The sequence below is a fragment of the Streptomyces sp. Edi2 genome, from assembly GCF_040253635.1.
GTDB lineage: Bacteria > Actinomycetota > Actinomycetes > Streptomycetales > Streptomycetaceae > Streptomyces.
In genome coordinates, this window is record NZ_JBEJGX010000003.1 from 2290358 (window position 1) to 2519754 (window position 229397).

The following is a 229397-nucleotide window of genomic DNA, read 5'->3' on the forward strand; positions in this document are numbered from 1 at the left end:
CCGAGCAGGCCGCGGACGGCGCCGACCGGCTCAACGACGGTATCGGGCAGGCCCGGCACGGCGCGGGCCAACTGGCCGACGGCCTGGGCACCGCGAAGGACGGCAGCGGCAAGCTGGTCACCGGTCTGGGCGACCTCGACGCGGGCGCGGGGCGGCTCTCCCGGGGCAGCTCCGACCTCGCCCGGGGAGCCGGGAGCGCCGCCCACGGCTCGCGCCAACTCGCCGACGGTTCCGGGCAGGTGGCGCAGGGCACCCAGCAGCTGGCCGACACGGTCAACGGGGTCGTCGGCAAGGTGGGGCCGTTCATCCGGGCGCACGGCAAGGAGATCGGCGAGGCGGCGCAGCTCGTCGCCGACGGTTCGCAGGCAGTCCGTGACCACCTCGGCAAACTCCCCGCCGCGGCGTCCTCCGGGGCGAAGCTCTCCCGGGGGATCTCCGACCATCTGGCCGCCTACTACCGGCTGCGCTGTGAGAGCGCGGTGCGGCTCGACACGTCCTGCACGGAGCTCAAGCAGCTCAAGGAGCAGGCGGCCACCGCGGCGGACAAGGCCGAGGAGGTCAGCGGATACGTCCACGACCAGAAGAACCTCGACCAACTGGGCCGGGACCTGGACACGCTGCACTCCCTGGCGGGCGAGCTGGCGCGGCACGGGCCGACCCTGGGCGCCGGCATGGACGCCGCCGTCAAGAAGATCAACGACCTCAACGACGGGGCGCACCAGGTGTCCGCGGGGGCGCGCAAGCTGGCCGCGGGCAACGCCCGGCTGGCCGCCGGCGCGGACAAGCTCGACAACGGCGCGCACCAGCTGCACGACGGTACCGGCCGTGCCGCGGCCGGTATGGGCGACCTCGACTCCGGTGTGGGCAGGCTCAAGGACGGCGCACACACACTGAACGGCGGCATGTTCAAGCTCTCCGACGGCTCGCAGAAGCTGGCCGGCGGGCTGCACGACGGGGCGAAGCAGATCCCCGACTACGGCAAGAAGGACCGCGACGCACGCACCCAGGTCATGTCCGACCCCGTACAGCTGGCCTCGGACGCCGCCCACAAGGCGCCGAACTACGGCACCGGGTTCGCCCCGTATTTCATCCCGCTGTCCCTGTGGGTCGGCGCGATGGTGGCGTACATGCTGATCCAGCCGCTGAACCGGCGGGCGCTGGCGATGGGCGCGCCCTCCTGGCGGATGGCGGTGTCCGGATGGCTGCCGGTGTTCGGTGTGGGGGCGTTGCAGACCGCCGCTCTGATGGCCGTACTGCACTTCGCGATCGGTCTGGAGATGGTGCGGGCGGCCGGCACGATCGGCTTCCTCGTGCTGGTCACGGCCTGTTTCTCGGCGATTGTGCAGTGGCTGAACGCCCAGTTCGGCCCGGCCGGCCGGATCCTGGTGCTGGCGCTGCTGATGCTCCAGCTGACCTCGGCGGGCGGCACCTACCCCGTGCAGACCAGTCCGGGCTTCTTCGGCGCCATCCACCCGTATCTGCCGATGAGTTACGTCGTGGAGGGGCTGCGCCGGCTGATCACCGGCGGTGACCTCGCGCCCGTGTGGCAGGGCAGCGTGGTGCTGGTGGCGTTCACCGCGGGGGCGCTCGTACTGACGTCCCTGACGGCGCGCGGCCGCCAGGTGGTGCGGATGAAGGACCTGCACCCGGAGTTGAGCCTGTGAGCGCCGGCCCGCCGGCCGCCACCCGCCCGCCGGCCGCTGCCGCCCGGACGGTGCCCGTCACCGCCCGGCCGGCGGCGCCCCCGGAGCCGCACGCCCGGTGGCCGCCTCGCCGCGCCGCGCACCGATCCCCGGGGACCGGCACAATCGCCCCCATGGACAGCTCCAATACACGCCGCGACGCCACCCGGCGCAAGCTCTTCGAGGCCGCGGTCACGCTCATCGCCGAACAGGGCTTCTCGTCCACCACGGTGGACGAGATCGCCGAGCGGGCGGGCGTCGCGAAGGGCACGGTCTACTACAACTTCGCCAGCAAGAACGTGCTCTTCGAAGAGCTGCTGCGGCACGGCATCGAAATGCTGGCGACCTCCCTGCAGGCGGCCGCCGAGGAGGTCACCGCCCGTGGCGGCAGCCGGATCGACGCTCTGGACGCGATGATCCGGGCCGGGCTGGACTTCATCTCCCGCTACCCCGCGCTCACCCAGCTCTACGTGGCCGAGCTGTGGCGCACCAACCGGGCCTGGCAGTCGACACTGATGGTGGTGCGCGAGCGGGCCATCACCGTGGTGGAGGACGTACTGCGCGAGGCGGTGGCGGGCGGGGAGCTGAGCGAGGAGATCGACATCCCGCTGACCGCGTCGGCGCTGTTCGGGATGGTGCTGGTGACCGCCCTGGACTGGCAGTCCTACCAGCCGGACCGGTCGATCGACGAGGTGCACGCGGCGCTGTCGCGACTGCTCCAGGGGCGGGTCAGCGGCCACTCTTCGTAGCCCGGGCGGGCCTCCCGGGGGAGGCAGCGCGTGCGCGCCGTAGTGGTCAGGTACGACGCGCGCCGCCTTCCCCCGGGAACCGCACAAAAGAGTGCGCTGCCCTGGCGCGGATCGTTCCCCCTCGATCCGACCAGGACAGCGCTTCCCCCGTACTCCCCCGTGCTTCCCCCGTGTTCCCCCGTCACGTCCGGGAGCCGCGCCGCTCCGCCGCCCCGTGTCGGCGGTGCGGCGCCGCTTCCCTTCCGTGGTCCCCACTCTTCCTTCCGGGCGGGTGCCGGCCCATCCGTGTACCTACTCATCTCGGCGTCTGAGTACGGATACTCAACCCTGAGCACCGGCCCCCAGCCGAAGCCTGTGTTCCTGAGCACCGGCCCCCGGCCGGGGCCTACGCTTTCCCGCGTGTCCGTACTTCCCTTGGTGTTCACCAGTGGCTGGGCGAGCGGGATCAACGCCTACGCCGTCGTCCTGCTCTTCGGCCTGCTCGGCGCGACCGGCGTCACCGATGAGGTGCCCGCGGCGCTGCAGCGCCCCGATGTGCTGATCGTGGCCGGGGTGCTGTTCCTGTGCGAGGCCGTCGCCGACAAGATCCCGTACGTCGACTCGGTCTGGGACTCGGTGCACACGGTGATCCGGCCGGTGGCCGGCGCCGTCGTGGCGGCGCTGCTGGCCGGCCACAACGGCTCGCTGCCCGAGCTGGCGGCGGGCGCGGTGGGCGGTTCCACGGCGCTGCTGAGCCATCTGGTCAAGGCGGGTACCCGGATCGCGGTCAACACCTCGCCGGAGCCGGCCAGCAACATCGTGCTGAGCCTCGCCGAGGATCTGGGCGTCGCCGGGATCATCGCCTTCGCGGTGGTCCATCCGGTGGCCGCGGCGGTCATCGCGGCGACGCTGCTGGCCGCGGGGATCGCGCTGGTGGTGTTCCTGTGGTCGCGGATCCGCCGGTTCCTGCGGCGCCGTCGCCAGCGGCGCGAGGAGAAGCGGCTCGCCACGGCAGGCGAGGCGCTGCCACCGGCGGTCTGACGGCGTGCCGCCCCGGCGGCGCTGCCGCTGTCGCTGCCAGGGCGGTTCTCCGGCCTGGCAGCGGCGTTGTCAGTGGGTCCGGATAAAGTCGCAGGCATGGCACGGATTGCGGTGATCGGCGCCGGGATGGGCGCGATGGCAGCCGCTGCCCGGCTGGCCGTCGCGGGCCACCGGGTGGCGGTGTTCGAGCGCGGCGCGACCCATGGCGGCGCGCTGCAACGGCGGGAGCGGGACGGCTTCGCCTTCGATACGGGCCCCGGCCTGCTGCATCTGCCGGCCGTCTACCGCGATCTGTTCCTCAAGACCGGCCGCGAGCCGCTGGAGAGCTGCGTCGAGCTGTCCCAGGTCGACCCCGCCGGCCGGCACGTCTTCGCCGACGGCACGGCCGTCTCGCTGCCGAACGCCTCGCGGGCCGGGGTGCTGGCGGCCCTCGACGAGGCGCTGGGCGCCGGCCTCGGTGAACGCTGGAGCGACCTGATGGGCCGCGCCCGCGAGGCCTGGGACGCCACCCGCCGGCCGCTCCTGGAGGAGCCGTTGTGGCAGGACTGGCGGGTGCTGGGGCGCGATCCGTATCCGGCGGTGCGCAAGCGCGGGCTGTTCGGCCGGGGCAAGGGCCCCACCACCGCCACCCTCGCCGAGGTGGCCCGCCGCGAGCTGGCCGACCCCCGGCTGACCGCGCTGCTGGAGAGCCATGCGCTGGCGTACGGCTTCGACCCGCGCAGCGCCCCGGCGAGCGCCGTCGTGCTGCCGTACATGGAGCAGACCTTCGGCAGTTGGTATCCACGCGGCGGTATGCGGGCGCTGGCCGATGCGCTGTACGAGCGGTGCCTGGCGCGCAAGGTGGAGTTCAGCTTCGGCACGGCGGTGACCGCGGTCGTGGAGAAGGACGGCCGGGCGGCCGGCATCGAGCTGGCCGACGGCCGGGTGGACGAGGCCGAGTTCGTGGTCGCGGGCATCGATCCGGTGCGGCTGGTGGAGCTCTGCGGGGGAAGAGAGCCGTGGGGTGCCGACGAGGTGCGGCCCGACCTGGGCCCGGGCGACCGGGCCACCGCCCGGCTCACCGTCTGTCTGGCACTGCGCGGCGCGCGCCCCTCGGATGCCGTGCACCGCACGGTGGTCCATGCCCCGGACCGCGAGGCCGAGTTGGCGGGCGTGTTCGGCGACGGCTCCGGGCCGCGGACCCCGTGCGCCCGGCCCACGGTGACGGTGCTGCGCCCTGACGACCCGGCGACCCGCCCTGACGAGGCCCATGAGGCGGTGACCCTGACCGCGACAGTGGCCCCGCCCGGCCCGGTCGACCGGCCGGGCGGGGAGGGCGCGGCGGCCTGCGCGGAGCGGATGACCGAGGTCGCCGAGGCCGCGGTTCCCGGGTTGCGGGAGCGGGTGCTGTGGCGGGAGGTGCTGCCGCCGGCGCCGGACGGACTGGTGCCGGGACCGTCGCTGGCCGGACAGGAAGGCCGCTTTCTGCGGCCCGGCAACCGCACCCGGATACCGGGGCTCTACACGGTCGGCGGATGGTCACATCCGGGCGGCGGACCGGCACATGCCGGGATGTCCGGCGCGATCGTCGCGGGCCTGATCGTGAACGGCGACGACTGGCACGGCTCCAGCTGAGCGGCGGGGCCGGGCTGTCCCGGCGGCCGCTGTCCCGGCGGGCGTCGTCCCGGCGGGCGCTGCCCGGGCTGCCGGGGCCGTCGTGGTGGGGTGCGGTGCGCGGCGCCACCGGCCACGCGTCCGTCCGCTCGGCAGCAGTGCTGCTCAGTAGCGGCGCTGCTCAGTAGCGGTACTGCTGCCCGTCGTACCCCGGCTGCTGGTAGGGCGGGTAGGGCTGCTGCTCGGGCGGGAGTTCGCTGTCGCGCTGCTGGGGGACCCAGACGCCACCGGGCGGGGTCTCGCCGTACCCCTGGCCGAGCGGCTGCCCCTGGGCGTCGTACTGCTGCGCCGCGTAGGGAGACGAGGCGTAGGGGTCCGCCTGCTGGTAGGGGTCGTAGGACGCGGCGTACTGCTGCCCGCCGAGGTACGGGTCGGTGTAGGGCGCCTGCTGGCCCTGGCCGTCGCCGTAGGCCGCATAGGGGTCGGCATAGGGATCCTGGCCGGCTCCGGTCTGGTCGTAACCGCCGCCGTACGCATAGCCATTGCCGTTGCTGTTGCCATTGCCGGCAGCAGCGTCGTAGACGTCGTAGCCGCCGTAGCCCTGGTAACCGGGCTGCTGACCACGGGCATCGGGGCTGTAGACGCCGTACTGGCCGGTCTCGTCGGGCATCGGCTGGGGGGCGTAGACGGCGGTGGTGTCGGCCCGCGCGAAGTCGTCCTGGACGGCGAACGCCTGGGTGGCGTAGGCGCCTTGATCCTGCTGCTGCCCCTGGTACGGGTCCTGACCGCGGTAGTCGTCGCCGGGGGTGTAGCCGTAGAAGCCCTGCCCGACCACGGTCTCCTGCGCGGCGAAAGCCTCCTGCCCCGCAATGAACGTGTCCTGCGCGGCGAAAGCCTCCTGCCCCGCAACGAAGGTGTCCTGCGCGGCGAAACCGTCCTGCCCCGCAGGGCTACCGGGCCCGCCGTAGGAGCCCTGCCCGGCAAAGGTGTCCTGCCCGGCGTAGGGGTCCACCCGCTGGAATCCGCCGGTGCTCTCGAAGGTGTCCGGGCCCCCGTCGCCGGCCCGGCCGGGGGCCTCGGTGGGCGCCACCGCCTCCAGGCCGGAGACCTCCAGGGTCGGTTCGGCGGGGGGCGGTCCGGACGGGCGGGCCCGGCGGCGCCGGCCGGTGTCGCCGGACGCCCCGGGCATACCGCGCAGGGCCCAGCCGGTGGTGAAGCCGCGACGGAACGAGAGGGTCACATTCGTCTGCCCGATGGCGAAGGCGACAAGTCCCAGCCCGATCACGAGTATTGACGGGATGATGACGCCGACGACCACACCGAGAAAACCCGCGAAGGCCAGCAGCCGCCAGCGCAGTCGCGCCTTGTTCTGGAGCAGGACCTCACCCAACAGCCACAGGGCTACCAGGCCGAACGCGATGTAGAGGACCGCCCAGCCCATATACGCCCCTCTTCCGCCGCTCGCCGGCCACCGTGATCAGGACTGCTGGTGCAGTCCCAGATTCTCGTAGATTTCCAGGGTCGCCGTGGAGTGGTTCAGGGTAATGAAGTGCAACCCGGGAACATCCTCGGCCATCAAGCGTGCGCACAGGTCCGTTGCGTACTCGATACCAATGGAGCGTACCGCCGCCGGGTCGTCCTTGACGGCGAGGATGCGCTCGGCCAGCTCGGGCGGGAAGGCCGCGTTGCTGAGCTGAGCGAACCGCTCGATCTGGCGCACGTTCGTGACCGGCATGATCTCCGGAATGATCGGCGTCGAGCAACCCGCCGCCGCAACGCGGTCCCGCAGCCGGAAGTAGTCATCGGGGTAGAAGAACATCTGGGTGATGGCGAAGTCCGCCCCGGCGCGGCACTTGTCGACGAAGTGCGCCACGTCCGTGTCCCAGTCCGACGAACGCGGATGCATCTCGGGGAAGGCCGCGACGCCGACGCAGAAGTCGCCGGACTCCTTGATGAGCCGGACCAGGTCGGCGGCGTAGCCGATGCCCTCGGGGTGCTTGACCCACTCGCCCATCGGGTCGCCGGGCGGGTCCCCGCGCAGCGCGAGCATGTTGCGGATTCCGGCGTCGGCGTACTGGCCGATGATGTGGCGCAGGTCGGCCGTGGAGTGGTTGACCGCGGTCAGATGGGCGACCGGGGTCAGGGTGGTGTCGGTGGCGATGCGCTCGGTGGCGCGCACCGTGCCGTCACGGGAGGTGCCGCCGGCGCCGTACGTCACGGAGACGAACGTCGGCGAGACGGCCTCGATGCGGCGAATGGCGTTCCACAGGGTCCGCTCGCCCTTCTCCGTCTTGGGGGCGGCGAACTCGAACGAATACGACTGCTTACCGGAAGAAAGCAGGTCGCGCACCGTGCGTGCGCGATCAGTCCTGGTGGAAGCTGTACCTAGGGCCATACCGGCAGGTTAACCACCGGCCGGGCCCACACCAACCGCGTCGGGCGTAATGCCTGGTTGGCCGGGTTGATGTCCACTGGGTGGACATTTTCCCGTCGCCCGGACGTCAGGAGACCGCCCGGCTCCCGGCACCGCACACAGTGACGCAGGTCACCCGGCCTCGCGGGCCGGACTCGGCGGGGCGGAGGTGTCCGAGGCGTCCTGGGCGTCCCAGGTCCGGATGCGCCGGGCCAGTGCGGCGGCCGCCGCTCCCGGATCGTCCGCCTCCGTGAGGGCGCGGACCACCACGATCCGGCGGGCGCCCGCCTGCAGCACCTCGTCGAGATTTCCGGCGTCGATCCCGCCGATCGCGAACCAGGGGCGCTCGGGGGCGCGGGCCGCGGCGTAACGCACCAGGTCGAGGCCGGGGGCGTGGCGGCCGGGCTTGGTGGGGGTGGGCCAGCACGGGCCCGTGCAGAAGTAGTCCACACCCGGTTCGGTGAGTGCGGCGTCCACCTCGGCCTCGGCGTGGGTGGAGCGGCCTATGAGGGCGTCCGGGCCCAGCAGGGCGCGGGCGGCCGGGACCGGCAGATCGCCCTGCCCGAGATGCAGGACATCGCTGCCCGCCGCGTGGGCGACGTCCGCGCGGTCGTTGACCGCGAGCAGCTTGCCGTGCCGCCGGCAGGCGTCCGCGAAGACCTCCAGATGCCGCAGCTCCTCGCCGGCCTCCATGCCCTTGTCCCGCAGCTGGACGATGTCCACACCGGAGGCGAGCACCGCGTCCAGGAACTGCGGGAGATCGCCCTGGCGCCGGCGGGCGTCCGTGCAGAGGTAGAGCCTGGCATCGGACAGAGCCGGGCGTGCGGTGGTCATCGGGCGGTTCCCCCAAGGTCGGGGGCGTACGGGCCGGGCCTTCCGGTCCGTACGCCCCACGGATGCGGTTACGGATGCTGATGCGGCTGCCGGAGTGCGGGCCGCGTCATGGCGTCAGACGGCGAGCGCCTGGGCCCGGCGCTTCACCTCCGTGCCGCGATTCTCGCGCAGCGCCTGGGCGGGCGTGCCGGGCAGGGTCTCATCCGGGGTGAACAGCCACTCCAGCATCTCCTGGTCGGTGAAACCGTCGTCCTTGAGGAGGGTGAGGGTGCCGACGAGGCCCTTGACCACCTTGTCGTCCTTGATGAAATCGGCGGGCACGTGCAGCGCCCGGTTCTCGCCGCGGCGCACCGCGATCAGCTGGCCCTCCTTGACCAGCTGCCGGACCCGCGTCACCTCGACGCCGAGCTGTTCGGCGATGTCGGGGAGGGTGAGCCAGGCGGGGACGAGTCCATCGATGTTTGCGTCAATCTCGGTCACAGGACAAGCCTGCCACCTCCCACTGACAGCCGGTAGCCGGGCATCGCCATCGGAGGCCCGCTGCACACCGGAGGGTGACGGCCGGCGCCCGGCCGGCCACCGGCGGTCACCGCGCGCCCGGTACCCCTCCGCTCCGCACCCCGCTCCCGGCTCCCCGCTACAGCGCCGCGGACTTCAACGGCACCGACGCATTCGCGGCCCGCTCCCGGTCCATGGCCACGCCCCGCTCGATCAGCTTGCGCCCCTGGGCGAGGTCCCGCGGCCGCCCCACGGCCAGCAGCGCAACGAGCCTTCCGTCCCGTAGCCAGATCACCGACCAGGCGGCCCCGGCCGGGTCACCGCGCCAGACCAGCTCGTCGGCGTCCCCGTGGTGGCCCACGTACTGCACGAACCGGCCGAACTGCTCCGACCAGAAGTACGGGACGGGGTCGTAGGCCACGCCCTCCGCCTCACCGCGGGCGATGTTCTCGGCGACCGTACGCGGACCCTGGAGGGCGTTGTCCCAGTGATGGATCAGCAGACGGGCCCCGTAGCGGGCCGACGGGAAGGAGGCGCAGTCGCCGACCGCGTAGACATCGGGCACCGAGGTGCGCAGCTGCTCGTCGGCCAGTACGGAGCCGTCCCGCGGCGAGAGCTCGACGCCCGATCCGGCCAGCCAGCCGGTCGCGGGGCGGGCGCCGATCCCGATGACCACCGCGTCGGCAGGCAGCACCGTGCCGTCGTCGAGGGTGACCGCGCCCGCCGTGACGGAGGCGACCCGGGCGCCGGTGCGCAGTTCCGCGCCCGCGTCCGCGTACCAGCCGGCCATATGGACGGCGACCTCGGCGGGCAGCGCACCGGCCAGCGGGCGGTCGGCGGCCTCGACGACGGTGACCGCGCAGCCCGCCTCGCGCGCCGCGGTCGCGAACTCGGCACCGATCCAGCCGGCTCCGACGACCACGATCTCGTGCTGGGCGGCGAGCACCGGCCGCAGCCGCTCGGCGTCATCCAGGGTGCGCAGCAGATGGACGCCGGGCAGTCCCTCGCTGCCGGGCAGCACGACCGGGGCGGCGCCGGTCGCCAGGACCGCGTAGTCGTAGGGGACCGGGCCCTCGGCCGTCTCGATCACATGGGCGTCCGGCACCAGGGCGGTGACCGGGCGGCTGAGGTGGAGGGTGATGCCGAGCGCGGCGAAGTCGACGTCGAAGGTGGAGCCCTCGGCCTTGCCCAGGAGGACCGCCTTGGACAGCGGCGGACGGTCGTAGGGCTGGTGGGGCTCGTCGCCGAGGAGCGTGATCGCGCCGGGCCAGCCCTGTTCCCGCAGGGCGACGGCGGTCTGCACACCCGCGATTCCGGCGCCGGCGATCACGACGTACGGCGTGCGGTCAGGGGCCTGGGAGGACTTGCTCTGCTCGCTCACCCGATCACTCTAGGACGGGGTGTGAGGCGGCTCGCAGCAGCGCGCAAGGAGATCTCTGACACAGCGTCACCGTCCGGGTCACCGTCCGAGCGGCCCGGGACGCAGGCCCCGGGAGGCCGGGGGCGCTGCCTTACGGTGCCTCCGCGCCCCGTATTAGGGTGACGGCTACACGCACTCGCGGGAGCCCGGACGCACCGGGCTGAGAGGGAGGCTGACCGGCCTCCGACCGTACGAACCTGATCCGGGTCATGCCGGCGAAGGGAGGGGCTGGACGCCCATGCACGCAACAACCGCCACACGATCACAACCCACCCCGCAGAGCCCTGATGTGCTGGTCATCGGCGGCGGCATCATCGGCCTGGTCACCGCCTGGCGGGCGGCCGTCCGCGGGCTGAGCACCGCGGTGGCCGACCCCGCGCCCGGCCGCGGCGCCGCCCGGGTCGCGGCCGGGATGCTGGCGGCGGTCACCGAGCTCCACTACGGCGAGCAGACCCTGCTGGGCCTCAACCTCGCCTCCGCCCGTCGCTACCCCCGGTTCGTCGAAGAGCTGGAGGAGGCCGCGGGCCAGGCCGTCGGCTACCGGCGGTGCGGCACCCTGGCCGTCGCGCTGGACGCCGACGACCGCGCCCATCTGCGCGAACTGCATGCCCTGCAGATCCGCTCGGGACTGGAGTCACAGTGGCTCACGGGGCGCGAGTGCCGGCGCCTGGAGCCGATGCTGGCCCCCGGGGTGCGCGGCGGTCTGCGGGTGGACGGCGACCATCAGGTCGATCCGCGCCGGCTGGCGAGCGCGCTGCTGACCGCCTGCGAGCGCTCAGGGGTGGTCTTCCACCGGAGCGCGGCCGTGCGGCTGACGGTCGACGGCGGCCGTGCCACCGGCGCGGAACTCGCCGACGGGACCCGGGTGCCGGCCGGTCAGGTCGTACTGGCCGCGGGCAGCCACAGCGGCCGGCTCGCCGGCCTGCCCGACGAGGTGCTGCCCCGGGTGCGGCCGGTCAAGGGCCAGGTACTGCGGCTGCGGCTGCCTCAGATGCCGGCCGGCAGTCCCGCCTTCCTCTCCCGCACCGTACGGGCGGTCGTCCGCGGCGGCCCGCTCTACCTGGTCCCGCGCGAGAACGGCGAACTGGTCGTCGGCGCCACCAGCGAGGAGCTGGGCTGGGACACCACCGTGACCGCGGGCGGGGTCTACGAGCTGCTGCGCGACGCCCACGAACTGGTCCCCGGCATCACCGAGCTCCCGCTCGTCGAGACCTGCGCCGGCCTGCGCCCCGGCTCCCCCGACAACGCCCCGATGCTCGGGCCGACCGCACTGCCCGGCCTCCACCTCGCCACCGGCCACTTCCGCAACGGGGTGCTGCTCACCCCCGTCACCGGTGACGCGATGGCCGAGGTACTGACCACCGGCCTCCTCCCCGAAGAGGCCCGCCCCTTCTCCCCCGCGCGCTTCTCCCCCACGCCTGAACGGCACGGGGGCACGGATGCGCCGGGACCCGAGCGCACCCGTGCCCCACAGGAGCAGCCCGTATGAACGCCGCCCCATCCGCCCCCACCGTCTCGGTGTCCGTCAACGGGGAGACCCGCGAGATCCCCGGCGATCTCACCCTCGACCGGCTCGTCGCGACGCTGTCCCAGGCACCCGCCGGGGTGGCCGCGGCGGTCAATGAGACCGTGGTGCCCCGTACCCGGTGGCCCGCCACTCCGCTCGCCGACGGCGACCGCGTCGAGGTGCTCACCGCGGTCCAGGGAGGCTGATCCGCAGACATGACCGACACCGCAGCGCGCCGGGAAACGGCCCCCGCCGCCTCCGCCGGCGACTTCACCGACGGCGGTGCCCCCCTCACCCTCGCCGGCACCACCTTCGCGTCCCGCCTGATCATGGGGACCGGCGGCGCACCCAGCCTCGACGTCCTGGAGCGGGCACTGCTCGCCTCCGGCACGGAGCTGACCACGGTCGCCATGCGGCGGCTGGATCCGACCGTGCAGGGCTCGGTGCTGTCCGTACTGGAGCGGCACAAGATCAAGGTGCTGCCGAACACCGCGGGCTGCTTCACCGCGGGCGAAGCCGTGCTCACCGCCCGGCTCGCCCGCGAAGCGCTCGGCACGGACTGGGTCAAGCTGGAGGTGGTCGCCGACGAGCGCACCCTGCTGCCCGACCCGATCGAGCTGCTGGACGCCGCCGAGACCCTGGTCGACGACGGTTTCACCGTGCTGCCCTACACCAACGACGATCCGGTCCTGGCCCGCAAGCTGGAGGACGTGGGCTGCGCCGCGATCATGCCGCTGGGCTCGCCGATCGGCTCCGGCCTGGGCATCCGCAACCCGCACAACTTCCAGCTGATCACCGAGCGGGCCGGCGTCCCCGTCATCCTCGACGCGGGCGCAGGCACGGCCTCGGACGTCTCCCTGGCCATGGAGCTGGGCTGCGCGGCGGTGATGCTGGCGTCCGCGGTGACCCGCGCCCAGGAACCGGAGCTGATGGCATCCGCCATGCGCCACGCGGTGACGGCGGGCCGCCTGGCGTATTGCGCGGGGCGCATCCCACGGCGCCACTTCGCGTTGGCGTCGTCTCCGACCGACGGGATGCTTGACCTTGAGCGGCCGGCGTTCTGAGTTTTCGGCCGGTCCGCTGCGCTTTGCCTCGCCCCTGTTTTTGGCTTTCCCGCCGTGGGGGTTGCTCTCCGTTGCGCCGGCGGCGGGCGGGGTCCGCTGCGCGGGGCTGTGGGTGCGGTGACTGACCTCCGGGGCCTGGTGTGTGGACTGCTTCGCTTTACGTCCACACACCAGGCCCCTCCGGCCCGTCCCCTCCCGTGGGGGGAGATGGTGAAGGTGGGTGGGGGCGGGCGTCGATCACAGACATTTCCCCGTGCCGCAGCCCATTCCCCGCGCCAGGTGGCTCCCCTGTGCCCAGGGCCATTCCCCCACGTCTGCGACGCGCACCTGACCACCCAGGTCCACCCCCACCAGCCTTTTCCCACCCACCCAACGGGAGGGGACGGGCCGGAGCGGGTGGGTGTCCGGACGTAAAGCGAAGCAGTCCGGACACCCGCCCGCGCAGGCCCGTCACCGCACCCCGACAGCCCCGCGCAGCGGACCCCGCCCCGCGCAGCGGCACCGCCCGCCGCCAGGCGCAACGAAGGGAAAGCCGAAAACGGGGCGAGGCAAAGCGCAGCGGACCCGCACCGCGCAGCGGGCGACAAACGGCGCGCAACCCCCACGGCGGGAAAGCCAAAAACGTGGGCCAAAGGCAAAGCGCAGCGAACCGGCCGGGAGGCCGAAATCGTGGGAGGCGGCCCATAGGCCATAGACTCTTCTGCCGTGGATACCACCCTTCAGGACCCGCTCGTGGGCCAGCTGCTCGACGGCCGTTATCGCGTCCAGGCGCGCATCGCCGCAGGCGGTATGGCCACGGTCTACCAGGCCATGGACACCCGGCTCGACCGCGTGCTCGCGCTGAAGGTGATGCACCCGGGGCTCGCCACGGACGGGGCGTTCGTCGAGCGCTTCATCCGTGAGGCGAAGTCGGTCGCGCGGCTGTCGCACCCGAATGTGGTGGGCGTCTTCGACCAGGGCACGGACGGTACGTACGTGTATCTGGCCATGGAGTACGTCGCCGGCTGCACGCTGCGCGACGTGCTGCGCGAGCGGGGCGCCCTGCAGCCGCGGGCCGCGCTGGACATCCTGGAGCCGATCCTGGCCGCTCTGGGGGCCGCGCACCGCGCCGGGCTGGTGCACCGGGACATGAAGCCGGAGAACGTCCTGATCGGCGACGACGGCCGGGTCAAGGTCGCCGACTTCGGTCTGGTGCGGGCGGTGGACACCAACACCACCGCCTCGACCGGGTCCGTCCTGGGCACCGTCTCCTACCTCGCTCCCGAGCAGCTGGAGCACGGCACCGCGGACGCCCGGGTCGATGTCTACGCCTGCGGTGTGGTGCTCTACGAGATGCTGACCGGCGGCAAGCCGCACACCGGCGGCACCGTGGCGCAGATCCTCTACCAGCATCTGCACGAGGACGTGCTGCCTCCGTCCGGGCTGGTGCCCGGTCTCGCACCGCAGCTGGACGAGCTGGTCGCGCTGGCCTGTGCCCGCGAACCGCAGCTGCGTCCGCAGGACGCGGTCGCGCTGCTGTCCCGGGCGCAGGAGGCCCGGGCGCAGCTGACCGACGCCCAGCTGGACATCGTGCCGCCGGAGGCCAGGGACCTGGCCGCGGGGGCTCCGGGCGACGGCTTCGAGCGTACGGACGTGATACCCCGCACCGATGGCATACAGCCGCCGCTGCCGGGGACCGGCGAGGCGGAGCTGAACCGCACCAGCCGGCTGGAGGTGCCGACGGCCTCGGAGCAGACCACCCGGCTGCGCCCGGTGCCCGCCGAGGAGGCGCCCCGCCGCGGGCTCCGGCGCCGGCGGCTCATCACCGTCATTGCGGCCGTTCTGCTGGCCCTCGGGATCGGTACGGGCGTCTGGTACATCAACTTCGGCCAGTTCACCACCGTCCCCGCGGTGCTGGACATGACGCAGGCCAAGGCCGAGAAGACCCTGCGGGACGACGGCCTGGGCGTGAAGGTGGTGCGCGGCTTCAGCTCGAACGTGGAGCGCGGCCACGTCATGGAGACGGCCCCGGCGAACGGCAAGCAGATCCGTGGCACCGGCACGGTCACCGTCACCATCTCCCGCGGACCGGAGATCGTCGACGTCCCCGACCTGTCCGGCACCCCGCTCGCCGACGCCAAGCGCAAGCTGCGCGACCGCGGGCTGGTCCCGGGCGCCGTCACCCGGGAGTTCAGCGACGAGGTGGCCAAGGGTTCGGTGATCCGTACGGACCCGGGCGCCGGGACCAAGCGGCGGCCCGATACCGGGGTGGGGCTGACGGTCAGCCGCGGCACCGCGGTCGATGTGCCCGGCGTCCTCGGGAGCGAGCGCGCGGACGCGGCGAACACGCTGCGCGAGGCCGGTTTCCGGGTGCGTTTCGCCGACGAGCCGGTCTACTCCACCCAGGACAAGGGCACCGTCGCCCGGCAGACCCCGGCCGAGGGCAGGAAGCTCGGCAAGGGCGAGACGGTCACCCTCACGCTCTCCAGGGGCCCGGAGATGATCGCCGTCCCGAACGTCACCGGCAAGAACGTCGATGACGCCAAGAAGCAGCTGACGGATCTGGGCTTCCAGGTCGAGGTGAAGAAGCCGTTGCTGTTCCCGCAGGACACGGTCGACAGCCAATCCGTCGACCCCGGCAAGAAGGCGCCGAAGGGCGGCACGATCACCATCGAGCTCAAGGGCGCCCTGTAGGACCCGCCGTCCGTGCCCCACGGCTGCCGTCCGGCGGGCGTGGGGCACCTGGCACCCTGGGAGGGTGAGTACCTCCCCCGAGGGCGCCGCGCAGCGCGCCCGTGCACGTAACCCGGTCGGCGGCCATGTGCCGGTGGCCGGCGGCCTGGCCAAGACCGGCCTTCCCTACGCCCGGGAGATGGGCGACGAGGTCGTCCAGGTCTTTGTGGCCAATCCGCGCGGCTGGGCGACGCTACCCGGCAGCCCCGGACAGGACGAGGCGTTCGGGGCGGCCTGCGACCGGGAGGGGATCCCGGTGTATGTCCATGCGCCGTATCTGATCAACTTCGGTTCGCACACCGAGGCGACCGTCGACAAGTCCGTGGCCTCGCTGCGCCACTCGCTGCGCCGCGGCCGGGAGATCGGCGCGCTGGGCGTGGTCGTACACACCGGTTCGGCGACCGGCGGACGGCCGCGCGATACGGCGTTGGCGCAGGTCAGAGAGCGGATGCGGCCGTTGCTCGATGAGCTGACGCACCCGGACGACCCGTGGCTGCTGCTGGAGCCGACGGCCGGGCAGGGGGCGTCGCTGTGCGCGCTGGCCGAAGATCTCGGTCCGTACTTCGATGCGCTGGACCGGCATCCCAGGCTGGGGATCTGCCTCGACACCTGTCATGCGTTCGCGGCCGGGCACGACATGGCGGCGCCGGGCGGCACGAAGGCGCTGCTGGACGAGCTGGTGGAGGTCGCGGGCGAGGGCCGGCTGAAGCTGATCCACGCCAATGACTCCAAGGATGTGGCCGGCGCCCACAAGGACAGGCACGAGAACATCGGCGCAGGTCACATCGGTGCGGAGCCGTTCGGCGAGCTGTTCCGGCACCCGGCGACGGAGGGGGTGCCGCTGGTGGTCGAGACCCCGGGCGGCAAGGAGGGGCATGCGGCGGACGTGGCCCGGCTCAAGGAGCTGCGCGGGTCCTGAGCGCCGTCCGGCACGCCGGGATCAGAGCTCGGGGCCGTCCCCGGGCTCTTCCTGGTACGAGTAGCGCTGCTCCCGCCAGGGGTCGCCCAGGTTGTGGTAGCCGCGTTCCTCCCAGAAGCCGCGGCGGTCGGCCCGCATGTACTCGATGCCGCGGACCCACTTGGGGCCCTTCCAGGCGTACAGATGCGGAACGATCAGGCGGACCGGGAAGCCGTGCTCCGCGGTCAGGAGTTCACCCGAGCGGTGCGTGGCGAAGAGGCATTTCTCCGCGGCGAAATCCTCGATCGGCACATTCGAACTGAAGCCGTACTCGGCCCACACCATGACATGGGTGACGTCGGGGGCCGGCGGTGCGAGTTCGAGGATCGTCCGGGTGCGCACTCCGCCCCATTCGGCTCCCAGCATGCTGAATTTCGTTACGCAGTGCATATCGGCAACGACGGTGGTGTACGGCAGCGCCGTGAATTCCTCGTGCGACCAGCAGTGTTTGGCGCCGTCGGCGGTGGCGCCGAAAGCCCGGAACTCCCAGCGTTCGGCGCGGAACTTCGGCACCGGGCCGTAATGCGTCACCGGCCAGCCCCGCTGCAACCGCTGTCCCGGAGGCAGCTGAGGATGCTCCTCTTCGCGGCTTTCCGGCTGACCCATGCCCTCCATGGTGTCAGACCGCAAGGGGTGCCGATGACCAGGCAGAGAGGGATTCGGGCAACTCGCACTAAGCGTGCACTTACTGGACGCCCTGCTCCGGGCGGTGCGAGGATGCGGCACCTGCCCAGTTCTCGCGTGGAAGGAGCCCGCAGCCATGCAGGGCGACCCCGAGGTCATCGAATTCCTCAATGAGCAGCTGACCGCCGAGCTCACCGCGATCAACCAGTACTTCCTGCACGCCAAGATGCAGGAGAACTTCGGCTGGACGAAGCTCGCGAAGTACACCCGCTCAGAGTCCTTCGACGAGATGAAGCATGCAGAGATCCTGACGGACCGGATTCTCTTCCTCGAAGCTCTGCCGAATTACCAGCGGCTGTTCCACGTACGGGTGGGCCAGACCGTCACGGAGATGTTCCAGGCCGACCGGCAGATCGAGGTCGAGGCCATCGACCGCCTCAAGCGCGGTATCGAGCTCATGCGCAACAAGGGCGACATCACCTCGGCGAATATCTTCGAGGACATCCTCGCGGACGAGGAGCACCACATCGACTATCTCGACACCCAGCTGGAGCTGGTGGAGAAGCTCGGAGAGGCGCTCTACATCGCCCAGGTCATCGAGCAGCCGAGCTGAGCGAGCGGCCGGATGCCCACCCTCCGCCCGGCCCCGAGCGGCCGCGGGAGACCCCCGTCGACCCTGAGGGCTACGCGGCCTCCGAAAGCGCCGCGGGCTCCACGGCGTCCGCCTCCGCGCCCAGCGGTTCGGGCGCGCCACTGTCGATGAGCTCCCGGCGGGGGCAGGAGCCCCGGCCGAGCAGGGACTGGATCCGGCGGACACAGCCTCCGCAGTCGGTGCCGGCCTTGCAGGCGGAGGCGATCTGCCGGGGCGTGCAGGCGCCCGTGTCCGCGTGCTCGCGGACCTGCTGCTCGGTGATCCCGAAGCAGGAGCAGACGTACACGCGGCTTCACCTTCCGTGGAGTCACCTCATCCATCCGGCTGATCTTGGGTGAGGTAACCCTTACCTTACCTGCCCCGGCGGGGGCTGCACAACGCAGTGGGGCGCGGATCACAGGATCCGCGCCCCACTTTCGTTGTGCCCCTGCCCGTCAGCGCAGGTCAGCGGCCGACCGGCTCACTGGTCGCGGTACATCTCCGCCACCAGGAAGGCCAGGTCGAGCGACTGGCTGCGGTTGAGCCGCGGGTCGCAGGCGGTCTCGTAGCGCTGGTGGAGGTCGTCGACGAAGATCTCGTCGCCGCCGCCCACGCACTCGGTGACGTCGTCACCGGTCAGCTCGACGTGGATACCGCCCGGGTGCGTGCCGAGGCTCTTGTGGACCTCGAAGAAGCCCTTGACCTCGTCCAGCACATCGTCGAAGCGCCGGGTCTTGTGACCGGAGGCCGCCTCGAAGGTGTTGCCGTGCATCGGGTCGCAGATCCAGGCGACCTGCGCGCCGGAGGCGGTGACCTTCTCGACCAGCTCGGGGAGCTTGTCGCGGACCTTGTCCGCTCCCATGCGGGTGATGAAGGTCAGCCGGCCCGGCTCCCGCTCCGGGTCGAGCCGCTCGATGAGCGTCAGCGCGTCCTCGGGGGTGGTCGTCGGGCCGAGCTTGACGCCGAGGGGGTTGCGGATGCGCGAGGCGAACTCGATGTGCGCACCGTCCAGCTGACGGGTGCGCTCGCCGATCCAGACCATGTGGCCGGAGACGTCGTAGAGGTTGCCGGTGCGCGAGTCGACGCGGGTCAGCGACGACTCGTAGTCCAGGACCAGCGCCTCGTGGGAGGCGTAGAACTCGACGGTGCGGAACTCCTCCGGGTCCACCCCGCAGGCGTTCATGAAGTTCATCGCGCGGTCGATCTCGCGGGCCAGCGCCTCGTAGCGCTGTCCGGAGGGCGAGGACTTCACGAAGTCCTGGTTCCAGGCGTGCACCTGCCGCAGGTCGGCGTAGCCGCCCGTGGTGAAGGCGCGCACGAGGTTCAGGGTCGCGGCGGAGGCGTGGTACATCCGCTTGAGCCGCTCGGGGTCCGGGATCCGGGCCGCCTCGGTGAACTCGAAGCCGTTGACGGAGTCGCCGCGGTAGGTCGGCAGCGTCACCCCGTCGCGGGTCTCGGTGGGCTTGGAGCGCGGCTTGCTGTACTGGCCGGCGATCCGGCCGACCTTGACCACCGGGACGGACCCGGCGTAGGTCAGGACGGCACCCATCTGGAGGAGTGTCTTCAGCTTGTTGCGGATGTGCTCGGCGGATACGCCGTCGAAGGCCTCCGCGCAGTCGCCGCCCTGAAGCAGGAACGCCTCACCACGGGCGACCGCTCCCAGGCGCTCGCGCAGCTGGTCGCACTCGCCCGCGAAGACGAGCGGCGGATAGGACTCGAGCTCCGCGATCACATCGCGCAGAGCCTTTTGGTCCGGCCAGTCAGGCTGCTGCGCCGCGGGCAGGTCTCGCCAGGTGTGGCCACCGGCGTGGGTTTCAGCGTTCACGGTCACACTGCCCACATTACGGGGTCCCGCGAGGGTGTCCGTCCCGGTATCCGGACTGTGAGACGCACTGCACCCGGATGGTCCGGTAGGGTTCCCCCCATGTGCACGCGACCGGCGCTCAACAGCAACTGGTGGTGGACCGCTCATCCGGCGGCCCACTGATTCGCGCGCACACCACACACTTCGCGAAGGCCGCCCGAGGGGCGGCCTTCAGCCTTTTGCGGCGGCCGTTCCTCCTCTCCTGGAAGGAACCCCGTCATGCACCGCGAGCCTCCCGCCGCCCGCCCGGACGCCGCCGCACTCGTCCGGCGGCTGCTCGACCCCGCCTGCCCGCCGTTCGCCCTGCTGCACCGCCGCACGCCCGGGCGGGAGGCGGCCTCCCCCACTCTCGGCTTCGCTCGAGCGGGAGGTGCCCCCATCGTCGAGGTGCTGATCGGTGAGGTCGAGGAGGTCGGGCGGCTGGCCGACATCCCGCTGGGCGAGGGGGTGCCCCACGCGCCGGTGACCGATGCGCTCGCGCTGATCCCGTTCCGGCAGATCCGCGAGCGCGGCTTCCGGGCCCATGACGACGGCACGCCGCTGGCCGTGCTGCGCCCCCGCGAGAGCGCCGAGCTGCCGCTCGACGAGGTGCTGGCGGCGCTGCCCGTGCAGGAGGTACGGGTGAGGGACGGGGCGTTCGACGTGGACGACGACGCCTACGCCGAGATCGTCGGGCGGGTGGTACGGGACGAGATCGGCACCGGCGAGGGCGCGAACTTCGTCATCCGCAGGACCTTCGAGGGCACGATCGAGGACTTCTCGGCGGCCGGGGCGCTGGCGCTGTTCCGGCGGCTGCTGGCCGGTGAGCGCGGCGCGTACTGGACGTATGTGGTGCACCGCCCCGGGGTGCGCACCCTGGTCGGCGCCAGCCCCGAGGTGCACGTCCGGATGACCGGCGGGCCCGGCGAGCACGGGCTCGGGTCCGGGGACGGCGGGCGGGCGGCCGGGACGGTCGTGATGAACCCGATCAGCGGCACCTACCGCTACCCGGAGGGCGGCCCCACCGCCGAGAGCCTGCTGGCGTTCCTCGACGACCGCAAGGAGGCCGAGGAGCTGTCCATGGTGGTGGACGAGGAACTGAAGATGATGTGCACCGTCGGCGACAAGGGCGGGGTGGTGATCGGGCCCCGGCTCAAGGAGATGGCACACCTCGCGCACACCGAGTACGAGCTGCGCGGCCGGTCCACCCTCGATGTGCGCGAGGTGCTCAAGGAGACGATGTTCGCGGCGACGGTCACCGGGTCGCCGGTGCAGAACGCCTGCCGGGTGATCGAACGGTACGAGCCGGCGGACGCCGACGGGCGGGGCCGGGGCTACTACGCGGGGGCGCTGGCGCTGATCGGCCGGGACGCGGGCGGCGCGCAGACGCTGGACTCGCCGATCCTGATCCGCACCGCCGACATCTCCGCGGACGGCCGGCTGCGGGTGCCGGTCGGCGCCACCCTCGTCCGCGCCTCCGACCCGCGCAGCGAGGTCGCCGAGACACACGCCAAGGCCGCGGGGGTGCTGAGCGCGCTGGGGGTACGGCCGGCGCCCGCCCGGGCGGCGGCCGGGGACCGGAGCAAGCGGCTGGCCGACGACCCCCGGGTGCAGGCCGCGCTGGATGCCCGCCGCACCGGCCTCGCGCCCTTCTGGCTGCGGATGCAGACCACCGCACCGGTCGCCGAGCTGAGCGGGCATGCGCTGGTCATCGACGCGGAGGACACTTTCACCGCGATGCTGGCGCACCTGCTGCGCACCTCGGGGCTGGACGTCACGGTGCGCCGCTTCGACGAGCCGGGGCTGCGCGAGGCCGCCCGCGCGCACCGGGGCCCGATCGTGCTGGGCCCGGGGCCGGGCGACCCGTCGGACGCCGCCGACCCCAAGATGCGCTTTCTGCGGTCGCTCACCGCCGAGCTGCTCGCCGGGCACCGCGACGGTCTTCTGGGGGTCTGCCTGGGGCATGAACTGCTCGCCGTCGAGCTGGGGTTGGAGCTGGTCCGCAAGGAGGTGCCCTGTCAGGGCGCGCAGGAGCGGATCGACTTCTTCGGCCGCCCGGAGACCGTCGGCTTCTACAACACCTTCACGGCCCGCTGCGACGACACCACGGCGGCCGAACTCGCCATGCACCGGGTGGAGTTGAGCCGGGACGCGGCCAGCGGTGAGGTGCATGCGCTGCGCGGCCCGGGCTTTGCCGGTGTGCAGTTCCACCCGGAGTCGGTGCTGACCTTGGACGGCGCCTCGGTCACCGCGCAGCTGCTGGCAGCTGTCCTCGTGTGACCAGCATGTTCTCGTTGGTGCGGTGGGCCAGGTGGTCCTCGACGTTGGCTACGGTGGCCGCGACGATCTGGCCGACCGCGTCCTCGGTGAAGTACGCCTGGTGCGAGGTGACCAGCACGTTCCCGAAGGTCATCAGGCGGGCCAGGGTGTCGTCGTCGATGATGTCCAGGGACTTGTCGAAGAAGAAGAATTTGGCCTCCTCCTCGTAGACGTCCAGGCCGACACCGGTGAGCCGGCCGGCCTTGAGCGTGTCGACCAGGGCCTCGGTGTCGATGAGCCCGCCGCGGCTGGAGTTGACCAGGATCGCGTCGTCCTTCATCGCGGCCAGCGCGGCGGCGTCGACGATCCGCCGGGTCCCGTCCACCAGCGGGAGGTGGAGCGTGATCAGATCCGCCTCGGCCAGCAGCCGCTCCCGGGGGACGTACTCCATGCCCAGCTCCACGCAGCGCGGGTTCTCGGCGAGGTCCCAGCCCAGCAGGTTCATCCCGAAGCCGTGGGCGATCCGGGTGAACGCCTCGCCGATCTTGCCGGTGCCGAGCACCCCCGCCGTCCGCCCGCGCAGATCGCGGCCCATCAGGCCGTCCAGCCGGAAGTCGAAGTTACGGGTGCGGTTGGTGGCCCGGACGATCCGCCGGTTGATGGCCAGCGCCAGGGTCCAGGCGAATTCGGCGACCGCGTAGGGGGAGTAGAAGGAGACCCGGCCGATGCTCATCCCGAGGTCGGCGGCGGCCTCCAGATCGATGTTGTTGAAGCCCGTGGAGCGCTGGGCGATCAGCTTCGTCCCGCCGGCCGCGAGGGCCTGCAGGACGTCCGCACCCAGATCGGCGTTGACGCTGGAGCTGACGATCTCGTAGCCGCGGGCGATGGGCGCGGTGTCGCGGTTGAGGAAGACATCCAGGCTGCGGACCTGGTGGCGGCCGGCGAAGGCCTTCTCCAGGTACGGCCGCTCATCGGCCTGCACCCCGAAGGCGACGATCTCCACGAGCTCTCCCGGTGCTCCCGCCGGTGGTGCGCCCCCGCCCAGGGGCGAGGGGCCGGATATACCGCTGGTACCGAATGCGGCACATGCCGCGAATACCGCGAATATACGGCCCCTCGCCTGCGGGTGCCGCCCGGAGACCGGGACGGGGCGGGAGACCGGGACGGCGGCGGGTTGCGGGTGCCCGGCCACGGGTCACGCCGGGTGACGGCGTACGGGCAACCGCGGCGGACGGCTCAGCCGAAGAACACACCGACCTCGGCGTAGCGCGCCGGATCGACGGTCTTCAGCCGCGCGGTCGCCTCCGCGATCGGCACCCGGACGATGTCCGTACCGCGCAGCGCGACCATCTTCCCGAAGTCGCCGTCGTGGACCGCGTCGATGGCGTGCAGCCCGAAGCGGGTGGCCAGCCAGCGGTCGAAGGCGCTGGGCGTGCCGCCGCGCTGGGTGTGCCCGAGGACCGTCGTCCGCGCCTCCTTGCCGGTACGCGCCTCGATCTCCTTGGCCAGCCACTCCCCCACCCCGGACAGCCGGACATGGCCGAAGGAGTCGGTGGAGTCGTCCTTGAGCACCATCTGGCCGTCCTTGGGCATGGCGCCCTCGGCGACGACCACGATCGGGGCGTAGCGGACCTTGAAGCGGGACTCGATCCAGCGGCAGACCTGCTCGATGTCGAAGCGCTGCTCCGGGATGAGGATGACGTTCGCCCCGCCGGCGAGCCCGGAGTGCAGGGCGATCCAGCCGGCGTGCCGGCCCATCACCTCGACGACCAGTACCCGCATATGGGATTCGGCGGTGGTGTGCAGCCGGTCGATGGCCTCGGTGGCGACGCCGACGGCGGTGTCGAAGCCGAAGGTGTAGTCCGTGGCGGACAGGTCGTTGTCAATGGTCTTGGGGACGCCGACGCAGGGGACGGCGTGTTCGCCGGAGAGCCGGGCGGCGACGCCGAGGGTGTCCTCGCCGCCGATCGCGATCAGCGCTTCGACCTCCTGCTTGGCGAGCGTTTCCTTGATCCGGCGGACGCCGTCCCGCTCCTTGAAGGGGTTGGTCCGCGAGGAGCCGAGGATGGTGCCGCCACGGGGCAGGATGCCGCGCACCGCCGGGATGTCCAGCGGGACCGTGTCGCCTTCCAGCGGCCCGCGCCAGCCGTCCCGGAAGCCGACGAACTCGTATCCGTACTCCTGGGTGCCCTTGCGGACGACACCCCTGATCACTGCGTTCAGACCCGGGCAGTCGCCGCCGCCGGTCAGTACTCCGACCCGCATCGCTGCTTCACCTACCTCCCGACAGTGGCCGCGCACGGCCGTGTGTGAGCCGACGCCGGTCACGCTAATGGTGCTCTGGGTCACTCCGGGATGGGACAAGCGGCGATGTCCGTGATTTACCGGGGAGTTGGCAGGGGGCGTTCACCCGTACGAGCGGATCCCTCCGGGTGGCGGCCGGGACGGACGGCGACCCTCCGGGTGGCGGCCGGGACGGACGGCGAGCGCGCCGGTCACTCCTCGCCGAGGCGCGCTGCACGCCGCGCCGCACGCCTCGCCGGGACCGCGCTTCACCCCTCGTCGAGGCCGCGCTCTATCGCATAGCGCACCAGCTCCACGCGATTGTGCAACTGGAGCTTGCCGAGGGTGTTCTGGACGTGGTTCTGCACCGTGCGGTGCGAGATGACCAGCCGCTCGGCGATCTGCTTGTACGAGAGTCCCTTGGCGACCAGGCGCAGCACCTCGGTCTCCCGGTCCGTCAACTGGGGCGCGCCCGGCTCGTCCGGCGTCGCCGGGGCCGGTTCGGTCGCCAGCCTGCGGTACTCGCCCAGTACCAGACCGGCCAGGCCCGGGGTGAACACCGCGTCACCGGCGGCCGTGCGCCGCACCGCGTCCAGCAGCTCGCCGGTGCTCGCCGACTTCAGCAGATAGCCGGTCGCCCCGGACTTGACCGCCTCCAGGACATCGGCGTGCTCCCCGCTCGCGGACAGCACCAGCACCCGCAGCGCCGGGTTGGCGCCGACCAGTTCCTGGCACACCCGCACACCGGGCAGCCCCGGCAGATTGAGGTCCAGGACCAGCACATCGGGCGCCGCGGCCTGCGCCCTGCGCACCGCCTGGAGGCCGTCACCGGCCGTCGCGACCACCTCGCACCCGGCCTCCGCCAGATCCCGTGCGACCGCGTCCCGCCACATCGGGTGGTCGTCGACCACCATGACCTTCAGCCCCTGCTCGCTCACGCTCCGCCCTTCCCCCGTTTTCCGCCCTCGGGCGCACCGCCCTTGGGGACCGTCAACTCCACTTCCGTGCCCTGGCCGGGGACCGAGATCCACTCCGCGCTGCCGCCCAGGTCCCGCAGCCGGCCGCGGATCGACAGCGCCACCCCCAGACGGCCCTCGCGCTCGGCGTCCGCGAGCCGGCCCTCGGGGATGCCGGGGCCGTCGTCGCGGACCGTCACGATCACCGCGTGCGGTTCGTCCTCCACCAGGATCCATGCCTGGGCCTTCGCCCCCGCATGCACCCGTACATTGTCCAACGCGGCACTGACAGCGGCCGCGAGCTCGGCCGCCGCGGCGGGCGGCAGCGCGACCGGGGCACCGGGTTCGGAGAAGGTGACACCGGCGCCGGCGAACGGCGCGAGCAGCGCCCGGACGTCACACGGTCCGTCAGCGGGCGTCGCCGGCACGGCCAGGGCGGACGCCGCGGCGGACTCCCCCGCCCCCTCGCCGGCCTGGTGCAACGCCGTCACCCGGAGCGCGGGCGGCGACACCAGCCCGCCGGCGACCAGGGTCCGCAGCGCGACCTCCTGCTCACCGGCCATCCGCCCGAGTTCGCTCGCCTCGCCACCGATCTCGGCACCGCGCCGCTGCACCATCGCCAGCACCTGCAGCACGCTGTCGTGGATGTCGCGGGCCAGCCGCTCCCGCTCCCGGGTGGCGGCCTCGATCTGCAGAGCTCGCGCGAGGGTGCGCTCGCTGGAGCGGGCCACCTCGACGACGTAGCCGAGGCCGACGCTGGCCACCCACACCAGCACCACGTTGTGGATGGCGTCGCGGGCCAGCTCCTGGCGCTCGACGAGATTGGCCACCGCCACGATGCTGGAGGCCACCGCCGCCCAGCGCCAGCCGCCCTTGATCGCGAAGCCCAGGACCGCACCCGCCGTCCAGATGGACGGCAGCGTCGGCCCGCCGTCCATGATCCGGGCGTGGGTGTCGACCACCAGCGTGAGCAGGATGCCGCCGACCGCGAAGCCGAGGTCGGCGACGAGGAAGTGCCGGGTGCAGCGCTCCGCCGAGGTGGTGCGCTGCCAGGTCAGCGCCGTCCAGAGGGTCAGCGCGCCCATGTAGGCGGCGGCGCCCAGCGGATGGGCGTACTGCCGGTAGGAGAGCGCGACCAGGCACAGGGTGTAGACGAGGGTGAGGATCCGGTAGCCGGTGAGCGCGCGCCACAGCGGGAGCTCGACGGACATCCGCAGCACCTTCGGAGGGCGTTTGCCGTGGCGCCTGGCGGCCATGGCGGCACCCGTCATGCCGGTGCCCGTATCCGTGCCCGTTCTGGTGTCCGTATCCGTCATTGCCGTCCCCCTCGCCGGGCGTGGTCACGCCCGGTCTCGGCCCTGCCCGTCTCTTCGGCGCCCGTCTATTCGGCGGCCGCCTTCTTGGCCCGCTCCGCCTCGGCCTTCTTCTGCGCTTCGGCCTGTGCCGCCTCGGCCTTCGCCGCGTCCGCGATCTGCCGCTTGGCCGCCGTCGCGTAGATGTCGACGTACTCCTGGCCGGACAGCTTCATGATCTCGTACATGACCTCGTCGGTGACCGACCGCAGGATGAAGCGGTCGCCCTCCATGCCCTGATAGCGGGTGAAGTCCAGCGGCTTGCCGATGCGGATGCCCGGCCGGATCATCTTCGGCACGATCTTGCCGGGTGGCTGCACCTTCTCGGTGTCGATCATCGCCACGGGGATGACCGGCGCCCCGGTGGCCAGCGCCACCCGCGCCAGACCGCCCGGCTTGCCGCGGTAGAGCCGGCCGTCCGGGGAGCGGGTGCCCTCCGGGTAGATGCCGAACAGCTCACCGCGCTCCAGCACCTCGATACCGCTCTTGATCGCCGCCTCGCCCGCGCCCCGGCCGCCCGAGCGGTCCACCGGAAGCTGGCCCACGCCCTTGAAGAACGCGGCGGTCAGCTTGCCCTTGACCCCCGGGGAGGTGAAGTACTCCGACTTCGCGATGAAGGTGACCTTGCGGTCGAGCACCGCGGGCAGGAAGAACGAGTCCGAGAAGGACAGGTGGTTGCTCGCGAGGATCGCCGGGCCCTCGGCGGGGATGTTCTCGATGCCTTCCACCCAGGGCCTGAAGGCAAGCTTCAGCGACCCGCCGATGGAAAACTTCATTGCGCCGTAGATCAACCGACTGCCTCCTGTGTGTGACGCAAAGACCTTAACCTGCCCCGGTGCCCCCCTCGCGCCGCGGCTGCCGCCGGACCTATCCGCCCGCCGTCACTTTGCGTACCCTGGGGTAACTCGCCAGGTCCCCTCATCGATCGGAGTCCCCCGGTGCCGCTCCTTCCCGGAGCCGAGCCGTTCCGCCGTGACGGCGGAGAGGTCGGCGTCCTTGTGTGCCACGGCTTCACCGGCTCCCCCCAGTCCGTACGCCCCTGGGCCGAATATCTGGCCGACCAGGGGCTCACGGTCAGTCTGCCGCTGCTGCCCGGTCACGGCACCCGCTGGCAGGATCTGCAGATCACGACCTGGCAGGACTGGTACGCCGAGGTCGACCGCGAGCTGCGGGCGCTGACCGAGCGCTGCTCCTCGGTCTTCGTCTGCGGCCTGTCGATGGGCGGCGCGCTGGCGCTGCGGCTGGCCGCCAAACACGGCGACGCCATCGGCGGGGTGGCGGTGGTCAACCCCGCCAACAAGGTCCACGACGCGGCCGGACCGCTGCTGCCGGTGCTGCGCCATCTCGTCCGGACGACGAAGGGGCTGACGAGCGACATCGCCAAGCCCGGCGCCGAGGAGGTCGGCTACGACCGGGTGCCGCTGCACGCGGCGCACTCGGTGCGCCGCTTCTTCCAGCAGGTCGACTCCGAACTCCCGGGCGTCACCCAGCCGTTGCTGGTGATGACCAGCCCGCAGGACCATGTCGTCCCGCCGGGGGACTCCGCGCGCATCCTGAGCCGGGTGTCCTCGACGGACGTCCGGCAGACGCTCCTGGAGCGCAGCTACCACGTCGCCACCCTCGACCACGACGCGGAGCAGATCTTCCGGGAGACGTTCGCCTTCATCACCCGGCTCGCCCCGCAGGCGCGGGCGGACGCGGCTTCGGAGGGGACGGCGGCCAGTGGCGGAGCGTAGCCCCCGCGACCCCCGGGACCCGCTGGACGAAGAGGCCGCCTGGGCCGAGATCGTGGCGGGCTACGGCGACCAGCCGTCGTTCCCCCCGGGCGACGCCGACGACGGCACGGATGAACCGGCGGGGAACGGCGGCTCGAAGAGCACCGGGGACGACTCCGGGGACGCCCCCGAGGAGGGCACCGCGGAAGACGCCCGGAAGGACGCCTCGGAGGACTCCGCACAGCGCTCCGCGGAGCACTCCGCAGAGGACGCCCCGGCGGGCTCCGAAGCAGAGGGCCCGGAGACGGGCAAGGCCGGGGACGGCAAGGGCGACGCCTCCCGTCCCGGCAGCTTCGTCGTCTTCGCGCCGGGCGTCGGTCCGCGCACCTGGACCCCCGCGGAGGCGTCCGACGACGACTTCGACGAGACCGACGAGGGCCACTTCACCCCGCCCGAGCCCCCGCCGCTGCCGGAGGCCGACGTGACCGCCAAGTTCGCCTGGATCGCGGTGCTCGGCGGTCCCCTGCTGCTGGTGATCCTGGTGCTGCTGCAGCAGCCGGTGACGTGGTGGAGTGCGCTCCTGGGCATCGGCGGCTTCCTCGGCGGATTCGCCACCCTGGTGGCCCGGATGAAGAACGACGACGAGGACGACAATGATCTGCCGGGCAGCGGCGCGGTGGTGTGAGTCAGCCCCCGGCCGGCACCCGCAGCGCGGCCAGCACCGGCAGATGGTCCGTCGCGGCGGTGAGGTCGCTCTCCCGCACACCCGGCAGGCCGTGCGGCACACCGCAGCCGAGGACTTCCACGCCCGGCGTGGTGAAGATCGCGTCGATCCGCTGATGCGGGTCGCGGGGCGTGGAGGTGAGCTCCCCGCCCCACGGCCGTGCCGCCCAGGCATCGGTGAGCGCCCCCGCCAGCCGCCGGAAGCTCCCGCCGTCCGGCCGCTCGTTGAGGTCGCCGCCGGCCACGGCGTACGGCACTCCGAGGGCCGCCAGCCGCTCCAGCAGCAGCCCGGCCTGCTCGTCACGCTCCCGGGCGGCAAGGCTGAGATGGCAGCTGAGCACGCCGATCCGGGTGCCGCCGATCCGCACCACGGCGGTGGCGAAACCACGCTGGTGCAGTCCGGGGGTGCGGGGCAGCAGGACATCCTCCGTGCGCTCCACGTGGGCGCGCAGGGTGGACAGGATCATCGGTCCGGCGGCGGTGGCGCCGCCGGTGACGTACACCAGACCGGCCGCGCGGGCCAGCCGTTCGGCCGTCTTGCGCCAGCGGAAGAACCGCGGCGCCTCCTGGACCAGCACGAGATCGGGCGCACAGGCCCGGATGACCCTGGCCAGGGCCGCCCGGTCGTCGCGCATCGAGCGGATGTTGTAGCTGAGCACCCGGATCACGGCCGTACCGTCGGGCTCGGTACGGGAGTCGGGAAGCGGGAGCACGGCGGCGGGTCCTCTCACCGGGATCGTCACGCGGGCCAAGATAGAGCACCGCCCGCCGCACCCCTGGGGGACGCGACGGGCAGTGCCGTACGGATGAGCAGGCGTGCGGGCCCGCGGGGTCTCAGCCCTGGCGCGCGAGGTCGGCCGCGCCGACCAGACCGGCCTTGCCGCCGAGCTGGGCGGCGAGCACCTGGGCGTGCGGCCGCCACTGGTTGCCGACCAGCCAGCGGCGGAAGGACTTGCGGATCGGCCCCAGGACCAACTCGCCCTCGTCGGAGACGCCGCCGCCGACGATGAAGGCGGACGGGTCGAAGAGCGAGGCGAGGTCGGCGAGGCCGGCGCCGGCCCAGCGGGCCAGCTCGCGGAACGAGTCGATGGCCACCGGGTCGCCCTGGCGGGCGGCCTCGCTGACGTGCCGGCCCTGGATGCCCTCGGACGTGCCGTCGCCGAGCGACAGCAGGATCTGGGCGTTCTCGGGGGTGGCGAAGGCGCGCTGGCGGGCGTAGCGCAGCAGGGCGCGGCCGGAGGCGTACTGCTCCCAGCAGCCCTGGTTGCCGCAGCCGCACAGCAGTCCGTCGGGCACCATCCGGATGTGGCCGAACTCGGCGGCGACGCCGAACCGGCCGCGGCGCAGCTTGTTGCCGATGATGATGCCGCCGCCCAGGCCGGTACCGAGGGTGATGCAGATGACGTCGCTGTGGCCCTGGCCGGCGCCGAACCTGTACTCGCCCCAGGCCGCGGCGTTGGCGTCGTTCTCGACGACCACGGGGAGGCCGACGCGCTGCTCGACCTTGTCCTTGAGCGGTTCGTGGCGCCAGTCGATGTTCGGTGCGAACAGGACCGTGGCGCGCTTCTCGTCGACATAGCCGGCGGCGCCGATGCCGACGGCCTCGACGGGGTGACCGGCCCCGACGGTCCGCACCGCGTCCGCGATGGCCTCGGTCAGCGCGTCGGTGGCATGCGGAGTCGGAACCTTGCACGTCTCAAGGATCGAGCCCTCTTCGTCGACCACGCCGGCCGCGATCTTCGTGCCGCCGATGTCGACGCCGATGGTGAGTCCCATGTGTCCCTCAGTTTTTCGCTCGAACCCCGCCAGGACCCACCGTACCGGAGGCGGGGGCGCCGGCCGTGCCCGTCAGGCGGCGGGCCCGGGCGGCCGCCCCGTGGTGCGAGGCCGTGCCGGGGGGACTCAGTCGAGGTCGATCCGCTCGGTGCCGGAGGGGCCGTCGTCGTCGCGCGGGTCGTCGCCGCGGCGGGCGGCCGGGTCCTCGTCGAGGTCGTCGCGGGTCCAGCGGCGTTCGCTGCTCTCGACGGCGGAGCGGTAGGCGGCGAGGAGTTCGGAGCCGGCCGCGGCGAGGTGGTCGAAGAGGTCGGGGTTGCGCTCGATGACCGGCTCGACGGCCGCCTTGGCCTGCTTGAACAGCTGGCTGACGGCGCCCTGCGCGGCGATGCCGCCGAGCGCGCCGGGCAGCTGGATGCCGGAGAGCTTGTCGGTCACCGCGTCGGCGAGCTTGCGCAGCTCCTCGGCCGCGCTGCCCGGCTGCGGACCGTGGGCGGCGCGGTGCCGGGCCTTCTCGGTCGCGAGGTCCTCGGCGCAGGCCGTCTCCCAGGCGTCGGCGTCGGGCTCGGCCCTGCGGTCGGCGGGGCGCTCGGTGGCATCACTCATGGGGAACTCCGTGACTCCTGCGGCGAGGCGGTACGGCGAAGGGTGCGGGACGGCACCCCGGGGCATGGCCCACCCTCGACGGTACCCGAACGGTGGTAGCGCGTTCAGTCGCTCTTGGGCCACAGATCCGGATCCGGGGTGAAGCGGATCTCCAGGGAGCCGTCGCGCAGTCCGGCGCCGGAGACGGTGCAGCGGCGCAGCGCGGAGGGGAGCGTACGGATCCGCCGGAAGCGGCCGACGCTGACCACGATCTCGTCGCCGCGGCGCACCAGGCCGAGGCCGTTGCGTTCGGCGCCGGGCAGCGGCACCCGCCAGACGAGGATGCCGTCGGTGGCCAGCCGGTCCTCGACGGTCCAGGGGTCCGGGCGGGGCCCGTCGCCGGGTTCCTCCGCGCCGATGCCGGCGGCGGGTCCGTCGATCAGCCCGTCCAGCTCGTCGACGCCCTGCGGGTCGCGGCCCAGGTGCGCCACCTCGTGGACCGGGATGTCGGGGAACTCCTCGCGCAGCGCCTTGAGGGCCGTCTGCTGGCTGCCGGAGAGCGCGGCGAGGAACGGGTCCGCCGAGCCGGTGGGCAGCAGCCGGTTGACGACCACACCGTCGGTGCGCCGGCCGTGCAGCGCCAGGCCCGCGCGGATGGTGCGCAGGTTGGCGGCGGCGACCGGTCCGGCGTCGGTGACCAGGCGTACGGACGTGCCGGGGTCGTCGATCGTCCGCTGGACGGCGGCGAGTTCGCTCTCCCAGCGCCCGGCGGCGTCGTAGAGCTTCTGGGCCGGCATCGGAACACCGGCGAGCTGGGCGAGCACCGGACGCAGTGCGCGGGCCGTCTGGCGTTCGGGCGGCAGCAGGCGGCGCAGATAGCGGCGCACCTGGGCCGGCAGGGCGAGCAGCCGGATCGTTTCGGCGGCCGAGGGCATGTCGACGACGACCATGTCCCAGTCGCCCGAGGCGTGTTCGGCGCGCAGCGCGTGCAGCAGCGCGAAGTCCTCGGAGCCGGGGAGTTCGGTGAGTTCGTCCTCGTCGAGGGGGCTGGCGCCGAGCAGGTCCAGGGCCGCGCCGGCCCGCTCCTGGAAGGCGAGGAATTCCTGGCGGAAGCGGGCGCCGGGGTCGATCCGCAGGGCGTGCAGGCCCGGTGCTATCGGGGTGGGGGCACCGGCGCCGAGGGGGGTGCCCAGCACCGCCTCCGGGGCGCTGCTCCCGGTGGTGAGCAACAGCGCCCGCGCGCCCCGGCGGGCACCGGCCAGGGCGGTCGCGGCGGCGAGCGTGGTGCGGCCCGCGCCGCCGGGGCCCGTGACGAGGACGATGCGCACGCTCAGAGCTTCTTGGCCTCGTCGGCGGACCCGGTCGCGGCGGACCCGGCGGCGTGGTCGGACCCGGCGGCGTGCTCGGCCGGACCGCTCTCGACGCGCTTCTTCAGCCCGGCCAGCGCACGGTCGATGATGACCTTCTCCGCCTTGCGCTTGATCATCCCGAGCATGGGGATCTTGACGTCGACGGTGAGCTGGTAGGTCACCTCGGTGCGCGCGCCGTTGCCCAGCGCGGCCAGGCGGTAGGAACCGTCGAGGGCACGCAGCATCTGCGACTTGACCAGGGACCAGCTGACCTCGTTCGCACCGGTCCAGGTGTAGGCGAGGGTGTGGTCGTCCTTGATCGCTCCGGCGTCCAGCAGCAGGCGCACCTGCGCGGCGCGACCCTGGTCGTCCTTGTCCAGGACCTCCGCCTCCTTGACCTCGCCGGTCCATTCCGGATAGCGGTCAAAGTCGGCGATCACTCCCATCACTTCGGCGGGTGCCGCCTCGATCGTGATGCTCGAGCTGGTGTGTTCGGCCATCGCCGTGACTCCTCCATGCCGATTCATGCCGGTCCGCCGACCTTCCCCGAGCTCTCGGGTCCTCCCCCGCTCTCGGCTTCGCTCGAGCGGGAGCACCTCCATGAGCCGGGGAGACCCCATTGCGCGGTGTCTGTGCTGCTACCGGCTCTGAGGCTACCGCGCGGGAACCTGCGGGCGGACACCAGCAGGCCCGGCACGACGGGGCGGGGCGCCGCCAGGACGCCCACCACCGGGTTCACGCCCCGGGGCCGCCGGTCTCACCACTCCATGACGTAGGGCGTCCCGGTCGCATTGAAATGGCCGACATTGATGCATTCCGTGGCCCCGACGCGGACCCGGCGGGCCAGCGGCTGGTGCACGTGGCCGAAGAGGGCGTAGCGCGGCCGGGTGGTGCGGATGGCGTGCAGCAGGGCGGTGCTGCCGCGCTCGAAACGGCGGGCGACGGTGTCATAGCAGAGCTCGGGGACCTCGGGCGGGATGTGGCTGCACAGCACGTCCACCTCGCCGACCGCCTCGACCTTCGCGGCGAACTCCTCGTCGCTGATCTCGTACGGGGTGCGCATCGGCGTGCTCAGACCGCCGCCGACGAAGCCGAAGACCCGGCCGCCGATCTCCACCCGCTGGCCGTCCAGGACGGTGACGCCCTCTCCTGCGTACTCGGGCCACAGACGCGGGATGTCGACGTTGCCGTAGGTGGCGTACGTGGGGGTGGGGAAGGCCGCGAAGAGTTCGGCGTACTGCCTGCGGACCGCGCCCTCGATGACCGACTCCCGGCTCGCGCCCGTGGCGTCGAGCTCGCCCCACAGCCGGCGGCCCAGGGCGCGGGCCTCCTCGAAGCGGCGGGCGGTGCGCAGTTCGACCAGTGCGTCGGCGTTGTCGGTGCCGAAGAGGTCGGGGAAGATGCCGCGCGAATGGTCGGCGTAGTCGAGGAAGAGAACCAGGTCGCCGAGGCAGAGCAGGGCATCGGCACCGGTTCCGGCCGCCGCGAGGTCCCGGCTGTTGCCGTGTACGTCACTGACCACATGCACACGCATGGCGTCACCCTAGATCGCGCGGGCGGGCGCGCGGGAGGGGGGACGGCACCTCGGGTTACTTTCGGGTCACCGACCCGCTGGTCTAGTCTGCGCGGGAAAAGTACCCCCTGACATGTCCCCAGCGTGTGACGCATCGAACATCTGGCCATCCCCTCTATCCCCCAAGCAATACCCATGGGTAACGTCCGGGCAGTCCAATCCCCCTTGCATCACCATGGACCGCCGTCGGTGTACACACAGCGTCGTGGCGCCGGCGCTTTTGAGGAGCAGCAGTCTTGCGCGAGTTCAGCCTTCCGGCCCTGTACGAGGTCCCCGCGGACGGCAATCTGACGGATCTCATCCGCCGAAATGCCGCGCAGCACCCGGATGTTGCCGTCATGGGACGCAAGGTGAACGGCGGGTGGCAGGACGTCACCGCCGCCACCTTCCTCGCGGAGGTGCGCGCCGCCGCCAAAGGTCTGATCGCTTCGGGCGTCCGGCCCGGTGACCGGGTCGGCCTGATGTCGCGCACCCGCTACGAGTGGACGCTGCTGGACTTCGCCATCTGGAGCGCGGGCGCCGTCACCGTCCCCGTGTACGAGACCAGTTCGGCCGAACAGATCCAGTGGATCCTCGGCGACTCCGGCGCGGTGGCCTGCCTGGTGGAGTCCCCCACCCACGAGGCGACCGTCGAATCGGTCCGCGACCGGCTGCCGGAGCTGGAGAACATCTGGCAGATCGAGCGGGACGCCATCGCGCGGCTGCGGGCCGCGGGCGCCGGCGTCACGGACGAGGAGGTGGACGCGCGCAGCGCGCTCGCCGACGCTGACTCGCCGGCCACCATCGTCTACACCTCCGGCACCACCGGCCGCCCCAAGGGCTGTGTGCTCAGCCACCGCAGCTTCTTCGCCGAGTGCGGCAACATCGTCGAGCGGCTGCGGCCGCTGTTCCGCACCGGCGAGTCCTCGGTGCTCCTCTTCCTCCCCATCGCGCACGTCTTCGGCCGGCTGGTGCAGGTCGCCGCGGTGATGGCGCCCATCAAGCTGGGCCACGCCCCCGACATCAAGAACCTCACCGACGACCTCGCCTCCTTCCGGCCGAAGCTGGTCCTGGGCGTGCCGCGGGTCTTCGAGAAGGTCTACAACTCGGCGCGGGCCAAGGCGCAGGCCGACGGCAAGGGCAGCATCTTCGACAAGGCGGCGGACGTCGCGATCGCCTACAGCCGCGCGCTGGACACCCCGGGCGGCCCGTCGTTCGGCCTGAAGCTCAAGTACAAGGCCTTCGACCGGCTGGTCTACGGCAAGCTGCGCGCCGTCCTCGGCGGCCGCGCCACCCACGCCATCTCCGGCGGCGCCCCGCTCGGTGAGCGTCTCGGCCACTTCTACCGCGGGATCGGCTTCACCGTCCTGGAGGGCTACGGCCTGACGGAGTCCTGTGCGGCCACCGCCTTCAACCCCTGGGACCGGCAGAAGATCGGCACCGTGGGCCAGCCGCTGCCCGGTTCGGTCGTGCGGATCGCCGACGACGGCGAGGTGCTGCTGCACGGCGAGCACCTGTTCACCGAGTACTGGAACAACCCGTCGGCCACCAAGGAGGCGCTGTCCGACGGCTGGTTTCACACCGGCGACATCGGCACCCTCGACGAGGACGGCTACCTCGCCATCACCGGCCGCAAGAAGGAAATACTGGTCACCGCGGGCGGCAAGAACGTCGCCCCCGCCGTGATCGAGGACCGTATCCGGTCGCACGCGCTGATCGCCGAGTGCATGGTCGTCGGCGACGGCCGGCCGTTCATCGGCGCGCTGATCACCCTCGACGAGGAGTTCCTGCCGCGCTGGGCCGAGGAGCACGGCCACCCCGCCGATGTGACACCATCTCAGATCGCCGGGGACCCGGAGCTGCTGGCCGCCGTGCAGCGCGCCGTGGACGACGGCAACGCGGCCGTCTCCAAGGCCGAGTCGGTGCGCAAGTTCCGTATCCTGCCGACCCAGTTCACCGAGGAGTCGGGCCATGTCACGCCGTCGCTGAAGCTCAAGCGGAACGTGGTGGCGAAGGACTTCGCGGAGGACATCGAGGCGATCTACCGCGCCTAGCCAGGGGGTCCCCCGGGCGGGCCGGGAGTGGTCCCTTACCGCTGTGATCCGCCGTCGTGGCTGCCCGCCACGGCGGCGGATTGTCGTTGTCCGGGACGCCGTCCGCCCGCCCGCGCCGCACGGGGCGGCGGCCTGGGCGGCCTGGGCGGATGTCGTCGGGCGTCCCCTAGAGCAGTTCCTTCAGCCGTTCCGCCAGCAGGTCCCAGCGCCACTTCTCCTCCACCCAGGCGCGGCCGCGTGCGCCCATGGTGCGGCGCAGGTCCGGGTCCCGGAGCAGGGTGATGATGCGGTCCGCGGCGGGGGCCGGGGAGCCGCCGGGGACGACCCAGCCCGTCTCGCCGTCCAGGACCGCGTCGGGGGCGCCGCCCGAGTCGCCCGCCACCACGGGGAGTCCGGTGGCGGAGGCCTCCAGGTAGACGATGCCGAGGCCTTCGACGTCCAGCCCGCCGCGGCGGGTGCGGCAGGGCATCGCGAAGACGTCGCCGGCGCCGAAGTGGGCCGGCAGCTCCTCCCAGGGGACCGCGCCGGTGCAGCGCACCGCGTCCCCGACGCCCTTCTCCTGCGCCAGCGCGTGCAGCTCCTTCTCGTACGGGCCGCCGCCGACGATCAGCAGCACGGCATCGGGCACCGCGGAGACGATGGCCGGCATCGCCTCGATCAGGGTGTCCTGGCCCTTGCGCGGGACGAGCCGCGAGACGCAGACCACCACAGGGCGGCCGGTGAGCCCGAGCGCGGCCCGCACGGCGTCGCCCCCCGAGCCGGGGTGGAAGGTCTTCTCGTCCACGCCGGGCGGCAGTTGGACCATCCGCCGCGCGGCGTGCGGGGTGAGCGCACCGGCGATCCGCGAGCGGGTGTACTCGCCGAGGTAGGTGAGTGTGTCGGTGCCCTCGCCGATCCGGCGCAGCAGCTGCCGGGCGGCCGGCAGCTGCGCCCAGCCCGCCTCATGGCCGTGCGTGGTGGCCACGATGCGGCGGGCACCGGCCGAGCGGAGCGCCTGCGCCATCAGTCCGAGCGGCGCCGCCGCGCCGAACCACACCGAGGAGCAGCCGTGTTCGCGCAGCAGCCCGGTGGCCCGGCGGGTCACTCGCGGGGTGGGCAGCAGCATCGTCGTACGGTCGCGTACCACCGGGAACGGCTGCTCGGCGTCGAAGGCGGCGGTGGCCGCGAGACCTTCCGCGCTGCGCTTCCAGGTCGAGGCGTAGACGACGACCTGGGAGGGGTCCAGGCGCAGCGCCATGCTGTGCAGGAAGGCCTGGATGCCGCCGGGCCGGGGCGGGAAGTCGTTCGTGACGATCAGGGTCTTGTGCACGATGGTCTCTCGGCGGTGGTCTCGGCGGTCGGTCTCGGCGGTTCCGCCCGACAGTACCGGTCGGCGCCCGGCCGGGGGCGGCCCGCCCCGCCACGCCCGTTCTCGTCTACGGTCGTGACCGGCCGCTACCGGCATCATGCAGAGGGCACGGGCGGTCCGCGTGCACAGGGCACCGGGTCCGCGGTGCCGAGGGCGGCGCCGGAGGGCCACGGCCGAGGAGCGATGAGGTGACGATGAGCAGCATCAGCAGAGCGCGCGGGGTGTGGCTCCCGGTCGCGGCGTGGGCCGTGACCCGGGCCGTGATTCTGCTGTGCGTCCTGAGGGTGCTGGTGCTGCCCGGACCTGATGTCACCACCGATGTCTCGGTGATCTATCAGAACTGGTCCGAGGTCCTGAAGACCGGCACCTTCCCGCTGGCCGATGTGACCTGGCAGTACCCGCCGGCCGCCGCGCTCGCGATCCTCTCCCCGGGCCTGCTGCCGTTCCTCGACTACGCCCCCGCGTTCTACACCCTGATCCTGGTCACGGACGCGGCGGCGCTGGCGCTCTTCCTACGGGCCGGCCGGCGGCCCGGCCATCGCCCGGCGGGGGCCTGGGTGTGGATCGCCGGCGTGGCGCTGCTGGGCCCGACCGCCTACGCCCGCTACGACCTGATGGTGGCCGCCGTCGCCGCCGCCGCGCTGTTCGCGGCCGCCCGCCGGCCACGGGTGGCGGGCGCACTGGTCGCCTTCGGTGCGCTGCTGAAGGTCTGGCCCGTGCTGCTGCTGACGGGGGCGGCGGTGCGCGGACGCCGGGCCCGCGCGCTGTGGTGGAGCGCGGCCGGCACCGCGGCCGCGCTGACCCTGTTCTTCGTGGCCGCCGCACCGGGCGCGCTGGCCTTCCTCACCTTCCAGCGCGATCGCGGGACGGAGGTCGAATCGCTCGGCGCGCTGGTCTTCCACATCGCCCGGCAGTACGGGTGGGACGGGCAGGTGCTGCTGCACTACGGCTCGCTGGAATTCCTCGGCCCGGGCGTCCCGCTGGTCAGCACCCTGGCGCTCACCCTGAGCCTCGCCGCCGTGGGCTGGCTGTTCCTGTGGCGGCTGCGCGCCGGGGAGCCGGGCCCCACGACACCGATCGACGCCGCCTTCACCGCCACCCTGCTGTTCACGACCACCAGCCGCGTCATCAGCCCGCAGTACATGCTCTGGCTGGTGGGGCTCGCCGCGGTGTGCGTGACGGTCCGGGCCGGCCGGCAGACGCTGCCGGCCGTGCTGGTCCTGCTGGCCGCCGGGATCACCCAGCTGGAGTTCCCCGTCTGGTTCGGGCACATCGTGGCGAGCGATCTTCCGGCCGTGGTGCTGCTGGCCGTGCGCAACGGCCTGCTGGTCGCCGCGTCGCTGCTCGCCTGCCGCCGGCTGTGGGTCTCGACGCGGGGCGGCGGGCCCGGGCGTACGGGACTGCCCGGCGTGGTGCGCGCTCGCCGGCCGGCCGGCGAGGGCGAGACCGCTGCCGCTCCCCCGCGGCTCACCGGCTCCGCCGCGCAGACACCGGCGGACGGATCGCCCGCACCGGGACACTGAGCCCGGCGGGCCCCTCACCGCCGCAGCTGTGCCGTCACATAGGCCCGCCACTGCCGGGTGAACTCCGCGAGGCCGATGCCCAGTTGGGAGCGCAGGGCGCGGTCCGTCCGGTCGGCGTGGGCCGGCGGCCGGTGTCCTGGCCCGGCGGCCCGGGCGGCCGCGCGGGAGTCCGCGGCGAGGGCCGTGGCCGCCTCCATCGGCGCCCCCGCGTTCCCCGACGAGACACGCAGCGCGCTCTTGCCCGCCGCCCGGTAGAAGGCGATCAGCTTGGCCTCGCCCCACTTGCCGGCGATCATCCGGCAGGCCAGCCAGCTGCCCTCGTAGGCCTTGGCCAGCCGGTCGGCACCGGCCTTGAACCCGAAGTCCGCGTCGGTCGGCAGGTGGGCGGGGACCTTGCCCCGGGCGAGGGCGCGGGTGAGTTCGGGGGCGGTGGTGGCGGGCTTGCGGTGGCTGTCCCGGTAGGCGACCCAGTCGGCGAAGCCCTCCGAGAGCCACAGCGGGGTCGCCGCCGTGGTGGCCGTGCGGGTGGCGACATGGGTGGTCTCGTGGGTGAGGACCACCGTGCGGCCCAGGTCGTTGAGTTCTTCGTAGGCCTCGGGGTTGATGATCACGCGGTCCGCGGGCGCAGGCGCCGAGACGCCCGCCTCCCCCGTGGTGACCGCCGCGATCCCCGCATAGCCGGACGCATCGTCGCTGCCCATCAGCTGCGCCATCCGCTCGACCGAATCAGGCGCCTCCACCACGACCTTCTGCGACCACTTCCCCTTCCAGGCGGCCGACACCGCGGGCACCGCCCGGTCCACCCGGTGGGCCAGATCCTTCAGCCGCGCCAGGTGCGCGGCGTCGCCCAGGACCAGGCTGTGCCGGCCGCGGACCAGCCGCACCGGGCCCTGGTCCCACAGCTGGCGGGTGCCGCTCTTGCCCGCCGCCGCGCCGTCGGTGTCGGAGGAGACCAGCCAGCGGCCGTCCCGCCGGGTCAGGGTGAGGTACTGGGCGGCGTGCACCGGCGAGGTGTCGTAGCCCTTGAAGCGGTAGCGCAGCTGCACCTTCGCGGCCAGCTGCGTACCGGTTTCGCCGGCCGCCAGCGGGAAGGCGCCGGTCGCGTCGAGCTCGTAGTGCCAGTCGGCCAGCGGCACGCCTGCCAGATGGTCGAACATCGTGCGCTGGCGGTCCCGGTAGCCGGTGGCCCGCGGGTCGACGGTGGCCAGGAAGCCCGCCGCGTCCCGCCGCTGGACGGCCCGCGCACGGGTGTCGAGCATCCGCTGGACGTCCGGGTAGCGGGCCGGGGTGGAGTTCGTGGGCGCACAGCCGGTCAGCGGGGCGAGCAGCGCGAGGAGCAGGGCGGCGCAGCCCGCTGCCCCGGCCCGCGACAGCCGTCGTCCCGCCCACTGGTGTGACATGCGGACGATCGTAGATCCGGCCCGGCCGGGGCAAAAACGCTGCGCTCCGCCTCAGGGCCTGGTGAGGGAGGAGATCGGCATCATCCCGACGGGGTCGTAGCGCACCCGTGCGCCGGGATAGGGCGCGTGGACCACTTGGCCGTTGCCGACGTACATCCCGACGTGGCTGCCGTCGGAGCGGTAGATGACCAGGTCACCGGGCTGCGCCTGGCTGAGGGGCACCTGCCGGCCGGCGCCGCGCTGCGCCTGCGAGGTACGCGGGAGGGAGACGCCGGCCCGCCCGTAGGCCCATTGGGTGAGTCCGGAGCAGTCGAAGGACGAGGGGCCGTTGCCTCCCCATGCGTAGGGCCGGCCGACCGCGGCGCGCACCGCGGCGACGGCCGCGGCGGCCCGCCCGGAGGCCGGTGCGGCCCCCCGCAGGTCCGGGGCCGCCTCGTGGCGGCCGTCGCTCCGGGAGGCCCGGGCGTAGGCCTCCCTGGCGTCCCTGGGGAGCGCGTTCAGCAGCCGCCGCGCCGTGGCCAGCTTGTGCTGGACGTCCTTCTTGTGGCGCGCGACCTCCTTGCGTCCGGCCTCCAGCTCCGCCAGCTTCCGTACGGTCTCCCTGCGCTGCTGCTCCAGGGAGCGCTGTGCGGCCCGCAGCCCGCGCAGCTCACGGGCCTGTCCGGCGCCCAGCCGGTCGAGGGCGGAGGCCTTCTCCAGGTAGGTCTCGGGCCGTTCGGAGAGCATCAGCCTGACCGTGGGGTCCATCCCGCCGGCCCGGTACTGGGCGGCCGCCAGCGCGCCCAGCCGGCCGCGCATCCGGTTGACCCGCTCCTGGGCGCGGGCGGTGCGGTCCTGGAGGGCCGCCACCTGGCCGCGCAGCTTCTTGGTCCGGGCGTCCGCACCGTTGAACTTCTCGGTGGCCCGCTCCGCCTGTTCGTAGAGGTGGTCGACCCGCGAGGCCGCCGCATCGCGGTCGGCGGCGGTGCGGCCGACGGGGTCGGCCACGGCCTGCGGTGCCGACAGCGCGCCGGCCGCGGTCGCCAGGGCGGCCGACACCACGGTGACTCCGGCGAGGGCGGTCCGGCCTTGCTGCGAGGTACGGCGGTGGGACGCCACGAGAGCCGACTCCTTCCGATGGGGTACCCCCTGCGTGAGCGCAGCCGAGAGCTCGGGGGAAGCCCCTGCCGCCCCGGGAGGGCGGTCGGTGAAACCGGAAGCTGCGAGGGCAGACAGTACGGCGCCGGTGCGATCCGGCCAAAGCCACCATTTCACCCGCAAAAAGCCGCCCCGCCGGTGACTGTGCAGGTCACCGGCGGGGCGGCAAGTCAGTGGCCGAAGCCGCAATTCGCCCGTTCGGGCGGCAGGTTGAGCAGGTTGTGAGGCTTTTCAGACCCGCACGCCGAACGCGAACTCCATGTTGCTCATGGGCTCGTAGCGCACGGAGGCGCCGGGCTTCGGTGCGTGCAGCACCTGGCCGTTGCCCGCGTAGAGACCGATGTGGTGCAGGTCGCTGTAGAAGAGCACCAGATCGCCGGGCTTGAGGGCGCTCTGCGAGGCGATCCGGGTACCGGCGTTGGCCTGTGCCTGCGAGGTACGCGGCAGCGACTGGCCGGCCTGCTGGTAGGCCCAGGAGGTCAGACCCGAGCAGTCGAAGGAGGACGGGCCGGTGGCGCCCCAGACGTACGGCGAACCTATCTTGGACTGAGCGGCGGCCAGGGCGGCCGCACCGCGCTGCGAGGCCGGCACGTCATCACCGAGGTTGACCCGCGAGTTGCTGCGGTTGGCGCGGTTCTGCTCGGCCTGCATGGCCGCCCGCTCCTTGGCCGTCATCTTGTTGAGCAGCTGCTGCGCCTCGGCCAGCTTGCCCTTGATCTCGTCCTTCTTGTCACCGAGCGCCTTACGGGTCTCGGAGAGGTCCTTGATCTTGGCCGAGGCCTCCGCGCGCTCCTGGGCGAGCCGGCGCTGCTTGTCCGCGACGGTCTTGAGCTGGTCGGCCTGCTTGCCGCTCAACTGGTCGAGCGTGGCGGCCTTTTCGAGGTAGGTGTCCGGGTCGCCGGAGAGGAACAGCTGGACCGAGGGGTCGATGCTGCCGCTGCGGTACTGACCGGAGGCAACGGCACCGAGGCCCTTGCGCATCTGGTTCAGCTCACCCTGCCCGCGGGCGACCTTGTCCTGGAGGTCGTCGACCTCCTTCTGGAGCTTGTCCTGCTGCTCCTTGACCCCGTCGTACTTCTCGGTGGCCTGCTCGGCCTCGTTGTACAGCTTGTCGACCTCGGACTTGACGTCCTTCTTCGACTGGTGCGGGTCGGCCTGGGCGGCCTGGGACGAAAGGGCGACGGCCGCCGCGGCGGTGGCGGTGAGCACGGTCACGCGAGTACGGCTCGGCTGCTTGGGTCGACGGTGGGACGCCACGGGGGCGAGCTCCTTCTTCCTCCAGCCGCCTACCGGGAAGTGGGGGGGGTGAGACCCCGGCTCCGCGTGAACGCCGCGGACTCGGCGGTACCTTCACGGTTCATCCCGGTTGGATGATCAGATTCATGAAGGTTCGGGGCTGACCTTAGTAACCGAGCTGTGATCGCTTCAAATCCTCAGGGAAAAATTCTGCGCCACCAGCCCCATCTTTTACCAACATCGCACAGGCAGTGAGCGCCACTTGACGCTCAGAGACGGATTGCCGGCGCTTACGGTGTTTCGGCGGCCGGACGACGGGCAGTGCGTCAGGTCCGGGCAAGTCGTTTGAGGAGCAGTGCCGATGCCACCGGCCGCGCCCCGGCCTTCGCCACCCCGTCGGCCACTTCCCGGTCCGTGGAGACCACGACGACCGGACGGCCGGGCGGTTCGGCCCGAACCAGCTGACGAATCAACTCATCGGCCGTTACGCCCGGTTTGCTGAACAGGACCCGGACGCCGCGCGGCGGGGCGAGCAGCACCGGCGCCGCGAGCTCCGCACCGTCGAAGACACAGGTCATCTCCGCACCGGTCTGCGCCGCCAGCACCGCGAGGCCGCCCAGCAGCCGCAGCCGCTGCTTGTCGAGCGGCATGGTCGGATAGCCGGTTTTGGTGACGTTGTAGCCATCCACCACCAAATGCGCCTGCGGCAGCGCCAGAAGCTGGTCGAGCAGCGCCGGGTCCATCTCCGACAGCGCCCGCGTCGCGATGTCCTTCGGGGTCATCCGTCCCGGCGCGACCGCCTCGACGGTGTCCGCCGGATGGACGCTGGCGGGCGGCAGCGCGAGTTCGCGGCGCAGCCCCTGCGCCGCGTCCAGGACCGTGTCCAGCAGCAGCCGCAGCCGCATGTCCTCGACGCTGCGGCCCTCGCGGGCGGAGCGCCGGCTGGTCTCCAACGCCGTCTCCGCCTCGGTGATCCGGGCCTTGAGCCGGCGCACCTCGCTGTCCGCCGCGGTCTTCTCCGTGGCCGCCCGGTCCCGTACGTCCGCCATGGCGGCCTCGGCCTTGCGCACCGCGGCCTCACCGCGCTTGACGTCGCTCAGCGCGCTGCGCAGCTTGCGGCGCAGCGACTCGCTCTCCTTGCGGGCCGCGTCCAGGTCCACCCGGATCCGGTCGGCCTCCGTACGGGCCTCGCCGCGCGCCTGCGCCAGCTCCTCGCGCAGCCTGGCCAGCTCGCGTTCGGCCTCCTCGCCGGCCCGCTCGGCGCGCGCCCGCTGCGCCTCCTCACCGGCCGCCGCGACGAGCTTGACCCAGCCTTCGGGGCGCAGCACATAGGCGGCCGCCGCGACATCGAGCGGATCCGCGGCCGCGGGCGGGGTGCCGTGCTCCAGCGCCTCGGCGAGCTCCGACTGCGCCTCACGCAGCTTCCCCGCGATCCGCTGCCGGAAGACCGCGTCGCTCTCCAGCGCCGCAGCCATCGCATTTCCGGCGAATTTGGCCCGACGAGTCGGGGTGAACCGGGCGTACTGCCGCAGCGGGGGCGGGAGTTCGGCGAGCGTCAGCGCGCCGAACGACTCCGCGGTGAGCGCCACGACCCGGCGCCGTACGCCCTCGGGCAGCGGACGGTCGAGCACGTCGTCGGCCGCACCCTCGGGTGCGTCCGCACGCCGGTCCCCCGACTCCCCTTCTGGACGGTCCACCACGGCTGCATCGCTCCGATCTCAGGCGTTCGCGCCCGGACGGTCGACCAGCTCGATCTGGTCGACCGCGTTGCACCAGCGGCAGCGCACGGACTCGATGCTCTCACTGAGGACCTCGCGCTCCTCCACCGTCGGCGCCCCGGCCAGGTCCAGGTGGACGTACTCCACGACCTTGGAACGGCGCGTCACATCGAACCGCGTGAGGTTGCCGCACAGCGTGCAGCGCCACCGGGTCCCGTCCGTCGGCAGGGGAACAGCCATCGTGTCGTCCTCTTTCGTGCTCATCGGTGTCGTGCTGCTGCGCGGTTCACGCGGTGCGCCGTCGGATCGCGGAAGTACGCAAAGTACTGCCTGTAACCCTACGGCCTGATGGGGGGCCGGTGCGGGCCCGCCCAGGTGCCGGGACGCGGCGAGGCACTCTGTCCCGATTGCCCGCATTGGGTCATGATCACCTCATGACGGCGCCGGCCCCTTCACCCCGTTCACCCCGCTCGTCCGGTCTCCTCCCCCGCCCTCCGCACCCCACCCGGTCGCTCGCCGCGGTGTTCTCGCGGATGACGAATGTGCTGACCGGCCTGTGCTGCGCGGTCTTCGTGCTCGGCCCCGCCTCCGGCCTGAACCGGATATACGGCACCGGCGAGGCCCTGCTCAAGGCCCAGACCGCATATTTCGAGCGGTGGGGCGTGATCCCGCTGGAGCTGTGGAGCGGTTCGGTACGGGCGCTGGTCACCCCGCTCACCGCGTTATTCGTGCACGGCAGCTGGCTGCACCTGCTCGGCAACGTGCTGTTCCTGTACGTCTTCGGCGCCATGACCGAGGCACGTATGGGCAGGCTGCCGTTCACCGCCTTCTACCTCATCATCGGCTACCTGGCGCTGCTCGGCTACGCGGCCGCCCACGCCACCTCGGGCCAGACACTGGTGGGCGCCTCCGGCTCGATCTCCGGTGTCCTCGGCGCCTTCCTCTTCCTGTTCCCCACGGCCCGGGTCACCAGCCTCTTCCCGTTCCTCTTCTTCCTGCCGCTGCGCTTCCCCGCCTGGATCGTGCTGCTGTTCTGGTTCTTCCTGCAGTGGCAGGCCGCGCAGGACGACCCCCGCGGCCCCGGCGTCGCCTACCTCGCCCATGTCATCGGCTTCACGCTCGGCTTCCTGTACGCCTGGGCCCGCTACCGGAGGGATAGTGTGGGGGCCACCAGGGGAGATGACCGGGCGACCGAGGGAGAGAGCCAGCCGTGATCACGTCGATCGTGCTCATCAAGACCAACGTGGACCAGATCCCGGAGATCGCCGAGAAGATCGCCGCGCTGGAAGGGGTCAGCGAGGTCTACTCGGTCACGGGCGCCCACGACCTGATCGCCATGGTGCGGGTCGCCGCCCACGACGACCTCGCGGACGTCATCCCCGGCCGCATCAGCAAGGTTCCTGGCGTCGCCTCCACGGAGACGCATATTGCGTTCCGGACGTATTCGCAGCATGACCTTGAGGCTGCCTTTGCGATTGGGCTCGACGCGTAGCCCAAATTTTTTCCCACGTTTTCGGCTTTCCCGACGTAGTTGTTGTTCGCCGTTTTGCGCCCGCTTCGCGAGTGCGCCGGCCGTTTCGCCTGCGGCGGGCGGGGTCCGCTGCGCGGGGCTGTGGGTGCGGTGACGGACCTCCGGGGCAGGGGTGTGGGACTGCTTCGCTTTACGTCCCACACCCCTGCCCCTCCGGCCCGTCCCCTCCCGTGAGTGGAGGAAGTGAAGGTGGGTGGGGGCGGGCGTCGATCACAGACATTTCCCGGTGCCCGCGCCACAGTCCATTACTCGTGCCAGGGCCATTTCCCCGTGCCAGGGCCATTCCCCTGTGCCCACGGGCATTCCCCTACGTCCACAACGCGCACCGGACCAGCCACAGCCACCCCCCACCGGCCCTCTTCCCACCCACCCAACGGGAGGGGACGGGCCGGAGCGGGTGGGTGTCCGGACGTAAAGCGAAGCAGTCCGGACACCCACCCGCGCAGGCCCGTCACCGCACCCCGACAGCCCCGCGCAGCGGACCCGCCCGCCGCAGGCGCAACGGCGGGACAGCCGAACCCGGGGCGGCCGCAAAGCGCAACGGACCGGCCCGCCGCCAGGCGCAACGGCGGCAAACCCCCACGGCGGGACGGCCGAAAACGTGGGCCAGCGGCAAAGCGCAGCGGAACGGCGGGGAAGACAAAAACGTGGGATTCACACCGCGCTGCGCGCGGGAACGCAACGGCCGTCCTCCGTCTGATAGTTCCAGCGGGCGCCGTTGGTGACCAGTTCCTTGACGGCGCGGAGGAAGCGGTCGACATGCTCGTCGGGGGTGCCGGCGCCGAAACTCACGCGGATGGCGTTCAGGGAGCGCTCGCCGGGGGCCGCGTCGGGCGCCCCGCACTCTCCCGGGTCCTGCGGTTCGCTGCCCAGGAGGGTGCGGACGAGGGGGTGGGCGCAGAAGAGGCCGTCGCGGACGCCGATGCCGTACTCGGCGGAGAGCGCGGCCGCGAAGTGGGAGCTGTTCCAGCCCTCGACGATGAAGGAGAGGACGCCGACGCGTGCCGCGTCCTCGCCGAAGAGGGAGAGCACGTTGACCTCGGGCACCTCGGCCAGGCCGGCGCGGAGGCGGGCGATCAGCTCCTGTTCGCGGGTGGCCAGGTCCTCGAAGCCGGCTTCGGTCAGGGCCTGGCAGGCCGAGGCGATGGCGTAGGCGCCGATGACATTGGGCGAACCGGCCTCGTGCCGGGCGGCGGTGGTGTGCCACTCGACGTCCACCCCGCCGTCGGTGCGCCGGGCGACCTTGCGGCTGGCGCCGCCGCCGGCCAGGTACGGGGCGGCGTTCTGCAGCCAGTCCGCGCGGCCTGCCAGCACACCGGCGCCGAACGGCGCGTACAGCTTGTGGCCGGAGAAGGCGATCCAGTCGACGTCCAGCTCGGCGATGTCCACGGGGTGGTGCGGGACGAGCTGCGCCGCGTCCAGCACGATGCGCGCGCCGTGGGCATGCGCGGCGGCCGCCAGCTCGCGCACCGGCCACAGCTCACCGGTCACGTTGGACGCACCGGTTACACAGACCAGCGCCGGGCCGTAGGGATCGCGCTCGGCCAGTGCCTTCTCCAGGGTGTCCACCGCCTGCCGCGGGGTGCGCGGCGCGTTGAGGTAGGTCACCGCGACGTCCGGGCGCTGCTCCCAGGGCAGCAGCGAGGCGTGGTGCTCGGTCTCGAAGACGAAGACCCGGGTGTGCTCGGGGAGTACGGCCGCGAGGAGGTTCAGCGAGTCGGTGGTGGAGCGGGTGAAGACCACCTGGTGGTCGTCGCCGCAGCCCAGGAACTCCGCGATGGTCCGGCGGCTGTTCTCGAAGAGGTCGGTGGACAGCTGCGAGAGGTACCCGGCGCCGCGGTGCACGCTGCCGTAGTACGGGGCGTAGGCCGCCACGTCGTCCCAGACCCGCTGCAGTGCGGGGGCGCTGGCGGCGTAGTCCAGCGCGGCGTAGTCGACCTCGCCGCCGGTCACCAGCGGGACGCGGACGTCCCGGCCGAGGACGGGCAGCGGGGCACAGACGGAGCGGTCGGCGGCAACGGCGGAAACAGACATGGCGAACTCCCGTAAGAGGCAAGTGAATTCGCTGCGGGGCGGAGCGCGTCGGGTGTGCGCGGGGCGCACGGCAGGGCGCCGCAGCGGAAAGGAAAAAGGGATGCGGAAAAGGGGCCGTCGAGCCCTATCGCATTCGCTGATTCACGGAAGTTCTCCCTCGGGGACCAGGATCCCTGGCGAGGGATCCGCGCTTGCCGCAGACCTCGCTGCCTACGGCCTGGTCATCACCCGGGGCACCCCGCCACGGAAGGAGGGTTGCCGGACAGCGGGCCGGGGCCTGCATCGCTGTCACTCGTGACCTGCGCAGAATCATGCCATACGGGCAACATCACGCAAGCCCCGGTCCGGATGGCGGAACGGGGCTTGCGTCACACGCTGTGTTACCGGGCGCTCAGGTGTTGCTGGCGGTCACCCAGCGCTCCAGGGCCTGCCGGGCCGCGCCCGAGTCGATCGCGGCGGCGGCCTTGTCGATGCCGGCCCGGATCTGCTGGGCCAGCGGGGCGTCGGAGGGCTCCAGCGCGACCAGCGCCGCCGCGGAGTTCAGCAGCACCGCATCGCGCACCGGTCCGGTCTCCCCGTCCAGCAGCCGGCGGGCCACCTCCGCGTTGTACGACGCGTCGGCGCCGCGCAGCGCCTCCACGGGCACCAGGTCGATGCCCACGTCGCGCGGGTCGAAGGCCTCCTCGCGCACCGTGCCGTCCCGGACGATCCAGACCCGGGAGGTCGCGGTGGTGGTCAGCTCGTCCAGGCCGTCGTCGCCCCGGAAGACCAGCGCCGAGGAGCCGCGCTCGGCGAGCACCCCGGCCAGGATCGGCGCCATCCGGGCGTCGGCGACCCCGGTCGCCTGGGCGCGGACCTTCGCGGGGTTGGTCAGCGGGCCCAGCACGTTGAACGTGGTGCGGATGCCGAGCTGGCCCCGGGCGTTGGCGACGTGCCGCAGCGAGGGGTGGAACTTCACCGCGGAACAGAAGGTGATGCCCGCCTCCCAGGCGACCTCGGTGACCCGCTGCGGGGTGAGGTCGAGATTGACGCCGAGCTTCTCCAGCACGTCGGATGCGCCGCTGGCCGAGGACGCCGCGCGGTTGCCGTGCTTGACGACCTTGGCGCCGGTGCCGGCCACCACGATCGAGGACATCGTGGAGATGTTGACGGTATTGGCGCCGTCGCCGCCGGTGCCGACAATGTCCACGCTCGGTCCCGGCACCTCGATCAGCCGGGCGTGCGCGTACATGGTCCGGACGAGCCCGGAGATCTCGGCGACGGTCTCGCCCTTGGCCCGCAGCGCCACCGCGAAGCCGGCGATCTGGGCGTCGCCGGCCTCGCCCCGCATGATCCGGTCCATCGCCCATGCGGTTTCCTCCGCGGCGAGGTCCCGGCCGTCGAGCAGGCCGTTGAGGATGCCCGGCCAGGTGTGGGCCGCCACGCTGTCGCCGCCGAGGGGGGTCGCAACGTTCATGGTCCACACTCCTGATTTGTCTCCTGCTTGTGCGTTCACCCTATCGAGCCGCCGAGCAGGCCGAAGGGCCCCGTCCGATCAACGGACGGGGCCCTCTGGGTGGCGTGCTCCTACGGTGCGCCATGAGGCGCCGCGGTGATCAGTGGTGGCCGTGGCCGCTGGTGATCTCCTTGTACTCCTCGACCGTGGGCTTGGCGATGACGTTGTCCTCGCCGTAGTAGCTCTTGGAGAGCTTGGCCCGCAGCTTCTGCAAGCGCGACACCTTGCGTGCCACACCGTTCTCGTCGACCTCCGGGCCGAGCTCCAGGGGCGTGGGCTGCTCGTGCTGGGTGAGCACGTGCAGCTGCTCCTGGTCGAGCGGCTCGTGGACCTCGATGAACTCACCGTGCGGCAGGCGCTTGATGATGCCGGACTCGCGTCCGTGCAGCACCTTGTCCTTGTCGCGCCGCTGCAGACCCATGCAGATCCGCTTGGTGGCGATGAAGGACAGCACCGGAAGGACGAAGAATCCGATCCGGACGAACCAGGTGAGCGAGTTGAGCGACAGGTGGAAGTGCGTGGCCCACAGGTCGTTGCCGCCGCCGATCAGCATCACGAAGTACGCGACCAGCCAGGCGACACCGAAGCCGGTACGGGTCGGCACGTTGCGCGGGCGGTCCAGGATGTGGTGCTCGCGCTTGTCGCCCTTGACCCAGGACTCGACGAACGGGTAGACCGCGATCGCGACCAGGACCAGCGGGAAGATCACGATCGGGATCAGCACACCGAAGTTGACGGTGTGGCCCCAGAAGTTCCACTCCCAGCCCGGCATGACACGCACCAGACCCTCGGCGAAGCCCATGTACCAGTCGGGCTGGGCGCCGGTGGACACCTGGTCGGGTCGGTACGGGCCGATGGCCCACACCGGGTTGATGCTGGCGATCGCGGCGATCGCCGCGATCACACCGAAGACCAGGAAGAAGAAGCCTCCGGCCTTGGCCATGTAGACCGGCAGCAGCGGCATGCCCACGACGTTGTTGTTGGTCTTGCCGGCACCCGGGAACTGGGTGTGCTTGTGGTAGAAGACCAGGATCAGGTGCGCCACCAGCAGGCCGAGCATGATGCCCGGCAGCAGCAGGACGTGCACCGTGAAGAACCGCGGGATGATGTCGTGCCCCGGGAACTCCCCGCCGAAGATGAAGAACTGCAGGTACGAACCGACCAGCGGCATCGCCAGGATGACGCCCTCGATGAACCGCACTCCGGTGCCGGAGAGCAGGTCGTCGGGGAGCGAGTAGCCGGTGAAGCCGGTGAACATGCCCAGCACGAACAGCAGGAAGCCGAACAGCCAGTTGACCTCGCGCGGCTTGCGGAAGGCGCCGGTGAAGAACACCCGCATCATGTGGACCATCATCGCGGCCAGGAAGACCAGCGCGGCCCAGTGGTGGATCTGGCGGATGAGCAGGCCGCCGCGCACGTCGAAGCTGATGTCCAGCGTCGACTCGAAGGCCTGGGTCATCCGGATTCCCTGCATGGGCACATAGGAACCGTGATAGGTCACCTCGGCCATGCTCGGGTGGAAGAACAGCGTCAGGTAGACACCGGTCAGGATGATGATGATGAAGCTGTAGAGCGCGACCTCACCCAGCATGAAGGACCAGTGGTCCGGGAAGATCTTGCGCATGTTGGACTTGGCGAGGCTGTAGATGCCCAGCCGGCCGTCCGCCCAGTCCGCGATCCGCTCGCCCCGTGGCGCCGGGCCACGGCGTGTGCTGGTCGCGGTTGTCTCGTTACTCATCCGCGCTCCCAGAAACTCGGGCCGACGGGCTCCTCGAAGCCGCTTGCGGCCTCCAGGAAGCCGTCCTTCTCCGTGATGTGCAGCTGCGGCAGGGCGTGTCCGGCCGGACCGAAGATCACCCGACCACCGTCAGAGAGGTCGAACGTCGACTGGTGGCACGGGCAGAGCACGTGGTGCGTCTGCTGCTCGTACAGGCTGATCGGGCAACCCACGTGGGTGCAGATCTTCGAGTACGCCACGATGCCCTCGTGCGACCAGGAGAGTTCGTGCTTGTCCTTGATGTCCTGCGGCTGGATCCGCACGAGCATCAGGGCGTCCTTGGCGATCTTCTCGGCGAACTCCTCGTCGTTCTCCTCCAGGCCCTCGGGCTTGGCGAACGTCAGGGAGCCGACCGCGATGTCCTCGGGACGCAGCGGGAGGTTGGTGGACTGGTTGACGAGCCGGACGCCCCTCTTCCAGTTCGTGGTGCGCAGCTTGTTCCCGGGCAGCGGCCCGAGGTCACGCAGCAGGACGACACCGGAGAGCGGCACCAGGGCCAGCGCACCGAACATCGTGTTGCGGACCAGCTTGCGGCGGCCGATCTGCGACTCCTTGGCACCCGCCGCGAAGTCCGCCATGACCTTGGCCTTGACCTCGGGGGGGGCCTCGATCGGGTGCCGCTCGTCGGCGACCTCCTCGTCCGACATCAGCGTGCGGGCCCAGTGGACCGCACCGGCGCCGATGCAGAACAGCGCCGCGCCGAGCGTCAGACCGAGCGCGAAGTTCAGCGCGCTGATGTGACCGATCGGCCAGATGTAGACGATCTTGTCGATCGGGATCGCCACATACGAGGCGATGAAGGCGACCGTCGCGACCATCGACACCACGAAGAGCAGCGCCACGGTGCGCTCGGAGCGCCTGGCGGCCCGCTCGTCGATGTCCTGGGCGCGGTGCTCGTGGGGCGGCAGACCCGGGTCGGCGAAGGGGTTCTCCGCCGTGGCCACCGCACCTTCGTGAGCCGTCTCCCGCTCACTGGGAAGGGTTTCTTCTGGCACGTCTTCGTGTCGTCCAGTCTCGCTCATGACTTCTTGGCCTTCGTAGTCCGGGCTGCGACCCAGATGGCGACCGCGATCAGCGCGCCCAGGCCGAAGATGTAGCCGAAGAGACCCTCACTGACCGGACCGAGACCGCCGAGGTCGAGGCCGCCGGGGCTCTCGGAATCATCGCCGTTGACGGCGCCGAGGTACGCGATGATGTCCTTCTTGTTCTCCTTCGACAGCGAGCCGTCGCCGAAGGAGGGCATGTTCTGCGGGCCGGTCTCCATGGCCTCGTAGATGTGCTTCGGGTCCACGCCTTCGAGCGTCGGTGCGAACTTGCCGTTGGTGAGGGCGCCGCCCTTACCGGTGAAGTTGTGGCACTGCGCGCAGTTGGTGCGGAACAGCTCGCCACCCTTGCCGATGTCGGCGCCGCCGGCGCTGTACTGCTCCTTGGACGGCACGCTCGGGCCGGCACCCAGCGACGCGACATAGGCCGCGAGCTGGTCGATCTGGGCGTTGGTGTAGATGTTCTTCTTCTTCGGCACTTGGGCGCCGGGCTGCTGGGCCGGCATCCGCCCGGTGCCCACCTGGAAGTCCACGGCTGCGGCGCCGACGCCGACCAGGCTCGGACCGTCGGAGGTGCCCTGACCGCCGGTGCCGTGGCAGCTGGCGCAGCCCACGGCGAAGAGCTTCTTGCCCTCCTTGATGGCAAGAGACTGGGCGGTGTCATCGGCCTGAGCCTTGTCCGCCGGCGCGAACGCGGCGTACAGCCCCCCAGTGACCGCCAGCGCGAAGAGTAGGACGACGAGCGCCGCCAGCGGATGGCGCCGTCGTGCGGAGAGCTTTTTCACGGATTACCCCGGTGTCAGGATCTTCTGCGTCGATGCTTTGACTGTGTCTGTCTGATATGCGGGCCCGGAAACAGGCCCCGAACCGGTTACCGGATCAGGTAGATCGTGGCGAAGAGGCCGATCCAGACGACATCGACGAAGTGCCAGTAGTAGGACACGACGATGGCCGCGGTGGCCTGCGTGTGGGTGAACCTCTTGGCCGCGTACGTCCTGCCCAGGACCAGCAGGAAGGCGATCAGACCGCCCGTCACATGCAGTCCGTGGAAGCCGGTGGTCAGGTAGAACACCGAGCCGTACGGGCCGGACGAGAGCGACAGGCCCTCGTGCTTGACCAGCTCCGTGTACTCGAAGACCTGACCGCCGATGAAGATCGCACCCATGATGAAGGTGACCACGAACCAGGCCCGGAGCTTCTTGACATCGCCCCGCTCGGCCGCGAAAACGCCGAGCTGGCAGGTCAGAGAGCTGAGCACCAGGATCGTGGTGTTGGTCGCGGAGAACGGAAGATTCAGCGCACTGGCGGATTCCTTCCAATACTCGGATCCGGTCACCGAACGAAGGGTGAAGTACATCGCGAAGAGGGCCGCGAAGAACATCAGCTCGGAACTCAGCCAGATGATGGTTCCGACGCTGGTGAGGTTCGGCCGATTGACCGACGGGTGCGCGTGCCCGGTTTCTACTGTCGTTGCTGTCGCCACGACCGACATTATGTCGGTCGCTTATCCCGCCCTCACTCCGGGGGGTGCCGTTCGGTGTGTCAAGGACGTATGCCCTGCTCGTACGGCCCAATTTCAGAGGTCGCCCGAAGGGGGTACGCACCGGGTGGCCGCCGCCCGCCGGCCCGTCCCGAGCCGGTCCTGACGGCCCGTCGGGCAGATCATGGATCCGCTCAACCCCTCCTGCGGACACCCGCCGCGGGAGTAGCATCCGCCCCACCCGATGCTGTGCCGCTACGAAGCGTGGAGGAACGATGCAGGCGACTGCCACGGTGCTGGTCTACAGCGACAACGCAGGCACCCGCGAGCAGGTCAGGCTGGCGGCCGGCCGGCGCCCCGCCGCCGATGTCCCGCAGATCGAGATCCTGGAGTGCGCCACCGCGCCCGCCGTGCTCACGGCCCTGGAGCAGGGCGGTATCGACGTCTGCGTGCTGGACGGCGAGACCGCACCCGCGGGCGGGATGGGCGTCTGCCGGCAGATCAAGGACGAGATCTTCCGGTGCCCGCCGGTGCTGCTGCTGATCGGCCGCCCCCAGGACGCCTGGCTGGCGACCTGGAGCCGTGCGGATGCCGCGGTGACGCATCCGCTGGACCCGGTGGCCTTCGCGGACGCCCTGGCCGGCCTGCTGCGCCGCAGGAACCTCGTACAGGCCTGAGCGGCCGCCGGGCGGCGTCAGAACTTCGGGCGCAGCCGGGCGTCGTCGGCGGGGTCCTGGGCGCGCCCGGCGGCTCCTGTGGTCGTGTCGGCCTTGTTCTTGAGCGCGCTGCCCTCGCGCCATTCCTGCCAGGGCATGTTCCAGTCGCCGAAGCCGTTGTCGAACGGCGTCATGGTGTCGCCGCCGCTGTTGACGACCTTGACGATGTCGCCGATACGCACGGTGTTGAAGAACCACTGGGCGTTGCTGGTGGACATGCCCGTACAGCCATGGCTGACGTTCGCCGCGCCCTGTGATCCCACGGACCATGGTGCGGCGTGGACGTACTCCCCGCTCCAGGTCACCCGGGTGGCCCAGTGGACCGGCAGGTCGTAGGCGTCCCCGCTCCCGGCGGCGATGCCGACCGTGGAGCTGCGCATCCGTACGAAGCTCTCCTTGCCGAGGACGACCTTGACGCCGTTGCGGGTGGAGAATCCGGGCTTGCCGGTGGTCACGGGGATGGTATTGATCGACTCACCGTTGCGCAGCACCGTCATCTGGTGCGCCGCCGCGTCGGTGATGGCCTCCACGCGGTCGCCGGTGGTGATCTTCACCGGCTTGGACGGGCCTCCGTAGAGCCCCTTGGCGACCTTCAGGCCCGCCAGGTTGCTGTGCACCGAGATGGTGGCGTGCGCGGGCCAGTACTCCTTGGGGCGGAAGTGCAGCTTCTTGTCGTCCACCCAGTGCCAGGAGCCCTGGACCCGCGGCATGGAGTCGACCTTCAGGGCGCTCTCGACGACGGCCCTGGCCTTGGGGTCCTTGATCGGCTGGCTCATTTCCGCGGTGACCGGCTGGCCGACGCCGTACTCCCCCTCCTTCGGGCCGAAGGTGGCGGTCAACTGGCCGTCGGCGCCGCGAGTGTTGACCACGAGCGTCTTACGGCCGGGGGAACCGTCCTCCTCCTCGGTGCTCACCCGCACCGTGTAGCGGCTCCCGGCGGCCAGTGGCGCCGTGGTGCGCCAGTGCCTGCCGTCGGCGCTCAGCTCGCCGCGTACGAAGCGTCCTGTGGTGTCGGTGGCGGTCACGTCGGTGATCCGCGCGTCGTCCCCCTTGACGGACACCTCGATCGGCTTGTCGGGGTCCGCTTTCCTGGTGCCGACCGGGGTGTTGGCCGTGATCTGGTCGGCCGCGTCGTAGGGAGTGCCGGAGAGCGCTTCCGAATCCGAGCCCCCGCACGCGGTGGCGCTCACCGCAAGGGGCACGAGCAGGAGGCCGCAGCTCAGCACCGTCCGGGTTCGAGGTCTGTGACTCATGCCCCAAAAATATGAAGAATCACCTGTCCCAGCGCGCTGGAGGAGTGCAAACGGGTCTGCTCCCGGCCGCCAAACGAGGCGGGCCCGGACACCTGTTGAGGTGTCCGGGCCCGCCGCGGCGTCATGCGCCCTGGTTACTGCGTGCGGTTCTCGCCGCGGTAGTACTCGAAGACCCAGCCGAAGAGGCCGACGAGGATCACCGGGAGGGAGAAGTACAGCAGCCACCAGCCGAAGACCACGCCCAGGAAGGCGAGCGCGCCACCGACGGCCAGGGACAGCGGCTGCCAGCTGTGCGGGCTGAAGAAGCCCAGCTCACCGGCGTCGTCCGAGACCTCGGCGTTCTCGTTGTCCTGGGCACCCGCGTCGACCCGCCGGGCCGTGAAGGCCAGGTAGTAGCCGACCATGATGCACAGGCCGAAGGCGAGGAACAGTGCGGTGGTACCCGCGGGCTCCTTCGACCAGACGCCATAGACGATCGCCATGGCGAGGACGAAGACGGAGAGCCAGATGAACATCTTGCCCTGGATCTTCACTTGCCCGCCTCCTTGCCGCCGGCGAGGGCCTTGTCATCCTCGGAGGCGCGGCCGTTGTGCAGCGCGTCGAGGGCTGCGATCTCCGGGTGGTGCAGGTCGAACGCCGGGGATTCGGAGCGAATACGCGGCAGGGTGAGGAAGTTGTGCCGCGGCGGCGGGCAGGACGTCGCCCACTCCAGCGAGCGGCCGTAGCCCCACGGGTCGTCGACCTCGACCTTCTTGCCGTACTTCGCCGTCTTCCAGACGTTGTACATGAACGGAAGGATCGACAGGCCCAGCAGGAACGAGCTGATCGTCGAGATGGTGTTCAGCGTCGTGAAGCCGTCGGCCGCGAGGTAGTCCGCGTAACGCCGCGGCATGCCCTCGGCGCCCAGCCAGTGCTGGACGAGGAAGGTGCCGTGGAAGCCCACGAACAGCGTCCAGAAGGTGATCTTCCCGAGCCGCTCGTCCAGCATCTTGCCGGTGAACTTCGGCCACCAGAAGTGGAAGCCCGCGAACATCGCGAACACGACCGTGCCGAACACCACGTAGTGGAAGTGCGCCACCACGAAGTACGAGTCCGAGACGTGGAAGTCCATCGGCGGCGAGGCCAGGATGACACCGGTCAGACCACCGAACGTGAAGGTGATCAGGAAGCCGATCGTCCACAGCATCGGCGTCTCGAAGGACAGTGAGCCCTTCCACATCGTGCCGATCCAGTTGAAGAACTTCACACCGGTCGGCACAGCGATCAGGAACGTCATGAACGAGAAGAACGGCAACAGCACGCCGCCCGTCACATACATGTGGTGCGCCCACACCGTGACCGACAGACCGGCAATCGACACCGTCGCCGCAATCAGGCCCATGTAACCGAACATCGGCTTCCGGGAGAACACCGGAATGACCTCGGAAATGATGCCGAAGAACGGCAGCGCGATGATGTACACCTCGGGATGCCCGAAGAACCAGAACAAATGCTGCCAGAGCAATGCCCCGCCATTTGCGGCATCGAAGACATGCGCCCCGAATTTACGGTCCGCCTCCAGCGCGAACAGCGCCGCCGCCAGCACCGGGAAGGCCAGCAGGACCAGCACACCGGTCAGCAGCACATTCCAGGTGAAGATCGGCATCCGGAACATCGTCATGCCGGGTGCCCGCATGCAGATGATCGTCGTGATGAAGTTGACCGAACCGAGGATCGTACCGAAGCCCGAGAAGGCCAGACCCATGATCCACATGTCCGCGCCGACGCCCGGCGAACGCACCGCGTCAGAGAGCGGCGAGTACGCGAACCAGCCGAAGTCCGCCGCACCCTGCGGGGTGAGGAAGCCGGCCACCGCGATCAGCGAGCCGAAGAGGTACAGCCAGTAGGCGAACATGTTCAGCCGCGGGAACGCCACGTCGGGCGCGCCGATCTGCAGCGGCATGATCCAGTTCGCGAATCCGGCGAACAGCGGCGTCGCGAACATCAGCAGCATGATCGTGCCGTGCATCGTGAACGCCTGGTTGAACTGCTCGTTCGACATGATCTGCGTGCCGGGACGGGCGAGCTCGGCGCGCATCAGCAGCGCCATCAGTCCGCCGACGCAGAAGAACGCGAACGACGTGACCAGGTACATCGTGCCGATGGTCTTGTGGTCAGTGGTCGTCAGCCACTTCACCGCAGCGATGCCGGGTTGCTTCTTGCGTACGGGCGGTGCTGCCGGAGCCGTATCGGCGGCGGCACCCTGAGGTTCGTTGAGGATGCTCACTGGTTCTTGGTCTCCGCATTCCTGGCGTGATCCGTCTGCTTGATGCCCGACGGCAGGTATCCGGTCTGGCCCTTCTTCGCCAGGTCCTTCAGGTGCTCCCGGTACCGCTCGGGGGAGACGACCTTGACGTTGAAGAGCATCCGGGAGTGGTCGACACCGCACAGCTCGGCGCACTTGCCCATGAAGGTGCCCTCCCTGTTGGGAGTCACCTCGAAGACATTGGTGTGGCCCGGGATGACGTCCTGCTTCATCAGGAAGGGCACCACCCAGAACGAGTGGATGACGTCACGCGAGGTCAGCACGAACTGGACGGTCTCGCCCTTCGGCAGCCACAGGGTCGGGCCCGGGTTGCCGGTCTGCGGGTTGCGCTCGCCCGGGGTGCCCGAGTCGTAGACGCCGTCGGCACCGGCCGGAGCGCCCTTCTTCCACTTGTCCGGGATCCCGGACAGTGCGCTGGAGTTGATGGCCGAGGTCGACTTCTTGCCGTCCACGTTCTCCAGGTAGTTGAACGCCCAGCTCCACTGGAAGCCGACCACGTTGACGATGTGGTCGGGCTTCTTGGAAGTCTTGAGGATTGCGCTCTCATCGCGCGCGGTGAAGTAGAACAGCACCGCGATGATGATGAACGGGACGATCGTGTACAACGCCTCGATCGGCATGTTGTACCGCGTCTGCGCGGGGACCTCCACCTTGGACCTGCTGCGGCGGTGGAAGATCACGCTCCAGATGATCAGGCCCCAGACCAGCACGCCCGTTGCGAGGGCGGCGGCCCAGGAGCCCTGCCAAAGAGAGAGGATCCGCGGCGCCTCGTCGGTGACGGGCGTTGGCATGCCGAGGCGGGGAAAGTCCTTATATGTGCAACCAGTAGCGGTCGCCAGGACCAGGCCCGCAGCAAGCACCTGCGGCAGCTTCCGCCGCATCGGGCGCCGCGACGAGCGGTCGGAGCCGTTGGGACTCACGTAGCGCCTTCCCGAGAGTCTCGCCCGCGCGGTCGGCTGCGGCCTTACTCGCTGGTCGGTCGCCGCCCTGCGTCGGGCAGGGGTTTGGATGTTTATGCGGGCCAAACCTTACTGGACGCTATTTGGGGTCGCGCGGGGAGGGTGCCCAACGCGCCGCGACGCACCCCTAAGGGGTGGCCAGGGCTTGCGGGAGGCGCCCGCGGAACCCCCGGGTACCGGCCGAATACCCGCTTCCACCAGGCATCTGACGCCGTGCCCGGCCGCGCTCCCGCGCCGCCCCCTGGGCCGCTCCCACCCGCAGGCCGCGCCCGGGAGCCGGGCGCGCCCGCACGGCGGGACCGGTGCCGCCACCCGGCCGCGGGCCGGAGGACTAACGTCTCGTACGTGCCCTATTTCGACGCGGCGTCGGCCGCCCCTTTGCATCCGGTCGCCCGCGAGGCCCTGCTCGCCTCGCTCGACGAGGGCTGGGCCGATCCGGCCCGTCTCTACCGCGAGGGGCGGCGCGCCCGGCTGCTGCTGGACGCCGCGCGGGAGGCCGCGGCCGAGGCGGTGGGCTGCCGCCCCGACGAATTGGTTTTCACCCCTTCGGGGACGCAGGCGGTGCATACGGGAGTCTCCGGCGCGCTGGCGGCCCGTCGGCGGGCCGGCAGCCGGCTGCTGTACTCCGCCGTGGAGCACTCCTCCGTCCTGCACGCCGCCGAGGCCCACGAGGCGGCCGGCGGCAGCCGCGCGGAGCTGGCCGTGGACCGTACGGGCCGGGTGGCGGCCGGCGAGGTGGCCGCCGCGCTCGGCCCGGACACCGCGCTGGTCTGTCTCCAGTCCGCCAACCACGAGGTGGGAACCGAACAGCCGGTCGAGGAGGTGGCCGCGCTCTGCCGGGAGGCGGCCGTCCCCCTCCTGGTGGACGCCGCGCAGTCGCTGCCGTGGGGTCCCGTGCCCGGCGCCTGGTCGCTGCTGACGGCGAGCGCCCACAAATGGGGCGGCCCGCCGGGCGTGGGGCTGCTCGCCGTCCGCAAGGGGACCCGGTTCGCGCCCCAGGGGCCGCGGGACGAGCGGGAGTCCGGCCGCAGCCCGGGGTTCGGGAACATCCCCGCCGTCGTGGCCGCCGCGGCGTCCCTGCGTGCGCTGCGCGCGGGGCCGGAGACCGGGGACGAAGCGGCGCGGCTGCGGCGGCTGGTGGACCGGATCCGGACCCGGGTGCCGCAGCTGGTCCCGGACGTGGAGGTGGTCGGCGATCCGGTGCGCCGCCTCCCTCACCTGGTCACCTTCTCCTGTCTCTATGTCGATGGAGAGGCCCTGCTGCACGAGCTCGACCGGGCGGGCTTCTCGGTGTCGTCCGGGTCGTCGTGCACGGCCAGCACCCTGACGCCGAGCCATGTGCTGCGGGCGATGGGTGTGCTGTCCGAGGGGAATGTGCGGGTCTCGCTGCCGTACGGCACGGACGAGGCGGACGTCGAGCGCTTCTTGGAGGTGCTGCCGCGGGTGGTGCACGCGGTGCGGGAGCGGCTGGGCGTCCCGGCGGCGGGGGCCGGGGGACGGCCGGGGCCGGAGAGACCGCCGATGCCGGGGAGACCGCGGGGGCCGCCGAACCCGGGGAATCCACCGAGGTCACCGAGGCCGCCGGGCCGGCTGAAGCCGCCGGGCTGGTCGTCGACGCGCTGGGCAAGCGCTGCCCGGTCCCGGTCATCGAGCTGGCGAAGGTGATCGGCGAGGTGCCGGCCGGCGGGACGGTGACCGTGCTCTCCGACGACGAGGCCGCCCGGCAGGACATCCCCGCCTGGTGCGCCATGCGCGACCAGGAGTACCTGGGCGAGCGGGCGGCCGAGCGCGGCGCCGCGTATGTCGTGCGGCGCCGCGCCTGAAGTCCTGTCCGGACCCGTCAGACCAGGTGCTGCTGGACCTCGGCCGCGGCCTCGTGGCCGTAGGCCTTGGTGAAGCGGTCCATGAAGTGGCTGCGGTGCAGCTCGTACTCCTGGGTGCCGACGGTCTCGATGACCAGCGTCGCCAGCATGCAGCCGATCTGCGCGGCGCGCTCCAGGCCGACGCCCCAGGCCAGACCGGACAGGAAGCCGGCGCGGAAGGCGTCGCCGACACCGGTCGGGTCGGCCTTGGCATTCTCCTCCGGGACACCGACCTCGATGGCCGGCTCGCCGACCCGCTCGATGCGGACGCCGTTGGCGCCGAGGGTGGTGACGCGGGTGCCGACCTTGGCCAGGATCTCCTCGTCGGTCCAGCCGGTCTTGGACTCGATCAGGCCCTTCTCGTACTCGTTGGAGAAGAGGTAGGCCGCGTCCGCCAGGAGGGTGCGGATGGCGTCGCCGTCCATCCGGGCGATCTGCTGGGAGAAGTCGGCGCCGAAGGGGATACCGCGGCTGCGGCACTCCTCGGTGTGCCGGATCATCGCCTCGGGGTCGTCCGCGCCGATCACGACGAGATCCAGGCCGCCGACCCGCTCGGCCACGTGCTGCAGCTCGATCAGCCGGGCCTCGCTCATCGCGCCGGTGTAGAAGGAGCCGATCTGGTTGTGATCGGCGTCGGTGGTGCACACGAAGCGCGCGGTGTGCAGCACCTCGGAGATGCGGACGGAGCGGGTGTCGACGCCATGGCGGTCGAGCCAGGCGCGGTACTCCTCGAAGTCGTTGCCGGCGGCACCGACCAGGATCGGCGCGGTGCCGAGCTGGCCCATACCGAAGCAGATGTTGGCGGCGACGCCGCCGCGGCGGACATCGAGCTGGTCGACCAGGAACGAGAGGGAGACCGTATGCAGCTGGTCGGCGACCAACTGATCGGCGAAACGGCCGGGGAAGGTCATCAGGTGGTCGGTGGCGATGGAGCCGGTGACTGCAATACGCACGACGGGTCTGCTCCTGCGGAAGGCGTAGGGGCGGGCTGACGTGTAGCCACGCTACCCGCCGGGGTCGCGCGCCACCCGGTCATCCCGGACACTTGGAATGGCTGAAACTACCCAATAGTAGGTCTTTCTCCTCGGTATATGGCTGCGTACGGTGCCCCTATGACCAAACCTGTGAAAGCCGTCACACCGCGTGAGGGCGTCTCGCCCGCCGCGCAGGACCCCGAATCGCTCGACCAGCTGCGCGGCGACTGCGCACGGATGGCGGACCGGTGGACGTCCGGGCGGCGATCCACGCCCGCACCGGGGCGCGCCGCCGATCTGCACGGCGTCGAGGTCCCCTCCCGTTCGGCCGCGCTCGTCGACGGAATGTCCGAGTACGGCGACTGAAATGTCCCCGTACGGCGGCTGACCGGCCGCCCGGCCGGAACCGTATCGACCCCCGCTCCGTCCCATCGGCGTCACCTCACGGAGGATGGCACGTCAGATGTTCAGCGGAGCCGAAGGAGCGATGCGGTGAACACCGAGGACACCACCGACACCCCGAACCCCAAGGAGCGCAGGCGGCGCACCCCCGTGGTGGTCGCCTCGATGGCCGCGGCGGTACTTCTCGCCGGGGGCGGCGCGGCGTACTGGGTCTCGTCCGCGTCCAGCAACGAAGACGCGGGTGCAGCGGCCCAGGGCGACCCTCCACCGCTGGCGCTCGACGGCTACACCGGCGGCGGTTCGATCGCGGCCGGCGAGCCCAACCCGCAGGGCGCGAAGTACCGGGCGGTGGCGAAGCTGCCCGGCGGCCCGGCATCCGCGCCGGTGTACCGCCCCAAGGGCGAGATCAGCCGCGAGTCCGTGGAACGACTGGCGAAGGCCCTGGATGTGTCCGGAAAGGTCCGCTCGGAGGGCACCTCCTGGAAGGTCGGCGGGCCGACGCGGGACGCCCGCAGCCCCGTCCTGGAAGTGAAGAAGTCCGGCTCGGGCGCCTGGACGTACTCGCAGTACGGCACGCCGGGTGGTACGAACTGTGCCCTGCCCTCCTCCCCCAAGGGCGGCAAGGGCCAGGACCAGGCCGACGGCGCGGCGCCGTCGGGCCGGCCCGGCTGCCCCTCGTACCGCGGCGGCAGCGACGTCACGACCGAGGACGACAGCAAGGGCGCGGTGTCGCCGGAGAAGGCCGAGAAGGCCGTGCGGCCGGCGCTGAAGGCGCTCGGTCAGGAGAACGCCAGGCTGGACGCGGGCGGGCTGTCCGGCGCGGTGCGGATCGTCAGCGCGAATCCGGTGCTCGGCGGGCTGCCGACGTACGGCTGGCAGAGCGATCTGCAGGTCGGCTCGGACGGCCAGGTGGTCGGCGGCAGCGGCCAGTTGGCGAACCCGGCCAAGGGTGCGGACTATCCGGTGCTGGACGCCGCCAAGACGCTGGACCGGCTGAATACGGGCGAGGGCCGCACGCCGGCCGGCTGCCCCTCGACGCCCGGTGACAAGGGCGGCAAGGACGCCAAGGGGGGCAAGGGCGGCGGGATAGCGCCGTGCGAGCCGGCGCCGACGAAGGCGCAGCAGCCGTCGGAGGTGACCGGCGCCGTCTTCGGCCTCTCGGTGCAGTACGTGGACGGCGCGCAGGCGCTGGTGCCGTCGTGGCTGTACAAGGTGCGCCAGCCGGGCGCCGGCAGCGGTCCGGACGCCACCACGACGATCGCGCACCCGGCGGTGAACCCGAAGTACCTGGCCCACCGGGGCGGCGGGTCACCGAGCGCGGCGAAGCCGTCCGGCAAGCCCGGGGCGATGGCCCTGGAGTCGTACGCCGTGGGCGACGGCGGCAAGAAGCTGACGGTGCACTTCTGGGGCGGGGTGTGCAGCACCTACTCGGCGAGCGCCGAGGAGTCCGGCTCGGAGGTGAAGACCAAGGTCGTCGGCAAGGACAAGAAGCCGGGCCAGGTCTGCGTGAAGATCGCCAAGGAGTTCACCAAGACCGTGACGCTGCAGAAGCCGCTGGACGGCCGGAAGGTGGTCGATGTGTCGACCGGTGAGTCCGTGCCCAAGCGGTGACCGGACGCGGTGCGGGCCGCCCCGGCGGCACAGCGGCACCGGCCACCGCGGGCGGCCGCACGGAGACGGGAAAACGAAAGGCGGCACTCCCCCACTCGGGGGGGGCGCCGCCTTTCGGCGAGCTGCCGTGCTCCTCGGCCGGCGCCCGTACTCCTTGACCGGAGTCCGCGCGCGTCGGCCGGAGCCCGCGCTCCTTAGCTGAAGGAGTCGCCGCAGGCGCAGGAGCCGGTGGCGTTCGGGTTGTCGATCGTGAAGCCCTGCTTCTCGATGGTGTCGACGAAGTCGATGGAGGCACCGCCCAGGTAGGGGGCGCTCATCCGGTCGGTGACGACCTTGACGCCGTCGAAGTCCTTGACGACATCGCCGTCGAGCGAACGCTCGTCGAAGAAGAGCTGGTAGCGCAGACCGGAGCAGCCGCCGGGCTGAACGGCCACCCGCAGCGCGAGGTCCTCCCGGCCTTCCTGCTCCAGCAGGCTCTTGACCTTCGACGCGGCCGCGTCGGACAGGATGATGCCGTCGCTGACGGTGGTCTCGTCCTGAACGCTCATCTACATCTCTCCCGGGTTGTACGGACCGCTTGTCATCGGATGCAACCAGCTGCAACCGGCGACGTCCCGGATTAATTCCGGCTGGGCGCGAATTGCCGAGAAGCCGGTTTCCGGACACCGTCCGGGCGAGCCTCTCGCCTTGTTCTCTCCTCATGCTCGCACACCGGCCGCCGGGAACACGTGGCCGACCGCACACGGCGCAAGCCGAGGACCCACGGCACAGGCCAGGGGCACTGATGCGTCACATCGACACAATCGCCATCGTCAAAGTGACGTGAAGCGACTATGATAGATAGCGTCATATAGACGAAAAGGCTCCCGGTGGACCCACCGGCTCCCACGGATGCGGCTGCGCCGCGCTCATCGAAGAAAAGAGAGGGTGCGTGTTGTGACCACCGCCCAGCCCCTGGACGTCCAGCCGACCCCGCTGGCCCTGCTCCTCCTCGGCCGCGAGGCCGACCCGAAGAGCGAGCGCGGCGTGGAGTGCCCCGGCGATCTGCCGGCCCCGTCGGACCCCGACCTCGTCGAGCGCGCCCGAGCGGCCAAGGCGAAGCTCGGGGAGAAGGTCTTCGTCCTCGGGCACCACTACCAGCGCGACGAGGTCATCGAGTTCGCCGATGTGACCGGCGACTCCTTCAAGCTCGCGCGGGACGCCGCCGCCCGGCCGGACGCCGAGTACATCGTCTTCTGCGGTGTGCACTTCATGGCGGAGTCCGCGGACATCCTCACCGGCGACGACCAGCAGGTCATCCTGCCCGACCTCGCCGCCGGCTGCTCGATGGCCGACATGGCCACCGCCGAGCAGGTCGCCGAGTGCTGGGACGTGCTCACCGAGGCCGGTGTCGCCGAGCAGGTCGTTCCCGTCTCCTACATGAACTCCTCGGCCGACATCAAGGCCTTCACCGGCAAGCACGGTGGCACGATCTGTACGTCCTCCAACGCCAAGCGGGCGCTGGACTGGGCGTTCGAGCAGGGCGAGCCCGGTGCGACCAAGGTGCTGTTCCTGCCCGACCAGCACCTCGGCCGCAACACCGCCGTCCGCGACATGGGCCTGTCCCTGGACGACTGCGTGGTCTACAACCCGCACAAGCCGAACGGCGGCCTGACCGCCGAGGAGCTGCGGGCCGCGAAGATGATCCTGTGGCGCGGCCACTGCTCGGTGCACGGCCGCTTCTCGCTGGAGTCCGTGAACGACGTCCGCGCGCGCATCCCGGGCGTCAACGTCCTCGTCCACCCCGAGTGCAAGCACGAGGTCGTGGCGGCGGCGGATTACGTCGGCTCGACGGAGTACATCATCAAGGCGCTGGAGGCCGCCCCGCGCGGCTCGAAGTGGGCGATCGGCACCGAGCTGAACCTGGTCCGCCGGCTGGCCAACCGCTTCGCCGCGGAGGACAAGGAGATCGTCTTCCTCGACAAGACGGTCTGCTTCTGCTCGACGATGAACCGCATCGACCTCCCGCACCTGGTGTGGACACTGGAGTCGCTGGCCGCCGGGAAGGTCGTCAACCGCATCCGGGTCGACGAGGAGACGGAGAGCTTTGCGAAGCTGGCGCTGGAGCGGATGCTGGCGTTGCCGTAGCCCACGCTTTTGGCTTTCCCGTCGTGGGGGTTGCTCGCCGTTTTGCGCCCGCTGCGCGGTGCGCCCGCCGTTGCGCCTGCGGCGGGCCGGTCCGCTGCGCGGGGCTGTGGGTGCGGTGACGGGCCTCCGGGGCCTGGTGTGTGGACTGCTTCGCTTTACGTCCACACACCAGGCCCCTCCGGCCCGTCCCCTCCCGTGGGGGAGGAAGTGAACGTGAGTGGGGGCGGGCCATTGGCTCTGCTTGGTGGCGGGGTGGCTATTCCAGGGTCCAGCGGACCTTGTCGCCGCCCTTGATGGCGGTGTGACAGGGGCCCTTCTTGATCTTCTCCTCGTTCACGTACGCGTTCCACTTCTTCTTGCCCTCGGCGGCGTCGCCGTGGATCTCGGTGACGACGAAATCCTGGGCTTTGGTGTCCCAGCGCGCCTTCACGCCGCCGAGGCCGTACTGCTCATCGGCGTCGACCAGGGCGGTGAGGGGCGTGGGCGAGAGACCGTCGGCGGCGCAGTAGAAACCGCCCAGGAGCGTGCGCGGTCCCGTGATGACGAGTCCCACGCTCGCGGTGTAGGGGCCGCCGGTCACGCCGACGCGGACCCGGACGTCGCCCGACGAGGCGAGGGCGGACGGCGGTCCCGCGAGAGCCAGGGCGAGGCCCAGCCCGAGCGCGATGACGGGGGTGGCCCTGTGGGCCAGCGCGGACGGCACGGTTGCTCACCTTTCGTCGGTCCAGCTCCACCCGCCACGAAACCACCGGCCCCCGCGATCGGCGAGAGGTGCACGGCCAAATGTGTGCACCGCCGTATCCGTGCACCGCCACCTGGGTGCGCCGCCAAGTCCGTGCGACGCCAATTGCGTGCGCCGCTCCGCCCGCAGACGGAGCGTCACGTGCTCCGCTACCGCTCTACAGATAGATCTGCTGACGGCAGGCCCGGCAGCAGGTCCGGCCCTCGCACAATCTGGTCTCCCCGTGGTCGCAGGGCTCCGGCAGCCGGTCACCCCGGCTGACCGCGATCCGTAACACGTCCCGCAGCGCCTGGTGGAGTGCGGCGGCCGTCCGGCACAGCTCCCGGGCATCGGCGCCCCGTACGGCGGGCCGGGCCCCGGTCTCCTCCAGCAGGGCCTCGGCGGCTTCGATCAGCTCGTCCTCGGCATGGTCGGCCAGCAGGGAGAGGGGGCTGTCGGGGTTGTCCGTGCTCAGGTAGCACGGGGCGCCGTCCGGCCTGGTCCACGGCAGCAGCCGCGGAGGCGAACACCGCGGCGGCGAACTCTCGAACATATGGCTCGCTTCCTTCGAATCGACCCTTCTCATTACCGTGTGTATCGCCATCGCCACCCCGTGGGACATGGCCTCAACGCGGGTGTCTCGTCCGCCTGTTGAGCTGGGACGACCGAGAGCTGACGGATATGAAGTTCACGTCGAAGGAACTGACCCCGTACCTGTCCGCACGCCACTTCTTCGGCTCCGAACAGCGCCGCCACCGCGAGCGCGCAAAACTGTCGCTGGTGCAGTTGGCGAACATCGTCAACTTCGGCAAGAGCACGCTGGCGCGCGTCGAAGCGGCAGAGCTGATGCCACCGCCGGAACTCCCCGCCGCGCTCGACGCGGCATTCGGCACGGAGGAGTACTTCCACGGCCTGTACCAGCTGGCGAAGAGGGAGGCACATCCGGATCAGTACCGGCGGTTCATGGACTTCGAGGCACGCGCCGAGGTGATCGAGGTCTATGAACCGCAGGCCGTGCCTGGATTGCTGCAGACCAAGGAGTACGCTCGCGACTCTCTGGGCTGCCAGGAAGACTTGACCAAGGAACAGGTCGAAGAGCGCGTCAACGCCCGGATGTCCCGTCAGGAGCGTCTGCGATCGGCCGCCCGGCCATACCGATGGGTGATCATCGACGAGGCTGTGCTCCGGCGGCACGCGGGCGGCAGGGAGTGCATGCACAAACAACTGGCTCGGCTGCTCGAACAGGTGGATACTCCCGACAGTAAGGTGCAGGTCATGCCGTTCAGCGCGGGTCCGTACCCGCTGATGGGCGGCGCCCTGAATCTGCTGACGCTTCCCAACGGCTCCACCATGGCCTACGAAGAGGGCATCGAGACCGCGCACCTCCACGAGGGTTCGGAAGCTGTGAAGAAGTGGCGGCGTCGGTACGAGGTGCTGCGTGCGAATGCCCTCTCACTGACGGAGTCAGCGGACCTGATCCGAAAGGCAATGGAGGACTACAAGCCATGCGACACACATCCGAGTTGAGCGCGGCTCGCTGGCGCAAGAGCAGCTACAGCAACACCAATGGCGGAAGCTGCGTCGAGGTCGCCGACGACTTCCCCGGCCTCGTGCCCGTACGGGACAGCAAGAACCCCCACGGCCCCGCGCTCCTCATCCCCCACGCGGCCTGGAGCACCTTCGTGGAATCCCTCAAGGACCAGAGCTAACAGCGGCGTTCGCCCTTCCCGGCACATCGCGGGGAAGGGCTGCGCTACAGCAGCAGGGCACCTCTCACGAAGTCGGCGGATCTGATCCGAAAGGCAATGGAGGACCACAGGCCATGCGACACGCCCCGGTTGACCTGAGCACCGCCCGCTGGCGCAAGAGCAGTTACAGCAACTCCAACGGTGGCGAATGCATCGAGATCGCCGAGGACTTCGCCGGCCTCGTCCCCGTACGCGACAGCAAGAACCCCCACGGCCCCGCACTCCTCATCCCCCACGCGGCCTGGACCACATTCGTGGAATCCCTCAAGGACCAGGGCTAGTACACCGCTCGGGCCGTCCCGGTGCGTCGCCGGGTCGGGTCCGGTCACAGGGAAACGCGCTGCCCGGCGGCGGTGACGGTGATGCGGTAGCGGTCGCGGGGCGGGCTGCCCTGGGTCCGCCAGGCGTGGTAGGCGTGCTCGACCTCGTCCCACAGGCGGCGTGGGCCGTGCTGTTCCGTGTCGTATACCGCACGGCCGGGGACGTATTCGGCGGTGGCCCATGATGTGCGGGCGTCGTCGAAGAGCCAGTACGTGGCCTCGTCGCTGCCGTCGTCGGCGTGGCACAGCAGCGGCCAGGCGTCCCGCACCCGCAGTCCGACGGCGAAGCGGGCGTGCGGATCGTCCTCCAGTACCCGGGGGTCGAGCGTGGTCATGGAGTGCTCGCCCTCCTCGCCGTGGTACCAGTCCCTGATGCGGCCGTAGGAGCGGCGCTGCTGGCGGGCCCACATGAAGGCCGGGCGGCCGGAGAAGCCGCCGGTGGCCCGTCCGTCGCGGACCGTCAGGGTGGCGAACGAGTAGGAGTGGAACGACGAGCCCCACGGGGTGAGGATCGTGCCGCCCGGGGCGGTCTGTTCCACCCAGGCGTAGGGGATGTCGCGGACCGTGCAGGTCGCGATGATCCGGTCGAAGGGGGCCCGAGCGGGGACGCCCGCCAGGCCGTCGCCGCACTCCATGTGGGGGTGCAGGCCCGCCCGGGCGAGGTTGTCCCGGGCGATGTCGTGCAGGGCCTTGTCGGTCTCGATCGTGGTCGTACGGTCCCCGCCGAGCCGGTGGGCGAGCCAGGCGGCGTGGTAGCCGGTGCCGGTGCCGACCTCCAGTACGGAGTCGCCGTCCCGGACGATCGCGGCCATCGCCAGCATGAGGGAGGGCATGGACGTCGAGCAGGTGGGAAAGGCCACCTCGCCCGCCGCGCGCCGGCCGTCGTTGTGCTGGGTGATCAGGGGCAGGTCGGCGTAGACCATCCGACGCCACTCCGCCTCGTCCGCGGCGCGGGAGACCGTGCGGTCGGCCACCTCGAAGGTGTCAGGGACGAAGTGCGCGCGGTCGACGGCGGCGACCGTCGTTGCCCACTCCGGGGGCAACTCGCCCTTGTTGTGCAGGATTTCCACCAGCCGGCTCGGCGAGGACATGGCGCCGCCCCCTACTTCTTCGGCGGATCGGTCACCGGCTTGGTCCACCGGCCGTCGGATTCCTTCGGGCTCTGCTGCTTGTCGCCCTCCTCGCCGCCCTTGCCGTCCCCGTGCTTGCCCATCGTGCTCCCCCTTCGTCGGTGCGGGGCCGTTGCGGGCCCCGGGACGGGGATGCCCAGCACGATGCCCCTGCAAGCACCGGCCTGCGGGGGCATCGTTTCTGCGTCACCTTGTCGGTGGGGTCACCTTGTCGGTGGTGGCACCCCCGTCGGTGGCTTCACCTCGTCGTCGGTGTCGCGCCTCGTCGTCGGCGTCACACGCTCGCCGGCTCCGGTGTGCGGTCGGTCTCCTCGGGCTGCGGGCCGTCCTTGGCGGAGCGCTTCGCGGCCTTCTTCTTCGCCCGGCGCTCCTTGCGGAGCTCGATCATCGCGTAGAGCGTCGGGACGAGGAGGAGGGTGAGCAGGGTGGAGGTGATGAGACCGCCTATCACGACCACGGCGAGCGGCTGGGAGATGAAGCCGCCGTCACCGGTGATGGACAGTGCCATCGGGAGCAGCGCCATGATCGTGGCCAGGGCGGTCATCAGGATCGGGCGGAGGCGGTGGCGGCCGCCCTCGATGACCGCTTCGACGACGCCGTAACCCTGCGCCCGGTACTGGTTGATGAGGTCGATCAGCACGATGGCGTTGGTGACCACGATGCCGATCAGCATCAGCATGCCGATCATCGCCGGGACACCCAGCGGGGTGCCGGTGGCGACCAGCAGGCCGATCGCGCCGGTCGCCGCGAAGGGGATCGAGACGAGCAGGATCAGCGGCTGGACCAGCGAGCGGAAGGTGCCGACCAGGAGCATGAAGACGATGGCGATGGCCGCCAGCATCGCCAGGCCCAGCGAGGAGAACGCGTCGGTCTGGTCCTGGGAGACGCCGCCGATCTCGGCGGAGGCACCCTCGGGCAGCTTCAGGGCATTGATCTTGCTCTGCAGCGTGGCGCTGACCGCGCCGGTGTTGTCGCCGGTCGGCTTGGCGGTGATGGTCGCCGAACGGGCCCCGTCGATCCGGGTCATCTGGACCGGGCCGGGGACGGTCTGCACCGTGGCGAGCGTGCTGAGCTTGGCCGGGCCCGCCGGCGTCGGCACGGCCAGGTCCTTCAGCTCGGCCACGGTGGTGGCCGGGTGGGCCGACTTGATCACGATGTCGCGCTCGGTGTCGTCCAGGACGGCCTTGCCGCTGGTGGTGCCGCGTACCGCCTGGGCGACCGCACCGCCGAGGGTGGTCTGGTTGTAACCGGCCGCGGCCGCCTTGTCGTTGGGCTTCACGGAGATCCGCGGCACGCTCTGGGCGAGGTCGCTCTGGACGTCGGTGACGTCGTCGAGACCGGCCACGGTCTTGCGGACCTGCTCACTGGCCTTCTTCAGGACATCGCCGTCGGCGGCCTTGACGACCACGCTCAGGTCCTGGCTGCCGAAGCCGCCGCCCGCGGTGACGGTGGTGTCGCCGATGGACGGGCCGAGCTTGTCGAGACCGGTCCGCAGGTCGTCGGTGACCTTGCCGGAGTCCGCGGCGTCCTTCAGCTTGAGCTGGTAGGAGGCCTGGTTGGCGCCGGTGCCGCCGCCGAAGGCCGCCATGAAGCCGGAGGAGCCGACGGTGGCCTGGTAGTCGGCGATGTCGTCGTTGGCCGCGAGCAGCTTCTCGACCTTCTTGGCCTGCTTGTCGGCCGCGTCCAGGCTGGTGCCGGGCTTGAGCTCCTGCTTGAGGGTGAGGGTGTCCTGGTCGCCCTGGTCGAGGAAGTTGGTCTTCAGGAGCGGGCCCATGCCGAAGGTGGCGAGGAGGACCACGACGGCGATGACCAGGCTGGTGACCCGGCGGCGGGTCGCGAACCGCAGGACGGGGACGTAGAGGCGCTGCAGCGGGCTCTTGGCCTCCTTCTCCTCGGCCTGGCGGCGCAGGTCGTCCGGGGTGGTGCCCTCGGGGATCCGCGGGGCGCGCAGGAACCAGAACGAGAGGACCGGCACGACCGTCAGGGAGACGATCAGGGAGGACAGCAGGGCGACGGTGACGGTCAGGGAGAAGGAGCCGAAGAGGGCGCCCACCATGCCGCCGACCACGCCGATCGGCAGGAACACCGCGACCGTGGTGAGGGTGGAGGAGGTGATCGCTCCGGAGACCTCCTTGACGGCGGAGAGGATGGCCTCGCGGCGCTCCTCGCCGTAGCCCAGGTGCCGCTTGATGTTCTCCAGGACGACGATCGAGTCGTCGACGACGCGGCCGATCGCAATGGTCAGCGCGCCGAGGGTGAGCATGTTCAGGGAGAGGTCCCCGGTCCACAGCACGATCAGGGTGATGACGACCGAGAGCGGGATGGAGACCGCGGTGACCAGCGTCGAGCGCAGGCTGAGCAGGAAGACCAGGATGACGATGACCGCCATGGCGAGGCCGAGCAGGCCCTCGGTGGTCAGCGACTCTATCGACTTGGAGACCGCCGGGCCCTGGTCGGAGGCGACCGTGACCTCGGTGCCCTTGCCCAGGTCCTGACGGATCTTCGGCAGCTTGTCCTTGACCGCGTCGGAGATCGCGACCGCGCTGCCGTCCTGGTCCATCGTCACCCGGAGGGCGAGGCTGGGCTTGCCGTCGGTGCGGGTGATCGAGGTCGGGGTGGCGGCCTGCTCCTTGACGGTGGCGACATCGCCGAGCCGGACCGGACCGGACGGGCGGGCGGCGCTCGCGCCTGCCCCCGCGCCGGAGTCACCGGCTGCCGCGGACGGCGCGATCGACAGGTCCCGGATCTGCTTGACGGCGGTGAACCCCGCGCCGACCTGCACGGTCTTGCTCTTGCCTGCTTCGGCGAACGAACCGGCGGGCACCGAGGTACCGCCGGCCTCCAGCGCCTGGCCCAGCGCCTGGGAGGTCAGCCCGGCGGCGGCGAGCTTCTTGTCGTCGGGGGTGACCGCGACGATCCGGTCCTGGACGCCGTCCACGCTGACCTGGCTGACGCCGTCGATGTTCTTGAGGTCCGGCACCACGCTGCGGTTGAGCTGGTCGGCCAGCGTCTGCTGGTCCTTGGAGCCGGAGGAGACGGCCAGGACCACGGTGGGGATGTCATCGGTCGAGCCGGACACCACCTGCGGGTCGACGTCGTCGGGCAGCTTGGCGCGGGCGCGGTTCACGGCCTGCTGGACGTCGGCGACCAGGCGCTTGGAGTCATTGCCGTAGTCGAACTGCGCCATGATGACGCCCGAGCCCTCGCTCGACGTCGAGGTGACGGACTTGATGCCGTCGACCGCCTGGACACCGTCCTCCAGCGGCTCGATCACCTGCTTCTCGATGACCTCGGGGGAGGCGCCCTGGTAGGGGGCCATCACGGACACCATCGGGAGTTCGATGGACGGCAGGAGCTGCTGCTTGAGCTGCGGGATCGCGATGGCGCCGAAGGCGATCGCCACGATCGACATCAGCGCTATCAGGCCCCGTTGTACGAGGCTGAGTCGGGACAGCCAGGACATGGGTGGGGTCTCTCTTCTGTTCTGAAACGGTCGGCGGGGCCTTTCCGGGCCCACCTACACCTTCCGCCATGCCCTGGCCGGTTTTCCTCGCTCGCAGGTCGGTTTCCGGCCGGGGCCCGTACCGCGTTGGGAGTACGGGCCCCTCCCCCTTCACTGCACCCGTGGGCGTACGAGTCCGGACTCGTAGGCGATGACGACCAGCTGGGCCCGGTCGCGGGCGCCCAGTTTGGCCATCGCGCGGTTCACATGCGTCTTGACGGTGAGCGGGCTGACCGCCAGCTGCTCGGCGATCTCGTCGTTGGACTGCCCGCCGGCCACCAGGGTCAGCACCTCCCGCTCGCGGCCGGTCAGCGTCGCCAGCCGCTCGGCGCCCCGGCTGCCGGGCCCGCCGTCCCCCGTGCTGCCGCCCTGCGCGAGGAACTTGGCGATCAGGCCCTTGGTCGCGACGGGCGACAGCAGCGCCTCGCCGGCCGCCGCGATCCGGATCGCGCCCAGCATCTCGTCCGGCTCGGCGCCCTTGCCCAGGAAGCCGCTGGCGCCGGCCCGCAGCGACTGCACCACATAGTCGTCGACCTCGAAGGTCGTCAGGATGACCACCCGGACGCCGGTGAGCTCCGGGTCCTCGCTGATCATGCGGGTGGCCGCCAGGCCGTCCACGCCGGGCATCCGGATGTCCATCAGGACGACATCGGGGCGCTTCGCCCGGGTCAGCTCGTACGCCTGGGCGCCGTCGGAGGCCTCCGCGACCACCTCCATGTCCGGCTCGGAGTCGACCAGCACCCGGAACGCGCTGCGCAGCAGCGCCTGGTCGTCGGCGAGCAGCACCTTGATCGTCATGTTGACTCCCCCGTACGGACGGTGTGCAGCGGAAGGGTGACCCGCACCTGGAAGCCGCCGGCCGCGCGCGGGCCGGTGACGACCGTGCCGCGCAGCGCGAAGACCCGCTCGCGCATCCCGATCAGGCCGTGGCCGCCGCCGCTGTCCTCCGGTTCGCCGGGCCCGCCCGGCTCCACGGGCGGCCGGTCGCCGCCCTTCTGCCGCGGGATGCCGGCCCGGCCCGCGCCGTCGTCCAGGACGGTCACGGTCAGCGCGGTCTCGGAGTGCAGGATCCGCACCGTGGCGCGGGCCCCCTCGCCGGCGTGCTTGTGGACGTTGGTGAGCGCTTCCTGGACCACGCGGTAGGCGGTGAGGTCGACGGAGGCGGACAGCGGGCGGGGCGCGGGCGGGAGCTCCAGATCGACGGGGATCCCGGCGCGGACGAACCCGTCGACGAGCTGGTCGAGGACGCCGAGGCCGGGCGCGGGCTCGGTCGGCGCCTTGGGGTCGTCGGACTGCCGCAACAGGCCGACCGTGGCACGCAGTTCCTCCAGCGCCGAGCGGGACGCCTCGCGGACGTGCGCCAGCGCCTGTTTGGCCTGGTCGGGGCGGTTGTCCATGACGTGCGAGGCGACGCCGGCCTGGACGTTGACCAGGGCGATGTGGTGGGCGACGACATCGTGCAGCTCACGGGCGATCCGCAGGCGCTCCTCGGCGACCCGGCGCCGGGCCTCCTCCTCGCGGGTGCGCTCGGCGCGTTCGGCGCGCTCGCGGATCGCGTCGACGAAGGCCCGGCGGCTGCGGACCGCGTCGCCGGCCGCCGCGGCCATGCCCGTCCAGGCGAAGATCGCGATGTTCTCCTGCGCGTACCAGGGGCGGGGGCCGTAGAGCATCGCGGCGGCGGTCAGCACGACGACGGTCAGCGCGCCGCCCCGCCAGGTCGTGGGCCGGTCGGTGCGCGAGGCCAGGCTGTAGAGGGCGATCACGGCGGAGGCGGCCACGGGGGCGCGCGGGTCGCTGGAGCGCGCGAGCAGTTCGACGATGGTGCAGGCGCCGGTGACGGCCAGGACCGTACGGGGCAGCCGGCGGCGCAGGACCAGGGCGGCGCAGGCCAGCGCGGCGAAGGCCACGGTCGAGGCGGAGAGGTGGTGAGCGCCGAACCGCGGGCCGTGCGGGCCGTGCGGGTCGGCCACCGCGCCGCACAGGACGCACGCGAAGACCGCCACCGCCAGGACGGTGTCGAAGGCGAGCGGGTGGGCCCGCTGCCACGGGAAGCGGCCGACGCGGGGCGTGTCCGGGCGGGGATCGAGGTGGCTCACAAGAGCAAACGGTAGCGCCCCGGCCCATCGAAGGGCCGGGGCGCCGTGCGCTGGAGTGGAGTGTCCTGACCGGACGGAACCGGGTTCTGGCCAGGGCCGGGCCGGGGTTCAGCCCGGGATGAGGCCGTCGTCGCTGAGCATCTCCCGGACCTCTTCGAGGGAGGCGTCGGCGGAGGGCAAGATGAGTTCGGACGGTTCGAGGGCGTCGTCGGGAAGCGGTGTACCGAGGCGGCGCACCGCTTCCAGCAGGGCATCGAGAGTGCGCTGGAACCCTGCTTCGTCGTTGCTCTCCATCTCGGCGAGCAGTTCATCGTCCAGTTTGTTGAGCTCGGCGAAGTGGGCATCGTCCAGCTTCACCTGGCCCTCCCCCATGATCCGTACGATCACGACGGTCTCCCTCGGTCCGGTCCGACGATCTGTGGCGAGGCTATCCGCCGCCGGCCGTCACTGCTTGTCGAAACGCGGCCGGTCCTGCTGCGGGGCGGACTGTGCCCCGCCGTTCTGGCCGCCCTCGAGGGCCTGCTGGCCGGACGAGCCTCCCGCCAGCTCGGCCTTCATCCGCTGCAGCTCCAGTTCGACGTCGCTGCCGCCGGAGAGCCGGTCCAGCTCGGCGGTGATGTCGTCCTTGGCCATGCCGGTCGGGTCGTCCAGCGCGCCGGAGGCCATCAGCTCGTCGAGGGCACCGGCCCTGGCCTGCAGCTGCGCGGTCTTGTCCTCCGCACGCTGGATGGCCATGCCGACATCGCCCATCTCCTCGGAGATGCCGGAGAAGGCCTCGCCGATCCGGGTCTGGGCCTGGGCGGCCGTGTAGGTGGCCTTGATCGTCTCCTTCTTCGTACGGAAGGCGTCGACCTTGGCCTGCAGCCGCTGCGCCGCGAGCGTGAGCTTCTCCTCCTCGCCCTGCAGCGTCTGGTGCTGGGTCTCCAGGTCGGTGACCTGCTGCTGCAGCGCGCTGCGCCGGCTCAGCGCCTCGCGGGCCAGGTCCTCGCGGCCGAGCGCCAGCGCCTTGCGGCCCTGGTCCTCCAGCTTGGACGACTGGCCCTGGAGCTGGTTGAGCTGCAGCTCCAGGCGCTTGCGGGAGGTCGCCACGTCGGCGACGCCGCGGCGTACCTTCTGCAGCAGCTCCAGCTGCTTCTGGTACGAGTAGTCAAGGGTTTCGCGCGGGTCTTCGGCCCGGTCCAGGGCCTTGTTGGCCTTCGCGCGGAAGATCATTCCCATCCGCTTCATGACACCATCGCTCATGGGCCTCGCGCGCCCCCTTCTGACCGAGTCACCTCGGGCTTAGGCTCCAGCACATCTACAGACCCCACAGTACGGGCCCTGGTTCCATTACCGCACTGTTCGCGCCCCGATGCGCTCCTCCTCCAGGACGATCGGGGCGCGTTCTTCTCCCGCGCAAGGAGTAGGGAGAGTCCGGACAATCGGCACGATGTCCGCTCTGTCCCGGTAGCGCAGAGGTTCCCGCCTGGTCAGGCGCCGGCTTCCGGAAGCGCCGTTGCCGGATCGTGCCCCGTCGGACCGCCGCTCACCCGCGGCGAGCACGTACTCTTGGGTGTTGTGTTCCGAAGCCGTTCGAAGGATGAGCAGGCCGCGACCGCCAAGGTGACCGCGGACCAGCCCCAGCAGCCCCGCGATCCGCAGGCCCCCAAGGGCCGCCCGACGCCCAAACGCAGCGATTCCCAGTCGCAGCGCCGCTCCCGCGCGCATACGCCGACCAACCGCAAGGACGCGGCGAAGGCGCAGCGCGAGGCCCGCCGAACCGATATGGCCCGCCAGCGCGAGGCGATGGCCAGCGGCGACGAGCGGTATCTGCCGGTGCGCGACAAGGGGCCCGTGCGCCGCTTCGCGCGCGACTTCGTCGACTCCCGGTGGTGTGTCGCCGAGTTCTTCCTGCCGATGGCCGTGGTGATCCTGGTGCTCACCATGATCCGGGTGCCGTCGATCCAGAGCATCGCGCTGCTGCTGTGGCTCGTGATCATCGTGCTGATCGTGCTCGACTCGGTGCTGATCTGGTTCCGCCTGGGCAAGCGGCTGGAGGAGCGCTTCCCGAACGAGAACCTCAAGGGCGTGAAGGCGTACGCGGTGATGCGGACGCTGCAGATGCGGCGGCTGCGGCTGCCGAAGCCGCAGGTGAAGCGGGGGCAGCGGCCGTAGCCGTGTCGTACGTGGGGGTGCGGTAGCCGGTGATTCCTCCCCAGCTAACGCTGGGAGGTGCCCCCAGACCCTCGCCCTCGTGGTGGCGCGCCGTTGCGGCGGGATTGATTTTGATGCTTGGCCGGGCCCGTGCGGGCCCGGCCAAGCGTCGTTCGGGGCCGGCCGGGCCTCGTACCGGAGCGCGCGGCCCGGCAGTCGTACGGGAACGGCCCGGTCGCGTCGTCGGGGTTCAGTCCTCCGCGGCCGCGTGCAGGCTCATCGGGCCCGCGTAGATCTCGGTGCCGTCCTCGAAGAGCCTGACCTGGTCGACGCCGCCTTCGAGGAGGGCCTTCCACTCCTCGCCGATCCAGGACTCCGCGTCGCCCTGGGTGGTGAACTCCTCCGGTTGGACGGCCGGCGCCGTCTCCGAACCGTCGGCCTTCTCGAACCGCCACGTCCACGCCATGTGCGCCTCCTGGATCCCACCGAGTACGAATCTGTGCCACCGCGGGCGCGTCCTGACGCACCCCCGGTGCCGTGCTTCCGTGCTGATCGGCAGCCTAACGGCCGTGTCGAGCCCGCCCCCGCCGCGCCCGCCCGGCAAGGACGCGGGAAACTCGGCGGTGTGGATGTGACTCTCCTTGGCACCGGGGCCCCGCAGGGGCTGCCGCGCCCCGGCTGCCCGTGTGCCGCCTGTGCGACCGCCGTCGGCGACGAGGCGCGGGCGGCGACCGCGCTGCTCGTCGACGGCGCGCTGATGATCGACCTGACGCCGGGCCCGGCCTTTGCGGCCGCCCGTGCCGGGCAGTCCCTGTCGGGTGTACGGCAGGTGCTGCTCTCCCATCCGCACGACGGCCCGGTGCTGGAGGTGCCGGCCGGGCTGCCGCAGCCGGGCCGGGTCGCGGACGGGCGGGAGCTGGCGCTGCTCGACGGGCACCGGGTGCGCGCCGTCGCGGTGGACATCCCCGGCACCGGCTATGAGATCTCCGGCGTGGACGGCGAGCGGCTGCTGTATCTGCCGCCGGGCGCGGCGCCGGCCGGGCTGGGCAACGGGAACGGCCGGGCGGCGGGCGGCGGTGAGGAGGGCGCCGGCGGCGCCGGTCCCTACGACCTGGTGCTGCTCGACGTGGTGAAGCGGCCCGACGCGCTGGCCAGGCTGCGGGCGAGCGGCGCGGTCGACGCGGCGACGGACGTGGTCGCGGTGCACCTCGACCACGGTGTGCCGCCGGGGCCCGAACTGCACCGCAGGCTGGCGGTGGTGGGGGCCCGCGCGGTGGCGGACGGCAGCACGCTGGTGGTGGGCGAGTTTCACGCGGTGCCGGATCTGCCGCGGCGGACCCTGGTGCTGGGCGGGGCGCGCAGCGGCAAGTCGGTGGAGGCGGAGCGGCGGCTCGCGGCCTTCCCCGACGTGGTGTACGTGGCCACCGGGGGGACCCGGGACGGCGACCAGGACTGGGCGCAGCGGGTCTCGCTGCACCGCGAGCGGCGCCCCAGCAGCTGGCGCACCGTCGAGACCTGCGATCTGCTGCCGCTGCTGGGGGCCGGGCCGGGCGCGGAGGACGCGGGTCCTGGCCGGGACGGTGCAGGGGCGGGGCAGGAAGCCGGCGTGCCCGGTGCGGGCCCCGGCGGCGGGAGCCGGGGCGGGACGTCGCCGCTGCTGATCGACTGTCTGGCGCTGTGGCTGACGCATGTCATGGACGACGTCGGGGCGTGGGACGACGCGACCTGGGAGGCCGGCGGCCGGGAGGCGCTGCGGAAGCGGACCGATGCGCTGGTGACGGCGGTGCGCGAGACGCGCAGGCCGGTGGTGGCGGTGAGCAACGAGGTCGGGTCCGGGGTCGTCCCGGCGACCCCGGCGGGCCGTCGGTTCCGTGACGAACTGGGGCGGCTGAACGCGGCGTTCGCCGCGGAGTGCGAGCAGGTGCTGCTGGTCGTCGCGGGGCAGGCGCTTGCGCTGCGTGGATGACACGGGCCCGGCGCGGCCCGTGTCCGCTTGCCCGTGGGCGCGGCGCCGGGTGCTCTTGACCCGTGACCGAATCCGAGCGGACCGAATCCGAAGCGCCGGCCGGGTGGCATGCGGGGCCCGTCCGGGAGCCCCGGGGGCGCGGACGGCTTTTCGACGCGGCCGTGCGCGCCTATCTGGAGCGGCATCCGGAGGCGACGGTGGTCGCGCTCGGCGAGGGGCTGGGCACCGGTTTCTGGCGGCTGGACAACGGACGGCTGACCTGGCTGACGGTGGTGCCCCCGAAGACCGCGGCGGCCCGCCGGATGCTGCTTCCGGACGGCGCCCGGCGGCGGACCGTCGCCCGTGCGGTGACCGATCACGCCTGGCTGGACGCGGTTGCGGAGCCGTGGCGCGGGGTCGTCGTCACGGCTCCCGGGGTACTGATGCGGCTGCCGCCGCCCGCGGTGCGCGCGCTGCTCGCGGCGTGTGCGGAGCGGTTTCCCGGCGGTGTGCTGGTCTTTGACGCGCTGCCGGGGCGGGCGACCACGCTGGCGCGGCGGGCCGCCGCGGCCGGCGTCCGGTGGCCGGCTCCGCGCTGGGGTCTGGACCGTGCCCAACTGCCGCGGGTGGCCTGCCTGCACCCGGGCATCGTCGCGGTGCGCGAGATCGGCCCGGTGCCGGCTGCGCCGGGAGACGCGGCGGCGGGCGGTCTGTGGTCCCGGCTGGTGTGGCGCGGGCGCCGCGTCCCGGTGGTGCGCGCGCTGACGCCACTGGTGTGCGAGGTCCGGTTCGCCTCGGCCACCTCGCCCCGGGCCGTTCCCCCCGGTGCGCTTCGTCAGCGGTGAGTTGACGGTAATCTGCGCCCAATGAGCGCCTTGAACCTCGACGACTTCGCCCACCTGATCGAGCGCCCCGACGGCGGTGCACGCCGTGACGCCGAGGAGCGGCGGGCCCGGCTGGCCGTGCCGCCGGGTGCGCTCGGCCGCCTCGACGAGCTGGGCGAGTGGCTGGCCGCCGCGCAGCAGCAGGTGCCGGTGCGGCCCGTCGAGCGGCCGCGGGTGCTGCTGTTCGCGGGCGATCACGGGGTGGCGGAGCTGGGGGTGTCGGCCCGGCCGGCCGGCGGCACCAGGGATCTCGTACGGGCCGTGCTGGACGGGGCGAGCCCGGTCGCGGTGCTGGCCCGGGGCGCCGGGGCGCAGCTGCGGGTGGTGGATCTGGCGGTGGACTGCGACCCGCAGGAGCTGCCCGAGGACGTCACCCGGCACCGGGTGCGGCGCGGTTCGGGACGGATCGACATCGAGGACGCACTGACGGCCGAGGAGGCCGAGGCGGCGTTCCGGGCCGGGATGGCCGTCGCGGACGAGGAGGCGGACGCGGGCACCGATCTGGTGGTGCTGGGCGATCTGAGCGTCGGCGGGACGACCCCGGCGAGCACGCTGATCGCGGCGCTGTGCGGCACGGACGCCTCGGTGGTCACCGGGCGGGGCGGCGCCCCCATCGACGATCTGGCCTGGATGCGCAAGTGCGCGGCGATCCGCGACGCGCTGCGGCGGGCCCGTCCGGTGCTCGGCGACCAGCTGGAGCTGCTGGCCACGGTCGGCGGCGCGGATCTGACCGCGATGACCGGCTTCCTGCTGCAGAGCGCGGTGCGCCGGACTCCGGTGATCCTGGACGGGGTGGTCTCGGCCGCCTGTGCGCTGGTGGCGCAGCGGGTGGCGTTCCGGGCGCCGGACTGGTGGGTGGCCGGGCAGGCGAGCGGGGAGCCGGCCCAGGCCAAGGCGCTGGACCGGATCGCACTCAACCCTCTGCTCGACCACGGCGTCACTGCGGGAGAGGGGACCGGGGCGCTGCTGGCCTTGCCATTGGTACGGGCAGCCGCGGCCCTGGCGGCAGAACTGCCCGTACGCGACTGACCCGGCACCGGCCCACCCCGGCCGGCCGCCGCAGGAAGCGAACGGACGAGCGCCCGGCCCGGGCGCTCACCAGGTCAGGCCCGTACCGGACCGCCGGCGGCCCCCCATAAGATCGCGCTTTACACGTTTTATGGGAGACATCGCTTGAGTCCGGACGAAGGCCGCCCCGGCGGCACGTGGTCACAGCGGGGTGCCGCATTCGGCATCTGGTATCTGCGCACGGTCACCTTCCTCAATCTGCTGAGCGCGGTATGGGTGTCGTTCGGCAATGACATCCGCCGGCACAACATTGCGGAGTTCTTCACTCCGTATCTGCTGACGGCGGGGTTCGCCTCCGGCGCCTTCTCGCTCTTCTTGTCGGTGACCCTGCGGCGGGGCAAGCGGGCGGCCTGGATTTTGAATCTGGTGCTTTCCGGGCTGCTGGCGCTGCTCTTCGCCGTCGGGATGGTGGCGGCCCCGGAATTCCGCGGTCATGTGCAGAACTGGGTGTCGCTGGGGGTGACCGTGCTGTTCGCCGCGGCGCTGGTGGTGGGGCGCCGCGAGTTCGCCGCGAAGGGCGACCGCGCGAACCCGAAGCTGGCGGCGACGGTCGCGGCCGGCGGTCTGCTGGTCGCCTCGCTGCTGGCGGCCCTGCTGGTGACCGTCACCAACACTGCCGGGGACGGCGCCTCGACGTTCGTCCAGCGCTGGCGCTACGGCCTGATGCGGCTGGTGTCGCTGGCCGCCGACGACCGTGCGTTCCCGGGGATCGCCACCCCGAACTGGGTCAATGTCACGATCAATGTGCTCAGCACGCTGCTGCTGGTCGCGGTCCTGTGGGCGGCGTTCCGGTCCGTACGCAGCACCGAGGCGATCACCGAGGACGACGAGGAGCGGCTGCGCGCGCTCCTCGCGCGGCGCGGCGACCGTGACTCGCTGGGCTACTTCGCGCTGCGCCGCGACAAGAGCGTGCTCTTCTCCCCCAGCGGCAAGGCGGCGGTCACCTACCGCGTCGTGGGCGGGGTGTCGCTGGCCTCCGGCGATCCGCTGGGGGACCCCGAGGCGTGGCCCGGGGCGATCGAGGTCTGGCTGGCCGAGGCCCGGGAGCACGGCTGGGCGCCCGCGGTGATGGGCGCGAGCGAGGAGGGCGGCACGATCTACGCCCGGCACGGTCTGGACGCGCTGGAGCTGGGCGACGAAGCGATCGTGGACACCGAGGAGTTCACCCTCGGCGGCCGCGCGATGCGGACCGTACGGCAGGCCTACCACCGCGTCGAGCGGGCCGGCTACACCGTCCGCATCCGGCGTCACGAGGACATCCCGGCAGCGGAGATGGCGCAGCTGCTGCGGCTGGCCGACGACTGGCGCGACGGGGAGACCGAGCGCGGTTTCTCGATGGCGCTGGGCCGGCTCGGGGACGTGGGCGACGGGCGCTGCGTGATGCTCGAATGCCGCGACGGCGGCGCGGGGGAGGAAGCCGGCGAACTGCGGGCGCTGTTGAGCTTTGTGCCCTGGGGCGAAAAGGGCCTTTCGCTGGATCTGATGCGGCGGGACCGGAACTCCGAGAACGGCCTGATGGAGTTCATGGTGCTGGAGTTGATCCAGCGGGCGGAAGAGGTGGAGGTCACTCAGCTCTCGCTGAACTTCGCGATGTTCCGTTCCGTCTTCGAACGTGGATCGCGACTCGGCGCGGGCCCGGTGCTGCGCCTGTGGCGCTCGCTGCTCAGCTTCTTCTCCCGGTGGTGGCAGATCGAATCCCTCTATCGCGCCAATGCGAAATACCGGCCCATCTGGGAGCCGCGGTACATGCTCTTCGAAAAGAGCACCGATCTGCTGCGGATCGGAATCGCCGCCGGCCGTGCGGAGGGCTTTCTGGAAGCACCCGGTCTGCCCAAGTGGCTGAACCGCAAGCACCTGGAGAATGCGGGATGAGTGCGGCCGGGGCGGGGCCGGGGGTACCCGTGCCGGGACCGGAGAAGATGCCCGCGCCGGGGCGGCGGGAGATGTCCGGCCTGCGCCGCGCCGCGGGTGCGGAGTGGGGCCCGCTCCTGCGGGCGGTGCGGTCCTCGCTGGCCGGCGCCAAGCTGCGGGCGATTCCGCTGACGCTCACCGCGGTGTTCCTGACCCTGGCCTTCCAGTTCGTGCAGCACCAGGCCTGGGGCTACCGGACGGTCCAGAACATCGGCTCCGTACAGGCCTGGGAACACCTGTGGGTGGCCTTGCTGCGCACCCCCCTGTCGCTGTTCGTCCCCGCGCTGGACCTTCCGGTGTGGGGGGCGCTGGCGCAGATCCTGGTGGTCTTCGGGGTCGCCGAGATCTGTGTGGGCCTGCGGCAGACGCTGCTGGTCGCCTATGTCGCCACGCTCGCCGGGACGATGTACGCGCGGATCGGCATCTGGATCGGCCCGGAGAGCCCGCTCGGGCTGCCCGACTCGGACAAGTACGTCATCGACACCGGGCCGTCGGCGGCCGTGGTGGGGCTGGCGGTGTTCGTGTGCTGGCGCTATCGCGCGTGGTTCACCTGTGCCGCGGTCGCCGTGGCGATGGTCGTCGAGGTGGTGTCCATCAAGAACAACCTGGCGGGCAAGGAGCATGTCGCGGCGGTGCTGGCGGTGCTCGTGGTGTGCGCGCTGTGGGAGCTGGGGCGGCGGCGCAGGGCGGGGGACGCACCGCGGGTCAGCGGCTCGGAGCACCCCCGATGACATGCTCGACCCTGCGGCGCACGGCCGACCAGCGGCGGTCGTGACGGTAGGCGCGGACCCGGGCACGGGCCCGCGCCTTCGGGCGGGTGCGGTAGAAGCGCCTGGCCCAGGGCGAGTGGGGACGGGCAAGCCGGACCGCGCCGAAGAGCGCGACGAACGGCACGAAGACCCCGATGACCGCGATCCGGCCCTTGCCCTTGGTGAGTGCGATGAGCGCGAAGAGGAAGTTGACGGCCACGGTCCGCACGACCGTGAAGCGGTCGGTGCTCTCCTCCGCCCCGAGTTCGTTGACGCCGAACGGCAGGAAGCCGCCGAGGATCAGGGCCACCAGGGCGACGGTGAGGATGACGATCTCGACGCTCTTGGTCCCCTCCTCGCTCCAATACACGTCGTCGAGGTGGAGGATCAGCGCGAACTCGTCGAGGACGAGGCCTACGCCAATGCCGAAGAGCACCGCGGCGACACCGGAACCGAAGCCGCGCCGGCCGCCCGCGAGGGCGATGAAGCCGCCGAGGACCATCAGGATCACGCCGGGCACCACGTGATGGACGTGCACCCCGCCGGGGGTGATGTTGCGGAACGGCCCCTTGCCCGCCCGGATGAGCCGGGTGACGGCCCGGGTCACGAGGAAGGTCAGCACGAAAGAGGCGAGGGCGAGCAGCAGCGGCAGCTTCCCCGGCTCGACGATATTGCGGTACCACCAGTGGCCCATCCCACACGCTCCCCATTTGTCGGGTAGGGACACTTCATCACCATGCGGCCCGGTTCGGCGGGTGACGGTCCGGACCGGCGGCCGGACGTGGCAGCCGCCCGGATAGCCTGCCGCGGTGACCGACACCCCCGCTCCCCCGGCCCCCCTCGACGCCCTGCGCTTCGCCTTCGGGACGCTGACCGTGCTGCCGGTGCGCGTCACCCGCTGGGACCGGGAGGCGGCGCGCGGCGGCATGCTCTGCGCGCCGCTGGCCGGACTGGTGGTCGGGCTGTGCGCGGCCGTGCCCGGGGCGGCGGTGCTGCTGCTCGGCGGCGGTCCGCTGCTCGCCGCGGTCGCCACCGCCGTGGTGCCCGCCGTGCTCACCCGCGGGCTGCATCTGGACGGGCTCGCCGACACCGCCGACGGGCTGGGCAGCGGCAAGCCCGCCGGGGAGGCGCTGCGCATCATGAAGCAGTCCGATATCGGCCCGTTCGGGGTCATCACGCTGTTGTTCGCCCTGCTGGCCCAGGTGGCCGCGCTGGCGGCGCTGTACGAGGACGGCTGGGCACGCGGCGCCGTCGCGGCGGCCGTTGCGGCGGTCACCGCGCGCGGCGCGCTGACCCTCGCCTCCCGTGCGGGGGTGCCGGCCGCCCGTCCTGAAGGGCTCGGCGCGGCGGTCGCGGGCACCGTCCCGGTGCGGGCGGCGCTGCTGTGCGCGGGTGCGGTGGCTGCCGGATGCGCGGCGGCCGGGGCCGCGTTCGGTGCGTACGGCGCGCTGCACGCCGGGCTCGCGGCGCTGCTCGGCCTCGGGCTGGGCGAGCTGCTGCTGCGGCACTGCCGGCGGCGGTTCGGCGGGGTGACCGGTGATGTGTTCGGGGCGCTCGCGGAGAGCGCGGGGCTCACGGCAGTGGTGGCGCTGGCTCTCGGGTAGCTCCCGGCCCCCACGCCCGGGCGCGCCTCCCTTTTCCCCCAACTCACCGACAAAGACGGGCAGTTCGACCCGCAGATCGGTAACTCCCCCGGCCCCGTTATGTGCCGGTGTGGTATCGGACGGGTCTTGTGGCGCCACCGAGCGTAGGCTCGGCGGCAGCAGCGCGCTGCGCGCAGACGGATTCCCCGGACGGAACAGGACCTTCATCACCGTGACTGCACTGACCCTCAGTACTTCTTCCGCCGCAACGGTGCGTGCGGATGCCGTCGTCGTCGGCGTGGCCAAGGGCGCCAAGGGCGTCGTTGTCGCCCCCGGCGCGGAGGCCGTGGACAAGGCCTTCGGCGGCAAGCTCGCCGCTGTGCTGGAGACCCTCGGCGCAAGTGGTGCCGAGGGCGAGGTGACCAAGCTGCCCGCCGGCGACGGCCTCAAGGCGCCGGTCGTGCTGGCGGCCGGCCTCGGCGAGGCGCCGGGCAAGGACGACGGCTATGAGACCGAGGCGCTGCGGCGCGCCGCGGGCAGCGCCGCCCGCGCCCTGACCGGCACCAAGAAGGCCGCCTTCGCACTGCCCGTCGAGGACGCCGAGGCGGCCGCCGCGGTGAGCGAGGGCGCGCTGCTCGGCGCGTACTCCTTCACCGCCTACCGCAGCAACGGCAACGGGCAGAACGCCAAGGGCGGCAAGAAGAACGACGCCAAGTCGGCGCCGCTCGCCGAGGCCGTGCTCCTGGGCGGCAAGCCGCGTGACAAGGAGTTCAAGGCCGCCGCCGAGCGCGCCCAGGCGCTGGCCGCGGAGATCAACCGCGCCCGCGACCTGATCAACATGCCCCCCAACGACCTCGACCCGAAGTCGTTCGCGGCCGAGGCGCAGGCCGCGGCCAAGGAGTTCGGCCTCAAGGTCGAGGTGCTGGACGAGAAGGCGCTCAAGAAGGGCGGCTACGGCGGCCTGCTGGGCGTCGGCCAGGGCGCGGAGACCCCGCCGCGGCTGGTGCGGATCGCGCACACGCACCCCAAGGCGAACAAGACCCTGGCCCTGGTCGGCAAGGGCATCACCTACGACTCGGGCGGCATCTCGCTCAAGCCGGCCGGCCACAACGAGACCATGAAGTGCGACATGAGCGGCGCCGCCGCGGTGTTCGCCGCCGTCGTGGCCGCCGCCAGGCTGGGCCTGGAGGTGAACGTCACCGGCTGGCTGGCGCTCGCCGAGAACATGCCGTCCGGCTCCGCCACCCGCCCCGGTGACGTGCTGACCATGTACAGCGGCAAGACCGTCGAGGTGCTGAACACCGACGCCGAGGGCCGTCTGGTGCTGGCCGACGCACTGACCCGCGCCTCGGAGGAGACCCCGGACGCGATCGTGGACGTCGCCACCCTGACCGGTGCGATGGTGCTGGCGCTGGGCAACCGCACCTTCGGGATCATGGCCAACGACGACGCGTTCCGTACCTCGATCCACGAGATCGCGGAGGAGGTCGGCGAGCAGTCCTGGCCCATGCCGATGCCGTCCGAGCTGCGCAAGGGCATGGACTCGCCGGTTGCCGACATCGCCAACATGGGTGAGCGGATGGGCAGCGGCCTGGTTGCCGGGCTCTTCCTCAAGGAGTTCATCGGCGAGGGCATCACCTGGGCCCACCTGGACATCGCGGGCCCGGCGTTCCACGAGGGCGCGCCGTGGGGCTACACCCCCAAGGGCGGTACGGGATCCGCGGTGCGCACCCTGGTGCGGCTGGCGGAGCGCACCGCCGCGGGCGATCTGGGCTGACGGTCGCCCCGGGGAGCTTCCCCCTTGTCCGTCATTTCCGTACGGCCCCGGGCATACCACCCGGGGCCGTAGGTGCGTCCGCGTCCGGTGTTCGCCCTCAACGAAATCCGTACGCCAGTACGTGCCAGTAACCCTTACGGGGCGGCTGATCGTCCGCCCTGAGACCGGCCCGCCGTCCCGGCTTCGTGGAACAAGTGCGAAGATGGGTTCTCGGCAGGACAGGGCCCCCCTTACCCAGGGCCGAAGTAACAGCGGCCGAACCACAGCCGCCGCCCGGTCATCGGAGACCGGCTCCGGCGTACCCATGCATGGAGGACGTGACGTGGCGAACGACGCCAGCACCGTTTTCGACCTAGTGATCCTCGGAGGCGGTAGCGGTGGTTACGCCGCTGCCCTGCGCGGGGCGCAGCTGGGCCTGGACGTCGCCCTGATCGAGAAGGGCAAGGTCGGCGGTACCTGCCTGCACAACGGCTGCATCCCCACCAAGGCTCTGCTGCACGCCGGTGAGATCGCCGACCAGGCTCGCGAGAGCGAGCAGTTCGGTGTCAAGGCCACCTTCGAGGGCATCGACATCGAGGCGGTCCACAAGTACAAGGACGAGGTCATCTCGGGCCTGTACAAGGGCCTGCAGGGCCTGATCGCCTCCCGCAAGGTGACGTACATCGAGGGCGAGGGCCGGCTGTCCTCCCCGACCTCCGTCGATGTGAACGGCCAGCGTGTCCAGGGCCGTCACGTCCTGCTGGCGACCGGCTCCGTGCCGAAGTCGCTGCCGGGCCTGGAGATCGACGGCAACCGCATCATCTCCTCGGACCACGCGCTCACGCTGGACCGCGTGCCGAAGTCCGCGATCGTGCTGGGCGGCGGCGTCATCGGCGTCGAGTTCGCCTCCGCGTGGAAGTCCTTCGGCACCGACGTGACCATCATCGAGGGCCTCAAGCACCTCGTCCCGGTCGAGGACGAGAACAGCTCCAAGCTGCTGGAGCGGGCCTTCCGCAAGCGGGGCATCAAGTTCAACCTCGGCACCTTCTTCGACAAGGCCGAGTACACCGCCGACGGCGTGCAGGTCACCCTCGCCGACGGCAAGACCTTCGAGGCCGAGGTGCTGCTGGTCGCGATCGGCCGCGGGCCGGTCTCGGCGGGCCTGGGCTACGAGGAGCAGGGCGTCGCGACGGACCGCGGCTACGTCCTCGTCGACGAGTACATGCAGACCAACGTGCCGACCATCTCGGCCGTCGGTGACCTCGTTCCCACCCTCCAGCTCGCGCACGTCGGCTTCGCCGAGGGCATGCTGGTGGCGGAGCGGCTGGCCGGTGAGAAGACCGTGCCGATCGACTACGACGGCGTGCCGCGCGTCACGTACTGCCACCCCGAGGTCGCTTCGGTGGGCATCACCGAAGCCAAGGCCAAGGAGCTGTACGGCGCCGACAAGGTCGTCGCTCTCAAGTACAACCTCGCGGGCAACGGCAAGAGCAAGATCCTGAAGACCACGGGCGAGATCAAGCTCGTCCAGGTCAAGGACGGTGCCGTGGTCGGCGTCCACATGGTCGGTGACCGTATGGGCGAGCAGGTCGGTGAGGCCCAGCTGGTCTACAACTGGGAGGCCCTGCCGGCCGAGGTTGCGCAGCTCGTACACGCGCACCCGACGCAGAACGAGGCCCTCGGCGAGGCCCACCTGGCCCTGGCCGGCAAGCCTCTCCACTCCCACGACTGACCCATTCCCGGGCGCGATCACATCCGCACCACTTTGTAAGGAGCAACTGAAACCATGGCGGTTTCCGTAACCCTGCCGGCGCTCGGCGAGAGCGTCACCGAGGGCACCGTCACTCGCTGGCTCAAGGCCGAGGGTGAGCGCGTCGAGGCCGACGAGCCGCTGCTCGAGGTGTCGACCGACAAGGTCGACACCGAGATCCCGGCCCCGGCCGCCGGCATCCTGTCCGCCATCAAGGTGGCCGAGGACGAGACCGTGGAGGTCGGCGCCGAGCTGGCCCTCATCGACGACGGCAGCGGTGCGCCCGCGGCCGAGGCGGCCCCGGCCGCCGCCGAGGCGCCCGCGGCCGAGCCGCAGCCCGAGCCGGCCGCGGCTCCGGCTCCGGCCGCCGAGGCCCCCGCCCCCGCCGCTGCCCCCGCGGGCGGCGCCGAGGGCACGGACGTCGTCCTCCCCGCGCTCGGCGAGAGCGTCACCGAGGGCACCGTCACCCGCTGGCTGAAGGAGGTCGGCGAGGAGGTCCAGGCCGACGAGCCGCTGCTGGAGGTCTCCACCGACAAGGTCGACACCGAGATCCCGGCCCCGGCTTCCGGCACCCTGCTGGAGATCGTCGTCGGTGAGGACGAGACCGCCGAGGTCGGCGCCAAGCTCGCCGTCATCGGTGCGGCCGGCGCCGCTCCGGCCGCCGCCCCGGCCCCCGCCGCTCCGGCCCCGGCCGCCGCTCCTGAGCCCACCCCGGCACCGGCCCCCGAGCCGGCTCCGGCGCCCGCTCCGGCCGCTGCCGCCCCGGCGCCCGCCCCGGCTCCGGCTCCGGCCGCTCCGGCTCCCAAGCCGGCCGCTGCCCCCGCCCCGGCCCCGGCCGCCGGTGAGGGCGACGGCGCCTACGTCACCCCGCTGGTGCGCAAGCTCGCCGCGGAGAACGGCGTCGACCTTTCCACGGTCAAGGGCACCGGTGTCGGTGGCCGGATCCGCAAGCAGGACGTCATCGCCGCCGCCGAGGCCGCCAAGGCCGCCGCGCCGGCTCCGGCCGCCGCCCCGGCCGCCGCCTCCAAGGCCCCGGTCATCGAGGCGTCCCCGCTGCGCGGCCAGACCGTCAAGATGCCGCGGATGCGCAAGGTCATCGGCGACAACATGATGAAGGCCCTGCACGGCCAGGCGCAGCTGACCTCCGTGGTCGAGGTGGACATCACCGCGATCATGCGGATGCGCAACAAGGCCAAGGACGGGTTCGCGCAGCGTGAGGGCGTCAAGCTCTCGCCGATGCCGTTCTTCGTCAAGGCCGCGGTCCAGGCGCTGAAGGCCCACCCGGTCGTCAACGCCCGGATCAACGAGGACGAGGGCACCATCACCTACTTCGACACCGAGAACGTCGGTATCGCGGTGGACGCGGACAAGGGCCTGATGACCCCGGTCATCAAGGACGCCGGTGACCTCAACATCGCCGGTATCGCCCGCAAGACGGCGGACCTGGCGGGCAAGGTCCGCGCGAACAAGATCACGCCGGACGAGCTGTCCGGTGCGACCTTCACCATCAGCAACACCGGTTCGCGCGGCGCCCTGTTCGACACCGTCATCGTGCCCCCGAACCAGGTCGGCATCCTGGGCATCGGTGCGACCGTCAAGCGTCCGGTGGTCATCAACCACCCGGACCTCGGCGAGACCATCGCGGTGCGCGACATGACCTACCTGGCGCTCTCCTACGACCACCGTCTGGTGGACGGCGCGGACGCCGCCCGCTACCTGACCACGGTCAAGCAGATCCTGGAGGCCGCCGAGTTCGAGACCGAGATCGGTCTCTGATTCCGGCAGTCACGCCATAGGTGTGCAACAGGGGTCGGCCCCGGTTCGTACGAGCCGGGGCCGACCCCTTTGTGCACCCTTGAGCATCTGTGCGCCGGGCCTTCCGCACGTCCCGGATAATGGCCCCCTCGTCACCACGCGCTCTGAAGGAGCACCTCATGACCCCGCCCGTCGTCCATTCGCTGCGCGAGCAGATCCGCGAGCACATCCTCGAGGGGATCGTCAGCGGCCGCTGGCAGCCGGGCGAGCGGATCGTGGAGCGGCGGATCGCGGTGGAGCTGGAGGTCAGCCAGACACCCGTACGGGAGGCGCTGCGGGAGCTGGAGTCGCTGCAGCTGATCGAGTCGGCGCCGAACAAGGGCGTACGGGTACGGAATCTGACCGCGGACGACCTCAAGGAGAGCTATCCGGTGCGGGCCGGGCTGGAGCAGGTGGCCGCCGAGCTGGCCGCCGGGCGGCTGGCCGAGGACACCGTGGCGCTGGAGCGCGAGGTGGCGGCGCTGCGCGAGGCGGAACTGGCCGGTGACGGGGAGGCGCAGGTGCGGCACACGGTGGCCTTCCACCGGGAGATCGTGGGGGCTGCCGGGAACGCCGTCCTGCTGCACACCTGGGAGTCGCTGGGCATCGAGGTCTGGACGACGCTGTCGATCCGCTGGTTCAGCCCGGAGCCGCGCTCGCACGCCCAGGACCACCAGGAGATCGTGGACGCGTTCCGGCGGCGCGACCCGAAGATCGGCGCCTTGCTCAAGTCACACGTGCTGAGCTGCGCACCCCGGGTCTGACGGGTCGCTCGGAAGGCGCGAACGGACCCCACCGGACGGGGCGGCGGCACCCCCTTCCCTCTGGCACGCGGTGCCCAAAAATGCGGCACCCCGTGCCGACCTGCGGTTATTCGTCCGGAGACCGTTGATCGATCATCGATCAGAGGCGTATCGTCTTGCGTCGGGGCGCGACAACCCTGCCTGCCGAACTCGTAGGGGGTGTCGTCAAGGCCGCCGTCCACCCTGAAGGACGCGGCCGGTCACGACGGCACCCCCGAGCTACCTCCCGTCCGGAAAGGGGCCACCCATGCCCGATCCCGTGCGCCTGCCGTACAGCCAGCTCGACCAGCTCCCGGACCGCGACCCCGAGGAGACCGCCGAGTGGCGCGAGTCGCTTGACGCCGTCACCGAGGCGGCGGGCCCCCAGCGCGCCGCGTACCTGATGCGCCGCGCCCTGGAGCACACCGCGCGCACCGAAGGCACCGCCCTGCCGTCCCTCCTGGAGACGGACTACGTCAACACCATCCCGACCTCCGCCGAGCCCGCCTTCCCCGGCGACGAGGCGATGGAGGCCAGGATCACGGCCTGGAACCGCTGGAACGCCGCCGCGATGGTCACCCGCGGCTCCGCCCTGGGCCTCGGCGGCCACATCGCCACCTTCGCCTCCGCCGCCTGGCTCTACGAGACCGGCTTCCAGCACTTCTTCCGCGGCAAGGAAGGGGACGGGAGCGGCGACCAGCTCTACATCCAGGGCCACGCCTCCCCCGGCGTCTACGCCCGCGCCTTCCTCGAAGGCCGCCTCACCGAGGACCACCTCGACCACTTCCGCCAGGAGACCGGCGGCGAGGGCCTGCCCTCCTACCCGCACCCGCGGCGGCTGCCCTGGCTGTGGGAGTTCCCCACCGTCTCCATGGGCCTGGGCCCGCTCTCCGCCATCTACCAGGCGCGCTTCAACCGCTACCTGGACCACCGCGGCATCAAGGACACCGCGAACTCCCACGTCTGGGCCTTCCTGGGCGACGGCGAGATGGACGAGCCCGAGTCGACCGCCGCACTGGCGCTGGCCGGCCGCGAGGGCCTGGACAACCTGACCTTCGTCATCAACTGCAACCTGCAGCGCCTCGACGGCCCCGTCCGCCCCAACTTCAAGATCGTGCAGGAGCTGGAGGCCCAGTTCCGCGCGGCCGGCTGGAACGTCGTCAAGTCCCTGTGGGGCCAGGCCTGGGACGAGATCTTCGCGCTCGACACCGACGGCGCCCTGATCCGCCGCCTCGGCGAGACCCCCGACGCACAGTTCCAGACGTACGCCACCCGCGACGCCGCCTACCTGCGCGAACACTTCTTCGGCGCCAACGAGTCCCTGCAGGCCCTGGCCCGCGAGCTGACCGACGCCAAGCTGCTGGAGCTGTTCCAGACCTCCCGGGCCGGCCACGAGCCGCGCAAGGTGTACGCCGCCTACAAGGCCGCCGTCGAGCACCAGGGCGCGCCGACCGTCATCCTGGCGCAGACCGTCAAGGGCTACACCCTCGGGGCGGGCTTCGAGTCCCGCAACGCCAACCACCAGATGAAGAAGCTCACCATGGCGGAGTTCCGCACCATGCGTGACGCCCTCGAACTCCCCATCCCGGACAGCGCGCTGGAGGGCGACCAGGTGCCGTACTGGCGCCCCGCCGACGACTCCCCCGAGATGGTCTACCTGCGCGAACGCCGCGCCGCCCTCGACGGCCCGGCCCCCGCCCGCAAGGTCGTCGCCAAGCCGCTTCCGATGCCCGCCGACAAGGCCTTCGACGCCCTGAAGAAGGGCTCCGGCAGCCAGGAGATCGCCACCACCATGGCGTTCGTCCGGCTGATCAAGGACTTGATGCGGGACAAGGAGACCGGCAAGCGCTGGGTCCCGATCGTCCCCGACGAGGCCCGCACCTTCGGTATGGAATCGCTCTTCCCGACCGCCGGCCTCTACTCCCCCAAGGGCGCGACCTACGACCCGGTCGACCGTGACCAGCTCCTTTGGTACAAGGAAGCCAAGGACGGCCAGATCCTCAACGAGGGCATCACCGAGGCCGGCTCGCTCGCCGACTTCACCGCCGCCGCGACCTCGTACGCGACGCACGGCGAGCCGATGATCCCCTTCTACATCTTCTACTCGATGTTCGGCTGGCAGCGCACCGCCGACCAGTTCTGGGCGCTGGCCGACCAGTTGGGCCGCGGCTTCGTCATCGGCGCCACCGCCGGCCGTACGACGATGACCGGCGAGGGCCTGCAGCACGCCGACGGCCACTCGCACCTGATCGCCTCCACCAACCCGGCGGCGCTCTCCTACGACCCGGCTTTCGCCTACGAGGTCGCGGTCATCGTCAAGGACGGCCTGCGCCGGATGTACGGCCCGGACGCCGAGGACGTCTTCTACTACCTCACGGTCTACAACGAGACCAAGGTCCAGCCGGCCATGCCGGAGGGCGTCGAGGAGGGCATCCTCAAGGGCCTGTACCGCTTCAACGAAGGCACCAAGCCCCAGGCCGACAGCCCGCAGCTCCAGCTGCTGGCCTCCGGCACCGCCATCCACTGGGCCCTGGAGGCACAGCAGCTGCTGGCCGACGACTGGGGCGTGGCGGCGGACGTGTGGTCGGCCCCGTCCTGGACGGAGCTGCGCCGCGACGCCCTGGAGTGCGATGCCGCCCGTCTGGAGGGCGAGGACCGCATCCCGTACGTCACCCGTGCGCTGGCCGGCGCCCCCGGCCCGGTCGTCGCGGTCAGCGACTGGATGCGTGCGGTCCCCGACCAGATCGCCCCCTGGGTCGAGCAGGACTGGACCTCCATCGGCACCGACGGCTTCGGCCTGTCCGACACCCGCGAGGCGGCCCGTCGCCACTTCGGCGTCGACCCGCAGTCGGTGGTCGTCCAGGCGCTCGCCGCCCTGGCCCGTCGCGGCCAGGTCAAGCCGGAGGCGGTCAAGGAGGCCAGGGAGCGCTACGGCCTGTGAGCCATGGGCCGCCGCCACATTGCGGCCCGTGCCTCGTTCGGCGGCCCCTGCCCGCACCGGGCGCCGCCCGCCCTCCGGGGCACCCCCAACTCCCGTGTGGAGGCCACCTTCCCGCGCCCGGGGCCTCCACACGGGAACCCACCACCGGCCCGGCCGACCAAGCCCTGACTACGGCCGGGCCGGGCTGTCTTTGTGGTTGTGCGATGTGGCCGTTGGCGGTGGCGTAGCCGCTTCGGCTCGGTTCGATCCGGCTCGATGCGGGTTGCCGGTGGCTGGGGCCGTTTCGCCCAGTCGTTGTGGGTGGTGGGTCGGAGGGGACGCCCGGTACCCCTCCCCCAGCCTTCGGCCGGGAGATGCCCCCACGGCGCGGGCGGCCCTGGTCCATGGATTGATTGCCCCGGCGTTCGCTCCGGTCCTGCGGGCGGGGCACCGGACATCCCCTCCGACCGCCGTACGTTGGCGACTTTCCCGCCGTACTGATCACCGTTACGGCCAACACCCGCTCGCCCCTTGGCAAGGCGCGGGCCAACAGCCAGGTCTCAGCCGCACCAGCCCTTGGCAGGGCGCTGGGCAACCACCAGGTCCGAGCCACACCAGCTCATGGCAAGGAACTGGCCGAGCGGGCTTGCAGGTTGTCGGCCGCCAGTCGTCGCCATCCGGCCGTCGTCGCCCAACCGTCGTCATCCGGCCGCCGTCGTCCGCCCGACCGCCCCGGGTGCTCCTTGGCCGCAGGCGGCATGCGTTTGTGTGTGGTGACGGACAGTGCCACCGGGCGGCAGACGGGAACGCACGAAGGCCGGAGGGGATGTACCGGGACCCGCCCGCAGGACCGGAGCGAACGCCGGGGCAATCAAATCCATGGACCAGGGCCGCCCGCGCCGTGGGGGCACCTCCCGGCCGAAGGCTGGGGGAGGGTTCCGGTGCGTCCCCTCCGGCCCCCGCGGCAATCACGAAACCCGCAAAGGCGCCAGCCCCACCCGTCAAGCGGCGTCACTGAGACAGACGCGACGGCGCCCCAAAGGGGCGCGGGGAACTGCGCGCCCAGCCACAACGCACCCGCGGACAAGCAAGTTGTCAGTGGCCCCCCGCATCATGGACCCATGCGTGCTGCCCGGCTGATCAGGATGGTGTTGCTGCCCCAGACGCGGCCGTCAATGACGGCCGCCGAGCTGGCGCGAGAGCTGGAGGTCTCCGAGCGTACGGTCGCCCGCGACGTCCTCTCGCTCTCCGAGGCCGGGGTGCCCGTCTACGCGGACCGCGGCCGGGCCGGCGGCTACCGCCTCATAGGCGGCTACCGCACGCGGCTCACCGGCCTCGGCCGCAGCGAGGCGGAAGCCCTCTTCCTGTCCGGAGTGCCCTCCGCCCTGCGCGAGATGGGCCTGGCCGACGCCGCGTCCGCCGCCCGGCTGAAGGTCTCCGCCGCCCTGCTGCCCGAGCTGCGGGACGCCGCGACCGGTGCCGCCCAGCGCTTTCACCTCGACGCCCCGGGCTGGTATCAGGAGCCCGAGACGCCCGCCCTGCTCCCCAGGATCGCCGACGCAGTCTGGGACGACCGCCGGATCACCGCCCGCTACCTCCGCAAGGACACAGAGGTGGAGCGGGAGTTGGAGCCGTACGGCCTGGTGCTGAAGGCGGGCGTCTGGTACCTGGCGGCGCGTACGCAGGGCGACTACCGCGACTACCGCGACTACCGCGTCTACCGTGTCGACCGGTTCACCGCCGTGGCGCCCGCCGGGAGCGGCAACGCCTCCGGGGCCGACGACGCCAATGACGCCAACGATGCCGGCGGGCGGTTCGCCCGTGATGTGTCCTTCGACCTCCCGGAGTTCTGGGCACAGCGGGCGGCCCAGTTCGCCCGGTCGATCCTGCACGAGGAGGTGGTGCTGCGGCTGTCCCCGCAGGGCGTCAGGCAGCTGCCGTACGTCACCGAACGCGCCGCGGCCCGCGAGGCGATCGAACGGGCGCAGACCGCGGACGGCCTCGATGAGCACGGCCGGCTGACGGTGACCCTCGCCGTGGAGTCCGCCGAGGTCGCCTACGCCCAGTTGCTGGCGCTCGGCCCGGAGGGCGACATCCTCGCGCCCCCCGAGCTACGTGAACGCTTCGCCTCGGCCGCCCGCCGAATGGCCGCGCTGTACGCGGAGAGGGACGGGGCAGGAGCCGGACCGGACGGCGGCGGACCGTGATCCACCGGACGCCCCGGCACGGGCACGGGCACAGGCACAGACACCGGCCCTGACCCCGACCCCGGCACCCCTACCGTCTCACCTCCCCCTCATCGATAGTCACCAGCACTCCCCTCCTTCCCGCCGAAGACGACCTCCTCGAAGTAACCGAAGCAGTCGGGCCGCGAGCCATCCGCGTCGGTGAAGTCGTACTCCTTCGCCAGCTGCCCGCTGGAGAGCGACTGACCGCTCCAGCGCTCTTTGGCCGGGTCGGCGGCGAGGGCCCGTACACCGCGGGCGATCAGGGCCGGCGATTCGGCGATGGCGAAGTGCGGCTCCTCGGCCACCGCGTCGCGCCAGTTCTCCTCCGTCACCCCGAAGTGGTCGAGCATCTCCTCGGAGCGGAGGAAGCCGGGGGTGAGCGAGACCGCCGTGCCGCCGTGTTCCTTCAGTTCGGCGGCGAGACCGAAGGCGATGCGGTGCGGCGCGTTCTTGGTGAGGTCGAAGCAGAGGTTGTCCCGGTAGGTGCGGTTGAAGGTGGCGGTGCCGTCGGTGACCTCGACCACCAGACCGCCGGGCCGCCTGATCAGCAGGGGCAGGGCGTAATGGCTGGTGATGACGTGGGTGTCGATGCCGAGGCGGAACATCCGCAGCCCGTTCTCCAGGTCGAGGTCCCACAGCTTGGTGTGGAACTCGATCAGCCGGTCGCCGCCCCAGACGCTGTTGACCAGTACGTCCAGTCGCCCCTGTTCCCGGTCGATGCGCTCGGTCAGCGCCTTGACCTGCGCCGGGTCCAGGTGGTCGGTCGGTACGGCGATACCGGTGCCGCCCGCCGCGCTCACCAGCTCCGCGGTCTGCTCGATCGTCTCCGTGGCCCGGCCGACCTCGCTGACGCGTTCCCGGGTCGTCCGTCCCGTCACGTACACCAGGGCACCGGCCCGCCCCAGCTCGACCGCCATCGCCCGCCCGGCCCCGCGGGTCGCCCCGGCCACCAGCGCCACCCGTCCCGCCAGTTCCCGCTGTTCCGTCATGTACGCCACTCCTCGCTGTCAGGTGCCTCGCATCCGTACACGGCGACCGTGGCAGTGAAACCCGACATCTCCTGTCCGGATTCATCGGCCGCCAGTCCGGATGGGCCGCCGTACAGCGGTCCGCCCACCGCCTACGGACGGAGCGCGCGCACCGTCGCCCCGCTCCGCAGCCGTCCCACGACCTCGTCCGGGGCGTTCTGCCCGGCGGGCGCGGCGAGCGTGTTCGTGTGGCCGGAGACCCGTACCCCGCCGGTGGCGTCGATACCGCCGACCCCTTGGGTGCCGGCCGCGAGCAGATACCACCTGCCGGACCGCGCCCGCCAGTGGACGTTCCCGACCACGGGGGCTCCGAAGCGGCTGCAGGCGGCGGTGTCCCTGGCCCGTCCGGCGATCCGGCCGGGCTCGGCCGGGCGCGTGGCGGGCGGCAGGAAGTGCAGTGTCACGCTGCCTGGCCCGCGCCACGTGTCGGCACGGCTGCATACCCAGGTCGCGCTGCCGCTGTCCTCCGGGAGTCGCTGGCCGGCGAACGCCCAGTTGCTGACGGACCGTACGCCGGTGCCCCGCAGCGAGCCGAGCGAGCAGGCCGTACGGGCCCAGCCCTGCAGGGCCGGGGTGCCGGTCGCCTCCCCCGGCTGGGCGGCCGGTGCGCCGCCGGGTGGCACGGAGGTGAGGTGGACGGGGACGAGGTCGTTGAGGTCGGTCAACAGGAAGGGAGGGTTCACGGCGGTGCCCGCGATCCGGGTCGAGGGCCGGAACTGGGCCGCCGGCCAGTGACCGCAGCCGGTGCCCCCCTCGGGCGGTACCGCGATGCGGTCGGTGACCCCGTCCGGGGTGACATGCAGTCCGTGCACCGGGGCGGCCGGGGCCAGCAGGTCACGGACGCCGACATCCGAGACCCAGGGCGCGAGCAGATACCGCATCCAGCCGTTGCCGCGGCCGATCACCAGCGCGGCACCGGTGGTCAGGTCCGCGTTGTCGACCCGGGCGAAGTGCAAGGTGGGCGTGGCGCCTTCGGGCTCGGCGTAGCGCACCAGCCGCTCGCCGTCGTAGAAGACCACGACCGGCACGGCGTCGATCAGGCCCGCGTACAGCAGCTGCGGCGGGTGGTCGGGCGGCCGGGTGGAGGTGCCCGCGGACGTCATGATCCGGGCATCGGCGGGTGGCGCCGCCCAGACCCGCAGCGCCCGCCCCAGCAGCTCCTGGTCGCGCGCCTGCCGGCCGCGCACGGGCCAGGCGGTGAAGTCCACCCGGGAGGTGTCCGTCCACTCTTCGTTGGGGGTGCGCAGCAGCCGGCCCGGGTCCAGCGCCTGCTCCGCCGTGGTCGGTGGGTGCCCCGTCCGGTCCCCGTCACCGCGCGACAGCCCGGCCGCCGCGGCACCGACCGCCAGTACGGCCACCAGCGCGATCGCCGCCCGTACCCGCTGGCGGCGGCGCAGCAGGTCCGTCGGCCGGGTCTGCACCGTGCACGGGTCGAACTCCGCCGAGTTCAGCAGCGCCGCGGCGCCCGTCCCGGTCTCCCGGTCCAGCTGCGCCGCCGCCCGCTGTGCCGCGTCGGGCTCCTCGACCCCGGCCAGTGCCAGCACGCTGCGTGCGGCGTCCTCGTCCAGCCCTTCCAGATGCCACAGCCCGAGGGCGGCCCGTACCGCCGCGGGAACCGCGGACAGCGCCTGGTCCAGGGCGAGTTCTTCGGCGCCGCCGACCCGCGGGAAGAGCCGCAGGCCCCACACCCGGGGCAGGGCCAGCGGTCCCCGGACCGGCCGTCCCTCGTGCGCCAGCGCCAGCCGCAGGGCCCGCAGCCGCACCACGTCGTAGCCCGGTTCGGCCGCCGGGCCGCGCTGCGCCGGCAGCCCGCCGTCCGGCCGCCGCAGCCGGGCCCGCGGCAGCGCCCGCTGGACCAGGCCGTGTGCGGTCAGGACCCGGCGGTGGCGGCCCATCGACGGGGGCAGGACGAGGTAGGTGAGGCGGACGAGCCGTGGATAGTGCTCGACGATGGCCGCCTCGGCCCGTTCGACATCGGCCCGGGTGCGTTCGTCCATGGGCATGGCCTGGAACAGCCCTTCGCGAAATGGTGGATATGCCGTCGTTCGGTCGTTGCACGCCGTCCAACGAGTGATTCTTGGGACGGTCACACGGCGGAGCCGGCCCGGGTGAGCGAACCCGATCCGAACACCCCGTCACCGGCGCGCCCGCCATGTCACCGATCCGGATAACGACCCCGTCGCATCCGGGGTACTCCGCATGCGACGGGCCCCGGCAGGGCAGATGCTGGAGCGGTGATGGACGAGACGGAGTTCTGGGAACTGATCGACGGTTCCCGCGAGGCCGCCGCGGGCGACCCGGAGGAGCAGGCCGACGTGCTGGTCGAGCGGCTCCTCGGGCTCGACCCGGATGCCGTCGTGGACTTCGCCCGCCACTTCGAGGCCCGCTACAACCGGGCGTACTCCTGGGATCTGTGGGCCGCGGCCTCGGTGCTGCTGGGCGGCGCCGGCGACGACGCCTTCGACTACTTCCGCTGCTGGCTGATCGGCCAGGGCCGGGAGGTCTTCGAGGGCGCGCTGCACGACCCCGACCAGCTCGCCGAGCTGCTGGACGACTTCGACGAGGCGGTGGACGGCGACGCCGAGGAGCTGGGCTATGCGGCCGACGAGGCGTACGAGCAGCTGACCGGCGGGGTGATGCCGGACCTGGGACTGCCCGCGCCGCCCCGTGAACCGGTCGGCACGTACCTGGACTTCGACGACGACCGGGGCATGGCGGAGCGCTTTCCCACCCTCTGGGACCGTTTCAGGCCGTAGCCGCGGGCGGTTCGCGCCGGGGCGCGGCGGGCCCGGACCCCCGGATGCCACCACCGGTCCATCACTACGGGCAGTATGGCCCCATGCGGATCGCGATCACCGGCTCGTCCGGACTCATCGGCACGGCGCTCGTACGGTCCCTGCGCGCGGGAGGCCATGACGTCGTGCGGCTCGTACGGCGTGCGCCCACGGCCGCCGACGAGGTGCGCTGGGACCCCGGGCGCCAGGAGGTCGACACCGCCGGGCTGGCCGGCTGCGGGGCCGTCGTCCACCTGGCCGGCGCCGGGGTCGGCGACCACCGCTGGACGGCCGCCTACAAGCAGGAGATCCGTGACAGCCGGGTCCTGGGCACCCGGGCCCTCGCCTCGGCCCTCGCCGCCATGGACACCCCGCCGGGAGTCTTGGTGTGCGGCAGCGCGATCGGCTACTACGGCGACACCGGCGACCGGCGCACGGACGAGAGCGCACCGGCCGGCCACGGGTTCCTGCCGGAGGTCTGTGTGGCCTGGGAGGACGCCGCGAAGCCGGCCGAGGAGGCGGGCATCCGTACCGTCTTCGCCCGCACCGGTCTGGTCGTGGCACGCTCCGGCGGCGCCTGGGGCCGGCTCTTCCCCCTCTTCCGGCTCGGTCTGGGCGGCCGGCTCGGCGACGGCAGCCAGTACTGGAGCTTCATCTCCCTGGAGGACCACGTCAGGGCGCTGGGCCACCTCATCGACACCGAGGGCCTGGCCGGTCCGGTCAACCTCACGGCCCCGGAGCCGGTCACCAACCGCGAGGTCACCGCCGTGATGGGCCGTGTCCTGGGCCGGCCCACGCTGCTCACCGTGCCAGCGCCGGTCCTGCGGGCCGCCCTGGGCGAGTTCGCCGGCGATGTGCTGGGCAGTCAGCGGGTCATTCCGCGGCGGCTGCTGGACTCCGGGTTCGGGTTCGCCCATCCGCGCATCATCGAGGCGGTCCGGGCCGCGTAGCGCTCCGGGCCGCGTAGCGCTCCGGGCCGCATGGCAGTCCGGACCGCGGAGTCGTCCGCACCGGGGGTCCTTCGCGTCGTACCGTCGTCCACACCGCGGAGTCGTCCGCACCGCGGAGTCGTCCGCACCGCGGAGTCGTCCGCGTCACACCGCCGTCCGGGCGGCATAGCCGCGGGGCCACACGGGAAGCTTTGGCCAAGGGGCGCGTCGATGCGCCCCTTGGACGCCCCCTCTCGAACGGACCGCCGCCTCCTGCCGACCTCGCACGCCTCACCTCGGTATCCCCCATGGCGGCACCGGGCACGACAGGGGTGCGCCGCCGTGGGACCGACCTCGGGAGGGGCATGTGCTGCGTACCGCATCGGCCGTGGACGTCGTCATCGTGGGGGCCGGTCCGGCCGGACTCGCCGCCGCCCGCCATCTGACCGGGGCGGGGGTGTCCGTCACGGTCCTGGAGGCCGCGCCGCGGATCGGCGGCCGGTCCGCCACCGACCACCTCGACGGCTTCCGGCTGGACCGCTGCGGGCGGCCGCTGGCCGTCTCCGCCGCCGATCTGTGCCGTACCCCGGGCCTCGACGATCTGACGCTCCGTCCGTTCGCGCCCGGTCTGAGCGTCCACAACGGCCAGCGCGCGCAGCGTGTCAGCGCGCCCCGGAGCACGAAGGGTGCGCTGTCCGCGGCCCGCGCCCTCTCGCGCGCCGACCGCCGTACGGAACGGCGTACGGAGCGCCGGACGGAGCGTCAGGCCGTACGCCTCACCGACCGGCGGACCGCGCCCTCCCCGGACCGCCGTACGGACCGCCGCGCCGCCGGCACCGCCGCCGCTCCCCCTGCCTTCGCCCCCCACGCCCCGCCCGCCGACCGTCCGATCCACGATGCCCTGGCGGTCCGCCCCGCCTTCCCGCACCGCGGCCATGACGCGTTCCTGCGGCCCCTGCTGGCCGCGCTGCTGTGCGATCCCAAGCTGCGCGGCTCCAGCCGGGGCGCGGCGGCGGCGCTGCGCGCCTACGCCCAGGGCCGGTTGTGGCTGCCGGCCGGCGGCGCCGCGGCCGTCCCCGAACTGCTCGCCGCCCCGCTGCCGCCCGGCACGGTCCGTACGTCCGTGCAGGTCACCGCCGTCTCCACCACCGGCGTCAGCACCGCGGAGCACGGCCATATCCCCTGCCGGGCGGTGCTGGTGGCCACCGGCGCGCGGGAGGCTGCCGAGCTGCTGCCGGGGCTGCGGGTGCCGGCCTTCCACCCGGTCGCCGTCCTGCACCACACCGCGGCGGCGGACGGGGGCCGCGGCGCACCGTCCCGCGACACGACCCTGATCCTCCCGACTGACGGTCCGGTCGCCTACAGCTACGCCGCCGGCGCCATCGACCCGTCCCGTACGCCGCCGGGCCGGTCCCTGATCACCACGACCGTGCTCGGCGCCGCCGCGATGCTGCCGCTGTCCGTACTGGACAAGACCGTCCGCCCCCAGCTCGACCGGATCTACGGTGCACACACCGACGACTGGCAGCTGCTGACCGCCCATCACGACCCCTATGCGGTCCCCGCGACGCCGGCGCCGCACGACCCGGAGCGCCCGGTGCGGGTGCTCGCCGGCCTGTACGTGTGCGGCGACCACCGTGACACCAGCACGCTCCAGGGCGCGCTGAACTCGGGCCGCCGGGCCGCCCGCGCGCTCCTCCAGGACTTCGGGCTGCCCGCCTTCACCACGGAACCGGACGCCCTGCCCACGGCGGCCTGAACCGGCGGCCCGGCCCGCGCTCACTCCGGCGGCCGGACGGCCGGGCCCGCCCTCACCTCCAACGGGCGGGTGGCCGGGCCCGTCCTCACCCCCAACGGCCGGGCGCCCCGGACCGCCCTCACCCCCAACGGCCGGGCGCCCCGGACCGCCCTCACCCCAGCGCCGCCACCCGTTCCCGATAGTCCCGTACCGCCGCCGCGTCCCGGTAGGGCTCCAGGCGGCGCTCGAACTCCCTGACGTACTCGTGCGCCCGTACGGACCGCATCTCGGAGGCCTGGAGCGCCGCCTCGGCGCCCAGCGTGCAGGCCTGCTCCAGTTCGCCCAGGCCCAGCCGCGCGGTCGCCAGCACCACCCGGCAGAAGAGCCTGCTGCGGGCGAAGCCGGCCGCGCGCAGCTGGAGCGAGCGCTCGGCGTGCTGGGAGGCGGCGCGGTACTGCTGGAGATCGCGGTGGCAGTGCGCCAGCTCGTCGGCGAGCTGCGCCTCGTCGAAGAAGCGCGCCCAGTACGGGGTGTCGTCACCGGGGCGGACGGTCTCCAGCGCCCGTTCGGCGCGGGCCAGCGCCGTGGTACAGGCCCGGACCTCACCCAGGACGCCGTGGCCGCGTGCCTCCGCGGCGTGCAGCAGCGCCTGCACGGCGGGCGGCGCGCTGCCGCCGATGCCCTGCTGGGCGACCCTCGCCAGCTGCACGGCTTCCCTGCCGTGGCCCAGGTAGACGGCCTGCCGGCTCATCGTCACCAGGACGTAGGACCCGTACGCCCGGTCCCCGGCGGCCTGGGCCAGGCGCAGGGCCTGGACGAAGTACCGCTGGGCCAGCCCGTGGGCCGCGATGTCGTACGAGGTCCAGCCGGCCAGCCGGGTCAGATCGGCGGCGGCCGCGAAGAGCCTGCGGCCGGTGGCCTCGCCGTAGCTGCCGCGGAGCATCGGCTCGGCCTCGTGCTCCAGATAGCGCACCAGGGCCTGGCGGGCGTGGCCGCCCCCGTAGGCGTGGTCCAGCGCCCGGAACAGCTCGCCGACCGAGCGCAGCGCCGCGATGTCGCCGGAGGTGACCTTGGAGCCCTGGGTGCGGTCGACACGGTCGGTGCGGCGCTGCCGGGGCACCGTGACCCGGCCCTGCGCGGGGACCCGGCCCGCCCCGTCGCCGTTGGGCTCGCCGCGGGCGACCCGTTCGTCGGCGCGTCCGATCAGCCAGTCGCGGCTGGGCACCACGAGCCCGGCCGGGGTGAAGGCGATCTTGCGGAGCTCGGCATGGCTGCCGGAGTCCTTGCGCCACAGGCCGCTGACGATGTCCACCGCCTCGCTGGGGCTCGCGGCGAATTCCAGTCCGGCGTACACCGGCGCACAGGCGTCCAGGCCGAGGTCCTGGGCGGACAGCCGGCGCCCCAGCCGGCGGGTGAACACCTCCGCGATCAGGGCGGGGGTGGTGCCTCTGGGCTGCTGGCCGCGCAGCCAGCGGGTCACCGACGTCTTGTCGTACCGCAGATCGAGGCCGTGCTCGATACCGAGCTGGTCCACCCGTCTGGCCAGCCCGGCATTGGAGAATCCCGCCTCGGCGATGAGCGCGGCGAGCTGGCGGTTGGGGGTGTGGTGCGGGGGTCGTTCCGTCATCAGCTTTACCGGTCTCCTGCCTTCCGGGCCGCTGCCGGGTTCGGCGGACCCTGTCCGGCATGCTCATTCGCCCTTGTGGAACGGCGTGAATGTAACGGCCTTCGGCGCCCCGTTCTCCGCCTCTTCCCCGCGTTCATCCGATCGTGTGAGCAGGGGCGGGCAGTGCGGACAGCGGCCGCCTGCGGGGACCGGGAGGGGCGGCCGTACAGTGGCATGGGCGCGAAGTGGCATCAACGTTGCAGCAAAGTGCAACAGAGGTTCGAAGAGGAGCTGCCGTGACTGCGATCTCTCGGGGGGAGACCCCCGTACCCGAGGGGCTGCGCTTTGTGCATCTGGGCTTCGGCGCCGACGCCGTCGAGTACACGTCGGCATGGCAGGAGCAGCGCCGGGTGCACGCCGCCCGGTTCGCCGACGAGCTGCCCGACACCTGCCTGCTGCTGGAGCACCAGGCCGTCTACACCGCGGGACGCCGTACGGCCGACGAGGAGCGCCCGCTGGACGGGACCCCGGTCGTCGACGTGGACCGCGGCGGGAAGATCACCTGGCACGGGCCCGGCCAGCTGGTGGGCTACCCCATCCAGAAGCTGCCGCGCCCGGTGGACGTGGTGGCCCATGTCCGCCGGCTCGAAGAGGCTCTGATCCGGGTCTGCGCCGACTTCGGCGTGGAGGGCACCCGGGTCGAGGGCCGCAGCGGGGTGTGGATCCTGGGCGACCCGGTCGAGGAGCGGGCGGCCCTGGGCGGGCTCAACCTCGACTTCGACCCGCGGCTGGCGGACGAGCTGTTCGACCCGCGGCTGAACGGCCCGGAGTACGCGCCGTCCAACGCCGGCCAGCGCCGCGAGGACCGCAAGCTCGCCGCGATCGGCATCCGCGTCGCCAAGGGCGTCACGATGCACGGCTTCGCGCTGAACGTGAATCCGGACAACACCTCGTTCGACAAGATCGTGCCGTGCGGCATCCGGGACGCCGGCGTCGCCTCGCTCGCGGGCGAGCTGGGCCGCGAGATCACCATCGCCGAGGTGCTGCCCGTCGCCGAGAAACATCTGCGGGACGTCCTGGAGGGCGCCGAACTGCTCCCCCGCGCGGTCTGACCGGACGGTCGCCCGGCCGTCCCGGGCCGGACGGCCGCCCGGCCCGGGTCCTCCCCGGGGCTGCCGGGAATGCCACCCCGCCATACGGGGTTGCCCCGCACGTAAAGACGTGCGAATCAACGGGCGTACCCTGGTGTACGCCGAAGAAACGAAGTCGTAGGGAGCCGGTCGTGTCCGCAGTCGCACCCGACGGACGCAAGATGTTGCGCCTGGAGGTCCGGAACAGCCAGACCCCCATCGAGCGCAAGCCCGAGTGGATCAAGACCCGGGCGAAGATGGGTCCCGAGTACAACCACCTCCAGGGCCTGGTCAAGAGCGAGGGCCTGCACACGGTCTGCCAGGAGGCGGGCTGTCCCAACATCTTCGAATGCTGGGAGGACCGCGAGGCGACCTTCCTCATCGGCGGTGACCAGTGCACCCGCCGCTGTGACTTCTGCCAGATCGACACCGGCAAGCCGCAGGAGCTGGACCGCGACGAGCCCCGCCGGGTCGCCGAGTCCGTGCAGACCATGGGCCTGAAGTACGCCACGATCACCGGCGTCGCGCGCGACGACCTCGACGACGGCGGCGCCTGGCTCTACGCCGAGACCGTCCGGCAGATCCACGCCGCGATGCCCGACACGGGCGTCGAGCTGCTGATCCCCGACTTCAACGCGGTGCCCGAGCAGCTGGCCGAGGTCTTCTCCTCCCGGCCGCAGGTCCTGGCGCACAACGTCGAGACGGTCCCGCGGATCTTCAAGCGCATCCGCCCCGGCTTCCGCTACGAGCGCTCGCTGGAGGTCATCTCCAAGTCCCGCGAGGCCGGCCTGGTCACCAAGTCCAACCTCATCCTGGGCATGGGCGAGGAGCGCGAGGAGATCAGCCAGGCGCTGCAGGACCTGTACGACGCGGGCTGCGAGCTGATCACGATCACCCAGTACCTGCGCCCGACCGTGCGACACCACCCGATCGAGCGCTGGGTCAAGCCCGCCGAGTTCGTGGAGCTCCAGGAGGAGGCCGAGGAGATCGGCTACGCCGGCGTGATGTCAGGTCCGCTGGTCCGCTCCTCCTACCGCGCCGGCCGCCTCTACCAGCAGGCCATGGAGCGGCGCGAGGCCGAATCGTCCAGTCAGGCGGTTTGATTTCCCCGGCGCGCCGTCTTGTGAAACGTGGCACATGCTTGAGGACGCGGCCCGCACTCCCCCTGACGGGGGGCGTGGGGGCCGCGTCAACGTTTCATCGGTGTTTGACCGGCAGGTCATCCGTTGGTAACACCTTTCCGTGACGATGGATGCACGCACCGCTCCCGCACCACTCCCGTATCACTCCTGCTTCTCCGAACGAATCAGAGGGAGTCACCCACCATGCAGGCCGCGCCGCTCCGCGCCAATCCCGCCCTCCCCATCCCTTCGGTCACCGGCGCCCTGCGTGCCGTCGAGGCCGTCCTGATGCGCGGCGGACAGCGCACCGCCCGCCGTAACGCCTGGACATCGGTCCTGGAGGACCGCCGCCGCGCCAAGGACCGTCACGAGGCCGAGTACGTACTGGAGGCCGCGGCGACCCGGCGCCCGCACGCCACGTAGACTGCGCTGTATGGCGAGGAAGGTAAATGCTGAGGGCGCTGCCGGCGCTGCCGGCGCTGAGAACACCGGGCGGCTGAAGCAGATCGCCCTGACCTACAAGATGACCCGTCGGGTCGACTCCAAGGTCGGTCTAGTCGTCGCTGGTGTAGGCATCGTCGTATTCGGCGTTCTCCTTGCCATCGGCTTCGCGATCGGCCACGAAATCTATGCGGGGATCCTGGGATTCGTCCTGGCCTTCCTCGCCATGGCGATCGTCTTCGGACGGCGCGCCGAGCGGGCTGCCTTCGGGCAGATGGAAGGCCAGCCCGGTGCGGCGGCCGCCGTGCTCGACAACGTCGGCCGCGGCTGGACGGTGACCCCCGCGGTGGCCATGAACCGCAGCCAGGACGTGGTCCACCGTGCCGTCGGCAAGGCCGGGATCGTGCTGGTCGGCGAGGGCAACCCGAACCGGCTGCGCGGCCTGCTGGCCGCCGAGAAGAAGCGGATGGCGCGCACCGTCGCCGACGCCCCGGTCCACGACATCATCGTGGGCGACGGCGAGGGCCAGGTGCCGCTGAAGAAGCTCCGCACGACGCTGCTGAAGCTGCCGCGCGTACTCCCCGGCGCCCAGGTCACCGCCGTCAACGACCGGCTCAAGGCGCTGGGCGACCTGATGAGCAACATGCCGGTCCCCAAGGGCCCGATGCCGAAGGGCATGCGGATGCCCAAGGGCGGCGGCAAGGCACGCTGACCTGACCATGACTGGCGGCCGCGCCCGCGTGCGGCTGACGGACCCGACACTCTGACCGCATGACGAAACGCCCCGGGGCCTGTGGCTCCGGGGCGTTTCGTCATGCGGGGGTGGATGCGGGGCGGGCGGGGGAACGGGCGCGGCGCGTGTGGGGCGGGCGTACGGACGCGGCGCATTCGGGACCGGCGTACGGACGCACCTCATGCGGGGGCGGGCGTACGGACGCGCGGCGGGCGGGGCCGGCATATGGACGTGCCGACCTGCGGGGCGGGCGTATGGACGGCGGGCGTATGGACGTGCCGGTTCAGGTGTCGCCCGGGAAACCCAGGTATCGCGCCCGGCGCCGGGACAGCGCGGCCAGCCCACAACGAGGGGGGCATACGGGGTGTACGGGGTATACGGGGGTTACGGCCTCAGATACGGACCTGAACGGCGCGTGAGAGGCGATCGTGCAGCCCCCGCCCGTCCCGGTCCCAGACCACGGCCGGGATGACCAGGACGAGCAGCACCGTGCGGAGCACGACCCGCGGCAGCGAAATCCGGCCACCGCCCTCGGCGACCACCCGCAGGCCCAGCAGCCGCTTGCCCGGTGTGAACCCGACTGTGCCCACCGTCAGCACGCTGAGCACGGCGAAGACCACCAGCGCCCAGTTGCTCGCCGACTGTGCCTTACCGTCGCTGAGCAGGCCGTACGCGATGAGCAGGCACAGCGCCCAGTCGAGGAAGAGCGCGGCGAAGCGGCGCCCGGGGCGCGCGATCGAGCCCGGCCCCGTCTCCGGCAGCCCGAGCTGCTGCCCGCGGTGCCCGAATTCGACACCCATGTCCTCGGCTGCCGCGCGGGGCCCGGAGATCCACGATCCGATTGCTTGCCTGTTGTCCACCGGACCACGGTACTGCGACCGCATACATTCACCGCGCCGAGGTCCGGTGCAAGGCGGCCCGGGTCCCCCTCCGGGCCGGGCCCCGGGGGCGTGCCGCCAGGGGCGGAACGCCTCGGCACGGCGCCGCAACGAACGGCCGCCACCCCGGGCCAAAATGCCCCTTTATGGGTCACACTGGTGAATAACGGCAGGCGTGCGCCGGTTAACCTCGGCGAAACAAATGGGTCATGCTTGGGAAATCCCGCCTGCCTATGGTCGGGCAACGCGCCACCGCACATGGTCGCGTTCCGAGTAGCAATCCCGCGTCCGCCGACCGGTGACCGGGCTAGGAGGAGTTGGATGTTCCAGAACGCCGACGAGGCCAAGAAGTTCATCGCCGACGAGGACGTGAAGTTCATTGACGTCCGGTTCTGCGACCTGCCCGGTGTGATGCAGCACTTCACGATCCCGGCGAAGGCGTTCGACCCGACCGAGGAACTGGCCTTCGACGGTTCCTCGATCCGCGGCTTCCAGGCGATCCACGAGTCGGACATGGCGCTGCGTGCGGACCTGTCGACGGCTCGTGTGGACCCGTTCCGCCGCGACAAGACCGTCAACATCAACTTCTTCATCCACGACCCGATCACCGGCGAGCAGTACAGCCGTGACCCGCGGAACATCGCCAAGAAGGCCGAGGCCTACCTCGCCTCCACCGGCATCGCGGACACCGCGTTCTTCGGCCCCGAGGCCGAGTTCTACGTGTTCGACAGCGTGCGCTTCGAGACCGGCGCGAACCAGTCCTTCTACCACATCGACTCCGAGGCGGGCGCCTGGAACACCGGGTCGGAGGAGAACAACCGCGGCTACAAGGTCCGCTACAAGGGCGGCTACTTCCCGGCCCCGCCGGTCGACCACTTCGCCGACCTGCGCGCCGAGATCTCCCTGGAGCTGGACGCGGCCGGCCTGCAGGTCGAGCGCCAGCACCACGAGGTCGGCACCGCCGGCCAGGCGGAGATCAACTACAAGTTCAACACGCTGCTCGCCGCGGCCGACGACCTGATGCTCTTCAAGTACATCGTGAAGAACGTCGCCTGGCGCAACGGCAAGACCGCGACCTTCATGCCCAAGCCGATCTTCGGTGACAACGGCTCCGGCATGCACGTCCACCAGTCGCTGTGGCAGGGCGGCAGCCCGCTCTTCTACGACGAGCAGGGCTACGCGGGCCTCTCGGACACCGCCCGCTACTACATCGGCGGCATCCTCAAGCACGCCCCGTCGCTGCTGGCCTTCACCAACCCGACGGTGAACTCCTACCACCGCCTGGTCCCCGGCTTCGAAGCCCCGGTCAACCTGGTCTACTCGCAGCGCAACCGCTCCGCGGCCATGCGTATCCCGATCACGGGCTCGAACCCCAAGGCCAAGCGCGTCGAGTTCCGCGCCCCGGACCCGTCCTCGAACCCGTACCTCGCCTTCTCCGCCCTCCTCCTCGCGGGCCTGGACGGCGTCAAGAACAAGATCGAGCCGGCCGAGCCGATCGACAAGGACCTCTACGAGCTCGCCCCCGAGGAGCACGCGGGCGTCCCCCAGGTCCCCACCTCCCTCCCGGCCGTCCTCGACGCCCTCGAGGCCGACAACGAGTACCTCCAGCAGGGCGGCGTCTTCACCTCCGACCTGATCGAGACCTGGATCGACTACAAGCGCACCAACGAAATCGCCCCGATCCAGCTCCGCCCGCACCCGCACGAGTTCGAGCTTTACTTCGACATCTAAAGGGCGGGGTCGGCCGACCTGGGCGGAAGCTCTGAAAACATGCCGTGACCTGCGAGAACTCTGCTCAGTAGTTCTCATCGTCACCGCTTGTTTGCGCCCCCTTGTGCACCGAGTGCGCACTGGACGGCCAGTCCTCTGACTTGATGTCAGGAACGACAGTGAGGGCCGCTACCCCCAGAGCCGGGGTAGCGGCCCTCGCTGGCTTGTCCAGCTCTGTGAGCGGCTGCTGCCTGCTTCGCTTCCTGAGCGCTGTCCGGCAATGGCCGCGGCTCCCCGAGCCCGGAGCTGTCTGAAGGGCCGGCGACACGCTCAGCCGGTGGCTCGCGGAGTGTGCAGGGATCGGGCGAAGTCGGCGAGCGTGTGGAAGTCGTCCTCGCGTAGACCGATCCGCGGGTTGACGTGGTGCAGAAGCCCGGCCCCGCGGTGGTGGGCGGTCACGTACGCCTGGTCCAGATCACTCTGTTCGTCGTCCACCCAGGCGAAAGGACGGCCGTTGGCGTAGTCCACCACGGGACCGGACTTCCAGTGGACCCCGTCGGGGCGCTCTTGGAACAAGGCGTCGCCGAAGTCGATGAAAGGGAGTTCGGGAAGGCCGAGCACCGGGGCGATCCACCGGTTAGCGTCTGCCATCCATATGGTGGCCCAGCACAGCTCGTAGCCGAGCCGGAGCAGGGACTGCCCGTGCTCCGGGTTGAGCCAGACCCGCAAGGGCCGCCGCCGGGTCGAGGGTCCTCCGTGTTCCTCTCGGGTTTCGCTGCTCTGGGGGACTCGGAGTGCGGTGTAGCCGACGGGACGCTTCTCCGGCTTGGCGGCATAGGGGTTGAGTGGCCCATCCACGTCGAGGAACAGCAACGGCCGGTTCACGTTTCCCCCTGGTCTCGCTCATGATCGGTTGCCCCTACGGAAGCGTAGCTTCAGCGATCGCAAGTTCGCTGGATAGCTGCCGCACAGAGCACTGACACTCGGGCGGCTTCTGCCCCCTCCGGACGAACGTCCTGCGGACCCACAAGTCCAGGGGCCGTGCTCGGGGGTTGGCCTTGGCCGAGGCGCAGCGGGATGAGCAGCTGGCGAAGCACGCGCCGATCAGGGAGGCCTTCACAAGCGTGAGCCACACTGTCGGCAGATGATACCTCTTGCGGGGACTCACCATCACCGCTGGAGCAGTGGTGATGGAATGAGTTGTGTCCACACCACCGACTCAATGGCCGTCGAACGCTCAGCAGTTATGGCACGCGATACGCACGGGCGTTGCTGCAGATCTCTCCGCTCCTGCGTCCGAGAGCGTCACAAGGCAGGACCGGGAAGTGACGGCGGAGGCTATCGCCTGCCTCCTGCTGCAGCCGCCCCCTCCAGAACCCGGTGTGGTGCCGCGGCTGCATCTGGTCGGCGCCACCATCACGGGAAACCTTCAACTGCCGTACGCAACAATTGAGATTCCTGTGGCTTTCGTCGACTGCCACTTCGAGAAAGCAGTCGAACTGAGTGACGCCTCACTCCGCGCTGTTGACTTTACTGGGTCGTCCCTCCCGGGACTGAATGCAGACAGACTCAAAGTGGAGGGCGATCTGGTACTTGTCGGGACAGTCAGCGGCGCTGTCTCCCTGTTCAGGGCCGACATCGCCGGCGACATGTGGCTTAACGGAGCCGAGCTAATCAGCGAAGGAACCGGATATGCCTTGCGCGCACCCCAGTTATGCATCGGCGGTGGACTCTATGCACGATCCATCAACGCCGTGGGCGGACTGAACCTGTGGGGCGCTCAGGCTTTCACACTTGACGTGACCAAGGGCTACCTGAGCTGCGCAACTCATGCGGCTCTTCGCTGCGACGGTATCCGCATCGCACAGGATCTCCACTGCACGAAACTGTCCGTTGACGGAGGCGGCATCTCTCTGTTCGGGGCAATGATCGGCGGCCAATGCTGGTTCAACAATGCCGCGGTACGCAATCACACGGGCTGGGCCGTTAATGCCCCCTCGGTAAAAGTTAGCGGAGGCTTCTACGGCAACGGCATGAAGACGGATGGTGGCGTCAACCTATTCGCCGCCACCGTCGGCGAATCAATCGAACTTTCCGGCTGCACCCTCATATCCCATGGCGATCACGCACTGCGGGCACCGGGTGCGCGCGTGGAAGCCAATCTCATGTTGAACGGCGGAGCGACCCTGATCGGCGGCATCACCCTGCCACGTGCGGAGATCAAGGGGACGCTGTGTTTGTCCAACTCCACATTCGGCGAGGCGTCATCCATTGATCTGCAGCACGCAATCGTAGGAGCCTTGGACACGGCATCGACCAATACACGTCCCTCCGCGTGCGACCTTCGCGCTGCAACCATCGGACGTATCGATGATTCCCCCACCTCATGGCCACCGCGGATTGAGCTGGACGGACTGACCTATCAAGACCTCCGCCCCTTGCTGACCGCCGGCCAACGTCTGGCATGGCTCGATCGCAGTGACAGTTACCACCCTCAGTCCTACGAGCGCCTGGCTGCCCACTACCGACAACTCGGCCACGACGACGACGCCCGAACCGTGCAGCTGGCCCGCCACCGTAAACGGCGCAGCTCCGCACGGCTGCCTGCCCGGCTTTGGGGGTACTTCGAAGACCTCACCGTCGGCTACGGCTACCGCCCAGGGCGCGCTCTGATATCGCTCTTTGCCCTCACCGCAATCGTCGCCGTCATCTTCACAGCAATACCACCACAGCCCGTCCGCACTGGCGGTCCGGCTTTCCAGCCAGTCGTATTTGCCCTCGACCTCATCCTGCCCATTCTCGATCTCGGCCAGGAGAAGGCGTTCCTCCCGTACGGTGGCAGCGCATGGGTCGCCTGGGCGAGCGCTTTAGCCGGTTGGCTCCTGGCTACAACTGTCATCGCCGGCCTGACGCGGCGACTTTCCCGCCCCGGCCACTGAAAACCACGAGGTGTGCACCTGATGTGCACCTGCGACTTCGGGGAGCAGGACCTCTAGGGTGAGGTGGTGCCGAATTTCGCAGTGGTAACAGCTGTTGCCGCAACCCCTGACCAGGTGTTCGCGGTATGTCTGGATGTGCAGGCGCATACCCGCTCGATGGCCTCGTCGTCGGAGCGGGCGGTGGACGGCAGCACCCGGGGCGAGCTGTCACTCGGTGACACGGTGACCTTTCAGGCTCGGCATTTCGGCTTGACCTGGCGGCTCGAGGCCCGTATCACCGCATACGACCGGCCCCGACGATTCGTGGACGAGCAGGAGTCCGGGCCCTTCAAGCGATGGCATCACGCCCACCACTTCGAGCCGGACGGTGCCGGTGGCACCGTGATGAGGGACGTCATCGACTTCGCCTCGCCCTTGGGGCCTGTCGGTCGCATCGTCGACAGAGTCCTCCTGAGCCGGTACATGCCCCACCTCATAAGAGTCCGCAACGCCTATCTGGCCGGCACTTTCGACTGAGCGTCGACCGAGAGGCGGCTGAACGGCCGGGCCGGAGACTTCCGGACCGGCGTGCCCACGGTGTTGTGCTCCTCTGCCGCCAGGAAGCCCTCACGACAGGTCTCGCCCCTCCCCAGTGCTCCGATTCCACCATTTCGGGGCACACTGACGTTATGCCTGAATTGCCGGAGGTTGAGTCCCTGTCGCGGTTTTTGGGTGAGCGGCTGGTCGGTCGTTCCGTTTCCCGGGTGTATGCGGTTGCCGTGCATGCGCTGAAGACTTATGACCCGCCGCTCACCGCGCTCGAAGGGCGGGCGTTCGACGAGGTGCGCCGGCACGGGAAGTTCCTCGATCTTCGGGCCGGGGAGCTGCATCTGGTCATGCACCTCGCCCGGGCGGGGTGGGTGCGGTGGAGTGACCGGCTGCCGGAGGCGCCGCCGCGGCCGGGGAAGGGGCCGTTGGCGTTGCGGGTGCGGCTCGGTGAGCCCGGTGACGGAGCGGGGTTCGAGGTGACCGAGGCCGGGAGTCAGAAGCACCTTGCGGTGTATGTGGTGCGGGATGTGCTGGAGGTGCCGGGGGTTGCGCGGCTCGGGCCCGATCCGCTCTCCGAGGGGTTCACCGTGGAGGCCTTCCGGGGGCTGCTGGCGGGGGAAAGCCGGCAGATCAAGGGGGTGCTGCGGGACCAGAGCGTGATCGCCGGGATCGGGAACGCCTACTCGGACGAGATCTTGCACGCGGCGCGGATGTCGCCGTTCAAGCTGGCCGCCAGGCTCTCCGAGGAGGAGGTGGCGCGGATCCACGAGGCGATCGGCACGACGCTCCGTGAGGCGGTCGAGCGGTCGCGTGGGCTGGCGCTCAAGGACCTCAAGGCGGAGAAGAAGAGCGGGCTGCGGGTGCACGGGCGGAAGGGCGAGGCCTGTCCGGTGTGCGGGGACACCATTCGCGAGGTGTCCTTCAGTGACTCGTCGATGCAGTACTGCCCGGGCTGTCAGACCGGGGGCAAGGTTCTTGCGGACCGGCGGATGTCCCGGTTGCTGAAGTAAGCGGGGCGGATGCCGCGGGGCGCGCTCCCCGCCGCCGCGGCGGCGGGGAGCGCGTTTCCGTTCCCGGGAGACGTGTTCGCGTCCCCGCGAACCTGTGTCAGTCCCCCGTCGGGCCGGTCGCCAGCAGCTCCCGCAGTTCCGCCACCGCCTCGCGGAGCCGGTCGGCGAAGGTCTGCATCTGGTCGGCCACGGTCAGCGGTGTGCTCAGGTAGAGGTGGAAGCGGTCGGGCAGGAGGACGTAGGCGACGCCGATGCAGCGACTGCTGGTGGAGCCGAAGCCGAAGTACTGGATGTTGGCGGACGGGGCCGAGCTGGTGCTCAGGTAGTCGTCGCGCATCGTCAGCCAGCCGGGCGTCCGGTAGAGGGCGGGCTGCTCGGTCACGCCGAGTTCCGTTCCGCGGCGGCGCTGGATCAGCTCCAGCTCCCACAGGTGCTGCTCGGGTGCGTCGCCCGCCTGGCACTCCTTGGCGCGGGCGACATGCTTCGCGGCGGCGGCCCGGAAGGCGGCCCGGCGGGTGTCCGCATCGGCCGCCGGGTCCTCCATCGCGGCGACGAATGCCTGGATCTCCGGGGTGACCACCCGCATCGCCTCGGTGCGGCCGCGCCGCCACTGGCGGGTGGCGATCGACTCGTAGGTGGCGCCCAGGTGCCCCTTGGCGCGCTGGTGGGCCAGTTGGTAGGCGAGCTGGACGAAGGCGTCCGGGGAGGAGCCCAGGGCCTTGGCGGTGGTGCTGCCGAAGTCGTCGAAGGAGACGGTGCGGGTCGCGGTGTTCGCCCCGTACGCCGCGAACGCCTCGGCGGCGGAGCGCACCCGGTCCCGAAGGGCTCCGTCCAGCTCGAAGACGACCGGTTCCAGGGAGGGAAGTCCCTGGGGGCGGGCTCCGGAGCGGCGGGAGTGTTCCTCGGCGGGGGCGCTGAGCAGGGCGTCGGTAAAGCTGAGGATGGTGGTGCCGTCCAGCTCGCAGTGCTCGACGTTGATGCCCGCCCGGCCGTCCGCGAAGACGATCAGGGAGACGGCCTTGTCGAACCAGCGGTTGCCGCGGTCGCCGTACAGCAGTTGGTCGCAGGCCTGCTGGGTGTCCTCGGAGGCGAAGTCCTCCAGGCAGACGCAGAACAGGGCGGTCTCGATGTCGTCCAGGGCATCCGCGTTGCGGGGGTGGCCGGCGCGCAGGGACTCCCGCGCCGCGGCCCACTCGGCGCGGGCCATGGTGGTGAGGTGGCCCACCGAGGTGCCCTCGGGGGCCGGTTCGGCGCCGGCCTTCTGTACGGCGCGCAACCCCGCTTCGAGGTCGTCGAGGCTGTGCGGGACACCGTCGGCGCCCAGCACGTCCATCCGGAACATGTTGCCGCGGAAGAACACCACGATGTGCCGGGCGCGGGACGGGCCCGGCCAGGCGTCGGTGTAGGGGCTGCGGACGGTGTCCTGCTGTGCACCGGGGATACGGGTGGCGGAGAACAGGTACTTGTTCTGGATCATCGACTGGGGTGCGCCGCGCTGCACCACGGGAGGAATGAGTTCCTGGTCGAGCTGCCGCTTGTAGCCGACGGCTCCGGCGATGAGCCCGGCGGCCCGCTCCACCTGCGACGGCCGGGGTGCGGCGTCCTGGAAGAGGAAGAAGAAGTTGGCGTTGAGGGCGATCCGGTCACGCCGGCCCAGGTAGCGGTACGGCCAGAAGGTGTCGAGCCAGCTGTGGACGCCCTCGGTGGCGTCGTACTCCTCCAGCGCCGCGTGCAGTGCCCGGCCGGGGCCGCCGGGGCGGAGGAAGGCGGCCACCTCCGCCTCGGTCGCCGCCAGCTCGTCGGCGGTCAGCAGCGGTGCGCACCAGGCGAGGAACCGCTCGGCGCTGGCCTCCAGCGTGGGCAGGGGCACCCGCGGCAGGCTGTCCTCGTGGGCGAAGGTCGTCATGACTGCGGGCCTTTCCTGACGGGTGTTCAATTCTGCTCTCTCGATTCCGGTTGTGGGGCCTGGGGGCCGGGGGTTTCTGCGGGCTTGGGGGCCTGTGGGTCTGAGGCCGGGGGCCTGGGGGGCTGGGGCCTGGGGTTTTGGAGCCTGGGCCTGTGGGCTTGGAGCCCGGAGGCCTGTGAGGTCACTCGTCCATGGTCGCGCCGTCACCGACCGTGTCCGGTCCCGCCGAGGCGCGCCCCGTGGCGGCGATATGTCCTCGCCGGCCGTTAATCCAGCAGCCGGTCGCCCCGTACGGCCCGGCCCTCGGCCTCCAGGTGTTCGGGCAGTACCCGGCCGAAGAGCTGCCTGGTCCGTGCCACGCTCCCGATGACACCGGGGCGCTCGCTGTAGGCGAAGATCGCGGAGTGGCGCGCGAGCTCGCCGCGCACCGGGCTCACCCGGTGGAGCGAATAGCGGCCCTTGAACAGCTGGAGGTCGCCGGGGTGCAGGGGGAGGCGCCGGGTCAGCCGCTCGCCCCGTCCGTCCAGGACGTCGCGGACGTCGTCGAAGTGCTCGTCCCGGGCGGACCTGATGTTCGGGCAGTACTCGAAGACGCCGCCGTCCTGCGCCTGGCGGGTGAGCAGGCTGACCGTGAACTCGTTGGTGTCGAAGTGCCAGGGGTGCTCCATGCCCGGTGCGACGACGTTGAGGACCAGCCCGGAGAGCGGGTCCGCCAGCTCGTGCAGCTGTGGCAGTCCGAAGCAGCGGGCGATGAAGCCCTGGAAGGCGGGGTGGGAGTAGAGCCGGCTGATGAGGGAGTCCGCGGGGATCCGGTCCCGTGCGACGAACGCGTTGCCCCGCTGGAAGGTCCGGCGGCCGGGGTGATCCTCGGGCAGCGCCCGGTCCACCGCGATGTTGTAGACGTTGACGGTCTCGACGTCGTAGTGCGCCTGGGGCGCGAAGGCCGCGCACTCGTCCTCCAGCGCCTCGCGGAGCGACGGGCGGATGAAGTCCGGCAGCACGGTGCAGCCGGTCGCCGAGAGTTCGCGCCGGGCACGGGACATCACGGCCCGCCCTTCGGCACTGTCGAGCTGCGACAGGGGATACCGGGCGGTGTCGACCACCTGGTCGAGCGTGATGGCTTGCGCAGTGCTCATGCGACCCTCTCCACGTACGGGCAGACCGTCCCGAACCGGAGGCCGACCACCGGGCCCGCGACCTCGCCCGGACGCCCCCACCAGGCGATCCGTGCGGTCCGCGCGCCGTCCGGCCCACAGCTTCGGCTCTTCGGCAACTCCATTGAGGAGTAGCACAGTTGAAGTTCCCACAGCGTCTCCGCGTTGTCTGTGACACGTCACACTGCGCCGATGCGGCCGGCGCGCGCGGTAAGGGTGCGGCGAGGCGCGCAGTGAGGAGTGCGGCGCGAAGGGGCGGCGGACGGGCGCGCCGGCGTCGCCTGCATCACGTTTTATGCAACTTGTTGCATAAGGCTGGGCGGCTGGTCTACAACTACTGTCACGACCACCGCGCCAGGAGGCCCCCATGAGCCAGTACCCGCACCTGATGAGCCCGCTCGACCTCGGGTTCACGACCCTCCCCAACCGGGTGCTGATGGGGTCGATGCACATCGGCCTGGAGGAGGCCGAGAACGGCTTCGAGCGGATGGCCGCCTTCTACGCCGCCCGCGCGCGCGGCGGCGTCGGCCTGATGGTGACCGGCGGTATCGCGCCGAACGAGGCGGGACGGCCCTACGACGGCGGGGCCAAGCTCACCACCGAGGAGGAGGCGGCGCAGCACCGGACCGTGACCGATGCGGTGCACGCCGCGGGCGGCCGGATCGCGATGCAGATCCTGCACTTCGGGCGGTACGCGTACCACGCCGATCTGGTCGCACCGAGCGCGATCCAGGCGCCCATCAGCCCCTTTGCGCCCCATGCGCTCACCGACGACCAGGTCGAGCAGACCATCGAGGACTATGTGCGGGCGGCGGAGCTGGCCAAGTCCGCGGGGTACGACGGCGTCGAGATCATGGGCTCCGAGGGCTATCTGATCAACGAGTTCATCGTGGGCGCGACCAATCAGCGCACGGACCGGTGGGGCGGCTCGTACGAGAACCGGGTGCGCTTCCCGCTGGAGATCGTCCGCCGGACCCGCGAACGCGTCGGCACGGACTTCATCCTGATCTACCGGCTCTCCATGCTGGACCTCGTTCCGGGCGGCTCGACGCTGGAGGAGGTGGTGGCGCTCGCCAAGGAGATCGAGGCGGCCGGCGCCACGATCATCAACACCGGTATCGGCTGGCACGAGGCCCGTATCCCCACCATCGTGACCTCGGTGCCGCGCGGCGCCTACACCTGGGTGACCAAGCGGCTGATGGGCTCGGTCACCATCCCGCTGGTGACCAGCAACCGCATCAACACCCCCGAGGTGGCAGAGGAGTTGCTGGCCGATGGGCGCGCCGACATGGTGTCGCTGGCCCGGCCCTTCCTCGCCGACCCGGACTTCGTCAGCAAGGCGAAGGACGGCCGGGCCGAGGAGATCAACACCTGCATCGGCTGCAACCAGGCCTGCCTCGACCACACCTTCAGCGGGAAGATCACGTCCTGCCTGGTCAACCCGCGGGCGTGCCACGAGACCGAGCTGGTCCTCGCCCCCACCCGGCGGCGCAAGCGGCTCGCGGTGGTCGGCGCCGGGCCCGCCGGGCTCGCCTGTGCCGTGTCCGCCGCCGAGCGCGGCCACGAGGTCACCCTGTTCGACGCCGCGGACGAGATCGGCGGGCAGCTGAACCTCGCCAAGCGGGTGCCGGGCAAGGAGGAGTTCGAGGAGACCCTGCGCTACTTCCGTACGCAGCTGGCACGGCAGGGGGTGGAGGTCCGGCTGAACACTCCCGTGACGGCCGGGGACCTCGGCGGGTACGACGAGGTCGTGGTGGCCACCGGGGTCACCCCGCGCACCCCGGAGATCGAGGGCGTCGACCACCCGAGCGTCGTCAGCTACCTCGATGTGCTGCGCGGCGGCGCGCAGGTCGGCGAGCGGGTGGCGGTTCTCGGTGCCGGGGGCATCGGCTTCGATGTCGCGGAGTTCCTGACCGACGCCGGCGACGCGGCGAGCCAGGACCCGGAGACGTACTTCCGCGCCTGGGGCGTCGACACCGAGTACGGCGAGCGCGGCGGGCTGCGGGCGCCCGAGCGTCCCAAGGCCCCGCGCCAGGTGCATCTGCTGCAGCGCAAGACGTCGAAGGTCGGCGCCGGCCTCGGCAAGACCACCGGCTGGATCCACCGTGCGGAGCTGCGGCACCGGGGCGTGACGACGGTCGCCGGGGCGGCGTACGACCGGATCGACGACGAGGGGCTGCATGTCACCGTCGACGGCGTGGCCGGCACCCTGCCCGTGGACACCGTCGTGCTGTGCACCGGGCAGGAGCCGCGCCGGGACCTGTACGAGGAGCTGCGGGCCGAGGGGCGCGCCGTGCACCTCATCGGTGGTGCGGATGTCGCCGCGGAGCTGGACGCGAAGCGCGCCATCGCGCAGGGGACGGAGCTGGCGGCGGCGCTGTGACCTGCCGCCGGGACCTGCCGCCGGCTGCCTAGGATGGCGGCATGTCACTCCCGCACGCCATCCTCACCGCCCTGCTGGAGAAGCCGTCGTCGGGGCTGGCGCTGACCCGCAGGTTCGACCGGTCGATCGGCTACTTCTGGTCGGCCACGCATCAGCAGATCTACCGGGAGCTGGGGAAGCTGGAGCAGGCCGGGTTCATCCGGGCGCTGCCGAGCGCGCAGCCCTCCCGCGGGCAGAAGAAGGAGTTCGAGGTGCTGCCCGCGGGACGGACCGAGCTGACCCGGTGGGCCGGCGGCGAGCAGGACCCCAAGCCCATCCGGGACGCGCTGCTGCTGCGGCTGCGGGCTTCGGCGGTGGTGGGGCGGGCCGGGCTCGACGAGGAGCTGCGGCGGCATCTGACACTGCACCGGCGGCAGTTGGCGGAGTACCAGGAGATCGAGGACCGCGATTTCGGGGCCGCGGCGGATCCGGAGGACCGGTTGCGGCGGGTGGTGCTGCGGGCCGGGATCGGCCTGGAGACCTTCTGGGTGGAGTGGCTGGAGGAGGCGTTGGCGGAGGTGACGGAGCTGGATGCCGCCACGGAGGGCCGGAGCGGGGGAACGGCGGACGGCGGCTCGGGCGGATGAGTCCGGGCGGGTGAGTCCGGGCGGGCATGGCAGGGCGGGCATGGCAGGGCGGGCATGGCAGGGCGGGCATGGCAGGGGGCGGCCGGCCCCGGGGGAAGTCCCGGGGCCGGCCGCCCTGCGGTGTGCCGGGGAGCTGTCAGCAGTGGTCGTAGAGGAGGGCGCGCACCAGGCGGCAGGTCGTCTCGGACGGGGTGTGTACCCCGATCTCGGCCGCGGTGCTGCGGATTGTGCGGTTGTGGGCCTGCTCGGGGCGGTAGACGCCGGTGTCGAGCAGGGCTATGGCGAGCCGCATGGCCTTCAGGCGGCGGTTGTGCGATTCGTACCGTTCGCGCGGCCATCCGGCGGGCAGCGGCTTCTTGGGCAGTGGGTGGGCCGGGAGAGGCTTCGTCATGAGTGTGGCAGCGGCCATCGGCGGACCTCCTGGAGCGTGGATGAACCCTCACTGACTGGTTCCCATTCTACTGCCGGGCACTGACAAAAGCCCCTGGCCAGGGGGGATTTGGGGCCCGGAGGGAGGCGTGCGGAGGGGGCTCGCGGGGGACCCCGCGGAGGGGCCTTGCCGGGACCCCGCGCACGGGTCGTGCCGGGCCCAGCGGAGAAGCCGTACGGAGGGCTGTTCATCAGGCCGTCGCGGCTGTGGCGGCCGTCGCGGCCGTGGCCCGCAGCAGTGCCTTGTCCGGCTTGCCCACGGGGGTGAGGGGGATGGTGTCGAGGACACGGACGGCGGCCGGGGCGTACAGGGTGCCCTTGTGCTCGGTGACGAACGCACGGAGGTCGTCGGCGTCCACCCGGTGGCCCGGGGCCGCGACGATCGCGGCATGCACCTCCTCGGCCTCGTCCGCCCCACGCACCCCGTAGACGGCGCAGTGGGCGACCGCGGGATGGGTGTGCAGCAGGTCTTCGACCTCCGCCGGGTGGACATGCCCGCCCACGACGATGATCAGGTCCTTGACCCGGTCGACGAGGTAGAGCCGGCCCTCGTCGTCCAGCACGCCGACATCGCCGGTGCGCAGCCAGCCGTCGTCCTGCAGGACCTGCGCGGTGACCTCCGGCTGCTTCCAGTAGCCGTTCATCACCGCGGCGGAGCGCACATGGACCTCGCCCCGCTCCCCCGCCGGCAGGTCCCGCCCGTCCGCGTCGCGCACGGCGAGGGTTACACCGGGCAGGGCGCGGCCGACGGTGATCCGTCCGCCGGGGCCGGTGCGGAGGTGGTCCTCCGGGCGGGCCTCGGTGATCGACATCGCCTCGGACTGGCCGTACAGCCCGAACAGGACCGGCCCGAAGGCCTCGGCGGCCTGTGCCAGCCGGGTGGGTGAGGCCGCACAGCCGCCGTAGGAGATACGGGTGAGGGAACTGAGGTCGGTGGTGGGGAGGGTGGGGTCGTCGAGGAGCCGGTAGAGGAGCGGGGGCAGCAGCCAGAGGTGGGTGATGCGGTGGCGGGCGACGGCGGCAAGTACGGCGGTGGGGTCGAAGGCGCGGTGCAGCACGACGGTGCCGCCGGCCACGAGCGTGGCATCGGCCAGGATGCCCGCGAGGTGGGCGAGCGGGGTGCAGGCCAGGAAGCGGGGCGGATCACCGGCGGCCTCCATGCGCTGGTGGATCACCATCCGGGCGTACGGGGCGTGTCTCATCCGGACGCCCTTGGGGATGCCGGTCGTGCCACCGGTGTGCCGGATGCACCAGTCGTCCTCGGGGCGCGCGGCGCTCGGCACCTCGGGCGTGGCGGGCAGTGCGGCACAGGCGGCGAGCAGGTCGGGGCCCAGGCCGGTACCAAGGTCTGCGCCCGGACCGGTGCCCAGGTCGGCGCCCGGACCGGTGCCCAGGTCGGCGCCCGGATCGGCGACGTCCTCCCCCAGGGTCATGACCTCGGGGAGCGGGCCCCGGAGGTGGTGGAGCAGCGTGCGCGCGGTGTCGTGGAGGTCCGGGTCGACCAGGAGCAGGGTGGTGTCCACACTGGCGGCGATCCGGGCCAGGGTCTCGGCGGCCATGCCGTCGTAGAGGAAGACCACCCGGGCACCGAGGAGGCCCGCGGCGTAGCGGGCGGCGAGCACTTCGGGGCGGTTGCCGCTGAGGAGACAGACGGTGTGGCCGCGGCCGAAGCCGCGGGCGGCGAGCACCGCCGCCATGCGGTGGACGGTGGCGTGCAGGGCGCCGGCGGTGATCTCTTCGCCGTCCTCCCCCACGGTCACCGCGGTGCGGGACGGGTCACGGGCGAGGGCGGCGAGGAGGGCATCGGCGTAACTGGTGAAGCCGGTGGCGGGCGTCATGGTGGTGGGTCCCTTGGTCCGGTGACAGGGAGCGTGACGAAGCGGTCACGTCCTTGACGCTACGGACGTTCGCTGATGCTCTCCACGACCAATTTCGCCATGTGGTCATAGCCCGTCAGGCATGACGTGTGGTCATGACCCAGCAGATATGACGGGCGGTCATGACCCGGCAGGCGTGAGGGGCGGGAGGGCTTCCTCCGCCGCCGCCAGGATTTCGGTGACCCGGAGGCCGAAGTGGAGGTCGCAGGCGTTGGGCAGACCGGTCTCGACGGCGGCCAGCAGGGCGTCGACCGCGTGGCGGTAGGCCACCTCGGGGCCGTCCTGGCGACGGGGCAGGGAGGTGACGCCCGCGGTGCCGCGGAGGGTGACCTCGACGCCGGACGCCGCGGCGGGCGCGGTCAGGCCGAGCGTCGCCGAACTGGCCGCGCCACTGCTGTGACGCATCGTCAGCAGCACGGCATCGGCGGGGCCGCGGGTCGCGGTGACCGCTTCCGCATCGCCGAGGACCGGCAGGAGCACCGACAGCGCATGCGGGCCGACGTCCCACAGGCCACCCTTCTCGCGGCGCCAGGGCGAGTCGGAGTACGGGCTGGAGCTGTCGTCGGCGAAGACCGAGCCGAGCCAGTCGGCATGGGCGGTGAACCAGCCGCCGGCCGCGGCCTGCGCGGCGATCCACTCCCCTTCCTGCGCCCCGAAGCGCGCCGTGAAGAACACCACCGAGGCGATACCCGCCCGGTCGGCGGCGGCGACAAGGGCGCGGGCCTCGGGCACGGCGGTGGCCACCGGCTTGTCCAGGAGGAGGTGACAGCCGGCCCCGGCGGCGCGGAGCGCCAACGCGGCCTGGACCGACGGCGGCAGGGCGAGCGCGACGGCGTCGCAGTCCTCGAACAGCTCGTCGGGGCTCTCGTACGGACGGGTGCGGTGGACTTGGGCCAGCGCGGCGGCGGCCTCCGCCCTGCGCCCCCAGATGCCCGTGAACTCGACGCCGGGGTGAGCGGCGAGGGCGGGGGCGTGGACGCTCCGCGCCCAGGGTCCGGTGCCGAGGAGTCCGATGCGCGGGGTCGTCATGGGGGCAGTGTCTCGCGGGGTGCGGGGCGCGGCGACGAGGTGGCGGCTTCGGCGCTGTCGGCGGCGTAGGTGCCGGGAGCGGGGAGCAGGGAGCAGGGAGCGGCCTTGGCGCCGGGCCTCGTCCGTCCGGTCATGCGCCGAAGCGACGTAGCCGGGTACCTGCACCGCATGGGAATGATGTGAAGACGCGCACATTGATTCCTGGAATCCCAGGTTCACGGGACAAAATTCCTTGGAAACGGCTGGATGTCCGGCTCGGTAACCTGTGGTTCACAAACGGGCAACGGACGAGAAATGGCGCGTTGCGAGAGTACGGCGGTACGCCCGCACCGTACCCGCACCGACCGTGAAGAGGACCCCGTGAGCATCAAGGCCGAGTACATCTGGATCGACGGCACGCAGCCGACCGCCAAGCTCCGTTCCAAGACCAAGATCCTTGATGGGGGTCCCTCGCAGGCTTTCGGCGAGGGAGCGAGCAAGCTGCCCCGCTGGGGCTTCGACGGGTCCAGCACCAACCAGGCCGAAGGCCACGCCTCGGACCTCGTGCTGGAGCCGGTGTTCAGCTGCCCGGACCCGATCCGCGGCGGCGACCACCTGCTGGTGCTGTGCGAGGTGCTGCACACCGACCTCACTCCGCACCCCTCCAACACGCGGGCGCTGCTGCGCCCGGTGGCGGAGCGGTTCGCCGGCCAGGAGCCGATCTTCGGCATCGAGCAGGAGTACACCTTCCTCAAGGGCGACCGTCCGCTCGGCTTCCCCGAGGGCGGCGGCTACCCGGCTCCGCAGGCGGACTACTACTGCGGCGTGGGCGCCGACGCGATCTTCGGCCGGGAGATCGTCGAGAAGCACCTCGACCTGTGCCTGGCGGCCGGTCTGGGCCTGTCCGGCATCAACGCCGAGGTCATGCCCGGCCAGTGGGAGTTCCAGGTCGGCGCGCTGCCGCCGCTGGAGGTCTCGGACCACATGTGGGTGGCGCGCTGGCTGCTGCACCGGGTGGCGGAGGAGTTCGGCGTCACCGCGTCGCTGGACGCCAAGCCGGCCAAGGGCGACTGGAACGGCGCGGGCGCGCACACCAACTTCTCCACCCGCGCGATGCGGGAGGGCTACGACCCGATCATCACCGCCTGCGAGGCGCTGGGCCAGGACGACAAGCCGCTGGAGCACGTCCGCCAGTACGGCACCGGCATCGAGGACCGGCTGACCGGCGCGCACGAGACCGCCCCCTGGGACGCGTACTCCTACGGCGCCTCCGACCGCGGCGCCTCGGTGCGCATCCCCTGGCAGGTCGAGGTCGAGAAGAAGGGCTACATCGAGGACCGGCGCCCGAACGCCAACGTCGACCCGTACGTGGTCACCCGGCTGATGGTGGACACCTGCTGCACGGAGCTGGCGCGGCGCGAGCAGATCTGACGTCCGCGGGAGCGTGTGCGAGGGCGAGGGCCGGGCGAAGGGGCCGGACCGCTGCGGACGCCGGGGGTACCCACGGTGTCCGGTGTGGTCCGGCCCCTTTGCCTGTCGCGTGCGCGTGCGTGCGGCCGTGCGGGCGTGCGGGCGTGCGGGCGTGCGGGCGTGCGGGCGCGTGATCGTGCGGCCGCGTCGTCGCACGAGGAGCAGATCGGAGGCCGGTTGTCAGTGGCGGCTGGCAGGCTGGGGTCATGCTCGATATCAGCGTCAAGACCGAGTCCGGCCCGGACCGATCACGCCCCGACGAAGCCGAACTCACGGGGCTGCTGCGGCGGATCGGTGCCGACGACGACCATTTCGTGGTCGTCGAGCGGTTCCCCGAGGAGGCGCAGGCGTTCGTGCAGGCCTGGCGGGACGACGACGGGCCGTTCACGGTCGAGTACCGCGACGGCGCGCCGGAGCGGCACTTCCGCGCGGAGAGCGGCGACGCCGAGCGGGTCGTGGAGGTCTTCCTGGACTGGGCGCGCGGCGGGGATGCCTGGCGTACGGCGCTCGACTGGCAGTGGGCGGACCTGTACTCCACGCCCGGTCTGGATCCGGAAACCCGTGCCGTCGCCGAGCAGCGGGCGCGTCAGCAGATCCGTGGCGGTTTCCGGGACTTCCATGAGGTCGCGCAGGGCATCTGCGAGGCCTTCGGCCCCGAGGACCCCCCGGTCTCGCTGGACGACGCACGCCGGATCGTCGGCGGCCTGTGGGAGGAGCGGCTCGGCGAACAGGCCGAGTGGCCTGAGGTGACCGACGCCGACCGGGTGGAGCGGGCCTTCGAGGCACTGGACGCCCAGGGGCTGACCGCCCGGATGAACTTCAGCTGCTGCAGCAACTGCGCGGTGGGCGAGATAGCGCACGAACGCGCCGAAGGGGACCGGGGCTTCGTCTTCTTCCACTTCCAGGACACCGAGGCGGCGGCGGAGGGCCATGGTCTGGCCGTGCGCTACGGCGCCTACGCGGATACCGGCGAGGCCTCCGCCGAGGACCGCGCCGCGGTCGGGCGGGCGGTGGTGGCGGCGCTCACCGGGGCGGGCCTGCCGGCCCAGTGGGACGGCGACCCGGACCGGGTCATCGAGGTCGCCCCGCTGGACTGGCGCAAGCGGCTGCCGAGAACAGGAACGGGCGCGGGGACGGGCACGGGAACAGGAACGGGAGCCTGAGATGCCGAGCGCCGCATCGCGGATGACGCCGCCCCGCGGTCCGATGTCACGTCTGTCGCGTGCCGCAGCGCGCGTTCCGGCGACCGCCCGTCCTCGTGGTCTGCCGACCGCCGTGCCCTGGGCGGCGCCGCTCTACGTCGGTGCCGTACAGCTCGGTGCGTACGCCACCGCGCGGCTGCCCGGCCGCCGGCGCACGGAACTGCTGCGTGCGCACTCCACCAATGTCGCCAATCTGCGGGCCGGAAAGTGGCAGACGCTGGTCACCAGTGCGGCGTTCGTCGAGGAGCCGCTGCCGCCGGCCTACGGCGTCGCGCTGCTCGCCGCCCTCGGCACAGCCGAGGCGCGCTGGGGCACCTGGCGTACGGCAGGGGTGTTCGCGGCCGGTCATGTGGGGGCCAGTCTGCTGGTCTACGCGACCTTGCGCGGCCGGTCGCCGGGCGGTACTCCCCCAACCGGCGCCGGAGTGTGCGCCGTTCACGCCCCCGAGGCCACGGGAGAGGAGCCGCCGGACGCGACCGCGCGGGCCATCGACGTCGGAGCCAGCTACGGCTTCAACGCCACGGTGGGCGCCCTCGCCGCCACCGTCCCGCACCGCGGCGCCCGCGCCGCGGCAACGGCCGGTCTGCTGGCCCTGGGGACCTGGCCCGTGCTGCGCCGCCGGCGGACGTTCACCGACGCCGGGCATCTGGTGGCGCTCGCGCTCGGGGTGGCGATAGGGACGGGGATGCGGGCCGCAAAGGGGAGACGGACGGGAGGAGAGGGCTGAGGCTGGGAGTGAGGCGGAAGCTGACCGAGGCAGAAGCGGACCGACGCGGGTGCGGGCCGAGGCGGGTGCGGGCCGAGGCGGGTGCGGAGCGCTCCCGGGCCCGGCACCTGCGCGGCGTGCGTGCGGCGAAGCCCGTCACCGTGCGGCGCATCCCGTCACCGGGCCCGCCACACGAGGGACAGATCACCAGGCGTCTGGTTCAATAGGCCCATGGCCAGCCTCACCGACACCGCGACAGGTCGCAGCGACCTCGAGCCTTTCTGGCCGTCCCGGCAGGCGCACGCATTCGACCGTCTGTGTTGCCGCGCGCACTGAGCGCGGGCCCGCACACCTCTCATCGACGCCGCTGACGGCGTTTTACGCCCTGCCCGCGCGCATGACGTCCCCGACGCCCCTCTGCGCGAAAGAGCTGACTTCCGATGACGAACCTCCGTACCCTGACCGCCGGTTCCGCCACGGCTCCTCTCCCCTCCCACCCTGTCCGCCCCGCCTCGCACCCCCCGCATCCCCCGCGCCACCGGCTGCGCGCCGTGGCGCCGGACGAGGCCCAGGCGTCGCCCGTGACGGCCCCGGGCGAAGGCGCCTCGCCCCACGGCGTCCCCTCCGTCGCCGAGTTGCTGGACTCCGGCGCCACCTGGATTCCGGCCCCGCAGCACAGCCTGCCCGCACTCCCCGGCCGCCCGCCGATGGTCGGCTATCTCGTCCTCGTACCGGCCGAGCAGGTCGCGACCGCCCCGCCGCCGGCCGCCGCCGCTCCCGGGGTGAGCGCGCCGACCGGCGACGAGATCGTGCGGATCGACCCCGAACAGCGCACCGCGCAGGTCCAGGGCCAACCGCTGGACCTGACGTACCTCGAATTCGAGCTGCTGGCCCATCTGGTCGCGCATCCGCACCGGGTGCACACCCGCGACCAGCTGGTGTCCACGGTGTGGGGCTACGGGCACATCGGCGACGGGCGTACGGTCGATGTTCATGTCGCCCGGCTGCGGCGCAAGTTGGGTGCCGCGCACCGGTCGTCGATCGTGACGGTGCGGCGGGTCGGCTACAAGTACGTGCCGGGCATCTGAGGCCCGGATGCCTTGAGGCCGGGGTCCGGCTTCAAGGCATCCCCGTGAGGGCGGCCGGGTGGGAGGAACCGCTCCCCCGCCCGGCCCCGGGTGGGGGAACCGCTCCCCCGCCCCGCCTCACAGCGCGCGTATCCGGGGGCCGCAGCGCTTCGGTGTGCCCCGTTGTTCCCCGTCCCCGTCCTCCGGTGCGGACCGGCGGTGCAGAGCGCCGATGCAGCCCGCCACCACCAGCCCGGTCCCGGAGGCCAGCAGCATCCCCTCGGCCGGGGAATCGGTGAGCGCCGTACCGCCCAGACCGCCGAGCGCCGCGCTGCCCACCGCCCAGATGCCCGTGCCCACCGCGTCCAGCGCGACGAAGCGGCGCAGCGGGAAGCGGACGCTCCCGGTGGACAGGGCGGCGATCACCCGGCCGCCGGGCAGGAAGCGGCCGGCGATGATGAGCAGGGCGGCATGCCGTTCGACCCGCGCCCGGGCCCTGGCGTGCCGGGCCCGGCCGCGCTCCCCCCGCAGCAGCCGGGCGACCGCACGCGGGCCCGCGTACCGTCCCACTGCATAGCCGAGGCAGTCACCGGCCAGTGCTCCGGCCGCCGCCACGCCAGCCAGCAGGGCGAGCAGCGGCAGGTCGGGGCCGATGACCACGGCGACCAGGACGACGGTGGTCTCGCTCGGCATGAACGGCAGCAGCGCGTCGAGACCGGACACCAACAGGACGACCAGCCACAGCCAGGGCGAGCCCAGCATGCCCTGCAGGGGCTCGGTGAGCTGGTCCAGCTGCTCAAACACGGGCCGGGGCATCCGGTGTGGCGGGCCCCGGTACCAGAACCTCCGGCACGGGGGCCTGCGGTACGGGGACTTCCGGGACCGCCACCGCGCCCGCCTCCGGCACCGCCACCGCGCCCGGTTCCGGCCGGCCGCCCAGCACCGCGCGCGCCGCCCGCTCCGCCAGCTCACGCCGGTCCCAGAACCCGTCAGCCGGGTTCAGCACCGGATGTGCCGTGACGCGGACGGTCAGCGCCCGGGCGGCGAGCACCCTGCGGAGCGAGGCGGCAAAGGTGTCCTCGCCGCAGAACGCGGCCACCGTGCTGGGCAGGCCCTGCTGGGTGTATTCGAGGGTCACCGGGCGGACCGGCGCGCCCGCGTCGAGGGCGGCCTGGAAGGTGGCCCGGCGGAAGCTGCCCCGGTCGGCGGTGCACCAGGTGGTGGCCTGCGGGAAGACCGCCACCGACCGCCCGGCGCCGAGCAGTTCGGACACCTCCCGGACAGTGTGCCGCAGCCGGCGGGGGCTCGTACGGTCGATGAAGTGCGTACCGGCTCTGCGGGCCAGACCGCCGACGACCGGCCAGGTGCCGACCTCGCGCTTGGCGAGCAGGGTGACCGGTTCGACGGCGAGCAGGGCGAGGATGTCGAGCCAGGAGATGTGGTTGATGACGATGAGGGTGCCGGGGCCAGGGCCGGGGCCGTTGGCGGGGCCGGGGCCGGTGCCGAAGTCGAGGCCGTTGGCGGGGCCGAGGCCGGAGCCGGAACCGAAGCCGATCCCGTAGCCAGGGCCGGTGCCGTCGCCGTCGCGATTGCCCGCGGTGAGCGCGGCCGCGCCCTCGACGCGGACTCCGAGCGCATCGAGCAGCGCCCCGGCGTGGGCCCGCAGCCGTACCGGGTCGGCCATCCGCTCCCCGTCCGTCAGCGCCCGCCGTACGCAGCGGGCGAACGCGGCGCCGCGCCGGGCGATGCGGGTCGCCGGTACCCGCGGCAGGGCGTGGGCGGCGCAGTCCGGAGTGCAGTCGGACCAGACGTCCCAGGGGCCGTTCACCGCTCCCCCAGGAAGTAGCGGCGGTAGCGGTCGCCGAGCCGTTCCATGTCCAGGACGACGAAGAAGTCGGCGACGTCGAACTCGGGGTCGTGGGCGGGCGCGCCGCAGAGGAAGGCGCCGATGCGCAGATAGCCGCGGAGCAGCGGGGGCAGCTGGGCCAGGGTGGGGCGTGCGGGGACGGGGACGGTGGGGTGCCAGGGGTGGTGGGGGGTGACCTGCAGCTCGGGCGGGGCGGCGTAGCGGGTGCGGCCCAGGCCCCAGGCGTGGGCGGCGGCGGTACCGCCGTCGGCGAGCGGGACGGAGGCGCAGCCGGCGAGGTAGCGGTGGCCGGAGAGCAGGGTGTAGCGGGCGAGCGCGGCCCACATCTGCGTCATGACGGCGCCGCTGCGGTGGGCGGGGTGGACACAGGAGCGGCCGGCCTCGATGAGGGAGGGGCGCAGCTCCGCCAGCGCGCCGAGGTCGAACTCGCCGTCGGAGTAGAGCCGCGGGCTGCGGCCGGGCGGCAGCAGCCGGTAGGTGCCGACGACGTCGCCGGTGGCGGTGTGGGTGACGATGAGGTGGTCGGCGAGGTCGTCGACGGCGTCGATGTCGTGGCCGGCCAGCGGGGAGTGCAGGGTCGCGCCCATCTCGCCGGCGAAGACCTGGTGGCGCAGGCGCTGTGCGGCGCGGATCTGCTCGCGGGTGTCGGCGATCTCCGCGGTGTAGCCGGGGTCCGCGGTGTAGCCGGGGTCGGCGGCGGGAGCGTGGCGGGGACCGGCGGGTGTGGGTGCGGGAGCGGCGGTGGGGACGGCCGCGAGTGTGGGGGCGGGAGCGACTGTGGGGGCAGCCGTGGGCGTGGGGCCGGGAGCGGCGGTGGGGACGGGTGCGGTGCGGGGAACGGCAGCGGACGCGGTCGAAGCCATGCTCATGAGAGCCCTCCTGGGGAAGTGGGGAGGCGGTGCGAGTCGACGGGCGGTGAGACAGCGGGCCGGCGGGCCGGGCGGAGCAGCCGGTGCCTGCTCCGCGGGGTGCCGGGTACGCCCCTGGGGTGGGGGCGCGCCCGATCGGCAACCTGATGACCTGGCCCTTCTCTACGCTGCAGACTGTTCCCGGGCCCGCCGGCCGGGCGCGTGAAGCCCAGGGAGCGAATGGGTGAGGGGCCGCGGAACACTGGTCGCCACGCTCCGGGGCAAGGCGCGCGCCGCCCCCGCCGGCCGATGGCCCGGCCGGTGTGTCCGGGTCCCCGCCCGTATCCCACCGCATCCGGCCGCGTCCCGCCGCACACCGTCTTGGACTGAGGCCGGGCGCCCGTTAGCGTGCCACCCGCACGGAGACTGTTTGTTACCACCGAGCAGTGGGAGCACACATGAGCCGACCGTCACGACGCGCAGTGTTGGGAACCGCCGGAGCGATCGGGGCCGGAGCGGCGCTCGGCGGGGCCGCTCCCGCCGCCGGCGCCGCGGCCGCAGGGCGATGGGCCCGCCGCCAGGAGCGGGCGCCGGCGGACGACACCGGAGCGACGGAGGACACCGGAACGGCGTACGGCACCGGAACGGCGTATGACACGGAACCGGCGCGGGCGGCGCTGATCCGGCTGCTGCCCCGGCACGCCGACCAGTTCCATCTGGTGCCGCTCGCCCCGGAGGGCGGCGCCGACCGCTTCCGGGTGGACGGCCGGGCGGGCCGGATCACGGTCGCCGGGACCACCCCCGCCGTCCTGCTGACCGGCGTCCACTGGTACCTCAAGTACACCTGCCGGGCCCACCTGTCCTGGGCGGGCGACCAGGTGGAGCTCCCCGGCCGGCTGCCCGCCCCGGCCTCGCCGGTCGACCGGTCCACCTCGCTGCGCCACCGCTTCGCCCTCAACGACACCCACGACGGCTACACCGCCCCGTACGCGGGCTGGCCGCACTGGGAGCGGCTGATCGATGTGCTGGCGCTGCACGGGGTGAACGAGGTGCTGGTCACCCCGGGCGCCGAGGCCGTCTACCACCGGCTGCTGACCGACTCCGGCTACTCCGACGCCGAGGCCCGCGCCTGGCTTCCCGCGCCCTCGCACCAGCCGTGGTGGCTGCTGCAGAACATGAGCGGCTACGGCGGCCCGCTCAGCCGCGAACTGATCGACCAGCGCGCCGGGCTGGGCCGCCGGATCACCGACCGGCTGCGCGAGCTCGGCATGCATCCCGTCCTGCCCGGCTACTTCGGCACCGTCCCGGACGGTTTCGCCGCCCGCAACCCCGGCGCGCGCACCGTGCCGCAGGGCACCTGGTCCGGCCTCAAGCGCCCCGACTGGCTCGATCCGCGCACCGCCGCCTTCGCCGCGGCCGCCGCCTCCTTCTACCGCCATCAGCACCAACTCCTCGGCCCCGCCGACCATTTCAAGGTGGATCTGCTGCACGAGGGCGGCGACCCCGGCGACGTTCCCGTGCCGGAGGCCGCCCGCGCCGTCGAGAAGGCGCTGCGCACCGCCCGCCCCGATGCCACCTGGGTGATCCTCGGCTGGCAGGACAATCCCCGGCGCGATCTGCTGGACGCCGTCGACCACGACCGGATGCTGATCGTGGACGGCCTCAGCGACCTGGACACGGTCACCGACCGGGAGCGGGACTGGGGCGGGGTGCCGTACGCCTTCGGCTCGATCCCCAACTTCGGCGGCCGCACCACCCTCGGCGCCAAGACCCACATCTGGGCCGAGCGCTTCACCACCTGGCGCGACAAACCGGGCAGCAAGCTCGCCGGGACCGCGTACATGCCGGAGGCCGCCGAACGCGACCCGGCCGCGTTCGAGCTGTTTTGCGAACTGGCCTGGCGGGAGCGCCCGGTGGACCGCGCCGCCTGGTTCGACGGCTATGCCGACCTGCGCTACGGCGCCCGCGACGGCGGGGCCCGCGCCGCATACGCCGCGCTGCGCACCAGCGCGTACGAGATCTCCAGCAAGGACGGCCGGCCGCACGACTCGGTCTTCGCCGCCCGCCCCTCACTGGCCGCCCGCTCCGGCACCGTCTACGCCACCCACACCCCGGCCTTCGACCCGGCGGCGTTCGACACCGCCTTCGCCGCGCTGCTGACCCTCCGCCCCGCGCTGCGCGGCAGCGACGCCTACCGCCACGATCTGACGGACGCCGCCCGGCAGGCCCTCGCCAACCGGTCCTGGCAGCTGATCGGGCAGCTCCAGGAGGCCTACCTGCGCAAGGACCGTACGACGTTCCGTGCGCTGTCGGAGCTGTGGCTGCGGCTGATGCGGCTTTGCGACGAGGTCACCGGCGCGCACCGGCTGTTCCTGCTCGGGCCCTGGCTGGCTCAGGCCAAGGCCATGGCGACCGGCGCCGATGAGGAGGCGCGGCTGGAACACAGCGCCCGTGCGCTGATCACCACCTGGGCGGACCGGGCCACGGCCGACGGCGGTTCGCTCGCCAACTACGCCAACCGCGACTGGCACGGCCTGATCCGCGAGGTCCATCTCCCGCAGTGGCAGGCGTATCTGGACGAACTCGCCGACGCGCTGGCCGCGGACCGGCCGCCGAAGACCTTCGACTGGTACGCCATGGAAGAGCCCTGGACCCGCGCGCGCACCAGCCATCCGCTGCGCCCGACGACCGATGCGTACCGCACCGCGCGGCGGGTCCACGACACCCTCGCCAAGGCCCCCTACCAGGGCACCGTCACGGTCACCGCCGACCCGCCCGCGCTGCCGCCGGGCGGCCGGGCCACCGTCACCGCGGCGCTGCGCAACGTCAACGGCCTGCGGGCGACCGGCCGGGTGGACTTCGCGCTGACCGGCGTCACGGCCACCGCGTCGGGCCCGGCGTCGCTGCCGTCGCTCCCGCCCGGCGGCACCGGCCGCGCCCGCTGGCAGGTCACCGCCCCCACCGGTCCGCTCGCTTCCCCCTGCACCCGCTCCCCTACGACCTCGCCGTCGACTACGGCCCGAAGGGCGAGCCACGGATCCGCGCGGCGCGGCACGGCACCCTGTACGTGGCGGGCCCGCTCGACGACGAGCTGCGGACCGTCACCACCAATGCGGCGGTTTTCGGCCAGTTGGGCGACCGGCTGGCCGTCAACGGCGGCGGCGCCGACCTGTGGAAGGCCACCGCCGAGTTCGGCGCGGTCTACCGGCCGGGCGCGCTCACCGCGGGCGGCTCGGTGACCGTCGAGGTGACCTCCCAGGACCCGACCGGCCCCTGGGCCCGCGCCGGCCTCGTCATCCGCAACCGCCTCACCGCGCCAACCTCACCCTCCGCACCCTCCGCTCCGGACGCCCCCTCAGCCACACGCGCCGCGGACGCCGCCGACGCCCTCGGCTTCCTCAACCTCTCCCTGACCCCCGCCAACGGCGTCGTGCTCTCCTACGACGCGAGCGGCGACGGCACCCTGGACACCTACCGCCGGATCACCGGCATCACCGCGCCCGCCCTGCTCCGCCTCACCCGCGGGAAGGACGCCGGGGCCGCCGGCACCTACACCGGCTCCTGCTCCACCGACGACGGCACAACCTGGCGCGAGATCGCCACCGTCACCGTCCCCGGAGCCGCCGCCCGCCAGGACACCGGTCTGCACCAGTGCGCCGCCAACTCCGCGACGGGGGACCGCGGGACGGCGGAATTCCGCCGCTGGAAGCTCGCCTGACCGCCGCGTACCCTGACCGGGAACGCACCACGAGCGAGGGGATCGATCACGGTATGAGTGCCGCAGCTGAGAAGGAGTGGCTCTACGCCCTCGACATTTCCGACGCCACCTGGCAGCGCGCCCCCGGAGACGCCGAGGAGGCCGTGGAGATCGCCTTCCTGGAGCGGGGCGCGGTGGCCATGCGCAACTCCACGGACCCCGATGTGGTACTGCGCTACACCGAGGCGGAGTGGCGGGCGTTCGTCCTCGGCGCCCGGGACGGCGAGTTCGACCTGCAGCGCTGAAGTGCGACGTTCAGCGCTGGCGTTCGGCGTGCAGCGCTGACGTTCGGCGTGCGGCGCCGAGGCCCGGCCTGCAGCACTGAAGCCGGCCTGCAGCGCTGAAGCCGGCCCGTCCGGCAGTCATTGCGGCCACCGTGGTCCACCCACCGCGGTGGCCGCGGCTGTGTGGACGTGTGAGAGTCACCCGTCGGGTCACCGCCAGGTCACCCGTCGGGGCGCCCCGGAGGGCCGGTGACCATCACAGGAATCACTCGTTTCACCGAACGTGAAGCAGCAGCAAGCGACACCCCAGCGTCCGGACCGCACCTCCCCCGGCAGCCTTGAGGACATCGGTGACGTCATCGACGTCGAGCAGGCCGAGGCGGCGCTGGTCGAGCACTACCCCCGGCTGGTCCGGCTGGCCTATCTGGTCCTGCCGCCGGGCCAGAGCCGCGGCCGGCGGGTGCTGGCCGCCCACGGGGTGGTGCAGCGGACCCTGCCGCGCCAGCGCAGCTCCACCCGCGGCCTGGGACTGCCCGCCCAGCGCGCCGGCACGGACGCGGCGATCGACCCCGGCTACGCCTTCGTACGACTGCGGGTCCTGCGGGCCGCCCTGGCCGCAGGCCGCTCGCGCCGGTGGCTGCCGGTGCCGCCGCCCCCGTTCCCCCAGGTCTGGGGCCTGCGGCTGTTCCCGCGCTCCGGCGGGGCCGATGAACTCGCGCTGGACCAGGCGCTGTCGGCGCTGTCCGGCCCGGGCCGGGCCGCGTTCGTACTGCGCGATCTGGAGCGGCTGAGCGCCCCCGAGACGCGCCGGGTGCTGGAGGCCGCCGGGGTGGCACACCCCCGTGCGGCGCTGGACGAGGCGGAGCGGGCCACGACGCCGGCCGGCAGCCGGGACCGGTCGCTGCTGGAGTCACCGGAGTTCGACCCGTGCGCGCTGCAGGCCAGGCCGACGGATCTGATCCGGCGGCGGCAGCACGGCAGGGCGGTGCTGACCGCCGGTGTGGCGGTACTGGTGTGCGGGGCGCTGCTGGGGATGCCGGGCGACGGCTGGGGCCCGGACGGCGCCGCCGCACCGGCCTACGCACGCAACGCGGCGTCCGAAGCCGCCCTGGACCCCGGAAAGCTCGTGGTGAGCTCCGCGACGGCCTGGAAGAACGCCGCCCGGCAGGACTTCTCGGCCTGGCCCGCCCGCGGCGACCGGATCCACGACAAGGCGCTGCTGCGGCGGGCGCTTGCCGTGTGGGCCAGGCCCGGTGCCGGGGTGCCGGTCTCGGCGACGCCCGGCACCCCGACAGGACCGGCCGCGGGCCCGGCCCAACTGCTCTTCGCGGGCGTGGTGGACCACGTCGTCGTGGTGCTGTTGCACGACGGGCTGCGGGTGGTGCGCTACGCGGAGGCGGCGGACGGCGAGGGGCAGAGCGACGGCACCGGCGCGGCGGTGGACTTCGCGCGGACCGACGGCGCGGCGGCGGATTCCGCGAGCGCGCTGGTCGTGAGCCGTACGCAGGGCAACGTCCGGTATCTGACCGCGCCGTGGGTGAAGTCCGCGCGGCTGGTCGATCTGCTCAAGCCGGACGCGCCGGGCAGCCGGTTGCGGATCGGGGCCGACGGCACGACCGATCCGGTGCCCACACCGCGGCCCGCGGCGACGTGCACGACCTGGCCGGCACTGCGGATGGGCGGCCGCCTGCTCACCGACCTCGGTGAACTGACCCCCGCCCGGCTGACGTACGGCACTCCCCGCAAGCCGGGCGAGGTGACCGCCCCCCGCGCCAGGAAGGCCTGGGCGCGCACGGCCTGCCAGCTTGCGGCAGTACGCGGCCAGGGCGTCCGCGCGGTGAACGCCTGGAAGTTCGCCCACCAGCCGCTGCCCGGGGGCGCGGGCAGCGCGGCCTGGCTGTGCACCCGCGCCGAGACCTGGCGCGGCCCCGGCAGCCGGACGATGGCCCAGATCCAGACGCCGGCAGCGGGCGGCCGGCCCTACGCACCCGGCTCGGTGGCGGCCCGCGCCGAGGGCGGTACGGCCTGCGGCCCCCGGGCACCGCGCGCCCTGGCCGGGGTGCTGTGGAAGTCCGCCACCGGCCAGTGGTGGCTACTGGCCGCCGGCAGCAGCCAGATCACCTCGATCACCACCACCGGCGACGTACACGGCCAGGCCCCCGGCCGCCTGCTGACCCTCCCGGCAAAGTCGGGCGACCGAGCGGAACTGAAGGGCCGCCTGGCGAACGGGAAGACGGTCGGGGCGGTGGGTTAGGCGCATTGCCCCCGGACCCCGGACAGACAACAAACCTCGGACAGACACCTGCAGACAGACTCTGCGCAGGTCACGGACGAGTCGCCGCCAACAGGTCCACCACATAGGCCTCTTCCACCGCGCCGTCGGGGAACATCTCGCGCAGCCGCCTGCGCTCCTCGCAGAGAAAGGCCTGCCTGTCGTCCTCGGCCAGGACCAGGAACGCCGAGCGGCTGGTGATGTTGGCAAGGTGGGTGTCGAGCGGGACTGTGCGGCTCCACCGGACCTGGCGGCGCGCGACCCGGAGCCTCGACAGGCCCGCGAGCCGGATGGCGTCGACGTCGTCGGGACGCGCCCGGGAAGGCGGCGTCACTCCGCAGTGGTGCGCGATCCGCTCGTGCTGTTCACGGATCCAGGGCACGTCAAAGGCGGTGGTGTTCCACCAGACCGCGAGCGCACCGCCCGGACGCAGGACCCGCAGCGCCTCCGGGACCGAGCGGGCGGTGTCGGTCCACTGCCAGGACTGCGCATAGGTGACGAGGTCGTGGGAGGCGTCCGCGAGCGGGAGGGCGTTGCCGTCACCCCGCACGACCGTTACGTCCGGGAGCCCGGTGCGGAACCGGGCAGCCATGGCCTCGCCCGGCTCCACACCGATCACGTCCGCCCCGCGCGCACGCAGCAGAGCGGTGGCGATTCCGGTGCCCGCACCGACGTCGGCCACGCGGGCACCCGCCAGGGGCCGGCGCATGACCTGTTCGACGAAATCGAAGAGCGCGGGCGGATACGAAGGCCGGCCGGCGGCGTACCGGTCAGCGGCCGCGTTGAACGAATGGGCGCGGGAGTCGGCGGACATCCGCACATCATCGTCCCCCGCCGCGTCAACCGCCCAACCGCCCGCCCGGCCCGTGACCATTTCCGGTCACAGGGCTATGGACGCGCAGGGTCGGCTCGCCGCCGTACCGGGGGCCGGGCCGCGGCCGCCCGCTCGTCGGCGTCCGACAGCCAGAAGTACAGCGGCGGCAGGGCGAGTTCGAGGACCGTCAGGACGATCTGGAAGCTCTGCGGCGCTCCGTGGACCGCCATCGACAGCAGCCTGCCGATGCCGCCGAGCAGGAAGATGCCGGCCAGCCACCGCACCGCCGTGGACGGGACCGGCGACTGCCGTGCCGCCCAGATCCAGGCGAGGCCGTAACCGAGGAAGACGGCTCCGTAGTACCGCTCCCGGCTGTCGACGGTCGCGCCGGCCGAGCCCTCGCCCGGTACCGAGTCGATGCCGAGCGCGAAATGAAAGACCCCGATCGCCGCGCAGGCGACCCCCATTGCCAGCACCAGCCACTTGAGAAGTCCGGCCATGAGGCGGCCACCTTTCCCCGCTAGTAGATGCCTGTCTACCAGCGGGGAACGTACGGCGGTAGTAGACAGGTGTCAAGTAACCTGAGGGGTGTGACCACGCGCCGCAGACTCGATCCCGCCGAGCGCCGGAGCCAACTGCTCGGCTTCGGCGCCCAGCTCTTCGCGGCGAAGCCGTACGACGAGGTGTTCATGGAGGAGGTCGCCGAACGGGCCGGCATCTCCCGTGCGCTGCTCTACCGCTACTTCCCGAACAAGCGCGATCTGTTCGCCGCGGTCTACCAACAGGCCGCCGACCGGCTGCTGGCCCGGACGCAACTCGACCCGGCCCGCCCCGTGCGCGAGCAGCTGTCCGCCGGACTCGATGCGCACATCGACTACTTCATCGCGCACCGGAACACCGTCCTCGCGGCGAACCGGGTACTCGCCGGCGACCCGGTGATCCAGGCCGTCATCACCGACGAGCTGTCCGAGCTACGACGGCGGCTGCTCGACTCCACGATGCTCGGCGAGGGCCCCCGTCAGATGGTGTCGGCGGCACTGATGAGCTGGCTGGTGTTCGTCCGCACCCTGTGCGTGGACTGGCTGACACACCAGGCGTTCAGCCGCGCCGAACTGCACGACATGTGCGTCGGCGCCCTGCTGGGAGCGCTGCGCCCGGTCATGGACGTCGACGCGCCGCCGGCCGACGGCGAGCAGCACCCCACGGACCGTAAGCCCGGCGCTGCCGACGCCCGTTGACCCTTCGTCGCCGCCCAAGGGCACACCACACTGGGAAACGCCCACGCCAGCGGCCCGCCCCCACCCACCTTCACTTACTCCACCCACGGGAGGGGACGGGCCGGAGGGGCCGGTGTGTGGGACGTAAAGCGAAGCAGTCCCACACACCGGCCCCGCAGGCCCGTCACCGCACCCACAGCCCCGCGCAGCGGACCGGCCCGCCGCAGGCGAAACAAGAGAAACCCCCACGGCGGGCCAGCCGAAAACGTGCCGAGGCAAAGCGCAGCGAACGGCCCCCTCACCCGCGCCGGAACACCGCCACCGTGCGGGCCGGCACGGTGAAGGTCCCCGACGTCCGCGCGTACGACGCACCAGCGGCGGTGATCCGGTCCGCGCCACGGGCCTGCACGGGATGCAGCGCATAGCGGTCGCCCGCGAGTGCGCGGACGGTCTGGTCCTGGCGGTGCGGGGTGGCGTTGAAAACGATGACGAGGTGGGCGAGCCGCATGGTGATCACGCCGGGGGTCTCGTCCTTCCCGGAGAGCGGGAAGGACAGCGCCGACTGGACCCGGGCGGTGGTCGCAAGGCCGAAGGCCGGTTCCGTGGCGTGGATGCGCAGCAGGTCGCGGTAGGCGGCGGAGGCCTGGTGGACCGCGGCGCAGCCGGGGCGGAGCGCGGGGTCGGCCAGGAGCGGCCGGGCGTAGGGCCACTTGTCCTTGTTGTCGGCGGCCGGCGGCAGTCCGCGGCCGAAGCCGTTGCCGTCGGCGCAGTTCCAGTGCAGGGCGTTGAACCAGTCGCCGCTGTCGAAGGAGTTGCGGTCCAGGGACTTGGAACGGAGGAGGTCGGAGCCGGCCTGGGAGAGCGCCGGGCCCTGCGAGAGGGCGGCGGTGGCGAGGGCGAGCACCTGCATACGGGAGCGGTCGGCGGCGCCGGTGCGCGGCGGGAGTTTGTAGGCGAGGGCGTCGTAGAGGGTTTCGTTGTCGTGGGCGTCGGCGTAGGCGAGGGCGTCGCCGGGGGCGGCGGCGTAGCCGGCCGGGGCGCCGTTGTAGTCGATCCGGGAGCCCTTGACGCGGTGGCCGGTGCTGTCGGTGAAGGTGTAGTCGGCGAGGTTGCCGGTGAGCCCGACCTTGATGAGGTCCTGGTAGTGGAGGAGCCGGGCGCGCTGCTCGGCCGGACTCCCGTTCTCCTTCGATGAATTGGGGTCGGTATAGAGGCCCGAGGCGAAGCCCTGGACGCGGGGGTCGCCGTCGAACGGGCTGCCGCCGCGGACCGCGTCCCGGGCCCGGTCGCTGAAGGTCGCGATGCCGGTGCCGGCCATGTTCCGCTGGGTGGCCTGGACGAAGCGGGCGTCGTTCGCGGCCTCGCCGAAATTCCAGCCCTCGCCGTAGAGGACGATCCTCTTGCCGTCGACGCCATCCTTCTCGGGAGTCAGCGCGTCGAGGGCCTTTCTGACGGCCAGGATGTTGGCCTTGGGGTGGTGCCCCATGAGGTCGAAGCGGAAGCCGTCGACCTTGTACTCCTTGGCCCAGGTGACGACGGAGTCGACGACGAGCTTGCCCATCATGGTGTGTTCGGGAGCGGTGCCCGAGCAGCAGGTGGAGGTGGCGACGCTGCCGTCGTCCATGAGCCGCTGGTAGTAGCCGGGGACGATCCGGTCCAGGACGGAGTGCGCGTCCTGGCCGCTCGCTGCGGTGTGGTTGTAGACGACGTCCATGACGGTGCGCAGTCCGGCGCCGTTGAGGCCCTGGACCATGCGGCGGAACTCGACGGTGCGGGCCGGGCCGCCCGGGTCGGAGGCGTAGGACCCTTCCGGGACGGTGTAGTGGAGCGGGTCGTAGCCCCAGTTGTAGGCGTCGCGGCCGGCCGTCTTGCCGATGCAGTCCTGCTGGCGGTCGGAGTCGGGGGCGTACGAGGCCAGGTCGCAGCCGGGGCGGGCCTGGTCGGCGGGCAGCTCGGGCGTGGTGGCGAAGTCGAAGGCCGGCAGCAGGTGGACGTAGGAGGTGCCGGACCGGGCGAGGGCGGCGAGGTGCCGCATGCCGTCCGAGCGGCGGTCGGTGAAGGCGAGGTACTGACCCGGGTGGCGGGAGGTGCGGTCCTCGACGGAGAAGTCGCGGATCTGCAGTTCCTGGATGCGGGCACGGCGCAGCGGTACCGCGGCGGGCTTCGTCAGCCCCGACCAGCCGGGCGGGGCGAGTTCCGGGTCGTCGAGGTCGGTGACCACGCTGCGGGCCGAGTCGGCGGTCAGCGCGGTGGAGTAGGGGTCGGTGACCTTGTTGGTGACGGTCTTGCCGACGGTGGGCGCCCAGACCGTGACGAGGTAGCGGTACGGCTTTCCGGTCCAGTCGCGGGTGCCCGTGGCGCGCCAGATGCCGGTGGCGTCGTCGCGCCGCATCGGGACGGTACGGCCGTCGAGTTCGAGGGCGACCGTGCGGGCGGTGGGCGCCCAGACGGAGAGGGCGGGACGGCCGTGGCGGAAGACCGGGCCGAGCGCGGCGTGCCGGGCGCGGGCGCCGTAGAGGTCGTCCAGGACGCCGGGTATCTGGACGCCGGTGGTGGCTCGCCCCCCGTCGGCCGTGCGCTGGGTGGCGAGCAGTTCGCCGCGCAGGGCGGTACGGGCGAGGTGGCGGTCGCGGGGGTCGACGGTGAAAGCCGGGTAGCCCGTCAGATGCGGATAGGCGAGCCGTTCGGACGGGCTGAGGGTGCCGGGCCTGAGCCGTATCCGCTTGCCGTGCGCCCCGAACTCCAGTTGGGAGGCGGTGTGTTCCGCGCCCTTCCAGATGACGGTGTCGCGGTCGATCCACTGGGCCCCGGCGTCGGCCGGTCCGGATTCCGGACCGGCCGCCTGCGCAGGGCGTGGCGGGGACGAGACGAACAGGGCCGCTGCGCCGAGGACAACGGCGAGGGCGGCGGCCAGGCGCCGGCGGGGGCGACGCGCGGCGGGGAACCGGCGTGGGGTGGAGGACATGGGTCATGGTTCTATCCGTGCCGATTCCCCACTGCAAGACCTTACGCAAGACATTGCAAGGGTGCTACGTTCCCGCAGGAGCCGCTCCGGGCGACCGGAGGCCCGCCCTGACGCGGGCCCACGCGCCCGGCCGACCGGAGCGGCGCCGATGGAGAGTGTGCGCACCGCAGCGGTCTGCGGGCGTCACGGCGCACAGGGCGCTACGGCGCACGGGGCACTACGGGCAGCGGCCCCCTGCAGAGATCATGGGCGAGGTGGCCAGGTCGACACGGCCGGAGGCGGTGTCGACCTGACGGCGACCGCTCTCCTCGTCGTCGCGAGGCCGGCAGCTACGAGACGGTCGCGGACTTGGCGGACCGTCGCGGCCGGTGCGGGGCCACCACGAGCACGGTGGTGACGCGTGACGGGTGACAGGTGACAGGTCTCAGCCCCGGTCGGCGGCGCGGCGACGGTGCTTCAGCCATGAGCCGAAGGCGACGGCGCCCGCGAGGAGAGTGCCCACGACCGGCAGGATCAGGCCCCTGGTGTTCTGGTCAGCGGTGGCGACGGCGCCCGTCGCCGACCCGCGGGCCGCGTCTCTCGCCTGAGCCGGCCTCCCGGCGGCGGAAGTCCCCTCGGGCCCGGCGGCGCCTGCGGCCGTTGAGCCCTTGGCGTGCGTATCCGAGGTGCCGGACGTGGCCGATCCGGTCGTCGTCCCCGTCCCCGTCCCCGTCCCTGCCCCCGCCCCCGCTCCTGCCCCGGCCCCTGCCCCTGCCCTCGTCCCTTTCCTGGTGATCTCGAACGACCCCACGACCTCGGCGTGTCCGCTGTCCGGCGTGCACCGCACAGTGGACTCGCCCAACACGTCGCCGCTCGCCTTCTTTGCGATGACGTGCAGGGCGAGGTCGCCTACGGTGATCCGCGCACGGCCCGGCCGGCGGAACGTGAGAGGGGGCGCGGTGCCGGTCGCCGTGACATCAAAGGAACCGGATGCCGGGATGCTGGTCTTGGTGATGCCGAGGGGCACCGTGACGCGCCTGTTGTCCCGTGGCGCGGACACCCCGATCTTCGCGGCCACCGTGCCCTCAACGGTCCGCACACCGAGCACACGGAGCTTCGGGGTGAAGTCCGCATCCACCGTCGTCCTCGCGCCGATGGCGAATTTCCGGCTGGATTCGCCGACCGGGACCGACTCCGGGATATCCGCGTCGATCTTCGCCCTGAACGGCAGGTCTTTGTTGATCACCGGAACGTGGCAGGTGTACTTCAGCGAGCGCGGTACCGGTTGTGCGGCCGCGGTTCCGGCTCCGGAAGCTCCCACGACTCCGATGGCAGCCCCTAATGCCGCCACCACCCCAAGGGCACTGCGCACCCTTGGCCTTTCCGTCCTGCACCGTGCAGTCATATGACACCCCCGTGAGTTGTTCCGTTGTGTGCCCCATCGGTCCGCGACGGTCAGGTGTTACCGGAATCACGGCACTGTTCTGGTCGCGGACGGAGACGGGTCTGCTCCGGGTCGGCCTTGCCGGGCGCGCCCGACCGGCGAGTGGCGTGGTGCGCCTGGAAGTTGCGGGTCAGATGGTCTTGGAGTCGAGCGTGGCGGAATTGGTAGACCGCTCCGGCCTGGCGCAACACACCTCGCCGGTGAGCGTCGTCCAGGAAAGCGATCACTGACCAGGGCAGCCGGCCGGTCAGCGGGGACCACATACGCGCCAGGGCCACCCACTGGCCCCAAGCGGTGAAGGTCAGCCCGTACCCGAGCCCGCCCCCGAACGCCGCCTCGATCCCGAACGCAAGCCCGGCCAGGAGCCCGCGGACAGGCCCGGGCATCAGCACACCGACAGGCTCGGACATGAGCCCGATGCCGATCCCGGCCGGGAACCCCATCACGAGCATCCACACGAGCATATGGAAGACCACGTTCTTGCGGTTCGCGCTCAACAGGTCCGCGGCGCTGACCGCAGAGGTGAGCTCCATGGGAGTTTCCAGCCAGGACATGATGCCGAGCACCAGCCCGGCGCCGAGCCCGACCTCGAGCGGGAACAGGAACGCGCCCACGAGCCCGCCGTCGAGTCCGTCGCCGAACCCCAGCGACGCGACCACGAACCGGTCCACGAGCACCAGTACCAGCGCGACCGAGAGCCCACCACCGAGCCCCAGCAGGAACCTGGGGACGAATGAGGCACGCGTCTGCCGGGCCCCGCCGAAGAGCTGTATGCGTACGCGCGACGGCTCACGTGGTGCGCCCCCGGACACGAACCCGTAGGCGAGCCCGAAGACCAGCCCGACGACGAGCCCGTGCAGGAGCCCTACCAGGAGACCCCGCACGATCGCGAACCCGGTCCCGTACTCGGTCGCGACCAAGTCCACGGGCAGGTTCCCGATTCCGGTCGTCACCCCGAAGGCCAGTGCGGCCAGGAACCCGACCGCGAGCATGCGCGACGAACGCCGCATGGTGGTGCCCAGTTCCCACCAGGCGAGGTCGCGGGTGTCGAGCTCGTGCAGGTGCGCGGCGAGGTGGCCGAGCCAGCGCTGGGCACGTTCGGGACGCCAGCGAAGGCGACGGTGGGTGCCGCGGCCGGTCGGTGTGGGGTCGTAGACGGCGGGGAGGAAGGCTGCCAGGAGATGGTCCTGCAGCGCTTCGGGGGATGGGAACTTCTCGGTGTCCAGCAGATCTGCGGGCTTGTGCTTCGTCGCACCGCGATAGACAGCGCGGGCCAGGGAGACCATCAGCGGGGTGGCGAACACCTCGGCGACCTGCGCCGCGCCCGGGCTGCGCGGTTCTTTCCGCAGCCGGTCCAGGACGGGCTTCCACGCGGTACTTTCCTCGCCGCCGTCTCTGACCGGCCGGCCGGCCCAGTGCAGGTAGTCGGCGTAGTCGTCCACGGTGAGGCCCTCCAGCTCCATGACGGCGGCTGCGGTGAGCACGCCGTCTTCCTCCACGGCCCGGCTGTATTCCGCGGGGCGGCTGGTGAGCAGCAGCGGCGTGGTGGTGCAGTTGAGCGCTCGGAGTGCCGCGCCGTGCAGGTCGCCGGCGATCTCGTCAAAACCGTCGAGAACGGGAAGGATCTTCTTCTCGTCGAGCAGGAGGCCGGCCAGGTTCTCTCCGTGCCCGGCGGGAGCGGCCAGGAAAGGGTAGTCGCGCACCAGTTGGCTGCACAGCCAGTCGTCCAGTGAGGTGGTGACCGGATTCCACGACCCCAGGCCGAAGACCACCGGTACCCGGTCGCCGGGGGCGCGGGCGTCCAGCAGGTCGAGGACGAAGCGCAGGGTCAGGATCGTCTTGCCCGAACCGGCCTCACCCAGCACGACCAGCCGACGGGACGGAAGGGACTCGTACACCTCCACGATCCGGTCGAGTCGGCCCTCCAGCGGAAGGGGCCCCGGGTCCGTCCCGGGCGGGGCCCCGCGGATATTGGCCCAGTAGTCGAACACGTTCCGGTCGGTGCACCTGAAGCGCACGGCGAGCGGGAACGGGTCGCGAACTCGCCGCCACTGCCCCTCGCGAAGCCATTGCTCCTCCACATCGTGGGCGAGTTTCCTCGCCGCCTTCTGCACCTCGGGGGCGTCGTCCGGTTCCGGTGTGCCCGGCGGCGGCAGGTGCGACGGGAGCGGGAGCGGGGTGAGTTGGCCGGCATCGACCGGCAGGCCCATCAGCTCATGGAGTTCGGTGATCTGGTCCGGAGTGAGACGGTGGTACCAGCGTTTCACCTGGCTTGCCGCGAGCCCGCCGAGCCCGTCGGAGGGGTGATGCTCGCTGACCACCCCGATCACATACCCCCCGCTCCACACCGCGGCCCCCGACATCCCTTCCCAAGGGGAACGGCCCCGCTCGGGGTCCTGCGCGGGAGGAGCCACGGAGATCTCCAGGCTGCCCGCACGCAGATACCCCAACGGTGCGGTCAGACCGCACGCATGATGAGAATCCCGGTACCACGGGCGACCCTCACCGCCCGGTGACGCAGCATCGCGGCGCAGCCTGAACCGGGGAAATCCCAACGCTTCGCACTCCACGGGCCGCCTGATCCCGGCGAACTGCACCGGCGAGACCTCGGCGGCGCGCAATCCGCCGACGAACGCGTCCTCCGGAATCCTGAGCACCGCGATATCCGAGGCGGAGTCCGCCCAGACCGGCTCGCCGGGCAACTCCGTCGTGCCACCGTCCTCGGTGAAAAAACGCAGTTGCACCGACTCCGCGTCACTCACGACATGTGCGGCCGTGAGCACCGCATCCCCCCTCACGCGGTAGCCCGACCCGCGCCGCCCCGCCCCCGCGCGCCGTGTGGTGAGGACCTGGACCACGCGCCGTGAGTCAAGCCCGTCCGGCTCGGACGCCCTGCCGGCGGTGGGATTCATTGCTCGTCCGAACCAGCGATTCCGGAGACCAGCGGCCGGTCGCCCGATCCTGTGAGGACCGGCTGCAAGGCCAGTGTGATGCGCTGGGTCGAGGTGGCACCCAGCGCCGCGTTCGCATTGGACTCCACCACCCAGAAGCGCACCTTCGCCCCCGCATTCCCGGTCCGCTCCAGAGCGACCGACACCTCCAGCTCGATCGTCCCCAGCTCGAAGCGCAGCGCCGCGCCCTCCGCCGCGACGACTGCCTGCTCCAACTCCTCCCGCAGATCCCTGATCACACTGGCCAGCTCGATCACTCCACGCCCCTTCGCCGAGCCTCACCACCGGTCACCGGTCGGTCACCGAGGACTGTAGCCCCGCGATGCGGGCACTGACCGCCTATCACCACCAATCCCCTGGGAATCCTCCTCTACAGGTCGAGTTCGGCACGGACCACCTTGCCGAGCGGGACCCGGTCGACGACCTCCCAGCGGTCGGCGAGCGCGGCCACGAGAACCAGCCCGAGACCGCCTTCGGCGTCCGACGGCTACGAGGGGCTGGGCCGCGCCGCAGCACCCACGGATTCCACGAACTTGATCATCTTCAAGTGGTAGGTGCTCCTGCTCGGGTCGGGAAACCGGACGTTGTGCCGGTAGTAGCGATGGAAGGCGATAATGCAGGCCGCGTGCTCGATCTCCAGAGGCAGTGCGGCTGCATCCGCCTCTGACAGGGGCGCAAGAGCCTGATATCCCGTCACCAGAGCACTCAGCCGTTCGGGCACCAGGACGTCATCCTCCGCCGCCAGTCCGACCGCCGCCATGCCGAGATCCAGCAGGGGATCGTCAAGCGAGACCGTTTCCCAGTCCAGTACGGACAGCGCCCCATCGTCACGCACGATCACGTTGTTGGCGAAGAGGTCCCCGTGTGCGACCTTCCGGGAACGTTCGCTGTCGGCTTCGGCGCTGCGTACCTGCTTCAGGCGAGCCGCGAGCCATGCCGCAAACTCCTGGTCGGCGAACTGCGGAATGACGTCCAACTGCTCAGCCGAGAGGCGGCGCGTCCCGACGGGGAGATCACCGAGCCCTTCCGACTCCGGCGTCAGGGCATGCAGTTGCGCAAGGATGCGCCCTGCCTCGGGCAGCAACGGAACCGGAAGCGGATCGCGTACCTCTCCCTGGATCCACTTCTTGAGGATGACCGGGCGGCCGTCGTCGAAGGTGGTGATCAGCGCTCCGTCGAGGGCGGGAACAACCTCGGTCGTCGGAACCCCCAGCCGACACACGGCCTGCGTGTACATCGCGAGGCTCTGGGCGCTGGCGATGTCGTGGTTGTCGAGGATGGTCAGCGTGAAGTCGCCGGATGGACTGGACACGTGGAAGCTGGCTGCAGTTCGCTGCCCCGCCCTTCAGAGGTGAAGTTGCGGGTCCTGCAGCCCCTAGCGCGCAGACACAGCAGGCAGGTCGATCTGGTCCAGCTTGGTGTACGTGGCCACCCGGCTCAGTCTCCTCTGTGTGCGGCGGCCTCTCGGCGCCGGTCATCGACAATCGCGGCCCAGCGTGCCCGGACGCGGCTCCGCTCGTCCACCCACTCGGCGCGCGGCAGTTCCGTGGGCGGCTCTTCGCCCGCCATCAGGTACGACAGTTCGGCCAGGTAGGCGAACTCCTCGCCCCGTACACACCCGTGCAGTTTTTCGCGCGCCTCTTCGAGCGGGGCCGGCTCACCCAGGACCGTGGCATGGAGGCAGACCGCGAAGCGCACGTATGCGACAGACGACGTGAGTCCCGCCGCACGCGCCTCCTCGACGACTGCCTCGGCACGGGTCGGCAGGTCGGTACTGACACCCGCGTCCCGCACGAGCGATGCGATCTTCGTCTGAAGCTCCGCCCACCGGATCGACACCGTGCCCAAGGCGTCCTGTGCCCGCGTGATCTCTTCCCGGGCTCGGGGGCGATCCCGGAACGCGGCGGCGAAGGCCAGGCATGCCTGTGACAGCGCGGCCTCGCCCGGCTGGCCGAGCCGCAGCGCCTCGTCCCGGTTGACCGCGTACGAGGAGCAGGCGAGCGCCATGTTCCCCTGGGTCCACCAAAGGTCACCCAGCGCCCGGTCCCGGCGGCCCTCCGCTCCAAGGGCCTCGGCCGCGGCATGCACCTGGGGGAACCGCCCCACGCGGCGCGCGAGGTGTACCAGGCCACGGGCCGCAGTGGGAGCAAGACGTCCCCCGGCATCGACGACCTGCCGCATCCCCTCCAGTGAGGCGGAGAAGTTCCCGAGATCACGGTCGCACTCCGCCAGGAAGTAGCGCGGCAGTTCCAAAAGCGGCTCGGGCAACCGCCCGGATGCCAGCACCTCGCGCAATTGCTCGGCGGTTTCGCTCCGGTGACGCCGCTGCCGCCGTGCGATCGCGGACAGCGCGAGGGCCAGGGCCTCCGCCGCGCTGCCGATCCGGGCGTTGTGGCTCGCTTGAGCGGCTGGGGCCGGCAGTTCGATGGGCTCCCACACGAAGTCGTCGACATAGCGGAACGCCGCATCCTGCAGCCATCCGAGCTTCAGGCCGTAGTCGCGGGCGAGCGTCAGTCCCTGCCGCAGGGCGGCGACCAGACGTCTTCGGTCTCCGTCCGCCTCCCGCTCCAAGGCATCGACCGTGCGTTGAGCAGCCCGTCGCCAGTCCGCAGGGCTCCACCGGTCCTCGCTCGTCGAATCCGCCTCCCGCATGGCCTCGCGCACGAGATTGTGCAGCCGGTAGGGCCAAGGGGCGCCGGGATCCAGATCCACGAAGGGGCGCTCGACCAATTCCAGCGCGGGGGCGTCGTGATCGAGACCGGCACCGGCCGCGGCCAACTCGACAGAGAACGAGTCGAGCAGGCTCACCGCTCTCAGTACCTGCCGCACGCTCGGTGTGAGGTCCCGGAAGGTCCGTGCCACGAGCGCCGGGAAGTCCAGATTGAATTCGCTCGCCACCGGGGCGTGCCCGTTCTTGCGGTACATGTCCAAGAACCGCATCACCGCGAGGTCCAGGTACAGCGGCAGCCCGTGCGAGTTGGCGGTGATCAGGTGTCGTGCACTGTCGTCCATCAGCGGCCGGCTGCCGACGGTCAGCCGCTCGCAGAGGTACCTCTCGCAGTCCTCCGCGGAGAGGTACCCGACGGTGTGCTGGCGCGGTTCCTCCACCGCACCACCGACGAGCAGCGGCCAGAAGTCCGCTCCCGCCCAGTCCAGTTGCCCCTCCAACTCGGCATCGTCCCACTGCAGACGGTTTCGGCCGGTGATGATGAAGAGGGCGTTCGGCATCAGCCATGCCACCCGCTGGATCAGCCGCTCCAGATCGCGGTGCACGCGGTCCCCGACATCCTCGAACGTGTCCAGCAGGACGACGAGCGTTGCCCGGCGTTTGGCCGGGACCCGGCTGAGGTCCCAGGCGAGCAGATGCGAGTAGTAGCTGAGTGCTTCCACGTCCGGTTCGGCTTCCAGCAGGTCGGCCAGACGACGGCACTCGGCGAGCGAGCGGACCTGGTGGCGCCGGTCCCGCAACGCACGGACAAGCGAGCCGAGCCCCTTTCCGACGAGCGCGCCCGCAGTCCCGGGCAAGGACGCCGCCTGCGCGACGTCCGACAGCACCGACTGCATCTGCCCGGACAGCGACTGCGTCCCCGGGAACCGGCTGAACCAAGTGCGGCGCCGCAGATACTCCTCAAGCGGCTCTCCGGGATGGTTGCGCTCCCAGTAACGCTGGAACGCAAGGTCGAAGGCCGGCATCGGCTCCCCCAGCTCGACCACCGCGAGCCGCAGGGCAAGCATCAAGGACTCGAAGTCACTGCCGGAGTCACGCGACAGGTCGATGCGTACCGGGGCCACCCTCCCCACCTGGGGGTCCAGCGGTGGCCAGTCGGCGTGGCGTGGTTCGCTGTCCACCAAGTGTTCGGCAATGCCACGCGACAGCGTGGACTTGCCGATGCCGCCGACCCCGTAGAAGGCGAGCACATTGCGACGCGGGGTCTCCAGATCCTCGACATCGAACGCAGCCTCGTGCACCCGTCGGGTATGGCGTACGAGGCTGTCCACCACCGTGGCCCACTCGTCACGTCGGTCGGCAAAGTAATCAACGGCTTTCAGCTCACGATCGTTCGACCGGAATAACGCGCGAAGATCCGACCTGGACACCTGGGCAACCTCCGACTGGCTGACGCGAAACAACCAGCCCAGCAGCCGCTTGACGGTCCGTCAAGCACCGGTCACTCTTCGGACAGAGGTAGGAAGAGCCCAGGGTCCATACGGAGCCGGGCGACGCTACAGGTCCAGTTCGGCGCGGACCACCTTGCCCACCGGGACCCGGTCGACGACCTCCCAGCGGTCGGCGAGCGCGGCCACCAGCGGGAGGCCGCGTCCCGTTTCGCAGTCCGGGGGCGGGAGTGTGAGTGCGTCGGGAGACGGCGGGCGCTTCTCCGTGCGGGTGTCGGCGACCTCGATGCGGAGGGTGGCGGGGCGTGCGGCGGCGCCGGGGTGGGCACAGGAGAGAGTCGCCAGGCGCAGTTCGAAGTCGCGTCCGTGGACCCGGCCGTGTGTCACGGCGTTCGCGGCGAGTTCGGCGACGACCGCGGCGGCCGCATCGGACAGCTCGCTGCCGTAGGGGAAGCCCCACTGATCGAGCCGGTGCACGGCGAGGCGGCGGGCGAGACGGGCACCGAGGCGGGTCGCGCTGAAGCGCATCGCGAACACACGTACGGTAACGGGGGCTTGGGGTGCCCAGGAGGTTGCTTGGACTGACATGCGCCCTACGGTGGCGCCCGCACGGCAGCCGTGGCCAGGGTTTCCGCCCCTACGGAGCTCGTACGCAGCGTCAGCGTACGAGTGCAAAGGGTAGACATCGGTGATAACGGACCGTAACCATGGACGCGTTGTGCGTGGGGCACGACAGACGCATGGGAGGTGGCCGGTATGGCCGGCAAAGCGGGCAACAGTGAACCCGAAACCACCGACAGCCTCAGGGCCTTCGGGGCCGTGGTCAAGGCGTTCCGGAAGCGAGCGAAACTGACGCAGGAGGGACTGGCGCGGCGGGTGGGATTCTCCGCCGGGACCATCGCCTCGATCGAGCAGGGGCGCAGGCTCCCGCCACCGGAGTTCATCGAGCGGGCCGAGCGGGTGCTGGACGCCTTCGGGGTACTGCGGGCGATGGCGACGCAGTTGGCCCGGCAGCCGGGATTAGCCGCGTGGTTCCGGCAGTGGGCCCGGCTGGAGGAGCAGGCGATCAGCCTGTACACGTACGAATGCCGGTTGATTCCGGGGCTGTTGCAGACGGAGGCGTACGCGCGGGAGTTGTTCGAGCACCGCATTCCGCTGCTGACCGACGAGGAGACCGAGACGAAAGTGACCGCCCGACTGGACCGGCAGAAACTGCTGCGGGACCGGCCGAACACGGCGTTCAGCTTCATCGTCGACGAGCATGTCTTCTTGCGCCGGACCGGCGGTGCGGACGTGGCCCGGGAGCTCCTTGACCATGTGCTGGAGACCACCCAGCGCCTCCGGAATGTCGAGCTGCAAGTCATGCCGTTGGCGAGGGGAGTTCACGCCGGGATGAATGGCCCGATGCAGGTGTTGGAAACTTCGAGCAACCGGTGGTACGGCTACTGCGAGGGGCAGGAGACCGGCCAGCTCATTTCTGACGCGAAGACCATCAGCACACTGCACATGCGCTATGCGAAACTGCGTTCGCAGGCCCTCACGCCCGAAGACTCCCGGAGCCTGCTGATGCAGATGCGAGGAGTGCTATGAACACCACCACCGAACTTGCCTGGTTCAAGAGCAGCTACAGCGGCAGCGACGGCGACAGCTGCGTGGAGGTCGCCCTCTCCTGGTACAAGTCCAGCTACAGCGGCGATGCCGGCGACAGCTGCGTGGAAGTCGCTGTCTCCTGGCGCAAGTCCAGCTACAGCGGCGATGCCGGCGACGACTGCGTCGAGATCGCCGCCTGCCCCACCACCGTCCACATCCGCGACTCCAAGGACAAGGCCGGACCGCAGCTCGCCGTGCCCGCCCCGGCCTGGGATCGGTTCGTGGCGTACGCCGCTCACGGCGCCTGACCGCCCCCTCGTACAGCACCGTCCGTCGGTCCCCTCGTGGTCCCGGGGGCGGCGCCTGTGAGGATGGGTGGTCATGAGGATATGGATTCTTGCGGTCACGCTGGTGAAGATGGCCATCGGACGACCGGCACACAAGCGCTACCCCGCCGCCCTGACCGGCCATCAAAAGTGGATCGTCTCGCTCGACGCGATCCTCGCGGAGCGCAGTTGGGGCCATCGCCATCTGGCGCTCTATCCGTTGAAGCGGATCAACCCCATGCAATCCCGTGTGAGCCTGAAGTCCAGCTGGGGCGTCACCTCGCCCGAGAGTTTCCACTCGACCCTGCAGTGGCTGGCCGCCGAGGGCCATCGGATGCAGATGGCCCCGGCGCTCGGGCGCCCGCCGGTGGCGTGGGACTTCGGCCGCTACGTCTGGATCGTCCGCGCGGGCTTCGCCGCCGGGTACGTCGACGAGCCGGGTGCCTGGCAGTTGCTGGGCAGTGCCGTGGCGCCCGTGGCCCAGACCTATCGGTCCTGGCAGCAGTTCGCCGACGACTTCGTGGCCGGGCGGGAGCTGTGGATGCGCTCGGCGGGCAGCGAATGGTCCGGATCGCAGGAGGAGACCGTCAGCGCGGTTCGGAGCCTGCTGGATCCCGCGAACGGTGAAAGCCCCTGGCAGCAGGTGTCGTGGGAGACGATCTACCAGGCCGACCAGCAGATCGGCCGACACTGACGGAGTGCTCCGGCCCTCACCTCCGCACCGCCCCCGTGGACCCTCGCACCACCAGCTCCGGCTGGAAGACGAACTCGGTGCGGCGGGGTGGTTCCCGGCGGCCCGCCGCCCGTTCGTGGATCTCCTCGATCAGGGCGCCTACCGCTGCCGTCGCCATCGCCTGGACCGGCTGGCGCACGGTGGTCAGCGGCGGGTCGGTGAAGGCGATGAGCTGGGAGTCGTCGAAGCCGACGACCGAGAGGTCGGCCGGGACGGCCAGGCCGCGCTGGCGGGCCGCGCGGACGACGCCGAGTGCCATCAGGTCGCTGCCGCAGACGATGCCGGTACAGCCGTCGTCGAGCAGCGTGGCGGCGGCCGCATGTCCGCCCTCCACGCTGAACAGGGTGTGCTGGACGCGCCGTTCGGCCTGCCCCCTCGACAGGCCGAACGACTCGCCCAGCGCCGCCGCGAAGCCCTCGGCCTTGCGGCGGGAAGGCACATAGCGGGCCGGGCCGACGGCCAGCCCGATCCGCTCGTGCCCCAGCTCGGCCAGGTGGCGCACGGCCATCCGGGCCGCCGCGCCGTCGTCAGGTGAGACGAACGGCGCGTCGATGTGGTCCTGGTAGCCGTTGATGAGGACGAACGGGACGCCGCGTGCGGCCAGCCGGGCGTAGCGGGACGGGTCGGCGCGGGTGTCGGCGTGCAGTCCGGAGAGGAAGACGATGCCGGTGACGTCACGTTCCTCCAGTTGCTCGACGAGTTCGTCCTCGGTGGCTCCGCCCGGCATCTGGGTGCACAGCACCGGGGTGTAGCCGTGGCCCGCCAGCGACTGTTCGATGATCTGGGCGAAGGCGGGGAAGATCGGGTTGGTCAGTTCGGGGATGACCAGGCCGACCAACCCGGCGCTGCGCCGCCGCAGCCGTACGGGGCGCTCGTAGCCGAGGACGTCGAGCGCGGCGAGCACCCGCCGCCGGGTGCCCGCCGCCACGCCCGCCTTGCCGTTCAGGACCCGGCTGACGGTGGCCTCGCTGACCTGCGCCTGGGCGGCGATGTCGGACAGCCGGGGGGTGGCGTGGGTGTCGGGCAGGGTCATTCCTCCCACCAGGCGGCGGTGTCGGCGGGCAGTTCGAAAGCCCCCTCGGGCGTGTGCGGTTCGGCGTCCCCCTCGGACGTGTCCAGTGGGCGGGAGGAGAGCAGCAGCCGCCCCGGGGCCGGCAGACGGGCCGGGGCCTCGGTGGTGTTGACCGTGCAGACCAGGCCGCCGGGGCGGCGGAAGGCCAGGACGCCGTCGGGGGCGTCCAGCCACTCGACCGCGTCGCCCGCACCGAGGCCGGGGTGGGCGCGGCGCAGGGTCAGGGCGGTGCGGTAGAGCTCCAGGGTGGAGGCGGGGTCGCCGGTCTGGGCCGCGACGGTGAGCGGTGCCCAGTCGGCGGGCTGGGGCAGCCAGCTGCCGCCGTCGCCGAAGCCGTAGGGGGCCGCGTCACCGCTCCACGGGAGCGGGACCCGGCAGCCGTCGCGCAGGCCGTCCTGGCCGGTGGCCCGGAAGAAGGAGGGGTCCTGGCGGACGTCGTCGGGCAGGTCGGTGACCTCGGGCAGGCCCAGTTCCTCGCCTTGGTAGAGGTAGGCGGAGCCGGGCAGTGCCAGCATCAGGAGGGTGGCGGCGCGGGCGCGGGCGAGGCTGCCGCCGAGGCGGGTGGTGTGGCGGACGACGTCGTGGTTGGACAGCACCCAGGTGGTGGGGGCCGCCACCGGGCGCATGGCGTCGAGGGAGGAGTCGATCGCCTCGCGGAGGGCGGCCGCGTCCCATTCCGCGTTCAAGTAATGGAAGTTGAAGGCCTGGTGGAGTTCGTCGGGTCGGAGGTAGAGGGCGGTGCGGTCGGCGGTGGGGGTCCAGGCCTCGGCGACCGCGATCCGTTCGCCGGAGTACTCGTCGAGGACGGTGCGCCAGGAGCGGTAGATGTCGTGGACGCCGTCCTGGTCAAAGAACGGCAGGACCTGGTTGCCCAGCAGTTTCAGCTGTCCGCCGTGGCCCATGTCGGGCAGTCCCGGGGCCTTGACCAGGCCGTGGGCCACGTCGACCCGGAAGCCGTCCACCCCCAGGTCCAGCCAGAAGCGCAGGATGGAGCGGAACTCGTCCTGGACGGCGGGGTGGTCCCAGTTGAAGTCGGGCTGTTCGGGGGCGAAGAGGTGGAGGTACCACTCACCGTCGGCGACCCGGGTCCAGGCCGGGCCGCCGAACAGGGACTCCCAGTCGTTGGGCGGCTCCTCGCCGTTCTCGCCGCGTCCCTTGCGGAAGTGGAAGCGCTCGCGCAGGACCGAGCCCGGGCCCTCCGCCAGTCCGCGGCGGAACCATTCGTGCTGGTCGGAGCAGTGGTTGGGGACGAGGTCGACGATGATGCGCAGGTCCAGGGCGTGGGCGTCCCGGATGACGGCCTCGGCGTCGGCCAGGGTGCCGAACATCGGGTCGATGGTGCGGTAGTCGGCGACGTCGTAGCCGGCGTCGGCCTGCGGGGAGGCGTAGAAGGGGCTGAGCCAGACGGCGTCCACGCCCAGGTCGCGCAGGTACGGCAGCCGGCTGCGGATGCCCGGCAGGTCCCCCATGCCGTCGCCGTTGCCGTCGGCGAAGCTGCGCGGGTAGACCTGGTAGATCACCGCGTGGCGCCACCAGTCGGCGGCAGGGGTGGTGGTGTGCTGTGAAGTCATCTCAACCCTTGGTGGTGCCGGCGGTCAGTCCGGCGACGAGGTGGCGCTGGGCGAAGGCGAAGACGAGCGCGGCCGGCACGGCGATGATCACGGCGGCGGCGGTCATCGAGCCCCAGTCGTTGGTGTACTGGTTGACGAAGGTCTGCAGGCCGCCGGCGAGCGTCAGGTTCTCCTCGCCGGTCATGAAGGCGGAGGCGTAGGCGACCTCGGCCCAGGCGGTGACGAAGGTGTAGAAGCCGGTGACGGCCAGGCCCGGTCGGGCGAGCGGCAGGACCAGGCGCCAGAAGGTGCCGAAGGGGTTGAGGCCGTCGACCCGTCCGGACTCGTCGATCTCCACCGGGATGGTGTCGAAGTAGCCCTTCATCATCCAGGCGCAGAAGGGGACGGCGATGGTCAGGTAGGTGATGACCAGGCCGGCCGGCTGGTTGAGCAGGCCCAGGCTCGCCAGCAGGTTGTACAGCGGCACGATCAGCACCGCGACCGGGAACATCTGCGTGATCAGCAGCAGCCACATCAGCGGGCGCATCCCGGGGAAGCGGAAGCGGCTGACGGCGTAGCCGGTGGTGGCGGCGATGAAGACACCCAGGACGGTGGTCAGCCCGACGATGATCACGGAGTTCGTGAACCAGGTCAGGAACTCGGTGCCGGCCAGGACATGGGTGTAGTTGGCGAGGGTGAAGTGGGTGACGACGCTGGTGGAGAAGGCGTCGTTGGTGGGTTTGAAGGAGGTCACCAGCAGCCAGAGCGGCGGGAAGACGGCGACGACCGCGGCGACGGCGAGGGCCGCGTGCAGGCCGACGGACGCCGGGCGGGACCGTTCGTTGCGCCTGCGGGCCGTGCGCGCCGGAGTCGTACGCGCCGTGCCGGTGGACGTCGTGCCCGTACGTGTCGTGCCCGTACGTGTCGTACGCGTACGGGTCGTGCTCGTGGGGGTCATGGTCACCACACCTCTCCCTGCTTGCGCAGCGCCCGGCGGTAGACCACCGCGACGGCCGAGAGCAGGACCAGGATCAGGACGCCCCAGGCCGCGGACTCGGAGAAGTTGCGGGGGCTGTCGAGGAAGGAGAGCCGGTAGGCGTAGGTCACCAGGATCTCGGTGGCGTCGCCGGGGCCGCCCCGGGTCAGCAGGAAGATCACCGGGAACATGTTGAAGGTCCAGATGGTGGAGAGCAGGATCACCGTGCTGCTGACGGCGCGCAGGCCGGGGACGGTGATGTTGCGGAACCGCTGCCAGGCGCCCGCGCCGTCCATCTCGGCGGCCTCGTACAGCTCGCCGGGGATGGACTGCAGTCCGCCGAGCAGCGCGACCAGCATGAAGGGCACGCCCAGCCAGACGTTGACGGCGATGACCGAGAGCTTGGCCCAGGTCGGGTCGTTGAGCCACGGGACCGCGTCGATGCCGCCGCCGGCCAGCAGCTTGTTGAGGATGCCGTTCTTCTCGTTGTAGAGCATCCGCCAGGTGAAGACCGAGATGAAGGCGGGGATGGCCCACGGCAGGATCAGCGCGAGGCGGTAGAAGGTGCGGCCGCGCAGCGTGCGGTTGAGCATGTTGGCCAGGGCGAGGCCGATCAGGAAGGTCAGCGAGACACAGCCGACGGTCCATACGACGGTCCAGCCGAGGCGGTCCCAGAAGACGCCGTCGCTCAGCACCGCCTTGTAGTTGTCCAGGCCGGTGAACTTGTAGGTGGCGGGGAGGTGGTTGACGCCGATGTTCCGCTCGACGTTGGCCTCGTTGGCGTCGGTGAGCGAGAGGAAGACGCCGCGCACCAGCGGATAGCCGATGATCACCCCGATGACGAGTACCACCGGGGCGACCATCGTCCATGCGTACCAGTGGGTGCCCAGCGCCCGGCGCACCCGTACAGCGAAGGTCACTTGTAGTCCTTGAGCAGCTTCCGGTAGGCGTCGCCGGCCGCCTTGGCGGCCTGCTCGGGCGAGGAGGCGCCGGTGAGCACCTTGTTCATCTGGACCTTGACCGGCTCGAAGAGCGAGTTGCCCTCGGCGATCCAGGGGCGCTGGACGGCACCGTCGACGGCGGGCTTGAAGAACTGGACCATCTCGTTGTTCTTGACGGCCGGCACCTCATACACGGACTTACGGGTGGGCAGCAGGCTCAGCTTCTCGTTGGTCTGCTGCTGGACCGTGGCCGAGCTCATGTACTTGACGAAGGCGTAGGAAGCCTGGAGGTTCTTGCTGCCGGCGTAGACGGAGAGGTTCCAGCCGCCCTGCGGGGAGCCCTGGGCGGTGCTGCCGCCGGGGACGGGGGCGACGCCGAGGTTCTTCTTGTCCTTGAACGCCTTGCCGGCGCGGGCGCCCTCGATGTCCCAGGGGCCGTCGACCGCCATCGCGACGGTGCCGTCCTTGAGGGCCTTGAGCTGGTTCTCCTGGCCGTCGGTGGCATCGGTGACGGCGGCCTTGGAGTCGACCAGGCTCTTGATGGTCTTGAAGGCCTTGACGCCGGCGCCGTCGTCGATCTCCACGACCTTGTCGCGGGCGTTGACCATGTCGCCGCCCTCGCCGTAGAGGTAGGGCAGGAACCAGTAAGGGTCGTCACCACGCAGGTAGAGGGCGGTGGCGCCGGTCTTCGCCTTGATCTTCTTGGCGGCGGTGGCCAGTTCGGCGAAGGACTTGGGCACCTCGACGCCGGCGTCCTTGAGGAGCTTCTTGTTGTAGAAGAGGCCCAGGGTGTCGATGACCTGGGGCGCGGCGTAGGTCTTGCCCTTGAACTTCGTCGAGCCGACGGCCTGCGGGAGGTAGTCGTCGGTCTTGTCGAGGGCGGGGGTGCCGTCGAGGGGCGCGAGGTAGCCGAGGTTGGCGAAGTCGGCGGTCCAGGCGACCTCGGTGCGCATCACGTCGGGGGCGCCGGAGTTGCCGCCGGCCGCGTTCTTGAACTTGGCGTTGGCGTCGCCGAACGGCACGTTCACATACTTGACGTGGACCTTCGGGTGCTCTTTCTGGAAACCTTCGGCAAGCTTGCGGTACGTCGCCTTCTCGGCGTCGTTGGAGGTGTCCCAGAAGGTAACGGTTCCGGACAGTTCGCCCCCGCTGCTGCCGTCACTGCCGCCGTCACCTCCGCCGCACGCCGTCGCCGCCAGTGCCAGGCCCGCTACCAGCGCGGTGGCCGTTGCGCCCCGTATGCCACGCCGCATGTGAACTCCTTAGGGAAATGCCTCAGATGGCGGTCAGGAACGTAACAGCGCGGAAAACAAACCGAAAGACCTTGCGGCAAATTTCTGCAAGACTGCGGGAACGAAGTGCAACGAGTTGGCTGGAAGGGGACCCTCCCGGCGTCCCCGGCACCGTCACCCCGCGCCCGCCCGAGCGTTGATTCCTTGAAGGCACACCGACGCCTCTTGACCTCGACAGGGACGGCAGATGACCCAGGAGCTCACTTCCCCCAGCCCCGCCCCCCAGGCCCCCGGACCGGGCCGAGGTCCTGGATGGTGGCGCGACGCCGTCATCTACCAGGTGTACGTCCGCTCCTTCGCCGACAGCGACGGCGACGGCATCGGCGATCTGCGCGGGGTCCGCGAGCGGCTGCCCTACCTCAGGGACCTGGGAGTGGACGCCGTCTGGCTCACCCCCTTCTACGCCTCACCGCAGGCCGACGGCGGCTACGACGTCGCCGACTACCGCGCCGTCGACCCGCTCTTCGGCACCCTCCAGGACGCCGACGGCCTGATCCGCGCCGCCCACGACCTGGGCCTGCGGGTGATCGTCGACATCGTCCCCAACCACACCTCCGACCGGCACCCGTGGTTCCGGGACCCGGAGCTGGCCCGGCAGCGCTACCTCTTCCGCCCCGGCAAGGGCGAGGGCGGCGAACTCCCGCCCAACGACTGGGAGTCGGTCTTCGGCGGCCCGGCCTGGACCCGCACCGGCCGGGGCGACTGGTACCTGCACCTCTTCGCCCCCGAGCAGCCCGATCTGAACTGGGAGAACCCGGAGGTGCACGCCGAATTCGAGGCCATCATGCGCTTCTGGCTCGACCTCGGGGTGGACGGCTTCCGGGTCGATGTCGCGCACGGCATGATCAAGGCCCCGGGCCTGCCGGACATCGGCCACGGCGCCCAGGCCCAGCTCATCGGCAGCCAGGTCCTGCCGTTCTTCGACCAGGACGGCGTGCACGCCATCCACCGCGCCTGGCGCCGGCTGCTGGACGGCTACGGCGACGCCCGCGGCAAGCAGGTCATCGGCGTCGCCGAGGCCTGGGCCCCCACCCCGGAACGCCTCGCCCTGTACGTACGCCCCGACGAACTCCACCAAGCCTTCAACTTCCAGTTCCTGAACGCCGCTTGGCAGGCCGACGCGCTGCGCTCGGTGATCGACGCCTCGCTCGCCGCCACCGCCTCGGTCGGCGCCCCCACCACCTGGGTGCTGTCCAACCACGACGTCGTACGCCACACCACCCGCCTCGGCGGCAGCCTCGCCCGCGCCCGCGCCGCCACCCTCCTGATGCTGGCACTGCCCGGCTCCGCCTACCTCTACCAAGGCGAGGAACTGGGCCTGCCCGAGGTCACCGACCTGCCCGACGACGTCCGCCAGGACCCGGCGTTCTTCCGCGGCGGCCGGGCGACCGGCGCGGCAGGCCCCGGCACCGACACCGAATCCGCCCCGGACGGCGTCGCCTCCACCAGCGGCCAGGACGGCTTCCGCGACGGCTGCCGGGTGCCGCTGCCCTGGTCCGGCGAGGCGCCGCCGTACGGCTTCGGGCCCGGCGGCAGCTGGCTGCCGCAGCCCGCCGACTGGGGCGGCCTCACCGTCGCGGCCCAGACCGGCGACCCCGCCTCCACCCTGGAGCTCTACCGCGCCGCCCTCGGCCTGCGGCGCCGGCTGCCGGGACTGGGCGACGGCCCGATGACCTGGGCGCCGGCCCCCGACGGGGTGCTCGCCTTCACCCGCCCCGGCGTGCTGTGCACCGTCAACACCCTGGGGCACGACACCGAACTCCCGACGCCCGGAACACCGCTGCTCGCCAGCGCCCCGGTGACCGTCGACGGCGCAGCCGTACGGCTCCCGGGGGACAGCTGCACCTGGTGGGCAATCTGACAGCAGACCGGTACAGTCCCACCCATGACCGCCCGGCTCTCCGATATCGCAGCACAGGCGGGTGTCAGCGAGGCCACCGTCAGCCGGGTTCTCAACGGTAAGCCCGGTGTCTCCGCCACCACCCGCCAGTCCGTGCTCGCCGCCCTCGACGTGCTGGGCTACGAGCGTCCGGTGCGGCTGCGGCAGCGCAGCGCCGGGCTGGTCGGGCTGATCACCCCGGAGCTGGAGAACCCGATCTTCCCGGCCTTCGCGCAGGTCATCGGGCAGGCCCTGACCCGCCAGGGCTATACGCCGGTCCTGGCGACGCAGACGCCGGGCGGCTCCACGGAGGACGAGCTGACCGAGATGCTGGTCGACCGCGGGGTGGCCGGCATCATCTTCGTCTCCGGGCTGCACGCCGACACCTCCGCCGATATGCAGCGCTACGAGCAGCTGCGCGGCCAGGGCGTGCCGTTCGTCCTCATCAACGGCTTCTCCGACAAGGTGCAGGCGCCCTTCGTCTCCCCCGACGACCGGGCCGCGGTGGATCTTGCGGTCACCCACCTCGGCGCGCTCGGCCACCGGCGGATCGGGCTGGCGCTCGGCCCCAAGCGCTTCGTGCCCGTGCAGCGCAAGATCGAGGGCTTTGTGCGCGCCATGCAGGAGCGGTTGCAGACCGGCCCGGCCGAAGCGGAGCCGTTCATCCAGCACTCCCTCTACACACTGGAGGGCGGCCAGGCCGCGGCGGGCGCGCTGATCGAGCGGGGCGCCACGGCCCTCGTCTGCGCCAGCGACATGATGGCGCTCGGCGCGATCCGCGCGGCCCGGCAGCGCGGCCTCGACGTCCCGCGCGAGATCTCCGTGGTCGGCTTCGACGACTCCCCGCTCATCGCCTTCACCGATCCGCCGCTGACCACGATCCGGCAGCCGGTCACGGCCATGGGGCAGGCGGCCGTGCGCGCGCTGCTGGAGGAGATCGGCGGCACCCCGGCCCCACACAGCGAGTTCGTCTTCCTCCCCGAGCTGGTGGTGCGCGGCTCGACCGCCTCGGCCCCGAAACCGGCCAGGATCCCGAAGCCGCTGCGGACTCCCTGAGGGCCGCTTCCCCCAGAAGTACGGGGTCCGGCGTCCCTCTTGAGACCGATATGCGGCTTCGAATACCCGACCGAAGGATGATCGCCGGTACGCCCCTTTCTGGCAGACTGTCTGCCTATGGGTGAAGCGAATACGAGGACGTTGGACGGCCTGCCGACCATCCCGCCACCCCAGGGGGAACGCGCGGACCACCCGGTGGCCGAGAGGCGGATGGCCCGTCTGCGTGCTCCTCGCACCCCCCGGCTCTGGTTCGAGATCCTGCTGATCGCGGTCAGTTACTGGACCTACTCGGTGATCCGCAACGCGGTGCCCGAGCAGAAGGCCAAGGCCCTGAGGAACGCCGACTGGATCTGGCAGGCGGAACACTCCCTCGGCATCGCCGTCGAACACACCGTCAATCACGCCGTGAACTCCGTGACATGGCTGATCGTCACGATGAACTACTACTACGCGACACTGCACTTCATCGTGACGATCGGGGTGCTGGTCTGGCTCTACCGCTGGCACCCGGGCCGCTATGCCGCCGCCCGGCTGGCGCTGTTCGCCACCACCGGCATCGCCCTGATCGGCTACTACTTCTACCCGTTGGCGCCACCCCGGCTGATGCCGGACGGCGGTTTCATCGACACCCTCGTCCACCACGGGACCTGGGGCTCGATGGCGTCCGGCAACCTCGCCTCGATGTCCAACCAGTACGCCGCGATGCCGTCGATGCACATCGGCTGGTCCCTGTGGTGCGGCATCACCATCGCACTCCTCGCCCGCTCGCGGTGGGCCAAGACCCTCGGCCTGCTCTACCCCGCCACGACCCTCCTGGTCATCGTCTCCACGGCCAACCACTTCTGGCTGGACGCGATGGGGGGCGTGCTGTGCCTTGCCGTTGGCTTCACGGTGGCAGGCGTGTGGTTCGGGGCAGCACCCCACCGGCTGGCGCGGGCCTAGCCCCCTCCCCTGCAGGCGCCTGCGACGGGCCGGTCCGCTGCGGGTCCGCTGCGCTTTGTTGCAGGCCCACGTGTTCGGCCGTCCCGCCGTGGGGACTTCTCGCCGTTGCGCCTGCGGCGGGCGGGTCCGCTGCGCTTTGCCCCTGCCCACGTTGTCGGCTTTCCCTTCGTTGCGCCTGCGGCGGGCGGGTCCGCTGCGCTTTGCCCCTGCCCACGTTGTCGGCTTTCCCTTCGTTGCGCCTGCGGCGGGCGGGTCCGCTGCGCGGGGCTGTCGGGGTGCGGTGACGGGCCTCCGCGGGTGGGGTGCCGGACTGCTTCGCTTTACGTCCGGCACCCCACCCGCTCCGGCCCGTCCCCTCCCGTTGGGTGGGTGGGAAGAAGGCCGGTGGGGGTGGCTGTGACTGGTCCGGTGCTCGTCGTGGACGTAGGGGAATGCCCGTGGGCACAGGCAAATGGCCATGGCGCGGGGAATGGGCTGCGGCACGGGGAAATGTCTGTGATCGACGCCCGCCCCCACCCACCTTCACCATCTCCCCCACGGGAGGGGACGGGCCGGAGGGGCAGGGGTGTGGGACGTAAAGCGAAGCAGTCCCACACACCGGCCCCGCAGGCCCGTCACCGCACCCACAGCCCCGCGCAGCGGACCCGGCCCGCCGCAGGCGCAACGGCGGGAAAGCCAAAAACAGGGGCGAGGCAAAGCGCAGCGAACGGGCCCGCCGCAGGCGAAACAAGAGAAACCCCCACGACGGGAAAGCCGAAAACGTGGGAGACCCCCGGCGCAAGCCGGAGAGGCGACTACGCCCCGTAAAAGATCTCCTCCACCACGCCCCGCGCCCGCCGCGTAACCCGGCGGTAGTCGTCGATCATCTCGCCGATGTGGCCCTCCTCGTAGCCGAGGTAGCGGCCCACGGCCGCCAGTTCGCGGCCGTCGACGGGGAAGGTGTCTCCGGGGCGGCCGCGGACGATCATGACGGCGTTGCGTACCCGGGCCGCCAGGACCCAGGCCTCGTCGAGGGTCTGGGCGTCCTCGGTGCCGATCAGGCCGGCGGCGTGGGCGGCGGCCAGTGCCTCGCGGGTGCGGGTGGTGCGCAGGCCGGGGATCTCCCAGCCGTGCTGCATCTGCAGCAGCTGCACCGTCCATTCGACGTCGCTGAGGCCGCCGCGGCCGAGCTTGGCGTGGGTGGTGGGGTCGGCGCCGCGGGGCAGCCGCTCGGCCTCCATCCGGGCCTTGAGCTTGCGGATCTCGCGGACCGCGTCGTCGCCCAGGCCCTCGGCCGGATAGCGCAGCGGGTCGATCAGCTCGATGAACCGCTCCCCCAGCTCGGCGTCGCCCGCGACCGGTTCGGCGCGCAGCAGGGCCTGCGACTCCCAGACCAGCGACCAGCGCCGGTAGTAGGCCGCGTACGAGGCGAGGGTCCGGACGAGCGGGCCCGACCTGCCCTCCGGGCGCAGGTCCGCGTCGATGGGCAACGGCGGGTCGGAGGAGGGGATTTCGAGCAGCCGGCGCATCTCGTTGGCGACGGCGTGGGCGGCCTTGGCGGCCTCCTGCTCGTCGGCGCCCTCGCGCGGCTCGTGGACGAAGAGGACATCGGCGTCCGAGCCGTAGCTCAGCTCGCGGCCGCCGAAGCGGCCCATGCCGATCACCGTGAAGCGGGTGGGCAGGGTGTCGCCCCACTGCTGGCGGACCGCGGCGCGCAGGGCGCCGGCGAGGGTGGCGGCGTTGAGGTCGGAGACCGCGGAGCCGACGGAGTCGACGGAGTGGCCGTGATTGTTGTCCGCCGGGCTGAACTCCGTGCCGTACGCGCCGATGACATCGGCCGCCGCGGTGCGGAACAGCTCTCTGCGGCGCACTCCGCGGGCCACCGCGGCCGCCGCCTCCGCGCCGTCCGCGCGGCCGACGGCGGCCAGCACCTCCTGCTCCAGCGCGGCCCGGCTGCGCGGCTGCAGCCCGTCGGCGGCACCGAGCAGCGCGACCGCCTCGGGGGCGCGCAGCAGCAGATCGGGGGCGAGGCGGCCGGCGGACAGCACCCGGGCGAGGTTTTCGGCGGCCGCGCCCTCGTCGCGCAGCAGCCGCAGGTACCAGGGCGTCTTGCCGAGTGCGTCGGAGACCTTGCGGAAGTTGAGCAGTCCGGCGTCCGGGTCGGCGGAGTCCGCGAACCAGGCCAGCAGCACCGGCAGCAGCGTCCGCTGGATGGCGGCCTTGCGGGTCACGCCGGAGGCCAGCGCCTCCAGATGCCGCAGCGCGGCCACCGGGTCGGCGTAGCCGAGGGCTTCGAGGCGGTGTCCTGCGGCCCGGGCGGAGAGCCGGGTCTCGCCGGGCTCCAGGGTGGCGACGGCATCGAGCAGCGGACGGTAGAAGAGCTTTTCGTGCAGCCGGCGCACCTCCCTGGCGTGCCACTTCCACTCCTTGCGGAGGGTGTCGACCGGTTCGGTGCGCAGGCCCAACGAGCGAGCCAGGCGCCGCTGTTCGGTCTCGTCCTCGGGCATCAGGTGGGTGCGGCGCATCCGGAAGAGCTGGATGCGGTGCTCCAGCGTGCGCAGGAAGCGGTAGGCGGCGTCCAGGGCCGCGGCGTCCTGGCGTCCGACATAGCCACCCGCGGCCAGTGCGGCGAGGGCGTCGAGGGTGGTGGCGCTGCGCAGCGTGGCATCGCTGCGGCCGTGCACCAACTGCAGGAGCTGGACGGCGAATTCGACATCGCGCAGGCCGCCGGGGCCGAGTTTGAGCTCCCGCTCGACCTGGGCAGCGGGGATGTTCTCGACGACCCGGCGGCGCATCTGGCGCACATCGGCGACGAAGTTCTCCCGCTCGGCGACCTCCCACACCATCGGCGCCAGCGCGTCCACGTACTCCTGGCCCAGCTGCAGGTCCCCGGCCATCGGGCGGGCCTTGAGCAGCGCCTGGAACTCCCAGGTCTTGGCCCAGCGCTGGTAGTAGGCGAGGTGGCTGGAGAGGCTGCGCACCAGCGGCCCGTTGCGGCCCTCGGGGCGCAGGTTGGCGTCCACGGGCCAGATCGTGCCCTCGGCGGTGTTGTCCGAGCACAGGCGCATCATGCGGGCGGCGAGCCGGGTCGCGGCCTGCAGCGCCTGGGCCTCGTCCACGCCCTCCTTGGCCTCGGCGACGAAGATGACATCGACGTCCGAGACGTAGTTCAGCTCCCGGCCGCCGCATTTGCCCATGCCGATGACGGCCAGCCGGCACACCGCGGCGTCGCCGGGGGCTTCTTCGTAGGAGATCTCCAGGGCGGCCCGGACCGTGGCGGTGGCCAGGTCCGCCAGCTCGGCCGCGGCCTCGGCGACATCGGTCGTGCCGCACACATCGCGGGCGGCGATGCCCAGCAGGGAGCGGCGATAGGCGGTGCGCAGCGCGTCGGCGCGCGGCCGTTCGGCGTTCGGGCCGCCCCAGATCCCCTCGGCGAGCGACAGCTCGAACTCGGGGGTGGTGGGGTGCAGGTCGACCGACTCGTAGGTGACCAGCGACTGCCAGTCGCTCGGGTGCCGGACGAGATGGTCGGCAAGCGCCTCGGAGGCGCCCAGCACCCCCAGCAGCCGGTCGCGCAGCGGTTTCGCCGCGACGATGGTGCTCAGCAGCGTCTGCTGCTCGTCGCCTTCCTGCGCCTCCACCAGCCGGACCAGGCTGTGCAGTGCCAGGTCCGGGTCGGCGGTGGCACCCAGCGCTTCGAGCAGCACCGAGTCATCGCGTACGGAAGCGAGTTCGGGGGCGTCCAGCAGCTCCCCGGCCGCCGAGGGGTCGGTGAAACCGTGCCTCAGCAGCCGGGTGTAAGTGCTGCTCCGCCGGCCCTGCGGAGCGGGAAGTGCCATGGGTGCAGCCTCTCGGTGGCGCGGTGGCTCAGAGCACGGGCAGCATCTTGCGCAGCTCGAAGGCGGTGACCTCCGACCTGTACTCCTCCCACTCCTGCTTCTTGTTGCGCAGGAAGAAGTCGAAGACGTGCTCGCCAAGGGTCTCGGCGACCAGCTCGCTGCGCTCCATCAGCTCGATGGCCTCGCCGAGGTTCTGCGGCAGCGGCTCGATGCCCATCGCCCGGCGCTCGGAGTCGGACAGCGCCCAGACGTCGTCATCGGCGCCGGCCGGCAGCTCGTAGCCCTCCTCGATGCCCTTGAGACCGGCCGCGAGCAGCACCGCGTAGGTCAGGTACGGGTTGGCGCCGGAGTCGATGGAGCGGACCTCGACCCGTGTGGAGCCCATCTTGCCGGGCTTGTACATCGGGACGCGGATCAGTGCGGAGCGGTTGTTGTGGCCCCAGCAGATGTACGAGGGGGCCTCGCCGCCGGCGCCCGCGGTGCGGTTGGCGCCGCCCCAGATGCGCTTGTAGGAGTTGACCCACTGGTTGGTGACGGCGGAGATCTCCCCCGCGTGCCGCAGCAGTCCGGCGATGAAGGAACGCCCCACCTTGGAGAGTTGGTACTCCGAACCCGACTCGTGGAAGGCGTTGCGGTCGCCCTCGAAGAGGGAGAGGTGGGTGTGCATGCCCGAGCCCGGGTATTCGGAGAACGGCTTGGGCATGAAGGTGGCCTGCACGCCCTGCTCCAGGGCCACCTGCTTCATGACCAGCCGGAACGTCATGATGTTGTCGGCGGTCGAGAGGGCGTCGGCGTAGCGCAGGTCGATCTCCTGCTGGCCGGGGGCGCCCTCGTGGTGGCTGAACTCCACCGAGATGCCCATCGACTCCAGCATCGTGATCGCCTGCCGGCGGAAGTCCATGCCGACGTTCTGCGGCGTGTGGTCGAAGTAGCCCGAGGAGTCGCCGGGGGTCGGCCGCCGGCCGTCCACGGGCTTGTCCTTGAGCAGGAAGAACTCGATCTCCGGGTGGGTGTAGAAGGTGAACCCGAGGTCGGAGGTCTTGGCCAGGATGCGCTTGAGGACGTAGCGCGGGTCGGCGTAGGAGGGGGAGCCGTCCGGCATCAGGATGTCGCAGAACATCCGGGCGGTGCCGGGGGCCTCGGCGCGCCAGGGCAGGATCTGGAAGGTTCCGGGGTCCGGCTTGGCGATCATGTCGGACTCGTACACCCGGGCGAACCCCTCGATGGCCGAGCCGTCGAAGCCGATGCCCTCGTCGAAGGCCTGCTCCAGCTCCGCGGGAGCCACCGCCACGGACTTGAGGAAACCGAGGACATCGGTGAACCACAGCCGTACGAAGCGGATGTCGCGCTCCTCGAGCGTTCGGAGCACAAACTCCTGCTGCTTGTCCATGGGTCACCAATCCTTGCAGGTCAATCGGCCTGTCCACACGCGCCGGATCACGCGACGTGGCACACCAGTATCACGTGAGGGGGTTACCGTCACATTACGCACCCTTGGCCTGAATCAGAACCGCCGTCCCGTAACCCTCACCTGGCATCCTTCCCGCGGCGAGCGGGCTCAGCGCAGCGGACGGGGGCAAACGGGGGGCTTGGCGGAGTCTTGAAACGAGCCTGAGCGGCCGTTGACCCGGTGTTGAAGGGTCCGTTCCCTGTCCTTTCTACGCCCTTCCTCCGTCCTTCCTCCATCCTTCCTCCGCCCTTCCTGCACTGATCCCGGATGATGAACGGCCGGGATCAGCGGATCGTCGGGCCGTCGGAACTGTCGGGACTATCGTCCGGCCCGCTGGAGCGGGGGCCCACCACACCCCTCCGAGCGCAGCCCTCCCCCGCTCGGCAGCCGGCGCCGCCGCGGCCCGCCGGGTCTTCCCCGGCTGCCATCCGGGCTCTCCGGGGTGCGCGAGTGGCGTGGAGTGCCAAGAGTGGGCGGGTGGAGAGTTCCGAGTGTGGGGAATCCGGGCGGGGAGCATCGGGGCAGGGAGCATCCGGGCGTGGAGCAACTGGGTGTGGAGCAACTGGGTGTGGGGAAGGCCGAGCGGCGGTAGCGGCTCCCGGCGTCGCGGGCGATCGGGAGGGGAGGGCTCCGGTCACCCTCCAAACGGCGCAACGGCACTCCGTTCGGCGGGCCACCACGAGACCCATACCCCTCGGGGGTAGATTGCGTCAAGCGGACCTCCTCCCGCGTCCGCCGGTTCGCCGTCCGTCGAGAGGTCCGCGATGCAGGAACAGGGCAAGACCGCCGCGTGGTGCGGCCGTCTGCTGCTGTTCACCGCACGGTTCGACGGCCTCGCCACCCTGCAGACGCCCGGACACCCGGTGACCGGAAACGGCGGAAACGGCGGGCACGGCGGGCACGGCGGACACCGCGGGTGCCGGGAGACCGGCCGACGCCCGGCCGCGCGCACCGGTCTGCCGCGCGGCCGGTGGGCGATATCCGGGCCGCCGCGCCCCACACTCCCCGCCTGACCGTCGGTGCCGCGCGTGCAGGAGCGCGCCCCGCAGCCGACGCCCACCGGAGCCCGCGGCAGTGACCCCGCCCAGATCACCACCGACATCGTCTCGAGGTGTTCCTCCCATGCGTACGCACTCCCGCCGCGCCCTGCTCGGCGCAGGTCTCGCCGCCGCCGGCAGCGGTCTGCTGTCCGCCTGCGCCACCGGCCGGACCGGCTTCGGCCCGCACTCCGGTATGGACGGCATGAACGGCACGGCCCCTTCCACCGGTCCGGACGGCCGCCCCCCGTCCGGCTATGTGACCCCCGACGGCCCTGAGGTCGCCGAGGCCGAGCGCGGGCGGGGCAAGGGCCCCGTGCGCCACTTCGCGCTGACCGCCGGGGTCGGCCGGTTCGACCTGGGCGGCCGCACCGTCGAGACCTGGGCCTACGGCGATGCGCTGCCCGGCAAGATCATGCGCGTCACAGCGGGCGACCGGATCGCGCTGACCCTCACCAACGACCTTCCGCAGTCCACGACGCTGCACTGGCACGGGCTGACGGTGCGCAACGACATGGACGGCGTACCGGGGGTGACGCAGCGGTCCGTCAGGCCCGGCGGCACGTTCGACTACCACTTCGCGGTCACCACCCCCGGCACCCACTGGGTGCATCCGCACTCCGGTCTCCAGTTGGACCGCGGGCTGTACGCGCCACTGATCGTCGACGACCCCAGGGAACCGCTCTCCTATGACAAGGAGTGGATCGTCCTGCTGGACGACTGGGTCGACGGGGTCGACGGCAGCACACCCGAAGACGTGCTCAAGCAGTTGCACGGGGGCGTGGACCGCGGGCCCATGAGCCATGGCGAGACGGAGATGGGCCACCCACGGGACGGCAAGCGTGGCGCCCACGCCATGGGCGGAGCGGTCGTCCCCTCCGACGGCCCGTCGCGGATCCTCAAGGGCGCCCGGAGCAGGCTGCTCGGCCATGACGCGGGGGATGTGGACCACCCCTACCACCTCGTCAACGGCCGCTCCGTCCATGACCCGCGGACCTTCCGCGCCAGGCCCGGCGACCGCATCCGGATCCGCTTCATCAACGCGGCCAGCGAGACCGCCTACCGCGTCGCACTCGGCGACCACAGGATGACCGTGACGCACACCGACGGCCTCCCCGTCGAGCACGCCGAGACCGATGCGCTGCTCATCGGGATGGCCGAACGCTATGACGTCCTGGTCACGGCCGGGGACGGCGTCTTCCCGCTCACCGTGCTCGCCGAGGGCAAGGGGCGCTCCGCGCTGGGCCTGCTGCGCACCGGGGGCGGCGAGGCTCCCGGCCCGTCCGCCCGGCCCAAGAGCCTGTACGGCAGGATCATCACGGCGGACCGGCTCATGGCCGCCGCGTCGGTACGGTCCGCGTCGCGCCGCCCCGACCGCACCATCGAAATGACCCTCACCGGCACCATGGAGAAGTACGACTGGGCGATCAACGGGAGCCCCTACACGCCCTCTCAGCGGTATCCCGTCGAGGCCGGTGAGCGGGTCCGGATCATCTTCCGCAACCACACCAGGATGTGGCACCCGATGCACCTGCACGGCCACACCTTCACGCTGCCCAACGGCGGGCCCCGCAAGGACACCACGATCCTGCTGCCCGGCCGCAGGGTGGACGTCGATTTCCACGCCGACAACCCCGGGCTGTGGATGGTGCACTGCCACAACATCTACCACTCGGAGTCCGGGATGATGACGATCATCGGCTACCGCAAGAAGTACCGGAAGTAGAAGAAGAAGCAGAAGAAGGAGAAGAGGTAGGAGGGATAGGAGCAGCGGCCCGGGAGTGCGGCGGACGGGCCCCGCGGGCCTCTCCCGGGCCGCCCGTCGCACCGCCCCCGAAGGACCCCCGACACGTCTCCGACCTTCCTCACCCCCCATTGCGTCAGAAAGACGATTAGACTGGCGGCGTGCCTCAACTTCGTCTCGCCCTCAACCAGATCGACAGCTGTGTCGGCGCGCTCGACCGGAACGCCGAGGCGGTCCTGCGCTGGACCCGGCACGCCGCCGACCAGGGCGCGCACCTCGTCGCCTTCCCCGAGATGGCGCTGACCGGCTATCCCGTCGAGGACCTGGCGCTGCGTCCCTCGTTCGTCGAGGCGAGCCGCGACGCGCTGCGGACGCTGGCCGGCCGGCTGGCGTCGCAGGGCATGGGCGACCTCCCGGTGATCGTCGGCTATCTCGACCGCGGTGCGCAGGCCAAGCCGCGCTACGGCCGGCCCGCGGGCGCCCCGCAGAACGCCGCCGCCGTGCTGTACCGCGGCAAGGTCGCGCTGACCTTCGCCAAGCACCACCTTCCCAACTACGGCGTCTTCGACGAGTTCCGCTACTTCGTTCCCGGCGACACCCTGCCGGTCGTACGCGTACACGGCGTGGATGTCGCGCTCGCCATCTGCGAGGACCTGTGGCAGGACGGCGGACGGGTGCCGGCCACGCGCAGCGCGGGCGCCGGGCTCCTGGTGTCGGTCAACGCCTCGCCCTACGAGCGGGACAAGGACGACACCCGGCTGGAGCTGGTCCGCAAGCGGGCGCAGGAGGCCGGCTGCACCACCGCCTACCTGGCGATGATCGGCGGCCAGGACGAGCTGGTCTTCGACGGCGACTCGATCGTCGTCGACAAGGACGGCACCGTGATCGCGCGGGCGCCGCAGTTCGCGGAAGGCTGTGTGCTGGTCGACCTGGACCTGCCCGCCGCGGCGCCGGTCCCCCCGTCGGGCGTGCTGAACGACGGGCTGCGCGTCGACCACCGCGTCCTGTCGCCCGACCCGCTGCCGCCCTACCCCCCCGAGACGCCCGGCGGCGAGGCCGAACGCCTCACGGACCTGGAGGAGATCTACACCGCGCTGGTCGTCGGCCTGCGCGCCTATGCCGCCAAGAACGGCTTCGGCAGTGTGGTGCTCGGCCTCTCCGGCGGGATCGACTCGGCGCTGGTCGCCACGCTCGCCTGCGACGCCCTGGGGGCGGAGCATGTGCACGCCGTGGCGATGCCCTCCCGCTACTCCTCGGAGCACTCCCTCACCGACGCCGCCGAACTCGCCCGCCGTACGGGCCTGGCCTTCCGTACGGTGCCGATCGGCCCGATGTTCGACGCCTACATGGCGGCGCTGCCGCTGACCGGCCTGGCCGAGGAGAATCTGCAGTCGCGGCTGCGGGGCACCACCTTGATGGCCCTCTCCAACCAGGAGGGTCACCTGGTCCTGGCCCCGGGCAACAAGTCCGAGCTGGCCTGCGGCTATTCGACCCTCTACGGCGACTCGGTGGGCGGTTACGGCCCGATCAAGGACGTCTACAAGTCGGTCGTCTACCAGCTGGCCCGCTGGCGCAACCAGGCCGCCGCCGACCGCGGCCGGATCCCGCCGATCCCGGAGAACACCCTCACCAAGCCCCCGAGCGCCGAGCTGCGCCCCGGCCAGGTCGACACCGACTCGCTGCCCGACTACGACATCCTGGACCGCATCCTGGAGCTCTACGTCGACCGCGACCGCGGCCGGGAGGAGATCGTCGCCCAGGGCTTCGACGAGGCCCTGGTGACGCGGGTCCTGCGGATGGTCGACCACGCCGAGTACAAGCGCCGCCAGTACCCGCCCGGCCCCAAGATCTCCGCGAAGGGCTTCGGCAAGGACCGGCGCCTGCCGATCACCAACCAGTGGCGGGAAGGGAGCTGACGGGGCGTCGGTTCCTTCCGGGCCTGCCCGGCCTGTGAGCATCCCTGCCGGTGGGCCTGCCCGGCCGACGGGGATGCCCGGCCGACGGGGCCGGCCGTGGGCGTCGGGGCCGGCCGTGGGCGTCGGGGCCGGCCGTGGGCGTCGGGGCCGGCTGTGGGCGTCGGTCAGCCGAGGTGGCCCTCGGCCGCGACCTGCGCACCCGCGGCCGACCCGGCCTCCGTCTGACCGCTGCGGGTCCCACCGCTGCGGGTCTGGTCACTACGCGTCTCGTCACCGCGCGTCTCACCGCTGCGGGCCACGATCCGGGAGGAGTCGTGGGCACCGCGGTCCAGGAGGCCGGCCACGACGGCGACGGCCAGGCCCAGGGCGGCCAGCACCGCGCCGACCAGGGTCGGGGAGGTCCAGCCCCATCCTCCCGCCAGGGCCAGGCCGCCGAGCCAGGCGCCCCCGGCGTTGGCGAGGTTGAAGGCGGACTGGTTGGAGGCGGCGGCCAGCGTCGGGGCCTGCTGGGCCTTGTTCATGACCAGCATCTGCAGGGGCGTGGTGGTCAGGAAGCCGACCGCGCCGATGAGGACGACCGTCACCAGCGCCGCCCACTTCACCTGGGCGGTGAAGTGGAAGGCCGTCAGGACGAGAGCCAGCGCGGCCAGCGAACCGTAGAGCGTCGGGCGCAGGGCCCGGTCGGTGAGCGGTCCTGCGGCGAGCGCGCCGAGGGTCATCCCGATGCCGAAGAGGGCGAGGACCAGCGGCACCGAGCCCGCGGCGAAGCCCGTGACCTCGGTCATCATCGACGCGAGGTAGCTGTAGACGGCGAAGATCCCGGCGAAGCCGAAGACGGTGGTGAGCAGGCCGAGCAGCACCTGGCGGTTGCCCAGCGCCCGCAGTTCGCTGACCGGGCCGGTGCGCTCCTCGGCCGGCAGCGGGGGGATCAGCCGGGCCAGGGAGGCCATGGCGGCCAGCCCGATGACGGCCACGACGAGGAAGGTGGCGCGCCAGCCGAGCTGCTGGCCCAGCAGGGTCGCGGCGGGGACACCGATGATGTTGGCGACGGTCAGGCCGAGGAACATCGTGGCGACGGCACGGGCCTGGCGGCCCTCGCGCACCAGCCGGGCGGCGACCACCGCGCCGACGCCGAAGAACGCACCGTGCGGGAGCCCGGCCAGCAGCCGGCCGGCGATCAGCAGCCCGAAGGTGGGGGCCAGGGCGGAGGCGAGGTTGCCGACGGTGAAGACCGCCATCAGGCAGACCAGCATCCGCTTGCGCGGGATACGGGCGCCGAGGGCGGTCAGGAGCGGGGCGCCGATGACGACGCCGAGGGCATAGGCCGAGACGAGGTAGCCGGCGGTGGGCACGGAGGTGCCCAGATCGTCCGCGACGTCGGGCAGCAGGCCCATCATCACGAATTCCGTGGTGCCGATACCGAAGGCCGAGATCGCAAGCGCGAGCAGAGCCAAGGGCATGAAAGACCTTTCAGGGTTTGCGTGCGGGCGGGCACGCAGCGCACGGACCCGTAAGTACTTAAGTTCTCTTACGGAACAAAGTCTCTCAGGCGCAGTATTCCGGCGGAGGAACGGGGCGTGACGATCTCGCGTCAGAGCACCGTCGGCAGGGCGTCGGACCTGGTCAGATCTTCACCGTGGCGGCGACCGGAAGGTGGTCGCTGCCGGTCTCGGGCATCACCCAGGCCTTGACCGGGTCCATCCCCTTCATCATGATCTGGTCGATCCTGGCCATCGGGAACGCGGCCGGCCAGCTGAAGCCGAAGCCGTCGCCCGCCGCGCCCTGGGCGGAGCGCATCTGGGAGGTGACCGGGGCCAGCGAGCGGTCGTTCATGGTGCCGTTGAGATCGCCGAGCAGCATGACCTTCTTCTCCGGGTCGGCGGTGATCGCCTCGCCGAGCGCCGCGGCGCTGCCGTCGCGCTGGTTGGCGGTGAAGCCCGCCGCGACCTTGACCCGTACCGACGGCAGATGCGCGACATAGACGGCGAACTTCTGGCCGTCGGCGGCGGTGACGGTGGCCCGCAGCGCGCGGGTCCAGCCCATCTTGATGTCCACCGGCTTCGTCTCGGACAGCGGGCGCTTGCTCCACAGCCCGACGGTGCCCTCGACCACGTGGTACGGATACGCCTTCGCCAGCCCCTGCCGGTAGGCGGGCAGGGCGTCGCCGGTCAGCTCCTCCAGGGCCACCACATCGGCGTCGGAGGCCACGATGTCCCTGGCGGTGGACGCCGGATCGGGGTTGTCGGCGTTGACGTTATGGGTGGCAACCGTGAGATTGCCGCCGTTGCCCGCCTTGTCGGTGATCTGCCCGCCGAAGAGGCTGACCCAGGCGAAGACCGGCAGCACCAGCGCCACCAGCACGGTCGCCGAGCGGCGCAGCACCGCGAGGACGAGCAGCAGCGGGATACCCAGTCCCAGCCACGGCAGGAAGGTCTCCAGCAGACTGCCCAGGTTCCCCACGGTGTTGGGGATCTGGGAGTGCAGCATCATCAGCAGACCGAGCAGGACCGCGAGCACCGCGAGCACGATGCCGCGCCGCCACATGCCCTCGGGACGCCACCAGTTCCGCAGGCGTTCGGCCCGGGAACCGGCCTGCCCGGGGTTGTGCCCCTGTCCCGGCTCCGTCATGTATGCCTGCGCCATGTAGCTGTCCTCACTGCGTTGCTTCGCCGCGCCTCACCTGTGGTCTCCGACCCTAGGCGATGGTCCGTAATGCGCTTTCTTAGAAGTGAGGACGGCAAGGTGGCGGGTCGGGGTTCCGGTACCGGGGTTCATGACAGCGGCTGTGACAGAACGGGCATGCGCCGGTCATACGGGGTCGTCCGCGCACGGAGTTCCGGGACGGGTTTCCCTGCTCCCAAGGCCGCTGCCGTACCGAGGAGTTCATCCTGTGCAGCCTGCCGCCGAAGCCGATGCCGCAGTATCCGTTGCCGTCGCATCCGGTGTCGCCGTAACCACTGCCGTCACATCCGCTGGCGCCGCATCCGGTGCCGCCGGCCGTACGCCCTCCAGGACCATGTCGACAATGTCCGCCGGAAGGCTCTCGGGCAGTTCCTTCCACTCGTGGAGGAGGGCGCGGGCCAGCATCGGCCCGACGAAGAGATCGGCGACGGTCTCCAGGTCCTGGTCGGTGCGGATCTCACCGTTCGCCACCCCGCGCCGGAGCACCCCGAGCAGCGCCTCGCGGCGGGCCCGTACGACGGTGTCGTGGTACTCCGCCCACAGCTCGGGCTGTGCCCGGATATGGCTGACGAGGGTGCGCAGCAGCGCGGAGCTGCGCTTGGCCAGGCCGCGGCGGCGCAGGAATTCCAGCAGCGAGACCAGGTCATCGCGTACCGAGGTGCCGTCCAGGAGCGGGCCCGGGACGTCCAGGGACCGCATGACATCGAGCATCAGCGCGCTCTTGCCCGGCCAGCGGCGGTAGACCGTGGCCTTGCCGACGCCTGCCTCGCGGGCGATGCGCTCCATGGACAGCTCACCTATGGAGGCCCCGTCCTCGATCAGGCGCAGCACGGCCTCGATGATGGCCGAGTCGGCCGCGGCGCTGCGCGGCCGGCCGCGGCGCCCGGGGACCGCCGGGCCCGGCCGCTGCCCGGCCGCCGTCCCGGAGTCCGCCGCCCGGCTCATCGCTCCACGCCCGCCTTCCGCTCTTCCTGCGGCTCCGCCGGCTGCGGCGCCGGTGTCATTTTGCCCGGCAGGAAGGCCGCGGCCACCACGAGCCCCAGCATCGCGACGGCGGCCGAGCCGAGCGCGGTGATGTGCATGGCGTGAATGAAGGCATCGTCGGCCACGGCGGTCAACGACCGGCCCGCCGGTCCCATCCGGTCCGCGAGCCCGTGGGTCGCCTCGATCGATTCCCCGGCCGCGTGCCGGGCGGCGGCCGGCACTCCCGGCAGCCGGTCGAGGGTGTCCTGCATACGGTCGCGGTAGCTCGTCGACAGCAGCGAGCCGAGGACGGCGACGCCGAGGGTGCCGCCGACCTGCCGGAAGACGTTGTTGAGCGCCGAGCCGGAGCCGGCCTTCTCCCGGGGCAGCGCCTGCATGACCGCGACGGTGGCCGGCGGCATGATGTGCGCCATCCCGGCGCCCTGCAGGAAGAACAGCGCCTCCAGGACCCAGATCGGGGTGTCGGTGTCCAGCAGCAGCATGCCCGACATGGTGGTGGCCACCACGAACATGCTGAAGGTGCACACCGCGCGGGCGCCGTACTGGTCGACGGCGAGCCGGGCCCGTGGCGCGAAGATCGTCTGGGCGGCGGCCAGCGGGAGGAACAGCATCCCGGCCTGCAGCGGGGTGTAGCCGCGCACGCTCTGGATGTAGAAGACGGTGAAGAACGCGACACCCATCAGCGCGAAGAAGACCAGCGCGATGGCGGCGATGGCCGCCGAGAAGGCGGGGCTGCGGAAGTAGCTGATGTCGATGGACGGGTGGTCGCTGTACTTCTGGTGCAGCACGAAGACGATCAGCACCGCCAGGCCGCCGCCGATCGTGCCGGCCACCTGCGGGTCGGTGAAGTCTGCGAGCTGGCCGCCCTTGATGATGCCGTAGACCAGCAGGACGAGCCCGACGACGGACAGCAGCACCCCGAACGGGTCCAGCCGGCCCGGGCCGGGGTCCTTGGAGTCGGGCACCAGGATCACCATCGCGACCAGCGAGACCACCACGACCGGGGCGTTGATCATGAAGACCGAGCCCCACCAGAAGTGGGTGAGCAAAAGCCCGCCGGCGATCGGGCCGACCGCGATGGCCAGACCCACCCCGCCGGCCCAGATGCCGATCGCCCGGGGCTGCTCGTCCCGCTCGAAGACGTTCATCAGGATGGCGAGGGTGGACGGCATCACGAAGGCGCCGCCCAGCCCCATCAGCGCGCGGAAGGTGATCAGCTCCGCCGGCGATCCGGACACCCCGGCGAGCACCGACCCGGCACCGAAGACGGCCAGGCCGAAGAGCAGCGTCTTCTTACGGCCCAGCCGGTCGCCGAGCAGGCCCGCGGTGAACAGCAGACCGGCGAAGACCAGCGTGTAGGAGTTGATCGCCCACTCCAGCTCGCTCTGGGTGGCGCCGAGGCCGAGCGGAGCCGGGGTGGCGATCGTCTTCATGGCGACATTGAGGATCGAGTTGTCCAGCACCACGATCAGCAGGCTGAGCATGAGGGTGGACAGGATCGCCCAGCGGCGGCGGTGAACGGGGTCCGGGATCTGTGGGGCCGGCGGTGCGCCCGGGGTGCTGGAGGAGGAGGCCATGCCGGCACCCTAGGGTTGTTCCGATACGGGGCCGTTCCGTATCGGGAAGCCGCGCGGAGGGTCCCTTCTTCCGGGCGAAGCGGGAGCCGTCGTCCGGCGGAAGCGGGAGCGGTCGCCGGGCGAAGCGCGAAGGACTTCGGCGCGAAGGGCTTCCGGGCGGAGCAACCGTCGGCTTCCGGCCGAAGCGAGAGCGGTCACGCCCGTTCCCCTTTTCCTTTGTGCGCGGGCCGTGCCAGCATGGAGACGAGTCCGGGGACACCGTCAGGGTGCCTCGAGATGACGAACAGGAGCCGTCACCATGACGCAGCCTTCGCCTGCCCAGAAGCCGGTTGCCAAGTCTCTGTACGGGGGCTCGGGGTCGCGCCGGATCACCGTCCGGGACATCGCCGCCGCCAAGGAGCGCGGCGAGAAGTGGCCGATGCTCACCGCCTACGACGCCATGACCGCCTCCGTCTTCGACGAGGCCGGCATCCCCGTTCTGCTCGTCGGTGACTCGATGGGCAACTGCCACCTCGGTTACGAATCCACCGTGCCGGTCACCATGGACGAGATCACCCTGCTGTCCGCGGCGGTCGTCCGGGGCACGAAACGCGCACTCGTCGTCGGCGATCTGCCGTTCGGCTCGTACCAGGAAGGCCCGGTGCAGGCGCTGCGCAACGCCACCCGGCTGGTGAAGGAAGCGGGAGTGGGCGCCGTCAAGCTGGAGGGCGGCGAGCGCTCCGCCGACCAGGTGGAGCTGCTGGTCTCGTCCGGCATCCCGGTGATGGCACATGTCGGCCTGACCCCGCAGTCGGTCCACGCCTACGGCGGCTACCCCGTCCAGGGCCGCGGCGAGGAGGCGGCCCAGCAGCTGCTGCGGGACGCCAAGGCGGTGCAGGACGCCGGTGCGTTCTCCGTCGTCCTGGAGGCGGTACCCGCCGAGCTGGCGGCCGAGGTCACCCGTTCGCTCTACATCCCGACCGTCGGCATCGGCGCGGGCCCGGACTGCGACGCCCAGGTCCTGGTGTGGACCGACATGGCCGGCATGACGGCCGGCCGGGTCCCGAAGTTCGTCAAGCAGTACGTTGCCCTGCGGGAGCTGCTCGGAAGCGCGGCCAAGGAGTTCGCCGAGGACGTCGTCGGCGGCGAGTTTCCGGCGGAGCCGCATACCTTTCACTGAACCGCCCAGGTCGGCTTTCCCGCCGTGGGGGTTTCTCTTAGTTGCGCCTGCGGCGGGCGTGGGTTGTCGGGTGCGGTGCCGCTCCTCCGGACTTCGTCCTGCGGCGCGGCCCCTCCCGTGAGTGGGTGGAAGAACGTGGGTGGGGGTGCACGTAGTCACTTACGTGCACCCCCACCCACGTTCATCCACCCACGGGAGGGGACGGGCCGGAGGGGCCGGTGTGTGGGACGTAAAGCGAAGCAGTCCCACACACCGGCCCCGGAGGTCCGTCACCGCACCCACAGCCCCGCGCAGCGGACCCCGCCCGCCGCCAGGCGCAACGGCGGGCGCACCGCGCAGCGGGCGCAAAACGGCGAGCAACCCCCACGACGGGAAAGCCAAAAACGTGGGAAACAAGCCAAGCGCAGCGGTTTGTCGGAGACATGTCGGCGCCCTGTCGGTAGCGCCTGACACATTGGCGGCATGACGCGACAGACGATAACCACCAAGGGCGGCAACGCCGTGGAGGTGCGCGGTCTGGTCAAGCACTTCGGCGCGGTCAAGGCCGTCGACGGGGTGGACCTGGACGTGAAGGAAGGCACCGTGCTCGGCGTGCTCGGCCCCAATGGCGCCGGCAAGACGACGCTCGTACGGTGCCTGTCCACCCTCCTTGTGCCGGACGCCGGCAGCGCCTTCGTGGCGGGCTTCGATGTGGTGCGCCAGCCCCGCGCGCTGCGCCGCACCATCGGCCTGACCGGGCAGTACGCCTCGGTCGACGAAAAGCTCTCCGGCTGGGAGAACCTCTACATGATCGGGCGACTGCTCGATCTGTCCCGCAAGGACGCCCGCCGCCGTGCGGACGAGATGCTGGAGCGGTTCTCGCTGACCGAGGCCGCCAAGCGGGCCGCGGCCAAGTACTCCGGCGGTATGCGCCGCCGGCTCGACCTGGCCGCCTCGATGATCGGCCAACCGGCGGTCCTGTACCTGGACGAGCCGACCACCGGCCTGGACCCCCGCACCCGTAACGAGGTGTGGCAGGAGGTCCAGCGGATGGTGCGCGACGGGGCCACGGTGCTGCTGACCACCCAATACATGGAAGAGGCCGAGCAGTTGGCCAACGAGCTGACGGTCATCGACCGCGGCCGGGTGATCGCCGAGGGGCAGGTGGACGAGCTCAAGGCCAAGGTCGGCGGGCGGACGCTGCAGATCCGGCCGTCGGACCCCGGCGAGCTGGACCGGATGACGGAGGCCGTCACCCGGGCCGGTCTGGACGGCATCGCGGGTGCCACCGCCGACCACGAGGGGGGTGTGGTCAACGTACCGATCATCAGCGATGAGCAGCTGACCGCGGTGGTCAATGTGCTCGGCCGGGAGGGCATCGCGCTCGCCGGGATCAGCACCCATCTGCCCAGCCTGGACGAGGTGTTCCTGGCCATCACCGGTCAGAAGACCTCCGAGGCGGGGTCCGGGGCCGGGTCCGAGGACGCCATGGACGAGCAGTACGCGGGGGTGTCGGCATGAGTACGGCAACGATGACGGCGCCACGGGTGAAGCCCGGCGGCGACGAGGGCCGGATCGGTCTGCGGGCCAATCTGCGGCACATCGGGGCGCTGGTGCGGCGCAACGCCCTGCAGATCAAGCAGGACCCGGAGTCCATGATGGACGTCCTGCTGATGCCGATCATCTTCATCCTGCTGTTCACCTATGTCTTCGGCGGTGCGATCGCCGGCAAGGGGAACCAGCACGAATACATCCAGCGCCTGGTGCCCGGCATGATGGCGATGATGGGCATGAACATCGCCATGGCGGTGGGCACGGGTGTCAACGAGGACTTCCGCAAGGGCGTGATGGACCGCTTCCGGACGATGCCGATCGCCCGGTCCTCGGTCCTGATAGCCAAGATCGTCGTCGAGATCGGCCGGATGCTGGTCGCCACCGCGATCCTGCTCGGCATGGGCTTCCTGCTGGGTCTGGAGATCAAGGGCAGCATGCCCGCGTTCTTCGCGGCGATCGTGCTGTCCACGGCCTTCGGCGCCGCCCTGATGTGGATCTTCATCCTGCTGGGGCTCACCGTGAAGACCCCGCAGGCCGTCCAGGGCATGGCGATGCTGGTGCTGATGCCGCTGCAGTTCGGCTCGTCGATCTTCGCGCCGACGACGACGATGCCCGGCTGGCTGAAGAGCTTCACCGAGGTCAACCCGCTCTCCAACCTGGCCGACGCGGCTCGCGCCCTGATCAACGGCGAGGGGGCGGTGGCGCACCCGACGCTGGTCACCCTCGGCTGGGCGGTCGCCATCACGGCCGTCACCATGCCGCTCGCGGTGGCGAAGTTCCGCAAGAAGACCTGACGCGCGTCCCGCAGGGGGCTTCCCTGCGGGACCGCCTTCGCCCGGCTCGCGTCAGATGAGGGCGGTGGCCTCTTCGAGGGAGAGGCCACCGCCTTCGGCGTACGCCTGCGCATAGGCCGTATCGCCCACCAGCGCCCGCGCGGCCGCCTCGGTACGGGCCCGGTCGTCGCGGATGATCCGCGGCGGGACATGGCCGGACGCCCGCAGTGTGTCGTACGCCCCCACCAGGCGCGCCGCGTCCCGGCCCGCGGACTCGCCCCGTACCGCCATCAACACCCGTGCAGCGGTGAGGAGTTGCACCACAGGGAGGTCCGGCGCGACCATCTGCGTCAGGGAGTCCTGCAGGCTGTCCATGGCGGTCCGGAACCTCGGCAGCAGACCCTCGTCGCGGTGGCCCTCGTCCAGGTCCAGCGAGATCAGCAACGACTCCAGCATCCCGGTGAACAGGTCCGGGGCGCGCGGGGCGAAGAGCTCGCGCACCGTGTGCAGTTCCGTCCGCGCCTCCCGGAGAGCCCCCTTCGCCGTCAGCCACATCGCGAGGGTCAGCCGGGCGAACGGCTCGGTGTCCCGGCCGCTGTTGCCCTTCACCGCCTCGGCCAGCACCTCACGCAGCATCCGCTCGCCGGTCTCCGCCTGGCCGTCCTCGATCAGTACGGCACCCAGCCGGCAGCGCAGCAGCAGGGTCTGGCCGTGCGCCCCCAGGTTCTCGGCGTGCACCATCGCCGCCCGGTAGTCGCGCGCCGCCGACGCGTACGCGCCCCGCTTCTCATGGGTTTCGGCACGTCCCGCCAGCGCCTCGGCCGCGCCCCATACGTCGCCGATCCTCAGGAAGGTGCGCAGCGCCTCGTCGGCATCGCGGGCCGCCTGCGCCAGCCCCCCGGCGCGGTCGTTGAGGATCTTCGAGCGGAACTGCAGCGTGTAGGCCAGCTCCCATTCGTAGCCGAGGTCGCGGCAGGCCTGCACCCCGCCGTCGACCAGCTCGGCCAGCTCGTCGAACCGTCCGGTGATCAGCACCGCGTAGTACCACAGCGCGCCGGGGACCTTGCAGGTCTGCGCCAGACCGGTGCGGTAGACGGTGAGCATCCCGGCCAGCTCTTCCTGCATCTCCGGATCGTGCAGCGCCTCGATATCGCTGTCCCGGCTGGAGAGCGCGACCAGCCGGACCTCGCGGCGGGCCTCCTGCAGTTGCTCGGGAATCATCGGCGGAGGGCTGTCGATGGGTCTGTCGTGCAGATCGGGGGCCGGTTCGGCGGGCGGGGTGAAGGGGTTGGGACCGAGCGCGGCGGCCGCCGTCGCCCAGTGGCGGGCGTCGCTGCGGTGGTCGCGCAGCGACCAGAACCACTGCAGGGACAGCACCAGGCACAGCGCCTCGTGCTCGTCACGTGCGGCGAGGGCACGGCGCAGCGCGGTGCGCAGGTTGTCGTGCTCCAGCTCCAGCCGCTCCATGCCCGCCCGCTGGCCGGGGCCGCGCAGCAACGGGTCGGTGGTACGGGCCAGTTCGCGGTAGGCGACGAGGTGGCGGCGCTCGGCACCGGTCCGTTCCCCGGCCTCGTCCAGCCGCTCGCCGGCGTACTCCCCCACCGTCTCCAGCAGCCGGTAGCGCATCTCTCCCGCACCGGAGCGGCTGCCGCCGAGCGTCTGGCCGGCCGGGGCCGCGACCACCAGCGATTTGTCGATCAGCGAGCCGAGCAGCCCGGCCACCTCGCGCCGGTCGACGCCGTCGCCCGCGCACACCTCCTCGGCGGCGGCCAGATCGCAGCCGCCGGCGAAGACGGACAGCCGGCGCAGCACCGCCCGTTCGGGCTCGTCGGTCAGGTCCCAGGACCAGTCGACGACCGCGCGCAGCGTCTGCTGGCGGGGCAGCACGGTCCGGCTGCCGCTGGTCAGCAGCCGGAAACGGTCGTCGAGCCGGTCGGCGAGCTGCCGGGGCGTCAGCAACCGCAGCCGGGCCGCGGCGAGTTCGATGGCGAGCGGCAGTCCGTCCAGCCGGCGGCAGATCTCGGTGCAGGCCGCCGCGGTTTCCTCGTCGGCCTCGATGCGGAAGCCGGGCAGGGCGGCGGCCCCTCGGTCGGCCAGCAGCCGCAGCGCGACGGGGCCCGGCAGCGGCTCGACCGGCCGCAGCACCTCGCCCGGTACGGCCAGCGGCTCCCGGCTGGTGGCCAGTACCGTCACCCCTGGGCAGTCGGCCAGCAGCCGCTCGGCGAGCTCGGCGGCGGCGCCGATCACATGCTCGCAGTTGTCGAGGAGGAGCAGCATCCGGCGTCCCGCGCAGTGCTCGGCGAGCCGGCCGAGCGGGTCCAGGGCGGTCGGATCGGCGGCGGCCCGCAGGCCCTCCGCGGTGGTGCCGCGGACGACCGTCTCACGGGCCCCGAGCGCGGTCAGTACCGCCTCGGGCACGGTCTGCGGATCGTCCACCGGTGCCAGCTCGGCCAGCCATACGCCGTGCGGCCAGGCGTCCGGCAGGGCGGCCGCGGCGGTCTCGGCGCCCTCCTGCGACAGCCGGGTCTTGCCGGCGCCGCCGGGGCCCAGCAGCGTCACCAGCCGGTGCTCGGCCAGATCGGCGCGGATCGCGGCCAGATCGGCGTCCCGCCCGACGAAGGAGGTGAGCCGGGCACGGAGGTTACCGGGGCGGGGGTGCGGCGGGGTGAGGAAGGGGGCGGGGGCGGCACCTGAAACGTGGGTGGTATCCGGGACGTGGGCGGCCCCGGGAGCGTGAGGGTGCGCGGAGGGCGGAACCGTATCCGCCGGCGGACGGAGCAGTTCCGCGTGCAGGGCGCGCAGCTCCGGGCCCGGGTCCACGCCGAGGCGGTCGGCGAGGCCGGTGCGTATCTCCTCGTAGGCCGCCAGTGCCTCCGCCGTGCGGCCCGCGGCCCGCAGCGCGCGCAGCCGCAGGGCCTGGAGGGGTTCGTCCAGCGGATGGTCCTGGCACAAGGCGTGGAGGGTGGGCAGCGCCCGGTCGGCGCGGCCGAGGGCGAGGTCGGCGGCGAGGCGGGTCCGCTGGGCGTCCAGCCGGCGGCGTTCGGCGCGGGAGGCCTCGGCACCCGCGTCCGGCAGATCGGCGAGGGCCGGACCGCGCCAGAGCGCCAGGGCGTCGTCGAGCAGGGCGGCGGCGCCGGCCGGGTCCGCGGCGGTCAGCGCCCGGCCGCCCTCCGCCGCAAGCCGCTCGAACCGGTGCAGGTCGACTGCGTCGGGCTCCGCGCACAGCCGGTAGCCGCCGTCGGCCGAGGCGACCGCGGCATGCCCCAGGGCACGGCGCAGCCGGCCGACCAGCGCCTGCAGGGCCCCGGCGGCGTCGGCGGGCGGGTCCAGGCCCCAGATGTCGGAGATCAGTACGTCCGGGGAGAGTGCCCGGCCGGGCCGCAGCGCGAGGGCGGCGAGCAGCGCGCGCAGGCGTGGTCCGCCGATGGCGACGGGGGTGCCGTCGGGCCGGTCGGCCTGGGTGGTGCCGAGAATTCCGTAGCGCACCGGCCCATTGTCGTCGAAGGCCGGAACTCCCCAGGCACCGAGCGTCGTTTTCGGTGTCACGGGTCCTGGGCAGGGGGTCCGTGAACGAGCCCGCCGGCACACCGCCGTGCGCCGGCCGCCGTGACGCGGTTACGGTCATGGCTGCCCCTCACCAGACACCCGGGAGCCCCGCACCATGACCACAGCAATCCGACGCGCCGACCGCCGCATCAGCCCGGTCTTTCTTGCGCTCGTCGCCGTCATGGCGGTGTCCGGCTGGGCGGTGTGGAGCGAAACGCTGGCGGCGAACACCGGCTTCGCGGTGTTCTTGTTCGTGGTGTCCGGCTGGGTGGTGTCGCTGTGCCTGCACGAGTACGCGCACGCCAGGACCGCGCTGCACAGCGGCGATATCTCGGTGGAGGCCAAGGGCTATCTGACGCTGAACCCGCTGAAGTACACCCATGCGCTGCTCAGCATCGTGCTGCCGGTGATCTTCGTGATCATGGGCGGGATCGGGCTGCCGGGCGGTGCGGTGTTCATCGAGCGCGGCCGGATCCAGGGGCGCTGGCGGCACAGTCTGATCTCGGCGGCCGGGCCGCTGACCAACATCGTGTTCGCGGCGGTGTGCACGGCGCCGTTCTGGCTGCACGGGCTGGCCGGGGTGCCCGCCCCGTTCCGTTTCGCGCTGGCGTTCCTGGCGCTGCTGCAGGTGACCGCCGCGATCCTGAACTTCGTGCCGGTGCCGGGCCTGGACGGCTACGGGGTGATCGAGCCGTGGCTGTCGTACAAGCTGCGGCGGCAGGTGGAGCCGTTCGCGCCGTTCGGACTGCTGGCGGTCTTCGGGCTGCTGTGGGTCCCGGAGATCAACCAGGTCTTCTTCGAGCTGGTGAACACGATCCTGCACGGCCTCGGCGTCTCCTCGCTCGACACCTACCTCGGCCAGGAGTTCTTCCGCTTCTGGCAGGGCGAGCCGCAGCTGCCGCAGAGCGGCGGCCTCTTCTGAGGTCCGGGGCCCGGCCGGCCGGATGGCGGGGCCGGGCTCCGCAGGAGGGTTCGATGCGCCGGGCTCAGGAGGGCTCGGCGCGTCGGCCTCCGCAGGCCGGCTCGAGGCGCCGGGCTCAGCCGGCCTGCTGCGCCCGCTGGAGCTTCGCCCTGCGCAGGTAGAACCACGCCATGTTGCTGGAGATGCCCGCCAGCAGGATCCAGACGATGCCGACGAAGCTGCCCTGGACGAACGCGACCACGGCCGCGGCGACGGAGAGGACGCACACGGCGAGGGCCATGAGAGCGAGCCGGCGGGCCGGGCCGGACGGGGGCAAGAGGGGCATGGAAGCGGCTCCTGTCGGGAGTGGTGCGGTCCTCCCCAGTGTCCCCCATGCCCCGTGTGCCCCGGTCGGCGGTCCGGCCGCGGCCGCTGCCACCTTGGTGGACGGCCCGGACGCCGTGGACCGCTCAGGCCTCGTGAACCGCCCGGACCTCGTCGACCGCTCAGACGTCGGTGAGGCGCAGCCCCGCGTGTGCCTTGTAGCGCCGGTTGACCGAGATCAGGTTGGCGACCAGCGACTCGACCTGGTGGGCGTTGCGCAGCCGGCCGGCGAAGACGCCCCGCATACCGGGGATACGGGCGGCCAGCGCCTGCACCAAGTCGGTATCGGCGGGGGACTCGCCGAGGACCATCACATCGGTGTCGATCCGCTCGGTCTCCGGGTCCTGCAGCAGCACCGCGGACAGGTGGTGGAAGGCGGCGGTGACCCGCGACTGGGGCAGCAGGGCCGCGGCCTGCTCGGCGGCGCTGCCCTCCTCCGGCTTGAGCGCGTAGGCGCCCTTCTTGTCGAAGCCGAGCGGGTTGACGCAGTCGATGACGAGCTTGCCGGCCAGCTCCTCGCCCAGCGCCTGCAGGGTCTTGGCGTGGCCCTCCCACGGCACGGCGACGATCACGACATCGCTGCGCCGGGCGCAGACGGCGTTCTCCGCGCCCTCGATACCCAGGCCGAGTTCGCCGGCGGCGGTCTCGGCGCGCTCGGCGGCCCGGGAGCCGATGATCACCTTCTGGCCGGCCAGGGCGAGCCGGTAGGCCAGGCCGCGGCCCTGGTCGCCGGTGCCGCCGAGGACGCCGACCACCAGGCCGGAGACGTCCGGGAGGTCCCAGGGGTCACGCTTGAGGGCGGCCTTCGCGCGCGTCGCGGCGTTCGGGGAGAACCGGCCATCGTCAGGAGTAGTCATGACAGCGATCCTGTCACGCGCCGACCGCGAACCGGCCAGGCCCTCGGGGCGGAAGCTCCTGCCGTCGGGACGGAAGGCCATGCCCTCGGCACCGCACCGCACCGACCGGCCCGCCACCCGGCACGCCACCCCGCGCCCGCCACCGCACACGCGTCACGCCTTCACGCTGCCCTCGGTCAGGCCCGTGCGCCAGTACCGCTGGAGCACCGTCATCAGCACCATCAGCGGCACCACGGACAGAAACGCCCCGCCCACCGTGTACTGGTAGAGCACCGGTTGGCGGTCGGCGTAGCCGGTCCAGGAGGTCAGGCCCAGCTGCACGGGGTAGAGGTCGGAGTCCGAGAGCATCACCAGCGGCAGGAAGTAGTTGTTCCAGATGTGCACGAACTGGAACAGGAAGACGGTCACCAGCGCCGGGGTCATCAGCCGCAGCCCGAGCCCGGCGAAGATCCTGGCCTCGCCCGCGCCGTCGATCCGGGCCGCTTCCAGGAGCGAGGCGGGGACCGCGGCGGCCGCGTAGATCCGGCACAGATACACGCCGAACGGGCTGACCGTACTGGGGATCAGCACCGCCCAGTAGGTGTTGGACAGCCCCATCGCGCTGAAGAGGAAGTAGAGCGGCAGGGCCAGCGCGGTGCCGGGGATCAGCACCCCGGCGAGCACCACGTGGAAGACCGCCTCCCGGCCGCGGAACCGGAAGACGGCCAGCGCATAGCCGGCCGCGGCGGACAGCAGGGTGGCGCAGACCGCGCCGGCCCCCGCGTAGAAGAGGGAGTTGGCGAACCAGCGGGCGTAGATGCCGTGGTCGTAGGTGAGGACGTCGACGAGGTGGTCGACGGGGTCCGGATGGTCGGAGAACCAGAAGCCGAAGGTGCCGAAGAGGTCGGCGCTGTTCTTGGTGGCGGAGACCGCCAGCCAGTAGACGGGCACCAGGAAGTAGAGCGCGGCGACGGTCAGCAGCGAGGCGGTGATGATCCGGTGGCGGACCGGGGGCGGGGTCATCCGCGCTCCCCGGCGTGCTCCTCGGCGCGCCCGCCGGTCAGCCGCAGAAAGCCGAAGGACACCGCGCACGCCACCAGCGCGAGCAGTACCGCCTCGGCCGCCGCCACCTGCTGGTTGTTGCCGACGAACGCCTCGCTGTAGGCATGCAGGTTGGGGGTGAAGCCGGAGTCGATGGAGGAGGCCAGCGGGCGCAGCACCATCGGTTCGGCGAACAGCTGGAGGGTGCCGATGATGCTGAAGACACCGGTGAGCACGAGCGCGGGGCGGAGCAGCGGGATCTTGATGTGCCGGGCGACCTGCCAGGCGCTCGCCCCGTCGATCCGCGCCGCCTCGTACAACTCCCCCGGTACGGCCTTGAGCTGGGCGATCAGCACCAGCATGTTGTAGCCGGTGAACTGCCAGGTGACGATGTTGGCGAGGGACCACAGGACGGTGCCGCGGGAGAGGAAGTCGACGCTCCAGCCCATGGAGTCGGCGATCTTCACCAGCGGGCTGATGCCCGGCACGTAGAGGAATCCCCACAGGATCGAGGCGATCACTCCCGGCACGCCGTACGGCAGGAAGAAGGCGCTGCGGAAGAAGGTGACTCCGCGGGCGCTCGCGCTCTCCAGCAGCAGCGCGAGGGCGGTGGCCAGCGCGATCATCAGCGGGATCTGGACGGCGCCGAAGAGCAGCACCCGGCCGAAGCCGGCCAGGAACCGGTCGTCGGCGAGGGCATGGGCGTAGTTGGCGAGGCCGGCGAAGACCTCGTGTTCCCGGCCGCCGAGGCCGAGCGGGCCGGTGCGTTCGGTCTTCTGCAGGCTCTCGTGGAGGGCGTAGCCGATGGGGGCGAGGAAGCAGAGGCCGAAGAGGGCGAGGAACGGCAGGACGAAGCCGGCGGCGGCGCGGGCGTTGCGGGCCTCGGTACGGGTGGCGCGGCGCGGGCGGCGGCCGGTGTCCTGGCGGGTCCGCTTCGGGGCGACCGGCCCCGGCCGGCGCAGCGTGTCCCGGCTCACCCGCCGCTCTCCACCTTCAGCCCCTTGCCCCTGAGGTCGGCGATGGTCTGGGCCTGCACCTTCGTCAGGACCGAGCGGAAGGAACTGCCGTCCGCGAGCGCATCGGTGAAGGCGTCGCCGAGCCGCTGGTAAAGAGTGTCCACCCCGGGCCCCCACCGCCAGCTGGTGTCCACATGCGCCCCGGCGGCCGCGAAGACCTTGCTGTACGCCTGGCCGCCGAAGAAGTCCTTGTCGACGTCGAGATCGGTGGTGGCGTAGCCCTTCTTGGCGCTGGGGAAGCCGTAGCCGCCGTCGATGAGCAGCGCGATCGACTCGGGGTCGGTGTTGAGCCAGACGGCGAAGTCCAGGGCGTCCTTGGGATAGCGGGCCTTGGCGAAGACGGCGGTGGTCGAGCCGCCCCAGTTGGCGAAGGCCTGCTCGCCCGCCTTCCACTGCGGCAGCGGTGCGGCCCGCCACTTCCCCTTGGTGCCCGGCGCATTGCCGGCCAGCAGCGCATCGCCCCAACTGGCGCCCACCCAGGCCGGGATGGTGCCGGTCTGCAGATCCTTGTACCAGGCGTTCTGCCGGTCCGGGATGGTCTTGACGAGCTTCTGCTTGACGAGGGATTCCCAGTAGTCGGCGACCTTGCGGGTGGGGTCGTCGTCGAGGTGCACGGTCCAGGTGTCGCCGTGCGTCCCGTACCACTTGGCGCCGGCCTGCCAGGCGAGGCCGGCGAAGCGGTTGCCGTTGGTGGGGGCGAAGGTCTCGATCCAGGCGCCCTTCTTCCGGACGGCCTTGGCTGCGGCCTCGTACTCGTCCCAGGTCCGCGGGGTCTGCACGTCCCATTTGTCGAAGAGGTCCTGACGGAGGAAGAGCCCCATCGGCCCGGACGCCTGGGGGATGGCGTAGATGCCCTTGCCGAAGACGGACTGCTGCCACTGCCAGCCGGAGAACTTGTTCTTGTGGCGGGCGGCGCCGAGCGGGGCGAGGTCGAGCAGCCCGTTGTCGAGGAGGAAGCCGGGGACGAGCGGGTATTCGATCTGGCCGAGGTCGGGCGGGTTGCCGGCCTTGATGGCGGCGTGCATCTTCGCGTACTGCTGGCCGTTGACGGCCGACACCTTCTCGACTTTTACCTGCACCTCGGGATTCCTGCGGTTCCAGAGGTCGACGGGCTTGTCGATGCCCGGCACCCAGGACCAGAAGGTCAGCTGGATCCGCTGCCCTTTCTTGCGCTCCCGGGGCGCGTTGCCGTCGCCGTTCCCGCTGTCCCCGTCCCCGCTGTCGCCGCAGCCGGTGAGCGCCCAGCCGGCGGCGACGGCGGCCGCCCCGCCCAGGACCGTTCTGCGGTGCACGGTGTGGTTGCTCATATCGGCTCCCCACGAGGATGCGGCTGCGGATACGGCGAGAGGTGATCGTCGAGCACGCGCTGAAGTCGCCCGTCCCGTGGAGCGGTCGGGCGCCCCCCACGGGCAAGGACGTAGGATGTCCCTCGTCCTGCGGCGACCATAGGGAGTGCCCAACTTGCCGTCAAGACACCGCACATGGGGCATTCCCGTGCCTGGCAAAGGCACCGCCGACACGGGGTGACATCCCGGTGAACGGGGGCGGCGGCGCCCGCAGCGGCCCCTTCCCCCCACCGTTGGGTCAGCCGGGCTCCCCCACCGTCCCCCTCGGCCGGGCTCCCCCACCGCCCCGTCAGCCGGGCCCCCCTCACCACTCCGTCAGCCGGGCTCCCCCACCGCCCGGCAGCCGGACTCCCTCACTGCTCCGTCAGCCGGCGCCGGATGCCGTCGAAGTGCCGGTGCATCGCCTCCACGGCGCGGTCGCCGTCACCCGCCTCCAACGCGTCGACGATCTCCCTGTGCTGGCGATACGTCACGTCCGGGTCGGGGCCGTCATCGGAAAGGTCCTCCCGCACCCGGCGCAGCGCCGCCCAGAACGCGTCCAGCACCTCGCTCAGCAGGTGGTTGCCCATCGAGCGGTACAGGGCGAGATGGAAGGCCCGGTCGGTGGCGCTCTGCACCTGCCCGCCCCGCGCCTCCTCCGCCATCCGCTGCACCAGCCCCTTGAGGACGGCAAGGTCCTCGGCGGGCAGTTTCCGGGCGACGGTGCCGATCAGGCCCGCCTCCAGCGCCTCGCGGACCTCCATCAGCTCGTACAGGCTGGACTCGCCCTGGTGGTGGCGGACCGCGGCACGGAACGCGACGCCCTCGACGAACGGCTCCAGGGTGAGCGGGCCGACGTAGGTGCCGAAGCCGTGCCGGATCTCCACGATGCGCATCGCCTGCAGCGCCTTGAGCGCTTCGCGCACCGAGTTGCGGCTGACGTCGAGCAGGCCGACCAGCTCGGCCTCGGTGGGCAGCGGATCGCCCGGCGTCAGCCCGCGCTGCAGGATCAACTGCTTGATCTGCGCCTGCACATCCTCGGCCATCGTCCCTCGCGCCATGGACACTCCCTCTCCCGCGTCTGCCATACCGCCGGCCTCGCCGCCACCCGCCCCGCACCGCCCCACCGGGCCGCGGATCCTTGACCGACCGCCTGTGAACAGGTCTATTGTGCTCGACATAGGACATGGGATGTCCTATGTCGGACTCGGAGACCCCGGAGCCCCCATGGCACTGCCCGCCCCCCTGCACGGCGTCATCCCGCCGGTCTGCACCCCGCTCGGCCCGCGCGGCGAGATCGACACCGCCTCGCTGACCCGTCTGGTGCACCACCTCCTCGACGGCGGTGTCCACGGGCTGTTCGCCCTCGGCTCCACCAGCGAAGTCGCCTACCTCACCGACGCCCAGCGCGGCACCGCACTGGAGACCGTCCTCAAGGCCGCGGACGGCAGGGTCCCGGTGCTCGCCGGGGTCATCGACACCACCACCCCGCGGGTGCTCGACCACGCCAGGACCGCCGCCGCCCTCGGCGCCGACGCCCTGGTCGCCACCGCGCCCTTCTACACCCGCACCCACCCGCGGGAGATCGCGGCGCACTTCCGCCACCTGCGCACGGCCGTCGACCTCCCGCTGTTCGCCTACGACATCCCCGTCGCCGTGCACAGCAAGCTGTCCCCGTCGCTGGTGCGGGAGCTGGCCGAGGACGGCACGCTCGCCGGGCTCAAGGACAGCAGCGGCGACGAGGGGTCGCTGCGCCGCCTGCTCACCGCACTCGGCGGCCGCACCGCCCGCCGCACCGGCCCCGCCCCCGGCTTCTCGGTCCTCACCGGCTCCGAACTGACCGTGGACGCCGCCCTGTTGGCGGGCGCGGACGGCGTCGTCCCCGGCATCGGCAATGTCGACCCGGCGGCCTACGTCCGGCTCTACGACGCCGCCCGGGCCGGCGACTGGGAGCGGGCGGCCGCCGAACAGGAACGTCTGGTCGCCCTGTTCGCCATGGTCGACGCCGGCCCCGAGCCCGAGATGGGCCGCAGTTCCTCCGCGCTGGGCGCGTTCAAGGCGGCCCTCCACCTCCTCGGCGTGATCGACGGGGGCGCCACCGCCTTCCCCCAGCGCCCGCTGGGCGAAAAGGCCGTGGCAGAGGTAGGACGTCGGCTCACCGCGGCCGGCCTGCCGCCCGTCCGATAGGCCGCACGACACGACCACGGCCGGGGCAGCACCCCCGCACTCCCCTCCCGCCTCTCTCTGCCTCTCCCTCCCCTCCCACCCCACATCCCCCACCACCCCCACATCCCGTACGGGTGACACCCGAGGAAACCGCAACCGGACAGCGTCCTGCTGCGGCAGGATGCCGGGCCATGGATGCCGTACGGGTCGCCCTGCTCCGCGAAGTTCTCGCCGGGACCGAGTGGGTCCAGGCCACCCGCCGCTTCGCGGGGACGCTGCGCGGCGCCGTCACCCCGCACGGCGGGGGGCTGCTGCTGGTCGGCAGCGCCGCGTACGAGCCCTGGCACCTGGCCGCCCACCTCGACGACGAGGCCGCCTGGTCGGGCCTGCCCGAGCTGTCGCCGACGCTGGTGCGCCACCGCGTCCCCGGCGGGGCGCCGGCCCATCTGGCAGTGGGCCTGGGCCGGTTGGCGGCGGCCGGACGCGGCGAGACGCTGCTGGTCGTGACGCCCGAACAGCCGGGCGCAGGGCTGCTGGAGCGGGTGCACGACGCCCGCCGCAACGGCGCGACGGTGCTCGCCCTGGACTGCGGCAACCGCGATCTGCACGCCCTGGCGCATGACGCGCTCGCCGCACCCCCGCCCCCGCCCGACGGCACGGACGACCCACCGGCCGACCTCGACCTCGACACGGTCCAGCATCTGGTGAGCGCGGCCGCCGGCGAGAACAGCCTGCCCGCGCCCCGCAGACACCGCCGCTTCCGCGACCGCCTGGCCCGCCTCGCCGACGGACTGACCGCCCCGCCGCCGCCTCGCTGGTAGCCCCCGAGGGGCCCCGTCGGCGGCCCAAAACCCTTTGCGCCGCTCCGTGCCGGTACGCACGATGGTGCCCCGTGACCTCGGACAGCGCTCCCCCCTCGGCCCCCTCTTCCGCTCCCCCTCCCCCGCGTCCCTCCGGCCCCGCCCGTCCAGGGTGAGCCGGGCGGCGCTGATGATCAGGGCGGCGACGGTCCCGGCTCCGGATCCGCGGCCCCCGCCCCGGACGCGGACCCGGCACCGGCCTGAGCCCGGGATGCGGGGCGGCACCACCAGGCCGCCCCGCAATGACAGGCTCCTAGTCCTCCCCGTCGCCCTTCCCCCGGTCCGGGCCGTCGTGCCACTTCGGGTCGGTCTCCCACTCCACGTTCCGCTCGTGGGCGGTCTCCATGGCGTGCTCGGCCTCCTCCCGGGTGCCGTACGGGCCGAGGCGGTCGGCGGCGCGGCACTGGGGCCCCTCCTCGACCTTCCGGTGCTCGAGGCAGTAGAACCACTCGCCGGGCTTGCCGACCGTACGCCTCTTGAACAGCGCCATTGCCGCCTCCTGTGGATGCTCGGTGCCACCATCCTGCCCGACGGCCCGCGGATACACTCGCTGGCATGTCTGGCCAGTCGCTTCTTGTCCCGGGGAAGATCTCCCCCACCCGCCCCGTCCCCGCCTCGATCCCGCGCCCCGAATACGTCGGGAAGGACGCACCCACCCCGTACACCGGGCCCGAGGTGCAGGACGCCGAAACGATCGAACGGATGCGGATCGCCGGCCGGATCGCCGCGCAGGCGATGGAGGAGGCCGCCAAGCTGATCGCACCCGGTGTGACGACCGATGAACTGGACCGGGTCGCCCATGAGTTCATGTGCGACCACGGCGCCTACCCGTCCACCCTCGGCTACCGCGGCTTCCCCAAGTCCCTGTGCTCCTCGCTCAACGAGGTCATCTGCCACGGCATTCCGGACTCGACCGTCCTCCAGGACGGCGACATCGTGAACCTCGACGTCACCGCGTACATCAACGGCGTGCACGGCGACAACAACGCCACCTACCTGTGCGGCGACGTGGACGAGGAGTCCAAGCTGCTGGTCGAGCGGACCAGGGAAGCGCTCAACCGCGCGATCAAGGCCGTCAAGCCGGGCCGTCAGATCAACATCATCGGCCGGGTCATCGAGTCGTACGCCAAGCGCTTCGGCTACGGAGTGGTCCGTGACTTCACCGGCCACGGCATCAACTCCTCGTTCCACTCCGGCCTGATCGTTCCGCACTACGACAGCCCGCACCACACCACCGACATCAAGCCCGGCATGACGTTCACGATCGAGCCGATGCTGACGCTGGGGACCCACGACTACGACATGTGGGACGACGGCTGGACGGTGGTGACGAAGGACCGCAAGCGGACCGCGCAGTTCGAGCACACGCTGGTGGTCACGGACACCGGGGCCGAAATCCTCACGCTGCCCTGACGGGAGCCGGGAGACTTTACCGACAGGGCGTCGGGAACAGGCGTAGGCTCGTTACCGACAGGACGTCGGGAACGGGTTGACTTAGGTAAGCCTAAGCAGTTAGGTGAGCCCAGGGTCGGCGGCTCCGCGGAGCCGGCCTGTTCCCGTCCTCCCCCAAGCTCTCGAATCCGAGCAGGGGGGACCCCCACCCCCGGCCCCCGGAGGTCCGTCTTGGAAGCGTCCCGCCCGACCTCGTCCGCTCCCTCCGCCCCCTCCGCTCAGCCCGCTCCCGTCACCCCGTTCTCGGCGGTCATCCGCACCGCGTCCCACGAGCAGCACACCGAGGCCGAGAACTCCTCCTTCATGAGCGACCTGCTCGGCGGCAGGCTCGGCGTCGCCGCCTACCGGCGCTACACCGAGCAGCTGTGGTTCGTCTACCGCGCACTGGAGGACGCCTCCGGGCCGCTCGCCGACGACCCGGTCGCGGGCCCCTTCGTCCGCCCCGAGCTGGCCCGCACCGCCGCACTGGAGCGCGACCTCGCCCACCTCGGCGGTCCGTCCTGGCGCACCGGCCTGGAGCCGCTGGCCGCCACCGCCGCCTATGCCGGCCGGATAGCCGCCTGCGCCCGCGACTGGCCGGGCGGCTTCGTCGCCCACCACTACACCCGCTACCTCGGCGACCTCTCGGGCGGCCAGATCATCCGCGGCACGGCCGAAAAGACCTGGGGCTTCGCCCGCAAGGGCGACGGGGTGCGGTTCTACGTCTTCGAGAACATCGCCAACCCGGCCGCCTTCAAGCGCGAGTACCGGGCGCTGCTGGACGCCCTGCCGGTGGACGACCTGGAGAAGCAGCGGGTGGTCGACGAATGCAAGCGCGCATTCGGGCTGAACAGCGCGGTCTTCCGGGAGCTGGGCGAGCAGTTCCCGTTGAGCGCGTAGTAGTCCCGGGACGGGGCCTGACGACGGCCGCCCCCGGCCTGCCGCCCACGCCCCGTCCCTCCGCTACGGCGCGGCGGGGCACACCTGCCCGCCGATGGCGATGGTGCCGTCCGGATGCGGGCGGGTGAGGATCCGGGAGCCGGTGCCCTGCCGGATGTCGAGCGGGCGCCCCAGCTCGTGCGTCAGCAGCAGGGCGGCGGCGCCGGTGGCCTCGTCCTCGACAATGCCGTCGCCGCGCCGCGGGAAGCCCCGCGCGCGGACCACGCCCGCGGCCTCGTCCTGCCAGGCCCAGGCGTAGAGCCAGCCCTCCCCCGGCGGCGGTGCGGGCAGCGCGTCGACCTCGGCCGCCGAGGCGTACCGCCGGGTGGTGCGGGCGGTCACCCACTCCGCGCGTCCGTACACCCAGACCACGTCCCCCTCGAAGCGGACCGCGACCTCACCGGCCGCCGGGCGCAAGGTGCGCGGCGGGCACCCCAGGCTCCGCAGCAGCCAAGCCATGCCGACCAACGGGTGCCCGGCGAACGGGAGTCGGACGCTCGGGGTGTGAATGTCCACGGTGCCCCGGTTCGCGTCGTCGAGGAACACGGTTTCGCTGAAGCCGAGTTCGGCCGCGAGGGCGGCCCGCTCGGCGGCGCCGGGGACGGCCACCCCGTCGCGGACGACACCCAGCAGATTGCCGCCGGCGCCGTCGGACCCGCAGAACACCCGGAGCACATCGAGTTCGGTCATCCGGACAGTGAACCGCACGGCCGGGCGGCACGGCAGAGGCGGCCAGGGTCACCACCGAGGAGCCGGCGCCGGGCCAAGGGCGAACGGCTGACCGCGGGCCGGAATTCCGCCGGTCATCACCCGCCGCGCAGCATGACCCTTACCTTGACTGACACATGACGGTTCCGTGACCGGGCGCGGGCCAATCCGTGATCCAGTCGTTGTTCATGAGAGCGGGATCACTGGACGGGGCGGGCGAAAACAGGTAAGCCTCAGATAAGTTAGGGCCGCCTTAGTGGCCATCTTCTTGACTGTTTATCGTTCGCGTAGTCCTTCTGTTCCACCCGAGCCCGCCTGGAGCCCCGTATGCGAGCCCATCGCTCCTCCGTCGTCGTCGCCCTCGCCGCGGCCACGGCCGTCACCGCCGTCGCCGGCTGCGCCGCGAAGAACGACGGTAAGGGGGGCGGCAAAGGCGCCGTCGAGGTGACCGCGACCGACTCCAGCTGCGAGCTCTCCACCAAGGAGTTCCCTGCCGGACATGTCCGGTTCGCGGTGCAGAACAAGGGCTCCAAGGTCACCGAGGTGTACGTCTACGCGCCCGGCGACCGGATCGTGACCGAGCGGGAGAACATCGGCCCCGGCACCAGCGCGGAGATCACCGCGGAGATCAAGGCCGGTGCGTACGAGGTCGCCTGCAAGCCCGGCATGAAGGGCCACGGCATCCGCCAGAAGGTGACCGCCGGCGGCAAGGGCACGAACGCCAAGCGCGACCCCAAGCTGGATGCCGCGGTCGCCGCGTACCGCACCTACGTCCAGGAGCAGGCCGACCAGACGCTCCCGGCGGCGCAGAAGTTCGCCGACGCGGTCAAGAGCGGCGATGTCGAGGCCGCCAAGAAGGCCTACGCCCACTCGCGGGTGGGCTGGGAGCGCACCGAGCCGGTCGCCGAGTCGTTCGGTGACATCGACCCCAAGGTCGATGTGCGCGCCGACGGTGTGGAGAAGGGCCAGAAGTGGACCGGTTGGCACAAGCTGGAGAAGTCCCTGTGGGAGGAGAAGAAGATCTCCGGGGACGACAAGAAGCTCGCCGGTCAGCTCATCACCGATCTCAAGGACTGGCAGAAGCGGGTCGCCAAGGCCGAGATCACCCCGACCAGCATGGCCAACGGCGCCAAGGAGCTGCTGGACGAGGTGGCCACCGGCAAGGTCACCGGTGAGGAAGAGCGCTACAGCCACACCGACCTGGTCGACTTCCAGGGCAATGTCGAGGGTGCCGAGAAGGCGTACGAGCTGCTGAAGCCGGTCGTCGGCAAGAACGACCCGGCGCTCGCCAAGGAGCTGGACAAGCAGTTCAAGACGATCCGCACGCTGCTCGACGACCACCGCGACAGCAAGTCCGCCGACGGCTTCGCCTCCTACGACACCGTCGGCAAGGACGACCGCAAGAAGCTCTCCGACGGCGTCAACGCGCTGGCGGAGCCGCTGTCGAAGCTGGCCGCCGCAGTGGCCACCACCAAGTAGTCCGCCGCGGGCGAGGGAGCACGATGACGCAGGACGAGGGCACGACCGGCGACGGCACGACCGCCGAGAGCCGCGCCACCACTGAGGGCGGCACGGCCGCTGGCGACGGCGCGGCCACGCGGACCGACGCCCCCGGCACGGCCACGCAGACCGCCGGCGGGCGCGCCCCGTCCCGGCGTTCGCTGCTCGGCTGGGGAGGCGCGGGCCTGGCGCTGGGCGCGGTCGCGGCCGGCGGCACGGCGGCGGCGCTGCGCACCGGCGGCGACGCCCAGCCGGCCGGCGCGGACGCGACCTCGCGCTCCGCGATTCCTTTCCGCGGCAGGCATCAGGCGGGCATCGCGAGCGCCGTCCAGGACCGGCTGCACTTCGCCTCGTTCGACGTCACCACCGACGACCGCGACGAGCTGATCGCGCTGCTCAAGGAGTGGACGAAGGCGGCGGCGCGGATGACGGCCGGGGACCCGGTCGGCGACGGCGCGGTCGGCGCGCTCGCGGAGGCCCCGCCGGACGACACCGGTGAAGCGCTCGGGCTGCCGCCGTCCCGGCTCACCCTCACCTTCGGCATCGGCCCGACGCTGTTCGAGAAGGACGGCAAGGACCGGTTCGGCATCAAGGCCCGGCGCCCCGATGCCCTGATCGATCTGCCGCAGTTCCCCGGCGACAACCTCGACAAGGCGCGCAGCGACGGCGATCTGTGCGTCCAGGCGTGCGCGGACGACCCGCAGGTGGCGGTGCACGCGATCCGCAACCTGGCCCGGATCGGCTTCGGCAAGGTCGCGATCCGCTGGTCGCAGCTGGGCTTCGGCAAGACCTCCTCGACGACGCCGGACGCGCAGACGCCGCGCAATATGTTCGGCTTCAAGGACGGCACCCACAACCTGGCGGGCACCGACACCGCCGCGCTCGACAAGCACGTCTGGGTCGCGGACGGCGAGGCGAAGGGCAAGGAGAGCTGGATGGCCGGCGGCTCCTACCTCGTCGCGCGCCGGATCCGGATGCACATCGAGACCTGGGACCGCACCTCGCGCAAGGAGCAGGAGGACATCTTCGGCCGGGACAAGGGCGAGGGTGCGCCGGTGGGCAGGAAGCACGAGCGCGACACCCCGCATCTGAAGTCGATGCTGCCCACCGCCCATGTCCGCCTCGCGCACCCGGACTCCAACGGCGGGATTCGCATCCTGCGCCGCGGCTACTCCTTCACGGACGGCACGGACGGCCTGGGGCGGCTGGACGCGGGGCTGTTCTTCCTCGCCTACCAGCGGGACGTACGCCACGGTTTTGTGCCCCTCCAGCAGCGGCTGGCGGCCAACGACGCGCTCAACGAATACATCCAGCACGTCGGTTCAGCGGTCTTCGCGGTGCCGCCGGGCGTCCGGAACGCGGACGACTGGTGGGGCCGGGAGCTGTTCGCCTGACACCGTCGTCACCACCGACACCATCGACACCGCCGACATCATCGACACCCGCAGACGCCGGGAAGCAGGGCGTCGGCCCATGAAGGACATGAAGGAAGGGAAGGAACCGGCGTGTTCGGCAACTACCTGATCGGTCTGCGCGAGGGCCTGGAAGCCAGTCTCGTCGTCTGCATCCTCATCGCCTATCTGGTCAAGACCGGGCGGCGGGAGGCGCTGCGTCCGGTCTGGCTCGGGATCACGCTCGCCGTGGTGCTGTCGTTCGCGTTCGGTGCGGCGCTGCAGTTCGGGTCGCAGACCCTGACCTTCAAGGCGCAGGAAGCGCTGGGCGGTTCGCTGTCGATCATCGCGGTCGGCCTGGTGACGTGGATGGTCTTCTGGATGCGGCGCACCGCGCGGCATCTGAAGAAGGAGCTGCACGGCAAGCTGGACGCGGCGCTGCAGATGGGCACCGTGGCGCTGGTGGTCACCGCGTTCCTGTCGGTGGGCCGCGAGGGCCTGGAGACCGCGCTGTTCATCTGGACCGCCGCGCAGTCCGCCAACGACGGTGTCCGGCCGCTGATCGGGGCGCTTCTGGGCCTGCTGACGGCGGTGCTGCTGGGCTGGCTGTTCTACCGCGGTGCGGTGCGGATCAACCTGGCGAAGTTCTTCACCTGGACCGGCGGCATGCTGGTGGTGGTCGCGGCGGGCGTGCTGGCGTACGGCTTCCACGATCTGCAGGAGGCGGACCTCCTGCCGGGGCTGGCCTCGCAGGCGTTCGACATCAGCGACCTGATCCCGGCCGACAGCTGGTACGGCACCCTGCTGAAGGGCATCTTCAACTTCCAGCCGGACCCGACCGTTCTTCAGGTCACGGTGTGGGCTCTGTATCTCATCCCCACGCTCACGATCTTCTTCGCCCCCGGTAGGGTGGCGCCGAATCGTGCCACCCCGGCGGCCGCCCCGTCCGCCCCGGTCGCCCCGGTCGCCCCGAAGGAGCCCGAGCCCCATGACACGCAGGTCGCCGTTCCGGGTGCCCGCAACACTGACGTCGGCAGTGGCGGCGATGGTGATAGTGAGCGGGTGCATGACGGTGCACGGCGAGAGGGAGATGCTGCCGGCGGTGTCGAAGGCTGAGGGCACCAAGGCGCTCACGCACTTCACCGAGAGCTTCAACAAGGCCAACCGTCAGCTCGATCCGGCGCTGAACCCCTCCTTCGAGGGGGGCGCGCTGCTCGCCATCGACCAGGCCGGGATAAAGGCGTCACACGCCCTGCAGCCGCACGGCAATCCGGGCTTCAAGGACCTGGCCTTCACGGATCCGCACTTCACCGTGCCCCAGCAGGCGGGCTGGCCGAAGTACTTCGTCGCGGACGCGGCCAGCAACCGTAAGAACGCCAGTGGCCAGAACACCCGCTGGTTCCTGGTGTTCAGCCGCAACGGCATCGACGAGCAGTGGCGCGCGGTGTATCTGGCGACGTTCGCGGACAACAAGGCCCCGGAGCTGAAGACGGACAAGAAGGGCTACGCGGAGGCCGTGCCCACCGGCGCGAAGTCCCGTCTGTCGGTCGATCCGGGCAAGCTGAGCAGTACCTACGCGGACTACCTCAACACCGGCAAGGGCAGCACCTTCGCCTCGGGACCGCAGACCGACGGCTGGCGGGCGCGGCGCGCCAAGGACGCCAACCGGGCCGGCCAGCGCATCATGTGGGAGGACTCGCCCGCGACCTATCCTCCGGTGGCGCTGCGGACGACGGACGGCGGTGCGCTGGTGTTCTTCTCGACCGTCTACCACCAGCAGCAGACGTTGTTCGCCGGGGCGACGATCTCGGTCGGGAAGCTGAAGGGCCTCGTGGAGGGGACGCCGAAGAAGACCAACCGGATGCTGTTCACCACGGTCTCCGGTCAGACGGTCAAGGTGCCCGCCAAGAGCGCCGGGGGGAAGGTCGCGGTCCTCAACCGGATCGAGGCGAAGACCGCGGTGAAGCCGCTGTAGCCGGCCGGGAATCCGCTCGTGCGCAAAGGGCCGTCGGGGTGACCCGGCGGCCCTTTCGGTGTGCGTACGGGGTGAGCGGAGGGGGTAGCGGGCCCGCTCAGCGGCCGATCGGCCAGGCCGCCGCCTCGTGGTGGTGCGGCTCGCGGTCGTTGAACTCCGCGCAGGCGTCGGTGAGCGATTCCAGCAGCGTCAGCGGGTCGGGCAGGGCCAGCTCGGGGCCGCGCAGCCAGCTCACCGCGGGCTGGTCGCCGGGCAGCGCCGAGGGCGGCAGCAGCACATAGCTGCCGCGGCAGTGCCAGCGCAGCCCCGGGTGCTCGTCCATGGTCTCGGGGTGGCAGTCCAGCTCGCAGGGCCACCACTCGTCCTCGTCGTCCGGGGTGCCGCGGGTGGCGGTGAAGAAGAGCATCCGGCCGTTGAAACCGGCGCCGCTGAGGGTGATCGGCCCGACGTCGATACCCGCCGCGTCCAGCCGTCCCAGGGCGCTGCGGCCCGCCTCGGCGGGGACGTCCAGCACATCGTGGTTGATGCCGGTGGCGGTGATGAAGTTGGCCTGCGGGAGGGTGCGGACCCAGGCGGCGGCCTTGTCGCGGTCGGTGGTGGCGACGGTCTGCCAGCCGAACGAGACGGGATGGCGGGCGGGGGTGGGACAGCCGATGCGTTCACAGGAACAGCCGTAGCCGGAGGGGTGCGCCGCCGGAGCCACCGGGAAGCCCGCGTCGGCCGCCGCCAGCAGCAGGTCCTCGCGGCTGCGCGCAGCCGCCGATCCCGTGTCCGTATCGCCGCCGTCCGATCCGCTCTTCGGCCGGCGCAGCCACTGGGAGAACCTGCTCTTGCGTTCCATCTATCCCCTCACTTCGAGCGGTGGTCTGGGATCAATGCTGCCACCATCCTGCGCCTCGGGTGACCGGTGTGGAGATCCGGGGTGAACGAAGGGCGGACCAATACCGGCAATTCAGGTCATCGACGACAGGATGCCGCCGCCGGCGCCCGGCCGGCCGGTGCGCTCAGCCGCGTGGCCGCAGGCCGCGCAGCACCTGGTCGACAAGGGTGTCGACAAAGTCGTAGGTCAATTCGCCGGTACGCATCAGCCAGCGCTGTGAGAAGGGACTCAGCAGCATCTCGACGGCGATCCGCACATCGACGCCGTCGGCGATCTCGCCGGCCTCCCGAGCTGCCCGCAGCCGGTCGACGTAGACCTGGATGCCGGGCTCCATCAGCCGCGCGACGAAGGTACGGGAAAGCTCCTCGTCGTTGGCGCCGGCGGCCGCGAGGGCGCGATAAGGGGCCTGGAACGCCGGATCGTTGAATTCGTCGACCGTGGCACGCAGCACGAACTTCAGGTCCGCGGCCAGGTCGCCGGTGTCCGGGAGACCCTGCGCGGAGTAGTCGTCGACGCCGACGGTGAAGGCATCCAGCAGGACGGCGGCCTTGGAGGGCCACCAGCGGTAGATCGTCTGCTTGCCGACCCCGGCCCGGGAGGCGACGCCTTCGATCGTGAGCTTGTCGTAGCCCACCTCACCGACGAGGGCGAGGGCGGCATCGAAGATCGCCCGGCGGGAGCGTTCGCTGCGGCGGGTGGGGTCGGGGGCTGCTTTGTCGGCCATGCGGCGAAGTCTAGCCAGAGGGAGGCGAGACGTATCGTCTTGACGAGACGAACCGTCTCGCCCATGATGAATGGCGAGCGAGACGGTCCGTCTCGTTCGGTGCGGAGGAAAAGGCTGCAGAGGAAGAGCTCAAGAGGAAAGCGACGAGGAAGGGGAATTCCATGAGCAAGGGAAACGCGGGCGGGATGCTCGGGGTCGGCGGCACCCGCGCCAAGCTCTCGCGCGGCGCGCTGCGCGGCGGCGGCACCGCGGACCGCGGCGGCCGGGGGCGGCTCGATGCCCAGGAAAGGCGCCGTGAGCTGCTGCGCAGGTTCCAGGAGCGGGCGCAGGAGGAGTGAACCGGGGACCACCCCGAACGGTGCACGGGTCCGCGGGAGCCGGGCCGCGCCGACCCGGCTGTTCCCCGACGCGCTGCTCGCCGGCCCGGCCGATGCGGCGGCGTTCGGGCTGAACGCGGTGTCATCCCGCGGGGGCGGGTGCGGCGCCGTGGGGGTTCCCGGGGTTCGCCTTCGGCGGGAGGGGGTGGGGTGGGCTGTGGCCCCGAGTGCGTGGGTGGTGCGGTGCCGGGGGCTCCGGGGCGTGGTGCCGGACTGCTTCGCTTTACGTCCGGCACCACGCCCCTCCGCCCCCGGCACCTCGCGTTCGCGTGGGGGCCGCAGTCCGGTGGGACAGGAGGGTCAGGCAGGGACGGGCCCGGTGGGGGTGGGCTCAGGACCGCCGCGAGGGTGCGGTCAGGACCAGTCGTCGCCCCAGGAGGCGTCGCGGGCGGCGCGGTAGTGGGTGCCGTGCCGCTTGGTCACCGTGGTGCGCTGCAGGCCGTCCTGCGTCGTGCAGAGGTCCAGGAGGACCTGGCCCTTGCGGAGTTGGGGCTTGCGGATGATGCGGGCGGGGGCGGGGGTGGCGTCGAGGGTGGTCGCGGCCACGTAGCTGAACTTTTCGTCCTCGTACGGGAGGGTGCCGCCCTTCACCTGGCGGTGGAGCGAGGAGCGGTTGACCCGGGCGGCGAAGTGGCACCAGTCTCCCCCAGCTGCCGCTGGGGGCTCCCCCGCCCCGGGGACAAGCGGGACGATCGGGCAGGTGTCGCCGTGCGGGCAGGGGGCGACGATGCGCAATCCGGCCTCGGTGAGCTGGGTGCGGGCCTCGCGGATGCGGAGGTAGCCCTCGGGGGTGCCGGGTTCGATCAGGACGACGGTACGGGCCGCGGTGGCCGCCGCGGCGACGACAGCGCGGCGGTCCTCGGGGCGCAGCTCCCCCAGGACGTAGGAGACGGTGACCAGGTCCGTGCCGGCGGGGACCGCCAGGCCCTCGCCGATGGTCGCCCGCTGCCAGGTGGTGTCGGGGAGGGTCTTGGCGGCCAGTTCCCTGCCGAGGTCGAGGGCGGGCTGTGCCCAGTCCAGGACGGTGCTGCGGGGGCCTTCCCAGATGGCCGCGGTGGCCCAGGTGGCGGCGCCGGTGCCACCGCCGATGTCGACATGGGTGGCCGGGGACCAGTCCGGGACCCGCGCGGCGAACGCGGCCAGCGCCGCCCGTACCGCCTCGAAGGTGGCCGGCATGCGGTAGGCGGCGTACGCGGCCACATCCGCGCGGTCGCGCAGGACCGGGGCGTCGGTGGGGGTACGTCCCCGGTAGTTGGCGATCAGCCGCTCGACGGCCTGCGCGGCCTGTTTGGGCGGCAGGCCGTCGAGCAGGCCCGCCAGCGCGGCGCGCAGTTCCTCGTGCATGGGGGAAATTCTACGGGGCCCGGTGGGATGCCATGTCTGGTCCATGGACGCCTGCCCGGTCAGGTGGCGCGGGAGACCGCGCGGGCCAGCCGGGTGGCGGCCGCGGCACGGGGAGCGCTGCCGCCGTTGTGGCGGCGGGGGTGGACGGTGTTGGCGAGGAGAACGAGGAAGGTGTCGGTGGCCCGGTCGAGGACCAGGCTGGTGCCGGTGAAGCCGGTGTGCCCGGCCGCGCCGCGACCCGCCAACTCGCCCATGAAGTACGGCTGGTCGACGCCGAAGCCCAGGCCCGGCGGGTCGAGGAGGGCGGCGACGGTGTCGGGGCCGAGGATCCGGGCCGTGCCGTAGGCGCCGCCGTTGAGCAGGGTGCGGCACAGCACGGCCAGGTCCTGGGCGGTGGAGAACAGGCCCGCGTGGCCGGCCACGCCGCCCAGCGCCCAGGCGTTCTCGTCGTGCACCTCGCCGCGGACCAGGCCGCGGTCCGCCTTGGCCCAGGGCCGCCGCTGGTCCTCGGTCGCGGCCACGCCCTGCGGTGCCAGCGGGCCGTAGGAGGTGCTGGCCATGCCCAGCGGGCCGGTGATGCCGTCGCGGATCAGGGCGTCGAGCCGGTGTCCGGTGCGCTGCTCCAGGAGCAGCTGGAGGGCGATGAGGTTGAGGTCGGAGTAGCGGTGTGCGGTGCCGGGGCGGCCGCTGGGGGACGCGGCCTCGGCCCACAGGAGCGCCAGTTGGGCGGCGCGGGTCCGGTGGTCGTGGAAGGGCAGCTCGGGGGCGAGGCCGGAGGTGTGGGTGAGCAGCTGCCGGACGGTGATGCCGGGGGCGAAGGCGGGCAGGTCGGCGCGGACCTCGTCGTCGAGGGCCAGCCGGCCGCGTTCGATCTGCTGGACGGCGGCGATGGCGGTGAAGAGCTTGCTGAGCGAGGCGAGGTCGAAGACGGTGCCGACCCGCATCGGCTCCCACAGGTCGCGGGGCAGATCGAGGCCGCGCTCTCGCTCGGGGTCGTAGGCCCGGTAGCGCAGTGCCCAGCCCGCCGCGGCCTCGGCGGCGACGACGGGGCCGCGGCCGGCCAGGACGACGACACCGGGGGCCCAGGGCGGACGCCCCTCGGGCAGCGCCCGCACGCCGCGGACCAGCCGCTCCATACAGGCGGGGTCCAGTCCCGCCCGGGCGGGCGTGCCGTAGGTGAGTCTCGGTGCGTTCAGAGCCTGGTCCTCTCGCCGGCCGTGCTCCCGTTGCTCTCCCCCCTACGCTGCCACGGGCGGCACATTCCCAGGAAGCTCACGAGCGCCAATATGGCGCAGGAGAGCTGTACGAGGGCCATCGGCAGGGCCGTTCGCTCGCCCGCGATGCCCACCAGCGGCGAGGCCACCGAGCCGAGCAGGAAGGTGGAGGTGCCCAGCAGCGCGGAGGCGGAGCCGGCCGCATGCGGGGTGCGCAGCAGCGCGAGCGTGTTGGTGCTCGGCATGACCAGGCCCATCGCCGACATGAGGACGAAGAGGCCGGCGGCCACCGGGACCAGGCCGGGACGGCCGAAGACGCCGGAGGACATCACCAGCAGCCCGGCGGCGGCGAGCGCGATCACGGCCAGTCCGGTGCCGAGCACCTTGTCGAGGCTGACCCGGCCGACCAGGACCTTGCCGTTGAACTGGCCGACACACACCAGGCCGACCGAGTTGAGGCCGAAGAGCAGGCTGAAGGTCTGCGGGGAGGCGCCGTAGATCTCCTGGATGACGAACGGCGAGGCGGAGATATAGGCGAAGAGCGCGGCGAAGCCGAAGGCGCCGACGAGGAGGTAGCCGGAGAAGGCGCGGTCGGCGAGCAGGTCGCGCATGGTGCGCAGGGCCTGGCCGAGGCCGCCGGGGTGGCGGCGGGCGGGCGGCAGGGTCTCGTCGAGCTTGCGCCACACCAGGAGGGTGAGCGCCACCCCGACGACCGTGAGGACGACGAACACGCCGCGCCAGTCGGTGATCCGGAGGATCTGGCCGCCGATGAGCGGGGCGACCACCGGCGCCGCTCCGGAGATCAGCATCAGGGTGGAGAAGAACCGTGCCATCGCCACGCCGTCGTACAGATCGCGGACCACCGCCCGGGCGATGACGATCCCGGCGGAGCCCGCCAGGCCCTGCAACAGGCGGCAGCCGATGAGGAGTTCGGCGGTGGGGGCGAACGCGCACAGCGCGGTCGCCAGGATGTAGATCACCATGCCGGCCAGCAGCGGGCGGCGGCGGCCCCACTTGTCGCTCATCGGGCCGACGATCATCTGGCCCAGCGCCATGCCCGCCAGGCAGGTGGTCAAGGTGAGCTGGACGGTGGCGGCCGGGCTGTGCAGGGCCGCGGTGACCTGCGGCAGGGCCGGCAGATACATGTCCATGGAGAGCGGCGGGACCGCCGTGAGGCCGCCGAGGATGAGGGTGACGAGGAGGCCGGTGCGGCGGGACGCGGGCAGCGGGGCCGGTGTGTGCGGTGCTGCTGCCGCGTCCCGCTCGGCTATGGCGGGAAGGTCCGTGGAATCGGCCGCGCCGGGCTCCGTCATCAGGGTCTCCATGGGTTCGTCGAGGGCGGCACCATGGTGTCATGCACAAGGCGGCTCCCGGCGGGTTCCTGACCGGTCCCTTGGACGGAAACCGGACGTTTTGGGGTCCTAGGACGAAGGTCCCGGTCGGCCCCGTCAGGCGGGCTTGAGTCCCGGATCACCCGCCTCGGAGACGAAGGAGGCGGCGGTGTGCACCGGCGCCCCGGGGGTGGTGACGGCGGAGACCGTGCGGTAGTCGGCGCGGGCGGTGTCCTGGCCGAGGGTGACGGTCACATAGCCGCGCCGGCCGTTGTACGGCCTTGGGGCACAGCGGTACAGCGGTTAACGCCAAGCCGGTGATCATGGGCATCTAGCACAGGTGATCGGCCTGGCGCCGGGGTTCGGCAGAAGATCGCTGGGCGGCTGCGGGCGTCGTTAGCGTCAGGTCCATGCCAGTGGAGTTCTTGACCGACGAGCAGGCGGCTTCGTACGGGAAGTTCAACGAGGAGCCGACGCGGCCGGAGCTGGAGCGGTTCTTCTTCCTCGATGACGAGGACCGCAAACGAGTCGAAGGCGCTGGCGGCGTCGACTGGCGGCGCGGGTGCTGGCCGGGGTGAAGCGGCTGCCCGCGCTGGCTCGGCGGCGGGTGAAGGACAAGCCGCTGCTGCCGCGCGAGGTCGACGACAAGCTGGTGCCGGCCGCCTGGCGCAAGGCGGTCTACGCGAACGCCGATCTGCCGCAGGGGTCGGTGGACCGGGATGCGTACGTGGTGTGCGTGCTGGAGCAGCTGCACCGGGCCCTGAACAACCGCAACGTGTTCGCCTCCCCCTCGCACCGGTGATCCGACCCGCGCGCCCGGCTCCTGGACGGGGCGGCGTGGGACGCAGTGTGCGAGGACGTACTGGCCGGGCTGAGCCTGGACATGCCCGTGACCGAGCACCTGGCGGAGCTGGTGCGGGCCCTGGACGCGGGCTGGAAGCAGATGGCCGAGCGCCTAGAGTCGGCGGGCAAGGACGCGAAGGTGTCGCTCGACGTCCTGCCGAACGGCCGGGTGAAGCTGAACGTGGAGAAACTCGGCGCGCTCGGCGAACCGAAGTCGCTGGCCTGGCTGCGCAAGCGGGTCGAGAAGATGCTCCCGAAGATCGACCTGCCGGACCTGCTCTTCGAGGTTCACTCCTGGACCGGGTTCCTCGACGCCTTCGTGCACCTGGGCGACGGCACCACCCGCATGAAGGACCTGACCACCTCGGTCGTCGCGCTGCTGGTGAGCGAGGCGTGCAACATCGGCATGACCCCGGTCACCAACCCCGGCCACGAGGCCCTGACTCGCTCCCGCCTGGTCCACGTCGACCAGTTCTACCTGCGCGCCGACACAATCGCTGCGGCGAACGCGAAGCTGATCGAGGCCCAATCCGAGGTCCCGATCGTGCAGTTCTGGGGTGATGGGCTGCTGGCCTCGGTCGACGGGCTGCGGTTCGTGGTCCCCGTGCGCACGATCAGCGCGGCGCCGTCGGCCGAAGTACTTCGGGTTCAAGCGCGGCATCACCTGGCTCAACGCCGTCAACGACCAGGTCGTAGGGATCGGGCAGATGGTGGTGCCCGGCACGCCGCGCGATTCCCTGCACTCCTGGACGCGCTGCTGAACCTGGACGGCGGGGTGAAGCCGGAGATGGTGGCCACCGACAACGCCTCCTACTCCGACATCGTGTTCGGGATCTTCAAGATCCTGGGCTATGACTTCAGCCCTCGGTTCAAGGACCTGGACGACCAGCGGTTCTGGCGGGCGACCACACCCGGCGTTCAGACGGGGACGTACGGCGTGCTGGAGCCGCTCGCGCGGAACCGGGTGAACCTGAAGATCGAGACGTGGTGGCCGGACATGCTCCGGGTCGCGGGCTCACTGGTCACCAACCAGGTCCGCGCCTATGACCTGATGCGGATGTTCGGCCGCGAGGGCCACCCTCCCCGCTGGGGCAGGCTTTCGCGGAGTACGGGCGGATCGCGAAGACCGAGCACCTGATGCGGATGGTCGACCCGGTCGACGATACCTACCGTCGGCAGATGAACCGGCAGCTCACCGTGCAGGAGTCCCGCCACAAGCTCGCCCGCGACGTGTGCCATGGCAAGCGCGGCACCATCCACCAGGCGTACCGCGACGGCATGGAGCACCAGCTCGGCGCGCTCGGCCTGGTCCTCAACGCCATCGTGCTGTGGACGACCCGCTACCTCGACGCCGCCGTCGCCCAGCTCCGCGCCGAGGGGCACGAGATCCCGGGTGAGGACATCGCCCGGCTCTCCCCGCTCAAGCACCGCAACCTGAACCTGCTCGGCCGCTACAGCTTCACCGCCTCCACCCCGGCCGGGGGCGGGCTGCGGCCCCTGCGCGACCCGGACGCCGCCGAACTCGACGAGGACGACGAGGAGTAGACGGTCCTGGCGTCCTCCCCGGGAGCCGGATCGTTGTCCAGGCAGAGGAGCCGGGCCGAGGAGGGCCCGGCCGGGGCCGCCTCGACGCGGGAGCCGAGTGACTCTCGTACTGCCGCGAGGTGGCTGTACGAACCGGACGGCATGCGTGATGTATGCGGCGACCGTGCGTTCCCGGGGGAGTTGCGGGTCTCATTCCGCTTCAGACGGCGGTCGTCGGGTTCGAGGATCCGGCAGCGTTGCGGTGTTCGGCGTTGATGCGCTGGGCTTCTTCGAGCTGGTCTTCGAGAATGACGATGCGGCAGGCGGACTCGATGGGCGTGCCGTGGTCGACCAGCTCGCGGGCGCGGGCGGCGATGCGCAACTGGTAGCGGGAGTAGCGGCGGTGGCCGCCGGCGGAGCGCAGCGGAGTGATCAGGCGGGCTTCGCCGAGGGCGCGCAGGAAGCTGGGGCTCGCACCGAGCATCTCGGCGGCCCGGCCCATGGTGTAGGCGGGGTAGTCGTCGTCATCGAGACGGCCGAAGGAATCGTCTGCTGTCATGTCACCTCTCTGTGGAACGCGTGGAGGGGCCCGGGCGCTTGTTCGCGCCCGGGCCCCGAAGGAACTGCTACACCATCTGCCGGCCCTGGTACTGCGCCGGCCCTCTGTTTCCGCAGACCCGACCGAGATGCTGTCGGGGGTGCGGGGATCGCGGTTGCTTGACCGGAGACCACCTCACTATCGATGTCCTGCGGTACCCGGACTCGACAATCCGTCCGGGCGATCCTGATGGCGCCTGGTTCCTCCGTTCTTCCCTCTGAATGAACTGCCTTACCAAACGGGGGACTGCGTACTGCTGATACTGCGAACTGCTTGTACTGCCGGTGATGCGTACTGCTGGTGGCCTGTGCGAGCGCCACTCTTCGGCAGCCAGCCCCGTCGCCCGTCCTGCGTCTGCTCTGGCTTGGAACCCCACTGCCGAACCTCCCGGTGCGCGCGCCCGCAGCCGACGCCTTCACCGAGGCACTGCTCACTTCACTGCTGGGTACTGCCACTGCGTCAACTGCTGTCGGCGGCCCCTGATGACTGCGGGCCACCCGGTCCGGTCGCCAGTCCCGTCGCCGTCCTGCAACTGCTCTGGCTTCGAAACTCCGCCACCGCACCGTCCTGCGTACTGCGACTACCTGTACTGCTGCCCGGCAGTTCGTCTCTGCCGGGCCCTTCGATCTCTCTGGCTACGAGAGAAACCATAACCGCACCACCGCCCCATGTCTACTCCAGCCAGCACAGATTTTTGCGTGTCCGGTGGAGAGGCAATCGGCCCCCGCCGGGAAGGCCGCACGGCGTGGCTCCACCCGGCTTAACCGCCTAAGGACGGGGCATAAGCACCGGGCAGGCAGCTCCGGCGATCAGAGACCAGGGTGACCTGATGGACACGATGAGCGTCGACGTCGCAGCCGACCAGCCCGCAGCTCCTGGCCGGGTGTGACATGCCGCCGTTGGCGTAATCGGCTCGTTGCGCCGGTTGGCCGCGGCAGGCTGTGCGGATTGACGGTCGTATCAGGAGCCCGTGTGTACCGATCACGTGATTGGGTCTTCGAGCGGATCCGTCAAGGGCGAGTGCGGCTGTGACGGCAGGAGAGTCGCAGCCCGAAAAGGGCACGGTGGACCGGTCGGAAGGATTCGGTGAGCGGCTGCTGGGGGTGCTGCTGGACCAGGCCCACGAGATGCCACCGCATCTGATCGCCCCGCTGATCGTGGAGGTGGTGGCCGGGGTCGGGGGCCGTGATGTCTCGGTCCTCCTGCAGGACTACGAACAACTGATGCTGGTGCCGCTGCCGGGTAGGCGGCTGACCGTCGGCGAGCGCGCGCCGATTGATGGTTCCCCCGCCGGCTCGGCCTTCCGGAGCGGAACCCCCGTCGAGGTGCCGCAGGCAGACGGCGTGCGGATCTACCTGCCGTTGCTGGGCGGCAGCGACCAGGTGGGGGTGCTGGCGCTCACCCTGGACACCGTCGTCGACGACGACCGGCGGCTGCTGCACCGGCTGGCCGGCCTGGCCGCCCACATGCTGGTCGCCAAGAACAGCTACACCGACCAGTTCTTCCAGACCCGACGGCGCGAGCCGATGAGCGTGGCCGCGGAGATCCAGTGGTCCCTGCTGCCCCCGCTGTCGATGTCCACCCCGCAGGTCGCGGTAGCCGGCATCCTCGAACCCGCCTACAAGGTCGCCGGCGACAGCTTCGACTACGCCCTCAACGACGACATCCTGCACGTCGCCACGGTCGATGCGATGGGCCACGGCCTGGACGCCGCCACCATGGCGACCGTCGCCATCGGCGCCTATCGGCACGCCCGCCGCACCGATGTCGGGCTGTCCGAGATCTACGCGTTCATGGACCGAGCCATCGCCGGGCAGTTCGGGCCCGAGCACTTCGTCACCGCACAGATGATGCGCCTGAACGTTGCGACAGGCCACCTGCAATGGGTCAACGCCGGCCACCCTGCGCCGCTGCTGATTCGCAACCACCAGGTCGTCCGGCAACTGCACAGCCCCACCACCTTGCCGGTCGGCTTCGGCGGCGACGAGCCCCAGCTCAGCGAGCAGACACTCCAGGTCGGCGACCGGGTGCTGTGCTTCACCGACGGCCTGATCGAGGAGCACGATGTCCGCGGCGAACAGTTCGGCGAGGAGCAACTCATCGCCTGGGTCAACCGCATCGAGCACGCCGAGGAAGGGGTCCGGGCGGCGGTGCGCTCCCTCTCCCACACCCTGATCCGGGAGCGGGGCGGGATCACCAGCGACGACGCGACCCTCTTCCTGATCGAGTGGCGCGGGGGTGCCGCCGACCACCTCGCCACCCTGGAATGAGCCGATACCGCCTGACTGGTGGCGCGGCCGCTGGCGGTGACTCTGGCATGTCACGCGAGAAGACCGCGAGGGATCTATCGTCAAGGTATGAGCGTGTTCATCAAGCTGGTGGAGAACCGGCCCCCCAAGGAATACGCGGAGCTGGCGGCTGCAGATATCTCCTACGACGACGTCACCGAAGGCGAGTCGCCCGCCACATACGAGTACGACCTGCTTCCGAGCGGCGCATTGCGGATCCTCAGGGTGACCAAAGGCGAAGCCGCTGTCGTCGAATCGATCTACGCTCCCGGACTCTGGTTCCGTGTCCAGGGGCAGTGGCGCGGTAACGCGGAATAGCAAGCACTCTGCCGGCTGCTGGGCCCGGTCGTCGGTGCTTGAGATCCAAGCAGAATGTGCTCATGCTTCGCGTCAGCCTACGGAATCACGTCGGAAACTACCTGCAGGTGTACCGTGGATTGTGGGTTGCGCACTCTCACGTGTTGCGCCTGAAAGGACGGCCCCGGCGGTTTCACCGGGGCCGTTTCGAGGATCACGCTGAGTGAGCCGGCGCCGTCGCACGGGCACCATGGCCGCCCTCGGAGTCCCAGACCGCTTCTCGGGCCTGGTCGGCTTCTGTCACGATCCGGTGGAATTCGGCCCTCTCCAGCAGATCACTCGCTGTGCGGCTGCGCAGCGGACCGGTAGCCGCGGTCATCAGCCAGGCGGCGATGGCCGGATCCGTCTGCGGCGGAATCACCAGCAGGTCCCAGCGGCCGACGGTGTAGGAGAGCAGCAACAGCTTGTGGGGGTCTTGCTCGGCCTTGAACCAGCCGACGCTCACCACGTGCCCATCAACGGGCACCTTCCGTGGGATGACCGGCCACAGGGTCGGGTTCACCGTGACATGCGTGATGCGCCCCCAAAGGGGATCCAGCACCGCTGTCAACGCAGGAAGTTCCGCCGCCAGGTCGCGGGAGCGGGGCCACCAGGCACCGTCCAGAAGAGCACCAGGGGTGTCCGTTGAGGCGAGCGTGAGACGCAGCGGCAGCGAAAAAGTCCGCTCCTCGACCGCCGACGTAAACAGAATGGTCGCGGTCATGACGCGGACCTGTCCCCGGGCCGGTGTACACCGGCCCGGTGTTGTGAATCGCCGAGAACGACAGGAGCTTAGAAACTCTTATGCGAAATGTCCTCGGTAATTTCAGGATACTCCCGGATACAGCCCGCCGGGCGGTTTCGGGGCTACGGATATCAGGGCATTCTGACGGGTCTTCGAACTTGAGCGGTGTACGCGGCCGGCGGTGCTGACCTGTCGTCGCGATGTTGACTCACGGTGGGCGGGGAACACCGGAACGAAAATCGGCGCTACGGCCAGCCGCCGGGCGTTCCCCGGCCACGGGTGTCACGCACGGTTATTCTCATAAATGTTCATCTGTGAGAGTTCTGCGAGAGCCCCCGCAGTGATCACGTTTTCGCAGGTCGCCGTTCGCAAAAGTCCTCTCGAAACCCGCATGTTGTGCGAGGCACTTCTGAGGGAATCCCGGCATGGATCTCACGCCCGATCGGGCCGCATCGGCGGTAGAACGTCACGACTGTCCGAACTGTGACGCCCCCGCGGGCAGCGCTTGTCGCACCCGCGGCGGGAAGACCGCTGCGAAGTACCACACCCCGCGCTTCGTCCTTGTCCCCGCGCTCCGCGAGGAACTGGAAGTGCTCGTCCCCGCCGACCGCCACCCGGGCCGCGCGTGGAAGCAGGGCCCAGCGCTCGCCGTCGTGCCCGCGCCCCGCACCGAGCGCCCGGTCCGCATCGGGTACGCCAGGACGTCCACCGCCCGGCAGGAGCTGGCGAGCCAGCTCGAAGCCCTCCACCGCGCCGAGTGCCACAAGGTCTTCAAGGAACAGATCAGCACCCGGGTCAAGGTCCGTCCCGAGCTGGAGAAGGCGCTCGCCCTGGCCCACCAGTTCAAAGAGGCCGCCCCGGAGACGCCCGTCATCCTCACGGTGCACGAGCTCAAGCGCCTCGCCCGCAACGCGGCCGAACTGATGGCGCTGTCCGCCGAGCTCCAGGCCGGCGGCATCCAGCTCGAACTCCTCACCGGCCCGCTCACCGGGATCTACGACCCCAACGGCATGGGCGCCATGTTCTTCGCCGTCCTCGCCGTCGCCGGGCAGATCGAGCGCAACTACATCCGGGAGAAGACCCTCGAAGGCCAGGTCATCGCCGCGTCCAAGGGCAACCACGGCGGACGCCCGAAGGTCATCGACGACGACATGCTCACCTTCGCCGTCGCGCTGAAGGACAAGGGCGTTCCCGTCCCGGAGATCGCGAAGAAGCTGACGATCAGGATGGGCAAGAACGCGGGCAAGTCCCCCTCGGTCGCCTCGCTCTACCGGGCGCTCGCGGAAGCCGAGGCCGCCGCGGTCGACGACGGCCTGCCGCTGCGGCCCAAGCCCGTCCGCATCCGTCGGCCCGACGACCCGCTCACCCCCGAGGAGATCGACCTCCGCGAACGGCTCCAGGCTCAGCCCCACCCGAACGCCGAGACCCGGTAGGTCCGCCCCCGACCGGCCTCAAGTCCATGATCACCGGCTTAGCGTTAACCGCTGTACCGCTGTGCCCCAAGGCCGGCGTAGCGCAGCCGGTAGTCCTCCAGGCTGACCGTCTCCCGGTTGAAGACCGCGGGCAGCGTGCGGTCGGTGTAGTTGCGGGCGCCGCCGGCCGCGCCGACCGGGTACTCGTAGAGGTAGTCGCCGAGGTGGAAGACGACGTCGAGGTCTTCCTCGGCCAGGTGCCGGTAGGCCGTGAAGTAGCCGTCGTGGTAGGCCTGGCAGGAGACCGCGGCGAGCTTCAGCTCGGAGAGCCGGGCGGCGCGGGCGGGAGCGGTGCGGGTGCGGCCGACGGGGCTGATCCAGCTGCCGGCGCGGAAGCGGTAGTAGTAGACGCGGTCGGGCGCGAGGCCGGTGGGTTCGATGTGCACGGAGTGGTTGAACTCCGGGTGGGCTTCGGCACGGCCCTGGCCGGCCAGCCGCTGGAAGCGCTCGTCGTAGGCGACTTCCCAGCGGACGGTGCCCCTGGCCTCCGGCATTCCGTTGCCCTGCTCGTACGGCCTAGGTGCGAGCCGGGTCCACAGCACCACGGAGCCGGGCTGCGGGTCCCCGGAGGCGACACCGAGGGTGAAGGGGTTCTCGGTGATCTTCCGCGCATCGGCCTCGGCGGCGTAGGCGCCGCTGCCCGGGAGGTTGGTCGTGAAGGCGAGCGCGGCGGCGGCTCCGGTGACGGTGAGAAAGCGGCGGCGGCCGAAGTGTGCGGCGGCGGCCCGGAGCTCCTGCTCGTGCGGTCCGCGGTGCGTCATCTGGCCCTCCCCTGGCGGCGGTTGTCACCGGTGATTGCAGGGCCGCGGGACGGCGCGGCGCTGTCCCGTGCACGACGCAGGCATGACAGCTGGATGAGGGCCGGTCCCGCAACGGACGCCGTCGGACAATCACGGCACCCGCCGTGCCTCCGTAGGATTCGGGGCATGGCTGAACTGATGGTGCGCGACGGCACCTGGACCTTCGACGACGAGGCCGTGCGGATCGTGCCGGGGCACGAGCGCGGAGTGCACAAACTACGTCAGGATCTCGGCGAGTTCACCGTGCCGCTGATCGCGATAGCCGGGATCGCCTACGAACCGGCCCGCAAGGGCGGCCGGCTGCGACTGCGACTGCGGGAGGGCGCCGATCCGCTGCTGCAGGCCACCGGTGGCGGGCTGCCGGACGAGGCGAACCCGTACCAGATGGCCGTGGACGCCGCGCGGGTCGATGTCGCCGAGTACTTCGTGGACGCGGTGCGCCAGGCCCTGCTGCTGGAGCAGATTCCGGACGGGCCCGCCGACCGCTATCTGCTGCCCGGACCGTCCGTCCCGCTGTCGGCCGCCGGGGTGGACGGCATCGCCTCCTTCGACGGTGAGCGGGTGCACCTCGAATGGCGCTGGAACACCAGCGAGACCAAGCGCAACCAGGGCCCCAGGGACTTTGCGCTGGCCGATCTGGAAGCGGTGGAGTGGCGGGCCGCCGCCGGGCTGGAGTCCGGCTATCTCCGCTTCCGGACGCACGGGTCGGCCGACCGGATCGCGCCGGAGCACGACCCCCATGCCATCGAACTGTGGGGCTTCAAGAAGGAGAGCGGCACGACGGCGCTGCTGGCGGCCGCGGTCGCGGCGCGGCTGCCGCACCCGTCGGCCGGCCCCGGCAAGGCCCTGACGGCGAACGCGCCGGCCCTGTCTGCCTCCCCGGCCCTGCCGGCCGCCGCGGCACCCGCCCCGGCCGCTCCCCCGGCAGCCGGCGCGGCCCCCGCCGACGACCATGACGCCCTGCTGCGCCGGCTGCGCGAACTGGGCGAGCTGCGCCGGGAGGGCATCCTCACCGAGGAGGAGTTCACCGCCACGAAGGCCGCGGTGCTGCAGCGCTTCCACACCGCGGACTGAGGCGCGGCGGCTGCCCGTCCGCCCGCCGTACGCCGTTTACGCTGCCGCCATGGCAGAGAACACAGAGCCGGCACGGATCGCGCGGACGACGCCGAGGGCACGGGCCGGGCAGGTGGGCGGCACGGCAACCGCGGACCGGCCCACGCTGCCGGCACCGGCCTCGCGGGGCGGGCAGAGCGCGCAGACGGCACCGACACCGCAGGAGGCACGGCAGGGCGGGGCCCCGCACCGGAAGGTGGCCGTGGTCACCGGCGCCGGCTCCGGCATCGGACGGGCGGTCGCCCATGCGCTGATCGCCGCCCACTGGACGGTGGTCCTGGCCGGGCGGCGCGCGCAGGCACTGGCCGAGACCTCCCGGCTGGCGGGCCCGCTGGACGCCGGCGGCCCCGCGGTCCTGACGGTGCCGACCGATGTCACCCGCCCCGACGAGGTCGACGCCCTCTTCGCCGCCGCCCGCGAACACTTCGGCCGGGTCGATCTGCTCTTCAACAACGCGGGCACGTTCGGCCGGGCGGTGCCGCTGGAGGAGCTGTCCGCTGACGACTGGCGTGCGGTCGTGGACGTCAACCTCACCGGCTCCTTCCTCTGCGCCCAGGCCGCGTTCCGCGCCATGAAGTCCCAGGAGCCGCAGGGCGGACGCATCATCAACAACGGCTCGGTCTCCGCGCACGCGCCGCGCCCGCACTCCGTCGCGTACACCGCCACCAAGCACGCGATGACCGGTCTGACCAAGTCGCTCTCCCTGGACGGCCGTCCGTACGGCATCGCCTGCGGCCAGATCGACATCGGCAACGCGGCGACCGAGATGACCGGCCCGATGCAGACCGGCACTCTGCAGGCGAACGGCCAACTGGCGGTGGAGCCGGTGATGGACGCGGCGGACGTGGCCCGCACGGTGGTGCACATGGCGGAGCTGCCGCTGACCGCCAATGTGCAGTTCGCGACGGTGATGGCGACCACCATGCCGTATATCGGGCGGGGTTGAGGGTAAGGCCGCGGGGGCGGAAGGCGGGCCGGGGCGCCGGGCCGGATGGCGGCACCCGGCCGGCCGGGTGCCGAGCCGCCGCACCGCTCCGGCGCGTCGAATCCCCGTACGACCCCTGCCCTCCTGTCGCTTCCGGTGGCACCCTTACCTCGGATCCGCACCACTCATCTGCCGGGGCCGCCCGCGCGCGGCCCCGTTCCCCCGCGGCCGGCGCGCCCCGTCGCGCGCGGCCCCCGCAGAAGGAGTTACGCGTGAGACGAACCGTTCGCGGCATACCGGCAGTGCACGGCACACCCGCGCCACACCGCGTGCACCGGTCCCGGGCCGCCCTCGGCACCCTGACCGCCGCCGGTACGCTGCTCGCCCTGCTGCTCCCCACCGGCTCGGCCGCCGCCACCCCGCCGAGCTCCCACCGCTCCCCCGCCCCGCGGACCGCCCCCGGCGCCTTCTGGACCGCCGAACGGATGCGCAGCGCCGTTCCCCTGGACCTCGCCGCACCCGCGCAGCACGCCCCCGCCACCGCGGTCCCGCGCAGCGCCCCGCTGAAGGTGGCCCCCACGCTCCCGCGGCTCCCGCAGGCCTCGAAGGCACCGTCCGCCACGCCGCTGCTCCCCGGCACGCTCCCCCAGGCCGGCGGGCCCTGGACCGGCGGCGGCGCGGTCACCAAGACCACCGGCCGGGTGTTCTTCACCTACCAGGGCCGTACCGCCGCCTGTTCCGGTGACGCGGTGACCAGCGGCAACAAGAGCACCGTGCTCACCGCGGGGCACTGTGTGAAGCTGGGCGGCGTCTGGCACACCGACTGGATCTTCGTCCCCGGCTACCACGACGGCGAGGCGCCGTACGGCAAGTGGGCGGCGGCCAAGACGCTCTCCACCCCGCAGTGGACCGCGAGCGAGGACATCAACTACGACGTCGGTGCCGCGGTGGTCGCCCCGCTCGACGGCAAGAAGCTCACCGATGTCGTCGGCGGCCAGGGCCTGTCCTTCAACTCCGGCTACAGCAAGGCGATGTACGCCTTCGGCTTCCCCGCGGCCGCCCCGTACGACGGCAGCAAGCTGATCTACTGCAGCGGCACCACCTTCAAGGACCCGCTGTTCTCCGGTGACCACGGTCTGGCCTGCAACATGACCGGCGGCTCCAGCGGCGGCCCCTGGTTCACCTCGTTCGACGAGAAGACCGGCACCGGCCTGCAGTCCTCGGTGAACAGCTTCGGCTACCAGTTCTGGGCCAACACCATGTTCGGCCCGTACTTCGGCGACGACGCCAAGAACCTCTACACCACGGCCCAGTCGTCCTGACCTCCGGCCCGCGCCTCGGGGGGGGGCCGTACGGCCGGACCGCGTGCGGCCCCCTCACCCACCGTCCTTTCCCGGCACGACCGGCAGCAGCAGGAAAGACGGCTGCCTCCCCCCGCTGATCAGCGTCGTCCGGCCCGCGTAGACGTCCGAGCCCCGGTCCTCGGCATCCGTGTGCACGAAAGCGCCGTTGCCCCGCATGGCGACCCCCGACGCCGACGGCCACGGCCCCTCCCCCGGAAACTCGAAGTCCCGGCCCTGCACCGAGACGCCGAGGCGGTAGCCGGCCGGGACCACCACCGACGTCGGCCAGATCTCGATGTGCAGGTCGACGGGTTCGCCGGGGGTGAGCGGCTGCCGCTCGTCGAAGGTGTGCCAGGGCCGGTACGGCTCGCTGCGCGCGGGGTCGAGCTTGCGCAGCGAGGCCCGCAGCCAGCCCAGTCCGACCGCCCCGTGCGGGTCCATCGCGCTGACGAAGGTGACATCGCGGCCGCCGGGGTCCTGCACCCGGAGGGTGAGGAACAGGTCGGCGTCCGTGGTCGACGAGGCCACCCGCAGCGACGCGGAGGCGGGCCCGGTCAGCTCCAGTTCGTCCGTCAGGGGCTCGGTCCAGAACGTCAGACCGTCGCCGAGCGCGTCGAAGCCGGCACTCCGCTCGGCGGGGGCTGCCGCCGGAGCGAGCGCCAGGCGGTCGAGATCGAGGTGGAACGCCGTCCACTTCGTGCGCGCCAACGGCCACTTCTCTTCCGGCCGTTGCTCAAAGCGGCCGTCGGCCCGCCGGACGTTGAGGAGGACCGGCGGCTGGTCGTCCCAGCCGGTGTCGCGGCCCTGGAGGAAGTGGCCGAAGAACCGCTTCTGCAGGCCGACGCCGTAGTCCGTGTAGAACTCCACCCAGTGCTGCAGCCCATGCACTTCCAGCCACTTGCGGTCACTCGCGACCCCCGCATACCCCTCGAACCCGCCCCGTGTGTGCAGGTGATGCGCCCAGTTGACCGCGGACAGCACGGGGACGGTGATCCGCGGCAGGTCCGCGGTCCGCTCCCGGTAGTACGCGTCGAGCAGCGCATGGTCGTGCAACGCGCCGACCGTGTCGGCCGCGTTCTTCGCCCGCTCCTCGTCGCTCAGCACCCCGGGACCGGTGACCGGCACGCCCGTGATCCGGTGCCAGGGGCTGCCGGCCACACCGTGCTGCACCGAGGCGACCTGCACCGGGTACCACTGCTGCAGAAAGGTGTGCAGGATCCCGCCGTGGTGGCTGAGTTCACGGTAGAAGTCGGTGCCGCCTTCCCACGGGCAGATGGCCGCGAGGTGCGGCGGCCGGAGCGCGGCGACCTGCCATTGGTTGACCGCGTAGTACGAGATGCCGAGCAGCCCCACCTTGCCGTTGCTCCAGGGCTGGACCCCCGCCCACTCGATGCACTCGTAGTAGTCCCGCGTCTCGCGCGGCGAGAAGATGTCCAGGTAGCCCGGTGACCGACCGGCACCACGGGAGTCGACCCGGATCACCACATACCCGTCGGGCACCCACTTCTCCGGATCGGCCGTTTCCCAGTTCTGGTAGCGGTTCGAGGACCCGGCGACGGCATCCGGGTGCTCGTCCGCCAAGGTGCGCCACATGGGGGCGAACCCCTCCTGAAAGGCGAGCCCCTTGGCGTACGGCCCATGGCTCATGATCACGGGGTGGGTCGCACCGTCGTCCGGCAGGAACACATCGGCGCGGAGCTCGACCCCGTCGTCCATCGTGATCGGCGCATCCCAGTCGACGAGCATCACACCGTCCTCGGAGCAACCCCCGAAGCACTGAGCACTGCCGCGGCGCACGCCCCACCGTCCGGGCCGACGGGCGGCACCGCTCCCGCCTCCCATTGTCCGCGGGGATCGGCGGGGGCGCCATGGCATGAGGGCGGGGCGCCAGGGGGCCGCCGGGGGACGACAGGGGACGCCAGGGGACGCCGGGGGGGCAGGCCGCCCGGCAGAGACGGCCACGGCCTGCGGCCGGGCCGGCAGGGACGGCCGAGCCCGCCGGGTTCGTCCTTGCACACCCCTCTGACCAGCAGGTATCCCAGGATCCCCAGGTATCCCGCCCGCGGGGCCGCCCGGAAGCGCCGGGTAACTTGTCCCTCACCAAGAGCAGGGGCCTGCACTACACTCTCGCCAGTCGAAATGGGTTGGACATGCAGCGAATTGCGGGCCGGTACGGGCGTTCCGGCAGGCAGGGGCGCCCTCGAAGCACCGGCGGGGAGGACGGACCGCGTCCGGACCGGCCCCGTCTTCGGCCGGAGAAGGCCTTCCTCCGTCTCGTCCCGCCGGAAACATGCCGTGCGGTATCCCTCGGTAGCCCTACAGTCACTCTGGCTGAGACCGGTCCGGCCCTCAGGACCGGCCCCGCCCTACCCCCACGCCCCTCCGACACCCACCGAACCCGCCCTCTCCCCTGTCCCCGTACCGTCCCCTCTTCACCCCGAGCGCAGCGACAGCCGTAGGAGTATCCGTTCATGTGGTGGCCCCGCCGTCATGGTTCAGCGCAGCGTGCAGCGCTGCCGCAGCCCCCTCACCACCGGCCTCCCAGCTCCCCGTGGACCTCGCTCCGAGAGCAGTTGGCGGTCCTCTTCGCCACCTGGTCCGTCACCCGTCTCGTCCACCGCGATCTCCGGCTGTCCGGTGTACGGGACATGCAGGGCCTCGTCGACGCGGTGGCCGTGCGGCGCGACAAGCCGATCACGATCACTGAAGTGCCGCTTCCTCAGCAGGTGTCCGGCTTCTGTGCCCGCGGCAAGGACCGTGACTTCATCGTGGTGGACTCCACCGCGAACGAACTGACCCGCCTCCACGCCAGCCTTCACGAGCTGTTCCATCTCTGGGAGGAGCATCCGGCCGACGACGGCTCCTCCGACCAGCTCATGACCGAGGAAACCGTGCGGCAGCTGCTGCCCGGGCTGAAGACGGGACCGGTGCTGCAGGTCCTGAACCGGTCGCACTACGACAGCGCCCATGAACGACGGGCGGAGGCGTTCGCCACCGTGATGCTTCAGCGTCACCTCGAACTGCGGCGCGATCAGAGCACCAACGGGTTCCTCTCCTCGGCGCTCTCCCACCGGAGGTCCGGTGTCTGAGAGCACGTCGAACGTCGTCTACCTGGCCATTGCGATCATCGACTTCGTGATTGCCGGGTGGAAGTGCCTGGCGCTGCTGCGCGATCCCACCCCCACGCTGTCCTTGATCACGGTGAACTTCGTGGCGTCCGGCCTGGTGTTCACCATGGCCGCGCCCATGGGGTACCGGAGGCTGGGCGAACTCGCCGGCGTCCCCAGCTTCGCCACCCTCCCCGTCTACATCGGCATCCTCACCTGCTTCTCCCTGCTCCATCTGCTCACGATGCTGTGGGATCCCCGGTTGCGGCAGCGTCCTGCGGTGCTGCGCCGCAGGGTCACCCTGTGGTCCGCGGCCTACGTCGCGGCGCCGGCCGTCATGGTGGCGGCGTTCTGCTCCGCCGACCTGTCCGGCCCGGCGGACCCCCTGAAATTCAATACCGACTTCGCGACCGAGCCGCTGATCCAGGTGTTCCTGGGTGTCTTCCTCGCCACGCTGGCCTGCGGAACCCTGAGCACCTACCGGCAGTGCCGCATGGTCAAGCTCGAAGACCCCCGATTCCAGCGCGCGCTGCGCTCCTTCGGCATCGCGATGCTGTTCGTCTTCAGCTATGTGGTGTGCTGCGCCCCCGCCATCACACTGGCCGCCCTGGGCAATCACACCCTGGACACGGTAGGGGTCCTCGGCTCCACCTTCGGCTCGATCGGCGCCCTGATCACCAGCTACGGCCTCTCGGGAGCCGCGGTAGGCGCATGGCTGCGCGAACGGCGTGACATCAAAGCCCTGCAGCCGTTGTGGGATCTCGTCGTCGAAGGGGTCGACGAGGACCTTGCCTTCAGCGTGGACAGCGCACGCAGCCATCGCCTGGCATGGAACGTCGGTTTCAACCTGCACCGCCGCGTGATCGAGATCCTGGACGGGATGCGGGCGCTGCGCCCCTGGGTGTCGCCGCTGCCCGCGGCAGCCGTATACGCCGCGTACGAACACGAGCCGTCCCGGGGGAAGGCTGACGCCCGCCGCCTGACGGAGCGGGACCTGGAGGCCGCCGCCACGGCCGCCGCCCTGCGGGACGCGGCCCAGCGCCTGCAAGCCGCTAGGCGCGAAGCGGCGCTGCGGGGATATCCCGGTCATCCCCAGGCCCCCGGAGGCCCGCAGGTGGCGCTGCCGGGCGAGGACACCCCCGCCTCCGACGAACGCCAACGGCTGTTGCGCGTCGCCCAGGCGCTCACCGCCCCGCTGGTCGCCACGGCACTGCAGGCGGTGCGTGTGCAGCGTTCCGGCACCGGGGGGCGCGAGGCGTCCCAGGTGACCGAGGTGCCCCAAGTGACCGAGGCATCCGAGGTGCCCGAGCGGCCGTAGGGGGTGTCTCTCCCCCGGTCGGCGCGGCCTCGGCAAACCGGGAGGAGAGCCCTGTGCCCGCCCGACCCGCCTGACTCATCGTGCTCACCTGGCGCCCGGCTGTCCCGCCGCCCCGCCGTCCCCGCCGTCCCGCCGTTCCGCCGGGCCCGCCTTCCCGCCGCCCGCTGCGGCAGAATTGGCCGCTCCCGCGCCGTCCCGGGCATCCGACCATGCCCGGCGCCCTCTGGCGCGTGGCACCATCGAATCAAAGGGGGACTCTGATGAGACGAGCTGTGGTCCTGGGCGGAAGCATCGCCGGCCTGTGCGCCGCTCGCGTGCTGAGCGACCATGCCGACGACGTCGTCATCCTCGAAGCGGATGACCTGGGAGAAGACGCCACCGGGCGCGGCGCTCCGCATCGACAACAACTGCATGCGCTGCTGTCCATGGGACACACCCACCTCGAACGCTGGTTCCCGGGCCTCACCGGTGAACTCATCGCGGGCGGGGCCCGCTTGGGGACCGGCCCGGAGGTGCAGTTCTATGTCGACGGAGCACTCAAGGCTCCGGTTCCCGACCTCCGGATGCTGGGCGCCACCCGCCCGTTCATCGAAAGCCGGGTCCGCCGGCGGGTCACGGCCCTGCCGAATGTCCGTGTCCTGCAGGGGCGCGCCGAGGATCTGCGCTTCAACGCCGGCCGGGTCTGCGGCGTGCGGTACTCGACCGCTGAGCAATCGTCACCTCACGCCGGTCAGCAGGACGCACTCGATGCCGACCTGGTCGTCGACGCCATGGGGCGGTCCAGCCGCCTCGGTACCTGGCTGCTCCGCAGCGGATGGGACCACGCCCCGCTGCACCGGATGAGGGTCGACCTCGGCTACGCGACGGCCGAATTCCGGCGCGGGGACGAGCTCCCCTCCACGGTCGTCGCGCACGCGTCGCCGGGCCCGGCCAGTGGATACCAGCCCACGCTCAGCGAACCGGGGGCGGTGGTGGCGGTGGAGGACAACCGCTGGATGGTGGTACTGGTCGGCTACACCGATCACCGCCCGGGTCGAGATCCGGCCGAGTTCCTGGCCCGGATGCGGCGCTGCGTCGCTCCGCTGCACGAGGTGGCCGACCGGTGCACCCTGCTCGGCGACGTCCGGACCTTCGCCTTCCGGGAGAGCCTGCGCCGCGACTTCACCCGGCTGAGGCGGTTCCCCGGTGGGCTGGTGGCGGTGGGCGACTCCGTCGCCTCGGTCAACCCGATCTACGGGCAGGGCCTGACGCTTGCCGCGCTGCAGGCCTCGTGCCTGTCCACGTATCTGCGCGCCGGGTCTCCTCCGCACGATCCGGCCTGGGAGTACTTCCGGCGGGCCGCCGTGGTGGTCGATGCGGCCTGGCAGGTGTCGGCGACCGCGGATCTCGCCCAGCCTCATGTGCAGGGCCCGTACCCCCGTGGCTACCGGCTCGCCCGCTGGGCCGGCGACAAGATCACGGAAGCGTCCGTCATCGACTCCGGCGTCAACCAGGCGTTCATGGATGTCGTGCACATGCGCCGGCATCCGAAATCGCTGACCCGCCCCCGCGTCCTGGCCCGAACGGCACGGGTCCTGGCCACCAATCGCTGAAGCCTTCTCTGCTCGCTGAAGCCCTCCTCCCACCGCCTTCACACCGCCCCTCACACCGCCGCCCCTCAGCTTGCCCTCCTCCTCCGCAGGGCGTCCCGGCCGAAAGCATCAACTTCCGCCAGGCCGGGACGCCTTGCCACTGCGCGCGCACCCAGGAGGCCGGCGCACCACACGGTGCGGGCCGCCGGCACCGGGACGGATCACCTCAGGCGCTCGGCCGGCGATCACCTAAGGTGAAGTGCACCGCCAACAAGGAGGGAGCCGGCGATGGCCACGTGGCCGAAGACGCTCGACCGGGCAGGGATCACGGACCCGTCGCTGCGTCGCGACTACAGCGAGCAGCGCCGGCTGGTGGCCCGATTCGCCCGCGCCGAGTACACCGCCGTGCGCCTGCTGCTTCCCGCCGAGCTCGTGCCCGACGTCATCGCCGCGACCGCGTTCATGCACCACAGCGACAACCTCATCGACCAGGGACCGGTCGGCGAGCGGATCGCTGCGCTCGACGGCTGGGAGGGCAGGGTGCGCGCCGCCCTCAAGAGCGGCGAAGCCGACGAGCCCTTGTTGCGCACGCTCCTGGACACCATCGCCAGGCATCCCCGGCTCCGGCAGTACGTCGAAGACTTCCTCGCCGGCGCGCCCCTGGAGGTGCAGACGCAGGGCTTTGCCTCGGAGAGCGAATTCCAGCACTACATCGACGGCTATTCGCTGCCCGCCTTCATGCTCATCGCCTGCCTGCTCGACGCGGAGGCGCCCGCGGACGCGTACCTGGCCGGCTGCCGGAGCTTCATCGAGGCGAGTCAGCGTCTCGACTTCCTGAACGACCTCGCCGAGGACCTGGGCGACGGACGCCTGGGCCTCCCGGAAGAACTCCTCATCCGGCACGGCCTGACCCGCGCCGACCTGACCCGCACGGGCCCGGCCCGCAAGGGCGGCGCCCCCTCGGGCTTCCGGGGCCTGGTCGGTGACCAGGCACGGCAGATCCGTACGGGACTGACCGCGTCCTACGGACTCGTGAACCTGGTGCACGCCCGAAGCCGCCCGTTCGTCCGCGCCCTGATCAACATCCAGGGCCTGACCTTGCGAGCGGTGACAAGGAAGGAAACCGCACTGCTCGACGGGCCCGCCCAGCCGGACGTAGCCGCGGCGCTCCGCCTTCTCGGCCGCGAATACCTGGCAGCGCGTCGCCGTCGTGACGCGCGTCCGGCAGTCGGCAGCGCCTCACCGGGAGCGGCCGGCAGGAGCTGAGCCCCACCCCCTCGAAGACCGCACAGACCGCGGACTTCGCGCGCCGATCAGTTGCCACTGCCACGCAAAACGGGGGAGTTCGCGCGTCGATCAGCTGCTACTGCCGCGCCGACCGCAGCGCTCGCGTGCCGATCAGCTGCCGCGCCGGCCGGGCGACGGACCGTCGTCACTCTCGGGCCGCGCCAGCCCCAACAACCCCTGAATCAGCGGAAAGACCCGCCTTCTGCTCCTGGTGGGGAGGGAGCACATACGATCCGTCAGCTCCCGCACTTCGGGGTCCTCGCGCTCCGGCCGGCTCAGGGCCTCGGAAAGCGCCTCCCGGAGCTCCCGGTCGATTTTGCTGTCGCCGCAGGTGCCGCTGCGCATCGCCAGCCGGTCGATGCCCTTGCCCCGGAGCAGCGCGAGATGGGTCAGCTGCTCGTGCGTCGACTGCAGGGCCCGGTACAGCGCCTGACGCTCGGTGGCGGTGAAGAAGCCGGGCTCGACATCGAAGAACTTCTCCAGCTTCCGGGTGACATCCAGCCCGGGGCTCTTCCGCTTTCCGTTCAGGAGGTAGCCGACCTGGCCGTGGGAGATGCCGGCCCCCGCACCGATCTCGTCGAGCGTGTACCTCTTCCCGTCGGGCTTGCGACGGGTGTCCCGCAGGAAGACGAGGCGGTCCTGGAAGGAGTCCTGCACGCTCTCGGATTCCTGGCCGGCGTGATCGAGCAGCGCCTGGACGCGGGGGACCGTGATGCCCGTCCGGTGCGAGAGGTGGTCGATGTCGATGACGTCGCGTCCGAGGCCCAGGTCCCGGAGAAGTTCGTCAATCGCTGCGACGACGGCGGGGAGACCATCCGCCGGGGGCGCGTGGGAGGCATCCATGGCGATGGGCGGTCTCCTGGTCGGTAGACAGGCAGAGGGGGGCGGCAGCGCACTCGCGGCCACTCTGAGATTAACGGTCGCCAGCACCGTACGCCATGAACGTCACCACAATTGTGTCGAGCACAATCCCTCGACGGCCCGGGAGACTGCCACCAACGCTCGCGGATTAAACGATTGTTGACAACGCGGTTTTGTTGAAGGATCCTCGCCAGGGCGGTGCCACTGTGCGACCGGGATTCACCTTGCACAGGGGACCGATCGCACGGTTTCCGTGCCTCGCAACTGCCGCCTTCCGAGCGGTGGTGCCGGGCTCCACAGGGGAGAGCCCGGCGCCACAACCGCCCTCCGAGGCCGCGGTCCACTACACCGGACCGGACCCCCTGGCCAGACACCTGCCGGCGTCGACGGCAGACGTCCT

At 71.6% G+C, this 229397-nt stretch carries 193 protein-coding genes, 4 pseudogenes and 2 riboswitches (1 of these 199 cut by a window edge); of the genes and pseudogenes, 96 read left to right on the forward strand and 101 right to left on the reverse strand.

Translation table 11 applies throughout. The annotated features are described in order from the left end of the window. From ABR737_RS13505 to ABR737_RS13520, 4 genes are all read left to right on the forward strand, one after another. On the forward strand, positions 1-1664 hold the 3' portion of the coding sequence (locus ABR737_RS13505; protein WP_350250423.1) for a YhgE/Pip family protein. It extends 544 nt beyond the left edge of the window; 1664 of the gene's 2208 nt are visible here — the last part of the coding sequence; its start codon lies off the left edge, out of view; it ends in the stop codon at positions 1662-1664. A 152-nt stretch (positions 1665-1816) separates the two neighbouring features. Continuing rightward, complete coding sequence (locus ABR737_RS13510; protein WP_350250424.1) at positions 1817-2431, forward strand: TetR/AcrR family transcriptional regulator; 615 nt, start codon at positions 1817-1819, stop codon at positions 2429-2431. Positions 2432-2830: 399 nt separating this feature from the next. Next, a complete protein-coding gene (locus ABR737_RS13515) occupies positions 2831-3451 on the forward strand; it encodes a DUF4126 domain-containing protein (protein ID WP_350250425.1) in 621 nt (206 codons plus the stop codon). Positions 3452-3547: 96 nt separating this feature from the next. Continuing rightward, positions 3548-5065: a phytoene desaturase family protein gene (locus tag ABR737_RS13520; RefSeq protein WP_350250426.1), complete on the forward strand. Its 1518-nt coding sequence runs from the start codon at positions 3548-3550 to the stop codon at positions 5063-5065. A 160-nt stretch (positions 5066-5225) separates the two neighbouring features. Here ABR737_RS13520 and ABR737_RS13525 read toward each other — a convergent pair whose 3' ends face one another. From ABR737_RS13525 to ABR737_RS13545, 5 genes are all read right to left on the reverse strand, one after another. Beyond that, positions 5226-6485 carry a hypothetical protein gene (locus ABR737_RS13525; RefSeq protein WP_350250427.1) on the reverse strand — a complete coding sequence of 420 codons (1260 nt, stop codon included), beginning with the start codon at positions 6483-6485 and terminating at the stop codon, positions 5226-5228. Positions 6486-6521: 36 nt separating this feature from the next. Beyond that, positions 6522-7439, reverse strand: coding sequence for a methylenetetrahydrofolate reductase [NAD(P)H] (gene metF / locus ABR737_RS13530; protein ID WP_350250428.1), 918 nt, complete (start codon positions 7437-7439; stop codon positions 6522-6524). A 150-nt stretch (positions 7440-7589) separates the two neighbouring features. After that, entirely contained in the window at positions 7590-8291 is a 702-nt protein-coding gene (gene thiE, locus ABR737_RS13535; protein WP_350250429.1) for a thiamine phosphate synthase, read from the reverse strand. A 114-nt stretch (positions 8292-8405) separates the two neighbouring features. Further along, the gene (locus ABR737_RS13540; RefSeq protein ID WP_350250430.1) at positions 8406-8771 is read right to left on the reverse strand and encodes an Rv2175c family DNA-binding protein; all 366 of its coding nucleotides are present in this window, start codon (positions 8769-8771) and stop codon (positions 8406-8408) included. 157 nt (positions 8772-8928) lie between these two features. Continuing rightward, complete coding sequence (locus ABR737_RS13545) at positions 8929-10170, reverse strand: NAD(P)/FAD-dependent oxidoreductase (RefSeq protein ID WP_350250431.1); 1242 nt, start codon at positions 10168-10170, stop codon at positions 8929-8931. A 167-nt stretch (positions 10171-10337) separates the two neighbouring features. Next, positions 10338-10450: riboswitch (TPP riboswitch) on the forward strand. On the opposite strand from ABR737_RS13545, the gene thiO reads away from it, so the two are divergent. The 5 genes from thiO (at position 10448) to ABR737_RS13570 (ending at position 16411) form a co-directional block, all read left to right on the forward strand. Beyond that, positions 10448-11698 (forward strand): glycine oxidase ThiO, encoded by a 1251-nt coding sequence (gene thiO / locus ABR737_RS13550; protein ID WP_350250432.1) that lies wholly within the window; start codon positions 10448-10450, stop codon positions 11696-11698. (Overlaps the previous riboswitch by 3 nt.) Then, positions 11695-11922, forward strand: coding sequence for a sulfur carrier protein ThiS (gene thiS / locus ABR737_RS13555; protein WP_350250433.1), 228 nt, complete (start codon positions 11695-11697; stop codon positions 11920-11922). Before thiO ends, thiS begins: the two co-directional genes overlap by 4 nt. A 9-nt stretch (positions 11923-11931) precedes the next feature. Then, positions 11932-12780, forward strand: a complete 849-nt coding sequence (locus tag ABR737_RS13560) for a thiazole synthase (protein WP_350250434.1) — start codon at positions 11932-11934, stop codon at positions 12778-12780. A 705-nt stretch (positions 12781-13485) separates the two neighbouring features. Next, positions 13486-15453 (forward strand): Stk1 family PASTA domain-containing Ser/Thr kinase, encoded by a 1968-nt coding sequence (gene pknB, locus ABR737_RS13565; RefSeq protein ID WP_350250435.1) that lies wholly within the window; start codon positions 13486-13488, stop codon positions 15451-15453. Between the two features lie 64 nt (positions 15454-15517). Further along, on the forward strand, positions 15518-16411 hold the full coding sequence (locus tag ABR737_RS13570; protein ID WP_350250436.1) for a deoxyribonuclease IV: 894 nt from the start codon (positions 15518-15520) through the stop codon (positions 16409-16411). A 21-nt stretch (positions 16412-16432) separates the two neighbouring features. On the opposite strand, the gene ABR737_RS13575 is transcribed toward ABR737_RS13570, so the two are convergent. Then, positions 16433-17065, reverse strand: coding sequence for a sulfite oxidase-like oxidoreductase (locus ABR737_RS13575; RefSeq protein WP_350250437.1), 633 nt, complete (start codon positions 17063-17065; stop codon positions 16433-16435). A 145-nt stretch (positions 17066-17210) separates the two neighbouring features. Between ABR737_RS13575 and bfr the strand changes: the two genes are divergently transcribed. Next, a complete protein-coding gene (bfr, locus tag ABR737_RS13580; RefSeq protein ID WP_311626815.1) occupies positions 17211-17687 on the forward strand; it encodes a bacterioferritin in 477 nt (158 codons plus the stop codon). Positions 17688-17757: 70 nt separating this feature from the next. Here the strand turns inward: bfr and ABR737_RS13585 are convergent, their stop codons facing one another. After that, positions 17758-18012 (reverse strand): (2Fe-2S)-binding protein, encoded by a 255-nt coding sequence (locus ABR737_RS13585; protein WP_350250438.1) that lies wholly within the window; start codon positions 18010-18012, stop codon positions 17758-17760. 174 nt (positions 18013-18186) lie between these two features. Continuing rightward, positions 18187-19536, reverse strand: a complete 1350-nt coding sequence (locus ABR737_RS13590; RefSeq protein ID WP_350250439.1) for a class II 3-deoxy-7-phosphoheptulonate synthase — start codon at positions 19534-19536, stop codon at positions 18187-18189. A gap of 252 nt (positions 19537-19788) precedes the next feature. Here ABR737_RS13590 and ABR737_RS13595 point away from each other — a divergent pair, with 252 nt between their 5' ends. Further along, positions 19789-21828 (forward strand): anthranilate synthase family protein, encoded by a 2040-nt coding sequence (locus ABR737_RS13595; RefSeq protein WP_350250440.1) that lies wholly within the window; start codon positions 19789-19791, stop codon positions 21826-21828. Here ABR737_RS13595 and ABR737_RS13600 read toward each other — a convergent pair. The 5 genes from ABR737_RS13600 to ABR737_RS13620 all read right to left on the reverse strand — a co-directional run bounded on the left by ABR737_RS13600 (position 21794) and on the right by ABR737_RS13620 (position 27174). Next, positions 21794-22810, reverse strand: coding sequence for a 2-hydroxyacid dehydrogenase (locus ABR737_RS13600; protein WP_350250441.1), 1017 nt, complete (start codon positions 22808-22810; stop codon positions 21794-21796). The genes ABR737_RS13595 and ABR737_RS13600 overlap by 35 nt on opposite strands. Before the next feature lie 233 nt (positions 22811-23043). Continuing rightward, on the reverse strand, positions 23044-24072 hold the full coding sequence (locus ABR737_RS13605; RefSeq protein ID WP_350250442.1) for a 6-phosphofructokinase: 1029 nt from the start codon (positions 24070-24072) through the stop codon (positions 23044-23046). A gap of 287 nt (positions 24073-24359) precedes the next feature. Next, positions 24360-25004 (reverse strand): response regulator, encoded by a 645-nt coding sequence (locus ABR737_RS13610; RefSeq protein ID WP_502964480.1) that lies wholly within the window; start codon positions 25002-25004, stop codon positions 24360-24362. A gap of 20 nt (positions 25005-25024) precedes the next feature. Continuing rightward, complete coding sequence (gene macS / locus ABR737_RS13615) at positions 25025-26302, reverse strand: MacS family sensor histidine kinase (protein ID WP_502964481.1); 1278 nt, start codon at positions 26300-26302, stop codon at positions 25025-25027. A 125-nt stretch (positions 26303-26427) separates the two neighbouring features. Then, positions 26428-27174: a lysophospholipid acyltransferase family protein gene (locus tag ABR737_RS13620; protein WP_088797274.1), complete on the reverse strand. Its 747-nt coding sequence runs from the start codon at positions 27172-27174 to the stop codon at positions 26428-26430. Positions 27175-27336: 162 nt separating this feature from the next. Here ABR737_RS13620 and ABR737_RS13625 point away from each other — a divergent pair, with 162 nt between their 5' ends. Both ABR737_RS13625 and ABR737_RS13630 read left to right on the forward strand, forming a co-directional pair. Then, positions 27337-28134, forward strand: coding sequence for an alpha/beta hydrolase (locus tag ABR737_RS13625; protein WP_350250444.1), 798 nt, complete (start codon positions 27337-27339; stop codon positions 28132-28134). Then, positions 28121-28798, forward strand: a complete 678-nt coding sequence (locus ABR737_RS13630; protein WP_350250445.1) for a hypothetical protein — start codon at positions 28121-28123, stop codon at positions 28796-28798. Before ABR737_RS13625 ends, ABR737_RS13630 begins: the two co-directional genes overlap by 14 nt. A 1-nt stretch (position 28799) precedes the next feature. On the opposite strand, the gene ABR737_RS13635 is transcribed toward ABR737_RS13630, so the two are convergent. The 6 genes from ABR737_RS13635 to ABR737_RS13660 form a co-directional block, all read right to left on the reverse strand. Then, a complete protein-coding gene (locus ABR737_RS13635; protein WP_350256776.1) occupies positions 28800-29549 on the reverse strand; it encodes an endonuclease/exonuclease/phosphatase family protein in 750 nt (249 codons plus the stop codon). Positions 29550-29670: 121 nt separating this feature from the next. After that, positions 29671-30612, reverse strand: a complete 942-nt coding sequence (locus tag ABR737_RS13640; protein ID WP_350250446.1) for an ROK family glucokinase — start codon at positions 30610-30612, stop codon at positions 29671-29673. 126 nt (positions 30613-30738) lie between these two features. Next, a complete protein-coding gene (locus ABR737_RS13645) occupies positions 30739-31215 on the reverse strand; it encodes a DUF5304 domain-containing protein (RefSeq protein ID WP_350250447.1) in 477 nt (158 codons plus the stop codon). A gap of 104 nt (positions 31216-31319) precedes the next feature. Then, on the reverse strand, positions 31320-32522 hold the full coding sequence (locus tag ABR737_RS13650) for an ArsA family ATPase (protein WP_350250448.1): 1203 nt from the start codon (positions 32520-32522) through the stop codon (positions 31320-31322). Between the two features lie 2 nt (positions 32523-32524). Further along, on the reverse strand, positions 32525-33043 hold the full coding sequence (locus ABR737_RS13655) for an SRPBCC family protein (RefSeq protein ID WP_350250449.1): 519 nt from the start codon (positions 33041-33043) through the stop codon (positions 32525-32527). 257 nt (positions 33044-33300) lie between these two features. Continuing rightward, positions 33301-34077 carry a metallophosphoesterase family protein gene (locus ABR737_RS13660; protein ID WP_350250450.1) on the reverse strand — a complete coding sequence of 259 codons (777 nt, stop codon included), beginning with the start codon at positions 34075-34077 and terminating at the stop codon, positions 33301-33303. A gap of 275 nt (positions 34078-34352) precedes the next feature. On the opposite strand from ABR737_RS13660, the gene ABR737_RS13665 reads away from it, so the two are divergent. Then, entirely contained in the window at positions 34353-36149 is a 1797-nt protein-coding gene (locus tag ABR737_RS13665; RefSeq protein ID WP_350250451.1) for an AMP-dependent synthetase/ligase, read from the forward strand. Between the two features lie 166 nt (positions 36150-36315). Here ABR737_RS13665 and ABR737_RS13670 read toward each other — a convergent pair whose 3' ends face one another. After that, the gene (locus ABR737_RS13670) at positions 36316-37458 is read right to left on the reverse strand and encodes a glycosyltransferase family 4 protein (RefSeq protein ID WP_350250452.1); all 1143 of its coding nucleotides are present in this window, start codon (positions 37456-37458) and stop codon (positions 36316-36318) included. Positions 37459-37691: 233 nt separating this feature from the next. On the opposite strand from ABR737_RS13670, the gene ABR737_RS13675 reads away from it, so the two are divergent. After that, positions 37692-39020: a glycosyltransferase 87 family protein gene (locus tag ABR737_RS13675; RefSeq protein ID WP_350256777.1), complete on the forward strand. Its 1329-nt coding sequence runs from the start codon at positions 37692-37694 to the stop codon at positions 39018-39020. Positions 39021-39034: 14 nt separating this feature from the next. On the opposite strand, the gene ABR737_RS13680 is transcribed toward ABR737_RS13675, so the two are convergent. The 5 genes from ABR737_RS13680 to ABR737_RS13700 all read right to left on the reverse strand — a co-directional run bounded on the left by ABR737_RS13680 (position 39035) and on the right by ABR737_RS13700 (position 44751). Beyond that, complete coding sequence (locus ABR737_RS13680; RefSeq protein ID WP_350250453.1) at positions 39035-40420, reverse strand: hypothetical protein; 1386 nt, start codon at positions 40418-40420, stop codon at positions 39035-39037. 51 nt (positions 40421-40471) lie between these two features. Next, positions 40472-41518: a C40 family peptidase gene (locus ABR737_RS13685; protein ID WP_350250454.1), complete on the reverse strand. Its 1047-nt coding sequence runs from the start codon at positions 41516-41518 to the stop codon at positions 40472-40474. A gap of 270 nt (positions 41519-41788) precedes the next feature. Beyond that, positions 41789-42814, reverse strand: a complete 1026-nt coding sequence (locus ABR737_RS13690; protein WP_350250455.1) for a C40 family peptidase — start codon at positions 42812-42814, stop codon at positions 41789-41791. Between the two features lie 305 nt (positions 42815-43119). Further along, entirely contained in the window at positions 43120-44493 is a 1374-nt protein-coding gene (locus ABR737_RS13695; protein WP_502964315.1) for an NYN domain-containing protein, read from the reverse strand. An 18-nt stretch (positions 44494-44511) separates the two neighbouring features. Continuing rightward, entirely contained in the window at positions 44512-44751 is a 240-nt protein-coding gene (locus tag ABR737_RS13700; protein WP_030086623.1) for a hypothetical protein, read from the reverse strand. Between the two features lie 293 nt (positions 44752-45044). Here ABR737_RS13700 and ABR737_RS13705 point away from each other — a divergent pair, with 293 nt between their 5' ends. Continuing rightward, positions 45045-45725, forward strand: coding sequence for a rhomboid family intramembrane serine protease (locus ABR737_RS13705; protein WP_350256779.1), 681 nt, complete (start codon positions 45045-45047; stop codon positions 45723-45725). Next, positions 45722-46003 carry an Lrp/AsnC family transcriptional regulator gene (locus tag ABR737_RS13710; RefSeq protein ID WP_086716532.1) on the forward strand — a complete coding sequence of 94 codons (282 nt, stop codon included), beginning with the start codon at positions 45722-45724 and terminating at the stop codon, positions 46001-46003. Before ABR737_RS13705 ends, ABR737_RS13710 begins: the two co-directional genes overlap by 4 nt. Before the next feature lie 693 nt (positions 46004-46696). On the opposite strand, the gene ABR737_RS13715 is transcribed toward ABR737_RS13710, so the two are convergent. From ABR737_RS13715 to ctaE, 6 genes are all read right to left on the reverse strand, one after another. Further along, positions 46697-48076 (reverse strand): aminotransferase class V-fold PLP-dependent enzyme, encoded by a 1380-nt coding sequence (locus ABR737_RS13715; RefSeq protein ID WP_350250456.1) that lies wholly within the window; start codon positions 48074-48076, stop codon positions 46697-46699. Positions 48077-48258: 182 nt separating this feature from the next. After that, a riboswitch (SAM riboswitch) is annotated at positions 48259-48376 on the reverse strand. A 91-nt stretch (positions 48377-48467) separates the two neighbouring features. Further along, positions 48468-49532, reverse strand: coding sequence for an anthranilate phosphoribosyltransferase (gene trpD / locus ABR737_RS13720; RefSeq protein ID WP_350250457.1), 1065 nt, complete (start codon positions 49530-49532; stop codon positions 48468-48470). A 139-nt stretch (positions 49533-49671) separates the two neighbouring features. Beyond that, positions 49672-51309 carry a cytochrome bc1 complex cytochrome b subunit gene (qcrB, locus tag ABR737_RS13725; RefSeq protein ID WP_350250458.1) on the reverse strand — a complete coding sequence of 546 codons (1638 nt, stop codon included), beginning with the start codon at positions 51307-51309 and terminating at the stop codon, positions 49672-49674. Beyond that, positions 51306-52370 (reverse strand): cytochrome bc1 complex Rieske iron-sulfur subunit, encoded by a 1065-nt coding sequence (gene qcrA / locus ABR737_RS13730; protein ID WP_350250459.1) that lies wholly within the window; start codon positions 52368-52370, stop codon positions 51306-51308. The genes qcrB and qcrA overlap by 4 nt, the downstream gene beginning before the upstream one ends. After that, entirely contained in the window at positions 52367-53176 is an 810-nt protein-coding gene (qcrC, locus tag ABR737_RS13735; protein ID WP_350250460.1) for a cytochrome bc1 complex diheme cytochrome c subunit, read from the reverse strand. Before qcrC ends, qcrA begins: the two co-directional genes overlap by 4 nt. Before the next feature lie 86 nt (positions 53177-53262). Continuing rightward, positions 53263-53883, reverse strand: a complete 621-nt coding sequence (gene ctaE, locus ABR737_RS13740; protein WP_086717031.1) for an aa3-type cytochrome oxidase subunit III — start codon at positions 53881-53883, stop codon at positions 53263-53265. Between the two features lie 263 nt (positions 53884-54146). Between ctaE and ABR737_RS13745 the strand changes: the two genes are divergently transcribed. Next, positions 54147-54548: a DNA-binding transcriptional response regulator gene (locus ABR737_RS13745; RefSeq protein WP_350250461.1), complete on the forward strand. Its 402-nt coding sequence runs from the start codon at positions 54147-54149 to the stop codon at positions 54546-54548. 17 nt (positions 54549-54565) lie between these two features. Here ABR737_RS13745 and ABR737_RS13750 read toward each other — a convergent pair whose 3' ends face one another. The 4 genes from ABR737_RS13750 to ctaC all read right to left on the reverse strand — a co-directional run bounded on the left by ABR737_RS13750 (position 54566) and on the right by ctaC (position 59065). Next, positions 54566-55840, reverse strand: coding sequence for a L,D-transpeptidase (locus ABR737_RS13750; protein WP_350250462.1), 1275 nt, complete (start codon positions 55838-55840; stop codon positions 54566-54568). Between the two features lie 134 nt (positions 55841-55974). Beyond that, entirely contained in the window at positions 55975-56373 is a 399-nt protein-coding gene (locus ABR737_RS13755) for a cytochrome c oxidase subunit 4 (RefSeq protein WP_030083935.1), read from the reverse strand. Continuing rightward, on the reverse strand, positions 56370-58106 hold the full coding sequence (ctaD, locus tag ABR737_RS13760; protein ID WP_350250463.1) for an aa3-type cytochrome oxidase subunit I: 1737 nt from the start codon (positions 58104-58106) through the stop codon (positions 56370-56372). Before ctaD ends, ABR737_RS13755 begins: the two co-directional genes overlap by 4 nt. Then, positions 58103-59065 (reverse strand): aa3-type cytochrome oxidase subunit II, encoded by a 963-nt coding sequence (gene ctaC, locus ABR737_RS13765; protein ID WP_350250464.1) that lies wholly within the window; start codon positions 59063-59065, stop codon positions 58103-58105. The genes ctaD and ctaC overlap by 4 nt, the downstream gene beginning before the upstream one ends. Before the next feature lie 384 nt (positions 59066-59449). Between ctaC and ABR737_RS13770 the strand changes: the two genes are divergently transcribed. Together ABR737_RS13770 and ABR737_RS43915 are read left to right on the forward strand one after the other, a co-directional pair. Beyond that, the gene (locus tag ABR737_RS13770; protein WP_502964316.1) at positions 59450-60769 is read left to right on the forward strand and encodes a cysteine desulfurase family protein; all 1320 of its coding nucleotides are present in this window, start codon (positions 59450-59452) and stop codon (positions 60767-60769) included. Then, complete coding sequence (locus tag ABR737_RS43915; RefSeq protein ID WP_502964317.1) at positions 60766-60927, forward strand: sulfurtransferase TusA family protein; 162 nt, start codon at positions 60766-60768, stop codon at positions 60925-60927. The genes ABR737_RS13770 and ABR737_RS43915 overlap by 4 nt, the downstream gene beginning before the upstream one ends. A gap of 17 nt (positions 60928-60944) precedes the next feature. On the opposite strand, the gene ABR737_RS13775 is transcribed toward ABR737_RS43915, so the two are convergent. Continuing rightward, the gene (locus tag ABR737_RS13775) at positions 60945-61919 is read right to left on the reverse strand and encodes a carbohydrate kinase family protein (RefSeq protein WP_350250465.1); all 975 of its coding nucleotides are present in this window, start codon (positions 61917-61919) and stop codon (positions 60945-60947) included. A gap of 159 nt (positions 61920-62078) precedes the next feature. Between ABR737_RS13775 and ABR737_RS13780 the strand changes: the two genes are divergently transcribed. Together ABR737_RS13780 and ABR737_RS13785 are read left to right on the forward strand one after the other, a co-directional pair. Beyond that, positions 62079-62306: a hypothetical protein gene (locus ABR737_RS13780; protein ID WP_350250466.1), complete on the forward strand. Its 228-nt coding sequence runs from the start codon at positions 62079-62081 to the stop codon at positions 62304-62306. 126 nt (positions 62307-62432) lie between these two features. Further along, the gene (locus tag ABR737_RS13785) at positions 62433-63953 is read left to right on the forward strand and encodes a hypothetical protein (protein WP_350250467.1); all 1521 of its coding nucleotides are present in this window, start codon (positions 62433-62435) and stop codon (positions 63951-63953) included. Between the two features lie 194 nt (positions 63954-64147). On the opposite strand, the gene erpA is transcribed toward ABR737_RS13785, so the two are convergent. Then, the gene (erpA, locus tag ABR737_RS13790) at positions 64148-64501 is read right to left on the reverse strand and encodes an iron-sulfur cluster insertion protein ErpA (RefSeq protein ID WP_030256738.1); all 354 of its coding nucleotides are present in this window, start codon (positions 64499-64501) and stop codon (positions 64148-64150) included. Between the two features lie 379 nt (positions 64502-64880). Between erpA and nadA the strand changes: the two genes are divergently transcribed. Then, the gene (nadA, locus tag ABR737_RS13795; RefSeq protein WP_350250468.1) at positions 64881-66080 is read left to right on the forward strand and encodes a quinolinate synthase NadA; all 1200 of its coding nucleotides are present in this window, start codon (positions 64881-64883) and stop codon (positions 66078-66080) included. 256 nt (positions 66081-66336) lie between these two features. Here nadA and ABR737_RS13800 read toward each other — a convergent pair whose 3' ends face one another. Together ABR737_RS13800 and ABR737_RS13805 are read right to left on the reverse strand one after the other, a co-directional pair. Next, the gene (locus ABR737_RS13800; RefSeq protein ID WP_350250469.1) at positions 66337-66783 is read right to left on the reverse strand and encodes a hypothetical protein; all 447 of its coding nucleotides are present in this window, start codon (positions 66781-66783) and stop codon (positions 66337-66339) included. 196 nt (positions 66784-66979) lie between these two features. Next, entirely contained in the window at positions 66980-67354 is a 375-nt protein-coding gene (locus tag ABR737_RS13805) for a hypothetical protein (RefSeq protein WP_350250470.1), read from the reverse strand. 128 nt (positions 67355-67482) lie between these two features. Here ABR737_RS13805 and ABR737_RS13810 point away from each other — a divergent pair, with 128 nt between their 5' ends. The 3 genes from ABR737_RS13810 (at position 67483) to ABR737_RS13820 (ending at position 68830) form a co-directional block, all read left to right on the forward strand. Beyond that, positions 67483-68328, forward strand: coding sequence for a helix-turn-helix domain-containing protein (locus tag ABR737_RS13810; protein WP_350256780.1), 846 nt, complete (start codon positions 67483-67485; stop codon positions 68326-68328). Then, complete coding sequence (locus ABR737_RS13815) at positions 68307-68510, forward strand: DUF397 domain-containing protein (protein ID WP_350250471.1); 204 nt, start codon at positions 68307-68309, stop codon at positions 68508-68510. The genes ABR737_RS13810 and ABR737_RS13815 overlap by 22 nt, the downstream gene beginning before the upstream one ends. 113 nt (positions 68511-68623) lie before the next feature. Then, positions 68624-68830 (forward strand): DUF397 domain-containing protein, encoded by a 207-nt coding sequence (locus tag ABR737_RS13820; RefSeq protein WP_350250472.1) that lies wholly within the window; start codon positions 68624-68626, stop codon positions 68828-68830. 44 nt (positions 68831-68874) lie between these two features. Here the strand turns inward: ABR737_RS13820 and ABR737_RS13825 are convergent, their stop codons facing one another. From ABR737_RS13825 to ABR737_RS13850, 6 genes are all read right to left on the reverse strand, one after another. Further along, positions 68875-69960, reverse strand: coding sequence for a methyltransferase domain-containing protein (locus ABR737_RS13825; protein WP_350250473.1), 1086 nt, complete (start codon positions 69958-69960; stop codon positions 68875-68877). Positions 69961-70273: 313 nt separating this feature from the next. Next, positions 70274-73462 carry an efflux RND transporter permease subunit gene (locus ABR737_RS13830; RefSeq protein ID WP_350250474.1) on the reverse strand — a complete coding sequence of 1063 codons (3189 nt, stop codon included), beginning with the start codon at positions 73460-73462 and terminating at the stop codon, positions 70274-70276. 150 nt (positions 73463-73612) lie between these two features. Beyond that, positions 73613-74299: a response regulator gene (locus ABR737_RS13835; protein WP_350250475.1), complete on the reverse strand. Its 687-nt coding sequence runs from the start codon at positions 74297-74299 to the stop codon at positions 73613-73615. Next, positions 74296-75597, reverse strand: coding sequence for a sensor histidine kinase (locus ABR737_RS13840; protein WP_350250476.1), 1302 nt, complete (start codon positions 75595-75597; stop codon positions 74296-74298). Before ABR737_RS13840 ends, ABR737_RS13835 begins: the two co-directional genes overlap by 4 nt. A gap of 108 nt (positions 75598-75705) precedes the next feature. Continuing rightward, on the reverse strand, positions 75706-75984 hold the full coding sequence (gene pspAA, locus ABR737_RS13845; protein WP_350250477.1) for a PspA-associated protein PspAA: 279 nt from the start codon (positions 75982-75984) through the stop codon (positions 75706-75708). Between the two features lie 57 nt (positions 75985-76041). Further along, a complete protein-coding gene (locus tag ABR737_RS13850; protein ID WP_350250478.1) occupies positions 76042-76839 on the reverse strand; it encodes a PspA/IM30 family protein in 798 nt (265 codons plus the stop codon). Positions 76840-77154: 315 nt separating this feature from the next. Here ABR737_RS13850 and ABR737_RS13855 point away from each other — a divergent pair, with 315 nt between their 5' ends. Continuing rightward, the gene (locus ABR737_RS13855; RefSeq protein ID WP_350250479.1) at positions 77155-77751 is read left to right on the forward strand and encodes a DUF3043 domain-containing protein; all 597 of its coding nucleotides are present in this window, start codon (positions 77155-77157) and stop codon (positions 77749-77751) included. 229 nt (positions 77752-77980) lie between these two features. Here the strand turns inward: ABR737_RS13855 and ABR737_RS13860 are convergent, their stop codons facing one another. Continuing rightward, positions 77981-78196 (reverse strand): hypothetical protein, encoded by a 216-nt coding sequence (locus ABR737_RS13860; protein WP_129296797.1) that lies wholly within the window; start codon positions 78194-78196, stop codon positions 77981-77983. A 159-nt stretch (positions 78197-78355) separates the two neighbouring features. Between ABR737_RS13860 and ABR737_RS13865 the strand changes: the two genes are divergently transcribed. From ABR737_RS13865 to ABR737_RS13885, 5 genes are all read left to right on the forward strand, one after another. Beyond that, positions 78356-79696 (forward strand): bifunctional adenosylcobinamide kinase/adenosylcobinamide-phosphate guanylyltransferase, encoded by a 1341-nt coding sequence (locus ABR737_RS13865; protein WP_350250480.1) that lies wholly within the window; start codon positions 78356-78358, stop codon positions 79694-79696. Between the two features lie 62 nt (positions 79697-79758). Then, a complete protein-coding gene (locus ABR737_RS13870) occupies positions 79759-80520 on the forward strand; it encodes a class I SAM-dependent methyltransferase (RefSeq protein ID WP_350250481.1) in 762 nt (253 codons plus the stop codon). 21 nt (positions 80521-80541) lie between these two features. Further along, positions 80542-81588 (forward strand): nicotinate-nucleotide--dimethylbenzimidazole phosphoribosyltransferase, encoded by a 1047-nt coding sequence (cobT, locus tag ABR737_RS13875; RefSeq protein WP_350250482.1) that lies wholly within the window; start codon positions 80542-80544, stop codon positions 81586-81588. A gap of 144 nt (positions 81589-81732) precedes the next feature. Beyond that, positions 81733-83499, forward strand: a complete 1767-nt coding sequence (locus ABR737_RS13880) for a phosphatidylglycerol lysyltransferase domain-containing protein (RefSeq protein ID WP_350250483.1) — start codon at positions 81733-81735, stop codon at positions 83497-83499. Beyond that, complete coding sequence (locus tag ABR737_RS13885; RefSeq protein ID WP_350250484.1) at positions 83496-84269, forward strand: hypothetical protein; 774 nt, start codon at positions 83496-83498, stop codon at positions 84267-84269. The genes ABR737_RS13880 and ABR737_RS13885 overlap by 4 nt, the downstream gene beginning before the upstream one ends. On the opposite strand, the gene ABR737_RS13890 is transcribed toward ABR737_RS13885, so the two are convergent. Next, entirely contained in the window at positions 84244-84981 is a 738-nt protein-coding gene (locus ABR737_RS13890; protein ID WP_350250485.1) for a hypothetical protein, read from the reverse strand. The genes ABR737_RS13885 and ABR737_RS13890 overlap by 26 nt on opposite strands. A 115-nt stretch (positions 84982-85096) precedes the next feature. On the opposite strand from ABR737_RS13890, the gene ABR737_RS13895 reads away from it, so the two are divergent. The 7 genes from ABR737_RS13895 to ABR737_RS13925 all read left to right on the forward strand — a co-directional run bounded on the left by ABR737_RS13895 (position 85097) and on the right by ABR737_RS13925 (position 97079). Beyond that, positions 85097-85891 carry an adenosylcobinamide-GDP ribazoletransferase gene (locus ABR737_RS13895; RefSeq protein WP_350250486.1) on the forward strand — a complete coding sequence of 265 codons (795 nt, stop codon included), beginning with the start codon at positions 85097-85099 and terminating at the stop codon, positions 85889-85891. A 211-nt stretch (positions 85892-86102) separates the two neighbouring features. After that, on the forward strand, positions 86103-87647 hold the full coding sequence (locus ABR737_RS13900; protein ID WP_350250487.1) for a leucyl aminopeptidase: 1545 nt from the start codon (positions 86103-86105) through the stop codon (positions 87645-87647). A gap of 322 nt (positions 87648-87969) precedes the next feature. After that, a complete protein-coding gene (gene lpdA / locus ABR737_RS13905) occupies positions 87970-89358 on the forward strand; it encodes a dihydrolipoyl dehydrogenase (RefSeq protein ID WP_350250488.1) in 1389 nt (462 codons plus the stop codon). A gap of 54 nt (positions 89359-89412) precedes the next feature. Then, positions 89413-91152 carry a 2-oxoglutarate dehydrogenase, E2 component, dihydrolipoamide succinyltransferase gene (gene sucB / locus ABR737_RS13910; protein WP_350250489.1) on the forward strand — a complete coding sequence of 580 codons (1740 nt, stop codon included), beginning with the start codon at positions 89413-89415 and terminating at the stop codon, positions 91150-91152. 158 nt (positions 91153-91310) lie between these two features. Continuing rightward, positions 91311-91934 (forward strand): GntR family transcriptional regulator, encoded by a 624-nt coding sequence (locus tag ABR737_RS13915; protein ID WP_088797323.1) that lies wholly within the window; start codon positions 91311-91313, stop codon positions 91932-91934. Between the two features lie 286 nt (positions 91935-92220). Next, a complete protein-coding gene (gene aceE / locus ABR737_RS13920) occupies positions 92221-94893 on the forward strand; it encodes a pyruvate dehydrogenase (acetyl-transferring), homodimeric type (RefSeq protein ID WP_350250490.1) in 2673 nt (890 codons plus the stop codon). Between the two features lie 1100 nt (positions 94894-95993). Continuing rightward, positions 95994-97079 carry a helix-turn-helix transcriptional regulator gene (locus tag ABR737_RS13925; protein ID WP_350250491.1) on the forward strand — a complete coding sequence of 362 codons (1086 nt, stop codon included), beginning with the start codon at positions 95994-95996 and terminating at the stop codon, positions 97077-97079. Between the two features lie 89 nt (positions 97080-97168). On the opposite strand, the gene ABR737_RS13930 is transcribed toward ABR737_RS13925, so the two are convergent. Continuing rightward, positions 97169-98089: an SDR family oxidoreductase gene (locus ABR737_RS13930; RefSeq protein WP_350250492.1), complete on the reverse strand. Its 921-nt coding sequence runs from the start codon at positions 98087-98089 to the stop codon at positions 97169-97171. Positions 98090-98220: 131 nt separating this feature from the next. Further along, complete coding sequence (locus ABR737_RS13935) at positions 98221-100125, reverse strand: hypothetical protein (protein WP_350250493.1); 1905 nt, start codon at positions 100123-100125, stop codon at positions 98221-98223. A 240-nt stretch (positions 100126-100365) separates the two neighbouring features. Here ABR737_RS13935 and ABR737_RS13940 point away from each other — a divergent pair, with 240 nt between their 5' ends. The 3 genes from ABR737_RS13940 to ABR737_RS13950 all read left to right on the forward strand — a co-directional run bounded on the left by ABR737_RS13940 (position 100366) and on the right by ABR737_RS13950 (position 103590). After that, positions 100366-100884: a DUF4240 domain-containing protein gene (locus tag ABR737_RS13940; protein ID WP_350250494.1), complete on the forward strand. Its 519-nt coding sequence runs from the start codon at positions 100366-100368 to the stop codon at positions 100882-100884. Between the two features lie 83 nt (positions 100885-100967). Next, positions 100968-101852, forward strand: coding sequence for a TIGR01777 family oxidoreductase (locus ABR737_RS13945; protein WP_350250495.1), 885 nt, complete (start codon positions 100968-100970; stop codon positions 101850-101852). 346 nt (positions 101853-102198) lie between these two features. Beyond that, positions 102199-103590 carry an FAD-dependent oxidoreductase gene (locus ABR737_RS13950; protein ID WP_350250496.1) on the forward strand — a complete coding sequence of 464 codons (1392 nt, stop codon included), beginning with the start codon at positions 102199-102201 and terminating at the stop codon, positions 103588-103590. A gap of 151 nt (positions 103591-103741) precedes the next feature. Here ABR737_RS13950 and ABR737_RS13955 read toward each other — a convergent pair whose 3' ends face one another. Next, positions 103742-105196, reverse strand: a complete 1455-nt coding sequence (locus ABR737_RS13955) for an NsdA family TPR-like regulatory protein (RefSeq protein WP_350250497.1) — start codon at positions 105194-105196, stop codon at positions 103742-103744. Positions 105197-105471: 275 nt separating this feature from the next. Here ABR737_RS13955 and lipB point away from each other — a divergent pair, with 275 nt between their 5' ends. The 4 genes from lipB to ABR737_RS13975 all read left to right on the forward strand — a co-directional run bounded on the left by lipB (position 105472) and on the right by ABR737_RS13975 (position 108579). After that, positions 105472-106287, forward strand: coding sequence for a lipoyl(octanoyl) transferase LipB (gene lipB, locus ABR737_RS13960; protein WP_350250498.1), 816 nt, complete (start codon positions 105472-105474; stop codon positions 106285-106287). 170 nt (positions 106288-106457) lie between these two features. Next, entirely contained in the window at positions 106458-107408 is a 951-nt protein-coding gene (gene lipA / locus ABR737_RS13965) for a lipoyl synthase (RefSeq protein ID WP_350250499.1), read from the forward strand. Positions 107409-107630: 222 nt separating this feature from the next. Beyond that, on the forward strand, positions 107631-107849 hold the full coding sequence (locus ABR737_RS13970; RefSeq protein WP_250051926.1) for an SCO2195 family GlnR-regulated protein: 219 nt from the start codon (positions 107631-107633) through the stop codon (positions 107847-107849). 10 nt (positions 107850-107859) lie between these two features. Beyond that, positions 107860-108579: a DUF4191 domain-containing protein gene (locus ABR737_RS13975; protein ID WP_350250500.1), complete on the forward strand. Its 720-nt coding sequence runs from the start codon at positions 107860-107862 to the stop codon at positions 108577-108579. A gap of 413 nt (positions 108580-108992) precedes the next feature. Here ABR737_RS13975 and ABR737_RS13980 read toward each other — a convergent pair whose 3' ends face one another. Then, positions 108993-109460: an RDD family protein gene (locus tag ABR737_RS13980; RefSeq protein WP_350250501.1), complete on the reverse strand. Its 468-nt coding sequence runs from the start codon at positions 109458-109460 to the stop codon at positions 108993-108995. Positions 109461-109799: 339 nt separating this feature from the next. On the opposite strand from ABR737_RS13980, the gene glnA reads away from it, so the two are divergent. Continuing rightward, the gene (glnA, locus tag ABR737_RS13985; RefSeq protein ID WP_350250502.1) at positions 109800-111209 is read left to right on the forward strand and encodes a type I glutamate--ammonia ligase; all 1410 of its coding nucleotides are present in this window, start codon (positions 109800-109802) and stop codon (positions 111207-111209) included. Positions 111210-111518: 309 nt separating this feature from the next. Here the strand turns inward: glnA and ABR737_RS13990 are convergent, their stop codons facing one another. Next, positions 111519-112073 carry a hypothetical protein gene (locus ABR737_RS13990; protein ID WP_350250503.1) on the reverse strand — a complete coding sequence of 185 codons (555 nt, stop codon included), beginning with the start codon at positions 112071-112073 and terminating at the stop codon, positions 111519-111521. Positions 112074-112513: 440 nt separating this feature from the next. Between ABR737_RS13990 and ABR737_RS13995 the strand changes: the two genes are divergently transcribed. The 3 genes from ABR737_RS13995 (at position 112514) to ABR737_RS14005 (ending at position 115665) form a co-directional block, all read left to right on the forward strand. After that, positions 112514-114127, forward strand: a complete 1614-nt coding sequence (locus tag ABR737_RS13995; RefSeq protein WP_350250504.1) for a hypothetical protein — start codon at positions 112514-112516, stop codon at positions 114125-114127. A gap of 66 nt (positions 114128-114193) precedes the next feature. Next, entirely contained in the window at positions 114194-114643 is a 450-nt protein-coding gene (locus tag ABR737_RS14000; RefSeq protein WP_350250505.1) for an SRPBCC family protein, read from the forward strand. A gap of 152 nt (positions 114644-114795) precedes the next feature. Beyond that, entirely contained in the window at positions 114796-115665 is an 870-nt protein-coding gene (locus ABR737_RS14005) for an Fpg/Nei family DNA glycosylase (protein ID WP_350250506.1), read from the forward strand. A 97-nt stretch (positions 115666-115762) separates the two neighbouring features. On the opposite strand, the gene ABR737_RS14010 is transcribed toward ABR737_RS14005, so the two are convergent. After that, entirely contained in the window at positions 115763-117571 is a 1809-nt protein-coding gene (locus tag ABR737_RS14010; RefSeq protein ID WP_350250507.1) for a choline/carnitine O-acyltransferase, read from the reverse strand. 266 nt (positions 117572-117837) lie between these two features. Then, the gene (locus ABR737_RS14015; protein WP_350250508.1) at positions 117838-118707 is read right to left on the reverse strand and encodes a HalD/BesD family halogenase; all 870 of its coding nucleotides are present in this window, start codon (positions 118705-118707) and stop codon (positions 117838-117840) included. 385 nt (positions 118708-119092) lie between these two features. Between ABR737_RS14015 and ABR737_RS14020 the strand changes: the two genes are divergently transcribed. Together ABR737_RS14020 and ABR737_RS14025 are read left to right on the forward strand one after the other, a co-directional pair. Next, positions 119093-121108 (forward strand): FAD-dependent oxidoreductase, encoded by a 2016-nt coding sequence (locus tag ABR737_RS14020; RefSeq protein ID WP_350250509.1) that lies wholly within the window; start codon positions 119093-119095, stop codon positions 121106-121108. A 41-nt stretch (positions 121109-121149) separates the two neighbouring features. Continuing rightward, positions 121150-121734, forward strand: coding sequence for a PadR family transcriptional regulator (locus tag ABR737_RS14025; protein ID WP_350250510.1), 585 nt, complete (start codon positions 121150-121152; stop codon positions 121732-121734). A 136-nt stretch (positions 121735-121870) separates the two neighbouring features. On the opposite strand, the gene ABR737_RS14030 is transcribed toward ABR737_RS14025, so the two are convergent. The 4 genes from ABR737_RS14030 to ABR737_RS14045 all read right to left on the reverse strand — a co-directional run bounded on the left by ABR737_RS14030 (position 121871) and on the right by ABR737_RS14045 (position 125203). Beyond that, a complete protein-coding gene (locus ABR737_RS14030; RefSeq protein WP_350250511.1) occupies positions 121871-122143 on the reverse strand; it encodes a hypothetical protein in 273 nt (90 codons plus the stop codon). Positions 122144-122354: 211 nt separating this feature from the next. Next, entirely contained in the window at positions 122355-124001 is a 1647-nt protein-coding gene (locus ABR737_RS14035; protein ID WP_350250512.1) for an AMP-binding protein, read from the reverse strand. Between the two features lie 159 nt (positions 124002-124160). Then, positions 124161-125069 (reverse strand): Gfo/Idh/MocA family protein, encoded by a 909-nt coding sequence (locus tag ABR737_RS14040; RefSeq protein WP_350250513.1) that lies wholly within the window; start codon positions 125067-125069, stop codon positions 124161-124163. After that, complete coding sequence (locus tag ABR737_RS14045; protein WP_350250514.1) at positions 125066-125203, reverse strand: hypothetical protein; 138 nt, start codon at positions 125201-125203, stop codon at positions 125066-125068. The genes ABR737_RS14040 and ABR737_RS14045 overlap by 4 nt, the downstream gene beginning before the upstream one ends. 226 nt (positions 125204-125429) lie before the next feature. On the opposite strand from ABR737_RS14045, the gene glnII reads away from it, so the two are divergent. The 4 genes from glnII (at position 125430) to ABR737_RS14065 (ending at position 129514) form a co-directional block, all read left to right on the forward strand. After that, complete coding sequence (gene glnII, locus ABR737_RS14050; RefSeq protein WP_350250515.1) at positions 125430-126479, forward strand: glutamine synthetase; 1050 nt, start codon at positions 125430-125432, stop codon at positions 126477-126479. Between the two features lie 245 nt (positions 126480-126724). Beyond that, positions 126725-127681, forward strand: a complete 957-nt coding sequence (locus ABR737_RS14055; protein WP_350250516.1) for a DUF6891 domain-containing protein — start codon at positions 126725-126727, stop codon at positions 127679-127681. A 1-nt stretch (position 127682) separates the two neighbouring features. Further along, entirely contained in the window at positions 127683-128447 is a 765-nt protein-coding gene (locus ABR737_RS14060; protein ID WP_350250517.1) for a rhomboid-like protein, read from the forward strand. Between the two features lie 419 nt (positions 128448-128866). Beyond that, positions 128867-129514 carry a winged helix-turn-helix domain-containing protein gene (locus tag ABR737_RS14065; RefSeq protein WP_350250518.1) on the forward strand — a complete coding sequence of 216 codons (648 nt, stop codon included), beginning with the start codon at positions 128867-128869 and terminating at the stop codon, positions 129512-129514. A 117-nt stretch (positions 129515-129631) separates the two neighbouring features. On the opposite strand, the gene ABR737_RS14070 is transcribed toward ABR737_RS14065, so the two are convergent. The 3 genes from ABR737_RS14070 to ABR737_RS14080 are packed head-to-tail and all read right to left on the reverse strand — an operon-like array spanning position 129632 to position 132229. Further along, positions 129632-130297, reverse strand: coding sequence for a DedA family protein (locus ABR737_RS14070; RefSeq protein WP_350250519.1), 666 nt, complete (start codon positions 130295-130297; stop codon positions 129632-129634). Further along, positions 130290-131321 carry a 1-acyl-sn-glycerol-3-phosphate acyltransferase gene (locus tag ABR737_RS14075; protein WP_350250520.1) on the reverse strand — a complete coding sequence of 344 codons (1032 nt, stop codon included), beginning with the start codon at positions 131319-131321 and terminating at the stop codon, positions 130290-130292. The genes ABR737_RS14070 and ABR737_RS14075 overlap by 8 nt, the downstream gene beginning before the upstream one ends. Further along, on the reverse strand, positions 131318-132229 hold the full coding sequence (locus tag ABR737_RS14080) for a GNAT family N-acyltransferase (protein WP_350250521.1): 912 nt from the start codon (positions 132227-132229) through the stop codon (positions 131318-131320). Before ABR737_RS14080 ends, ABR737_RS14075 begins: the two co-directional genes overlap by 4 nt. A 437-nt stretch (positions 132230-132666) precedes the next feature. On the opposite strand from ABR737_RS14080, the pseudogene ABR737_RS14085 reads away from it, so the two are divergent. The 3 genes and pseudogenes from ABR737_RS14085 (at position 132667) to ABR737_RS14095 (ending at position 138443) form a co-directional block, all read left to right on the forward strand. Beyond that, a pseudogene (locus ABR737_RS14085) lies at positions 132667-135926 on the forward strand (alpha-N-acetylglucosaminidase). A 53-nt stretch (positions 135927-135979) separates the two neighbouring features. Beyond that, entirely contained in the window at positions 135980-136210 is a 231-nt protein-coding gene (locus ABR737_RS14090) for a DUF397 domain-containing protein (protein ID WP_030083635.1), read from the forward strand. A gap of 262 nt (positions 136211-136472) precedes the next feature. Continuing rightward, positions 136473-138443: a hypothetical protein gene (locus tag ABR737_RS14095; protein ID WP_350250522.1), complete on the forward strand. Its 1971-nt coding sequence runs from the start codon at positions 136473-136475 to the stop codon at positions 138441-138443. Between the two features lie 70 nt (positions 138444-138513). Here the strand turns inward: ABR737_RS14095 and ABR737_RS14100 are convergent, their stop codons facing one another. Together ABR737_RS14100 and ABR737_RS14105 are read right to left on the reverse strand one after the other, a co-directional pair. Beyond that, positions 138514-139275 carry a class I SAM-dependent methyltransferase gene (locus tag ABR737_RS14100; protein ID WP_350250523.1) on the reverse strand — a complete coding sequence of 254 codons (762 nt, stop codon included), beginning with the start codon at positions 139273-139275 and terminating at the stop codon, positions 138514-138516. A gap of 74 nt (positions 139276-139349) precedes the next feature. After that, entirely contained in the window at positions 139350-139775 is a 426-nt protein-coding gene (locus ABR737_RS14105; protein WP_350250524.1) for a DUF4345 domain-containing protein, read from the reverse strand. Positions 139776-139865: 90 nt separating this feature from the next. On the opposite strand from ABR737_RS14105, the gene ABR737_RS14110 reads away from it, so the two are divergent. Next, positions 139866-140513 (forward strand): TetR/AcrR family transcriptional regulator, encoded by a 648-nt coding sequence (locus tag ABR737_RS14110; protein WP_350250525.1) that lies wholly within the window; start codon positions 139866-139868, stop codon positions 140511-140513. Between the two features lie 277 nt (positions 140514-140790). On the opposite strand, the gene pulA is transcribed toward ABR737_RS14110, so the two are convergent. The 7 genes from pulA to ABR737_RS14150 form a co-directional block, all read right to left on the reverse strand. Next, complete coding sequence (gene pulA, locus ABR737_RS14115) at positions 140791-143457, reverse strand: pullulanase-type alpha-1,6-glucosidase (protein WP_350250526.1); 2667 nt, start codon at positions 143455-143457, stop codon at positions 140791-140793. Between the two features lie 424 nt (positions 143458-143881). Next, on the reverse strand, positions 143882-144757 hold the full coding sequence (locus ABR737_RS14120) for a DUF6801 domain-containing protein (protein ID WP_350250527.1): 876 nt from the start codon (positions 144755-144757) through the stop codon (positions 143882-143884). A gap of 134 nt (positions 144758-144891) precedes the next feature. Continuing rightward, positions 144892-147792, reverse strand: coding sequence for an NACHT domain-containing protein (locus tag ABR737_RS14125; RefSeq protein WP_350250528.1), 2901 nt, complete (start codon positions 147790-147792; stop codon positions 144892-144894). Further along, positions 147789-148088, reverse strand: coding sequence for a trypco2 family protein (locus ABR737_RS14130; protein ID WP_350250529.1), 300 nt, complete (start codon positions 148086-148088; stop codon positions 147789-147791). The genes ABR737_RS14125 and ABR737_RS14130 overlap by 4 nt, the downstream gene beginning before the upstream one ends. Positions 148089-148318: 230 nt before the next feature. Further along, positions 148319-149143 carry a phosphotransferase gene (locus tag ABR737_RS14140; protein WP_350250530.1) on the reverse strand — a complete coding sequence of 275 codons (825 nt, stop codon included), beginning with the start codon at positions 149141-149143 and terminating at the stop codon, positions 148319-148321. Between the two features lie 125 nt (positions 149144-149268). After that, the gene (locus ABR737_RS14145; protein WP_350250531.1) at positions 149269-151800 is read right to left on the reverse strand and encodes a winged helix-turn-helix domain-containing protein; all 2532 of its coding nucleotides are present in this window, start codon (positions 151798-151800) and stop codon (positions 149269-149271) included. Positions 151801-152055: 255 nt separating this feature from the next. Then, positions 152056-152535 carry an ATP-binding protein gene (locus ABR737_RS14150; protein WP_350250532.1) on the reverse strand — a complete coding sequence of 160 codons (480 nt, stop codon included), beginning with the start codon at positions 152533-152535 and terminating at the stop codon, positions 152056-152058. 168 nt (positions 152536-152703) lie between these two features. On the opposite strand from ABR737_RS14150, the gene ABR737_RS14155 reads away from it, so the two are divergent. The 3 genes from ABR737_RS14155 to ABR737_RS14165 all read left to right on the forward strand — a co-directional run bounded on the left by ABR737_RS14155 (position 152704) and on the right by ABR737_RS14165 (position 154557). Next, positions 152704-153537 (forward strand): helix-turn-helix domain-containing protein, encoded by an 834-nt coding sequence (locus ABR737_RS14155; RefSeq protein ID WP_350250533.1) that lies wholly within the window; start codon positions 152704-152706, stop codon positions 153535-153537. Beyond that, complete coding sequence (locus ABR737_RS14160) at positions 153534-153845, forward strand: DUF397 domain-containing protein (RefSeq protein WP_350250534.1); 312 nt, start codon at positions 153534-153536, stop codon at positions 153843-153845. The genes ABR737_RS14155 and ABR737_RS14160 overlap by 4 nt, the downstream gene beginning before the upstream one ends. 73 nt (positions 153846-153918) lie before the next feature. Continuing rightward, positions 153919-154557, forward strand: a complete 639-nt coding sequence (locus ABR737_RS14165; RefSeq protein ID WP_350250535.1) for a DUF1266 domain-containing protein — start codon at positions 153919-153921, stop codon at positions 154555-154557. Between the two features lie 16 nt (positions 154558-154573). Here the strand turns inward: ABR737_RS14165 and ABR737_RS14170 are convergent, their stop codons facing one another. From ABR737_RS14170 to ABR737_RS14190, 5 genes are read right to left on the reverse strand one after another with little or no spacing between them, the layout of a single operon-like run. Then, a complete protein-coding gene (locus ABR737_RS14170; RefSeq protein WP_350250536.1) occupies positions 154574-155629 on the reverse strand; it encodes a LacI family DNA-binding transcriptional regulator in 1056 nt (351 codons plus the stop codon). Then, entirely contained in the window at positions 155626-157239 is a 1614-nt protein-coding gene (locus tag ABR737_RS14175; protein ID WP_350250537.1) for a glycoside hydrolase family 13 protein, read from the reverse strand. Before ABR737_RS14175 ends, ABR737_RS14170 begins: the two co-directional genes overlap by 4 nt. A 1-nt stretch (position 157240) precedes the next feature. After that, positions 157241-158176: a sugar ABC transporter permease gene (locus ABR737_RS14180; RefSeq protein WP_350250538.1), complete on the reverse strand. Its 936-nt coding sequence runs from the start codon at positions 158174-158176 to the stop codon at positions 157241-157243. A gap of 2 nt (positions 158177-158178) precedes the next feature. After that, the gene (locus tag ABR737_RS14185; RefSeq protein WP_502964482.1) at positions 158179-159057 is read right to left on the reverse strand and encodes a carbohydrate ABC transporter permease; all 879 of its coding nucleotides are present in this window, start codon (positions 159055-159057) and stop codon (positions 158179-158181) included. A 53-nt stretch (positions 159058-159110) separates the two neighbouring features. Continuing rightward, complete coding sequence (locus tag ABR737_RS14190; protein ID WP_350250540.1) at positions 159111-160388, reverse strand: extracellular solute-binding protein; 1278 nt, start codon at positions 160386-160388, stop codon at positions 159111-159113. Positions 160389-160614: 226 nt separating this feature from the next. On the opposite strand from ABR737_RS14190, the gene ABR737_RS14195 reads away from it, so the two are divergent. From ABR737_RS14195 to ABR737_RS14205, 3 genes are all read left to right on the forward strand, one after another. Further along, positions 160615-162288 carry a glycoside hydrolase family 13 protein gene (locus ABR737_RS14195; RefSeq protein ID WP_350250541.1) on the forward strand — a complete coding sequence of 558 codons (1674 nt, stop codon included), beginning with the start codon at positions 160615-160617 and terminating at the stop codon, positions 162286-162288. A 24-nt stretch (positions 162289-162312) separates the two neighbouring features. Continuing rightward, the gene (locus tag ABR737_RS14200; RefSeq protein ID WP_350250542.1) at positions 162313-163362 is read left to right on the forward strand and encodes a LacI family DNA-binding transcriptional regulator; all 1050 of its coding nucleotides are present in this window, start codon (positions 162313-162315) and stop codon (positions 163360-163362) included. A 117-nt stretch (positions 163363-163479) separates the two neighbouring features. Continuing rightward, positions 163480-164304, forward strand: coding sequence for a phosphatase PAP2 family protein (locus ABR737_RS14205; protein ID WP_350250543.1), 825 nt, complete (start codon positions 163480-163482; stop codon positions 164302-164304). Positions 164305-165098: 794 nt separating this feature from the next. Here the strand turns inward: ABR737_RS14205 and ABR737_RS14210 are convergent. Next, a complete protein-coding gene (locus ABR737_RS14210) occupies positions 165099-168122 on the reverse strand; it encodes a bifunctional [glutamine synthetase] adenylyltransferase/[glutamine synthetase]-adenylyl-L-tyrosine phosphorylase (protein ID WP_350250544.1) in 3024 nt (1007 codons plus the stop codon). Positions 168123-168150: 28 nt separating this feature from the next. Further along, positions 168151-169512, reverse strand: coding sequence for a gamma-glutamylpolyamine synthetase GlnA2 (gene glnA2, locus ABR737_RS14215; protein ID WP_189102998.1), 1362 nt, complete (start codon positions 169510-169512; stop codon positions 168151-168153). An 824-nt stretch (positions 169513-170336) separates the two neighbouring features. On the opposite strand from glnA2, the gene ABR737_RS14220 reads away from it, so the two are divergent. The 3 genes from ABR737_RS14220 to ABR737_RS14230 all read left to right on the forward strand — a co-directional run bounded on the left by ABR737_RS14220 (position 170337) and on the right by ABR737_RS14230 (position 174269). Next, on the forward strand, positions 170337-170585 hold the full coding sequence (locus ABR737_RS14220; RefSeq protein ID WP_350250545.1) for a hypothetical protein: 249 nt from the start codon (positions 170337-170339) through the stop codon (positions 170583-170585). Positions 170586-170694: 109 nt separating this feature from the next. Beyond that, positions 170695-172335, forward strand: a complete 1641-nt coding sequence (locus ABR737_RS14225) for a multicopper oxidase family protein (protein WP_350250546.1) — start codon at positions 170695-170697, stop codon at positions 172333-172335. Positions 172336-172514: 179 nt separating this feature from the next. Further along, positions 172515-174269, forward strand: a complete 1755-nt coding sequence (locus ABR737_RS14230) for an NAD+ synthase (protein WP_350250547.1) — start codon at positions 172515-172517, stop codon at positions 174267-174269. A 164-nt stretch (positions 174270-174433) separates the two neighbouring features. Here the strand turns inward: ABR737_RS14230 and ABR737_RS14235 are convergent, their stop codons facing one another. The 4 genes from ABR737_RS14235 to ABR737_RS14250 all read right to left on the reverse strand — a co-directional run bounded on the left by ABR737_RS14235 (position 174434) and on the right by ABR737_RS14250 (position 179512). Further along, positions 174434-175729, reverse strand: a complete 1296-nt coding sequence (locus ABR737_RS14235) for an MFS transporter (RefSeq protein ID WP_350250548.1) — start codon at positions 175727-175729, stop codon at positions 174434-174436. Positions 175730-175892: 163 nt separating this feature from the next. Further along, positions 175893-176897 carry an endonuclease/exonuclease/phosphatase family protein gene (locus tag ABR737_RS14240; protein WP_502964483.1) on the reverse strand — a complete coding sequence of 335 codons (1005 nt, stop codon included), beginning with the start codon at positions 176895-176897 and terminating at the stop codon, positions 175893-175895. Positions 176898-177152: 255 nt separating this feature from the next. Then, complete coding sequence (locus tag ABR737_RS14245; RefSeq protein ID WP_350250550.1) at positions 177153-177896, reverse strand: TetR/AcrR family transcriptional regulator; 744 nt, start codon at positions 177894-177896, stop codon at positions 177153-177155. Beyond that, a complete protein-coding gene (locus tag ABR737_RS14250) occupies positions 177893-179512 on the reverse strand; it encodes an MFS transporter (RefSeq protein ID WP_350250551.1) in 1620 nt (539 codons plus the stop codon). Before ABR737_RS14250 ends, ABR737_RS14245 begins: the two co-directional genes overlap by 4 nt. A gap of 298 nt (positions 179513-179810) precedes the next feature. Between ABR737_RS14250 and panB the strand changes: the two genes are divergently transcribed. The 3 genes from panB to ABR737_RS14265 all read left to right on the forward strand — a co-directional run bounded on the left by panB (position 179811) and on the right by ABR737_RS14265 (position 182998). Beyond that, the gene (gene panB / locus ABR737_RS14255; RefSeq protein ID WP_350250552.1) at positions 179811-180671 is read left to right on the forward strand and encodes a 3-methyl-2-oxobutanoate hydroxymethyltransferase; all 861 of its coding nucleotides are present in this window, start codon (positions 179811-179813) and stop codon (positions 180669-180671) included. Between the two features lie 462 nt (positions 180672-181133). Next, positions 181134-182171 carry an ATP-binding cassette domain-containing protein gene (locus ABR737_RS14260; RefSeq protein WP_350250553.1) on the forward strand — a complete coding sequence of 346 codons (1038 nt, stop codon included), beginning with the start codon at positions 181134-181136 and terminating at the stop codon, positions 182169-182171. Further along, positions 182168-182998 (forward strand): ABC transporter permease, encoded by an 831-nt coding sequence (locus ABR737_RS14265; RefSeq protein WP_350250554.1) that lies wholly within the window; start codon positions 182168-182170, stop codon positions 182996-182998. The genes ABR737_RS14260 and ABR737_RS14265 overlap by 4 nt, the downstream gene beginning before the upstream one ends. Before the next feature lie 51 nt (positions 182999-183049). On the opposite strand, the gene ABR737_RS14270 is transcribed toward ABR737_RS14265, so the two are convergent. Next, complete coding sequence (locus tag ABR737_RS14270; RefSeq protein WP_350256781.1) at positions 183050-186463, reverse strand: AfsR/SARP family transcriptional regulator; 3414 nt, start codon at positions 186461-186463, stop codon at positions 183050-183052. A 175-nt stretch (positions 186464-186638) separates the two neighbouring features. Here ABR737_RS14270 and ABR737_RS14275 point away from each other — a divergent pair, with 175 nt between their 5' ends. Further along, a complete protein-coding gene (locus ABR737_RS14275) occupies positions 186639-187445 on the forward strand; it encodes a site-2 protease family protein (protein WP_350250555.1) in 807 nt (268 codons plus the stop codon). A 115-nt stretch (positions 187446-187560) separates the two neighbouring features. On the opposite strand, the gene ABR737_RS14280 is transcribed toward ABR737_RS14275, so the two are convergent. From ABR737_RS14280 to ABR737_RS14305, 6 genes are all read right to left on the reverse strand, one after another. Further along, on the reverse strand, positions 187561-187770 hold the full coding sequence (locus tag ABR737_RS14280; RefSeq protein WP_350250556.1) for a hypothetical protein: 210 nt from the start codon (positions 187768-187770) through the stop codon (positions 187561-187563). Between the two features lie 160 nt (positions 187771-187930). Next, positions 187931-188665 carry an NADPH-dependent F420 reductase gene (gene npdG / locus ABR737_RS14285; RefSeq protein ID WP_350250557.1) on the reverse strand — a complete coding sequence of 245 codons (735 nt, stop codon included), beginning with the start codon at positions 188663-188665 and terminating at the stop codon, positions 187931-187933. 153 nt (positions 188666-188818) lie between these two features. Continuing rightward, on the reverse strand, positions 188819-189667 hold the full coding sequence (locus ABR737_RS14290) for a carbohydrate ABC transporter permease (RefSeq protein WP_350250558.1): 849 nt from the start codon (positions 189665-189667) through the stop codon (positions 188819-188821). After that, positions 189664-190662, reverse strand: coding sequence for a carbohydrate ABC transporter permease (locus ABR737_RS14295; protein WP_502964318.1), 999 nt, complete (start codon positions 190660-190662; stop codon positions 189664-189666). The genes ABR737_RS14290 and ABR737_RS14295 overlap by 4 nt, the downstream gene beginning before the upstream one ends. Then, entirely contained in the window at positions 190659-192008 is a 1350-nt protein-coding gene (locus tag ABR737_RS14300) for an ABC transporter substrate-binding protein (RefSeq protein WP_350250559.1), read from the reverse strand. Before ABR737_RS14300 ends, ABR737_RS14295 begins: the two co-directional genes overlap by 4 nt. A gap of 392 nt (positions 192009-192400) precedes the next feature. Further along, a complete protein-coding gene (locus ABR737_RS14305; RefSeq protein ID WP_350250560.1) occupies positions 192401-193087 on the reverse strand; it encodes a FadR/GntR family transcriptional regulator in 687 nt (228 codons plus the stop codon). A gap of 166 nt (positions 193088-193253) precedes the next feature. Here ABR737_RS14305 and ABR737_RS14310 point away from each other — a divergent pair, with 166 nt between their 5' ends. Both ABR737_RS14310 and ABR737_RS14315 read left to right on the forward strand, forming a co-directional pair. Then, positions 193254-194213, forward strand: coding sequence for a dihydrodipicolinate synthase family protein (locus tag ABR737_RS14310; RefSeq protein WP_350250561.1), 960 nt, complete (start codon positions 193254-193256; stop codon positions 194211-194213). 170 nt (positions 194214-194383) lie between these two features. After that, complete coding sequence (locus ABR737_RS14315) at positions 194384-195013, forward strand: hypothetical protein (protein WP_350250562.1); 630 nt, start codon at positions 194384-194386, stop codon at positions 195011-195013. Between the two features lie 292 nt (positions 195014-195305). On the opposite strand, the gene ABR737_RS14320 is transcribed toward ABR737_RS14315, so the two are convergent. Then, on the reverse strand, positions 195306-195542 hold the full coding sequence (locus ABR737_RS14320; RefSeq protein WP_350250563.1) for a hypothetical protein: 237 nt from the start codon (positions 195540-195542) through the stop codon (positions 195306-195308). Positions 195543-195607: 65 nt separating this feature from the next. On the opposite strand from ABR737_RS14320, the gene map reads away from it, so the two are divergent. After that, positions 195608-196465, forward strand: coding sequence for a type I methionyl aminopeptidase (gene map / locus ABR737_RS14325; protein WP_350250564.1), 858 nt, complete (start codon positions 195608-195610; stop codon positions 196463-196465). 210 nt (positions 196466-196675) lie between these two features. Next, a complete protein-coding gene (locus tag ABR737_RS14330) occupies positions 196676-197383 on the forward strand; it encodes a biliverdin-producing heme oxygenase (RefSeq protein ID WP_350250565.1) in 708 nt (235 codons plus the stop codon). 63 nt (positions 197384-197446) lie between these two features. Here the strand turns inward: ABR737_RS14330 and ABR737_RS14335 are convergent, their stop codons facing one another. Beyond that, entirely contained in the window at positions 197447-198112 is a 666-nt protein-coding gene (locus tag ABR737_RS14335; protein WP_350250566.1) for a PhzF family phenazine biosynthesis protein, read from the reverse strand. A gap of 345 nt (positions 198113-198457) precedes the next feature. Between ABR737_RS14335 and efeO the strand changes: the two genes are divergently transcribed. The 4 genes from efeO (at position 198458) to ABR737_RS14355 (ending at position 202996) form a co-directional block, all read left to right on the forward strand. Continuing rightward, entirely contained in the window at positions 198458-199609 is a 1152-nt protein-coding gene (gene efeO / locus ABR737_RS14340; RefSeq protein WP_350250567.1) for an iron uptake system protein EfeO, read from the forward strand. A 23-nt stretch (positions 199610-199632) separates the two neighbouring features. After that, positions 199633-201024 carry an iron uptake transporter deferrochelatase/peroxidase subunit gene (gene efeB / locus ABR737_RS14345; protein ID WP_350250568.1) on the forward strand — a complete coding sequence of 464 codons (1392 nt, stop codon included), beginning with the start codon at positions 199633-199635 and terminating at the stop codon, positions 201022-201024. A gap of 111 nt (positions 201025-201135) precedes the next feature. Beyond that, positions 201136-202137: an iron uptake transporter permease EfeU gene (gene efeU / locus ABR737_RS14350; protein WP_350250569.1), complete on the forward strand. Its 1002-nt coding sequence runs from the start codon at positions 201136-201138 to the stop codon at positions 202135-202137. Then, positions 202067-202996 (forward strand): SCO2278 family lipoprotein, encoded by a 930-nt coding sequence (locus ABR737_RS14355; protein WP_502964319.1) that lies wholly within the window; start codon positions 202067-202069, stop codon positions 202994-202996. The genes efeU and ABR737_RS14355 overlap by 71 nt, the downstream gene beginning before the upstream one ends. 97 nt (positions 202997-203093) lie before the next feature. Here the strand turns inward: ABR737_RS14355 and ABR737_RS14360 are convergent, their stop codons facing one another. Both ABR737_RS14360 and ABR737_RS14365 read right to left on the reverse strand, forming a co-directional pair. After that, positions 203094-203837, reverse strand: coding sequence for a bifunctional DNA primase/polymerase (locus ABR737_RS14360; RefSeq protein ID WP_350250571.1), 744 nt, complete (start codon positions 203835-203837; stop codon positions 203094-203096). Between the two features lie 163 nt (positions 203838-204000). Next, on the reverse strand, positions 204001-204600 hold the full coding sequence (locus ABR737_RS14365; RefSeq protein ID WP_350250572.1) for a TetR/AcrR family transcriptional regulator: 600 nt from the start codon (positions 204598-204600) through the stop codon (positions 204001-204003). 161 nt (positions 204601-204761) lie between these two features. On the opposite strand from ABR737_RS14365, the gene ABR737_RS14370 reads away from it, so the two are divergent. Both ABR737_RS14370 and ABR737_RS14375 read left to right on the forward strand, forming a co-directional pair. Further along, positions 204762-204938 carry a DUF6243 family protein gene (locus tag ABR737_RS14370; RefSeq protein ID WP_350250573.1) on the forward strand — a complete coding sequence of 59 codons (177 nt, stop codon included), beginning with the start codon at positions 204762-204764 and terminating at the stop codon, positions 204936-204938. A gap of 34 nt (positions 204939-204972) precedes the next feature. Continuing rightward, a pseudogene (locus tag ABR737_RS14375) lies at positions 204973-205062 on the forward strand (amidinotransferase); the annotation flags it as partial. Positions 205063-205331: 269 nt separating this feature from the next. On the opposite strand, the gene ABR737_RS14380 reads toward ABR737_RS14375, so the two are convergent. The 4 genes from ABR737_RS14380 to ABR737_RS14395 all read right to left on the reverse strand — a co-directional run bounded on the left by ABR737_RS14380 (position 205332) and on the right by ABR737_RS14395 (position 209121). Further along, entirely contained in the window at positions 205332-206321 is a 990-nt protein-coding gene (locus tag ABR737_RS14380) for a small ribosomal subunit Rsm22 family protein (protein ID WP_350250574.1), read from the reverse strand. A gap of 59 nt (positions 206322-206380) precedes the next feature. Continuing rightward, positions 206381-207457 (reverse strand): serine hydrolase domain-containing protein, encoded by a 1077-nt coding sequence (locus tag ABR737_RS14385; protein WP_350250575.1) that lies wholly within the window; start codon positions 207455-207457, stop codon positions 206381-206383. Positions 207458-207513: 56 nt separating this feature from the next. Next, positions 207514-208848: a multidrug effflux MFS transporter gene (locus ABR737_RS14390; protein ID WP_350250576.1), complete on the reverse strand. Its 1335-nt coding sequence runs from the start codon at positions 208846-208848 to the stop codon at positions 207514-207516. Positions 208849-208983: 135 nt separating this feature from the next. After that, on the reverse strand, positions 208984-209121 hold the full coding sequence (locus tag ABR737_RS14395; protein ID WP_350250577.1) for a hypothetical protein: 138 nt from the start codon (positions 209119-209121) through the stop codon (positions 208984-208986). A gap of 155 nt (positions 209122-209276) precedes the next feature. Between ABR737_RS14395 and ABR737_RS14400 the strand changes: the two genes are divergently transcribed. The 3 genes and pseudogenes from ABR737_RS14400 to ABR737_RS14405 all read left to right on the forward strand — a co-directional run bounded on the left by ABR737_RS14400 (position 209277) and on the right by ABR737_RS14405 (position 211254). Then, entirely contained in the window at positions 209277-209444 is a 168-nt protein-coding gene (locus tag ABR737_RS14400; RefSeq protein ID WP_350250578.1) for a DUF4158 domain-containing protein, read from the forward strand. Then, entirely contained in the window at positions 209441-209668 is a 228-nt protein-coding gene (locus tag ABR737_RS43920; protein ID WP_502964320.1) for a hypothetical protein, read from the forward strand. The genes ABR737_RS14400 and ABR737_RS43920 overlap by 4 nt, the downstream gene beginning before the upstream one ends. 288 nt (positions 209669-209956) lie before the next feature. Then, positions 209957-211254: pseudogene (locus tag ABR737_RS14405) on the forward strand (Tn3 family transposase). A gap of 199 nt (positions 211255-211453) precedes the next feature. On the opposite strand, the gene ABR737_RS14410 reads toward ABR737_RS14405, so the two are convergent. Next, positions 211454-211792 carry a helix-turn-helix domain-containing protein gene (locus ABR737_RS14410; RefSeq protein ID WP_350250579.1) on the reverse strand — a complete coding sequence of 113 codons (339 nt, stop codon included), beginning with the start codon at positions 211790-211792 and terminating at the stop codon, positions 211454-211456. Between the two features lie 1067 nt (positions 211793-212859). Between ABR737_RS14410 and ABR737_RS14415 the strand changes: the two genes are divergently transcribed. Beyond that, entirely contained in the window at positions 212860-214101 is a 1242-nt protein-coding gene (locus ABR737_RS14415) for a PP2C family protein-serine/threonine phosphatase (protein WP_350250580.1), read from the forward strand. A gap of 87 nt (positions 214102-214188) precedes the next feature. Then, positions 214189-214437: a hypothetical protein gene (locus ABR737_RS14420; protein ID WP_350250581.1), complete on the forward strand. Its 249-nt coding sequence runs from the start codon at positions 214189-214191 to the stop codon at positions 214435-214437. 193 nt (positions 214438-214630) lie between these two features. Here the strand turns inward: ABR737_RS14420 and ABR737_RS14425 are convergent, their stop codons facing one another. Next, positions 214631-215179, reverse strand: a complete 549-nt coding sequence (locus tag ABR737_RS14425) for a DUF5994 family protein (RefSeq protein WP_350250582.1) — start codon at positions 215177-215179, stop codon at positions 214631-214633. Between the two features lie 446 nt (positions 215180-215625). Between ABR737_RS14425 and ABR737_RS14430 the strand changes: the two genes are divergently transcribed. Beyond that, positions 215626-216633: a recombinase family protein gene (locus ABR737_RS14430; RefSeq protein WP_350250583.1), complete on the forward strand. Its 1008-nt coding sequence runs from the start codon at positions 215626-215628 to the stop codon at positions 216631-216633. 74 nt (positions 216634-216707) lie between these two features. Here the strand turns inward: ABR737_RS14430 and ABR737_RS14435 are convergent. Then, a pseudogene (locus tag ABR737_RS14435) lies at positions 216708-217433 on the reverse strand (alkaline phosphatase D family protein); the annotation flags it as partial. A gap of 165 nt (positions 217434-217598) precedes the next feature. Between ABR737_RS14435 and ABR737_RS14440 the strand changes: the two are divergent. From ABR737_RS14440 to ABR737_RS14450, 3 genes are all read left to right on the forward strand, one after another. Continuing rightward, the gene (locus tag ABR737_RS14440) at positions 217599-218546 is read left to right on the forward strand and encodes a DUF4429 domain-containing protein (RefSeq protein WP_350250584.1); all 948 of its coding nucleotides are present in this window, start codon (positions 217599-217601) and stop codon (positions 218544-218546) included. Between the two features lie 49 nt (positions 218547-218595). Continuing rightward, the gene (locus ABR737_RS14445; protein ID WP_350250585.1) at positions 218596-219531 is read left to right on the forward strand and encodes an SDR family oxidoreductase; all 936 of its coding nucleotides are present in this window, start codon (positions 218596-218598) and stop codon (positions 219529-219531) included. A 251-nt stretch (positions 219532-219782) separates the two neighbouring features. After that, on the forward strand, positions 219783-220832 hold the full coding sequence (locus ABR737_RS14450; protein WP_350250586.1) for a peptidase: 1050 nt from the start codon (positions 219783-219785) through the stop codon (positions 220830-220832). A 54-nt stretch (positions 220833-220886) separates the two neighbouring features. On the opposite strand, the gene ABR737_RS14455 is transcribed toward ABR737_RS14450, so the two are convergent. Next, on the reverse strand, positions 220887-222599 hold the full coding sequence (locus ABR737_RS14455) for a CocE/NonD family hydrolase (RefSeq protein ID WP_350250587.1): 1713 nt from the start codon (positions 222597-222599) through the stop codon (positions 220887-220889). Positions 222600-223426: 827 nt separating this feature from the next. On the opposite strand from ABR737_RS14455, the gene ABR737_RS14460 reads away from it, so the two are divergent. The 4 genes from ABR737_RS14460 to ABR737_RS14475 all read left to right on the forward strand — a co-directional run bounded on the left by ABR737_RS14460 (position 223427) and on the right by ABR737_RS14475 (position 228115). Next, entirely contained in the window at positions 223427-223942 is a 516-nt protein-coding gene (locus ABR737_RS14460; protein ID WP_350250588.1) for a hypothetical protein, read from the forward strand. Further along, complete coding sequence (locus tag ABR737_RS14465) at positions 223935-225278, forward strand: MAB_1171c family putative transporter (protein ID WP_350250589.1); 1344 nt, start codon at positions 223935-223937, stop codon at positions 225276-225278. The genes ABR737_RS14460 and ABR737_RS14465 overlap by 8 nt, the downstream gene beginning before the upstream one ends. Positions 225279-225538: 260 nt before the next feature. Further along, the gene (locus ABR737_RS14470; protein WP_350250590.1) at positions 225539-226870 is read left to right on the forward strand and encodes an FAD-dependent oxidoreductase; all 1332 of its coding nucleotides are present in this window, start codon (positions 225539-225541) and stop codon (positions 226868-226870) included. A gap of 267 nt (positions 226871-227137) precedes the next feature. Then, a complete protein-coding gene (locus ABR737_RS14475; RefSeq protein WP_350250591.1) occupies positions 227138-228115 on the forward strand; it encodes a squalene/phytoene synthase family protein in 978 nt (325 codons plus the stop codon). Between the two features lie 132 nt (positions 228116-228247). On the opposite strand, the gene ABR737_RS14480 is transcribed toward ABR737_RS14475, so the two are convergent. Further along, on the reverse strand, positions 228248-228979 hold the full coding sequence (locus tag ABR737_RS14480; RefSeq protein ID WP_350250592.1) for a helix-turn-helix domain-containing protein: 732 nt from the start codon (positions 228977-228979) through the stop codon (positions 228248-228250). Positions 228980-229397 lie beyond the last annotated feature (418 nt).

Bases quoted from the DNA above. Each gene is read 5' to 3' on its own strand.
- ABR737_RS14155 (WP_350250533.1), top strand. From the start codon at position 152,704: ATGGCCGGCAAAGCGGGCAACAGTGAACCCGAAACCACCGACAGCCTC.
- ABR737_RS14045 (WP_350250514.1), bottom strand. From the start codon at position 125,203: ATGACCGGACGGACGAGGCCCGGCGCCAAGGCCGCTCCCTGCTCCCTG.
- ABR737_RS14220 (WP_350250545.1), top strand. From the start codon at position 170,337: ATGCAGGAACAGGGCAAGACCGCCGCGTGGTGCGGCCGTCTGCTGCTG.
- ABR737_RS14400 (WP_350250578.1), top strand. From the start codon at position 209,277: ATGCCAGTGGAGTTCTTGACCGACGAGCAGGCGGCTTCGTACGGGAAG.
- ABR737_RS13915 (WP_088797323.1), top strand. From the start codon at position 91,311: ATGACCCCGCCCGTCGTCCATTCGCTGCGCGAGCAGATCCGCGAGCAC.
- glnA (WP_350250502.1), top strand. From the start codon at position 109,800: ATGTTCCAGAACGCCGACGAGGCCAAGAAGTTCATCGCCGACGAGGAC.
- ABR737_RS14420 (WP_350250581.1), top strand. From the start codon at position 214,189: ATGAGCGTGTTCATCAAGCTGGTGGAGAACCGGCCCCCCAAGGAATAC.
- thiE (WP_350250429.1), bottom strand. From the start codon at position 8,291: ATGACCACCGCACGCCCGGCTCTGTCCGATGCCAGGCTCTACCTCTGC.
- ctaE (WP_086717031.1), bottom strand. From the start codon at position 53,883: ATGTCGGTCGTGGCGACAGCAACGACAGTAGAAACCGGGCACGCGCAC.
- ABR737_RS14365 (WP_350250572.1), bottom strand. From the start codon at position 204,600: ATGGCCGACAAAGCAGCCCCCGACCCCACCCGCCGCAGCGAACGCTCC.
- qcrB (WP_350250458.1), bottom strand. From the start codon at position 51,309: ATGAGTAACGAGACAACCGCGACCAGCACACGCCGTGGCCCGGCGCCA.
- ABR737_RS14175 (WP_350250537.1), bottom strand. From the start codon at position 157,239: ATGACTTCACAGCACACCACCACCCCTGCCGCCGACTGGTGGCGCCAC.
- ABR737_RS14290 (WP_350250558.1), bottom strand. From the start codon at position 189,667: ATGACCCCGCCCCCGGTCCGCCACCGGATCATCACCGCCTCGCTGCTG.
- ABR737_RS14055 (WP_350250516.1), top strand. From the start codon at position 126,725: ATGCTCGATATCAGCGTCAAGACCGAGTCCGGCCCGGACCGATCACGC.
- ABR737_RS14040 (WP_350250513.1), bottom strand. From the start codon at position 125,069: ATGACGACCCCGCGCATCGGACTCCTCGGCACCGGACCCTGGGCGCGG.
- ABR737_RS13930 (WP_350250492.1), bottom strand. From the start codon at position 98,089: ATGACGGAACAGCGGGAACTGGCGGGACGGGTGGCGCTGGTGGCCGGG.
- ABR737_RS13640 (WP_350250446.1), bottom strand. From the start codon at position 30,612: ATGGGACTCACCATCGGCGTCGACATCGGCGGCACGAAGATCGCGGCC.
- ABR737_RS13645 (WP_350250447.1), bottom strand. From the start codon at position 31,215: ATGAGTGATGCCACCGAGCGCCCCGCCGACCGCAGGGCCGAGCCCGAC.
- ABR737_RS14100 (WP_350250523.1), bottom strand. From the start codon at position 139,275: ATGTCCGCCGACTCCCGCGCCCATTCGTTCAACGCGGCCGCTGACCGG.
- ABR737_RS13885 (WP_350250484.1), top strand. From the start codon at position 83,496: ATGAGTGCGGCCGGGGCGGGGCCGGGGGTACCCGTGCCGGGACCGGAG.
- ABR737_RS14245 (WP_350250550.1), bottom strand. From the start codon at position 177,896: ATGAGCCGGGCGGCGGACTCCGGGACGGCGGCCGGGCAGCGGCCGGGC.
- ABR737_RS13705 (WP_350256779.1), top strand. From the start codon at position 45,045: ATGACGAATGTGCTGACCGGCCTGTGCTGCGCGGTCTTCGTGCTCGGC.
- ABR737_RS13660 (WP_350250450.1), bottom strand. From the start codon at position 34,077: ATGCGTGTGCATGTGGTCAGTGACGTACACGGCAACAGCCGGGACCTC.
- ABR737_RS14205 (WP_350250543.1), top strand. From the start codon at position 163,480: ATGGGTGAAGCGAATACGAGGACGTTGGACGGCCTGCCGACCATCCCG.
- ABR737_RS13805 (WP_350250470.1), bottom strand. From the start codon at position 67,354: ATGTTCGAGAGTTCGCCGCCGCGGTGTTCGCCTCCGCGGCTGCTGCCG.
- ABR737_RS14210 (WP_350250544.1), bottom strand. From the start codon at position 168,122: ATGGCACTTCCCGCTCCGCAGGGCCGGCGGAGCAGCACTTACACCCGG.
- ABR737_RS13525 (WP_350250427.1), bottom strand. From the start codon at position 6,485: ATGGGCTGGGCGGTCCTCTACATCGCGTTCGGCCTGGTAGCCCTGTGG.
- ABR737_RS14385 (WP_350250575.1), bottom strand. From the start codon at position 207,457: ATGGAGCGGCTGGTCCGCGGCGTGCGGGCGCTGCCCGAGGGGCGTCCG.
- ABR737_RS13955 (WP_350250497.1), bottom strand. From the start codon at position 105,196: ATGACGGAACGACCCCCGCACCACACCCCCAACCGCCAGCTCGCCGCG.
- ABR737_RS14250 (WP_350250551.1), bottom strand. From the start codon at position 179,512: ATGGCCTCCTCCTCCAGCACCCCGGGCGCACCGCCGGCCCCACAGATC.
- ABR737_RS14440 (WP_350250584.1), top strand. From the start codon at position 217,599: ATGGCTGAACTGATGGTGCGCGACGGCACCTGGACCTTCGACGACGAG.
- ABR737_RS13610 (WP_502964480.1), bottom strand. From the start codon at position 25,004: ATGGTGGTCGACGACCACCCGATGTGGCGGGACGCGGTCGCACGGGAT.
- ABR737_RS13850 (WP_350250478.1), bottom strand. From the start codon at position 76,839: ATGAGCGATGGTGTCATGAAGCGGATGGGAATGATCTTCCGCGCGAAG.
- ABR737_RS13820 (WP_350250472.1), top strand. From the start codon at position 68,624: ATGCGACACGCCCCGGTTGACCTGAGCACCGCCCGCTGGCGCAAGAGC.
- ABR737_RS13595 (WP_350250440.1), top strand. From the start codon at position 19,789: ATGCACCGCGAGCCTCCCGCCGCCCGCCCGGACGCCGCCGCACTCGTC.
- ABR737_RS14235 (WP_350250548.1), bottom strand. From the start codon at position 175,729: ATGCCCTTGGCTCTGCTCGCGCTTGCGATCTCGGCCTTCGGTATCGGC.
- ABR737_RS13620 (WP_088797274.1), bottom strand. From the start codon at position 27,174: ATGAAGTTTTCCATCGGCGGGTCGCTGAAGCTTGCCTTCAGGCCCTGG.
- ABR737_RS13680 (WP_350250453.1), bottom strand. From the start codon at position 40,420: ATGTCACACCAGTGGGCGGGACGACGGCTGTCGCGGGCCGGGGCAGCG.
- ABR737_RS13890 (WP_350250485.1), bottom strand. From the start codon at position 84,981: ATGGGCCACTGGTGGTACCGCAATATCGTCGAGCCGGGGAAGCTGCCG.
- ABR737_RS14200 (WP_350250542.1), top strand. From the start codon at position 162,313: ATGACCGCCCGGCTCTCCGATATCGCAGCACAGGCGGGTGTCAGCGAG.
- ABR737_RS14185 (WP_502964482.1), bottom strand. From the start codon at position 159,057: ATGGTCGCCCCGGTGGTACTCGTCATCGGGGTGATCATCGGCTATCCG.
- ABR737_RS14105 (WP_350250524.1), bottom strand. From the start codon at position 139,775: ATGGCCGGACTTCTCAAGTGGCTGGTGCTGGCAATGGGGGTCGCCTGC.
- ABR737_RS14275 (WP_350250555.1), top strand. From the start codon at position 186,639: ATGACCACAGCAATCCGACGCGCCGACCGCCGCATCAGCCCGGTCTTT.
- ABR737_RS14010 (WP_350250507.1), bottom strand. From the start codon at position 117,571: ATGACGACCTTCGCCCACGAGGACAGCCTGCCGCGGGTGCCCCTGCCC.
- panB (WP_350250552.1), top strand. From the start codon at position 179,811: ATGACGCAGCCTTCGCCTGCCCAGAAGCCGGTTGCCAAGTCTCTGTAC.
- ABR737_RS14475 (WP_350250591.1), top strand. From the start codon at position 227,138: ATGGCCACGTGGCCGAAGACGCTCGACCGGGCAGGGATCACGGACCCG.
- npdG (WP_350250557.1), bottom strand. From the start codon at position 188,665: ATGACTACTCCTGACGATGGCCGGTTCTCCCCGAACGCCGCGACGCGC.
- efeO (WP_350250567.1), top strand. From the start codon at position 198,458: ATGCGAGCCCATCGCTCCTCCGTCGTCGTCGCCCTCGCCGCGGCCACG.
- ABR737_RS14335 (WP_350250566.1), bottom strand. From the start codon at position 198,112: ATGACCGAACTCGATGTGCTCCGGGTGTTCTGCGGGTCCGACGGCGCC.
- thiS (WP_350250433.1), top strand. From the start codon at position 11,695: ATGAACGCCGCCCCATCCGCCCCCACCGTCTCGGTGTCCGTCAACGGG.
- ABR737_RS14180 (WP_350250538.1), bottom strand. From the start codon at position 158,176: ATGACCCCCACGAGCACGACCCGTACGCGTACGACACGTACGGGCACG.
- ABR737_RS14430 (WP_350250583.1), top strand. From the start codon at position 215,626: ATGGATCTCACGCCCGATCGGGCCGCATCGGCGGTAGAACGTCACGAC.
- thiO (WP_350250432.1), top strand. From the start codon at position 10,448: ATGCACGCAACAACCGCCACACGATCACAACCCACCCCGCAGAGCCCT.
- cobT (WP_350250482.1), top strand. From the start codon at position 80,542: ATGAGCGCCTTGAACCTCGACGACTTCGCCCACCTGATCGAGCGCCCC.
- ABR737_RS13700 (WP_030086623.1), bottom strand. From the start codon at position 44,751: ATGGCTGTTCCCCTGCCGACGGACGGGACCCGGTGGCGCTGCACGCTG.
- ABR737_RS14125 (WP_350250528.1), bottom strand. From the start codon at position 147,792: ATGAATCCCACCGCCGGCAGGGCGTCCGAGCCGGACGGGCTTGACTCA.
- ABR737_RS14320 (WP_350250563.1), bottom strand. From the start codon at position 195,542: ATGGCGCTGTTCAAGAGGCGTACGGTCGGCAAGCCCGGCGAGTGGTTC.
- ABR737_RS14305 (WP_350250560.1), bottom strand. From the start codon at position 193,087: ATGGCGCGAGGGACGATGGCCGAGGATGTGCAGGCGCAGATCAAGCAG.
- ABR737_RS14025 (WP_350250510.1), top strand. From the start codon at position 121,150: ATGTCACTCCCGCACGCCATCCTCACCGCCCTGCTGGAGAAGCCGTCG.
- ABR737_RS13520 (WP_350250426.1), top strand. From the start codon at position 3,548: ATGGCACGGATTGCGGTGATCGGCGCCGGGATGGGCGCGATGGCAGCC.
- efeB (WP_350250568.1), top strand. From the start codon at position 199,633: ATGACGCAGGACGAGGGCACGACCGGCGACGGCACGACCGCCGAGAGC.
- ABR737_RS14195 (WP_350250541.1), top strand. From the start codon at position 160,615: ATGACCCAGGAGCTCACTTCCCCCAGCCCCGCCCCCCAGGCCCCCGGA.
- ABR737_RS13825 (WP_350250473.1), bottom strand. From the start codon at position 69,960: ATGTCCTCGCCGAGCCGGCTGGTGGAAATCCTGCACAACAAGGGCGAG.
- ABR737_RS14190 (WP_350250540.1), bottom strand. From the start codon at position 160,388: ATGCGGCGTGGCATACGGGGCGCAACGGCCACCGCGCTGGTAGCGGGC.
- ABR737_RS13750 (WP_350250462.1), bottom strand. From the start codon at position 55,840: ATGAGTCACAGACCTCGAACCCGGACGGTGCTGAGCTGCGGCCTCCTG.
- ABR737_RS14300 (WP_350250559.1), bottom strand. From the start codon at position 192,008: ATGAGCAACCACACCGTGCACCGCAGAACGGTCCTGGGCGGGGCGGCC.
- ABR737_RS13655 (WP_350250449.1), bottom strand. From the start codon at position 33,043: ATGGCCGAACACACCAGCTCGAGCATCACGATCGAGGCGGCACCCGCC.
- macS (WP_502964481.1), bottom strand. From the start codon at position 26,302: ATGGCCGCCAGGCGCCACGGCAAACGCCCTCCGAAGGTGCTGCGGATG.
- trpD (WP_350250457.1), bottom strand. From the start codon at position 49,532: ATGAACGTTGCGACCCCCCTCGGCGGCGACAGCGTGGCGGCCCACACC.
- ABR737_RS13835 (WP_350250475.1), bottom strand. From the start codon at position 74,299: ATGACGATCAAGGTGCTGCTCGCCGACGACCAGGCGCTGCTGCGCAGC.
- ABR737_RS14425 (WP_350250582.1), bottom strand. From the start codon at position 215,179: ATGACCGCGACCATTCTGTTTACGTCGGCGGTCGAGGAGCGGACTTTT.
- ABR737_RS14315 (WP_350250562.1), top strand. From the start codon at position 194,384: ATGGATGCCGTACGGGTCGCCCTGCTCCGCGAAGTTCTCGCCGGGACC.
- ABR737_RS14015 (WP_350250508.1), bottom strand. From the start codon at position 118,707: ATGAGCACTGCGCAAGCCATCACGCTCGACCAGGTGGTCGACACCGCC.
- ABR737_RS14080 (WP_350250521.1), bottom strand. From the start codon at position 132,229: ATGAGCATGGCTTCGACCGCGTCCGCTGCCGTTCCCCGCACCGCACCC.
- ABR737_RS14410 (WP_350250579.1), bottom strand. From the start codon at position 211,792: ATGACAGCAGACGATTCCTTCGGCCGTCTCGATGACGACGACTACCCC.
- ABR737_RS14060 (WP_350250517.1), top strand. From the start codon at position 127,683: ATGCCGAGCGCCGCATCGCGGATGACGCCGCCCCGCGGTCCGATGTCA.
- sucB (WP_350250489.1), top strand. From the start codon at position 89,413: ATGGCGGTTTCCGTAACCCTGCCGGCGCTCGGCGAGAGCGTCACCGAG.
- ABR737_RS14030 (WP_350250511.1), bottom strand. From the start codon at position 122,143: ATGGCCGCTGCCACACTCATGACGAAGCCTCTCCCGGCCCACCCACTG.
- ABR737_RS13575 (WP_350250437.1), bottom strand. From the start codon at position 17,065: ATGGAGGGCATGGGTCAGCCGGAAAGCCGCGAAGAGGAGCATCCTCAG.
- ABR737_RS14445 (WP_350250585.1), top strand. From the start codon at position 218,596: ATGGCAGAGAACACAGAGCCGGCACGGATCGCGCGGACGACGCCGAGG.
- ABR737_RS14380 (WP_350250574.1), bottom strand. From the start codon at position 206,321: ATGCACGAGGAACTGCGCGCCGCGCTGGCGGGCCTGCTCGACGGCCTG.
- glnA2 (WP_189102998.1), bottom strand. From the start codon at position 169,512: ATGGACAAGCAGCAGGAGTTTGTGCTCCGAACGCTCGAGGAGCGCGAC.
- ABR737_RS14020 (WP_350250509.1), top strand. From the start codon at position 119,093: ATGAGCCAGTACCCGCACCTGATGAGCCCGCTCGACCTCGGGTTCACG.
- aceE (WP_350250490.1), top strand. From the start codon at position 92,221: ATGCCCGATCCCGTGCGCCTGCCGTACAGCCAGCTCGACCAGCTCCCG.
- ABR737_RS13945 (WP_350250495.1), top strand. From the start codon at position 100,968: ATGCGGATCGCGATCACCGGCTCGTCCGGACTCATCGGCACGGCGCTC.
- ABR737_RS14370 (WP_350250573.1), top strand. From the start codon at position 204,762: ATGAGCAAGGGAAACGCGGGCGGGATGCTCGGGGTCGGCGGCACCCGC.
- ABR737_RS13925 (WP_350250491.1), top strand. From the start codon at position 95,994: ATGCGTGCTGCCCGGCTGATCAGGATGGTGTTGCTGCCCCAGACGCGG.
- pulA (WP_350250526.1), bottom strand. From the start codon at position 143,457: ATGTCCTCCACCCCACGCCGGTTCCCCGCCGCGCGTCGCCCCCGCCGG.
- ABR737_RS13560 (WP_350250434.1), top strand. From the start codon at position 11,932: ATGACCGACACCGCAGCGCGCCGGGAAACGGCCCCCGCCGCCTCCGCC.
- ABR737_RS14160 (WP_350250534.1), top strand. From the start codon at position 153,534: ATGAACACCACCACCGAACTTGCCTGGTTCAAGAGCAGCTACAGCGGC.
- metF (WP_350250428.1), bottom strand. From the start codon at position 7,439: ATGGCCCTAGGTACAGCTTCCACCAGGACTGATCGCGCACGCACGGTG.
- ABR737_RS14360 (WP_350250571.1), bottom strand. From the start codon at position 203,837: ATGGAACGCAAGAGCAGGTTCTCCCAGTGGCTGCGCCGGCCGAAGAGC.
- qcrA (WP_350250459.1), bottom strand. From the start codon at position 52,370: ATGAGCGAGACTGGACGACACGAAGACGTGCCAGAAGAAACCCTTCCC.
- ABR737_RS14470 (WP_350250590.1), top strand. From the start codon at position 225,539: ATGAGACGAGCTGTGGTCCTGGGCGGAAGCATCGCCGGCCTGTGCGCC.
- ABR737_RS13860 (WP_129296797.1), bottom strand. From the start codon at position 78,196: ATGGCGTGGACGTGGCGGTTCGAGAAGGCCGACGGTTCGGAGACGGCG.
- ABR737_RS13605 (WP_350250442.1), bottom strand. From the start codon at position 24,072: ATGCGGGTCGGAGTACTGACCGGCGGCGGCGACTGCCCGGGTCTGAAC.
- ABR737_RS14165 (WP_350250535.1), top strand. From the start codon at position 153,919: ATGAGGATATGGATTCTTGCGGTCACGCTGGTGAAGATGGCCATCGGA.
- ABR737_RS14225 (WP_350250546.1), top strand. From the start codon at position 170,695: ATGCGTACGCACTCCCGCCGCGCCCTGCTCGGCGCAGGTCTCGCCGCC.
- ABR737_RS13510 (WP_350250424.1), top strand. From the start codon at position 1,817: ATGGACAGCTCCAATACACGCCGCGACGCCACCCGGCGCAAGCTCTTC.
- ABR737_RS13940 (WP_350250494.1), top strand. From the start codon at position 100,366: ATGGACGAGACGGAGTTCTGGGAACTGATCGACGGTTCCCGCGAGGCC.
- ABR737_RS14005 (WP_350250506.1), top strand. From the start codon at position 114,796: ATGCCTGAATTGCCGGAGGTTGAGTCCCTGTCGCGGTTTTTGGGTGAG.
- ABR737_RS14240 (WP_502964483.1), bottom strand. From the start codon at position 176,897: ATGACGGAGCCGGGACAGGGGCACAACCCCGGGCAGGCCGGTTCCCGG.
- ABR737_RS13745 (WP_350250461.1), top strand. From the start codon at position 54,147: ATGCAGGCGACTGCCACGGTGCTGGTCTACAGCGACAACGCAGGCACC.
- ABR737_RS14150 (WP_350250532.1), bottom strand. From the start codon at position 152,535: ATGTCAGTCCAAGCAACCTCCTGGGCACCCCAAGCCCCCGTTACCGTA.
- bfr (WP_311626815.1), top strand. From the start codon at position 17,211: ATGCAGGGCGACCCCGAGGTCATCGAATTCCTCAATGAGCAGCTGACC.
- ABR737_RS14455 (WP_350250587.1), bottom strand. From the start codon at position 222,599: ATGCTCGTCGACTGGGATGCGCCGATCACGATGGACGACGGGGTCGAG.
- ABR737_RS13830 (WP_350250474.1), bottom strand. From the start codon at position 73,462: ATGTCCTGGCTGTCCCGACTCAGCCTCGTACAACGGGGCCTGATAGCG.
- ABR737_RS14390 (WP_350250576.1), bottom strand. From the start codon at position 208,848: ATGACGGAGCCCGGCGCGGCCGATTCCACGGACCTTCCCGCCATAGCC.
- ABR737_RS13935 (WP_350250493.1), bottom strand. From the start codon at position 100,125: ATGGACGAACGCACCCGGGCCGATGTCGAACGGGCCGAGGCGGCCATC.
- ABR737_RS14090 (WP_030083635.1), top strand. From the start codon at position 135,980: ATGAGTGCCGCAGCTGAGAAGGAGTGGCTCTACGCCCTCGACATTTCC.
- ABR737_RS13975 (WP_350250500.1), top strand. From the start codon at position 107,860: ATGGCGAGGAAGGTAAATGCTGAGGGCGCTGCCGGCGCTGCCGGCGCT.
- ABR737_RS13810 (WP_350256780.1), top strand. From the start codon at position 67,483: ATGAAGTTCACGTCGAAGGAACTGACCCCGTACCTGTCCGCACGCCAC.
- ABR737_RS13970 (WP_250051926.1), top strand. From the start codon at position 107,631: ATGCAGGCCGCGCCGCTCCGCGCCAATCCCGCCCTCCCCATCCCTTCG.
- ABR737_RS14265 (WP_350250554.1), top strand. From the start codon at position 182,168: ATGAGTACGGCAACGATGACGGCGCCACGGGTGAAGCCCGGCGGCGAC.
- ABR737_RS13815 (WP_350250471.1), top strand. From the start codon at position 68,307: ATGCGACACACATCCGAGTTGAGCGCGGCTCGCTGGCGCAAGAGCAGC.
- erpA (WP_030256738.1), bottom strand. From the start codon at position 64,501: ATGAGCGTTCAGGACGAGACCACCGTCAGCGACGGCATCATCCTGTCC.
- ABR737_RS13715 (WP_350250456.1), bottom strand. From the start codon at position 48,076: ATGTCTGTTTCCGCCGTTGCCGCCGACCGCTCCGTCTGTGCCCCGCTG.
- ABR737_RS14035 (WP_350250512.1), bottom strand. From the start codon at position 124,001: ATGACGCCCGCCACCGGCTTCACCAGTTACGCCGATGCCCTCCTCGCC.
- map (WP_350250564.1), top strand. From the start codon at position 195,608: ATGTCTGGCCAGTCGCTTCTTGTCCCGGGGAAGATCTCCCCCACCCGC.
- ABR737_RS14065 (WP_350250518.1), top strand. From the start codon at position 128,867: ATGACGAACCTCCGTACCCTGACCGCCGGTTCCGCCACGGCTCCTCTC.
- ABR737_RS14260 (WP_350250553.1), top strand. From the start codon at position 181,134: ATGACGCGACAGACGATAACCACCAAGGGCGGCAACGCCGTGGAGGTG.
- ABR737_RS13675 (WP_350256777.1), top strand. From the start codon at position 37,692: ATGAGCAGCATCAGCAGAGCGCGCGGGGTGTGGCTCCCGGTCGCGGCG.
- ABR737_RS14480 (WP_350250592.1), bottom strand. From the start codon at position 228,979: ATGGATGCCTCCCACGCGCCCCCGGCGGATGGTCTCCCCGCCGTCGTC.
- ABR737_RS13780 (WP_350250466.1), top strand. From the start codon at position 62,079: ATGACCAAACCTGTGAAAGCCGTCACACCGCGTGAGGGCGTCTCGCCC.
- ABR737_RS14280 (WP_350250556.1), bottom strand. From the start codon at position 187,770: ATGCCCCTCTTGCCCCCGTCCGGCCCGGCCCGCCGGCTCGCTCTCATG.
- ABR737_RS14310 (WP_350250561.1), top strand. From the start codon at position 193,254: ATGGCACTGCCCGCCCCCCTGCACGGCGTCATCCCGCCGGTCTGCACC.
- ABR737_RS14355 (WP_502964319.1), top strand. From the start codon at position 202,067: ATGGTGATAGTGAGCGGGTGCATGACGGTGCACGGCGAGAGGGAGATG.
- ABR737_RS14170 (WP_350250536.1), bottom strand. From the start codon at position 155,629: ATGACCCTGCCCGACACCCACGCCACCCCCCGGCTGTCCGACATCGCC.